At 59.7% G+C, this 230,686-nt stretch carries 190 protein-coding genes, 6 pseudogenes and 1 riboswitch (2 of these 197 running past the window's edge); of the genes and pseudogenes, 93 read left to right on the top strand and 103 right to left on the bottom strand.

Annotation, left to right across the window (positions count from 1 at the left end; translation table 11 throughout):
• Nucleotides 1–75, top strand: the final stretch of a protein-coding gene (locus AB4O45_RS02410; RefSeq protein WP_056789144.1) for a class I SAM-dependent methyltransferase. It extends 738 nt beyond the left edge of the window; the window shows 75 of its 813 coding nt (coding positions 739–813); its start codon lies off the left edge, out of view; it ends in the stop codon at nt 73–75.
• A 133-nt stretch (nt 76–208) separates the two neighbouring features.
• Here the strand turns inward: AB4O45_RS02410 and pcsA are convergent, their stop codons facing one another.
• The gene (pcsA, locus tag AB4O45_RS02405) at nt 209–931 is read right to left on the bottom strand and encodes a phosphatidylcholine synthase (protein ID WP_016775154.1); all 723 of its coding nucleotides are present in this window, start codon (nt 929–931) and stop codon (nt 209–211) included.
• A 260-nt stretch (nt 932–1,191) separates the two neighbouring features.
• On the opposite strand from pcsA, the gene AB4O45_RS02400 reads away from it, so the two are divergent.
• Nucleotides 1,192–1,929, top strand: a complete 738-nt coding sequence (locus tag AB4O45_RS02400; protein ID WP_315434698.1) for a tellurite resistance TerB family protein — start codon at nt 1,192–1,194, stop codon at nt 1,927–1,929.
• Nucleotides 1,930–2,061: 132 nt separating this feature from the next.
• On the top strand, nt 2,062–4,686 hold the full coding sequence (gene ligD, locus AB4O45_RS02395) for a DNA ligase D (RefSeq protein WP_460161020.1): 2,625 nt from the start codon (nt 2,062–2,064) through the stop codon (nt 4,684–4,686).
• On the opposite strand, the gene AB4O45_RS02390 is transcribed toward ligD, so the two are convergent.
• The 3 genes from AB4O45_RS02390 to sodC all read right to left on the bottom strand — a co-directional run bounded on the left by AB4O45_RS02390 (nt 4,687) and on the right by sodC (nt 6,130).
• Complete coding sequence (locus AB4O45_RS02390; RefSeq protein ID WP_071172813.1) at nt 4,687–5,088, bottom strand: hypothetical protein; 402 nt, start codon at nt 5,086–5,088, stop codon at nt 4,687–4,689.
• 80 nt (nt 5,089–5,168) lie between these two features.
• The gene (locus tag AB4O45_RS02385; RefSeq protein ID WP_016775151.1) at nt 5,169–5,483 is read right to left on the bottom strand and encodes a DUF2388 domain-containing protein; all 315 of its coding nucleotides are present in this window, start codon (nt 5,481–5,483) and stop codon (nt 5,169–5,171) included.
• Between the two features lie 125 nt (nt 5,484–5,608).
• Nucleotides 5,609–6,130, bottom strand: coding sequence for a superoxide dismutase family protein (gene sodC, locus AB4O45_RS02380; protein ID WP_042609346.1), 522 nt, complete (start codon nt 6,128–6,130; stop codon nt 5,609–5,611).
• 222 nt (nt 6,131–6,352) lie between these two features.
• Here sodC and AB4O45_RS02375 point away from each other — a divergent pair.
• Nucleotides 6,353–7,081 (top strand): annotated as a pseudogene (locus AB4O45_RS02375) (MCP four helix bundle domain-containing protein); the annotation flags it as partial.
• A 42-nt stretch (nt 7,082–7,123) separates the two neighbouring features.
• Nucleotides 7,124–7,987, top strand: coding sequence for a methyl-accepting chemotaxis protein (locus tag AB4O45_RS02370; protein WP_374046354.1), 864 nt, complete (start codon nt 7,124–7,126; stop codon nt 7,985–7,987).
• A 167-nt stretch (nt 7,988–8,154) separates the two neighbouring features.
• On the opposite strand, the gene AB4O45_RS02365 is transcribed toward AB4O45_RS02370, so the two are convergent.
• The gene (locus AB4O45_RS02365) at nt 8,155–8,586 is read right to left on the bottom strand and encodes a nuclear transport factor 2 family protein (RefSeq protein WP_252884405.1); all 432 of its coding nucleotides are present in this window, start codon (nt 8,584–8,586) and stop codon (nt 8,155–8,157) included.
• A gap of 529 nt (nt 8,587–9,115) precedes the next feature.
• Between AB4O45_RS02365 and mqo the strand changes: the two genes are divergently transcribed.
• Complete coding sequence (mqo, locus tag AB4O45_RS02360; protein WP_041480875.1) at nt 9,116–10,762, top strand: malate dehydrogenase (quinone); 1,647 nt, start codon at nt 9,116–9,118, stop codon at nt 10,760–10,762.
• A gap of 227 nt (nt 10,763–10,989) precedes the next feature.
• On the opposite strand, the gene AB4O45_RS02355 is transcribed toward mqo, so the two are convergent.
• Nucleotides 10,990–11,418, bottom strand: coding sequence for a nuclear transport factor 2 family protein (locus AB4O45_RS02355; protein ID WP_095180270.1), 429 nt, complete (start codon nt 11,416–11,418; stop codon nt 10,990–10,992).
• A 439-nt stretch (nt 11,419–11,857) separates the two neighbouring features.
• Here AB4O45_RS02355 and AB4O45_RS02350 point away from each other — a divergent pair, with 439 nt between their 5' ends.
• Entirely contained in the window at nt 11,858–12,667 is an 810-nt protein-coding gene (locus AB4O45_RS02350; protein WP_056789164.1) for an OBAP family protein, read from the top strand.
• A 133-nt stretch (nt 12,668–12,800) separates the two neighbouring features.
• On the opposite strand, the gene AB4O45_RS02345 is transcribed toward AB4O45_RS02350, so the two are convergent.
• A complete protein-coding gene (locus AB4O45_RS02345) occupies nt 12,801–13,571 on the bottom strand; it encodes an alpha/beta hydrolase (protein ID WP_056789165.1) in 771 nt (256 codons plus the stop codon).
• 111 nt (nt 13,572–13,682) lie between these two features.
• Here AB4O45_RS02345 and AB4O45_RS02340 point away from each other — a divergent pair, with 111 nt between their 5' ends.
• Nucleotides 13,683–14,642, top strand: a complete 960-nt coding sequence (locus AB4O45_RS02340) for an aldo/keto reductase (RefSeq protein ID WP_177342728.1) — start codon at nt 13,683–13,685, stop codon at nt 14,640–14,642.
• A gap of 6 nt (nt 14,643–14,648) precedes the next feature.
• Here the strand turns inward: AB4O45_RS02340 and AB4O45_RS02335 are convergent, their stop codons facing one another.
• Nucleotides 14,649–15,542, bottom strand: a complete 894-nt coding sequence (locus AB4O45_RS02335; RefSeq protein ID WP_056789167.1) for a LysR family transcriptional regulator — start codon at nt 15,540–15,542, stop codon at nt 14,649–14,651.
• Between the two features lie 96 nt (nt 15,543–15,638).
• Between AB4O45_RS02335 and AB4O45_RS02330 the strand changes: the two genes are divergently transcribed.
• Nucleotides 15,639–16,115, top strand: coding sequence for a (R)-mandelonitrile lyase (locus AB4O45_RS02330; protein ID WP_095180267.1), 477 nt, complete (start codon nt 15,639–15,641; stop codon nt 16,113–16,115).
• A 324-nt stretch (nt 16,116–16,439) separates the two neighbouring features.
• Here the strand turns inward: AB4O45_RS02330 and paoC are convergent, their stop codons facing one another.
• The 4 genes from paoC to AB4O45_RS02310 form a co-directional block, all read right to left on the bottom strand.
• Complete coding sequence (gene paoC / locus AB4O45_RS02325) at nt 16,440–18,638, bottom strand: aldehyde oxidoreductase molybdenum-binding subunit PaoC (protein WP_460161019.1); 2,199 nt, start codon at nt 18,636–18,638, stop codon at nt 16,440–16,442.
• Nucleotides 18,635–19,591 carry an FAD binding domain-containing protein gene (locus AB4O45_RS02320; RefSeq protein WP_460161018.1) on the bottom strand — a complete coding sequence of 319 codons (957 nt, stop codon included), beginning with the start codon at nt 19,589–19,591 and terminating at the stop codon, nt 18,635–18,637. Before AB4O45_RS02320 ends, paoC begins: the two co-directional genes overlap by 4 nt.
• Complete coding sequence (gene paoA, locus AB4O45_RS02315; protein ID WP_150741064.1) at nt 19,588–20,211, bottom strand: aldehyde dehydrogenase iron-sulfur subunit PaoA; 624 nt, start codon at nt 20,209–20,211, stop codon at nt 19,588–19,590. The genes AB4O45_RS02320 and paoA overlap by 4 nt, the downstream gene beginning before the upstream one ends.
• Nucleotides 20,212–20,481: 270 nt before the next feature.
• Complete coding sequence (locus tag AB4O45_RS02310) at nt 20,482–22,236, bottom strand: L-lactate permease (protein WP_041480863.1); 1,755 nt, start codon at nt 22,234–22,236, stop codon at nt 20,482–20,484.
• Nucleotides 22,237–22,480: 244 nt separating this feature from the next.
• On the opposite strand from AB4O45_RS02310, the gene AB4O45_RS02305 reads away from it, so the two are divergent.
• On the top strand, nt 22,481–22,687 hold the full coding sequence (locus tag AB4O45_RS02305; protein WP_016775135.1) for a hypothetical protein: 207 nt from the start codon (nt 22,481–22,483) through the stop codon (nt 22,685–22,687).
• A 51-nt stretch (nt 22,688–22,738) separates the two neighbouring features.
• Here the strand turns inward: AB4O45_RS02305 and AB4O45_RS02300 are convergent, their stop codons facing one another.
• Nucleotides 22,739–23,020, bottom strand: a complete 282-nt coding sequence (locus tag AB4O45_RS02300; protein ID WP_236168640.1) for a hypothetical protein — start codon at nt 23,018–23,020, stop codon at nt 22,739–22,741.
• 280 nt (nt 23,021–23,300) lie between these two features.
• Here AB4O45_RS02300 and AB4O45_RS02295 point away from each other — a divergent pair, with 280 nt between their 5' ends.
• Together AB4O45_RS02295 and AB4O45_RS02290 are read left to right on the top strand one after the other, a co-directional pair.
• On the top strand, nt 23,301–24,323 hold the full coding sequence (locus AB4O45_RS02295; protein ID WP_130929675.1) for a hypothetical protein: 1,023 nt from the start codon (nt 23,301–23,303) through the stop codon (nt 24,321–24,323).
• Nucleotides 24,324–24,413: 90 nt separating this feature from the next.
• Complete coding sequence (locus AB4O45_RS02290) at nt 24,414–25,034, top strand: TetR/AcrR family transcriptional regulator (protein WP_130929674.1); 621 nt, start codon at nt 24,414–24,416, stop codon at nt 25,032–25,034.
• A 221-nt stretch (nt 25,035–25,255) separates the two neighbouring features.
• On the opposite strand, the gene preA is transcribed toward AB4O45_RS02290, so the two are convergent.
• The 3 genes from preA to hydA form a co-directional block, all read right to left on the bottom strand.
• On the bottom strand, nt 25,256–26,530 hold the full coding sequence (preA, locus tag AB4O45_RS02285; RefSeq protein WP_460161017.1) for an NAD-dependent dihydropyrimidine dehydrogenase subunit PreA: 1,275 nt from the start codon (nt 26,528–26,530) through the stop codon (nt 25,256–25,258).
• Complete coding sequence (locus AB4O45_RS02280) at nt 26,531–27,898, bottom strand: NAD(P)-dependent oxidoreductase (protein WP_460161016.1); 1,368 nt, start codon at nt 27,896–27,898, stop codon at nt 26,531–26,533.
• Nucleotides 27,899–28,053: 155 nt separating this feature from the next.
• Complete coding sequence (hydA, locus tag AB4O45_RS02275; RefSeq protein WP_150635021.1) at nt 28,054–29,493, bottom strand: dihydropyrimidinase; 1,440 nt, start codon at nt 29,491–29,493, stop codon at nt 28,054–28,056.
• A gap of 624 nt (nt 29,494–30,117) precedes the next feature.
• Between hydA and AB4O45_RS02270 the strand changes: the two genes are divergently transcribed.
• The 4 genes from AB4O45_RS02270 to AB4O45_RS02255 all read left to right on the top strand — a co-directional run bounded on the left by AB4O45_RS02270 (nt 30,118) and on the right by AB4O45_RS02255 (nt 35,216).
• Nucleotides 30,118–31,602, top strand: coding sequence for an NCS1 family nucleobase:cation symporter-1 (locus AB4O45_RS02270; RefSeq protein WP_460161015.1), 1,485 nt, complete (start codon nt 30,118–30,120; stop codon nt 31,600–31,602).
• Nucleotides 31,603–31,836: 234 nt separating this feature from the next.
• On the top strand, nt 31,837–33,120 hold the full coding sequence (locus AB4O45_RS02265; RefSeq protein ID WP_252886377.1) for a Zn-dependent hydrolase: 1,284 nt from the start codon (nt 31,837–31,839) through the stop codon (nt 33,118–33,120).
• A 201-nt stretch (nt 33,121–33,321) separates the two neighbouring features.
• Nucleotides 33,322–34,818 carry a helix-turn-helix transcriptional regulator gene (locus AB4O45_RS02260; protein WP_095180256.1) on the top strand — a complete coding sequence of 499 codons (1,497 nt, stop codon included), beginning with the start codon at nt 33,322–33,324 and terminating at the stop codon, nt 34,816–34,818.
• Nucleotides 34,819–34,958: 140 nt separating this feature from the next.
• Nucleotides 34,959–35,216, top strand: a complete 258-nt coding sequence (locus AB4O45_RS02255) for a DUF1652 domain-containing protein (protein ID WP_123442222.1) — start codon at nt 34,959–34,961, stop codon at nt 35,214–35,216.
• A gap of 1,082 nt (nt 35,217–36,298) precedes the next feature.
• Here the strand turns inward: AB4O45_RS02255 and AB4O45_RS02250 are convergent.
• From AB4O45_RS02250 to AB4O45_RS02235, 4 genes are all read right to left on the bottom strand, one after another.
• Nucleotides 36,299–37,066, bottom strand: a complete 768-nt coding sequence (locus AB4O45_RS02250) for an SDR family oxidoreductase (protein WP_041480848.1) — start codon at nt 37,064–37,066, stop codon at nt 36,299–36,301.
• A 37-nt stretch (nt 37,067–37,103) separates the two neighbouring features.
• Nucleotides 37,104–38,171, bottom strand: coding sequence for a phosphotransferase family protein (locus tag AB4O45_RS02245; RefSeq protein WP_252867796.1), 1,068 nt, complete (start codon nt 38,169–38,171; stop codon nt 37,104–37,106).
• 163 nt (nt 38,172–38,334) lie between these two features.
• Nucleotides 38,335–39,303 (bottom strand): 2-hydroxyacid dehydrogenase, encoded by a 969-nt coding sequence (locus AB4O45_RS02240; RefSeq protein WP_252876492.1) that lies wholly within the window; start codon nt 39,301–39,303, stop codon nt 38,335–38,337.
• 155 nt (nt 39,304–39,458) lie between these two features.
• Nucleotides 39,459–39,842 (bottom strand): tautomerase family protein, encoded by a 384-nt coding sequence (locus AB4O45_RS02235; RefSeq protein ID WP_252876491.1) that lies wholly within the window; start codon nt 39,840–39,842, stop codon nt 39,459–39,461.
• A 248-nt stretch (nt 39,843–40,090) separates the two neighbouring features.
• On the opposite strand from AB4O45_RS02235, the gene AB4O45_RS02230 reads away from it, so the two are divergent.
• From AB4O45_RS02230 to AB4O45_RS02220, 3 genes are all read left to right on the top strand, one after another.
• Nucleotides 40,091–40,285 (top strand): FtsB/FtsL family cell division protein, encoded by a 195-nt coding sequence (locus AB4O45_RS02230; protein ID WP_310216587.1) that lies wholly within the window; start codon nt 40,091–40,093, stop codon nt 40,283–40,285.
• Between the two features lie 49 nt (nt 40,286–40,334).
• Entirely contained in the window at nt 40,335–40,505 is a 171-nt protein-coding gene (locus tag AB4O45_RS02225; RefSeq protein WP_177434191.1) for a hypothetical protein, read from the top strand.
• 254 nt (nt 40,506–40,759) lie between these two features.
• Nucleotides 40,760–42,040 carry an HAAAP family serine/threonine permease gene (locus AB4O45_RS02220; protein ID WP_095180251.1) on the top strand — a complete coding sequence of 427 codons (1,281 nt, stop codon included), beginning with the start codon at nt 40,760–40,762 and terminating at the stop codon, nt 42,038–42,040.
• A 191-nt stretch (nt 42,041–42,231) separates the two neighbouring features.
• On the opposite strand, the gene acnB is transcribed toward AB4O45_RS02220, so the two are convergent.
• Entirely contained in the window at nt 42,232–44,841 is a 2,610-nt protein-coding gene (gene acnB / locus AB4O45_RS02215) for a bifunctional aconitate hydratase 2/2-methylisocitrate dehydratase (RefSeq protein WP_039763151.1), read from the bottom strand.
• A gap of 467 nt (nt 44,842–45,308) precedes the next feature.
• Between acnB and AB4O45_RS02210 the strand changes: the two genes are divergently transcribed.
• Entirely contained in the window at nt 45,309–45,779 is a 471-nt protein-coding gene (locus tag AB4O45_RS02210) for a DUF1289 domain-containing protein (RefSeq protein ID WP_024013275.1), read from the top strand.
• Nucleotides 45,780–46,080: 301 nt separating this feature from the next.
• Nucleotides 46,081–47,076 carry an IS110 family RNA-guided transposase gene (locus tag AB4O45_RS02205; RefSeq protein ID WP_460066159.1) on the top strand — a complete coding sequence of 332 codons (996 nt, stop codon included), beginning with the start codon at nt 46,081–46,083 and terminating at the stop codon, nt 47,074–47,076.
• Nucleotides 47,077–47,147: 71 nt separating this feature from the next.
• Here AB4O45_RS02205 and AB4O45_RS02200 read toward each other — a convergent pair whose 3' ends face one another.
• The gene (locus AB4O45_RS02200) at nt 47,148–48,011 is read right to left on the bottom strand and encodes a universal stress protein (protein ID WP_041480840.1); all 864 of its coding nucleotides are present in this window, start codon (nt 48,009–48,011) and stop codon (nt 47,148–47,150) included.
• Nucleotides 48,012–48,171: 160 nt separating this feature from the next.
• On the opposite strand from AB4O45_RS02200, the gene AB4O45_RS02195 reads away from it, so the two are divergent.
• The 3 genes from AB4O45_RS02195 to AB4O45_RS02185 all read left to right on the top strand — a co-directional run bounded on the left by AB4O45_RS02195 (nt 48,172) and on the right by AB4O45_RS02185 (nt 51,037).
• Nucleotides 48,172–48,780: a MiaE family protein gene (locus tag AB4O45_RS02195; RefSeq protein WP_041480839.1), complete on the top strand. Its 609-nt coding sequence runs from the start codon at nt 48,172–48,174 to the stop codon at nt 48,778–48,780.
• A gap of 262 nt (nt 48,781–49,042) precedes the next feature.
• Nucleotides 49,043–49,750: a winged helix-turn-helix domain-containing protein gene (locus AB4O45_RS02190; protein WP_016775114.1), complete on the top strand. Its 708-nt coding sequence runs from the start codon at nt 49,043–49,045 to the stop codon at nt 49,748–49,750.
• On the top strand, nt 49,751–51,037 hold the full coding sequence (locus AB4O45_RS02185) for an ATP-binding protein (protein WP_150741051.1): 1,287 nt from the start codon (nt 49,751–49,753) through the stop codon (nt 51,035–51,037).
• A 99-nt stretch (nt 51,038–51,136) separates the two neighbouring features.
• Here the strand turns inward: AB4O45_RS02185 and AB4O45_RS02180 are convergent, their stop codons facing one another.
• Nucleotides 51,137–51,625, bottom strand: a complete 489-nt coding sequence (locus AB4O45_RS02180; RefSeq protein ID WP_137214906.1) for a GFA family protein — start codon at nt 51,623–51,625, stop codon at nt 51,137–51,139.
• Nucleotides 51,626–51,764: 139 nt separating this feature from the next.
• Between AB4O45_RS02180 and glsB the strand changes: the two genes are divergently transcribed.
• Nucleotides 51,765–52,673 carry a glutaminase B gene (gene glsB / locus AB4O45_RS02175; protein ID WP_024013269.1) on the top strand — a complete coding sequence of 303 codons (909 nt, stop codon included), beginning with the start codon at nt 51,765–51,767 and terminating at the stop codon, nt 52,671–52,673.
• Nucleotides 52,674–52,869: 196 nt separating this feature from the next.
• Complete coding sequence (locus AB4O45_RS02170) at nt 52,870–54,372, top strand: aldehyde dehydrogenase family protein (RefSeq protein WP_460161014.1); 1,503 nt, start codon at nt 52,870–52,872, stop codon at nt 54,370–54,372.
• Between the two features lie 119 nt (nt 54,373–54,491).
• Here AB4O45_RS02170 and AB4O45_RS02165 read toward each other — a convergent pair whose 3' ends face one another.
• Both AB4O45_RS02165 and cynS read right to left on the bottom strand, forming a co-directional pair.
• A complete protein-coding gene (locus AB4O45_RS02165; protein ID WP_460161013.1) occupies nt 54,492–55,151 on the bottom strand; it encodes a carbonic anhydrase in 660 nt (219 codons plus the stop codon).
• A gap of 58 nt (nt 55,152–55,209) precedes the next feature.
• Nucleotides 55,210–55,677, bottom strand: coding sequence for a cyanase (gene cynS / locus AB4O45_RS02160; protein ID WP_252876487.1), 468 nt, complete (start codon nt 55,675–55,677; stop codon nt 55,210–55,212).
• 122 nt (nt 55,678–55,799) lie between these two features.
• Between cynS and cynR the strand changes: the two genes are divergently transcribed.
• Nucleotides 55,800–56,687 carry a transcriptional regulator CynR gene (cynR, locus tag AB4O45_RS02155; RefSeq protein ID WP_353187590.1) on the top strand — a complete coding sequence of 296 codons (888 nt, stop codon included), beginning with the start codon at nt 55,800–55,802 and terminating at the stop codon, nt 56,685–56,687.
• 253 nt (nt 56,688–56,940) lie between these two features.
• Here cynR and AB4O45_RS02150 read toward each other — a convergent pair whose 3' ends face one another.
• Complete coding sequence (locus AB4O45_RS02150; RefSeq protein WP_056789230.1) at nt 56,941–57,270, bottom strand: hypothetical protein; 330 nt, start codon at nt 57,268–57,270, stop codon at nt 56,941–56,943.
• A gap of 542 nt (nt 57,271–57,812) precedes the next feature.
• Nucleotides 57,813–59,755, bottom strand: a pseudogene (locus AB4O45_RS02145) (DNA topoisomerase III).
• Nucleotides 59,756–59,947: 192 nt separating this feature from the next.
• Between AB4O45_RS02145 and AB4O45_RS02140 the strand changes: the two are divergent.
• A complete protein-coding gene (locus AB4O45_RS02140) occupies nt 59,948–60,310 on the top strand; it encodes a DUF427 domain-containing protein (protein WP_024013262.1) in 363 nt (120 codons plus the stop codon).
• A gap of 53 nt (nt 60,311–60,363) precedes the next feature.
• Here the strand turns inward: AB4O45_RS02140 and AB4O45_RS02135 are convergent, their stop codons facing one another.
• Together AB4O45_RS02135 and AB4O45_RS02130 are read right to left on the bottom strand one after the other, a co-directional pair.
• Entirely contained in the window at nt 60,364–61,986 is a 1,623-nt protein-coding gene (locus tag AB4O45_RS02135; RefSeq protein ID WP_024013261.1) for an MFS transporter, read from the bottom strand.
• A 132-nt stretch (nt 61,987–62,118) separates the two neighbouring features.
• A complete protein-coding gene (locus AB4O45_RS02130; RefSeq protein ID WP_460161012.1) occupies nt 62,119–63,780 on the bottom strand; it encodes a GMC family oxidoreductase in 1,662 nt (553 codons plus the stop codon).
• 133 nt (nt 63,781–63,913) lie between these two features.
• Here AB4O45_RS02130 and AB4O45_RS02125 point away from each other — a divergent pair, with 133 nt between their 5' ends.
• Together AB4O45_RS02125 and AB4O45_RS02120 are read left to right on the top strand one after the other, a co-directional pair.
• Nucleotides 63,914–64,825: a LysR family transcriptional regulator gene (locus AB4O45_RS02125; RefSeq protein WP_236168656.1), complete on the top strand. Its 912-nt coding sequence runs from the start codon at nt 63,914–63,916 to the stop codon at nt 64,823–64,825.
• Between the two features lie 34 nt (nt 64,826–64,859).
• Nucleotides 64,860–65,339, top strand: coding sequence for a GNAT family N-acetyltransferase (locus tag AB4O45_RS02120; protein WP_056789243.1), 480 nt, complete (start codon nt 64,860–64,862; stop codon nt 65,337–65,339).
• 102 nt (nt 65,340–65,441) lie between these two features.
• Here AB4O45_RS02120 and AB4O45_RS02115 read toward each other — a convergent pair whose 3' ends face one another.
• The 3 genes from AB4O45_RS02115 to AB4O45_RS02105 all read right to left on the bottom strand — a co-directional run bounded on the left by AB4O45_RS02115 (nt 65,442) and on the right by AB4O45_RS02105 (nt 68,123).
• Nucleotides 65,442–66,545: a DNA alkylation repair protein gene (locus AB4O45_RS02115; protein ID WP_460161011.1), complete on the bottom strand. Its 1,104-nt coding sequence runs from the start codon at nt 66,543–66,545 to the stop codon at nt 65,442–65,444.
• Nucleotides 66,546–66,547: 2 nt separating this feature from the next.
• Nucleotides 66,548–67,153: a glutathione S-transferase gene (locus AB4O45_RS02110; RefSeq protein ID WP_258706837.1), complete on the bottom strand. Its 606-nt coding sequence runs from the start codon at nt 67,151–67,153 to the stop codon at nt 66,548–66,550.
• A 61-nt stretch (nt 67,154–67,214) separates the two neighbouring features.
• Nucleotides 67,215–68,123: a MurR/RpiR family transcriptional regulator gene (locus AB4O45_RS02105; protein WP_460161010.1), complete on the bottom strand. Its 909-nt coding sequence runs from the start codon at nt 68,121–68,123 to the stop codon at nt 67,215–67,217.
• 403 nt (nt 68,124–68,526) lie between these two features.
• On the opposite strand from AB4O45_RS02105, the gene AB4O45_RS02100 reads away from it, so the two are divergent.
• The 3 genes from AB4O45_RS02100 to AB4O45_RS02090 all read left to right on the top strand — a co-directional run bounded on the left by AB4O45_RS02100 (nt 68,527) and on the right by AB4O45_RS02090 (nt 71,077).
• Nucleotides 68,527–68,931, top strand: a complete 405-nt coding sequence (locus AB4O45_RS02100; RefSeq protein ID WP_016775095.1) for a TraR/DksA family transcriptional regulator — start codon at nt 68,527–68,529, stop codon at nt 68,929–68,931.
• A 228-nt stretch (nt 68,932–69,159) separates the two neighbouring features.
• On the top strand, nt 69,160–70,764 hold the full coding sequence (locus AB4O45_RS02095; protein WP_460161009.1) for a methyl-accepting chemotaxis protein: 1,605 nt from the start codon (nt 69,160–69,162) through the stop codon (nt 70,762–70,764).
• Nucleotides 70,765–70,873: 109 nt separating this feature from the next.
• Nucleotides 70,874–71,077, top strand: coding sequence for a hypothetical protein (locus tag AB4O45_RS02090; RefSeq protein WP_460161008.1), 204 nt, complete (start codon nt 70,874–70,876; stop codon nt 71,075–71,077).
• A 6-nt stretch (nt 71,078–71,083) separates the two neighbouring features.
• Here AB4O45_RS02090 and AB4O45_RS02085 read toward each other — a convergent pair whose 3' ends face one another.
• Nucleotides 71,084–71,323 (bottom strand): DUF2789 family protein, encoded by a 240-nt coding sequence (locus AB4O45_RS02085; protein WP_056789253.1) that lies wholly within the window; start codon nt 71,321–71,323, stop codon nt 71,084–71,086.
• Nucleotides 71,324–71,372: 49 nt separating this feature from the next.
• Nucleotides 71,373–71,585 carry a hypothetical protein gene (locus tag AB4O45_RS02080; protein WP_236168680.1) on the bottom strand — a complete coding sequence of 71 codons (213 nt, stop codon included), beginning with the start codon at nt 71,583–71,585 and terminating at the stop codon, nt 71,373–71,375.
• A gap of 459 nt (nt 71,586–72,044) precedes the next feature.
• On the opposite strand from AB4O45_RS02080, the gene AB4O45_RS02075 reads away from it, so the two are divergent.
• From AB4O45_RS02075 to AB4O45_RS02060, 4 genes are all read left to right on the top strand, one after another.
• Nucleotides 72,045–72,515: a hypothetical protein gene (locus tag AB4O45_RS02075; RefSeq protein ID WP_150635043.1), complete on the top strand. Its 471-nt coding sequence runs from the start codon at nt 72,045–72,047 to the stop codon at nt 72,513–72,515.
• A complete protein-coding gene (locus tag AB4O45_RS02070; RefSeq protein ID WP_310216537.1) occupies nt 72,512–72,709 on the top strand; it encodes a hypothetical protein in 198 nt (65 codons plus the stop codon). The genes AB4O45_RS02075 and AB4O45_RS02070 overlap by 4 nt, the downstream gene beginning before the upstream one ends.
• A gap of 125 nt (nt 72,710–72,834) precedes the next feature.
• Nucleotides 72,835–73,851, top strand: a complete 1,017-nt coding sequence (locus AB4O45_RS02065; RefSeq protein WP_076562406.1) for an ABC transporter substrate-binding protein — start codon at nt 72,835–72,837, stop codon at nt 73,849–73,851.
• A gap of 92 nt (nt 73,852–73,943) precedes the next feature.
• On the top strand, nt 73,944–74,384 hold the full coding sequence (locus tag AB4O45_RS02060) for a DUF3995 domain-containing protein (RefSeq protein WP_150635046.1): 441 nt from the start codon (nt 73,944–73,946) through the stop codon (nt 74,382–74,384).
• 116 nt (nt 74,385–74,500) lie between these two features.
• Here AB4O45_RS02060 and AB4O45_RS02055 read toward each other — a convergent pair whose 3' ends face one another.
• The 7 genes from AB4O45_RS02055 to AB4O45_RS02025 form a co-directional block, all read right to left on the bottom strand.
• The gene (locus AB4O45_RS02055; protein ID WP_041480808.1) at nt 74,501–74,863 is read right to left on the bottom strand and encodes a Na+/H+ antiporter subunit G; all 363 of its coding nucleotides are present in this window, start codon (nt 74,861–74,863) and stop codon (nt 74,501–74,503) included.
• Nucleotides 74,860–75,138 (bottom strand): K+/H+ antiporter subunit F, encoded by a 279-nt coding sequence (locus AB4O45_RS02050; RefSeq protein ID WP_041480807.1) that lies wholly within the window; start codon nt 75,136–75,138, stop codon nt 74,860–74,862. Before AB4O45_RS02050 ends, AB4O45_RS02055 begins: the two co-directional genes overlap by 4 nt.
• The gene (locus AB4O45_RS02045; protein WP_122087831.1) at nt 75,135–75,623 is read right to left on the bottom strand and encodes a Na+/H+ antiporter subunit E; all 489 of its coding nucleotides are present in this window, start codon (nt 75,621–75,623) and stop codon (nt 75,135–75,137) included. The genes AB4O45_RS02050 and AB4O45_RS02045 overlap by 4 nt, the downstream gene beginning before the upstream one ends.
• Nucleotides 75,620–77,299, bottom strand: a complete 1,680-nt coding sequence (locus AB4O45_RS02040) for a monovalent cation/H+ antiporter subunit D (RefSeq protein WP_095180236.1) — start codon at nt 77,297–77,299, stop codon at nt 75,620–75,622. The genes AB4O45_RS02045 and AB4O45_RS02040 overlap by 4 nt, the downstream gene beginning before the upstream one ends.
• On the bottom strand, nt 77,296–77,640 hold the full coding sequence (locus tag AB4O45_RS02035; RefSeq protein ID WP_016775082.1) for a Na+/H+ antiporter subunit C: 345 nt from the start codon (nt 77,638–77,640) through the stop codon (nt 77,296–77,298). The genes AB4O45_RS02040 and AB4O45_RS02035 overlap by 4 nt, the downstream gene beginning before the upstream one ends.
• Nucleotides 77,640–80,558: a monovalent cation/H+ antiporter subunit A gene (locus tag AB4O45_RS02030; RefSeq protein WP_315434726.1), complete on the bottom strand. Its 2,919-nt coding sequence runs from the start codon at nt 80,556–80,558 to the stop codon at nt 77,640–77,642. Before AB4O45_RS02030 ends, AB4O45_RS02035 begins: the two co-directional genes overlap by 1 nt.
• A 170-nt stretch (nt 80,559–80,728) precedes the next feature.
• Nucleotides 80,729–81,664: a DMT family transporter gene (locus AB4O45_RS02025; RefSeq protein ID WP_315434727.1), complete on the bottom strand. Its 936-nt coding sequence runs from the start codon at nt 81,662–81,664 to the stop codon at nt 80,729–80,731.
• An 85-nt stretch (nt 81,665–81,749) separates the two neighbouring features.
• Between AB4O45_RS02025 and AB4O45_RS02020 the strand changes: the two genes are divergently transcribed.
• Both AB4O45_RS02020 and AB4O45_RS02015 read left to right on the top strand, forming a co-directional pair.
• Nucleotides 81,750–82,313 (top strand): XRE family transcriptional regulator, encoded by a 564-nt coding sequence (locus AB4O45_RS02020; RefSeq protein ID WP_315434728.1) that lies wholly within the window; start codon nt 81,750–81,752, stop codon nt 82,311–82,313.
• Complete coding sequence (locus AB4O45_RS02015; RefSeq protein WP_460161007.1) at nt 82,314–83,717, top strand: FAD/NAD(P)-binding protein; 1,404 nt, start codon at nt 82,314–82,316, stop codon at nt 83,715–83,717.
• Nucleotides 83,718–83,919: 202 nt separating this feature from the next.
• Here the strand turns inward: AB4O45_RS02015 and ppnN are convergent, their stop codons facing one another.
• Nucleotides 83,920–85,293 carry a nucleotide 5'-monophosphate nucleosidase PpnN gene (gene ppnN, locus AB4O45_RS02010; protein WP_056789275.1) on the bottom strand — a complete coding sequence of 458 codons (1,374 nt, stop codon included), beginning with the start codon at nt 85,291–85,293 and terminating at the stop codon, nt 83,920–83,922.
• A gap of 223 nt (nt 85,294–85,516) precedes the next feature.
• On the opposite strand from ppnN, the gene AB4O45_RS02005 reads away from it, so the two are divergent.
• Complete coding sequence (locus tag AB4O45_RS02005; protein ID WP_315434731.1) at nt 85,517–86,044, top strand: DUF3087 domain-containing protein; 528 nt, start codon at nt 85,517–85,519, stop codon at nt 86,042–86,044.
• Here the strand turns inward: AB4O45_RS02005 and AB4O45_RS02000 are convergent.
• A complete protein-coding gene (locus tag AB4O45_RS02000) occupies nt 86,041–86,427 on the bottom strand; it encodes a DUF2784 domain-containing protein (RefSeq protein WP_041480792.1) in 387 nt (128 codons plus the stop codon). The genes AB4O45_RS02005 and AB4O45_RS02000 overlap by 4 nt on opposite strands.
• Nucleotides 86,428–86,556: 129 nt before the next feature.
• On the opposite strand from AB4O45_RS02000, the gene AB4O45_RS01995 reads away from it, so the two are divergent.
• Complete coding sequence (locus AB4O45_RS01995) at nt 86,557–86,700, top strand: hypothetical protein (RefSeq protein ID WP_164488351.1); 144 nt, start codon at nt 86,557–86,559, stop codon at nt 86,698–86,700.
• A 44-nt stretch (nt 86,701–86,744) separates the two neighbouring features.
• On the opposite strand, the gene AB4O45_RS01990 is transcribed toward AB4O45_RS01995, so the two are convergent.
• Nucleotides 86,745–87,017, bottom strand: a complete 273-nt coding sequence (locus AB4O45_RS01990) for a hypothetical protein (protein ID WP_041480791.1) — start codon at nt 87,015–87,017, stop codon at nt 86,745–86,747.
• 263 nt (nt 87,018–87,280) lie between these two features.
• A complete protein-coding gene (locus AB4O45_RS01985; protein WP_041480789.1) occupies nt 87,281–87,961 on the bottom strand; it encodes an SOS response-associated peptidase in 681 nt (226 codons plus the stop codon).
• A 198-nt stretch (nt 87,962–88,159) separates the two neighbouring features.
• Between AB4O45_RS01985 and AB4O45_RS01980 the strand changes: the two genes are divergently transcribed.
• Entirely contained in the window at nt 88,160–89,059 is a 900-nt protein-coding gene (locus AB4O45_RS01980; RefSeq protein ID WP_315434734.1) for a polysaccharide deacetylase family protein, read from the top strand.
• Between the two features lie 105 nt (nt 89,060–89,164).
• Nucleotides 89,165–89,407 (top strand): DUF1652 domain-containing protein, encoded by a 243-nt coding sequence (locus tag AB4O45_RS01975; RefSeq protein ID WP_016775073.1) that lies wholly within the window; start codon nt 89,165–89,167, stop codon nt 89,405–89,407.
• Nucleotides 89,408–89,410: 3 nt separating this feature from the next.
• Here the strand turns inward: AB4O45_RS01975 and AB4O45_RS01970 are convergent, their stop codons facing one another.
• Entirely contained in the window at nt 89,411–89,773 is a 363-nt protein-coding gene (locus AB4O45_RS01970) for an NUDIX hydrolase (RefSeq protein ID WP_039763474.1), read from the bottom strand.
• 218 nt (nt 89,774–89,991) lie between these two features.
• On the opposite strand from AB4O45_RS01970, the gene AB4O45_RS01965 reads away from it, so the two are divergent.
• Entirely contained in the window at nt 89,992–90,189 is a 198-nt protein-coding gene (locus AB4O45_RS01965) for a hypothetical protein (RefSeq protein ID WP_024013234.1), read from the top strand.
• A 56-nt stretch (nt 90,190–90,245) separates the two neighbouring features.
• Here the strand turns inward: AB4O45_RS01965 and AB4O45_RS01960 are convergent, their stop codons facing one another.
• Nucleotides 90,246–90,485, bottom strand: coding sequence for a hypothetical protein (locus AB4O45_RS01960; protein WP_051600740.1), 240 nt, complete (start codon nt 90,483–90,485; stop codon nt 90,246–90,248).
• A gap of 184 nt (nt 90,486–90,669) precedes the next feature.
• Here AB4O45_RS01960 and AB4O45_RS01955 point away from each other — a divergent pair, with 184 nt between their 5' ends.
• Together AB4O45_RS01955 and AB4O45_RS01950 are read left to right on the top strand one after the other, a co-directional pair.
• Nucleotides 90,670–91,005 carry a hypothetical protein gene (locus tag AB4O45_RS01955; RefSeq protein WP_024013232.1) on the top strand — a complete coding sequence of 112 codons (336 nt, stop codon included), beginning with the start codon at nt 90,670–90,672 and terminating at the stop codon, nt 91,003–91,005.
• A gap of 189 nt (nt 91,006–91,194) precedes the next feature.
• Nucleotides 91,195–91,800, top strand: a complete 606-nt coding sequence (locus AB4O45_RS01950; RefSeq protein ID WP_016775068.1) for a DUF6338 family protein — start codon at nt 91,195–91,197, stop codon at nt 91,798–91,800.
• 140 nt (nt 91,801–91,940) lie between these two features.
• Here the strand turns inward: AB4O45_RS01950 and AB4O45_RS01945 are convergent, their stop codons facing one another.
• Nucleotides 91,941–92,840 carry a LysR family transcriptional regulator gene (locus tag AB4O45_RS01945; protein ID WP_252884376.1) on the bottom strand — a complete coding sequence of 300 codons (900 nt, stop codon included), beginning with the start codon at nt 92,838–92,840 and terminating at the stop codon, nt 91,941–91,943.
• Between the two features lie 119 nt (nt 92,841–92,959).
• On the opposite strand from AB4O45_RS01945, the gene AB4O45_RS01940 reads away from it, so the two are divergent.
• Both AB4O45_RS01940 and AB4O45_RS01935 read left to right on the top strand, forming a co-directional pair.
• Nucleotides 92,960–94,327, top strand: coding sequence for an MFS transporter (locus tag AB4O45_RS01940; protein WP_041480776.1), 1,368 nt, complete (start codon nt 92,960–92,962; stop codon nt 94,325–94,327).
• 30 nt (nt 94,328–94,357) lie between these two features.
• On the top strand, nt 94,358–95,632 hold the full coding sequence (locus AB4O45_RS01935) for a glucarate dehydratase family protein (RefSeq protein WP_095180228.1): 1,275 nt from the start codon (nt 94,358–94,360) through the stop codon (nt 95,630–95,632).
• A gap of 102 nt (nt 95,633–95,734) precedes the next feature.
• On the opposite strand, the gene AB4O45_RS01930 is transcribed toward AB4O45_RS01935, so the two are convergent.
• Nucleotides 95,735–96,619 (bottom strand): LysR substrate-binding domain-containing protein, encoded by an 885-nt coding sequence (locus tag AB4O45_RS01930; protein WP_236168672.1) that lies wholly within the window; start codon nt 96,617–96,619, stop codon nt 95,735–95,737.
• A gap of 157 nt (nt 96,620–96,776) precedes the next feature.
• Between AB4O45_RS01930 and ydiJ the strand changes: the two genes are divergently transcribed.
• Complete coding sequence (gene ydiJ / locus AB4O45_RS01925; RefSeq protein ID WP_252886360.1) at nt 96,777–99,803, top strand: D-2-hydroxyglutarate dehydrogenase YdiJ; 3,027 nt, start codon at nt 96,777–96,779, stop codon at nt 99,801–99,803.
• Here the strand turns inward: ydiJ and AB4O45_RS01920 are convergent.
• Together AB4O45_RS01920 and AB4O45_RS01915 are read right to left on the bottom strand one after the other, a co-directional pair.
• Complete coding sequence (locus AB4O45_RS01920) at nt 99,736–100,422, bottom strand: paraquat-inducible protein A (RefSeq protein WP_150741026.1); 687 nt, start codon at nt 100,420–100,422, stop codon at nt 99,736–99,738. The two genes, ydiJ and AB4O45_RS01920, sit on opposite strands and share 68 nt — an antisense overlap.
• Nucleotides 100,419–101,015 (bottom strand): paraquat-inducible protein A, encoded by a 597-nt coding sequence (locus tag AB4O45_RS01915; protein ID WP_041480769.1) that lies wholly within the window; start codon nt 101,013–101,015, stop codon nt 100,419–100,421. Before AB4O45_RS01915 ends, AB4O45_RS01920 begins: the two co-directional genes overlap by 4 nt.
• Nucleotides 101,016–101,185: 170 nt before the next feature.
• On the opposite strand from AB4O45_RS01915, the gene AB4O45_RS01910 reads away from it, so the two are divergent.
• Nucleotides 101,186–102,355 carry a DUF1624 domain-containing protein gene (locus AB4O45_RS01910; RefSeq protein WP_252886359.1) on the top strand — a complete coding sequence of 390 codons (1,170 nt, stop codon included), beginning with the start codon at nt 101,186–101,188 and terminating at the stop codon, nt 102,353–102,355.
• Nucleotides 102,356–102,607: 252 nt separating this feature from the next.
• On the opposite strand, the gene AB4O45_RS01905 is transcribed toward AB4O45_RS01910, so the two are convergent.
• Entirely contained in the window at nt 102,608–103,999 is a 1,392-nt protein-coding gene (locus tag AB4O45_RS01905; protein WP_310216493.1) for an aldehyde dehydrogenase family protein, read from the bottom strand.
• Nucleotides 104,000–104,102: 103 nt separating this feature from the next.
• Between AB4O45_RS01905 and ptrR the strand changes: the two genes are divergently transcribed.
• A complete protein-coding gene (gene ptrR / locus AB4O45_RS01900; RefSeq protein ID WP_038862196.1) occupies nt 104,103–104,981 on the top strand; it encodes a putrescine utilization regulator PtrR in 879 nt (292 codons plus the stop codon).
• Between the two features lie 12 nt (nt 104,982–104,993).
• Here ptrR and AB4O45_RS01895 read toward each other — a convergent pair whose 3' ends face one another.
• A complete protein-coding gene (locus AB4O45_RS01895; RefSeq protein ID WP_460161006.1) occupies nt 104,994–105,617 on the bottom strand; it encodes a glutathione S-transferase family protein in 624 nt (207 codons plus the stop codon).
• A gap of 115 nt (nt 105,618–105,732) precedes the next feature.
• Nucleotides 105,733–106,551 (bottom strand): alpha/beta fold hydrolase, encoded by an 819-nt coding sequence (locus AB4O45_RS01890; protein ID WP_095180222.1) that lies wholly within the window; start codon nt 106,549–106,551, stop codon nt 105,733–105,735.
• Nucleotides 106,552–106,774: 223 nt separating this feature from the next.
• Between AB4O45_RS01890 and AB4O45_RS01885 the strand changes: the two genes are divergently transcribed.
• Together AB4O45_RS01885 and AB4O45_RS01880 are read left to right on the top strand one after the other, a co-directional pair.
• Entirely contained in the window at nt 106,775–108,481 is a 1,707-nt protein-coding gene (locus AB4O45_RS01885; RefSeq protein WP_460161005.1) for a ShlB/FhaC/HecB family hemolysin secretion/activation protein, read from the top strand.
• Between the two features lie 25 nt (nt 108,482–108,506).
• A complete protein-coding gene (locus AB4O45_RS01880) occupies nt 108,507–117,158 on the top strand; it encodes a two-partner secretion domain-containing protein (RefSeq protein ID WP_460161004.1) in 8,652 nt (2,883 codons plus the stop codon).
• Between the two features lie 413 nt (nt 117,159–117,571).
• On the opposite strand, the gene AB4O45_RS01875 is transcribed toward AB4O45_RS01880, so the two are convergent.
• A complete protein-coding gene (locus AB4O45_RS01875) occupies nt 117,572–117,871 on the bottom strand; it encodes a hypothetical protein (RefSeq protein WP_130927882.1) in 300 nt (99 codons plus the stop codon).
• Between the two features lie 218 nt (nt 117,872–118,089).
• Between AB4O45_RS01875 and AB4O45_RS01870 the strand changes: the two genes are divergently transcribed.
• The 6 genes and pseudogenes from AB4O45_RS01870 to AB4O45_RS01845 all read left to right on the top strand — a co-directional run.
• A complete protein-coding gene (locus tag AB4O45_RS01870) occupies nt 118,090–118,359 on the top strand; it encodes a hypothetical protein (RefSeq protein WP_016775048.1) in 270 nt (89 codons plus the stop codon).
• Between the two features lie 237 nt (nt 118,360–118,596).
• Nucleotides 118,597–119,214, top strand: coding sequence for an SMI1/KNR4 family protein (locus AB4O45_RS01865; protein WP_224787207.1), 618 nt, complete (start codon nt 118,597–118,599; stop codon nt 119,212–119,214).
• A 40-nt stretch (nt 119,215–119,254) separates the two neighbouring features.
• Nucleotides 119,255–119,830, top strand: coding sequence for a hypothetical protein (locus AB4O45_RS01860; RefSeq protein ID WP_460161003.1), 576 nt, complete (start codon nt 119,255–119,257; stop codon nt 119,828–119,830).
• A 127-nt stretch (nt 119,831–119,957) separates the two neighbouring features.
• Nucleotides 119,958–121,325 (top strand): annotated as a pseudogene (locus AB4O45_RS01855) (DUF637 domain-containing protein); the annotation flags it as partial.
• 1,124 nt (nt 121,326–122,449) lie between these two features.
• Nucleotides 122,450–123,034, top strand: coding sequence for a hypothetical protein (locus AB4O45_RS01850; protein WP_150635066.1), 585 nt, complete (start codon nt 122,450–122,452; stop codon nt 123,032–123,034).
• A gap of 307 nt (nt 123,035–123,341) precedes the next feature.
• A pseudogene (locus AB4O45_RS01845) lies at nt 123,342–124,937 on the top strand (DUF637 domain-containing protein); the annotation flags it as partial.
• A gap of 1,330 nt (nt 124,938–126,267) precedes the next feature.
• Here AB4O45_RS01845 and AB4O45_RS01840 read toward each other — a convergent pair.
• A complete protein-coding gene (locus AB4O45_RS01840; protein ID WP_095180219.1) occupies nt 126,268–126,687 on the bottom strand; it encodes a hypothetical protein in 420 nt (139 codons plus the stop codon).
• 351 nt (nt 126,688–127,038) lie between these two features.
• On the opposite strand from AB4O45_RS01840, the gene AB4O45_RS01835 reads away from it, so the two are divergent.
• On the top strand, nt 127,039–127,470 hold the full coding sequence (locus AB4O45_RS01835) for an Imm42 family immunity protein (protein WP_460161002.1): 432 nt from the start codon (nt 127,039–127,041) through the stop codon (nt 127,468–127,470).
• 143 nt (nt 127,471–127,613) lie between these two features.
• Nucleotides 127,614–128,126, top strand: coding sequence for a hypothetical protein (locus AB4O45_RS01830; protein ID WP_371857529.1), 513 nt, complete (start codon nt 127,614–127,616; stop codon nt 128,124–128,126).
• Between the two features lie 54 nt (nt 128,127–128,180).
• Here AB4O45_RS01830 and AB4O45_RS01825 read toward each other — a convergent pair whose 3' ends face one another.
• Nucleotides 128,181–129,224: an LLM class flavin-dependent oxidoreductase gene (locus tag AB4O45_RS01825; protein ID WP_095180216.1), complete on the bottom strand. Its 1,044-nt coding sequence runs from the start codon at nt 129,222–129,224 to the stop codon at nt 128,181–128,183.
• Nucleotides 129,225–129,427: 203 nt separating this feature from the next.
• Between AB4O45_RS01825 and AB4O45_RS01820 the strand changes: the two are divergent.
• Together AB4O45_RS01820 and AB4O45_RS01815 are read left to right on the top strand one after the other, a co-directional pair.
• Nucleotides 129,428–130,468: pseudogene (locus AB4O45_RS01820) on the top strand (cache domain-containing protein); the annotation flags it as partial.
• A 138-nt stretch (nt 130,469–130,606) separates the two neighbouring features.
• Complete coding sequence (locus AB4O45_RS01815; RefSeq protein WP_370593578.1) at nt 130,607–131,374, top strand: methyl-accepting chemotaxis protein; 768 nt, start codon at nt 130,607–130,609, stop codon at nt 131,372–131,374.
• A gap of 140 nt (nt 131,375–131,514) precedes the next feature.
• On the opposite strand, the gene AB4O45_RS01810 is transcribed toward AB4O45_RS01815, so the two are convergent.
• Nucleotides 131,515–132,000 (bottom strand): flavin reductase family protein, encoded by a 486-nt coding sequence (locus tag AB4O45_RS01810; RefSeq protein WP_016775037.1) that lies wholly within the window; start codon nt 131,998–132,000, stop codon nt 131,515–131,517.
• 323 nt (nt 132,001–132,323) lie between these two features.
• Between AB4O45_RS01810 and AB4O45_RS01805 the strand changes: the two genes are divergently transcribed.
• Both AB4O45_RS01805 and AB4O45_RS01800 read left to right on the top strand, forming a co-directional pair.
• Nucleotides 132,324–133,730: a purine-cytosine permease family protein gene (locus AB4O45_RS01805; protein WP_016775036.1), complete on the top strand. Its 1,407-nt coding sequence runs from the start codon at nt 132,324–132,326 to the stop codon at nt 133,728–133,730.
• A 249-nt stretch (nt 133,731–133,979) separates the two neighbouring features.
• Nucleotides 133,980–135,080, top strand: coding sequence for a polyamine ABC transporter substrate-binding protein (locus AB4O45_RS01800; protein WP_016775035.1), 1,101 nt, complete (start codon nt 133,980–133,982; stop codon nt 135,078–135,080).
• 123 nt (nt 135,081–135,203) lie between these two features.
• Here the strand turns inward: AB4O45_RS01800 and AB4O45_RS01795 are convergent, their stop codons facing one another.
• On the bottom strand, nt 135,204–136,178 hold the full coding sequence (locus AB4O45_RS01795; protein WP_460161001.1) for a TerC family protein: 975 nt from the start codon (nt 136,176–136,178) through the stop codon (nt 135,204–135,206).
• 238 nt (nt 136,179–136,416) lie between these two features.
• Nucleotides 136,417–137,205 carry an AraC family transcriptional regulator gene (locus AB4O45_RS01790; RefSeq protein ID WP_460161495.1) on the bottom strand — a complete coding sequence of 263 codons (789 nt, stop codon included), beginning with the start codon at nt 137,203–137,205 and terminating at the stop codon, nt 136,417–136,419.
• Between the two features lie 82 nt (nt 137,206–137,287).
• On the opposite strand from AB4O45_RS01790, the gene AB4O45_RS01785 reads away from it, so the two are divergent.
• The gene (locus AB4O45_RS01785) at nt 137,288–138,286 is read left to right on the top strand and encodes a bile acid:sodium symporter family protein (RefSeq protein WP_041480047.1); all 999 of its coding nucleotides are present in this window, start codon (nt 137,288–137,290) and stop codon (nt 138,284–138,286) included.
• A gap of 6 nt (nt 138,287–138,292) precedes the next feature.
• On the opposite strand, the gene AB4O45_RS01780 is transcribed toward AB4O45_RS01785, so the two are convergent.
• Complete coding sequence (locus tag AB4O45_RS01780; protein WP_315434748.1) at nt 138,293–138,895, bottom strand: response regulator transcription factor; 603 nt, start codon at nt 138,893–138,895, stop codon at nt 138,293–138,295.
• Between the two features lie 114 nt (nt 138,896–139,009).
• Between AB4O45_RS01780 and AB4O45_RS01775 the strand changes: the two genes are divergently transcribed.
• Nucleotides 139,010–140,638, top strand: a complete 1,629-nt coding sequence (locus AB4O45_RS01775; RefSeq protein ID WP_460161000.1) for an ATP-binding response regulator — start codon at nt 139,010–139,012, stop codon at nt 140,636–140,638.
• 91 nt (nt 140,639–140,729) lie between these two features.
• On the opposite strand, the gene AB4O45_RS01770 is transcribed toward AB4O45_RS01775, so the two are convergent.
• The 3 genes from AB4O45_RS01770 to AB4O45_RS01760 form a co-directional block, all read right to left on the bottom strand.
• A complete protein-coding gene (locus tag AB4O45_RS01770) occupies nt 140,730–141,278 on the bottom strand; it encodes a hypothetical protein (protein WP_460160999.1) in 549 nt (182 codons plus the stop codon).
• A 347-nt stretch (nt 141,279–141,625) separates the two neighbouring features.
• Nucleotides 141,626–142,798, bottom strand: a complete 1,173-nt coding sequence (locus tag AB4O45_RS01765; RefSeq protein ID WP_375122302.1) for a cystathionine gamma-synthase — start codon at nt 142,796–142,798, stop codon at nt 141,626–141,628.
• Complete coding sequence (locus AB4O45_RS01760; RefSeq protein WP_125918460.1) at nt 142,795–144,171, bottom strand: pyridoxal-phosphate dependent enzyme; 1,377 nt, start codon at nt 144,169–144,171, stop codon at nt 142,795–142,797. The genes AB4O45_RS01765 and AB4O45_RS01760 overlap by 4 nt, the downstream gene beginning before the upstream one ends.
• A 364-nt stretch (nt 144,172–144,535) precedes the next feature.
• Between AB4O45_RS01760 and metE the strand changes: the two genes are divergently transcribed.
• The gene (gene metE / locus AB4O45_RS01755; protein ID WP_460160998.1) at nt 144,536–146,824 is read left to right on the top strand and encodes a 5-methyltetrahydropteroyltriglutamate--homocysteine S-methyltransferase; all 2,289 of its coding nucleotides are present in this window, start codon (nt 144,536–144,538) and stop codon (nt 146,822–146,824) included.
• Nucleotides 146,825–147,035: 211 nt separating this feature from the next.
• Here metE and AB4O45_RS01750 read toward each other — a convergent pair.
• The 3 genes and pseudogenes from AB4O45_RS01750 to AB4O45_RS01740 all read right to left on the bottom strand — a co-directional run.
• A pseudogene (locus AB4O45_RS01750) lies at nt 147,036–147,704 on the bottom strand (ABC transporter ATP-binding protein); the annotation flags it as partial.
• 92 nt (nt 147,705–147,796) lie between these two features.
• Entirely contained in the window at nt 147,797–148,813 is a 1,017-nt protein-coding gene (locus tag AB4O45_RS01745; protein ID WP_041480056.1) for a FecCD family ABC transporter permease, read from the bottom strand.
• Nucleotides 148,810–149,823, bottom strand: a complete 1,014-nt coding sequence (locus AB4O45_RS01740) for an ABC transporter substrate-binding protein (protein WP_256810085.1) — start codon at nt 149,821–149,823, stop codon at nt 148,810–148,812. Before AB4O45_RS01740 ends, AB4O45_RS01745 begins: the two co-directional genes overlap by 4 nt.
• Before the next feature lie 140 nt (nt 149,824–149,963).
• A riboswitch (cobalamin riboswitch) is annotated at nt 149,964–150,155 on the bottom strand.
• Between the two features lie 209 nt (nt 150,156–150,364).
• On the opposite strand from AB4O45_RS01740, the gene AB4O45_RS01735 reads away from it, so the two are divergent.
• Both AB4O45_RS01735 and map read left to right on the top strand, forming a co-directional pair.
• On the top strand, nt 150,365–150,592 hold the full coding sequence (locus tag AB4O45_RS01735; RefSeq protein ID WP_007918027.1) for a ParD-like family protein: 228 nt from the start codon (nt 150,365–150,367) through the stop codon (nt 150,590–150,592).
• Entirely contained in the window at nt 150,589–151,380 is a 792-nt protein-coding gene (map, locus tag AB4O45_RS01730) for a type I methionyl aminopeptidase (RefSeq protein WP_122704021.1), read from the top strand. The genes AB4O45_RS01735 and map overlap by 4 nt, the downstream gene beginning before the upstream one ends.
• A 203-nt stretch (nt 151,381–151,583) precedes the next feature.
• Here the strand turns inward: map and AB4O45_RS01725 are convergent, their stop codons facing one another.
• From AB4O45_RS01725 to ribBA, 5 genes are all read right to left on the bottom strand, one after another.
• Nucleotides 151,584–152,738, bottom strand: coding sequence for an ABC transporter ATP-binding protein (locus AB4O45_RS01725; RefSeq protein WP_460160997.1), 1,155 nt, complete (start codon nt 152,736–152,738; stop codon nt 151,584–151,586).
• Nucleotides 152,739–152,755: 17 nt separating this feature from the next.
• The gene (locus tag AB4O45_RS01720; protein WP_007918021.1) at nt 152,756–153,565 is read right to left on the bottom strand and encodes an ABC transporter permease; all 810 of its coding nucleotides are present in this window, start codon (nt 153,563–153,565) and stop codon (nt 152,756–152,758) included.
• Nucleotides 153,566–153,571: 6 nt separating this feature from the next.
• A complete protein-coding gene (locus AB4O45_RS01715; protein WP_041480060.1) occupies nt 153,572–154,480 on the bottom strand; it encodes an ABC transporter permease in 909 nt (302 codons plus the stop codon).
• On the bottom strand, nt 154,477–155,502 hold the full coding sequence (locus AB4O45_RS01710) for an ABC transporter substrate-binding protein (protein WP_016775018.1): 1,026 nt from the start codon (nt 155,500–155,502) through the stop codon (nt 154,477–154,479). Before AB4O45_RS01710 ends, AB4O45_RS01715 begins: the two co-directional genes overlap by 4 nt.
• A 322-nt stretch (nt 155,503–155,824) precedes the next feature.
• On the bottom strand, nt 155,825–156,934 hold the full coding sequence (gene ribBA / locus AB4O45_RS01705; RefSeq protein WP_460160996.1) for a bifunctional 3,4-dihydroxy-2-butanone-4-phosphate synthase/GTP cyclohydrolase II: 1,110 nt from the start codon (nt 156,932–156,934) through the stop codon (nt 155,825–155,827).
• Nucleotides 156,935–157,002: 68 nt separating this feature from the next.
• On the opposite strand from ribBA, the gene AB4O45_RS01700 reads away from it, so the two are divergent.
• Nucleotides 157,003–157,299, top strand: a complete 297-nt coding sequence (locus tag AB4O45_RS01700; RefSeq protein ID WP_460160995.1) for a DUF1330 domain-containing protein — start codon at nt 157,003–157,005, stop codon at nt 157,297–157,299.
• Between the two features lie 128 nt (nt 157,300–157,427).
• Here the strand turns inward: AB4O45_RS01700 and AB4O45_RS01695 are convergent, their stop codons facing one another.
• The 7 genes from AB4O45_RS01695 to AB4O45_RS01665 all read right to left on the bottom strand — a co-directional run bounded on the left by AB4O45_RS01695 (nt 157,428) and on the right by AB4O45_RS01665 (nt 162,768).
• Nucleotides 157,428–157,991: an NUDIX hydrolase gene (locus AB4O45_RS01695; RefSeq protein ID WP_460160994.1), complete on the bottom strand. Its 564-nt coding sequence runs from the start codon at nt 157,989–157,991 to the stop codon at nt 157,428–157,430.
• A 1-nt stretch (nt 157,992) separates the two neighbouring features.
• Nucleotides 157,993–158,757: a GntR family transcriptional regulator gene (locus AB4O45_RS01690; RefSeq protein ID WP_042606770.1), complete on the bottom strand. Its 765-nt coding sequence runs from the start codon at nt 158,755–158,757 to the stop codon at nt 157,993–157,995.
• 57 nt (nt 158,758–158,814) lie between these two features.
• Nucleotides 158,815–159,204, bottom strand: a complete 390-nt coding sequence (locus tag AB4O45_RS01685) for a carboxymuconolactone decarboxylase family protein (protein WP_039763896.1) — start codon at nt 159,202–159,204, stop codon at nt 158,815–158,817.
• A gap of 131 nt (nt 159,205–159,335) precedes the next feature.
• Complete coding sequence (locus AB4O45_RS01680; protein WP_056789390.1) at nt 159,336–159,821, bottom strand: flavin reductase family protein; 486 nt, start codon at nt 159,819–159,821, stop codon at nt 159,336–159,338.
• Between the two features lie 12 nt (nt 159,822–159,833).
• A complete protein-coding gene (locus AB4O45_RS01675; protein ID WP_056789392.1) occupies nt 159,834–161,315 on the bottom strand; it encodes an aldehyde dehydrogenase in 1,482 nt (493 codons plus the stop codon).
• Nucleotides 161,312–162,145 (bottom strand): alpha/beta fold hydrolase, encoded by an 834-nt coding sequence (locus AB4O45_RS01670; RefSeq protein ID WP_315434756.1) that lies wholly within the window; start codon nt 162,143–162,145, stop codon nt 161,312–161,314. Before AB4O45_RS01670 ends, AB4O45_RS01675 begins: the two co-directional genes overlap by 4 nt.
• 32 nt (nt 162,146–162,177) lie before the next feature.
• Nucleotides 162,178–162,768 carry an amino acid synthesis family protein gene (locus AB4O45_RS01665; RefSeq protein WP_007968626.1) on the bottom strand — a complete coding sequence of 197 codons (591 nt, stop codon included), beginning with the start codon at nt 162,766–162,768 and terminating at the stop codon, nt 162,178–162,180.
• A gap of 461 nt (nt 162,769–163,229) precedes the next feature.
• Here AB4O45_RS01665 and AB4O45_RS01660 point away from each other — a divergent pair, with 461 nt between their 5' ends.
• Complete coding sequence (locus tag AB4O45_RS01660; protein ID WP_460160993.1) at nt 163,230–164,273, top strand: WD40/YVTN/BNR-like repeat-containing protein; 1,044 nt, start codon at nt 163,230–163,232, stop codon at nt 164,271–164,273.
• Nucleotides 164,270–166,654, top strand: coding sequence for an efflux RND transporter permease subunit (locus tag AB4O45_RS01655; RefSeq protein ID WP_042606775.1), 2,385 nt, complete (start codon nt 164,270–164,272; stop codon nt 166,652–166,654). Before AB4O45_RS01660 ends, AB4O45_RS01655 begins: the two co-directional genes overlap by 4 nt.
• Nucleotides 166,655–166,919: 265 nt before the next feature.
• On the opposite strand, the gene AB4O45_RS01650 is transcribed toward AB4O45_RS01655, so the two are convergent.
• Nucleotides 166,920–167,639, bottom strand: coding sequence for a FadR/GntR family transcriptional regulator (locus tag AB4O45_RS01650; RefSeq protein WP_024013185.1), 720 nt, complete (start codon nt 167,637–167,639; stop codon nt 166,920–166,922).
• A 187-nt stretch (nt 167,640–167,826) separates the two neighbouring features.
• Nucleotides 167,827–169,563 (bottom strand): IlvD/Edd family dehydratase, encoded by a 1,737-nt coding sequence (locus tag AB4O45_RS01645; RefSeq protein WP_071172698.1) that lies wholly within the window; start codon nt 169,561–169,563, stop codon nt 167,827–167,829.
• 193 nt (nt 169,564–169,756) lie between these two features.
• Between AB4O45_RS01645 and AB4O45_RS01640 the strand changes: the two genes are divergently transcribed.
• From AB4O45_RS01640 to AB4O45_RS01615, 6 genes are all read left to right on the top strand, one after another.
• Nucleotides 169,757–171,079, top strand: coding sequence for an MFS transporter (locus tag AB4O45_RS01640; RefSeq protein ID WP_071172697.1), 1,323 nt, complete (start codon nt 169,757–169,759; stop codon nt 171,077–171,079).
• Between the two features lie 145 nt (nt 171,080–171,224).
• Nucleotides 171,225–172,217, top strand: a complete 993-nt coding sequence (araD1, locus tag AB4O45_RS01635) for an AraD1 family protein (RefSeq protein ID WP_130911255.1) — start codon at nt 171,225–171,227, stop codon at nt 172,215–172,217.
• 9 nt (nt 172,218–172,226) lie between these two features.
• Entirely contained in the window at nt 172,227–173,807 is a 1,581-nt protein-coding gene (locus tag AB4O45_RS01630; RefSeq protein WP_460160992.1) for an aldehyde dehydrogenase (NADP(+)), read from the top strand.
• Between the two features lie 206 nt (nt 173,808–174,013).
• Nucleotides 174,014–174,325 (top strand): DUF5629 family protein, encoded by a 312-nt coding sequence (locus tag AB4O45_RS01625; RefSeq protein ID WP_460160991.1) that lies wholly within the window; start codon nt 174,014–174,016, stop codon nt 174,323–174,325.
• Nucleotides 174,312–175,487, top strand: a complete 1,176-nt coding sequence (locus AB4O45_RS01620) for a lactonase family protein (protein ID WP_460160990.1) — start codon at nt 174,312–174,314, stop codon at nt 175,485–175,487. Before AB4O45_RS01625 ends, AB4O45_RS01620 begins: the two co-directional genes overlap by 14 nt.
• A 155-nt stretch (nt 175,488–175,642) precedes the next feature.
• On the top strand, nt 175,643–175,822 hold the full coding sequence (locus tag AB4O45_RS01615; protein WP_016775003.1) for a hypothetical protein: 180 nt from the start codon (nt 175,643–175,645) through the stop codon (nt 175,820–175,822).
• Between the two features lie 231 nt (nt 175,823–176,053).
• Here AB4O45_RS01615 and AB4O45_RS01610 read toward each other — a convergent pair whose 3' ends face one another.
• Nucleotides 176,054–176,245 carry a hypothetical protein gene (locus tag AB4O45_RS01610; RefSeq protein WP_353189003.1) on the bottom strand — a complete coding sequence of 64 codons (192 nt, stop codon included), beginning with the start codon at nt 176,243–176,245 and terminating at the stop codon, nt 176,054–176,056.
• Here AB4O45_RS01610 and AB4O45_RS01605 point away from each other — a divergent pair.
• The gene (locus AB4O45_RS01605) at nt 176,244–176,456 is read left to right on the top strand and encodes a hypothetical protein (protein WP_039763920.1); all 213 of its coding nucleotides are present in this window, start codon (nt 176,244–176,246) and stop codon (nt 176,454–176,456) included. The two genes, AB4O45_RS01610 and AB4O45_RS01605, sit on opposite strands and share 2 nt — an antisense overlap.
• Nucleotides 176,453–176,710: a hypothetical protein gene (locus AB4O45_RS01600; protein ID WP_056789426.1), complete on the top strand. Its 258-nt coding sequence runs from the start codon at nt 176,453–176,455 to the stop codon at nt 176,708–176,710. Before AB4O45_RS01605 ends, AB4O45_RS01600 begins: the two co-directional genes overlap by 4 nt.
• A gap of 119 nt (nt 176,711–176,829) precedes the next feature.
• On the opposite strand, the gene AB4O45_RS01595 is transcribed toward AB4O45_RS01600, so the two are convergent.
• The 5 genes from AB4O45_RS01595 to AB4O45_RS01575 all read right to left on the bottom strand — a co-directional run bounded on the left by AB4O45_RS01595 (nt 176,830) and on the right by AB4O45_RS01575 (nt 187,087).
• On the bottom strand, nt 176,830–177,426 hold the full coding sequence (locus AB4O45_RS01595) for a glutathione S-transferase (protein WP_460160989.1): 597 nt from the start codon (nt 177,424–177,426) through the stop codon (nt 176,830–176,832).
• Nucleotides 177,423–181,064, bottom strand: coding sequence for an AAA family ATPase (locus AB4O45_RS01590; RefSeq protein WP_460160988.1), 3,642 nt, complete (start codon nt 181,062–181,064; stop codon nt 177,423–177,425). The genes AB4O45_RS01595 and AB4O45_RS01590 overlap by 4 nt, the downstream gene beginning before the upstream one ends.
• Entirely contained in the window at nt 181,061–182,305 is a 1,245-nt protein-coding gene (locus AB4O45_RS01585; protein ID WP_256810092.1) for an exonuclease SbcCD subunit D C-terminal domain-containing protein, read from the bottom strand. The genes AB4O45_RS01590 and AB4O45_RS01585 overlap by 4 nt, the downstream gene beginning before the upstream one ends.
• Before the next feature lie 77 nt (nt 182,306–182,382).
• On the bottom strand, nt 182,383–183,513 hold the full coding sequence (locus AB4O45_RS01580) for a hypothetical protein (RefSeq protein ID WP_083613212.1): 1,131 nt from the start codon (nt 183,511–183,513) through the stop codon (nt 182,383–182,385).
• Nucleotides 183,503–187,087, bottom strand: coding sequence for a toxin VasX (locus AB4O45_RS01575; protein WP_460160987.1), 3,585 nt, complete (start codon nt 187,085–187,087; stop codon nt 183,503–183,505). The genes AB4O45_RS01580 and AB4O45_RS01575 overlap by 11 nt, the downstream gene beginning before the upstream one ends.
• 445 nt (nt 187,088–187,532) lie before the next feature.
• On the opposite strand from AB4O45_RS01575, the gene AB4O45_RS01570 reads away from it, so the two are divergent.
• From AB4O45_RS01570 to AB4O45_RS01560, 3 genes are read left to right on the top strand one after another with little or no spacing between them, the layout of a single operon-like run.
• Entirely contained in the window at nt 187,533–200,456 is a 12,924-nt protein-coding gene (locus AB4O45_RS01570) for a hemagglutinin repeat-containing protein (protein WP_460160986.1), read from the top strand.
• Nucleotides 200,457–200,461: 5 nt separating this feature from the next.
• Nucleotides 200,462–200,881 (top strand): hypothetical protein, encoded by a 420-nt coding sequence (locus AB4O45_RS01565; protein WP_143497886.1) that lies wholly within the window; start codon nt 200,462–200,464, stop codon nt 200,879–200,881.
• A gap of 59 nt (nt 200,882–200,940) precedes the next feature.
• Nucleotides 200,941–201,243 carry a hypothetical protein gene (locus AB4O45_RS01560; protein WP_110645657.1) on the top strand — a complete coding sequence of 101 codons (303 nt, stop codon included), beginning with the start codon at nt 200,941–200,943 and terminating at the stop codon, nt 201,241–201,243.
• A 99-nt stretch (nt 201,244–201,342) separates the two neighbouring features.
• Here AB4O45_RS01560 and AB4O45_RS01555 read toward each other — a convergent pair whose 3' ends face one another.
• The 9 genes from AB4O45_RS01555 to AB4O45_RS01515 form a co-directional block, all read right to left on the bottom strand.
• Nucleotides 201,343–202,974, bottom strand: a complete 1,632-nt coding sequence (locus AB4O45_RS01555) for a BatD family protein (protein WP_056789454.1) — start codon at nt 202,972–202,974, stop codon at nt 201,343–201,345.
• Nucleotides 202,971–204,707 carry a vWA domain-containing protein gene (locus AB4O45_RS01550; RefSeq protein WP_056789457.1) on the bottom strand — a complete coding sequence of 579 codons (1,737 nt, stop codon included), beginning with the start codon at nt 204,705–204,707 and terminating at the stop codon, nt 202,971–202,973. Before AB4O45_RS01550 ends, AB4O45_RS01555 begins: the two co-directional genes overlap by 4 nt.
• Complete coding sequence (locus AB4O45_RS01545) at nt 204,704–205,783, bottom strand: vWA domain-containing protein (protein ID WP_056789460.1); 1,080 nt, start codon at nt 205,781–205,783, stop codon at nt 204,704–204,706. The genes AB4O45_RS01550 and AB4O45_RS01545 overlap by 4 nt, the downstream gene beginning before the upstream one ends.
• On the bottom strand, nt 205,776–206,273 hold the full coding sequence (locus tag AB4O45_RS01540; protein ID WP_460061652.1) for a DUF4381 domain-containing protein: 498 nt from the start codon (nt 206,271–206,273) through the stop codon (nt 205,776–205,778). The genes AB4O45_RS01545 and AB4O45_RS01540 overlap by 8 nt, the downstream gene beginning before the upstream one ends.
• On the bottom strand, nt 206,270–207,214 hold the full coding sequence (locus AB4O45_RS01535; protein WP_016774988.1) for a DUF58 domain-containing protein: 945 nt from the start codon (nt 207,212–207,214) through the stop codon (nt 206,270–206,272). Before AB4O45_RS01535 ends, AB4O45_RS01540 begins: the two co-directional genes overlap by 4 nt.
• Nucleotides 207,215–207,219: 5 nt before the next feature.
• Complete coding sequence (locus tag AB4O45_RS01530) at nt 207,220–208,179, bottom strand: AAA family ATPase (protein ID WP_007913915.1); 960 nt, start codon at nt 208,177–208,179, stop codon at nt 207,220–207,222.
• A gap of 167 nt (nt 208,180–208,346) precedes the next feature.
• Nucleotides 208,347–210,053 carry an ATP-binding cassette domain-containing protein gene (locus AB4O45_RS01525; RefSeq protein WP_252878334.1) on the bottom strand — a complete coding sequence of 569 codons (1,707 nt, stop codon included), beginning with the start codon at nt 210,051–210,053 and terminating at the stop codon, nt 208,347–208,349.
• Nucleotides 210,054–210,079: 26 nt separating this feature from the next.
• Nucleotides 210,080–211,267, bottom strand: a complete 1,188-nt coding sequence (locus AB4O45_RS01520) for a YcaO-like family protein (protein WP_082530321.1) — start codon at nt 211,265–211,267, stop codon at nt 210,080–210,082.
• A gap of 517 nt (nt 211,268–211,784) precedes the next feature.
• Nucleotides 211,785–212,141, bottom strand: a complete 357-nt coding sequence (locus AB4O45_RS01515; RefSeq protein ID WP_150635094.1) for a hypothetical protein — start codon at nt 212,139–212,141, stop codon at nt 211,785–211,787.
• 293 nt (nt 212,142–212,434) lie between these two features.
• Between AB4O45_RS01515 and AB4O45_RS01510 the strand changes: the two genes are divergently transcribed.
• Nucleotides 212,435–213,829, top strand: a complete 1,395-nt coding sequence (locus tag AB4O45_RS01510) for a hypothetical protein (RefSeq protein ID WP_460160985.1) — start codon at nt 212,435–212,437, stop codon at nt 213,827–213,829.
• A gap of 479 nt (nt 213,830–214,308) precedes the next feature.
• Entirely contained in the window at nt 214,309–219,204 is a 4,896-nt protein-coding gene (locus tag AB4O45_RS01505) for an NAD-glutamate dehydrogenase (protein ID WP_095180183.1), read from the top strand.
• 61 nt (nt 219,205–219,265) lie between these two features.
• On the opposite strand, the gene AB4O45_RS01500 is transcribed toward AB4O45_RS01505, so the two are convergent.
• The 4 genes from AB4O45_RS01500 to pdxR form a co-directional block, all read right to left on the bottom strand.
• A complete protein-coding gene (locus AB4O45_RS01500) occupies nt 219,266–220,564 on the bottom strand; it encodes an NHL repeat-containing protein (protein ID WP_460160984.1) in 1,299 nt (432 codons plus the stop codon).
• A gap of 275 nt (nt 220,565–220,839) precedes the next feature.
• Nucleotides 220,840–221,241, bottom strand: coding sequence for a cupin domain-containing protein (locus AB4O45_RS01495; RefSeq protein ID WP_095180181.1), 402 nt, complete (start codon nt 221,239–221,241; stop codon nt 220,840–220,842).
• Between the two features lie 202 nt (nt 221,242–221,443).
• Nucleotides 221,444–221,737, bottom strand: a complete 294-nt coding sequence (locus AB4O45_RS01490; protein ID WP_016774982.1) for a putative quinol monooxygenase — start codon at nt 221,735–221,737, stop codon at nt 221,444–221,446.
• A gap of 123 nt (nt 221,738–221,860) precedes the next feature.
• Nucleotides 221,861–223,294, bottom strand: a complete 1,434-nt coding sequence (gene pdxR / locus AB4O45_RS01485) for a MocR-like pyridoxine biosynthesis transcription factor PdxR (RefSeq protein WP_460160983.1) — start codon at nt 223,292–223,294, stop codon at nt 221,861–221,863.
• Between the two features lie 444 nt (nt 223,295–223,738).
• On the opposite strand from pdxR, the gene AB4O45_RS01480 reads away from it, so the two are divergent.
• A complete protein-coding gene (locus AB4O45_RS01480; RefSeq protein ID WP_095180179.1) occupies nt 223,739–224,179 on the top strand; it encodes a carboxymuconolactone decarboxylase family protein in 441 nt (146 codons plus the stop codon).
• 130 nt (nt 224,180–224,309) lie between these two features.
• On the opposite strand, the gene AB4O45_RS01475 is transcribed toward AB4O45_RS01480, so the two are convergent.
• Nucleotides 224,310–224,612 carry a hypothetical protein gene (locus AB4O45_RS01475; protein WP_041480100.1) on the bottom strand — a complete coding sequence of 101 codons (303 nt, stop codon included), beginning with the start codon at nt 224,610–224,612 and terminating at the stop codon, nt 224,310–224,312.
• Between the two features lie 150 nt (nt 224,613–224,762).
• Here AB4O45_RS01475 and AB4O45_RS01470 point away from each other — a divergent pair, with 150 nt between their 5' ends.
• The 3 genes from AB4O45_RS01470 to AB4O45_RS01460 are packed head-to-tail and all read left to right on the top strand — an operon-like array spanning nt 224,763 to nt 227,004.
• The gene (locus AB4O45_RS01470; protein WP_460161530.1) at nt 224,763–225,485 is read left to right on the top strand and encodes a secretin and TonB N-terminal domain-containing protein; all 723 of its coding nucleotides are present in this window, start codon (nt 224,763–224,765) and stop codon (nt 225,483–225,485) included.
• Entirely contained in the window at nt 225,482–226,033 is a 552-nt protein-coding gene (locus AB4O45_RS01465) for an RNA polymerase sigma factor (RefSeq protein ID WP_256810106.1), read from the top strand. Before AB4O45_RS01470 ends, AB4O45_RS01465 begins: the two co-directional genes overlap by 4 nt.
• A 32-nt stretch (nt 226,034–226,065) precedes the next feature.
• Complete coding sequence (locus AB4O45_RS01460; RefSeq protein ID WP_460160982.1) at nt 226,066–227,004, top strand: FecR family protein; 939 nt, start codon at nt 226,066–226,068, stop codon at nt 227,002–227,004.
• Between the two features lie 607 nt (nt 227,005–227,611).
• Here the strand turns inward: AB4O45_RS01460 and AB4O45_RS01455 are convergent.
• Together AB4O45_RS01455 and AB4O45_RS01450 are read right to left on the bottom strand one after the other, a co-directional pair.
• Nucleotides 227,612–228,220 carry a prepilin-type N-terminal cleavage/methylation domain-containing protein gene (locus tag AB4O45_RS01455; RefSeq protein ID WP_460160981.1) on the bottom strand — a complete coding sequence of 203 codons (609 nt, stop codon included), beginning with the start codon at nt 228,218–228,220 and terminating at the stop codon, nt 227,612–227,614.
• Nucleotides 228,217–228,663 carry a GspH/FimT family pseudopilin gene (locus AB4O45_RS01450; RefSeq protein ID WP_339101463.1) on the bottom strand — a complete coding sequence of 149 codons (447 nt, stop codon included), beginning with the start codon at nt 228,661–228,663 and terminating at the stop codon, nt 228,217–228,219. The genes AB4O45_RS01455 and AB4O45_RS01450 overlap by 4 nt, the downstream gene beginning before the upstream one ends.
• A 120-nt stretch (nt 228,664–228,783) precedes the next feature.
• On the opposite strand from AB4O45_RS01450, the gene AB4O45_RS01445 reads away from it, so the two are divergent.
• From AB4O45_RS01445 to AB4O45_RS01435, 3 genes are all read left to right on the top strand, one after another.
• On the top strand, nt 228,784–229,221 hold the full coding sequence (locus tag AB4O45_RS01445) for a type II secretion system protein N (RefSeq protein WP_460160980.1): 438 nt from the start codon (nt 228,784–228,786) through the stop codon (nt 229,219–229,221).
• Between the two features lie 298 nt (nt 229,222–229,519).
• Nucleotides 229,520–229,909, top strand: a complete 390-nt coding sequence (locus AB4O45_RS01440; RefSeq protein WP_460160979.1) for an AAA family ATPase — start codon at nt 229,520–229,522, stop codon at nt 229,907–229,909.
• Nucleotides 229,910–229,936: 27 nt separating this feature from the next.
• Nucleotides 229,937–230,686 carry the 5' end (the start) of an ATP-dependent nuclease gene (locus AB4O45_RS01435; protein ID WP_460160978.1) on the top strand. 783 nt of this gene lie beyond the right edge of the window, so the window shows 750 of its 1,533 coding nt (coding positions 1–750); its start codon is at nt 229,937–229,939; its stop codon lies beyond the right edge, outside the window.

The following is a 230,686-nucleotide window of genomic DNA, read 5'->3' as shown; positions in this document are numbered from 1 at the left end:
CGATCGAATCGCGCCGGGGAGGCGTCGCTGGTGGTGCCGAGTGAGTATCTGGAGGTGGTGATTACCAAGCGCTAGTCCCCATCGGATCTCCTGATCGATGAAGATCTCTGTGGGAGCGAGCCTGCTCGCGAAAGCGGTGTGCCAGCCAACCTTTATGTTGATGGAACCACCGCATTCGCGAGCAGGCTCGCTCCCACAGGGGATGTGCTTATTTCAAATGGCTGCGATCAAACCACTCCAGCGCCGTGCGCCAGATGCAGATCCCCAGAAAATAAGCCGACATCAGCAACCACAAGCCCATTACCAGCGGATTGATCACCGGGTGATTGAGCACCAGCGACAGACTGCACAACAGCCAGATCGCCGTCACCGCGATATTGATTGGCATGAAACGCCGCACGCGAAACGGGTGCAGGAACTTCATCCGCGTCACCGTCAGCAATGCCAGACCGATCACGGTGAGAAAGGTGATCCACGGCCCCGGGCCGATGATGTACAGGCACAGCGCAACCACGTTCCAGGCCGCCGGGAAGCCGACAAAATAGTTGTCCTTGCTCTTCATGTTGACGTTGCAGAAACAGAACAGCGACGACACCAGAATCACCGACACCGTCAGCAACAGGGTGTAATCGGGCAGGGGAATGTAGCGGTAGATAAACAGTGCCGGGATGAATACATAAGTCAGGTAATCGATGACCAGATCGAGGATCGAACCGTCGAAACTCGGCAGCACCGATTGCACATTGACCTTGCGCGCCAGTGCGCCGTCCAGGCCGTCGACGATCAGCGCAACGCCCAGCCACATCAGGCAATGGATCGGCTGGTTTTCCAGCAGGGCGAGTGTGGCGAGGAAGGCGGTGACCACGCCGGTCGCGGTAAAACCATGGGCGCCCCATGCTTTCAGCCTGGCGATGTGTACGGTTGATATCACGGGGGCGTTCTCCAGAAAGTGAAGCAAGCCGGGTATCGCCCATCATCAGAAAGGGCGTCGGCAAACCGGGTCGGGTTGCAGCTATCGACCGGTTTAGCCGGGATAAGGTTCACCACCCCTGAATCTTAGCTGGCCGGCGAAAATTTTCTCGCGTGGCTATTCAACGGTGATCGGGCGTCAGCCCAACGGTGCTGGCGCTATGGCTGCGTCGGTCTATCGTTGCCTGACGCGATCGGGCCGTGGCCTCGGAGGATAACGTCATGAACACCAGCGATTTGCTTGAACAACTGCTCCGAGGCCAGGCCTCGGCGGGACAACAACGCGGAGCTTCGGCCGGTGACGGCCTAGGCGGTTTACTTGGTGGACTGTTGGGCGGCGGCAGTCAGTCCGGAGCGGGTGGCGCGGCTGCTTCGGGTGGCCTCGGCGGCCTGGGTGGTTTGCTCGGTGGCTTGCTCGGCGGCGGTGGCTTGGGAAGCGCCCTCGGTGGCGGTAGCAGAAGCCGTACCGGCGGGACCAGTTACGCGGCGCTCGCATCGCTGGGCATGATGGCTTACCAAGCGTATCAAGCCTGGCAACGCAGCCAGGCCAGCACCGCGCCGCAGGAGCTGCCACAAACCGCCGACCTGCTCGCCGGCCCGCAAATCGAAACCCACAGCCACGCGGTACTGCGCGCCCTTATCGCCGCCGCCAAGGCTGACGGCCGCATCGACGACGCAGAAAAGCATCTCATCAGCAGCGAAATCGGCAAACACACCGCCGACCCGCAGTTGCAGCAATGGCTCGACGCCGAAGTCGCCAAGACACTGGATCCCCGGGAAGTGGCGCAATCCGCTGACGGCGATCCGGCCGTAGCCGCCGAAATGTACCTGGCCAGCGTCATGCTGGTGGACGACCAACAGGACGCCGAACGCAGCTATCTCGATGAGCTGGCCGCAGCCTTACAGATCGATCCGGATCTGCAGGTGCATCTGGAACAGCAGGCTAAAGGGCAAGCCTGACCCGCTGTAAAAATCCCTGACACTGCCAGCCCCGGCCGCTCCATCCGTCCGGGGCTTTTTTACCTCGATTGAATTTTTCCGCCGCCGTGTCGCTCTTCTGCATAACAGAACCCGTCTGCCATCGGTGTGCTCATGAACAGGAACCTCGACGATTACAACCGCATGCGTGATTTTTCCGCGACGTCGGAACCGGCCGCAGTCAAGCGCTCGGGTCGTAAGTCGGCCAAGGATCATGCCTTGCAGTTCTGCATCCAGAAGCACGACGCTTCGCACCTGCATTACGACTTTCGCCTTGAACTCGACGGCGCGCTGAAAAGCTGGGCGGTGCCGAAGGGGCCTTCGCTGGATCCCTCGGTCAAGCGCCTGGCGATTCATGTCGAGGATCATCCGCTCGATTACGCGACGTTCGAAGGCAGCATTCCCGAGGGGCATTACGGTGCCGGTGATGTGATCGTCTGGGATCGCGGTGTGTGGATTCCGCTGGAAGATCCGCACAAGGCCTATGCCAAGGGCCGACTGAAGTTCGAGCTGCAGGGCGAGAAGCTCGGCGGCGTGTGGAATCTGGTGCGCACGCACATGCCGGGCAAGAAGGAACAATGGTTCCTGATCAAGCATCAGGACAACGCCGCGCGACCGCAGGATGATTTCGACGTGCTGGTCGCCGAGCCCGACAGCGTGCTCAGCGAGCGCACGATTGTCGGTAAACCGGCGGCTGCCGCCGATAAGGCCAAACCGGTAAAGAAGGCCCCGGCCAAACCGCGCAAGCAGGCGTCCGGGCAGCTTACCGGCGCACGCAAGGCCAAGCTCCCAGCGCTGATCAAGCCGGAACTGGCGACGCTGGTCGACAGCGCGCCCGAAGGGCAGTGGAGCTACGAGATCAAGTTTGACGGCTACCGGATCATGGCGCGGATCGATCACGATGAGGTGCAGCTGTTCACCCGCAATGGCCACGACTGGACGCACAAACTGCCGCAGCAGGCCAAGGCACTGGCGGCGCTGGGTCTGGAATCGGCATGGCTCGACGGCGAAATGGTCGTGGCCAATGAGCAAGGTGTGCCGGATTTTCAGGCGTTGCAGAATGCTTTCGATGCCGGACGCAGCGGCAACATTGTTTATTACCTGTTCGACGTGCCGTATCTGAATGGCGTCGACCTGCGCGATGTGCCGGTGGAAGAACGCCGCGCCGCGCTGAGCACCATCCTCGGTGCGCAGAAAGAATCGTCAACGCTGCGCTTCTCCGAAGCCTTCGAAGAAACCCCGGACGCGCTGCTCAACAGTGCCTGCCAAATGCAGATGGAAGGCCTGATCGGCAAGCGGCTCGGCTCGCCTTATGTGTCGCGGCGCAGCGGCGACTGGATCAAGCTCAAGTGCAAGCATCGCCAGGAGTTCGTCATCGTCGGCTACACCGATCCGAAAGGTGCGCGCAGTGCCTTCGGTGCCTTGCTGCTCGGCCTGCACGACCGTGACAGCGGCGAGTTGCGCTATGCCGGCAAGGTCGGCACCGGGTTCAACGAAACCACATTGAAAAGCATCCTCGCCCAACTCAAGCCGTTGCAGACCAAAACCGCCGCAGTGGTCAATCCGCCCAGCGGTTTCGAGGCCAAAGGCGTGCACTGGCTCAAACCCAAACTGCTGGCCGAAGTGGCATTCGCCGAGATGACCAAGGACGGCTCGGTGCGTCATGCCGTGTTCCATGGTTTGCGCGATGACAAACCGGCCAAGGACATTACCGAGGAGCGAGCGAAGCCTGTGAAAGCTGCCAAGTCCGAAAAAACCGAAAAGACCGAAAAGACCAAAACCGCCGAAAAGCAGCCGGCAAAGAAAACCGCCGCCAGCAAAAAAGCCGAAACCGCGCCTTCGCAAGCAGGTCTGGCCGGCGGCAAGGTACGCATCACTCACCCCGATCGAGTGATCGATGCGGTCAGCGGCACAACCAAGATGCAACTGGCGCAGTATTACGCCAGCGTTGCCGAACACATCCTGCCGCAACTCAAGGATCGTCCCGTGGCCTTAGTGCGTGCACCGGACGGCATCGCCGGCGAACTGTTCTTCCAGAAGAACGCCGATCGCCTGGCCATTCCCGGCATCACCGCCCTGGACAAGGACGTCACCGGCCAGCCAGTGATGATGATCAACAATCCCGAAGCGCTGGTCGGTGCGGTGCAGATGAGCACGGTGGAGCTGCACACCTGGAACGCCACAACCGTGGATCTGGACAAGCCCGATCGCTTCGTCCTCGACCTCGACCCGGATCCTGCGTTGCCATGGAAAAGCATGGTTGAAGCCACCGCGCTGACCCTCACTGTGCTCGATGAGCTGGGCCTCAAAGCCTTCCTGAAAACCAGCGGCGGCAAAGGCATTCACCTGGTGGTGCCGTTGACGCGCAAGCATGGCTGGGACGAAGTGAAGGACTTCAGCCACGCCATCGTCAGCCACATGGCCAAGTTGCTACCGGACCGGATTTCAGCGGTGTCCGGGCCGAAAAACCGCGTCGGGCGGATCTTCATCGATTACCTGCGCAACGGCCTCGGTGCCACCACCATTTGCGCCTACGCCGCACGTGCGCGGGAAGGCATGCCGGTGTCGGTGCCGCTGTACCGAGAGGAAGTCGCTGAAATCAAGGGCGGTAATCACTGGAACATCTACAACGTTCACGAGCGTCTGACCGAAGTCGGCGATGAGCCTTGGGCGGAAATGAAGAAAACCCGTCAGACCATCACCGCCGAGATGCGCAAACGCGTCGGCATGAAAAAGTGATCAGGTGTCGCGCAGCAAGTCGTGGGCGTTGAGCAGTTCGAAGGCGATTTGCGGGTGGTTTTCCAGGCCCTTGCGAATCGCTGCCGGGATCGCCGCGCGAGTCTTGCGACACAGGCCTGGCAGCTCGTCGATCTGAATGGCGATGCCGCGCATGGTGCGCACTTCGTTGAAACCGGGGGCGACGTCGACACGGATGCCGAGTTGCTCGTACATACGCTGTTGCAGGCGTTTGAGGTCGGCGAGGTCTTTGAGTTGTTCCAGGCGCGCCAGAAGAATTTTTTCCTCAGCGCGGGTCAAGCGCAGGATGCGCAGATCGGCTCCGGGCGTTTCCAGCAAAGGATCGCGCCCGCAGATGCAGGCGCCGGGTGGGCAGGGTGAGCGTAAGGGTACGGTCGTCGTCATGGCCTCCATCATAGAGGCCGTCGGACATGTTTGCCTATGTGCACTCAGCGGCCGTCCATCGGCCGCTGCTTCCCTCGTGACTACTGCTGCACGCCTTCGTATTGCACCAGAATGGCGTTGGCCAGGTCTTCATCACTGGCGTTCAAGCCAGGGTTGGCCTGGCGCACCTGTTGCAGTACCGACTCAAGATAAACCCCACGAATGGCCCCGCCGCTTGCAACGAACGCAGACACGTCGTCACGGGCCGGAATCACCATTTTGTCGTCCTTGAAGGTCGAGTACAGCGACGCGGAGACACCTGCCGAGGTGGCGACGTCACCCGCGTCAACGCGGGCCAGCGCCGAACCGACCGGCAGGCAAAGCATTAAAGAAGAAATCAGGACTAACTTGCGCATGACGTGTTCCTCCACAAGCGCTAAGCAAAAAGGGAAGGGACTACATAACGTCAGAGGTGAACGGCGCGCGGGAGTTCCGTGAGCGGTGAAAAGCCGTGAGTCAGAGTTTTCACCGCTCAGTCGGTTCAGATCACCCCACAGGCCATGCGATCGCCGCCACCGCCCAGTGGCTTGGGCATGTCGGAATGGTTATCGCCGCCGGCGTGAATCATCAGGGCGTGGCCCTTGATCTCGGAAATCTTCTTAAGGCGCGGTGCCAGCACCGGATAGTTGGCGACCCCGTCAGCCGTCACATACACCGCTGGCAGATCACCCAGATGCCCGTCGGCGTAAGGGCCGAGATGCTTGCCGGTTTTCGCCGGATCGAAGTGTCCGCCAGCGGCCAGTGCCGCGCCTTTCACGCCATCCTTCGTGCCCGCTTCGCAGCTGCCGTTTTCATGGACATGAAAACCGTGGATGCCGGCCGGCAATGATTTCAGCTCGGGTGTGAACAGCAGGCCGTACGGCGTTTCGCTGACAGTGACAGAGCCGATCGCCTGCGGCGCGCCGTCGGCGCTGACCAGATTGATTGCGACTTTCTCCGTTGCTGCCTGTGCGGTGCCGATTGCCAACGTGCCGAGCAGACCAAACCACAGTGCGCGTTTCATAAGCGTTTCCTTCAGCTGCATGAGTGTTCGAAGCGATGGATTCATAGCCTGTCGTTGTTAACCAGCGATGAAGGCGTTATCCATCGGCGCTGCAAGGTGTGACCGGGTTCACGCTTGAAAAGTTTTGCCGGATTCAAGTCGCCCCTGACATCAGCCGATACGCTCTGTGTCGGCAGTTCCCTGCACATAGGCTTAACTGAAATCCGACAAGCGCAATCCAGCGTGCCCACGGGAGATTCCACGGTGTCGATCAAACTGCGTTTGGTGTTGCTGATTGCGACCAGCCTGCTGACGGCGCTGATCGTGAGCCTGGTCAGTTACGTCGGCAATCTGCGGATGGCCACGGCGGTCGGCGATAACACGGTAAGCATGAGCGCGCTGCGCAATCACATGGAAGCGGACATGATGCACGACGCCCTGCGCGCCGATGTCTATTCGGCGATGCTGGTCGGCCTGGGCAAGAGCACCGCCACCGCCACAGAAGTGCGCGATTCGCTGGCCGAGCACGCCGGGCATTTTCGTGAAGTGCTGGATGACAACCTGAAACTGCCGATCAACCCGCAGCTGCGCACGGCGCTGGAGCAGATCAAGCCGAGCCTCGACACCTACATCAAATCCGCCGAGCAGATCGTCGGCGTGGCGCTGGACAAGCCGGATGCCGCCCAGCAGCAGCTCGGCACGTTCAATGCCGCGTTCAGCCAGCTCGAAGAGCAAATGGCGACGCTCAGCGAATTGATTGAAAGCAACACTCGGCAAACCAGCGAAGGCACCGAAGCGGCCATTAGCAATGCCAATCTGGCCCTTGGTGTGGTGCTGATCGCCAGTCTGTTGCTGCTGCTGATTCAGGGGCGCTGGGTGATCCTGAGTATCATGGGGCCGCTCAAATCCGCCAGCCGCATCGCTGAAAGCATTGCCCATGGCAATCTCAGCGAACCGATTGTCGAACCCGCCGGCAAGGACGAAGCCAGCGTGCTGATCCGCACATTGGCGACCATGCAGCGTGATCTGCGCAACATGATTGACGTGGTCCGGCGCAACGCTCACGGCGTCAGTGGCATGAGCGAGCAGCTCAGTCAGGGCTGCCATCAGGTCGCCGACAGCAGCCAGCAGCAAAGCGTTGCCGCCGGGACCATGGCGGCCGCCGCCAGCCAGATGACCGCCAGCATCGAGGAAATCACCCGCCACGCCGAACGTGCCCTGAGCATGGCCAATCAGGCGGAAACTCTAGCGAAGGAGGGCGGCGGGGTGATTCATCAAGTGGTCAGCGACATGGACGACATCGCCCGCTCGGCACAGCAGTCGGCGCAGGTGATCCGCACGCTGGATCAGGAATCCGAGGCGATCTTCAACATCATTCAGGTGATCAAGAGCATCGCCGACCAGACCAACCTGCTGGCCCTCAACGCCGCGATCGAGGCGGCGCGGGCAGGTGAGCAGGGCCGTGGCTTTGCCGTGGTCGCCGATGAAGTGCGCAGTCTGGCCGCACGCACCAGCGCCTCGACCCAGGAAATTGCCGCAATGGTCGCGCGCATCCAGAGCAGCACGCGCGAGGCGGTCAACAGCATGGAGGCCGGTGTGGCGCAGGTCGACAAAGGCATGGCGGTAACAGCGGAGGTTGAGCGGGCGATTCGGGAAATCCTCGACGCCACGCTGAACACCACGCAACTGGTCAACGACATCACCCGCACGATTGGCGAACAGAGCCAAGCCAGTAACGAGATCGCCCATCAGGTGGAGATGATTGCCGGGATGAGCGAAGGCAACAGTCGGGTGATCGGGCAGACCGCGACGACCACCGATGAATTGTCGAATCTGGCGGGGCAGCTGGCGCGGTCGGTGGATCGGTTTCGGTTGTGATAGCGGTAGGACTGGTGTCTATCACGGCCTTATCGCTGGCAAGCCAGCTCCCACAGGGTCTGATGTTGTGAATGCAACGGTGTGCACACCATCATCCACTGTGGGAGCGGGCTTGCCCGCGATGAGGCCAGCTCGGGCAACACTGAATCAAGCCTATGTGCCCTTAATCAGAACCTGAACGCCTGCCGCCCCACCAACAACCATTTCCCGCCCTGTTTCTGCCAGATCTGGAAATTCTCGATCTCGGTCGGAATCACCTCAGTCCCTTTCAACGCCTGCGCGGAGAAGTGGTGGCGCACTAATGCGGTATCGCCGGACATCGTGATGGTCTGCTTCTGCATCTCCAGGGTCTTGAATGCGCTGCGGCCGGTCTCGATGTCGGCGATGAATTCCTGCTTGTCCTGAATCTTGCCGCTGGAGTGGCCGTAGGTCAGGTTCGGCGCGGTCAGAGCGTTCAGTTCGGCGATGTCTTTGTGCAGCATCGCCTGGGTCAGGTGATCCACCGCTTGGGCCACTTCCTTTTCCGCCGGGGCAGGGGCGGCCATGGCGCAGGCGCTGAAGGCGCAGAACAAACCGATGAGGAGGCGGGATTTGGTCATGTTGTTTCCTTGTTGTTATTGAGTCGGAATGACTGGCTTAGTTTGTCAGTCATCGTACAACGTAGCAGGTTATTTTCTGCTTGAACAACGAGCCGTTCGCAATGATTTATCAAGTTGCGATGCGTATCGCGCAAAAAACTTTGCAGGCCAATGCCTGATCACGGTCATGTTTGGTGGCCCATGGCCGATAAGCCCCAGAGCGGAAAAAGACTTTCAAGTCGGGAACAGACGCGCGGGTTCGCCCTGACGTGATATTCTCCGCGCCAAATTTGCTTTGACTTAATTCGGTTGGCTGGCCTTTCGGGCGGGCCGACGGGATCCCTGTCGCTCAAGCAGCTGAAGCCAATAACGATAAGAAGTCAGTTCAGAAGGGACATTAACTGAGGTCGATGCCACATGTCGGCCTTGTGTGCCCACCCGTCAATATTGAAGTGTGCCGGATTGCGCGACGCCAGCCTGAGCGTCAACAAAGCGCAACGCAGACTGATAACAACGACGGGCGGAAGGCGTTTTATCATAGGTGCAACAGATGTTTAAGAAAGTGAACACAGCCTTGCTCGGTCTGGCTTTGGCGATGGGGATGTCGTCTGCCAATGCTGCCGAAGCCAAGAAAGTTGACGTCCTGCTGATCGGCGGCGGCATCATGAGCACCACCCTGGGTGTGTGGATCAATGAGCTGGAACCGACCTGGTCGATGGAAATGGTCGAGCGCCTCGATGGCGTCGCCCTGGAAAGCTCCAACGGCTGGAACAACGCCGGTACCGGTCACTCGGCTCTTGCCGAGCTGAACTACACCCCGGAAGACGACAAGGGCAACGTAACGATCCCGAAAGCTGTCGAGATCAACGAAGCGTTCCAGGTTTCCCGTCAGTTCTGGGCGTGGCAGGTTCAGCAGGGCGTGCTGAAGAACCCTCGTTCGTTCATCAACACCACTCCGCACATGAGCTTCGTGTGGGGCGATGACAACATCAAGTTCCTGAAAAAGCGCTACGAAGCCCTGCAGGCGAGCCCGCTGTTCGCTGGCATGCAGTATTCCGAAGATCCGGCTGTGATCAAGAAGTGGGTACCGCTGATGATGGAAGGGCGTGACCCGAACCAGAAAATCGCGGCCACCTGGAGCCCGCTGGGTACGGACATGAACTTCGGCGAAATCACCCGCCAGTTCGCCGCTCACCTGCAAACCAAACCCAACTTCGATCTGAAACTGTCGAGCGAAGTCGAAGACATCACCAAGAACGCCGATGGCACCTGGCGTGTGAGCTACAAAAACCTCAAGGACGGTACCAAGACCGAAACCGACGCCAAGTTCGTGTTCATCGGCGCTGGCGGCGGTGCTCTGCACCTGCTGCAGAAGTCGGGCATTCCTGAAGCCAAGGAATACGCAGGCTTCCCGGTTGGCGGTTCGTTCCTGGTAACCGAGAACCCGACGATTGCCGAGCAGCACCTGGCCAAGGCCTACGGCAAGGCTTCGGTTGGCGCGCCACCGATGTCCGTTCCGCACCTGGACACCCGTGTTCTGGATGGCAAGCGCGTCATTCTGTTTGGCCCGTTCGCGACCTTCAGCACCAAGTTCCTCAAGGAAGGTTCGTACTTCGACCTGCTGACCAGCACCACCACCCACAACATCTGGCCAATGACCAAGGTCGGCATCAAGGAATACCCGCTGGTCGAGTACCTTGCCGGGCAGTTGATGCTGTCGGATGAAGACCGCCTGAACGCGCTGAAGGAATACTTCCCGAACGCCAAGGCCGAAGACTGGCGTCTGTGGCAAGCCGGCCAGCGCGTACAAATCATCAAGCGTGATGAAGCCGCTGGCGGCGTGCTGAAACTGGGCACCGAGATCGTTGCTTCGCAAGACGGCTCGATCGCCGGCCTGCTGGGCGCATCGCCAGGCGCGTCGACTGCTGCACCGATCATGCTGAGCGTGCTGCAGAAAGTCTTCAAAGACAAAGTCGCAACCCCTGAGTGGCAGACCAAGCTGCACCAGATCGTGCCGAGCTACGGCACCCAGCTGAACAGCGATCCGGCCAAAGTGGCTGCAGAGTGGGCTTACACCGCGAAAATCCTCGAACTGCCGACGCCTCCAGCGATCGGTCAGGTAGCTGCTCCGGCGGCACCTGCGGCTGACAAAGCCGTAGCGCCGAAGGAAAACGCTGCACGTGACATGGCTCTGTAAGCAGAACCCTGACACACAAAACCCACTGAACCGGCGACGGTCAGTGGGTTTTTTTATACGCCGGACCTGTAGGAGCTGACGAGTGCAACGAGGCTGCGATCTTTTGACTTTGACTTTGACTTTGACTTTGACTTTGACTTTGACTTTGACTTTGACGTTTGAAGATCAAGATCAGGATCAAAAGATCGCAGCCTCGTTGCACTCGTCAGCTCCTACATTCGGTAGGGTCAGGCTTTCGCGTTCGCCAGGTAGGCCCCCAGGCGCCGACCCATTTCTTCGCCCAGTGCCTGCAACCCGCTCAGCGGCCGTACCATCACTTCAAACTCGACAATCTTGCCGTGCTCATCGAAGCGAATCATGTCGATGCCTTTGAGTTCCTTGCTGCCGACCCTGGCGCTGAATTCGAGAATCACATTCAGGCCATCCGCCGTCGCCAACTCGCGGTGATAGGCGAAATCTTCGAAGACTTCAAACACGGTGTTGAGGATCATCGCCACCACCGGTGCGCCGGGGTAGGGCGTGTGGGCCATGGGCGAGCGGAACACAGCTTGCGGATCGAGCAGTTCGGGCAGGGCTTTGAGATTGCCGCTGCGGATCATCTCGTGCCAGCGCGCGAGGGATGCGGCGACGTTGGGCTGCAAGGCAAGGTCGGGCATGGTCACTCCGGTTTTTATTGTTGTCGGTCGGCAATGACTGTAGATCAACCGGACCGAAAGTGAATCCCCAAGTCTCAGCCTGAATACCGCTTCATGCCCGAAGCGGATCAGATGCGCATCTGATCCGTATTTTTCTGTTTCATCTGCCTCTGTATTCAGTACAGCCACAGGCTCAGAATGCCCCGGCAGTGCGGCCAATCACCCTCCGACCTCATCCCGAAGCGTCCGGTGCACCGCCCACCCCGCATCAAGGAGCGCGACATGTACAAGATGGCAATTTTTCTCGGCGGCTTTCTGACCTTGACCATTCTGATCGGCGTGCTGGCGACGATCTCTCCAGTCTGATCCGCGCGCATTTTTTCGAACTCCGCCGTTCTCCTGCTTTCAGTTGCAGAACAGGGCCAGCATGCGCCCGTTACAGAAGTTCGAGGAGTGAAACATGCGTACGACAACCTCGCAGGGACGTTGGGTTCCCATTGGTTTGATGGTCGCCGCGCTGACTGGTTGCGCGATGAGCAACACCGAGTCACCGGTGCAGACACCGGGTCAGGCCAAGGCCTCCGATACTGAAATGCTCGAAGTCGGCGCGCAGTGGTTGCAGGACAAACCGCCGATCCGCGCGTTGAACATGTACCTTGATGGCTTTCATTTTTACAACGGTCATCCCGGCGCGCAGATGGAAGCGCACCATTACTGCTCGGCGCTCAATGAGGAAGTGTTCCAGTGCGTGATCTACGACGGCAACACGGCTGAAGCGAAGTTGATGGGCGTGGAATACATCATCAGTCAGCGCCTGTTTACGCAATTGCCGGCAAAAGAAAAAGCCTTGTGGCACAGCCATGCTCACGAGGTGACTTCTGGCCAGTTGGTCGCGCCGGGCATCCCGCAAGTGGCGGAAAAGCGCCTGATGGAAAAACTCGCCAATACTTACGGCAAGACTTGGCACACCTGGCACACCGATCAGGACAAGCAACTGCCGCTGGGCGTGCCGCAGTTGATGATGGGCTTTACCGCTGACGGTCAGGCCGATGCACAAATGGTCCGCCAGCGCGATCAGCGTCTGGGCATCGACAGTGCCGAAAAGAAAAAGGCTCGTGCCGGGATCAAACCGGCGCCTGTCGCAACGGGGGCTGATGCGTGGCAGAAGGGCAACGCCGTGCAGCTCAACGACCCGACCGGGCATCAGCACGTCACGCCGCGCTCGGCCACCTCTGGCGATGAAAATGCCCGGAGCGGCAGTCAGCCTTAGCTTTGGACAGTAGCTGGAAATGGTGTTGTCTGTACCGGCGTCATCGCGAGCAGGCTCACTCCTACATTTGAAATGCGTTCCCCCTGTAGGAGTGAGCCTGCTCGCGATGGCGTCCGTTTGATCGCTACATCCTTCAGCGATTCAACACATCCACAATCCACTGCAAATATTGCTCGCGCTCGGAAATCGAGTTATGCCCCGAGTCCGGCACCACCTTCAGCGTCGCCACGCCCGCAGGAAAACGCTCGAACAGCCGCTGCGTACTGCTGCGTCCAATCACTTCGTCATCACTGGCCGCCAAGAGCAACGTCGGTGCGCGAATATGCGCCGCGTATTTGCCTGATTCGAAACGATCCTTGAGCAACCACTTCACCGGCACCCACGGGTATTGCCGTTCGGCGATTTCCTCAAGGCTGTTGAACGGCGTCACCAGGATCAGATTCTGCACCGGCCGCTGACTGGCCAGGCGCACCGCCACCCCCGAACCGAGGCTGCGTCCGATGACTGCAATCTGCGGGTGGCTGGCATACACCTGATCGAACAGCGCCAGCGCATCTTCGGCAATCGCGGCTTCCGATGGCGAGCCGGTGCTGCCACCAAAGCCCCGGTAATGCAGGAAATACAGCGCGTAGTCGGGAAACGCCTCGGCGAATTCCGGCAGATTTCGCGAGACGTCCTCGGCATTGCCGCCGAAATAGATCAGCGCCCGCGTTCCGCTGCGCTCTCGGTCAGTCACCCAGACCTCGGCATCCGGCATCGACAGTTTCAATCGCGAATCCGCTGCAACCACGGCGGCAGGCTGGGGAAACCAGATCAGCGAGCGCTGAAACACGAACAGCGCGGCGCACAGCACCAGGTAAACGGCAACAATGAAAACGACGAGTGACATCAGGGTTCGGGACATTCGGCTACTTTTAACGGGGAGAGAGGTTGGCTGTGGCAGTGTAGTTCAGCGACTGTGCCTGACAGCCGGCGCACACACCATGCAACAGATCCGCGCAGCAGGAGGACTCGCATGCGCCACACTGAGGGTTATTCCCGCCGCCGCTTGCTCACCCTGGCTGCCCAGGCTGCGGCGCTGTTCACCATTGATCGGGCGTTGGCCAGCAGCGTACCGCCGACCGCCACTGCGCCGCCCACGGCAGGAGACCAGACCATGCAGACCCGCGCCATCCCTTCCAGCTCCGAGGCACTGCCCATGGTCGGGTTGGGCACCTATCGCGGTTTCGACGTCGCGCCGGGCGATCCGGTTTACCGGCAATTGCCCGCCGTCCTCGAGGCGCTGTTCAGGAAGGGCGGCACGCTGATCGACAGCTCACCCATGTACGGCCGCGCCGAGCAGACCACCGGTGAATTGCTGTCGATCCACGAACCGCGCTCGCCGGCGTTTCTCGCCACGAAGGTGTGGACGCGCGGGCGCGAGGAAGGCATCGCGCAGATGGAGCAGTCGTTCAGTCTGCTGCAAACCGAACGCATCGACCTGATGCAGATTCACAATCTGCTCGACTGGCAAACCCATTTGCCGACCCTGCGCGAATGGCAGGAGCAGGGGCGGATTCGCTACATCGGCATCACCCATTACACCTCGTCGGCCTATGACGAGGTCGAGGCCGTGCTGAAAGCCGAAAAGCTGGATTTTCTGCAGATCAACTACGCCCTCGATGATCGCGCGGTCGAGAAACGCATCCTGCCGCTGTGCCGCGAGCGTGGCGTGGCAGTGATTTGTAATCGGCCGTTTGGCGGCGGTGATCTGCTCGCCCGGCTCAAAGGCAAGCCGCTGCCGGCCTGGGTCTCGGATGTACAGGTCAACAGCTGGCCGAAACTGGCACTGAAATTTCTCCTGGCGCACCCGGCGGTGACCTGTGTGATTCCGGGGACCAGCAATCCGCGCTACATGGCTGACAACGCCGGAGCCGGTTTTGGGCCGATGCTGACCGATGCGCAGCGGCATCAGTTGATTGCGTTGCTGGGCTGAGCCGGGTCAACCGCGATAGCGCAACGCCTCCAGCAACAACGCAAACGCCGGCGCTGCCTGGCGTCGGCTCGGGTAGTACAGGTGATAACCGGAAAATGCCGGGCACCAGTCTCCCAGCACCTGGACCAGGCGACCGTCCGCCAGAAACGGCGCAACGACGTTTTCCGGGATGTAGCTCAGACCGAAACCGTCCAGCGCGGCGTCGAGCAATGGGTACACGCCATTCAGGGTGACCTGGCCGGAGACGCGCACTTTGAGGCTTTCACCATCCTTTTCGAACTCCCACGAATACAGTCCGCCATTGGTTGGCAGGCGCAGGTTGTTACAGGCGTGGTCGGTCAGGTCGCGCGGGGTTTGCGGCGCAGGGCGCCGGGCGAAGTAGGCGGGTGAGCCGACCACCGCCATGCGCATGTCCGGACCGATACGGGTGGCGATCATGCCTTGGGCGACGTCTTCGCCCAGGCGCACACCGGCATCGAAGCCTTGGCCGGCGATGTCGACGAAGCCATAGTCACAGCAAACCTCGACGGACACATCCGGGTACTGCGGCAGGAAATCCTGCAACACCGGACGCAGGATCCAGTTCAGCGAATGGTCGGTGGCGCTGATGCGGATCTTTCCCGCCGGGGTTTCGCGCAGGTTGCTCAGGGCGGCCAGTTCCACTTCGATTTCGTCGAAGCGCGGGCCGATGGTTTGCAGCAAGTGTTCGCCGGCCTCGGTCGGCGACACGCTGCGCGTGGTGCGGGTCAGCAGGCGCAGGCCGAGTCGCGCCTCGAGACTGCGAATGGTGTGGCTGAGCGCCGATTGCGACACGCCGAGTTTGGCTGCGGCCTTGGTGAAACTGCGTTCACGGGCGACGGCGAGAAAGGCGAGCAGGTCGGTGGCGTTTTCCCGGAGCATTGATGATCGTCCTGCATAAGTTTTTTCGGATTCTAGTCGATTATCCAAAGAGTGCGGATCGCTACAGTGCTTGCATCATTTATTGGAGGAAAAGCCATGAACCCGATTGCTGCTTCTGCACTGACGCTTTCGCTGCTGGCTGGCGAGGTGTATGCCACTGAAAATCCGCGTGTCACGGTCACACCGAATGGCTCGCAACCGTCGGCCAAAGGCCCGGCTGACTGGTTTACCGGCACGGTGCGGGTGGATGCGCCGTTCAAAGGTACCGACGAGGCGCGGGTCAGTGGCGCGACCGTAACGTTTGAGCCTGGCGCGCGAACGGCGTGGCATACCCATCCGCTGGGGCAGACATTGATCGTCACCTCGGGGGCAGGGTTCGTGCAGGAGTGGGGGCAGCCAGTGCGGGAAATCCGGCCGGGCGATACCGTGTGGATTGCTCCGGGCGCCAAGCATTGGCACGGGGCAACGCCGACGACGGCGATGAGTCATATCGCGATTGCCGAAGTGCTGGATGGCAAGGTGGTGGACTGGATGGAGCAGGTCGGTGATGAGCAATATCCGAAGACCGAGTGAAACCGCGCCCCTCACCCCAGCCCTCTCCCGAGGGAGAGGGAGCCGATGGGGGGATGCTCGAGACGTTCGGCATTCTGCAAGCGTGGTGGTGAATCCACTCGACCCCTAGCACCCCATGCAGGTGCGCTAACAGCATGCGACTCACCCCAGGCGTCTCCCGGGGGAGTGGGAGCCGACCGAGGTGTCTTGCGATGTGCATCGACCTGAACTTGCCGTTGCGATTATGGATACACAGAAAGACTTTCACGTCGCTGCACATCCTGAATATACCCGGATCGGTCCCCTCTCCCTTTGGGAGAGGGCTAGGGTGAGGGGCTTTTCGCTTCAGATCATCTCCGGCAACGAATCAAGAATCTTGTCCAGCGTAATCGGATACTCCCGCACCCTCGCGCCGGTGGCGTTGTAGATTGCATTCGCCACCGCCGCACTCACGCCGCAAATCCCCAATTCACCCACGCCTTTGGCCTTCATCGGCGATGAAATCGGGTCGGTTTCTTCGAGGAAAATCACTTCCTGATGTGGAATGTCGGCGTGCACCGGCACCTCATACCCGGCGAGGTCATGGTTGACGAAAAAGCCCAGGCGCTTGTCCACCGCCAGTTCTTCCATCAATGCCGCGCCGACGCCCATGGTCATCGCGCCGATGACCTGACTGCGCGCCGACGTCGGGTTGAGGATCCGCCCCGCAGCGCACACCGCCAACATGCGCCGTACGCGAACTTCGCCAGTGGCAGCATCGACGGCGACTTCGACGAAATGCGCGCCGAAGGTCGATTGCTGATATTTCTCGGCCAGATCACCGAATTCGATGCTGTCCTCGCCGACCAGTGCGCCGCCTTCAGCCGCGTTGCGCAGCGGCAGGCTCTTGCTGCCGACGCGCACCTGACCACCGGCGAACTCCGCCTGATCCGCCGCTAGCCCCAGCTTCTGCGCCACCGCTTCACGCAGTTTCACACAGGCGGCATAGACGCCCGAGGTCGAGCAGTTCCCACCAAACTGACCGCCAGAACCAGCCGAAACCGGGAAGTTCGAATCACCCAGACGCACCACCACATCATCGAGACCAACGCCCATCATCTCGGCAGCGGTCTGCGCGATGATCGTGTAGCTGCCGGTGCCGATATCGGTCATGTCGGTTTCGACGACGACTTTGCCGTCACGCTCCAGGCGCACACGGGCTCCGGACTTGACCAGCAGGTTGTTGCGAAACGCCGCCGCCACGCCCATGCCGATCAGCCAACGGCCTTCACGACGGCTGCCCGGTTGCGCCTTGCGCTGATCCCAGCCGAATTTCTCCGCGCCGATCTGCAGGCATTTGACCAGTTGACGCTGGGAGAACGGCCGCTCGGTTTTCACCGGGTCGACTTGAGTGTCGTTAGCGATGCGGAACAGCACCGGGTCCATCTTCAGCTGTTCGGCCATTTCGTCCATGGCAATTTCCAGCACCATCAGCCCCGGCGCTTCACCCGGCGCGCGCATGGCGTTGCCTTCGGGCAGGTCGAGCGGGGCGAGGCGCATGCTGACGCGGCGGTTTTCTGCGGCGTAGAGCAACTGGCTCGGTTGCGCGGCCAGTTCAACCTTGCCGTCAGCAAGGTTGCCTGACCAGCCTTCATGGGCGATGGCGGTCAGCTTGCCGTCCGCCGTGGCGGCCATGCGGATGCGCTGAATCGTTGCCGGGCGATGGGTGGTGTTGTTGGCCATTTGCGGGCGGGCGAGGGCGACTTTCACCGGCCGCCCCGCCATGCGCGCGCCGAGAGCGGCGAGGATCACGTCGGCGCGAATAAACAGCTTGCCGCCGAAACCACCGCCGATGTACGGCGAGACCAAACGCACTTTTTCCTTCGGCAGGCCGAGGGTTTTCGCAATGTCGCCGACACTCCAGGCGACCATCTGGTTCGATGTCCACACGGTCAGTTGATCGCCTTTCCACGCGGCCAGTGTGGCGTGCGGTTCCATCATCGCGTGGGACTGGTCTGGCGTGGTGTAGGTCTGATCGAACTGCACCGGTGCGGCGGTGAAGGCCTTGTCGAAGTCGCCGTGATTGACGTCCGGCAGCTCGTCTTTCGGCTCGACGCCGAGGTCTTTGACGCTGGCCAGATCGAACTTGCCCTCGGTGGTTTCGTAATCGACCTTGACCAATTGCGCGGCGGCGCGCGCCTGTTCGAAGGTCTCGGCAACCACCAATGCAACGGCTTGCTGGTAATGCTGCACTTCGGGACCAGCGAGCAGATGCGCAGCGTTGTAATCACCCTTGTCGAGCTTGCCGGCATTCTCGGCAGTAACGATCGCGAGCACGCCGGGCGCCGCTTTGGCCTCGCCCAGATGAATGGCTTTGATCCGCCCTTTGGCGATCGCCGAATCGACCATGAAGCCGTAGGCCTGATTGGCCGCCGCTTCATGTTGTTCGTAGGCGTAAGTGGCCTGGCCGCTGGTTTTCAGCGGGCCTTCGACGCGCTCGGTGGGCTGGCCGACGACCTTCAGGCGGTCGATGGGATTGGTGGTGGCGGGCGTGTCGAATTTCATGCGGTTTCCCTCGCTTGCGCCAACACCGAGGCCAGCGTGCGCTCGACCAGTGTCAGTTTGAATTGGTTGTCATCGGTGGGCGTCGCGCCTTCAAGCAGGCGTTCACTGACTGCTTTGGCACCCTTGGGCAGCAACGCTTCAGCGGCTTCGACCCGCCACGGTTTCGGCGCAATGCCGCCGACGGCGACGCGGCCGGTGCCGTCCTTTTGCAGGATCAGACCGACCGAGACCAGGGCAAACGCGTAAGACGAGCGATCCCGCACCTTGTGATAAATGTGCGTGCCGCCAACCGGCGCCGGCAGGGTCACGGCGGTAATGAATTCGCCGGGCGTGAGACTGGTTTCGATGTGCGGCGTGCCGCCCGGCAACTGATGGAAATCGGCCATGGCAATGCTGCGCGTGCTGCCGTCAGGCTTGACCGTTTCGATCTGCGCATCCAGCGCGCGCATGGCGATGGCCATGTCGCTCGGGTGGGTGGCGATGCAAGCGTCGCTGACGCCGATGATCCCCAGCTGCCGGGTGACCCCGCCGATCGCCGCGCAGCCGCTGCCCGGATTGCGTTTGTTGCAGGCCAGGTGGGTGTCGTAGAAGTACGGGCAGCGGGTGCGTTGCAGCAGGTTGCCGGCGGTGGTCGCCATGTTGCGCAACTGTCCGGAAGCCCCGGCGAGCAAGGCGCGGGAGAGCAGGGCGTAGTCCTTGCGCACGCGCGCGTCGGCGGCCAGATCGGTGTTGCGCACCAGCGCGCCGATGCGCAGTCCGCCTTCGGGTGTGGCTTCGATCTGGTCCAGGCCGAGGTGGTTGATGTCGATCAGGTGGACTGGGGTTTCGATGTCGAGTTTCATCAGGTCGAGCAGGTTGGTGCCGCCGGCGATGAACTTGGCGCCTTCGACGTGCGCAGCCTGGGAAGCGGCTGCCGCAGGTGAGTCGGCGCGGCTGTAATTGAAGGCTCTCATGCCGGCACCTCCGCAACTTCAGTGATGGCTTCGATGATGTTCGAGTAAGCGCCGCAACGGCAGATATTGCCGCTCATGCGCTCCTGCAGTTCGGCGGCGATCAGTTTCGGCGGCTCGGTCAGGCTCGGGCTGACGTGGCTGGGAATGCCGTCGCGGATCTCTTTGAGCACCGCGACCGCCGAGCAGATCTGCCCTGGCGTGCAATAGCCACACTGGTAACCGTCGTGCTTGATGAACGCGGCCTGCATCGGGTGCAGCTTGTCCGGCATGCCGAGGCCTTCGATGGTGGTCACCTCACTGCCGTCGTGCATCACCGCCAGGGTCAGGCAGGAATTGATCCGCCGACCGTCGGCGATCACCGTGCAGGCGCCGCACTGGCCGTGGTCGCAGCCTTTCTTGGTGCCGGTCAGGTGCAGGTGTTCGCGCAGGGCGTCGAGCAGGGTGGTGCGGGTGTCGACTTCGAGGGTTTGCGGTTTACCGTTGACTCGCAGGGTAACTTGACTCATGGCCGGTTGCTCCAGACTGGCCGCGTAGGCCTTGAGGCTGATAAAGGGGGGCATAGCGAACGCCGTCGCGGTTACGGCGCCGAGGATCATGAAGTTGCGTCGGGAAATCGGCATGGTTCGATTCCTTGTCTCTCATCGGGCGGCAGGATTGCAAAAGGCCCAAACGGGCGCGCCGGCATGCATGCCAGTCTCGTAAAAGGAGTGACCGCAGCGGGAGGGAAAAGGTTTTGTCGGATTTGCGCTAAAGAGTTATGTGCTGAACTCATCAATTGGCCTGTGGGAGCGAGCCTGCTCGCGAAAGCGTCGGGTCAGACCCAGCCGCTGCTGGATGTGCCGACCTCTTCGCGAGCAGGCTCGCTCCCACAGTGGAGTTGTGTTTTGCAGTTATGGCCCACCCACCACCATCGAGGTAAACGGTGCGACATACGCCTGCAACGTCACCAGCCCGCCGACCAGGATCGCCAGCACGATCGAGTGGAAGAACACGTAACGCAGGATCTCGCCCTCATGCCCATACCAACGGGTCGCGGTGGAGGCGACGACGATCGACTGCGCGTCGACCATTTTGCCCATCACCCCACCGGAACTGTTCGCTGCCGCCATCAGCACCGGGCTGATACCCAGCTGTTCCGACGTTACCCGTTGCAATCCGCCAAACAGCACGTTTGACGCGGTATCGGAACCAGTCAGCGCCACCCCCAGCCAGCCGAGCAGCGTGCCGAACATCGGGTAGAAAATCCCCGTCGCCGCAAACGCCAGGCCCATGGTCGCATCCAGTCCCGAATAGCGGGTGAGGAAGCCCAGCGCGAGCATCGCCGCAATCGTGATCAGCGAAAACCGCACCACCCACAATGTGCGCAGGTACTGCTTGATCAATTGCGGGATCGAATAACCCATCAGCAAGCCGCCAACGATCGCCGCCAGCAAGATCCCGCTGCCGGTCGCGGTCAGCCAGGTGAACTTGTAAATCGCTTCCTCGGCTTTCGGCGCTGCGACAACCGGCGGTACTTTTTCTATTTGCAGATGCAGACCGGTGAAGGTCACCGCCGGGGCGAAGATCGGATTGGCCTCGCGTACCGGTTTGCCTTGCGGGTCGAGCTTGACCGACTGCGTGACCGGGTCGATCACCGGGCGCGTATCGAACATGTTCTTGAAACCCTGCGTGCCCCAGGCAAACACGAACACCGTGAGAATGATCCACGGCATCCACGCACGCATCACTGCCGGGCGCGCCTGATCGCTGAACGCGGCGCTGGCGGTGACTGTTTCTTCGTCGACCTTGGAGTTGTCGACGCGCCCGGACAGCGCCGCCGAGGTATGGATCGTCGCCGGTTTCCACACCTTGAGGAACAGCGTCAGACAGGCCATGGAAATCAGCGCAGCGATGACGTCCACCAGCATCGGCCCGTGGTAGTTGGACACGAGAAATTGCGGGATGGCGAAACTCACCCCGGCCACCAGAATCGCCGGCCACACCTCGAGCATCTTGCGCCACCCGGCAAACGCCCAGATCAACCAGAACGGCACCAGCACCGAGAAGAACGGCAACTGCCGCCCGACCATCATCGACAGCTCCATCTCATCCAGCCCGGTGACTTTGGCCAAGGTGATGATCGGTGTGCCCAGCGCACCGAAAGCAACGGGTGCAGTGTTGGCGATCAGCGCTAGGCCGGATGCGGCCAATGGCGAAAAACCCAGGCCGATCAGAATCGCACCGGTCACCGCCACCGGCGTGCCAAAGCCTGCCGCGCCTTCGAAGAACGCACCGAAACAGAAGGCGATCAGCAGCAACTGCAAACGTCGGTCATCGGTGATGCGCGCGAGGGAATCCTGCAGCACTTTGAACGAACCGTTTTCGGTGGTCAGGCGATGCAGAAAGATGATGTTGAGGACGATCCAGCCGATCGGCAGCAAGCCATTCGCCGCGCCGAACAGCGCGGCCGAGCCGGCCATGCCCGCTGGCATGTCGAAGGCGAAGATCGAGATCAGCAGGGCGGACGCGAGCGCCAGCAAGGCTGCCAGATGTGCCTTGACGTGAAAGAACGCCAGCGCCGCGAGCATCACCACCACCGGCACCGCGGCCATCAGCGTGGAGAGCACCGGGTTGCCGAACGGGTCGTAGATTTGCTGCCAGACCATGGTTCACCTCTGCTTATTGTTATTGAGGGCGCAGATCCATTGCATGGGGGTTGGTTGCAAGCAGTATAGGTGGCATTCCGCCGCCGTTCGGGCATGGCGAACGGGCCGACCAACGGTCGATAGTGGCCACTGAATCAACGTGCTTTTGCCCGGTCGTATCTGCGGCTGCGCGCACTGCGTCCCGAAGACGCGGGCAGCGTGGCGATTTCCGTCGTCAAGACCTTGGGTTTTAGGGAAGTGTTGAATGAAGCAAGCGACAACGATGCTGCTCACTGTGACCGCCGCCGTATTGCTGAGCGGCTGTATTGCGGATTTTGATGATGACCACCGGCATGGCCGGCACTACGACCGCGACCACGGCCGCTATTACGACCATGACCGGCGTTGGGACGACCGCGATGACGACCGCCGCGATGGCCGTCGTTATCACCGTGATCGCGATGATGACTGATTGAAAGCAGAGGGCGTTCCCGTTAAAGGAACGCCCTCTGTGCATCAGCCTTCAGTTGAAAAAACGAGCGTTCGCCTGGACGCGGGATCGCGCAGGCACCGGGGCCTCGTGATCGAGCAGATGGGTGGCGAGTATGTCGCTCAGAAAACGGAACTGATCGTTGAGGCCGACCACTTCATTGCTGAAATGATTGCTGGCGGCGGGCATCAGCAGATCGTCGAAATCTTCGTTGAACACCAGTGTCTGCGCCTTGCGCGGCACGACGTGCTGTTGGTAGTAGTTGCTGCCGAACACCGGGAAACTCACGGAGAGGGTGACTTGGGTGTGGATCATGATGTGAACGCCTCGTTGTGTTTCGGATGAGTCAATCGTGCCTTTCATCATGGGAGGGCGGAAGGCAATCGTGGCGATGGTGGATATCGATGGTGGTGATGGTTGAGGTTTGCGGTGCTGCTGATGGCGCCTTCGCGAGCAGGCTCGCTCCCACAGGTGCAACACATTTCAAATGTGGGAGCGAGCCTGCTCGCGAAGAGGCCGGAACCTTCAGCATCGGAATCGACTGACCTGCCTATACTCAAACCTGCACCTCCCCAAGCCAAAGGACACCACCACCGTGAACCCACGCGCGCTGGTCGTCGCCGCACTGTTTCTGCTGGCCGGCTGCGCCTCCTCGGCTCGGGCGCCGGTGAGCGCGCCGCAGGCGGTGGTGGTGTCGGCGCAAACCTGGCAGCAGATCGACCGCGAGATCCTCAGCGCATCGCAACAGGCCACCGAGCAGGTCAAGCTGTTCGCCCGTGGCTCGATGGAACATTGGCGCACTCGGGTCTATCAGCAAACTGAAGAAAATTTCATCCCTTGGTTCAGCAGCTACTGGACCCAGGAATGGCTGTCGATGAAGGTCAGTTGGTACACGATCAGCGCCGGCGGTGAGCAGGATGCTTCGGCGAAACGGCTGGCGGCGTATCTGCTTGAGCAATATCAGGAAAAAGTCCTCGCGCCGGTAGCAGTGGAGATCGATCCGGATGCGATCCTGGCGCAGGCCACGGCGTTCTACGCGCAGTTGATGGCGCAGCAGATGCCGCTCATCGCCCAGCGTCACGGTGTGCCGATGGCGCAGCTCAACGGGCGTTTGCAGAAGATCCCGGCCATCGCCCTCGGCCCGCCGCCGGCGCGGGATGCTTCGCTGTTCAAAGTCATCAGCACCGAGCCGCTGAACACCCTCCCGGCGTACGCCGCGCTGATCGATAAGATCCACACCGACGGCGGCGCCAAGGGCATCTCTTCCACCGAAGCAGCCATGGCCCCGGTGGCCAAGCGCGCCAGCCAGCGCATCGAAGCCGAAATGGCCCCGCGCGGCGCCGCCAGTGCGGTGGCGGCAGCAGCCGGGAAACTGGCCGGGGCGATGATTTCGGTCGGCGTGGCCGGCATACGCGCAATCATCCAGGCCAACGACCGCCCCGACAGTGAAGCGCTGATTCGCAGCAGCCTGGGCAACACCTTCGACAAGGCCTGGCAGAAGCTGCTGCAAAATCCGACCACGGGGGTGATGGCCGGCACGTTGCACATGGCCGGGCAGGTCGAAGGCAATTTGGGCGTGAGTGAACCAACGCCTATCGGTGTGAGCGCTGTGCCATAGCGCCTGCACCTGTGAAGTTTTGTTGGCGGCGGTCGCGCCCGGATCAGAGCGGATGCTAGTCTTGCGCAACGCTGTTGTCAGGGAGCCCACATGGGCAATCACAAGATCGAGATTCGCCGCAGTAACGTCGAGAAAATCCTGCTGGCGGCGGAAAAGGTTTTCGCCGAAAAAGGCTTCGGCAGCACCGCCATGGCGGACATCGCTGCCGAAGTGCAGTTGCCGCGTTCCAATCTGCATTACTACTTCAGCACCAAGAGCGAGCTGTACAGCGCAGTGCTGTTCGATCTGCTGGAAGTGTGGAAGCAGGACGCGCTGTGCTTCGAGATGTTCGACGACCCGCGCGTGGTGCTGAGCAGTTACATCCGCGCCAAGATGAATCATTCGCGCAGCCGGCCCTATGGCTCGAAAGTCTGGGCCAACGAGATCATCCACGGCGCGCCGACCCTGGGCGAAGCGCTGGATGCGAGCCTGTATGACTGGGCGAAGATGAAGGAGGCGAAGATTCGCCAGTGGGTCGAGGACAAGCGGATCCTGCCGGTGGAGCCGTCGGGTTTGCTGTACATGATCTGGGCGTCGACCCAGCACTACGCCGACTTTGATCATCAGGTGAATATTCTCAATGATCACCAGCCGTTGTCGGATATGCAGTTCGAGCGTGCGGTGCAGACCGTGACAGCTGTGATTTTGCGCGGGATCGGGCTGGAGCCTTGAAGAGCACCATCAAGGGCTTACCCTCACCCCAGCCCTCTCCCAGAGGGATAGGGGGCCGACCGAGGTGTATTGAGAGGTACATCGACCTGAAAGACCGTGTCGATTATGGATTTGATCGGTCCCACGCTCCGCGTGGGAATGCTTCCAGGGACGCTCCGCGTTCCAATGGGACGCAGAGCGTCCCGGGCTGCATTCCCACGCAGGAGCGTGGGAACGATCAATTAAACCGCGACGTGATAGGGATTGCGCGGATCATGATTCCAGTCCAGAAACGGCTTGCCCGTGTCCATCGGCACCATCTCGATGCAGTCGGCCACGGGGCAGGTGATCTGGCACAGATTGCAGCCCACACATTCCTCATCGATCACTTCATATTTATGCGTACCGTCGGCCTGTTTCGAACTGCCGATCGCCTGGTGTGACGTGTCTTCGCAAGCAATGTGGCAACGCCCGCAACCGATGCACGCCTCTTGGTCGATCTTCGCGATCACCTGATAGTTGATATCGAGGTACTTCCAATCCGTGGTGTTGCCCACGGCGCGCCCGGAAAACTCGGCGATATTGGCGTAGCCCTGGCTGTCCATCCACCGCGACAAGCCGTCCTTCATCTCTTCGACAATGCGGAAACCATGCAGCATCGCCGCCGTGCACACCTGCACCGCGCCGCTGCCCAGCGCCATGAACTCCGCCGCGTCGCGCCAGCTGCCGATGCCGCCGATGCCGCAGATCGGCAAGCCCTGGGTCTGCGGATCTCGGGCGATTTCCGCGACCATGTTCAGCGCAATTGGCTTGACCGCCGAACCGCAATAACCGCCGTGGGTGCTTTTGCTGCCGACGGTGGGCAGGGCGACCATGTGGTCCAGGTCGACGCTGGTGATCGAGTTGATCGTGTTGATCAGCGACACCGCATCGGCGCCACCACGATGCGCCGCCCGGGCAGCGACGCGGATGTCGGTGATGTTCGGGGTGAGTTTGACGATCACCGGCAGCGAGCAGTACGTCTTGCACCAGCGCGTCACCTGTTCGACATACTCCGGCACCTGGCCGACCGCCGCGCCCATGCCGCGTTCGGGCATGCCGTGGGGGCAGCCGAAGTTGAGTTCGATGCCGTCGGCGCCGGTGGCTTCGACCAGCGGCAGAATGTGTTTCCACGACTCCTCGACACACGGCACCATCAGCGACACGATCAGCGCGCGATCCGGCCAATCCTTCTTCACTTGGGCGATTTCGCGCAGGTTGATTTCCAGCGAGCGGTCGGTGATCAGTTCAATGTTGTTGATGCCCAGCACTTCGCGATTGGCACCGTAATGCGCCGAATAACGCGAGGAAACGTTGACCGCCGCCGGATCCTCACCCAGGGTTTTCCAGACCACGCCACCCCAGCCCGCTTCGAAGGCGCGGACCACGTTGTAGGCCTTGTCGGTGGGTGGCGCGGAAGCCAGCCAGAACGGGTTGGGCGCTTTGATACCGGCGAAGACTATCGAGAGATCGGCCATTTACGCAGCCTCCACGTTGAGCATCAGTTGAGCGTTGATCGCCTCGGCGGCGCGTTTGCCGTGCTGCACCGCTTGCACGGTGAGGTCCTGATCGAGGCTGGTGCAGTCGCCGCCGGCATACACGCCGGGGACGCTGGTGCGCAGGTTTTCATCGACCTCGATGCGTTCGCCCTGACGTTTGAGCTCGCGCGCCAACGGATCGCTGAGGGTGCTGTCATCGAAGCTCTGGCCGATCGCTTTGAAGATCGCATCGGCAGCCAGTTCGAAGGTTTCTCCGGTGGTTTGCAGACGCCCGTCAACCAGATCGGTGCGGGCGAAACGCATGCCGCGCACGCGGCCCTGATCATCGAGCAACACTTGCTCCGGCTGCGCCCAGGTCAGCAACCGCACCTGGTTGGCTTTGGCGATGTCCTGCTCATGGTGGGTGGCGCCCATGTCTGCCGCACCACGGCGATACACCAGATTGACGTCGCGCGCGCCGAGGCGGGCCATTTGCACCGCCATGTCGATCGCCGTGTTGCCAGCGCCGAGAACGATGCAGCGTTCAGCCAAGGGCAGTTGCGTGAGGTCATCGGCCTGGCGCAGTTCGCGGATGTAATCGGTGGCGGCGAGCAGGCCCGGCGCGTCTTCGTGGGCCAGACCGAGTTGCTTGCTGGCATTCAGGCCGAGGCCGAGGAATACCGCGTCAAACTGCTGATGCAGTTCGCTCAGGGTCAGGTTTGCACCGAGTTTCTGGCCGTGGCGGATTTCTATCCCGCCAATCTGCAGAAGGAAGTCCAGCTCCTTCTGCGCGTAATTGTCGACGAGTTTGTACTTGGCAATGCCGTACTCGTTGAGCCCGCCGGCCTTTTCCCGTGCTTCGAAAATCACCACGTCATGCCCGTGCATTGCGCTGCGATGAGCGCAAGACAACCCGGCCGGCCCGGCGCCGACCACGGCGATCCGTTTGCCCGTGGCCGGGGCGCGCTGGAACGGGTGTTCGGCGAAATGCGCGTTGTCTACGGCATAGCGTTGCAGCAGACCAATCAGCACCGGTGCGCATTCCTGCGCGTTGTTGCGCACGCAGGCCTGCTGGCAGAGGATTTCCGTTGGACAGACCCGCGCGCAACTGCCGCCGAGGATGTTTGCCGAAAGGATCTTTTGCGCCGCGCCCTGTACGTTGTCCTGATGGATATTGCGGATGAACGACGGAATGTCGATTTCGCTGGGGCATGCATTGACGCAAGGCGCGTCGTAGCAATACAGGCAGCGCGAGGCTTCCAGATGCGCCTGCCGGGCATTGAGCGGCGGCGCCAGATCAGTGAAATGGCCGGCGAGAGCGGCCGCGCTTTCGTGCGGGTGGGGGAGGTGGTTCAGGGTCTCGATCACGGTTCATGGCCTCATGGCTAATTGAGGTGCTGCCTCTGGTGGGCAGTGGTTTTATGGCGTCAGGGAGGGCCTCTTCGCGAGCAGGCTCGCTCCCACATTTGCTATGCGCTCACCTGTGGGAGCGAGCCTGCTCGCGAAGGCCGAAGGCCTGGCTGTCAGCGTTTCACCGCCGTCGGCCTGTGCAACTCCGCCCGCTTGCTCAACAAATCAAACACCGCCGGATAGGCCGGCCGTTCGATGTAGCGTCCGGCGCCGCGTTCGGCGCGCAGGTCGCCGTCGGCCCAGACCACGCGGCCCTGGCTGACGGTGTGGCTCGGCACGCCGCGCACGGTCTTGCCTTCGAAGATGTTGAAGTCCACCTGCTGATGGTGGGTCTTGGCGGAAATGGTCCGTGTGCCTTGCGGATCCCACAGCACCAAATCGGCATCGGCGCCCACGCGGATCGCACCTTTGCGTGGATAGAGATTGAAAATCTTCGCGGTGTTGGTGGAGGTCAGCGCGACGAAATCCTGCATCGACAATCGTCCGGAGTTGACGCCTTCATCCCACAACACTGCCATGCGGTCTTCGATGCCGGCGGTGCCGTTGGGAATCTTGCTGAAGTCGTCGCGCCCGGCGGCTTTCTGCTCGGCGCAAAAGCAGCAGTGGTCGGTGGCGGTGGTGTGCAGATTGCCGTTCTGCAGCCCGTGCCACAGCGCCTCCTGATGGCCGCGCGGACGGAACGGCGGGCTCATCACGTAGCCGGCGGCGGTCTGCCAGTCCGGGTGTTGATAGACGCTGTCGTCGAGCAGCAAGTGCCCGGCCAGCACCTCGCCGTACACCGGCTGGCCCTTGCTGCGGGCATAGGTGATTTCGTCCAGAGCTTCCTTGGTGGAAACGTGCACCAGGTACAACGGCGTGCCGATGGTTTCGGCGATACGGATCGCCCGGCTCGCGGCTTCACCTTCGACCTGCGAAGGTCGCGACAGCGGATGCGCTTCCGGCCCGGTAATGCCCTGAGCCATCAGCTTGCGTTGCAGGTGATAGACCAGCTCGCCATTTTCCGCGTGCACGGTCGGCACCGCACCGAGTTCCAGGCAGCGCTCGAAACTCGCCACCAGAGTGTCGTCGGCGGCCATGATCGCGTTCTTGTAGGCCATGAAGTGCTTGAAGCTGTTGATGCCGTGGTGGCTGACCAGCTCGGCCATTTCCTCGCGCACCTGCTCGCTCCACCAAGTGATCGCGACGTGGAAGCCATAGTCCGACGCAGACTTTTGCGCCCAGCCGCGCCACTGATGAAACGCTTCCATCAGCGATTGCTGCGGATTGGGAATGACGAAGTCAATGATCGAGGTAGTGCCGCCGGCCAGACCGGCTGCAGTGCCGCTGTAGAAGTCCTCACTGGCAACGGTGCCCATGAACGGCAACTGCATGTGCGTATGCGGATCGATGCCGCCGGGCATCAGGTACTGGCCACTGCCGTCGAGCACTTCTGCGCCGGCGGGAATGTCGAGGTTTTCACCAATGGCTTTGATCACGCCGTCAGCGCAATAGACGTCGGCGCGGTAACTTTCATCATGGGTAACAACGGTGGCGCCACGGATCAACAGAGACATTCCGGATTCCTCGCAGGCATGACCGACTTGTGCCGGTTCTAAATGTTTTATTGAAGTACAGCGGCGCAGTTCGTATTCCTGTCATCGCTGTCAGGAATAGAAACTAGTCGCGATTTCAAGAATGATCAAGAATATTTTTTATAAGCTTATAGCTGTTTCAAGCTATTGATAAATAAAGATAAAAACGAGAAATCACCAAAATGGGTAGGGCGCTCACCATTTTGACGCACTTGACAGGATGGAAATATGAGCAAGATTTCCTATGTGAAATCAGCCGCTTGAAGTTGTGCTGCGGTTGCGGGTTCACCGACAAAAATAAATGCAGTGCACCAGTTTGAGTCCTGACACTTCGGACAACTTGCCCGACGTTTAGCCTGAGCGTTCAGACAAGTTTTCCCGGACTCATCGAATATTCAATTAAAACTGATGAATATCAGAAAGTTGCAAAGCGTCCAGTGCACCGCCCAAGCGTTCAGCGCGAGAATCGGCACGTTTATTGATGCCGCCGCTGACACCATGGCCGGTGCATGAAAGTTGTCAGTTCCTCCGGCCATCGTCCGGCTGGCGTCGTGCGCGCCAACCGCCTGATGAGCAAAAAATAATCAGAAGAACAGTGGAGCGGCCATGCAACAGATCAGATCACAAGTGACCGAGCGCGACGGCTTGTTCGAGCTCGAAGCCGGCAGTGACGTCCTCGACAGCCCCCGTTACAACCACGACATGGCACCGACCAAGGTGCGTGAACGCACCTGGAACAAATGGCACATCACCGCGCTGTGGGTCGGGATGTCGATTTGCGTGCCGACCTACACCCTCGGCGGCGTGCTCACCGCGTATTTCGGCTTGAGCGTCGGCGAAGCGCTATTGGCGATTCTGTTTGCCAACGTCATTGTGTTGATTCCGCTGACCCTCAACGCCTTCCCGGGCACCAAATACGGCATTCCGTTTCCGGTGCTGCTGCGTTCGTCGTTCGGCATTCTCGGCTCCAACGTGCCGTGCCTGATCCGCGCGTTGGTGGCGTGTGGCTGGTTCGGCATCCAGACCATGTTCGGCGGACTGGCGATTCACCTGTTCCTCGGCTCGGTGTTCGAGGGCTGGAAATCCCTCGGCGGAACCGGCGAGGTCATCGGTTTCATGGTGTTCTGGGCGCTGAATCTGTGGGTGGTGATTCGCGGCGCCGAGTCGATCAAATGGCTGGAAACCTTGTCGGCGCCGTTGTTGGTGGCGGTGGGCATTGGCCTGCTGGTGTGGGCGATGCCCAATGTGTCGATGACTGAATTGCTGGCGATCCCGCCCAAGCGTCCGGAAGGCGCCAGCGTGGTCAGTTATTTCGCGGCAGGGCTGACGGCAATGGTCGGCTTCTGGGCCACGCTGTCGCTGAATATTCCCGACTTCAGTCGCTACGCCAAGAGCCAGAAGGATCAGATCCTCGGGCAGATTTTCGGTCTGCCGCTGACCATGTTTCTCTTCGCTGCGCTGGGCGTGGTGATGACCGCCGCATCGGTGAAACTGGTCGGCGTCACCGTGTCCGACCCGGTCACGCTGATAGGCCATATCCAGAGCCCGGTGTGGGTCGCTGTGGCCATGGCGTTGATCATCGTTGCCACACTGTCGACCAACACCGCCGCCAATATCGTCTCGCCGACCAATGACTTTCAGAACATCGCGCCGAAGGTGATCAACCGCACCAAAGCGGTGTTGCTCACCGGTCTGGTCGGGCTGGTGCTGATGGGCCATGAACTGCTGAAAAAGCTTGGCCTGATCGTTTCCGACATCAGCCTGGAAACCGTGTACTCAAACTGGCTGCTGGGCTACTCGAGCCTGCTCGGGCCGATCGCCGGGATCATGGTGGTGGATTATTTCCTGATCAAGAAACAGCGACTGGACCTCGCCGGGCTGTACCGCGATGACGTGTATCCGGCGTGGAACTGGGCCGGTTTTCTCGCCTTTGGCGTGCCGGTGGCGCTGACTCTGCTGTCGCTGGGCAGCGACGCGTTCAGCTGGTTCTACAGCTATGGCTGGTTCACCGGCTCGGCGTTGGGCGGAATTATTTATTACGGGTTGTGCGTGATGCGGGCGCAGCCTTCGGTCGTGAAAACAGCGGTGTGAGCAAGGCCTTTTCGCGAGCAGGCTCGCTCCCACATTGGAAATGCATTCTCACTGTGGGAGCGAGCCTGCTCGCGAAGGCGATGCTCCATACACCGCCGAAACTGATCGTTCCCACGCTCTGCGTGGGAATGCAGCCTGGGACGCTCCGCGTCCCAACAGCGGACGCAGAGCGTCCATGGATGAATGCCCACGCAGAGCATGGGCACTATCGGCATCAGCATTGAGGAGATCCCCATGAACGCAGCCGTCGACGTTCTGCAATCCACCCATCAGCACATCAACCGCGATCGCCTCTGGGCCTCGCTCATGGAACTGGCGAAACTCGGCGCCACGGTCAAGGGCGGCGTCTGTCGCCTGGCCCTGACCGACCTCGACCGCCAGGCGCGCGACCTGTTCGTGCAGTGGTGCAAGGACGCCGGTTGCAACGTCACGGTCGATGCCGTCGGCAACATTTTCGCCCGGCGTGCCGGGCGCAACCCGAACCTGCCGCCGGTCATGACCGGCAGCCACATCGACACCCAGCCCACCGGCGGCAAGTTCGACGGCTGCTTCGGCGTGCTCGCCGGCGTCGAAGTGCTGCGCACCCTCAACGACCTCGGCGTGGAAACCGAAGCGCCGCTGGAAGTGGTGGTCTGGACCAACGAAGAGGGCTCACGCTTCGCCCCGTGCATGATGGGCTCAGGGGTCTTCGCCGAGAAATTCACCCTCGAAGAAACCCTCGCCAAGGTCGATGCCGACGGCGTCACCGTCGGCGAAGCACTGAATGCGATCGGCTACGCCGGCCCGCGCAAGGTTAGCGGGCACGCGGTTGGCGCGTATTTCGAAGCGCACATCGAACAAGGCCCGATTCTCGAGGACGAAGAGAAAACCATCGGCGTGGTACTCGGCGCGCTCGGGCAGAAGTGGTTCGACCTGAAATTGCGCGGCGTCGAAGCCCACGCCGGCCCGACGCCGATGCACCTGCGCAAGGACGCCCTGGTCGGTGCCTCGGTGATCGTCGGCGCCGTCAACCGCGCCGCCCTCGGCCATCAGCCCCACGCCTGTGGCACGGTCGGCTGCCTGCAAGCCTATCCCGGCTCGCGCAACGTGATTCCCGGCGAAGTGCGCATGACTCTGGATTTTCGCCACCTGGAGCCGGCGCGGCTGGATTCGATGATTGCCGAAGTGAAACAAGTGATCGAGGCGACCTGCGAAGAGCACGGCCTTTCTTACGAATTGACCCCGACCGCCGACTTCCCGCCGCTGTACTTCGAAAAGGGCTGCGTGGAAGCGGTGCGCGGCGCAGCGAAAGGGCTGGGTCTGTCGCACATGGACATCGTCAGTGGCGCCGGGCATGACGCGATTTTCCTCGCCGAGCTCGGCCCGGCGGGAATGATTTTTGTGCCATGCGAGGGCGGGATCAGCCACAACGAAATCGAGAATGCCGCGCCGGATGATCTGGCAGCGGGGTGCGCGGTGTTGTTGCGGGCGATGCTCGCGGCGTCGGCGATGGTGGCGGCCAGCGAGCGTGCCGCCTAAGGTAAACACACCCAGTAAACCTGTGGGAGCGAGCGTGCTCGCGAATGCGCCGGGTCAGCCACCGAATGGTCTGTCTGACCCAGCGCTTTCGCGAGCAGGCTCGCTCCCACAGGGGGTTTTTGGCGATTTTGGGGTTGTGGCACGATCCCGAGCCGCCGCGGTCGTACTCTTCACCTAGCCGCATCACAGTGTGGAGATCCAATGAGCCAGGAAGTCCTGACCACCGAAACCAACCGTCGCCAGTTGCAGCAGATCATTGCCGGGCTGTCGGACGGGGTGATTCTGCTGGAACTCGACAAAAGCATTCTCTGGGCCAACGAAGCGGCGCTGACCATGCACGGTGTCAGCACCATCGGTGATCTGGGCAGTAACGCCGACGAGTACGCCAGACGCTTCACGCTGCGCTATCGCAATAATCATGTCTTGCCGCCGGACAACTACCCGATCAGCCGCGTCGCCCGCTGCGAGGCGTTCAATGATGTGCTGATTGAAGTTTCGTCCGTGGACGACCCGGAGCGGGTCTGGGTGCACAGTGTGCGCAGCATGGTGCTGACCGACCGCGTCGGCCAGCCCGAGTCGCTGGTGCTGATCATGAGCGACGTCACCGATTGGGCCAACGCTGAGCTGCGTTTCGAAAAAACCTTCAATGCCAACCCTGCGCCGGCAGTGATCTGCCGACTCAGCGATTTGCGTTACATCAAGGTCAACCCGGGCTTTCTGGAAATGACCGGCTATACCCGCGATCAGGTGATCGGCACTTCGGCTTACGAAATCGATATCTTCGAGCAGGCGGATCAGCGCGATCTGGCTGTTCAGCGTTTGCGCGATGTCGCGACCATTCCGCAGATGCAGGCAGAACTGCGCCTCCCGGACGGTGGCAGTAAACAGGTGATCGTTGCCGGTCAGCCGCTGCTGCTCAATGACGAGAATTGCATGCTGTTCTCCTTCGTCGACATGGAGCCTCGGCGCCGGGTCGAAGTGGCCTTGCGTCAGAGCGAGGAGCGCTTTGCCAAGGCTTTTCGTCTGACGCCGGTACCGATTTTGATCTGCACCGCTGATAAGCAGGAGGTCATCGATGTCAATCAGGCGTTCCTCGATACCCTGGCCTATGACAGCGATGACGTACTCGGCAAAACCGTGACGCAATTGAGCTTCATCCACGATGACAGCGCGCGCACGCGCCTGCTGTCGGCGCTGGCGAAGAACGGTCGGGTCGATCGGGTCGACGTGCCCGTGCGCAAGAAGGACGAGGAGTTGCTGGAGTGTGCGGTCTCGGCTGACACGGTTAATATCCATGATACGTCCTGCTATCTGCTGGTGTTGATGGACATGACCGAGCGCAAGCGCACTGAGCTTGAGCTGGTCGCGGCGATTGAAGAGGTGATGAAGGATGCGTCGTGGTTCAGCCGAACGCTGATCGAGAAGCTGGCCAACGTGAAGAAGATCAACTCGCCGCAGCTGCCCAGTGCCTCATTCACTGACCTGACGGCCCGTGAGCGCGATGTCCTGGGCTTGATCTGTGAAGGTCTGGCAGACAAGGAGATCGCTGCGCGGTTGAAGCTGGCGCCCAATACCGTGCGCAATCATGTGGCCACCGTGTACTCGAAAATTGATGTGCATAGCCGCAGCGAGGCGATCGTCTGGGCTCGAGAGCGCGGTTTGTTTTCGGGAGAGTGGGGCACCAAGGGCCAGCGCTGAGGGGTGCAAATGCACTAATTACAAGGGTGCAAATTCATGTATTGGCCAAGGCGTTGTGTTCTTAGGCTGGTGGGGTGCGGTGTGGGCCATTTCGGGCCTGCGATCGTGCCCCTTTTGAAACAGTCATAGGAACAACGTCAATGATGAATCTTGCGCAGTTGCGCGCTCGGCTCGAGCACAGTTTTGCGCCGCTGGCTTGTGAGTGTTCGGTGGATGGTGATCATTCGCTGACGGTCAAGTTGTATCACCGGGATTCGGGGCAGGTGGATCTGGTGATCAGTGGGCTGGATCTGGCTTCGCTGCGTACGCCCGGGGCGGTCGAGGCGTTGGTGGGGGAGTTGCGGTATGAGCTTGAGAGCAATTCCTTGCGTTCTTCGCGGGATCCGGATTTGGCTTAAGCGCGCTTTGGTCTTGGCGGCCTTTGGGCCGGCCATGCTCTGGGGGGGGGTGGGTGTATATCTGTTTTTTTGGGTGTTGCGGCTGGCGGTTTCGTCCTTACGGCGAGTCCCTTTTGGCAAACGCCCCAAAAGGAACCAAAAGGTCTTCGCCCTGACGTTCGGCCCGCTCGCTGAGGCTCGGGGTTCCTTCGCTCCGGGATCGATCCTGGCGCAGCGGCTCCGGTTTGCTTCGCTGCACCTACACTCGCTGTGTACGACTGCGTCGTACGGTCGCTGCGCTCCCACGCCCGGATCAATCCCTCCACTCAGCCTGCCGACGGGCTCCAAGATCAAGATCAAAAGCGGTACTCGAGCTAACGCGCATCGTGTGTAGGAGCTGCCGAAGGCTGCGATCTTTTGATTTTGATTTTGATTTTCTGTGGGAGCGAGCCTGCTCGCGAAGGCGGCCTGACAGCCGACCTGGTTGTTACTGAACTCACTCGATCAAACCTGTGGGAGTGAGCCTGCTCGCGATGAGGCTCTCGCCGACAACCATCATCTCAATCCAGCCCTCTGCCGGACAATCCCCGCAAAACCGACAGCCAATCCCAGCCAATCTCCCCAATCCACTGGCGCTAACAAGGCGCTCAGCTATAAAGAATGAGTGGTCAGGTCTTCCGTGGCCGGTTGGGTTGCGGGAGTTTGTCTCTCTTTACCGCGGGTCGTCCTATGAATAATCCTGGGAAACGCGTATTGCCGTTGGCTTTTCTTGCTGTGCTGTTGGCCGGTTGTGCCAGTCCTCCACCCCCTGCGCCTGTCGCGCCGCCGCCACCGCCGGAACGTCGGTGTGAGGTGCTGGAAAATACTGAGGTTGCCGGGGATGTGTATGTGGATGGGCAGGTGACGCGTCACATCACCACTACGCGTTGCATAACCCAATAAGCCGGCCAATCCCGCGGATGCAGGAGTTCTGGATTTCGGCACCGCCCCTGTGGGAGCGAGCCTGCTCGCGAATGCGTGGTATCAGTCAAAACATAGCTGACTGACACAACGCCTTCGCGAGCAGGCTCGCTCCCACACGGGTTAGCAATTTGCCCTGGATATCAGGACAGGAACCCGCCATCCACATTCAGCGCCACGCCAGTGGTGTAGCTCGACGCATCGCTGGCCAGGTACAGCACCGCGCCGGCCATTTCGCTTGGATCGGCTACGCGTTTGAGCGGGATCTGGGTCAGTGCCTGTTTCAGAATCGCATCGTTCTTGACGAGCGCCGAGGCGAATTTGGTGTCGGTCAGGCCGGGGAGCAGGGCGTTGCAGCGGATGCCGAATTGCGCGCATTCCTTGGCGAAGACTTTGGTCATGTTGATGACCGCCGCTTTGGTTACCGAATAGATGCCTTGGAAGATGCCCGGCGAGATGCCGTTGATCGACGCGACGTTGATGATGCTGCCGCCACCGTTTTCGCGCATGAGCTTGCCGGCTTCGACCGACATGAAGAAGTAGCCGCGAATGTTCACATCGACGGTCTTCTGGAACGCCCCCAGATCGGTGTCCAGCACGTTGCAGAATTGCGGGTTGGTCGCGGCGTTGTTGACCAGGATGTCGAGGCGGCCGAATTGTTCCTTGATCCCGGCGAAGACCTGGCTGATCTGCTCCATCTCACCGATGTGGCAGGCCACGGCTGTCGCCTTGCCGCCGGCGGCGATGATGGCGTCGGCGACGTGTTGGCAGCCTTCGAGCTTGCGGCTCGAGACGATCACGTGGGCGCCTTGCTGGGCCAGCAGTTTGGCGATGGCTTCACCGATGCCACGGCTGGCGCCGGAGACGAAAGCGATTTTGCCGTCGAGGTCGAACAACTGAGTCTTGGACATGGGTTTCCCTTGTTGAAAGTCTTGTTATTGGCCCGGATCAGAGGCTGGATTTCTGAATGACCTGCAGGCTCATCTGCTCCAGCAGTTTGTTCATGTGAATGAACTGCGCGAAGCGTTTGTCCTGTGTCTGGCCATGGTAGAAGCGGTAGTAGATCTGCTGCACGATGCCGGCCAGGCGGAACAGGCCGTAGGTGTAGTAGAAGTCGAAATTGTCGATGCGGATGCCCGAGCGCTCGGCGTAGTAGTCGACGAATTCGCGGCGGGTCAGCATGCCCGGCGCGTGGCTTGGCTGGCGGCGCATCAGTTGCACCGGTGCCGGGTCGCCGGCTTCGATCCAGTAGGCGAGGGTGTTGCCCAGGTCCATCAGCGGGTCGCCGAGGGTGGTCAGTTCCCAGTCGAGCACGCCGATAATTTGCATCGGATTGGCCGGGTCGAGAATGACGTTGTCGAAGCGGTAGTCGTTGTGGACGATGCTCGACGTCGGGTGGTCGGCCGGCATCTTGTCGTTGAGCCAGGCTTTGACCGCTTCCCAGTGCGGCGCGTCCGGGGTCAGGGCTTTTTCGTAGCGCTCGCTCCAGCCCTTGATCTGCCGGGCGACGTAGCCTTCAGGCTTGCCCAGATCGCCGAGGCCGCAGGCGTTGTAATCGACCCGATGCAGTTCGACGAATCGGTCGATGAAGCTTTTGCACAGCGCTTCGGTTTTCGCCGAATCGAGGCCCAACTCCGGCGGCAACTCAGCGCGCAGGATGATGCCCTTGACCCGTTCCATCACATAGAACTCGGCGCCGATAACGGCTTCGTCGGTGCAATGCACGTAGGCCTTCGGGCAATACGGAAAGCCCTCGCGCAGTTGGTTGAGAATGCGGAACTCACGGCCCATGTCGTGGGCGGATTTGGCTTTGTGGCCAAACGGCGGACGGCGCAGAACGAATTCTTGCTCGGGGTATTCCAGCAGGTAGGTCAGGTTCGACGCGCCGCCAGGAAACTGGCTGATCTGCGGCGTGCCGGTCAGGCCGGGAATGTGCGCCTTGAGGTACGGATCGATCAGGCTGGCATCGAGTTCTTCGCCCGCGCGGATCCGGGTGGACTGGTCAGTAAGCGCCATGCTTATCCCTTCTGCTTATTTTGGAGGCCAGACATCATTGGCTAATCTAATGGCGCGCTCGGGTGCTCACAAGCGCGGGTCGGTCTTATAGGTTAGCGTGTTGCTGGATAATCAACTTTGAGAATGGGGCAAAGATCGGCGCGGTTCGACGATGCCACGCGCGTTAATGCACGCGCTGGTTGTTCAACTTGGGCGGCAAGGCGACGGGAGTCAGCACCGGTTGCCCGGAGAAAAACGCCATCAGGTTTTTCCCCACCAGTTCAACGGTGCCTTGCGTGGCTTCGGGGGAAAGCCCAGCGACGTGGGGAGTCAGCACAACGTTGCTGAGGTGTTTCAGGGCATCAGGCACTTCCGGTTCGTGATCGAACACGTCCAGTGCAGCGCCGGCGATACGACGTTGCTCAAGTGCGGTGATCAGGTCTGCCGTTGCGATAACGCTGGCGCGGGCGATGTTGACGATAAAACCCTTGGGGCCGAGCGCATCGAGCACAGCTCGCGTCACCAGATGTTGTGTAGCAATGCCACCGGGCGTGGCAACGACCAGAAAGTCCGAGGCTCGCGCCAGATCGGTGGGTGTCGAGCAGAACGCATAAGCGACTTCGCTGCGCACCTGGCGGCTGTGGTAGCTGACCTGCATGTCGAACCCGAGCTCCGCACGTTTGGCAATCGCCATGCCCACTGCGCCCAGCCCGAGGATGCCCAGACGCTTGCCGGCCAGCGACGGGCGCATGATTTTCGGCCATTCACCGCGGCGCACGGCTGCATCGCAGCGCGGGATATCGCGGACCAATGCCAGCAGCAACGCCATCGCATGATCGGCCACTGACGAGGCGTTGACTCCGGCGCCATTGGTGACGGTGATCCCACGGTCACTGGCCGCTTGCAGATCGACCTGTTCATAACCGGCGCCGATCACCGTGATGATTTTCAGGGCGGGCAGGGCGCTGATCTCTTGCGCAGTCAGGCCCAGTGGGCCGCGAGTGAGCACGGCATCAATGCGGCTGCCATGGGTGGCGATGGCTTGCGCACGTTCGGCTGGCGTTGGTGCGAGGATCAGGTGGAATCCCTGATGCTCAAGAATCGGCAGATAGTCATTGATCGTTTCAACCAGTACCAGAACGGTTGCGGGCATTGCGCGGCTCCTGTGATTGGCGGCGGGTGGGTCGCGAAAGTCGACTCAGAGTGCTGAATCCGCAGCGGCTTGGCAATCGTTGCATTCACGCAGTGGTGCTTTGATTCTGGACGGGTTCGTGGAACAAGCAAGTACGCAGGCATGGGCGCTGCGAATCAGCTGACGTATTGCGCAATGCCGTTGCCAAACGACCAGTTCTCTTTCTTTACCTCCAGCAGATTGATGAACACATCCTCCAGGCGAATACCCAGTTGCGCATGCAGGCTCTCGGCAATGGTCTTGAACAGCAATTGTTTCTTTTCCACGCTGCGCCCTTCGCTGATGGTGATCTGGATGAACACCACGCCGTCGCTGCGCTCGATGCCGAGGTATTGCGGGTCGTACACGAAGTGCTGGCCGTCGTGCTCGTTGAGAATCTGGAAGTTGTCGTGCTCGGGCACATCGATACAGGTGCGCAGGGCGGCGTAGATCTGTTCGCCGATGCGCCTGGCGAAAGTGGGGTCTGGGTTTTGCTGGATGTCGACGCGGACCAGTGGCATGGGAGGCTCCTTGGGTTATGGCTTCTCTCACGCTAGATCAATGGCGGAGTTCTGGCAGGTAGTTGGTCTGGAATATTGCGGACCACTCGTATGAGGAGGCTTACGTGAATCGCGGATTTTGCCTACGGGGATGGCAGATGCGTCTGCTGGTCAGCGTGAATGGAACAGTTTGATGATAAGGGCATGACGATAGCCGTCGATGTGCATGCAAATGCTGACACCGATCCGCCAGCAGCCAAGGAGGGCAAATGTTCCATAACGATCGCGAAAATCTGGAGCTAGACAGGCTGGAAAACGAATCAAGGAAACTCGTGGCTGAATGGAAAAAGCTTCAGGTTGAAGAGAAAAAGTTATCAAGGGAGACGAAGCTCTATCCAATTGCAGTGTTTGGTGGAGTCTTGACTGCAATCACCGCAGTGGCAGGGTTTTTCTTCAAGTTGTGAGTCTTCATGCTTCACGACCGTCAGGCGCATTATTCAAAGGTTAATCAGTATGAGCACATATGACCGTAAGGCACGACTGGAGCAAATTGAGCGAGAGTTCGCAGAATATGACGAAGCGTTGCGCAATAGAGACAAGCGCGAAAATGGCAAGCTCTGGTTGCTTTTCGGCTTCGGGCTGTACTGCGTTTTATTGGGTTTCATGCTCGGCATATCGCTCTAGGCGCATTCGATGACGCATGGGTGGGTGCAAAACGTATCCGTTTGCGGCATCCGACGTATCCATAAACGACCTTGTTTTTTCTATAAACGACCATCCTTGGATCTGCTCCGCACAACCATTCCTCAGCTAAGTCTTTGCTTGCATTGATTTATCACGGAGAATCGCGCCCCTGTTTCGGCCGGAGCATGTCTGTCGGTTTTTTCCGACGCGTCCTGACCGAGTGGCAAGTGACCGGAATGCGGAGATCCGACCGGATGAATGATCAGGCCAATAGCCTCGAAAAGCGCTTCGACGCAGCAGCACCCGCTGAACTTTCGAGCTGGAATCGCCAGGACACCACCTGGATGCTGGGACTGTTTGGGACGGCCATTGGCGCCGGCACCCTGTTTTTGCCGATCAACGCAGGATTGGGTGGCTTCTGGCCGCTGGTGATCCTCGCGCTGCTGGCCTTCCCGATGACGTTTTACGCGCACCGTGGCCTGACCCGTTTTGTGCTGTCCGGTCGCGAAGGCGCCGATATCACCGAAGTGGTCGAGCAGCATTTCGGTATCAAGGCCGGTGCCTTGATCACGCTGCTGTACTTCTTTGCCATCTTCCCGATCCTGCTGATCTACAGCGTCGGCCTGACCAACACGGTCGCCAGTTTCCTCGAACACCAACTGCACATCACGCCGCCACCGCGCGCGCTGCTCTCGTTCGTGCTGATTCTCGGCCTGCTGGCCGTCGTGCGTTGCGGCGAGCAGGCGATCGTCAAGGCCATGAGCCTGATGGTCTATCCGTTCATCGTTGCGCTGCTGTTCCTCGCCGTGTACCTGATTCCGCACTGGAACGGCGGCATCCTCGCCACCGCCGCGCAAGTGCCGGCGCCGTCAGCGCTGCTGCACACGCTGTGGCTGGCGATTACGGTGATGGTGTTCTCGTTCAACCATTCGCCGATTATCTCGGCGTTCGCGATGGATCAGAAGCGTCGTTACGGTGTGCATGCTGACGAGCGCAGCTCGCAGATCCTCGCGCGCGCTCATGCATTGATGGTCATTTTGGTGCTGTTCTTCGTATTCAGTTGCGTGCTGACCCTGTCGCCAGAGCAACTGGCTGAGGCAAAAGAGCAGAATCTGTCGATCCTGTCGTACCTGGCCAACCACTTCAGCAACCCGACCATCGAGTTTGCGGCGCCGTTGATTGCGTTTGTGGCGATCTCCAAGTCGTTCCTCGGTCATTACATCGGGGCCAGCGAAGGCCTCAAGGGCCTGATCGTCAAGAGCGGCAAACGTCCGGGCGCCAAGGCGCTGGATCGCATCGTGGCGGCGTTCATGCTGGTGATCTGCTGGATCGTCGCAACGCTTGATCCGAGCATCCTGGGCATGATCGAAACGGTCGGTGGGCCGGTGATTGCGGCGATTCTGTTCCTGATGCCGATGTACGCGATTCGCAAGGTGCCAGCGATGGCGCGCTATCGCGGTCAGGCGTCGAACGTGTTTGTTACCGCGGTGGGACTGGTGGCGATTTCGGCGCTGGTTTACAAGCTGGCTGTCTGACCTGTCACTGATCGTTCCCACGCTCTGCGTGGGAATGCCTCTTGTGACGCTCTGCGTCACGCTTGGGGACGCAGAGCGTCCGGGGCTGCGTTCCAACGCAGAGCGTGGGAACGATCAGAATGCTTGCCCGGCAGGCATAAAAAAACGCCGCTCATCTCACGATGGGCGGCGTTTTTTATGGCCTTGCAGCGTTAGGCTTGAACGACCGGGATCTTGGCGTTCGCAGCAGCTTCACGGAACTCGGCGATCTGGTCGAAGGACAGGTAGCGGTAGACATCGGCCGCCATGCTGTCGATCTTGCCAGCGTATTCCATGTACTCCTCGACGGTCGGCAGGCGACCCAGGATCGAAGCAACGGACGCGAGCTCGGCCGAGGCCAGGTAGACGTTCGCGCCGTCGCCCAGACGGTTCGGGAAGTTACGGGTCGACGTCGAGACCACGGTGCTGTTCGGCTCAACGCGTGCCTGGTTACCCATGCACAGCGAGCAGCCTGGCATTTCCATGCGAGCGCCAGCCTTGCCGTAGATGCCGTAGTAGCCTTCTTCGGTCAGTTGGTGAGCGTCCATCTTGGTCGGCGGCGACAGCCACAGACGGGTTGGCAGCTGACCCTTGACCTGATCCAGCAGTTTACCGGCAGCGCGGAAGTGACCGATGTTGGTCATGCACGAACCGATGAACACTTCGTCGATTTTCTCGCCAGCAACGCTGGACAGCAGACGGGCGTCGTCCGGATCGTTCGGCGCGCAGAGCACAGGCTCGTTGATCTCGGCCAGATCGATTTCGATGACTTCGGCGTATTCGGCGTCGGCATCGGCTTCCATCAGCTCAGGATTGGCGATCCAGGCTTCCATCGCTTGAGCACGACGTTCCAGGGTACGCGCATCGCCGTAGCCTTCGCCGATCATCCAGCGCAGCAGGGTGATGTTGGACTGCAGGTACTCGGTGATCGACTCTTTCGACAGCTTGATGGTGCAACCGGCAGCCGAACGTTCGGCCGAGGCGTCGGACAGTTCGAACGCCTGCTCCAGGGTCAGACCTTCCAGACCTTCGATTTCCAGGATGCGGCCGGAGAAGGCGTTTTTCTTGCCTTTCTTCTCGACGGTCAGCAGACCGTTCTGGATAGCGAAGTACGGAATGGCATGAACCAGGTCACGCAGGGTGATGCCAGGTTTCATCTTGCCTTTGAAACGCACCAGGATCGATTCCGGCATGTCCAGCGGCATGACGCCAGTGGCAGCGGCGAACGCGACCAGACCGGAACCGGCCGGGAACGAGATGCCCATCGGGAAACGGGTGTGCGAGTCACCACCGGTACCGACGGTGTCCGGCAGCAGCATGCGGTTCAGCCACGAGTGGATGATGCCGTCGCCCGGACGCAGGGAAACGCCGCCGCGGGTCATGATGAAGTCAGGCAGGGTGTGGTGGGTGGTCACGTCGATCGGCTTTGGATAAGCCGCGGTGTGGCAGAACGACTGCATCACCAGATCAGCGGAGAAGCCCAGGCACGCCAGGTCTTTCAGTTCGTCACGGGTCATTGGACCGGTGGTGTCCTGAGAACCCACGGTGGTCATCTTCGGTTCGCAGTAGGTGCCAGGACGCACGCCCTGGCCTTCTGCCAGACCGCAAGCCTTGCCGACCATTTTCTGCGCCAGGGTGAAACCCTTGGTGCTTTCAGCCGGAGCTTCCGGCTTCTTGAACAGGTCGAACGGCGGCAGACCCAATTCGGCGCGAGCCTTCTCGGTCAGGCCACGGCCGATGATCAGCGGGATACGACCGCCGGCACGGACTTCGTCCAGCAGCACCGGGGTTTTCATTTCGAAAGTGGTGATGACTTCGTCGGTACCGTGCTTGCAGACTTTGCCAGCGTGCGGGTACAGGTCGATCACGTCGCCCATGTTCATGTTCGACACGTCGAACTCGATTGGCAGGGCGCCGGCATCTTCCATGGTGTTGTAGAAGATCGGAGCGATCTTGCTGCCGAAGCAGAAACCGCCAGCGCGCTTGTTCGGCACGTACGGGATGTCGTCGCCGAAGAACCACAGCACCGAGTTGGTGGCCGATTTACGCGAGGAACCGGTACCGACCACGTCACCGACGTAGGCGATCGGGAAGCCCTGGCCGCGCATTTCTTCGATCTGCTTCATCGGGCCGGTCTTGCCTTGCTCGTCCGGAACGATGCCGTCACGGGCCATTTTCAGCATGGCCAGGGCGTGCAGCGGGATATCAGGACGCGACCAGGCGTCTGGCGCAGGGGAGAGGTCGTCGGTGTTGGTTTCGCCGGTGACCTTGAATACGCGCAGGCTGATCTTGTCGGCCAGCACCGGGCGCTTCTTGAACCACTCGCCGTCAGCCCAGGATTGCAGCACGGCCTTGGCGTGAACGTTGCCGTTCTTGGCTTTTTCGGCGACGTCGTGGAAGGCGTCGAACATCAGCAGGGTGTGCTTGAGTTCTTCGGCGGCGACTGGCGCCAGCTCGGCGTCGTCCAGCAGTTCAACGAGGGTGACGATGTTGTAGCCGCCCTGCATGGTGCCGAGCAGTTCTACAGCGCGTTTCTTGTCCAGCAGAGGGGAGGTGGCTTCGCCCTTGGCCAGGGCAGACAGGAAACCGGCCTTGACGTAAGCGGCTTCGTCCACTCCAGGCGGTACGCGATTGGTGATCAGGTCAACGAGGAAAGCTTCTTCGCCAGCCGGAGGGTTCTTCAGCAGCTCGATCAGGCCTGCTGTTTGTTCGGCGTTAAGCGGCTGGGGAACGATACCCAGGGCTGCACGCTCTTCGATATGTTTGCGGTAGGCTTCAAGCACAGTTATTACCCTCATCAGTGGTCCCAAATGGGTGTCCGGGACGCTCATCCCGAAATTGCCGTACTCATGCGCCTCACGACGTTGTGGGTCGTTCGGCCAGAATTACCGGCAATTCCTTACAGAAGCTGCTTTCAAAGTTTTACGCCTGCAGAACGGGGAGCTGATGAGGGTTGGCGTTGGACTTTTCCCCGCTGGAAAAACCCTTCGCCAACACCGCTCTGAAGGAACGACTGTGCTCGTGACGCTTTGAAAACAGCTTCTAACGGACATTGGCGCCTTAAAAGGCTGGCTGATTCTACGGCAAAAAAATTTTAAAGGTAAGTCGCGCTCTATTGGACTTTCGTGGCAATCAGCGCGGCCGGAGCAAACTTGCGACGCTGGCGAGACCTTGCTGTTTGAGGGGTGATCAATGCCCGACAAAGGGCTAACATGCCGGCCTGTTCCGCGTTTCAGTGTTCTGCCCATTTATGCCCAATCAGACCATCAAGACCCCCTGCGTCGGCCTCTGCTCCACCGTTTACGGTGACCTGGTGTGCCGTGGCTGCAAGCGTTTCCATCACGAAGTGATCCATTGGAACGGATACAACGAGGAGGAAAAGCGCGCGGTGTGGCTGCGTCTGGAGCAATTGCTGTCACAAGTGATGGCGAGCAAAGTCGAGATCTTCGATCCGGCGCGCCTGCGCGAGCAGCTCGAACAGCGCAAGATCCGCTTCGTACCGCATCAGTCGGAATATTGCTGGGCCTATCAGCTGATCGCCAGGGGGGCGCGGGTGATCATTAATCTCGAGGCGTACGGGATGGTGTTGCTGCCGGAATTCCGCGACTGGAACCTGCCAGAACTGCGCGATGCCATTGATCGGGAATTCTTCCTGCTGTCGGAAGCGCATTATCAGCGCTACATCGCCCCCGGCTTTCTCAAAGACGCCTTTGGCGCCTGAACAGCAAAAGATCGCAGCCTTCGGCAGCTCCTTGTATGTTCCCCACACACCAGCATGAATGAGATCTAAGCTCGCTGGTGCGACATACGAAGATGTGTTTCTGGGGGAGACCGATCGCTCCTTAAGGCAGGACTTGCTCCTGACCTTGTATGTAGAGAGGTCCCCCCGCCTCATTGCCCACCACGAAGAGTATCGAGAAGCCGACGAGTCGGACTTCGCATTACAAGGTTGCAGTGGCATGAAGTTCGAGGTCAGGGGAACCAGGAAGCATTTTTAACTCAGTTCTCTTGGAGTTGAAAGCATGAACATGCACGTCGGCTTGGATGTGGGATCTCGCACTACAGCGATGGGCTGGCGCAATGGCGGCCGCTTTGCAGGTCAGTGCAATATCGACCAGACACCGGCGGGGCGCAAAGCTGCTGTCGGCAAATTGCTTGAGCTCAAGCCTATGTCTGTGGTGATGGAAGCCACAGGAATCTACTATCTGGACTTGGCCATGGAGCTCGCTGCGGCGGGTTTGCCAGTCTCGGTTATCAATCCGAAGAGTTTTCACAACTTTGCAAAACTGATGCTGAAAAACAGCAAAACGGACGCAATCGATGCCCAGTTATTAGCTGAGTACGGCGAACGCATGAGCCCAAGGTTGTGGACGCCGCCCACTTCAATACAGCTTGAGCTACGCGCTATCGGTCGCCACATCAATCGTTTGACGGGTCATCGCACCCGCGCCAAAAACGAGCTGCATGCACTAAAAGCCACTCAAACAACTCTTCTGATGCTGATTGAAGACGAAGAAGAAGCCATCAACGCCTTTGACAAACGAATCGAGCGTTTCCGACTAGCGGGTCGTGCATTGATCGACAACTGCCCAACGTTGAGCGCCCAGTTCGCCCACATGATCGCCGCCCCTGGCATGGGTGAGATCTCAGTATTTGCGGCGCTGGCTGAACTGACGACCTTACCGGTAACGCTCAAGTCAGCGCAGGTCAGCCGCCATGCCGGACTCGATGTCCGACTCACGCAATCAGGCACCAGCATTGATAAACCCGGCCGGATAAGTAAGGGCGGCAATGCCTATTTGCGATCAGCGATGTACATGCCTGCGCTGACCGCCATACGTTGCGACCCGAACGTTAAAGCGTTTTACGAAGCCTTGGTGGCTCGAGGAAAGAGGAAGATGCAGGCTATTGTCGCAGTCATGCGCAAATACCTGACCGGACTATGGGCCTGCATGCGGGCAGGCGAAGACTTCAGTACAGCCAAGCTTTTTAGCGATAAACACACCCAAAAAGCTTGACCGTGAACAGAGTATCTACATGGGAATGCGTTCTACCTGTAGGAGCTGCCGAAGGCTGCGATCTTTTGCTCTTAATGTTTCACGGCCAGTTCCACCAGATGATCCTCAACCTCCTGCGGCTTGAGCACCAGCACATCGCTTTCCAGGGTATCCAGCACCGCTTCCGCCGTATTGCCGATCAACGCGCCTGACAAACCACTGCGCGCTACCGTGCCAATTACCGTTACCGCCGCCTGGAGCTTGTGCGCCATGAACGGGATCAGCACATCTGCCGGGCCTTCCTCGATGTGCAGGTGCTCGTCATCGACATCGAACTCCGCCTGAAACGCCCGGCACTGCTCGCGGTACTTGGCTTCTATGGTCGATTTGAGCTGAAACGTCGGGTCTGCCGCCGAGAGCATCGGCGACGGATGCGCGGTGATCACATGCAGATGCGCCTTGGCCAGACTGGCGATGTCGTAGCCGTGATCAATGATGGTGCTGTGCAGATGCCGATGCTCACCGTCGGCATTGCCGACATCGACCGCAGCCAGGATCACTTTGTCCTTCCACGAACCGGCGGTTTTTACCAGCAGCACCGGGGTAGGGCAGTGGCGCAGCAGCTTCCAGTCGGCCGGGGTCAGCAGGGCTTTTTTCAGCGAGCTGTCGGGGAAATGCTGTTTGATCACCAGGCCGCAACCCTCGGCCTGCTGCACATCGATGATGGTTTCGTGCAGGCTCTCGTTCCATGCCTGTTCGGTGGTCACGCTGTACCCTTCGGCAAGCAACGCCGCCTTGAGCACGCTGAGCAGGCCGGCGTGGTCATGCTTCTTGTCACACACCAGCAGATGCAGATGGGCCTGGGTGACACCGGCGATCAGCTTGGCGCGTTTGAGCGCCAGGCTTTCTGCATGTTCAGGTTCGATGACCACCAGAATGCTGCGAATGGCTTGCATGAGCGGAGTCTCCAGCAAAGAAAAGGCACGGCGTTGCACAACTATAGTTGCTACCCGAACGTCTGCGACTTGATGCATATCAACAGCCGTCGCTGGTGGTCTGCGGGCAGGCCGGTATAATCGGCGCCCTTCGCTCGAACACCTTTTTACCGTGAGCCCCATGATCCTTCCCGAAATCCACGAATTCCTTGGCTGCCGCACCCCCGACGCCTGGGTCCAGGCGGCATTGGCCGACCAGGAAACCCTGCTGATCGACCACAAGAACTGCGAGTTCAAGGCCGCCAGCACGGCGCTGAGCCTGATTGCCAAGTACCACGCCCATGTCGACCTGATCAACATGATGTCGCGCCTGGCCCGGGAAGAACTGGTGCACCACGAGCAAGTCATGCGCATCATGAAGCGGCGCAAGATTGAGCTGCGTCAGCTGCACGCCGGCCGCTACGCCTCGGGCCTGCGCAAAGTGGTGCGCAGTCATGAACCGGTGAAACTGGTGGATACGCTGGTGGTTGGTGCCTTCATCGAAGCGCGCAGCTGTGAACGCTTCGAAGCACTGGTGCCGCATCTGGACGAAGAACTGGGCAAGTTCTATTTCGGTTTGCTGAAAAGCGAGGCGCGGCATTTTCAGGGTTATCTGAAACTGGCCTATCAGTATGGTGATGCCAAGGATGTCGCGCAGGTGATTGAGCGCGTCCGTGCGGCCGAGCAGGAACTGATCGAATCGCCGGACGAGGAATTCCGCTTCCACAGCGGTGTGCCGGTCGCTGCATGATCGGGTAGGAGCTGCCGAAGGCTGCGATCTTTTGATCTTGTTTTTACAAATCGAAAATCAAAATATCGCAGCCTTCGGCAGCTCCTACAGAGGTCCGCAATTCAATCGGACATCATTGTCGGATTGTAAAAAAATCTTAAAAGTATGAAACATCACCGAAAACCGGCCCAAGTGGCCGGTTTTTGCTGTCTGCCGTCATCGCCTGTTTGATGAATGCCAGCATAATATCGGCCCTTCCACGTTTGGCTTGGCAACGGTTGTTATGGATAACCTGGGTTTCGGCAAAGTTCTGCTGGTCGAAGACGATGAGCGTCTCGCCGCACTGATCGCTCACTTTCTTGAACAACACGGCTACGAGGTGCGCACGGTGCATCGTGGCGATCTCGCCATGGCTGCATTCCTGGAATTCAAGCCGAAAGTGCTGGTGCTCGACCTGATGTTGCCGGGGCAGAGCGGTTTGCAGGTCTGTCGGGAAATTCGCAGTGTCTCGGACACGCCGATCGTGATCCTCACCGCCAAGGAAGACGATCTCGATCACATCCTCGGTCTGGAGTCCGGCGCTGACGATTACGTGATCAAACCGATCAAACCGCCGGTATTGCTTGCGCGGCTACGGGCGCTGCAACGGCGGCAGACGCCGGACACCAGCGTGGTGAGTTTTCTTGAGTTCGGGCAATTGAGCATCGACCGCAGTTGCCGTGAAGTGCGCCTGACCGGTGAGCTGATCGAGCTGACCACCATGGAGTTCGAATTGCTCTGGTTGCTCGCCAGCGCGGCAGGCAAAATTCTTTCCCGCGATGACATTCTCAATCGCATGCGCGGCATCGCTTTCGACGGCCTCAACCGCAGCGTCGACGTCTACATCAGCAAACTGCGCAACAAACTCAAGGACAATCCCCGCGAGCCGGTGTGCATCAAGACCGTGTGGGGCAAGGGCTATCTGTTCAATCCGTTCGCGTGGGAGCTGTAGATGCTGCGTTTGTTCCTCGGGCTGTTTCTGGTGATGACGGTAGGGCTGGTGCTGGCGTTGCAGACGGTCGAGCACACCTTCAACGCCTTGCTCGACAGCCAGACGCAGGATTACAACCGTGAAGCCGTGCGCGGTCAGGCGTGGTCGCTGGTCGATCATCTGCAAGGCCGCCAAGGGGCCGAGCGTGAACAGAAACTCGATTCATTGCGCGCGCACTATGGTCTGTCGCTGAGTCTGGTCGAGGCCGATCAACTGGCCCTGACACCGCAGGAAAAAGCCGAGCTCGCGCGGAACCTGTTGGTGATCCGCGACGATTACACGCAGTTCATCAGCAACATCGATGGCGGCTCGCAATTGCTCAGCATCAAGCTGCCGCCGGAGCCGAGCCTGATGCCGTTCTACATCACCGCGGCGTACATGATGCTCGCAGTGCTGATCGGCATCGTCCTGTTTTTCTGGGTGCGTCCACACTGGCGCGATCTGGAAAAGCTGCGGCTGGCGGCCGAGCGTTTCGGCGACAACGATCTGTCGGTGCGCATCCAGTTGTCGCGGCGCTCGAACATCCGCGATCTGGCCGAGCACTTCAATCTGATGGCGGCGCGCATCGAGGGCTTGATCGCCAATCAGCGCGAGCTGACCAATGCGGTGTCCCACGAATTGCGCACACCGATCGCGCGGCTGTCGTTCGAGCTCGATCAGCTTAAACAGCAACCCGACGCGAGCCAGAATCGCGAGCTGATCGCCGACATGTACGCGGACCTCGGTGAGCTGGAGGAGATGGTCTCGGAGCTGCTGACCTACGCCAGCCTCGAGCACGGCGCGACAGTGATCAAACGGGAGAATATTCACGCAGCCGATTGGCTCGACAGCGTCGTCGGCAGTGTGGCGCTTGAGGCCGAAGCAGTGGGCGTGCAGCTGTCGATCACCGATTGCCAGGTCGACACTGTAAGCATCGAACCGCGCTTCATGGCGCGCGCGGTGATCAACCTTCTGCGCAACGCCATTCGCTACGCCGAGCAGCGCGTCGAGGTGTCGCTGCTGCGCAATGGCGATGACTATGAAGTGCGGGTCAGCGATGACGGGCCGGGTGTGCCGCTGGAGGGACGGGAAAAAATCTTCGAACCGTTTTCCCGACTGGATGCCAGCCGTGATCGGCGCACCGGTGGTTTCGGACTGGGCCTGGCGCTGGTGCGGCGGGTGTCGCAGTCCCATGGCGGGCAGGTTGAGGTTGGCGAATCGGTGTGGGGCGGGGCGTTGTTCAGGATGACCTGGGCGCATCTGGACTGATTGATATTGCCTGACCCGGCCCCTTCGCGAGCAGGCTCGCTCCCACAGGTGATCGCAATCCAAATGTGGGAGCGAGCCTGCTCGCGAAGGGCGCGGTGTTCAGCGAGTTACACCGAGTCGCTCATGCCACTGGGCGATCGATTCTTCGGGATATTCATCAAACTGCTGATCCTTCGGCTTGGCCTCCACCTCGACCCACGGCGCTTTCGAGCCAAGCATCAGGTGCGTGTGTTCCGGCGGCACCGGCAGTGGCGTGTCGATCGCCGAGGCGAATGGGTGAATCAGCTCCGGCCACTCCGGGCTGAACAGCCACAGGCCGCTGCCGCACAGCGAGCAGAAGTGGCGTTCGGCGCTGCTGCGATGGGCGCGCTTGTCGCCGTCAGCTTTCATCTTCGCGTGATAAATGCTGATGTTTTTGCGTCCGCGAACCTTGAGAGTGGTCGCGTCGCCGCCAAGGTTGATCGCATAACCGCCGCCGCCCTGAGTCTTGCGGCAAATCGAGCAATAGCAGCGTTGATAGGGATAAGGATGGGCGCTGTCGAGGCTGAACGTGACTTCGCCGCAATGGCAGGAGCCTTCGAGGTGCATGGTGCTCTCCTGTGTCTGAATGGTCCGCTTCAGCCTAGAACATTCTGCTGGATGCTTGCCGGTGTGATGCGACCGGCGGGCGCAGCGTCTAGCCCCAGTGTCCCCGCGATCCCATGGGGCGAGACTTTCGGAACCCGGCATGCAAGCGCTGTTGAACGAGATCCTTGACGCCGTCCGGCCCCTGATCGGGCAGGGCAAAGTTGCTGACTATATTCCCGCCCTCGGCACGGTACCGGCCAACCAGCTGGGCATCGCCGTGTACAGTAACGATGGCGAAATGTATTGCGCCGGCGACGCTGAAACGCCGTTCTCGGTGCAGAGTATTTCCAAGGTATTCAGCCTGGTGCAGGCCATCGATCATTCCGGCGAAGCGATCTGGGAGCGGCTTGGCCACGAGCCGTCCGGCCAGCCGTTCAACTCGCTGGTGCAACTGGAATTCGAGCGCGGCCGCCCGCGCAATCCGTTCATCAATGCCGGTGCGCTGGTGATCTGCGACATCAACCAGTCGCGCTTCGCCGCGCCGACACTGTCGATGCGCGACTTCGTCCGGCGTCTGTCCGGCAACCCGCAAATCATGATCGACGGCAAGGTCGCCGACTCCGAATACCAGCACCGCGCGCGCAATGCGGCGATGGCCTATCTGATGCAGTCGTTCGGCAACTTTCACAACGATGTCGAAGCGGTGTTGCGCAGCTATTTCAGCCATTGCGCACTGCGGATGAATTGCATCGATCTGGCCCGGGCGTTCTGCTTTCTGGCCAATGACGGGTTCTGCAAGCACAGCGGCGAGCAGATCCTGACGCGCCGCCAGACCCAGCAGGTCAATTCGATCATGGCCACCAGCGGTTTGTACGACGAGGCGGGCAATTTCGCCTATCGCGTCGGCTTGCCAGGCAAGAGCGGGGTCGGCGGCGGCATCGTTGCGGTGGTGCCGGGGCAGTTCAGCGTGTGCGTGTGGTCGCCGGAGTTGAACGCCGCCGGCAACTCGCTGGCGGGGATGGCAGCGCTGGAACTGCTGAGCTCGCGGATTGGCTGGTCGGTGTTCTGACCCACCTGAACACCACATGACCCTGTGGGAGCTGGCTTGCCAGCGATGAGGCCCTGTCAGTCACTATAAATTTGCCTGAACCACCGCTATCGCTGGCAAGCCAGCTCCCACAGGTTTCTTTAGTGTTTGAGGAGGTGTATTTCAGCCAGTAATCCGCTACATTTTCCGACCGCCCTCTGCATGGTGAATCCGCTTCATGTCTCTTGCGCTCGAACGTCTAGTCGCTGGCACGCCGATCCCTTTCGCTGGTAACCGCGTCACCGTGGTCAGCCACGAACTGGCCGCGCGGTTTCAGCCCGGTGACCATTTGCTGGTCGAGCAGGTCAGTGGCGAGTTGTTGCTGATCCCCGTGGCCGATCAACAGGCCGCCTCGGTGGCAATCGAGCGTGCGGCTGCGGCATTCACCGCGTTGTCGGCGGTGTCCGATGAAGCCATCAGTCAATTCTTCGACCTGTTTGCCCAGCGCTTGGAAAACCCTGAATGCTGGACGCAGATCGAAGCCGCCAACCGCGCCGACATCGAACGGGCCAAGGCGCGCGGTCGCTCGACCACACGCTTGCTCGCCGATGAGCGCATGCGCCGCGACATGATCGCCGGGCTGCGCGCCTGGCGTGATGCGCCGCCCACGCGGGGCAAAGTTATCAGCAGTGTCGAGCACGACGGCTGGAAGGTTGAGCAAGTCGTCTCGCCGCTGGGCATCGTCGCGTTTGTCTTCGAAGGTCGGCCCAACGTATTTGCCGACGCCGCCGGGGTGTTGCGCACCGGCAATACGGCTGTGCTGCGCATCGGCAGCGATGCGTTGGGCACTGCGCAAGCCATCGTCACTCACGCCTTGAACCCGGCGCTGGCCGAAGCGGGTTTGCCGGTGGGGGCGGTGTCGTTGGTCGAAAGTGTCAATCACGCCGCCGGTTGGGCGATGTTCGCCGATCGGCGTCTGTCGCTGGCGGTGGCGCGCGGCTCGGGCCGTGCGGTCAGCCAGTTGGGCAGCATCGCCCAGCAGGCCGGTACCGCCGTCAGCCTGCACGGCACCGGCGGTGCGTGGCTGATCGCCGAACGTGATGCCGATGCCACACGCTTCGCGGCGGTGGTGCGCAACTCGCTGGACCGCAAGGTCTGCAACACCCTGAACGTCTGCCTGATTCAGCGCGAACGCGCCGATGAGCTGGTGCCGCTGTTCCTCGAAGCTTTGAAAGACGCCGGTACTGCGCGCGGCCAAGGCTGCAAATTGCACATCGTCGCGGGCAGTGAAAGTTGCCTGCCAAGCGAATGGCAGAACGCAACAGTCGAGGTTTATCGCGCCGAGGGTTACCAGACCGAAGCGCTGGCCGAATCCTTGCCCGAGTCGGACCTGGGCCGCGAGTGGGAATGGGAAGAAACCCCGGAAGTCAGCCTGATGATTGTTGACGATCTGGATCAGGCGATTGCGCTGTTCAACCGTTACAGCCCGCAATTCACCGTGTCGTTGATCAGCGAGGCGGCGGCGGTTCAGGAACGCTTCTACAACGCGGTGAATGCGCCGTTCGTAGGCAACGGCATCACCCGTTGGGTCGATGGTCAGTACGCGTTGAACAAGCCGGAACTGGGCCTTTCCAATTGGGAGAGCGGGCGCCTGTTCGCGCGCAGTGCGATTCTTTCCGGTGACGGCGTGTTCACCGTGCGCAGCCGAATGACTCAGGTTGATCTCACGGTAAAACGCTGATCTGTTGATCGTTCCCACGCTCCGCGTGGGAATGCAGCCCGTGACGCTCCGCGTCACTGGACGCAGAGCGTCCCTAGAGGCATTCCCACGCAGAGCGTGGGAACGATCACGGTGGGGAGTCAGGCAGCGTGGCTGGCTTTCGCGCTGATCGCGCAAGTCTCAGGCCGCTCGGCCAGCGGCACAAAGGTGCGACGATCGGAAGAGAGCGCGTCGATCGAACCGGTCTCGATGTCGTAAACCCAGCCATGCAGATTCAACCGGCCTTGCTCCTGGGCCAGGCGCACACTCGGGTGGGTCTGGATATTCGCCAGTTGCGCAATCACGTTCTCGCGCACCATCGAGCTCAATTTCGCCGCGTCGCTGCCATGCACGCGCGCTTCGTTCACTACCTTCGCCGATTCGGCATGCTGCAGCCAGCCATTGACAGCGGGCAGGTGATCCATGCATTTGCACTGGGCAATTGCGGTCATCGCACCACAATCGGAGTGGCCGCAAATCACGATATCGGTCACCCCCAGCACTGCCACCGCATATTCCACCGTCGCCGACACCCCGCCCGGATGCGGGCTGTAGGAGGGCACGATATTGCCGGCGTTACGGATCACGAACAGTTCGCCGGGCTCTTGCTGGGTCAGCAGCTCAGGCACCACACGGCTGTCGGAACAGGTGATGAACAGCGTGCCGGGTTGCTGAGTCGTGGCCAGGTGTTTGAACAGTTCGCTGCGTTGCGGGAAGGCTTCGTTCTGGAATTTCAGGAAGCCGTCGATCAGGGCTTTCATGGGCATGTCCTCGTGGCAGAAATGAGATGGCCCGCACGCAGGGTGCGGGCCGGGCGTATCAGAACGGACGCAGCGGCAGGAACTTGCCGTCGAGGGTCACCACGGCGCGGGAGCCGCCTTCCGGGTCTTCGACTTTCTTGATGTCCAGTTTGAAGTTGATCGCACTGATGATGCCGTCACCGAACTGTTCATGAACCAGCGCTTTCAGCGTGGTGCCGTAGATCTGGATCATTTCGTAAAAACGGTAGATGGTCGGATCGGTCGGCACGCCGCTGAGGCTGCCGCGCAAAGGAATGATCTGCAGAGCGGTGACGTCATCTGCGCTGAGGTCAAGCTTGTCACCGACCACTTGAGCAGCGTTTTCCGGCAACGGATGCTGGCCGAGCAGGGCGGCGGTGACATAAGCCAGGCTGAGGCCGGTGCCGTCAGCGAGATCCTGCCACGACAGATCTTTTTTCGCCTTGGCGTCGAGAACGCGGGTAGTCAGGGCCAGGCTGTTGTCGTTGTAGGCGTGGGACTGTTGCATGATGTCACTCCTTTCAGGGGTTGGCTTGCTGTGTGTGGAAGCAATGTTGCGCCGGTTGATTCATAGCGTCCAAGATCGATATACAATGCTTCGCATAAGTCCTGCCTATAGATGGTGTGTTCATGCTGTTGCGACATTTGCGTTATCTGCTCGCCGTTGCCGATCACGGCGGCTTCACCCGCGCCGCCGAAGCGCTGCATGTATCGCAGCCGACGTTGTCGCAGCAGATCCGGCAGTTGGAAGAAACCCTCGGCGTCAGCCTGTTCGATCGCACCTCCCGCACGGTGAAACCGACCGATGCCGGCGCGGCATACATTAAATGCGCGCGGCGCGTGCTGGTGGAGCTGGAGGCCGGGCAGCGCGCCTTGCACGACGTGAAGGATTTGTCACGCGGCACCCTGCGCCTGGCGATGACGCCGACGTTCATGGCGTATCTGGTCGGGCCGTTGGTGCGCGACTACGGGGCACGGTTTCCCGGGATTCATCTGGAAATCTTCGAATTGTCGATGGACGACATCGAGGCCGGGCTCGCGGATGACTCGCTGGACGTCGCGATCGCGTTTACGCCGGTACGCAATGCCGATATCGAATGCATACCGGCGTTTACCGAGACGCTGGGGATCATGGTCGGGCCTGGGCACCCGCTCTATGACAGCCCTTCGGTGTTGACGCCGACGGAATTGGCTTCACTGGATTTCGCCTTGCTGGCGCCGGGCTTCATTACGCGGTTGTCGGTGGATGAGTATTTCCGTGAGCACGGGATTACGCCGCAGGTGCGGATTGAAGTGAATTCGGTGAGTACGTTGCTGGAAGTGGTGCGGCATGCGCCGCTGGCGACCATGCTGCCCGAGGCGATTGCCAGCGAAGACCGCGCGTTGCGCCGCTTGCGTGTTGAAGGGGAGGCGCCGCAGCGGGGAGCGGCGTTGTTGCGGCGCAGGAATAATTATCACAGCGCGGCGGCGTTGGCGTTTGTGGAACTGGTGCTCGGCATGAAAAGCCCCTCACCCTAACCCTCTCCCAGCGGGAGAGGGGACTGACCGAGGTGTTTGGTCAAGTTACGCCGACCTGAACGAGCTTCGTTGACTCATAATCGCCAAGGTCATTCAGGTCTACGGTTGAGCTGAGGCAACTCGGTCGGCCCCCTCTCCCTCGGGAGAGGGCTGGGGTGAGGGGCGACGGGGGCACTCACGCCGCATAACTCAAAAGAACAACAAAGGGCCTGCTCCCAATCGGAAGCAGGCCCTTAGTCAAATAATCTACAACTCAATAAAACCGATCAATCACCCGAACTTCATTTTTGTTCTGCATCGAATCCCACGCCTGTTTCAGCGTCTGCAGCACGTTCCCAATGAAGTCCTTGTCGGCCGCGGCTTTCTTGCCGACATAACCGTGGCCGCGGCGGTACATCTTCAGGCGGGCCAGCAGGTTCTGGTGGTTGCGGTCGAATTCTTCTTCGCCAGCGTGAGGCGACAGGCAGTCAATGTGTACCTGCCCCGACTTGCTGATCCAGAGAATATGGCTGTCGTGGCTGTCTTTCTGCGCCGCGAACATACGCGCCAGTTCTTCGATGGTGGGTTGATTGTTCAGATTCATTGTTATGCCCCTTGACCAGTCTGGTGATCTTTCAAAGTTGATTCGCTAATACAGGTAGCCCATCGGTTAGTTGATCCCTGGCACCGAAACCAGGACGTCAGCGTTCGCCCGTGTGAAGTACGGGGTCGTGCATCTGTTGCATGTAGTCGTGTTGAATAACTGCTACGCAATAGCGTCACAACGAGGAGAAGCAGCGAAAACCGGGAGGCTCCTTGACGACAATCCAGTGTCGGCCACAAGCGTCTTGAGAATTTTCGCCAGCGCTTCTCGTCCTTGTACTGGACGTTCAGGCCAGGTCAGCTTCTTCAATCTGCCTTGTGGGCAGCGTGTATCCGGAAAAAACAACTCGGCGGTCAGACGAGTTTGCTCAAGCGTGTTACCAGTGCTCCCGATCGGGGAACGTCTTCATCATGCAAAAGCAAAACGACGCCGTCAACGGTTTTGTAGTGATTATTTTCAAGCACTACATATTGTCGGACAAAGCTGTTTTGGAATGAGAAAAGATCCGTTTCGACAACGTCGAGAAGGGAACGGCGATGCATTCAGCGAGTCGTCGGACGCGCCGTGCGTTTGCGCGTACCGGCGGTTTTGCTGGCCGTCGACTTGCGCTTTTTCTTCCACGGCGCTGCGGCTTTGCCGGCAGGCGGCGGGCCGCTGATGGTCAGGCTGAGGGCTGAGCAGCGGCTGACCTGCTTGCTCATCCACGCAGCCTGTTTGGTGACGAATTCTTCCAGACTCATCTCGCCGCTTTGCACCATGTCCAGCGCCTGTTCCCAGATCGCCGTAGTGCCAGGATCGGCGATCGCGCGCGGCACTGCGTCGATCAGGCTGAACGCGGCAGGTGTCGCCGCCAGCGCCTTGCCGTTCTTGACCAGATAACCACGATCCAGCAGCCCTTGGATGATCGATGCGCGGGTAGCTTCGGTGCCGATGCCGGTGGTGTCCTTGAGTTTCTGTTTGAGCAGCGGATCCTCGACCAGTTTGGCGACGTTCTTCATCGCCTTGATCAGATCGCCTTCGGTGTAAGGTTTTGGCGGCTGCGTCCACAGGTCCTTGAGATTCACCTTCACCACAGCGCATTCGACGCCTTTGCTCAGAGCCGGCAAGGTTTGCGGCGCCGGTGCTTCGCGGACCTTGGCCGGTGCCAGTGCTTCGGGCAATGCGCGCTTCCAGCCTGGTTCGATGATCTGCTTGCCGACCGCGCGCAACGCCTGCCCGTTGCAATCGAAATCGGCCTGGGTGCGATCATATTCGTGATTGGGCAGGAACTGCGCCAGGTAGCGCGCGCGAATCAGCGTGTACACCGCGCGATGCTTGCCGGTCAGACGTTCGAGGTTCTTCGCGGCGATGGTGGGGATGATGCCGTGGTGAGCGCTGACCTTGGCGTCATTCCAGGCCCTTGAGCGCCGCTGCGGTTCGAGAAAACCCTGCAACGCTTCAAGGCTCGAATCGGCCTGGCGCAACGCTGTGAGGATCGACGGCGCCTCACCGTGTTGACTCAACGGCAGAAATCCGCAATCACTGCGCGGATAGGTGATGACTTTGTAGGTTTCGTAAAGGGCCTGGGCGATGTCGAGGGTCTCCTGCGCGCCGAGGCCAAGTTTTTCGAGCAGACTTCCTGCAAGGTGCCGAGATCGAAGGGCAGGGGCGCCACTTCGCGCATGCGCTCGGTTTTCAGCTTGATCACCCGTGCGCTGTCTGCACTGCTGATCGCCGCTGCCGCTTGCTGCGCCAACGCCTGATTCAGGCAGCGATCCTGATCATCACAAACGTCTGATGGTGCGCGCCACTGTGCGGTAAACGTCGTGCCGTTGTGCAGCAAATCCACGTCGATTGCCCAGAACGGTACGGGGACGAAATCGGCGATGCTGCGGTCGCGGTCGACCACCAGTCGCAGGGTGGGCGTCTGCACTCGGCCCACAGGCAGCACGCCCTGATAACCCGACTGCCGGCCCAACAAGGTGAACAGTCGACTCATGTTCATGCCGATCAGCCAGTCCGCGCGTGAACGGCCCAGCGCCGAGTGATACAGGCTGAAGGTTTCGGCTCCCGGCTTCAGCGCGGCCAAGGCCTTGCGGATCGATGCCTCGTCCAGCGCCGACAGCCACAAGCGGCGGATCGGTCCGCGATAGCGGCAGTGCTCGACCAGTTCCCGGGCGATCATCTCGCCCTCACGGTCGGCGTCGGTGGCGATGATCAGTTCGCTGGCCTCGCCAAGCAGACGCTTCACCGCTTTGTACTGGCTGGCGGTGCGCGGCTTGACCGTCATTTTCCATTTGTCGGGAATGATCGGCAGATCGGCCAGCACCCAGCGCTTGTAGCGCGCGTCGTAGGCATCCGGCGGCGCTGTTTCGAGCAAGTGGCCAATGCACCAGGTCACTGTGACGTCCGTCCCCAGCCAGCAGCCGTCGCCGCGACGCCTGGCGCCGAGCACGGCCGCAATGTCTTTGGCCTGAGAGGGTTTTTCACAGAGGTACAGCCGCATAGCTACCATCGCTGGTTAGTTTGTGGGAGCGCACAGGATGGCTGGAGTCTGCAGCGTGAGCAACTTTTATCTGTATGGATATACAGATAAAACGATTGCCAAAGATTTTCGCCGTTCGGCTGCAATCTCAACCAGACCCGATCCCATCAGCTATACCTGAACCGGTCTCTTCGCCGTCTTCAGGAGAACCCCATGAAAAGCCCCAGCCCCGTGATCAGCGTTGAACAACTCAGCGGCTGCCTGCTGGTGAAATTCCACGGCATCCAGGTCGCCGCGTCCTCCCACGCGCTGATCCTCAACGAAGCCAACTATCCGCCGGTGTACTACATCCCGCGCGAAGACATCGACGAAAAATACTTCGCCCGCACCGACCACACCAGCTATTGCCCGTACAAGGGCGACGCCAACTATTTCAGCCTGCAAGTGCCCGGACATGAGGGTGCCAACGCGGTGTGGACGTACGAAAACCCGAAGGTCTCCGTCGCACCGATCCGCGACTACGTGGCCTTTTATCCGGACCAGGTGACATTCGAAGTGATCAAGGCGGACGCCTGAGCAAAAAAATGGCGAGAGAATCGCTTCCCTCGCCATTGTTGTCAGCGGGTTTTTCAGTTTTTATCGAGATCGATATTCTTCGTCTCACGCAGACAGATCATCCCCACCACCAGGCTCACCCCGGTGATCAGCACCGGATACCACAGCCCGTAGAAAATATCCCCGGTGTACACCACCAGCGCAAACGACACGGTGGGCAGGAATCCGCCGAACCAGCCGTTGCCGATGTGATAGGGCAGCGACATCGAGGTGTAGCGAATGCGGGTCGGGAACAGTTCGACCATCAACGCGGCCAGCGGGCCGTAGCACATGGCCGAGATGATGATCAGCGCGACGATCAGGGCGACGATCATCGGTTTGTTGATCTGCTGCATATCGGCTTGTTGCGGGTAGCCGGCGAGGGTGATCGCGCCGCGCAGTGCCGCCTCATCGAAACCATCCAGCTTCACGTCGCCGACACTCACTTGCACGGCGCTGCCCGCAGGTGCAGCGACGCTGGAGTAGGGCAGGCCTTGCTTGACCAGGAAGGTCTTGACCTTGTCGCACGGGCTGTCGAATTTGGCCTTGCCCACCGGATCGAACTGGAAGGTGCAAGTGGCGGGATCGGCAAGGACGGTGATCGGTGCCTGACGGCTGGCCTGATCGATCGCCGGGTTGGCGTAGTGGGCCAGGGATTTGAAAATCGGGAAGTACAGCGCGGTCGCCAGCAACAGACCGAGCATCAGCACCGGTTTGCGCCCGACCTTGTCCGAGAGCCAGCCGAAAAAGATGAAGAATGGCGCGCCGATCACCACGCTGATGATCAACAGGCTGTTGGCCACCGCCGGGTCCATTTTCAGGAACTGGGTGAGGAAGAACAGCACATAGAACTGCGCGGCGTAGAAGGTCACTGCTTGCCCGGCATTGATGCTGAACAGGGCGATCAGCACGACTTTGAGGTTTTCCCATTTGCCGAAGGATTCGCGGATCGGCGCCTTCGAGGTTTTGCCTTCTTCCTTCATTTTCAGGTAGGCCGGCGACTCGTGCAGGCTCAGGCGAATCCAGGTGGAAATACCCAGCAGGACGATCGACAGCAGGAACGGAATGCGCCAGCCCCACACCTCAAACTGGTCGCCGGTGAAGTAGCGGCAACCGAGCACTACCAGCAGCGAGAGCAACAGGCCGAGGGTCGCGGTGGATTGAATCCAGCTGGTGTGAAAGCCGCGTTTGCCGATAGGCGCATGTTCGGCCACGTAGGTCGCCGCACCGCCGTATTCGCCACCGAGCGCCAGGCCCTGAAGCATGCGCAGCACCACCAGAATGATCGGCGCGGCGATGCCGATGCTGGCGTAGGTCGGCAGCAGGCCGACGCAGAACGTCGCCACGCCCATCAGAATGATCGTCGCCAGAAAGGTGTATTTGCGCCCGATCATGTCGCCCAGGCGGCCGAACACCAACGCGCCGAACGGCCGTACGATGAAGCCGGCGGCGAACGCCATGAGCGCGAAGATGAACGCCGTGGTGTCATTGACCCCGGCAAAAAACTGCTTGCTGATCACCGCCGCGAGGGCGCCGTAGAGGAAGAAGTCATACCACTCGAACACCGTCCCGAGTGATGAAGCGAAGATGACTTTCTGCGTGGCGTTGCTGGTCTCGGCGCTGCCCGCAGCGTCCAGCGGCTGAACGTGTTCTGACATATCGGTATCCCTCACAGTGATTGTTTTTGTTGTTCCACTGGTGTTGCGTGTCCGGTAATGCGCGATGCTTGAGTCTGGTGATGATTGCTGTGGGAGCGAGCCTGCTCGCGAAAGCTTTTTGTCAGTCAACTCCTAGGCTGAGTGAGCTACCGCATTCGCGAGCAGGCTCGCTCCCACATGGGAAATATCTGCAGATCTGGACAAAATCAGTTGTGCCGCCTTCTCGGCAATCATCAGCGTAGGCGAACAGGTATTGCCCGAGGTAATTCTTGGCATGATCGACGCATCGGCAACGCGCAGACCCGGCACGCCATGCACGCGCAATTGCGCATCGACCACCGCGTCACCGTCATTGCCCATGCGGCAAGTGCCGACCGGATGGAAAATCGTCGTGCCGATTTTCGCCGCCGCTTCATGCAATTGTTCTTCGCTTTGCAAGCTGTCGCCGGGCAGGTATTCGACCGGTTTGAACGCTTGCAGGGCAGGGGCGCTGACGATGCGCCGGGTCAGGCGAATGGCATCGGCGGCGACGCGCAGATCTTCTGGATGGCTGAGGTAATCGGGCTGGATCAGCGGCGCTGCTTGCGGATCGGCCGAGCGAATCTCGATGCGTCCACGGCTCTGTGGGCGCAGGTCGCACACCGAGGCGGTGAACGCCGGGAAGCTGTGCAGCGGCTCACCAAAGCGCTCCAGCGACAGCGGTTGCACGTGATATTGCAGGTTCGCCGAGGTTTGCTCGGGACCGGAGCGGGCGAATGCGCCCAACTGACTCGGCGCCATCGACAACGGCCCGCTACGGTCATACAGATAACGCAGGCCCATGCCCATCTTGCCCCACACGCTGCCGGCGATCTGGTTCAGGGTGCGGGCGTTTTCCAGTTTGTAGATCAGCCGCAGTTGCAGGTGATCCTGCAGGTTACCGCCGACGCCGGGCAGCTCATGAATCACGCCTATCCCTACGCGTTCGAGCAGCGGCCGCGGACCGATGCCGGAGCGCTGCAGAATGCTCGGCGAGCCGACTGAACCGGCGCACAAAACAATCTCCTTGCGCGCCTTGAACTGTTTGATCTGACCTTCATGCTGCGCGCTGACTTTCGCCGCGCGGCCGTTCTCCAGCAACACACGATCAACCTCGACGCCGGTCAGCACGGTCAGGTTCGCCCGGCTGCGCAGCGGTTTCAAAAAGGCCTTGGCCGCGTTCCAGCGCACCCCGGCTTTCTGGTTGACCTGAAAGTAACCGCAGCCCTCGTTGTCGCCCTGGTTGAAGTCATTGATGCTGGCGATGCCGCTTTGCTCGGCGGCGCTGCGAAAGGCATCCAGAATCGGCCACGACAGGCGCTGCTGTTCGACCCGCCATTCACCCTGATCGCCATGAAATTCAGCGCCGCCGGCAAAGTGGTTTTCGCTCTGTTTGAACAGCGGCAGCACATCCTTCCAGGCCCAGCCCGGATTGCCAGCGGCCGCCCAGCCGTCATAGTCGCCGGCCTGGCCGCGCATGTAGATCATGCCGTTGATCGACGAACAGCCGCCCAGCACCTTGCCGCGCGGATAACTCAGCGCGCGGCCATTGAGGCCCGGTTGTTGTTCGGTTTTGAAGCACCAGTCGGTGCGCGGGTTACCGATGCAGAACAGGTAACCCACAGGAATGTGAATCCAGGCGTAGTTGTCGCGTCCGCCGGCTTCGAGCAGCAACACCCGCTGCTGTGGATCCGCAGAGAGCCGGTTCGCCAGCAGGCACCCTGCGGGGCCGGCGCCGACCACGATGTAGTCGAATTCATCCAGGGACGTCTGCATGCCCTGACCTCGCTTTTTGTTTTTATTGTCGGACACTCTAGTTGTTAGCTTTCGTTAAAAGAATGTTAGTTTTTGCGCAGCCGCTGTGCGTTTTCAAACAGCGTGCAACGACGATAGCCGACAAGGACCCGCCATGTTCGACTGGAACGACCTGCGCTTTTTTCTCGAGCTGCAACGCAGCGGCCGCCTGCTCACTGCCGCGCGCCGGCTCAACACCACCCACGCGACAGTGGCGCGGCATATTGAATCGATCGAGAAAAGCCTCGGCACTGCGCTGTTCGTCCAGCACGCCCAGGGCTATGAAATGACCCCGGCGGGGGAGGCCTTGCTCAAGCACGCCGAGGCGATGGAAAACGTCGCGCTGCTGGCGCAGGAAGAAATCACCCAGTCCACCGCGCCGCTGGGCAAGATCCGCGTCGGCGTCACCGAAGGCCTCGGCATCAAGTTTCTCGCCAGTCGCATGATTGGCTTGTTCGAGCGTTATCCGGGATTGGAGGTGGAACTGGTCGCCGTGCCGCGCTTCGTCAGCATCCTCAACCGCGAAGCGGAGATCAGCATCCACCTCGAACGGCCATCCGCCGACATGCTGGTCACGCGCAAGCTCACTGACTATCGGCTCGCGCTTTACGCCAGCAAAATCTACCTCGACAAAGCGCCACCGCTGCATAGCCGCGAAGACCTGGGCCGACATGCGTGGATCGGTTACGTTGACGACCTGCTGTTCAGTCAGGAACTGATGTTCCTCAACAGCTTCTGCCGCAGCCCGCGCGTGGTCTTTCACAGCACCAGCGTCATCGCCCAGCAGGAAGCGGCGCGCTCGGGGTTGGGCATCGCCGTGCTGCCGTGTTACATGGCCGCGTCCGACCCGGATCTGGTGGCGCTGCTGCCGGATGAAAGCATCGAACGCAGCTATTGGATCAGCACGCGGCGGGAGTTGCACAAATCGGTGCGGCTGCGGGTAGTCTGGGATTATGTGGTGGGGTTGTGTGAGGCAGAGCAGGAGTTGTTGCTGGGAAGATCTCAGGTTGGCTCCTCTTTTGCTTGAAAGCGCCAAGGACTTTTAGCAATGGAGAGCAGCAATGAGGGAATGGCTTACCGTTCGCGACATCAATCCGGACACCATGAAGGCCATCAGTGACGGCGTCTTACAGCATGGCCGAGCCTTGTCCGAGGCTCGCGGCGGACAAGCTGAGGCCATCGCCTGTTCGCTGATGGAGAACGGGGCACTAATCGGCGGCGCTTCCGGTAGAACCGAATTCAGGCGTCTGTTTGTCAATTACCTGTGGATCAACGCGCAATGGCGTGGAACCAGGCTGGGTACTCAGGTGTTGCACAAGCTTGAGGCATTAGCGGTTGAAAGAGCATGCGTAGATGCGTTGATCGAAACACTGGATGACGACGTCGCCCGTTGGTACACCCGCTGCGGATACCGATTGATCGCGCACGTGCCTGAGTACTGCGGCCCGTGGAGTCGCCATACGCTGTTGAAAGTGCTTGTGACAACAGGTGCTCCCTCAGGGCTTAATTCGGCGTCCCATACGGAAGTTGGTAACTACTGAAGGCGGGAGTTTGTCCATTGTGCTGCCGCGCTCATTATCGATGCACGGCTGCCAGTGCACTGATTCGCGACCGGTCTTCAAGACCAATCAATGACTCATTTCTCAAATCAAAACCTCAAACCCTGCACTACCCAACACCTCCCCATTAACCATCACCTGCACCCCATGCCGACCAGCGAAATGCTTGCGCGTCGTGAAATCCTTGATTACTTGATTCCGTCGCACTACCTCAGTCCCGAACCCCGCTAATCCCAGAGTCTTCAACTTGAATACCTTCCTCGAAACCCCGCCATTCGCCTTCACATACTCAATCGCATAGTCGATCACCAGCCGCTGTTCATGCGCCACCGTCGACTTCACCGTAAACGACAACGTAATCGCGTCCCCCAACCTCACCACCGCCGGCTCAACCCGGGCATCCAACAACTCAACCTCAGCCTTAGCCCCCGCGCCAATCACCGTCAGCGCGCGCACGTCGCCCTGTTTGATCAAGCTGCGCAGCGCATGTTTGGCAATCCAGGCCGTATGCTTGTTGTCCAGCGACCAACCTTCAATCGTGTCCAACACCCACTCCGGATGCACTTTCGTCACATCATTCAAATGATTCGCCACGGACTTGCGCACGTACAAGCTCTCATCCGCCTTCAACCGATTCAGTATCCCGGCGGCCAGCAGCGGATCCGCTTGTACCGCTTCCAACCGAAAGGACCACGGCAGGCGAGGGCGGCTGCCTTCGCTGGCTAGTCGGCGGACGTGATGGTTTTCTTCGCGGGTCCAGTCATGCATTCGTTCCAGCGAGCGCTCGAGGTCGCTGCGCAGAAAGTAACGGATGGCGAATTCGGAGGAGCCGAAAGTGGTGAAGTATTTCAGGGCATCCATGGAGGTATCGAAGGCGTGCCCGCCATAGCTCGCGACGTAATGCGGCAGGCACATGCTGACGAACCCGCTGTTCAGCCGTGGCGCGAGTTCGAACAGCACTTCGAGGGAATCTTCGTAGTCCAGCGGCAACACGGCGTGCAGGCTTTCGGCGACGCGGGCCATGCGTTGCATCACTGATAATTCAGCGAGTCCGTCCTGGGCGTGTTTGAGAAACGCCTGGGCCTTGAATGCCGGGTACACCGCGCTCATTTCGTCAGCGATGTGCTGCAAGCGCTCGGCGTTGAAGATTTCCTTTAACGCCGGGGCGGCGGTGTCGGTGGTGCTCATGGTCAGGTCATCGGTGTGCTGATGAACGCGTCGGTGCCTTCTGCGTAGGCGGTGTATTCGGCGATGCGCGGAAAGCGTGTTGCGTCGACCTGATCAGGCACGACGAGGTTGGTGAAGCTCCAGGCGACCGCCAGGCTTATGCCGGTCTGGGAGAGGGAGCCGTCGACCGGCAAGTCACTGTGCTCAAGTTCTTTTTCCAGGGCGGTAAACGCGGCGGCGAGTTGGCCTTCAACGCGTTCAACCCAAGGTTGGTACTGAATGTCGGCCGGGCGCAAGTTGCGTTCGTAATACAGCTGCACGGCTTTTTCGCAAGCGGCGAGGCTGAGGCCGATCAGACGCAGGGCGTGGGCGCGTTGTGTGAGATCGCTGGGCAGCAGGCTCTTGCCGGAACTGGCTTCGAGGTAGTCGAGGATGAGGGTCGAGTCCATCAGGACCACGCCGTCGTCGAGGATCAGCGTGGGCGCTTTGACCACCGGGTTGATCTGCTGGAATTGCTCGAAGTGGCGGAACACCGAGACCGACTCGTGTTCGAGGTCAATCCCCAGGCATTTGGCGGAGATTGCTACGCGGCGCACGTAAGGGGAGTCGAGCATGCCGATCAGTTTCATGACGCGTTCCTTCAAGTCGAACCGGTGGGAACGCATAACCTAGCCGAGCCTGAGACAATTGTCAGTCGTCGAATCCGGGGTGTTCGTGAATCTCATCGACATTCAGTTCCAGCCGATAGGCCACCGCCACAAACAGCGCCTGACATAAACACAGTGTCGCGCTTAGCGAACGAAAGGCCAGCGCACTGCCTTCATTGACCAGCAACACGCTATTGGCAAGTTTCGCCAGTGGCGACAGAGGGCTGTCGGTGATGATCAGGGTATTGGCGTCCTGACGCTGCGCGAATCGCAGGCAGTGCTGGGTTTCCTTGGCGTAGGGCACAAAACTGATGGCGATGACCAGGTCGTTGGCGCGCACGCTGAGCATTTGCTCGCGATAGCTGCCGCCGATGCCGGAGACGAGATGAATGCGCTTCTGGGTGTGCTGCAGGTTGTAAACCAGATAATCGGCGACGGCGAACGAACGGCGGACCCCGACCACATAGATGTCGTCGGCATTGACGATGAGATCGACAGCTTTGTCGAACGCAGCCCCATCCAGTTCGCGGCCCAAACGTTCGATGCCCGATAGCGTTGCGTCGATACACTCGCGGACAAGCTCGCCGCTGTTGGCGGTCTGCGATTTGTTGGCGATCAGGCTGCGGATGCGTTTTTGATAGTTCTGCGCCGGCGTGGCCTTGTGCGTCCAGGCCTGGCGGAACAGCGCCTGCATTTCGCTGAAGCCGCTGAACCCGAAGCGCTGCGAAAAACGCACGATGGCGGACGGATGCACCTCGCATTCACGAGCGATGTCGCTGATGCGGTCGACCATGATTCGCTCGCTCTGCTGGCTAATGTAACTGGCGATACGTTTAAGCTGACGCGGAAGGGCGTCATATTCGTCGCTAATCGTTTGCAGCAGACGCTCGGCAGTGATCGGGGGGCTGGCGAGCGAAAGTTCGTCGGCGGCCGGCAGATCGGGGCGGGGCATAGGACATCCTTCGGGCGGGTTGATCACGCGGTAAGCCTGATCATAGAAGGGCTGCGCGGGCTCTGCCGGGCTGAAACGATGCACCTTGCGAGAATAATTTCCGCTGTCGATGGCGGCATGGTTAGCCGTTTGTCTTCTATATACAGCCGCTGGAGTGAATTTCTTGCTATAAACGCACTCCGATGGCCGTGTGAAGCCTGTGTCAGAGCAGTTTCCTGGTCCTGTCGGACAAATTCCCTGTATTTACAGTTGCTGAGGCCTTGATCGGGCCTTAGACTGCCGCCCCTCGTAAATTGAGTGCCGGGTGGCGTTTGCAATAAAACGATGCCTTTTCGACGGCCGACACGGTTCGCCGAAACGCTCCCTTATTCGCCTTAATGCACGTTTTTTTATAGAGATATCAATGACAAAGGACAAGTTGCTGGCTATGCCGGCAGATGACTACATGAATGCAGAGCAACACGCTTTCTTCACTGAGCTGTTGCAGAACATGAAAGTCGAAACCCACGAGCGCATTGAGCAAAACCGTATCGCCATCGAAAGCCTGGACACCCCGGCTGACCCGGCGGACGCGGCTTCGGTTGAAGAAGAGCGCACCTGGCTGGTCAACGCGATCGATCGCGACCAGCGCATGCTGCCGCAGTTGGAACAAGCTCTTGAGCGCATCAAGGACGACAGCTTTGGCTGGTGCGACGACAGCGGCGAGGCCATCGGCCTGAAGCGCCTGCTGATCAGCCCGACCACCAAATACTGCATCGAAGCTCAAGAGCGTCACGAGCAGATCGACAAGCACCAGCGTCAGGCCTGATTCCATGGCGGCCCCTGAATAGGGGGGCGCCTGCAAGAGATCGCAGCCTTCGGCAGCTTCTACATGGAGTTGCGGGAGGCTGCGATCTTTGTTTTTGCTCGTCTGCGCTATTTCCCCCGTCGTTCCATTGACCTGCCACAGACCCCACGACTAACGGACCATGGATAATGGCGTTGTAGTGGCGTTTAATGCAGTCACAACAATGAGAACAAACGTGGGGTGATCAAGATGACGAGAGATGGATCTCTGGTTGCGGCGCTGCCTGCACCAGTGCTTTTGCCGAAAAACCGCTGGATCGCGCCGACCCTGCAAAGCATCGCCCTGATGCTGTTGCTGGCCGGCATGGCTATGGCCGAGTGGTCGCTCTACCTCGGCATGCCGCTGGCGATACTGATTGTCTGGCTGCCGCGCCTGCGTTCGCGCAACGTTCCAGCTGCTGTCCCGGTCGATAGTGCGAGCGCATTGTCCGCACTGACTCGCGATCTCTCCTACACCACCAGTCACAACGCACTGTCAGCCGCCGGCGTGGCGTTCTCGGTCAAGGCGCTGGCGAACAAACTCGAATCGCAACTCGACGCGGCGGCGCAGATCGTCAGCAATGCCGAAGTGATGATCGCCACCGAACAGGCGACTTCACAGCTCAGTCGCGACGCGCTGGACGCCGCCAGCCAAGCGCATCACAGCAGCGCGGCGGGGCGCAGCGAACTGCTCGACTCGATTTCGCGCATGCAGCAACTCAGTCAGCGCGCCAACGCCAGCCGCGAATTGATCGAGGCCCTGAGTGTGCGCAGCGACGACATTCAGCGGGTGACGCTGGTGATCCAGTCGATTGCCAGCCAGACCAACCTGTTGGCGTTGAACGCTGCGATTGAAGCAGCCCGGGCCGGTGAGCATGGTCGCGGTTTCGCTGTGGTCGCCGACGAGGTGCGCGGACTGGCCGCGCGTACGGCGGCGGCCACGGGTGAGGTCGGTGAGATGGTCGCTGACATTCAGCAACGCACCGCACAAGTGGTGGCGCAGATTCGCGAGTTGTCGAGCGATCTGCACACCGGCGTCGAACAGGTCGAGCACACCGGTCAGCATCTGGAAAACATCGCGCGACTTGCCGCCGGAGTGGAAACCCAGGTCAGCGAAATCGCCCGTGGCGCGCAAACCAATCGCGAGCAGCTTGATGCGCTGTTCAGCGCGATTGAGCAAATGCGTAGCGATCTGGCGATCAGCGATCAGCAGACCCGCCGCCTCGCCGACGCCGCGGTGCAGATGGAAGGGCAGGCGGAAACCATTAGCGAACGCTTGGCCGAAGTCGGTCTGGACGACTATCACCAGCGCATTTATGACCTGGCGCGCGAAGGTGCGAGCCTGATCGCAGCGCGCTTCGAAGCGGATGTCGAGCAGGGGCGGATCAGTCTGGATGACCTGTTCGATCGCAGCTACCAGCCGATTCCGGGTACCGAACCAGCCAAATTTCAGACCAGGTTTGATCAGTACACAGATCAGGTCTTGCCCGCGATTCAAGAGCCTCTGTTAACGCGTCATGAAGGTTTGGTTTTCGCGATCGCCTGCACGCAGCAGGGTTATATACCGACGCATAACCAGGCATTCAGCCAGCCGTTGACCGGTGATGTGCAGGTCGACACGGTAAATAACCGCACCAAACGCAAATTCGCTGACCGCACGGGCATCCGTTGCGGCAGCCATCAACAACCAGTTTTGCTGCAGACTTACACGCGCGATACGGGTGAGCTGATGCATGATCTTTCGGTGCCGATCATGATCAAGGGCCGGCATTGGGGCGGATTGCGGCTGGGCTACAAACCGGAGAATCCACGCTGAGATTGTTACCGTTGACGCAATGAATCTGTGCACGGCGGTTGCTGTTTCCTCTCGAAGGAAAGCTTTAATCTGGCGACTTAGTTAGGTAGCTAATTATTTCGGAGGGCACATGCAGTGCAGGGTGGATGTGGCAGTGATGATCGGCAGCGGCGTTCCGGCCGGCTTACGCGCGATGGGGCGCAGTGTGTGCTGGGTGGTTTTGCGCAACGGGGAGCGACGCGGCACAGCCTTCGCCAGTCGCGATGAAGCGGAGGAGTGCAAGGCTGCCTGGCTCGAACAACTGAACATCGAGCCCGGCGACAGCCTGCACTGATCGCCCTTATTTGCCGCGATGCAGGCGCACGTTCAGCTCATCGACAGTTATCGCTTCTTCGCCGTCCTCACGCAGCCACTCTTTTAGTAGTTGCGCCTGTTGGGGCGTCCAGAAATCGGCATCGATCAATTTGATATCAGATTTCAAAGGGTGGGCTTCGACAAAATTATTGATCGACGCTTCATCGGCTGGTAGGCCCAGCTGTTCGAAAAGGGTGGTCAGGTTAAGCTCGGTTGGCAGTTCCATCATCTACTCCTGGGTTGGTGCCGGTACGGCTTGTTCGTTCACTCCCTTATCAGAGGCAGGCGCTGGCGCGGAGTTCGATTTTTGATTCAAGCGAGCGGGCAAGGGCGCAGGCTTCGTTGTGATTGCCGCGGAAACCTCTGACACGTCCCGTGGATATCTCCTTGATGTGAAAGAACGCAATACCTGCCGGCACCACTTGAAAGTGCGGGGTTCGATGATTGTTAGAAGATGTCGGAAGGTTGTCGAGGTCGGCAACCTTCATCGTCAGAGATGGGGTGATTCGCGCGTCAGCCGACGTGGCAAAATGAGTCAAAGTGCACATATGAAGTCCTTTTCATCAGTCGGCCGGGATTTAACGGCCGTTGCGGGTAGTCGTAATGAGCATCGCTGCTCTAGAATCGCCAGTACCTGTTGACGACCAGGCTTATCTAAAGCAATTTTTCGCCAGCGATATGTCGGAAAAGTGCTTTTTTTCGTGAGAAATTTCCCTGAAGTTCGTAGTCAGAATTGCTCTAGTCGCACTTGAGGCGTTTTCCTTCAAGCTTTGGCGACTTCAGAGCAGGTTTCACTAATGACAATCCAGTAGTCTACGAACCTCGCGATTCAAGAGTGCTTTGCTCGCTTCGGGTGTTTGAATGTTTTTGCAGTTTTCATCGGCCTGGCCGTTTCTTTGCCGTGGGCGTTTTTCGCTGCGCGGTTTTTCAAATGTGGGGATGTTTCTTTGGCAGTCAGTAACCTCGATATGCATGCTTTGTTCGTGCTGGGTGATTTGCGTGCAAAGCTGGTCAAGCAATTCCAATCACGTTTTGTTTACATCACCGAGCAAAACGCCGAAGGCATTTACATCGCCGAAATCGACACCGAAAGTGCATTGGTAGTCGATGACAAACCGGGACTCAAACTCAAGGTTGGCGACCATTTCATCGCGTCAGTTTTGCCCAGCCGTGAAGGCGGTAAGCTGGACATTCGTTTTCGCGACATCAAACTGACGGTCTACGGCCTGGGCGATTACGCCTTTGTCAGCACGGCCGACGGTCACGCGATCCTGTTCAAGGAAGGCCATAGCGTCGTCACCGTGTTCGCCGCCAATGAGCAGCTGCAGGAAGGTTTGACCAAAACCCTCAAAGCCGTCACTGCCAAAGCCGCCAAATGGCGTAAGGGTGAACTGGTGACCTTCAAGGCGAGCGAGTGAAGCGCGCGGATTTCCATGCGCAAAATCTCGACAGCGCACGCGAAGAAGCTCAGCGCTTGTTCGCCCGCAAGGCCGAACTGCAAGGTGCCTGGCTGAGTTGGGTGGCGTCGCAGCTCTATGCATTGCAACCGGCAGCTTACGCCAGCATGGTCAGACGTGAGCTGCAAAGCCTGCAGGAAAACTCTGAAACGTAACCTCGCGCACGGTAGACCCCGGAAAAAGCAGGAACCTCGGCTAAAGTCAGTTGACTGAGTCATTCAGAGGCTTGCGTTTCTGTCAGGCCAACTGCCATTGCTGTGAACAGCACGAGGTGCGATGCATGAACGGATTTCGACGGTTACTGGCCGCCAGCGTGGCCACCTTTGGTTTGCTGACGTCAGCGCAATCGCTGCAGGCGGCACAGGCGCCGATCCACTTTGCCGACCTGAACTGGGAAAGCGGCAGCCTGATTACCGAGGTGCTGCGGGTGATCGTCGAGAAAGGCTATGGCCTGCCGACCGACACTTTGCCCGGTACCACCATCACGCTTGAGACCGCGCTGGCGAACAACGACATTCAGGTGATTGGCGAGGAGTGGGCCGGACGCAGCCCGGTCTGGGTCAAGGCCGAAGCCGAGGGCAAAGTGGTCGGCCTGGGCGATACGGTAAAAGGCGCCACTGAAGGCTGGTGGGTGCCGGAGTACGTGATCAAGGGCGATCCGGCCAAAGGCATCAAGCCGCTGGCGCCGGATCTGCGCAGTGTCACTGATCTGAAGAAATACAAGGACGTGTTCAAAGACCCGGAAAGCCCGGGCAAAGGGCGTTTCCTCAACAGCCCGATCGGCTGGACTTCGGAAGTGGTCAACAAGCAGAAGCTCACGGCGTATGGCTTGCAGGACGACTACACCAACTTCCGCAGCGGTTCCGGCGCTGCGCTGGATGCCGAGATCAGCTCTTCGATTCGTCGCGGCAAACCGGTGTTGTTCTATTACTGGTCGCCGACGCCACTGCTTGGCAAATTCAAACTGGTGCAACTGGAAGAGCCGCCGTTCGATGCCGAGGCGTGGAAGACGCTGACAGACGCCGATAATCCCAATCCCAAACCAACCCGCTCGCTGGCATCGAAGCTGTCGATTGGCGTGTCTACGCCGTTTCAAAAGCAGAACCCGCAAATCGCCGAGTTCTTCAGCAAGGTCGATTTTCCCATCGAGCCGCTGAACAAGGCACTGGCGGATATGAGTGACAAGCACACCGCACCTCGTGAGGCGGCGGTCGCGTTCATGAAAGCGCATCCGGACGTGTGGCAGGCCTGGTTACCCAAGGATGTGGCTGACAAGGTGACGGCTGATCTGAAATAACGCGGTCAACGCAGCGCACCGCCGACCGGTCGTGCAGGGGCAAAAAATCCGACTAGGATGGTTTGTTCAAATCCCTTTGAAGGATTTCAACCATGACCTTTGTGTTGGCTCAATGGCTGGTGACTGTGTTCGCGGCAATCGGCCTGATGCACGTGTATTGGGCGTTGGGTGGGCAATGGGCGGCTGCGGTGGTGGTGCCGCAGGTGCCGGTGTCGGGCTTCGTGGCCTCGGTACGCCCGGCCTTCAAGCCCTCAGGCTGGCTGACGCTGGCAGTCGCCGCTGCGTTGCTGATAATTGCCGCGCTGGTTTGCATGCGGGTCGGTTGGGGCGTGCCGGCGGTGCAGCACAAGGCACTGCAATGGGTGATCAGCGCGATTGCGTTGTTGATGTTCGCCCGAGCGATCGGTGATTCGAACCTGGTCGGATTTTTCAAGGAAGTGAAGGATTCGCGATTCGCGCGCCTCGATACCTGGGTGTATTCGCCGTTGTGTGCGCTGCTGGGGGCGGGGTTGTTGGCGGTGGCTTGGGTTTGAGCTGATCCGGAATTTGCGACGCCCCGACTGGCCGCTTCGCGAGCAGGCTCGCTCCCACACATGGGAGAGCGGATTTCTGGTGTAGCGATGGCGCCATCACAGGCGCCACATGATCATCAGTTACCACTTTCAGTCTGACGACTGCTCACCTCAGCCGGCACATCATCCCCGGCCATCCGCTTGCGGAACAACGCCGCCCGCGCCAGCAGCAGGGTGGTCACTGGCACGGTGATGGCCAACAGAACCGGAATCAGCCAGGCATGCACCACTGGCCCGGACTTCAGCGCTGAAAAGCAGATGATCGACGCCAGTGCCACACACCAGGCACCGATTGTCGACGCCAGCGCTGGCGGATGCATACGCTGGAAGTAATCCTTCATGCGCAGCAATCCGGTTGCGCCCAGCAGGGTAAACACGCCGCTGAGCACCAGCAGGACCGCCACCGGAATCTCGACCCACAAAGACAATTCGGCATTCATTCGATCACCTCGCCACGCAGCAGGAATTTCGCCAGGGCAAACGAGCCGACGAAGCCGAACAGCGCGATCAGCAGCGCGGCTTCAAAGTAGGTATCACTGGCGTAGCGAATGCCCAGGGTCAGCATCATCAGCATGGCGACGATATACAGGTAATCCAGCGCCAGTACCCGATCCTGAGCTGACGGACCTTTGAACAGACGCACCAGCGTCAGCGTCATCGCCACGCAGTACAGAAACAACGTCAGCAGAATCGCATTCGACAGCAATGGGCTCATTCGAAAATCTCCATCAACGGTCGCTCGTAAGTGCTTTTGAAGTGCTCGATGAACTGCGCTTCGTCGTGCAGATCCCAGACGTGCAGCAACAGAACGCTGCGGTCCAGTGCCAGTTCCGACCATACGGTGCCGGGCACCACGGTGCAGATCATCGCCAGTGCCGCCAGACCATGAGCATCGCGCAGATCGAGCGGCACCTTGATAAAGCATGAGTTGGGCGGGCGCCGTCCGGCGTTGAGTACGCCCCAGGCGACGATCAGGTTGGACATGATCACGTCACGACCGACCAGGAGAAACAGGCGCAGTACGGCCACCGGATTGCGAATGCGCGCACGTTTCGGCCGCAATTTGCGCATCATCAGCGGCGCGGCGAAACCCAGCGCGGCGCCGAGCAGCAGGTTGCCCGGGCTGACGGACAGGTTCAGGGTCAGCCACAAGACCCACAGCGCCAGCGATAACCACGGAGCCGGAAACAGTCGATTCATGGCTGCACCTCGAGCATGTCGGCTCTGGCTTGCGGGCTCGGCACCGCACGTGTACCGAGAACTGCGAGCACATATTGCTGCGGATTGTTCAGCGCATCGGCCGTAGCCTGGGTGTAGCGCAACAGCGGTTCAGCCTTGAACGTCAGGACAATGCTCAGCCCGAGCAGCAGAAAAATCGGCGCGCATTCGAGTTTGCGCAGCAGTGGTGACGGGCGCTCCTCCGGCGTCCAGAAGCGCTGGATACCCAGGCGAGAGAAGGCCATGAGGGAGGCCAGACCGGTCAGGATCAACAGGGCCAGCAATCCCCATGCGCCGGGAGGCAGCGGCGCCGCAGTGCCAAGTCCCGACGGGTTGAGCAATGCCCCGATCAGGCTGAGCTTGCCGATAAATCCGGAGAGCGGTGGCATGCCGATAATCAACAGCGCGCAGGCAATGAAGCTCAAACCGAGAAAGGCCATGGTCCACGGGATGACCTGACCGACCACGGCTTTCTGTTCGTCGTCGAGGTTGATGCCCTTGGGCGGTTGCAGCGATTCCTGCGGGCGCGGAAGCAGTTCGCTTTCGTCCTCCAGCGGAATTTCGTTGGCCGAGCGCGAGCGCTCGATCAGTTCGGCCAAGAGGAACAGCGCGCTCAGCGCCAGGGTCGAGCTGACCAGATAGAACAGCGCAGCGCCGATCAGGTTCGGCTGGGCGAAGCCGATCGCCGAGAGCAGGATCCCCGCCGACACCAGAATGCTCAGGCTGGCCATGCGCTCCAGGCGTTGCGCGGCGATAATCGCCAGCCCTGCGCAAGCCATGGTCGCCATGCCGCCGTAGATGAGCCAGTCGCCGCCGAAGAATGCCGAGGCGCCGGCCTGACCGGAAAACAGCAGCGTCCACAGGCGCAGCAGGGTGTAGACGCCGACCTTGGTCATGATCGCAAACATCGCCGCCACTGGCGCGCTGGCCGAGGAATAGGCCGGCACCAGCCAGAAGTTCAGCGGCCACATCCCGGCCTTGGCCAGAAACGCTACCGCTAGAATCCCCGCGCCAGCGTGCAGCAGACCACGATCGGCTTCCGGCACCAGCGGGATTTTCATCGCCAGATCGGCCATGTTCAGCGTGCCGGTCACCCCGTAGATCAATGCAGCGCCGATCAAAAACAGTGACGATGCCAACAGGTTGATCGAAATGTAATGCAACCCCGACGACACCCGCGCCCGGCCCGAGCCGTGCAGCAACAAACCGTAGGATGCCGCGAGCAACACTTCGAAGAATACGAACAGGTTGAACAGATCCGCCGTCAGGAACGCGCCATACAGGCCCATCAGCTGGATCTGGAACAGAGCGTGAAAGCTTGAGCCGGCGCCGTCCCAGCGGGCCATGGCAAACAGCAACGCGCTGACGCCGATAACGCCGGTCAGCACCAGCATCAGTGCCGACAGGCGATCAACCACCAGGACGATGCCGAACGGTGCCTGCCAATTGCCCGGCAGGTACACACCGATGGAGCCGGGCACCCCGGTGGTCTGCGTCCATTGCAGTAGCATCACTGAAATGAACAAGCCGAGGAGACTGGAGAACAGGTTGATTTTCGCCTTCAGCGGCCGGTGTTTCTCGCCGAGCATCAGCATGATTGCGGCGGTCAGCAGCGGCAGCAGGATCGGTGCAGCGATCAGGTGAGTCATCGCCATCATTCTTTAGGCTCCCGGCCGTCGACATGGTCGGTGCCGGTCAAGCCGCGCGAGGCGAGCAATACGACGAGAAACAGCGCGGTCATGGCGAAGCTGATGACGATCGCCGTCAGCACCAGCGCCTGGGGCAGCGGGTCGGTGTAATGCAGCAAGTCCTGGGTCACGCCGTCCTTGATCACCGGCTCCTTGCCGATGAACAGGCTGCCCATGCTGAAAATGAACAGGTTGACCGCATACGACAATAGACACAGGCCCATGACCACCTGAAAGGTACGCGGGCGCAGGATCAGCCAGACCCCGGAGGCGGCGAGAATGCCGATGGCGATTGCGATGACTTCTTCCATCAGACGGCTCCTTTGCTGGCGACGGACTTGGGCAGCGAGGCCGTCTTGTGGCCGCGCACCGATTGGTGGGCGAGGGCGGTGAGAATCAGCAGCGTCGACCCGACCACTACGGCATATACACCGATGTCGAAGAACAGCGCACTGGCGATATGGATATCGCCCAGCAACGGCACGCTGATGTGCCAGGTATGAGTGGTGAGGAACGGATAGCCGACCAGCATCGCACCGAGACCGGTGGCAGTGGCGAACAGCAGACCGGTGCCCATCCAGCGCAATGGGCGCAGGCTCATTTGCGCCTCGACCCACTGCGTGCCGGCAACCATGTATTGCAGGATAAAGGCCACCGACATCACCAGCCCGGCGACAAAACCGCCGCCCGGCTGATTGTGTCCACGCATGAACAGATAGAACGACACCACCAGTGCGACAGGCAGCAGCAGGCGCACTAGCACCGCCGGCACCATCATGAAGCCGAGCGCGGTGTCGCTGGCCGAACGTGGGTTGACCAGATCGGTGACCACGTCCGGTGCCAGCAGGCGTTGCTGGGCTGGCAACTGCAGGCTTTCCTTCGGCGGGCGGAAGCGGCGCAGCAGGGCGAACACGGTGAGCGCCACGGCGACCAGCACGGTGATTTCGCCGAGTGTGTCGAAACCACGGAAGTCCACCAGCATCACGTTGACGACGTTGCTGCCGCCGCCCTCGGGCAGGGCGCGACTGAGGTAGAAAGAGGAAATATGGTTCGGCGTCTGCCGGGTGAGCATGGCGTAGGACAACAGCGCCATCCCCGCACCGACCGCAATCGACAGCAGCAAGTCGCGCAGACGACGGATACGCGCCTTGCGCAGGCTGCCTGGCAGTGGTGAGACCTCTTCGATGCGTCGTGGCAACCAGCGCAGACCAAGCAGGATCAACACCGTGGTCACCACTTCGACCGCCAGTTGCGTCAGCGCCAGATCAGGCGCGGAGAACCAGACGAAGGTCACGCAGGTCATCAGGCCACAGACGCTGACCATGGTCAGTGCAGCGAGACGGTGATATTTGGCCTGCCATGCGGCGCCGAGCGCACAGGCGATCGCCAACAGCCACAGGGTCACGAAGACGATGGAACCAGGTATTTTCGGCCGGTCGCCCCAGGTCAGCGTGCTGTGCAGCATCGGGATCAGACCGGCGAGCACGGCGGCCGAAACCATCAGGAACAGCTGCATCTGCAAGCGCTTGGTGCCCAGGCGCCGCTCGACGCGCCGGGCGATGCGCATCATCACGACCAGACTGCGCTCGAACAAACGCTTGCCGTTGAAGCGGCCGACCAGCGGCGGATACTTGAAATGGCCGAGCTTGAACTGCTTGCGCAGCAGCAGATAGAGGATGATGCCGCCGGACATGGCGATCAGGCTCATGATCATCGGTGCGTTCAAACCGTGCCAAATGGCCAGGCTGTATTCCGGCAACTCACCACCGACCACCGGCAGTGCCGCAGCGGCGAGTAATGGCCCGACGATCTGCGCCGGGAAAATCCCCACCAGCAGACAGGTGAAGACCAGCAACTCGACCGGGGCGCGCATCCAGCGCGGCGGCTCGTGCGGCGTGTGTGGCAGGTCAGTGGCGGTGGGGCCGAAGAACACGTCGACGGTGAAACGCAGGGAATAGGCAACGCTGAACATGCCGGCGATGGTCGCGACGATTGGCAGACTGGTCTCGACCCACGCGGTGGCGTTGATGAACACGGTTTCGGCGAAGAACATTTCTTTCGACAGGAAACCGTTGAGCAGCGGCACGCCGGCCATTGAGGCACTGGCGACCATGGCCAGCGTCGCCGTATAGGGAATCAGTTTGATCAGACCGCTGAGCTTGCGGATATCACGGGTGCCGCTTTCGTGGTCGATGATGCCGGCGGCCATGAACAGCGAGGCTTTGAACGTCGCGTGGTTGAGAATGTGAAAAACTGCTGCCACTGCGGCCAGTGAACTATTGAGGCCCAGGAGCAAAGTGATCAGACCGAGATGGCTGATGGTCGAGTAGGCCAGCAAACCTTTGAGATCGTTCTGGAACATCGCGCAGTACGCGCCAAGCAATAGCGTACAGGCGCCCGCTCCGCTGACGATGTAGAACCATTCCTCACTGCCGGACAGCGACGGCCACAGACGTGCCAAAAGGAAAACCCCGGCCTTGACCATGGTCGCCGAGTGCAGATAGGCCGAGACGGGCGTCGGTGCCGCCATCGCGTGGGGCAGCCAGAAGTGAAACGGGAATTGCGCGCTTTTGCTCAGCGCGCCGATCAGGATGAGTGGCAAGAGAACAGGGTAGAGGGCATGTGCACGAATCAGATCGCCGGCGGCCAGGACCTTGTCCAGGTCATAGCTGCCGACGACATGGCCGAGAATCATGACCCCCGCCAGCAGACATAACCCGCCGGCACCGGTGACCATCAGCGCCATATAAGCCCCGCGCCGCGCATCGGCGCGGTGGTGCCAGTAGCCGATCAGCAGGAACGAGAAGAGGCTGGTCAGCTCCCAGAAGAACACGATCTGAATCAGGTTGCCGGAGATCACCAGCCCGAGCATGGCGCCCATGAACGCCAGAAAAAATGCGAAAAAGCGCGGCACCGGATCGTCCGGCGACATGTAATAACGGGCATATAAGGAGACAAGTGTGCCGATGCCGAGCACCAGCATCGAGAACAGCCAGGCGAAGCCGTCCATGCGCAAAATGAAGTTCAGCCCGAGGCTGGGCAACCACATGAATTCTTCGCGGATCACGCCACCGTGGGCGATTTGCGGGTACAGCATCGCGACCTGAACGGTGCCGATCAAAGCGACCAGACCCGCCAGCAGCGATTCGGCATTGCGCGCATTGTGCGGCAGCACCGCTGCCAGACAGCTGCCGATGAACGGCAGAAGCAGTAGAACTATCAGGGACATAGGCTTCTAATCTGCGGAAGTTTGTGAAGCATCATACGTGCCAGCTCCCTGATCACCAAACGCGAGGATGTCTCAGAATCCTACAAAGTAGTCTGGAATTTTGTGTTTGGCGTTGTTTCAGGGGCAACAATGGTGCGGCGCTTTCGCGAGCAGCCAGAAAAGATTGCGGGTCACGCCTGCGTTTCCCGCTCCAGCTCAGCTTCTGCCTCGGTGGTCCTTCCCTTGGTCTTCAACTCACTGACAATCACCGCCGCCACAATCAGCCCGGCGCCCACCAGTGCAATCGCCGGCAAGCGCTCTCCGGCAATCCGTCCGACAATCCCGGCCCACACCGGTTCACCGGCATAGATCAACGTCGCCCGAGTCGGCGAAACACTCTTCTGCGCCCAGTTCATCGCCACCTGAATCGCCGCACTTGCTGCGCCCAGACCCAAAGCGGTCACCAGCAACAACCAGGAAAATTCCGGAATCACTTCACCGGTCGGGACCACCAGCAAGAACGACAACACCGCCGTCACCGCCAGTTGCACCACCGTCGCCCGCCGCACATCAACCTGTCCGGCGAATGTGCTGATCAAGATGATCTCGGCCGCAATCGCAACGGCGCTGATCAAGGTCGCGATTTCTCCGGGACTGAAATTCAACGCCTCCCCCGAGGGGCCGGACAACAACATCAGTCCGGCAAACGCCATCATGATCCCGATACTTGGCATCAACCCCGGACGCCGTCCCAGAACCAGCCATTGCAGCAGCGGCACAAACGGCACATACAGCGCGGTAATGAACGCCGACTGACTGCTCGGAATACTTTGCAGCCCGACTGTCTGAAGGCCGTAACCGAGCATGATCGCCACGCCGATGAACGACCCGGCCTTCACTTCGAACAGGGTCAGTTCGCGCAGATGACGCCAGGAGAACATCGCCACGATCGCCGCCGCGGCGGCAAAGCGCAGGCCGACAAAAAACATCGGGCCACTGACCGTCATGGCATGTTGCACAATCAGAAACGTGCCGCCCCAGATCATGGTGATCAGCACCAGCACGCACTCGGCTTTGCTGAAGCGGGAAAAGCGGATTCGGGACGCAGAATTGTTTGGCGGCATCATGACCTTGCGCACATTAAAAGGGAGGCGGCACAATGCCGCCAACGTTGCGCAGTATACTGCCCAACTCCACCGAGTGAGCAATATAGTGCACAAAGATTCGACTCAGCGAGCCTCCGTCCTGCAACACGTCAGCCAGAACGTTCGACGCCTGCGCCATGCGGCGGATATGAGCCAGACCGCGTTGGCGGAAAAGTCCGGGGTCAGCCGACGGATGCTGGTGGCGATCGAGGCAGGCGAAAAGAATGTCAGCCTGACCACGCTTGATCGCGTCGCCGAAGCGCTCGACGTTGCGTTCAGTGATCTGATCCAGGCGCACGATGCGCGCGACCCGAGCCGGATCAATGAGGTTGCCTGGGCTGGCACGATTGCGGGCAGCAGGGCCGTGCTGCTGTCCAAAGCCACCGCGAGCCGCGAAGTCGAGCAATGGGAATGGTGTCTGCAACCGGGCGAAGTTTATCCGTCGCAACCGGATGCCGATGGCTGGAGCGAGCAGATCTACGTATTTGAGGGTTGCCTGACGCTGATTCTCGGCGATCAGGCGCAGCACATCAATAAAGGAGAGTTTTTCATGTTCGCCAGCAATCAACCGCATGCCTACCGCAACGACGGCGATGTGGCTGCGCGGTTCGTGCGTAATGTGGTGATCTGAATGGAGCAGTCTGCGGACATCCTGATCATCGGCGGCGGCCTCAGCGGCACGATGCTGGCGGTGCAATTGCTGCGCCTGCCGGGGCAACGAAAGATTCTCATCATCGAGCCTCGCGCTGAACTGGGCCGGGGCGAGGCTTACAGCGCAGTCGAGTTGGGGCATACGCTGAACGGCAACGCGGCGCGGATGAGCGTCGACCCGTATAATTCTGATGATCTGACGCAGTGGCTGACCGCGCATATTGCCGGCGGCGGCTGGCCGGAATCTGCCGAGCAGGATGTGCCGGTCAGTGAGCTGTTTCCGCCGCGCGGCCTGTTCGGGGTCTATGTGCAACAGCGTCTGGCTGAGGCCCGGGCGGTGGGCGCGCTGCAAGGTTCGACCGTTGAACATATTTGTGCTGAAGCCGTCGACCTGCAAAGCGATTCCGGCTCAATGCAGCTCACCTTGAGTGATGGCCGGATTTTGCGTGGGTCGCAGGCGGTGCTGGCCACCGGCATGTTTCCCGCCGCCCGCACGCCGCAGACGCAGTCCAGTGGCCTTAATGCCGCCGCGCTCGATCCCTGGGATGTGGCGGCCATGCGCGAACTCGACCCGCAGTCCACCGTGGTGATCATCGGCTCCGGTCTGACCATGGTCGATGCCGTGGTGTCGCTGGAGCAGGCCGGGCATCGCGGGCCGATCGAGGTGTTCTCCCGGCATGGCCTGCTGCCGCACGTGCGCCGTCAACCGCCGGCCTGGGTGGATTTTCTGGCAGCAGATCACAGCATCCGCACGCCACGCCAGTTGGTGCGCGAATTGCGCCGACATTGTCGCGACGCAATCGCCCAAGGCATCGACTGGCAGGCGCCGCTGGATACGGTTCGCGCGCATATCGCGCGGTTGTGGAGTCAGGCGACTGACGTGCAGCGTCGACAATTCGTACGGCATGTACGGCCATGGTGGGAGAGTCACCACCATCGTTCGCCGCCACTGAGTGCCGAGTTGATCGAACGGCTGCACAAGGAAGGACGCTTGCGCATTCACGCCGCGTCATTCAAGGGCATTGAGCCCGGCTCTGGCGATGCTGTGACCATTCGCATCCGTCCTCGGGGTGAGGCTGAAACATCTACTGTGAGTGGTGCGGCGCTGATCAACTCCAGCGGTATTGAATACGACTGGCGGCGAGTCGCACGACCGTTGCCACAGCAGTTGCTGGCGCGGGGGCTGGTGCGGCCGGGGCCGTTGGCGCTGGGGATCTCGGCAAAGGACGGCGCAGTGGTGGGTGCCGAAGGGCGCGTGAGTAGTCAGCTGTTTGCCATGGGCCCGCCGTTGCGCGGGATGTGGTGGGAGAGTACGGCAGTGACGGACGTCGCTGCGCAGGCTAAAGCGTTGGCTCGGCGGTTGGTGGATAGCCTGAGAGACTGATGTGTTTTTCTTGGGCCTCTTCGCGAGCAGGCTCGCTCCCACAATGGGATTCAGGTTGTTACTACAATTTGCGGCACACCATAAATCCTGTGGGAGCGAGCTTGCTCGCGAAAGCGTCATCTGATTCAACGTCTCTGTTGAATGAAAGACCGCTATCGCTGGCAAGCCAGCTCCCACATTGGGCTTTTGTGACGGCTTGAGATTATGCGACTACCCGGTAGCAAGGCACATACGCCGCGCCACCCGGAAGTTTCATCCGGTGCTGGGCGACGAAGGCTTTGAGCAGTGCATCAAGCGGCTGCATGATCGCCGCATCGCCACGGATCTGATACGGCCCGTGCTCTTCGATCAGACGAATGCCCTTGTCCTTGACGTTACCGGCGACGATCCCGGAAAACGCCCGACGCAGATTGGCCGCCAGTTCATGCGGTGGCTGGTCGCGGTGCAGTTTCAGGTTGGCCATGTTTTCGTGGGTCGGATCGAACGGACGCTGGAAGCCCTCATCGATCTTCAACAGCCAGTTGAAATGAAACGCATCGTTACGCTCGCGGCGGAACTGCTTCACCGCTTTCAAGCCTTGAGTCATCTGCCGCGCTACTTCGGCCGGATCATCGATGATGATCTCGTAATGCTGTTTGGCTTCTTCGCCGAGGGTCGCGATGACAAACGCATCCAGCTGTTCCAGATACGGCGCGGCATGCTTCGGCCCGGTGAGGATCACCGGGAACGGCAGACCTTCATTGTCCGGGTGCATCAGGATGCCGAGCAGGTACAGGAACTCTTCGGCCGTACCGGCGCCGCCCGGGAAAATGATGATGCCGTGGCCGACACGGACGAAGGCTTCCAGACGTTTTTCGATGTCCGGCAGGATCACCAGCTCATTGACGATCGGGTTCGGCGCTTCGGCGGCGATGATGCCTGGCTCGGTCAGGCCGAGGTAGCGACCGCCGTGAATGCGTTGTTTGGCATGGGCAATGGTCGCGCCCTTCATCGGACCTTTCATCACGCCAGGGCCGCAACCAGTGCAGATGTCGAGGCTGCGCAGGCCCAGTTCGTGGCCGACTTTCTTGGTGTATTTGTATTCTTCGGTATTGATCGAGTGGCCGCCCCAGCACACCACGATCTTCGGCTCGACGCCCGGGCGCAGGGTGCGCGCGTTGCGCAGCAGATGGAACACGTAGTCGCTGATGCCTTGGGAATTGCTCAGGTCGATGCGTTGGCTGTCGAGTTCGTTCTCGGTGTAGACGATGTCGCGCAGGGCGCTGAAGAGCATTTCGCGGGTGCTGGCGATCATCTCGCCGTCGACGAACGCGTCCGCCGGAGCGTTCAGCAGCTCCAGGCGTACGCCGCGATCCTGTTGGTGAATACGGATTTCGAAGTCCTTGTAGGCTTCGAGGATGGTCTTGGCATTGTCGACATGCGCGCCGGTGTTGAGGATGGCCAGGGCGCACTGGCGGAAGAGGGTATAAGTGCTGCCGGATCCGGCTTCGCTCAGTTGCTGGACTTCACGTTGAGAAAGGGTTTCCAGACTGCCTTTCGGGCTGACCGAGGCATTGATTACGTGTCGTTGGGTCATGCAGTGATCCTTAAAACGATGTCATCCACAACGCAGCGGATGGCATCCGAATAGTGTGTATCCATGAATGAAGATGGCACGATCTGCGCTATACCGCCATGTCCCCGTTGGACGCTGAAAAGATGAAAAGGAGCCCCAGCATAGCTAAAACCCGGTGCGATGCGATAATGCGCCGGCGAGTTTTTTCCGTTGCGCGTTTTGCCACTCAAGGAAGTCATTTTCGATGTTCGAGATTCAGCCGATGGACCCCGCTACCTTTCGTCAGCAGACCCGCCGCAGCACGATCATCATCGCCGTGCTGTTTCTGCTGCTGGCCATGCTGTTTTCGTCTGTCGCGGTGGCGGTATTTGGCGAGCCCGATGGGGATAATCTGCGATTCAACGTGGGCGGGGTATTTGTGGCGTTTCTGCTGACGGCGGCGCTGTTGCGCGGACGTTTCTGGCATCAGACCTGGATGGCCCCGGCGGTGTACAGCTGGCGCCTCAAGCGCAATCTGATGAGCATCACCAATGTCATGCATCAGGTGACAGCGGCAGTGCAGACCAACGATCCGACGGCGATGAAGGTGTTGCGTTTCTATCACCTCGGATTGCTGCAAATGCATGAGCTGGACGGCAACTCCAGCGATCATGGACAACTGCGTGATGAAGTCGAACAGCACAAGGCGCGGATGCAGGCGCTGGGCCTTGATCCTGACCAGCCACGCTTCGATCCGCAGTGGCTGGAAACGTTGAAACCGGCCTCGCGTTAAAACGGAATGCGCCGGGCGCGACGCAGTTTCCACGAGCGCAGCAGTCGTGCGTACACCAACAGGTTGACCGCCAGCACCACGCTGCCAAGTGCCAGTTGAATCTGCGGCGTCAGACCGGCCGGGTAGATGATCGGCCAGATGTAATGCTCAATGAAACCGCCGGCGTATTCGGTCTGCCCGGCCGCGTGGCGCATGAGATTTTCCCAGTAGGTCAACGGACAGGTCAGGTGCAACACCTCGACCGCTACGCCCCAGGCAGCCGCCGGCAGGTGCAGCCACATCAACCGTGGCCAGCGCAGCACCAGCAGCCCGCCGAACAGTACGAACAAGATGAAACACAAGTGAAACAGCACCAGCCCGTCGGCGGCGATTCGGTACAGCATGGCGTCTTCCTGACGTAAGGGGAGATGGCGCTATGGTACGCCGCGCGGGACAAAATGCGTTGGTGAATCTGGGCGCGCAAAAGTGTTCTACCCTTTAACGATCATCAACTGTTCTGAGGTGAGGTGCACATGGCAACTGAGCAAACGCGTGCGGAAGATGATGAGCCAACGGAAGAAGAAATCGAGCAGCAGAAGAGGCAGGAAAAAACCTGGAAGCATGATGACAGCCGCGAGCTGTCGGACCGCGACCAGGAGCGTCCTCTGAAACCTTGAACAGCGCATACGAAGAGCCCCGCATCAGCGGGGCTCTTCGCGTTTCAGAAGTCTTCCAGCTGCGTGAAATCCGGGTAGGTCGCTCGATACCCCAACGTTCGATCGATCCACGCATTGAGCTCATTGACCATCACCGGCGGATGGCCGGGATAACCCTCGAGGGTGCTGCGCAGGGTGCGTTCGATATCGGGCACGCTGTGCAGGTTTCGGGTCTTGATGTAATGGCCGATAAAACAGTCGAGTTCCAGGCGTTCTGTCTTGGACAGATGGACACACTTCAGGCCGCTGACCTGTTTGATTGCAAAATCGTCGCTCACTTATTTCTCTGCAAGGCTTGAAAGTTGTTGATGGATTCCTGATTTCTTTGACTCTTTGGTCAACTGGTATACCAATCGGAAAGGCGGCGCGCATGCTATCCGCAGCGCGGGGAAATGTATGTATGACTGTCGAAATGTCTGACAGGCGGTTGATTCGCTCAAACGGCTGTTTTATGGGGGTTGTATCGCGGTTGAAACACTTTTTGTAACGCGCGGGATTCAGTGACGGGCTCGCTTGATTAACGCAGCAGTGAAGTAATTATTTAGTCGACTCGTTCTATCAATTGCGCACCTTGATTACGCGTATTACCGACCGCTTTGCCGACTTTGTACCATTCGAAGGCATCACTGGGCTCGCCTTCAAACAGCAGCATCTGCTCGGCGCGTTCCAGCGGCGTAGCCGGATCAAGCCATTCCCGAGCCCGCGTCGAATCGAAGACCACTGGGCGGCGGTCGTGAATATCGAGCAGGCCGCCCAGGCTGTCAGCGGTGATGATGACGAATCCGTCGTCCTCCCTCGGCGCAACCCCCGGTGCCGGAAACTGGCCGATACCAGCACAGAAAACCGGAGCCTGATCCGCCCGACGAATCAACCAGGGCTGGCGGGATTTTTCCCCGGTATCAACCCATTCAAACCAGTTGTCGACCGGCACAATCAGCCGCTGCCGCCAGATCGCCCGGAAGAACGCGCCGTGGGCGACTTTTTCCACCCGTGCGTTGATGGGCGCGGCACGATCCTTGGCCCAATGCGGCCGCCAGCCCCAGCGCAGATTGTCGGCATGAATGGCCTGTTCGTGCTGGTGCAGAACCGCCAGCGCAGTGGTGGGCGCTGCGTTGTAGCGATTGAGCGGCGCATCGCCAACGTGATTGATCAACGCATCGGGGATGCTGAGCACCGCGACGAAATCGTGAATCCCACGGTACTGCGTGAGTCTTCCGCACATGGCTGAAATCTCCTTGAGGAAATTTGAGTCTAGTCGGACATGCCGATGTGCCTGGCCGATGACGCACTGAAACCAGCACCGGAACCAAACCCTGTGTACCTTATCCAACCTGCGCTCGCGGATAGCCGCGCAGGGATGGACAAAGGCGAGGGAGGTTTGCCATTCGACAACACCACGGCCGCGGCCTCGGGGCAAGACATGACATCCGGATGCAAACTTCTTTGTGTTGCGCTCATCGCGCTCGGTCTGGCCGGTTGCATCGCCGCGCCGATTGAAATGACCACGCAAACCGAAACGCGCCTGATGGCCCAGGCGCCCGTACGTTTTCTCCTGACGTTCGATGATGGCCCCAGCGCTTCAGGGTTGTGGAATCCAACGGCGACGGTGCTCGACAGCCTCAAAGGCAACCCCTTGCAGCCAAACATCAAAGCCGTGTTTTTCGTGCAGACCCGAGCACCGAGGGCGGGTGACAGCGAGATCGGTCGCAGCCTGATGCGTCGTGAGCACGCCGAGGGACATATCCTCGCGTTTCACACAGCGACTCACTGGCACACCAACCATCGTTCGCTCGATCCGCAAGAGCTGGAGCAATCGCTGACCGATGGCAGCGCTGACATTGCCGCTATCACCGGGGCGCCGCCCAGGCTGTTGCGCCCACCGTTCTGGAATTACGACAAACGCACATTTGCGGCCTATCAAAAACACGGCTTGCACGTCTTGCTCACGGACCTGAGTGCCAACGACGGCAAGATCTGGGGCTTCAACGCCAGCCCTCGGCGTCGGGCGAACATGCTGCGGCAGTTATCGGAAGTGCGCGAGCGCATCGCGGTGGGTCAATTGCCGACCGTGGATGGCGTGATTCCGGTCGTGGTGACGTTCCATGATCTCAATCGCTACACCGCGCGCCACACTCGCGAATATCTGCAGATTCTGCTCGATAGCGCGGCGGCGACCGGGGTCAGACTGGCGGACAAGCCGTTCTACGACAATCAGGCCGCAATGGAAAAAGCCGCGTTGGCGCGTACGGTTCAGCAAAGCGCTGAGCCGGTGAATCTGCCCGGTATGTGGAACTGGATCTGGGATCATGATGCGCATTGAATGACGTGAGTGAGTTGTGATCGGCTTGGCATTCCCGAGCGGGCAATTAACAGACCGTGGGTCTATGATCGATGGATCGATTCTCCGCCTGCGAGGCGCCCGCCCATGCTTGCCATTGCCGATATTTGCCGGATCGTCGAGTCAGGCTTCCCCACGTTCAAGTGTGATTGCACACCGACCGGACAAGGTCTGTTGCGGATCAAGGTGTATGAGCCGGGCAGTGGGCGTGTCGAGTTGTTGCTTGACGGCGTTTCTCCCGAACATCTGGTGACGATTCGCGATATTTCCAATTTCATCGGTGAGTTGCGCACGGAAATCAGCGCCGGTCGCCGGGCGTTCGCAGGCTGATTTTCATAAACGGCGCTGAAAGGCCTGCACGATGCGCCTCGTCGCGTCATTGGTTTCAAGATTGTGCACGGCATCGAGCGGGTACCAGATGCAATCGACGATTTCGTTCTGCGGGCGCACGTCGTCGATGTTGACCACCGAAGCCTCGTACACATGATGCCGCGTACTGCCCGCCTGAAAATCCATCAGGTACAGGACGTCCTCAGCATTGAGCCCGGTTTCCTCCTGCAACTCGCGCACGGCTGCCGCCGCACGGGTTTCCCCGGGTTCGACCTTGCCGCCGGGCAATGACCAGTGATGGCGGGGTTTGCGTACCAGGAGGATATGGCGATCCTGTTCGCAAATGACGGTGGCGCGTACTTTCATGATTGCCCTGTTGATGCGTGTCATAAATCTGTAATCAATCTGCAATATTCGAGCCGCCAGCGGATTTAAAGGTTCCCTCTTGATTCGGAGCCATTTGCGTAGCAAAAAGTGCCAGTGAATTGACATGTGCCAGGGCGAATCCGGTTTACACCGCAGCGGGGAGCGGGTGTAAGGTAAGCCCGTACACCGAAAACACCGTTGACGAAATGGAGGTGCTCATGAGCATTCCAATGCTGAACAAGCTGCACATGAACGGTTATGACGTGCTCAGCGTGAACAACGGCCCATGGCGGGTTTGCACTCAGGGCGACCGGTTGGCGTCATTCACCAGCAGGGAGGAAGCGATGGCCTATGCGGCGGCGCTTCCTGGTTACAAGCAACGCGCCAAGCGGGTGCAAAGCCAGAACGTGAGTTGATGCGTTAAAACGAAAGAGCCCCGGTTTCGACCGGGGCTTCTTGTTTGGATCAGGAGTCAGTGCACCTTGATTCGGCTGATGGTCCGGGCTTTTACCTCCTTGGCATAGATCTGCAATCTCTCTTCGTCGTTTTGCAGGATTTCGCAAGACCGCAACACAGTTTGGGCGTCTGCCTCGTTACCTGATTTGCGCAATTGTTCGGCAATGCGCTTGAGGTCGACCGCCGACCACCTCAGGTCCGACGCCACGCTTTGCAAATCCCGTTGAAGTTCGTGTTCGTATTCATTGAGCCGCATGATCACCTCCAGAACATTCTCGGTAGAAAAGAGTAGTCGCATTTTTCCACATGGGGCCAGGCCATCTGACGCCCGGCTGAACCGATGTAAAAAATTGTCCAAACCCCGGTAACGGCGGGGTGCCACGATGGATGTGCACGCCGTTAAACGGTACATTCACGTTTTTTCGGAACAGGTAAACAGCATGCGCGTATGGATCGGCACTTTGGCACTGGCCCTGTTGACGGGTTGCTCGTTACCAGCATCGCTGGTGCCGGGCGAGCCAAACCTCAGCAAGACCAGTGACAAGCCTCCCAAGGAATATGCCGCGTGTTTGTTACCGTTGTGGCAGAAGGACGTGGCCAAGACTTCGCAGACGTCGATTTCCAACGGCTACCGGATTACCGCGCCGAGCATTATCACGGCGGATGAGATTCTCGATATCGTCAAATACAAGGACGGCAGCAAGGTGTCCCTCTACCAAGGGCCGCCTTGGGCCAAGTCCGGATCGCTGCGCCAATCGGTGCGTGACTGCCTGTAACCGGGCGCCCGGATCTCAAAAAAGGCAGACACCGAAGTTCGGTGTCTGCCTTTTTTCATTGGATGGAGACTCCAATCAAACGCTCGCAATGAGCTGTGACAGTTGCCCGCGAGGCGCAGCAGGATCCTTGACTAGGCTTTGAATGTCGGCCCGTGACGGGATCGGCATGACTGAAAGGAGTCTCGGATCATGGATGATCTGGTCAAGGACATCATTCCGCTGTTGCAGTATCTCATCCCAGGTTTTCTATCGACCTGGATCTTCTATTCACTTACGGCATTCAAGCGACCGGATACGTTCGGCCAGATCGTGCAGGCGCTGATATTCACATTTGTGATTCAGGGCGCGGTGTTGGCGGTGGGCAACCTCTGTTTGTGGATTGGCTCGAAGGGTTTTTCATTAGGAAACTGGGATGATCGGGCGCAAACGCTCTGGGCATTTGTGTTTTCGCTGATGCTGGGATTGTTTGCCTGTTACCTGGCTACGAGTGACAAATTGCACGGCTGGTTACGTAAGCGAAACGTCACGAAACAATCTTCTTTCCCTAGTGAATGGTTCTGCGCCTTTGCCCAATTCGACCGGTTCATAACCCTGCATTTACATGACGAGAGGCGCGTGTTTGGCTGGCCTGTCGAGTGGCCGTCCGAATCCAGTTGCGGCCAGTTCGTGATGCAGAATCCACGTTGGGTCAATGACGATGGCAAGTCGACTCCTTTTGGTGCCGAAATTTTGCTGATAGATTCCGCGCAAGTTAAGTGGGTTGAATTCAGCCCGGTATCAGAGGGTTCATCATGACGACTGCAAGAGCACCGCGACCAATGCCAAAGCAATACGAACGCCTGTTCACAGGGCCTGACGGCAAGCCGCTGGAGGAGCCGTTGATCAAAGCCCCGAGCGCTCCGCCTCCGCTCAAATACAGGTTGCCACAATAATTTTCAGCCCCAACCCTGCACCACCGCCCGGCGAATCGCCTCCAGCAACATCGCGAACGCCGGGTTGTCATTGTTCTCCCGCCAGATCAGATGCAGTTCGCTTTGCACCCCTTCGCCCAGATCGATCTCGCGAAACACCACATTCCTGAACACCACGCTGGTAGCGCAACGCGGTACCAGCGCCAGACCCATGCCAGCGTTGACCAGCGCCAGAATCGTCAGCGACGAGCCCAGCCACTGCACGTAATCCGGCGCCACCCGCGCTGAGCGTAGCGTGCCGGTCAACAGTTCGTTGAACGGCGGATAGGCTTCATGGGAGTACATCAGGAACGGTTGTTTATCCAGATCGGCGACAGACACTTCAGTCGCGTTTGCCAACTTGTGCCCGCTGGGCACTGCCAGCACAAATGGTTCGCGCACCAGGCATTCGGTGGAATAGCCCGGTTCCTGCAATGGCGCCCGTGCGATGCCCAGGTCGATACGGCGAGCTCGCAACGCCTCGTGCTGTTGATAGGTGTTCATTTCTGCCAGATCGATTTTCACCTGGGGCTGTTTAAGTCGCGCTTCGGCGATCACCTTGGGCAGAAACTCATACACCGCGCTGCCGACAAACGCGATGTTTACCGAACCAATATCGCCCTCGGCAAACCGGCGTGCGGTGATCGCTGCTTGCTGGGCGCGCTCCAGCAGATTCTGCGCTTCAACGAAAAATGCCCGGCCTGCCGCCGTCAGCGCAACACTGCGTGTGCTGCGGGTGAACAGCTCGACGCCAAGGTGATGCTCCAGCAACTGGATCTGCCGGCTCAGCGGCGGCTGCGTCATGTTCAGACGCTCGGCGGCGCGGCGGAAGTTGAGTTCGGTGGCGACCGTGGTAAAGCAGCGCAGTTGGGTGAGTTCGAACATTGATCTAATCCGGGTATCAATCGAATGCCTGTTTAGATTAGACGGGATCAATGCACGACGTCCATGATCGGCTCATCGCTTCAAGTCATCCCTAAAAAAACAAGATCGGGAGTCGCCCCTTGAAAACCCTCCAGAGTCCGCCGGACATCACGGTGCTCGCCCGCGCCGCCGCCAAGGTCAAACGCCACGTACTGCCGCTGTTCGTGGTGATGTTCATCGTCAACTACATCGACCGGGTCAATATCGGTTTCGTGCGCAGTCATCTGGAGACCGATCTGGGCATTGGCGCAGCGGCTTATGGACTTGGCGCCGGACTGTTTTTCATCGGTTATGCGCTGTTCGAAGTGCCGTCGAACATGCTGTTGCAGCGCTACGGCGCGCGTGTCTGGCTGACGCGGATCATGTTTACCTGGGGCGCTGCGGCCATGGCCATGGCTTTTGTTCAGGGCGAAACCAGTTTCTACGTACTGCGCTTTATTCTTGGCGCGGCTGAGGCCGGGTTCTTCCCGGGAATCATTTACTACTTCACCCAATGGCTGCCAGCGTCCGAGCGCGGCAAAACCATGGCGGTGTTCCTTAGCGGCTCGGCGATTGCCTCGGTCATTTCCGGCCCGGTGTCCGGTGCGCTGTTGCATATCAGCGGATTGGGCATGCACGGCTGGCAGTGGATGTTTCTGATCGAAGGCGCTGCGTCGGTGGTGCTGTGTGCTTTCGTCTGGTTCTGGCTGCAATCGCACCCGCGCCAAGCCAAGTGGCTGAGCGAGGAGGAGCGTGAAGCGCTGGTCGCGGCGATTGCCGAGGAGCAGCGCGCTCGCGAAGCGGTACAAGTCGCCAAGCCGTCGATGTTCAAGCTGTTGGCCGACCGGCAGATCGCGCTGTTCTGCTTCATCTACTTTTCCATTGCCCTGACCATCTACGGCGCAACCTTCTGGCTACCGAGCATGATCAAGAAGATGGGCAACCTCGGTGATTTCCAGGTCGGGCTGCTCAACTCCATTCCGTGGATCATTTCGATTGTCGCCATGTACGGCTTCGCGGCGCTGGCCGGCAAGTGGAAATTCCAGCAGGCCTGGGTCGCGCTGACCCTGGTGATCGCCGCCATCGGTATGTTCATGTCGACCACCGGCGGGCCGGTGTTTGCCTTTGTCGCGATCTGCTTCGCCGCCATCGGTTTCAAAGCGGCGTCGGCGCTGTTCTGGCCGATTCCGCAGAGCTATCTGGATGCGCGCATTGCTGCGGCGGTGATCGCGCTGATCAACTCCATCGGCAACCTTGGCGGCTTCGTCGCGCCGACCGCGTTCGGCATCCTTGAACAAACCACCGGCTCCATCGAGGGCGGCCTGTATGGCCTGGCGGCGACATCGCTGATCGCTGCCGTGGTGATCTTCTTCGCCCGCACGGCGCCTGGCGCCAAAGATAAAACCCCGGCAAAGCCAAGTGACGAAGCCGCCGTTGTGGCGCCGGCTCGTCCGGCTGCGAGCCACTGAATCGATTGTTGATCTGTCAGGAGCGTTATCTTGAAAATCACCCGTGTCAGCGTCACCCCGATTGCCTTTCGCGATCCGCCACTGCTAAACGCCAGCGGCATCCACGAACCCTTTGCCCTGCGCTCGATCATCGAGATTGAAAGTGACAACGGCTACATCGGCCTCGGCGAAAGCTACGGCGATGCCCCGGCGCTGGCCATCCAGCAACAATTGCAGAGCCAGTTGATCGGCCTCGATCCGTTCAACCTCAATCAATTGCGCGCGATCGTGCAGGCCACCGTGGCGGCGAATAAACCCGCCGGCGTCGCTGGTGCCGAACTGGCCCCCGGTTCCCACGCCAGCAAAGCGGTGAGCAATGCCTACTCGGCATTCGAAGTGGCGTTTCTCGATTTGCAGGCGCACTACCTGAACGTGCCGCTGGTGGACCTGCTCGGCGGGGCGATCCGCGATGAAGTGCCGTTCAGCGCCTACCTGTTTTTCAAATACGCCGAACATATCGACTCCCCCTACAAGCCGGACAACTGGGGCGAGGCGCTGAGCGAGCAACAGATCGTCGCGCAGGCAGCGCGGATGATCGAGGCGTACGGTTTCAAGAGCATCAAGCTCAAGGCCGGCACCTTGCCGCCGGAGCATGAGGTGGCATGCATCAAGGCACTGAAGAAAGCCTTTCCGGGATTTCCGCTTCGCATCGATCCGAACGGCAACTGGTCGCTGGAGACGGCGATTCGCATGGCCGAACTGCTCGGCGATGATCTGCAGTATTACGAAGACCCGACCCCGGGCCTTGATGGCATGGCCGAACTGCACAAGCGCACCGGTCTGCCCTTGGCGACCAATATGGTCGTCACCGATTTCGACGAGTTCCGCCGCAGCGTTGCGCAGAACAGCGTGCAAATCGTCCTCGCCGACCACCATTATTGGGGTGGCCTGCGGGATACGCAGACGCTGGCGAAAATGTGCGATGTGTTTGGCCTCGGCGTGTCGATGCATTCCAACTCGCACCTGGGCATCAGCCTGATGGCCATGGCGCACGTCGCGGCGGCGGTGCCGAATCTGGATTACGCCTGCGACACCCACTACCCGTGGCAGGAGCCGGACGAGGAAGTGATCAAGGGCGGCAAGCTGCCGATTGTCGATGGCTGTGTGAAGATCAGCCGTGCGCCGGGGTTGGGGCTGGAACTGGACCATGAGCAACTGGCCAAGCTGCATGACCAGTACCTGACGTGCGGGATTCGCCAGCGCGATGATGTGCGGCAGATGCAGCGGTACAAGGCGGATTGGCGGGCGGTCAAGCCGAGGTTTTAAGTTCGTTGCGACTGGCTTCTTCGCGAGCAGGCTCGCTCCCACACTTGACATACGTTTCCCTGTGGGAGCGAGCCTGCTCGCGAATGGCCGCGACTCGATCCTTCAGAGGGTATCAATCAGCCAATCCCTGAACGCCTTCAACGAAGGCAAATTCTCATTACGCGGCGGATACACCAGGTAATAGCTGCGTCGGCTGGTAATCGGCTCGCCCAGTTGCAGCAATTCGCCCTTGAGCAATTCGTCTTCGACCAGAATTCGCGGCACCAGGCCAACACCGATATTGGCGCGTACCGCCTGGATCAAGTGCGAGGTCATTTCAAAGCTCGGTCCGATCCGCATGCTGCGATGCGCAAGTTGGTGATGGCTGAACCATTCCGCCCATGCCTGGGCATTGCTGCTGACGTTGAGCAGCAACTGCCCGGCAATGTGCCGTTCGGCCTCCTCGCGTTCCGTTGCCGACAACTGCGCGCTGGCAATGGCCACCAGTTCTTCGGTGTGCAGGGGCAGGGCGGTCAGGCCTGGCCATTCACCGCCGCCGACGCAGATCGCCGCGTCGATTTCGCTGGTATCGAAGTCGATGGTTTCGATCCGCGAGTGCAGGTGCACGGTCATGCCCGGGTGCGCCGTGTAGAAATCCTTCAACCGTGGCAGCAGCCATTTCGAGCCGAAGGTCGGCAGCGTCGCCAGGCGCAGGCTGTGGATGCCCGAACCAAACGCCATTGCCTGCAAGGTTGCGCTGCGAATCTGCCCGAGGGCTTCGCTGAGTTCGCGCTGATACATGCGCCCGACATCCGTCAGCACCACCTGCCGGCCTTCGCGGCTGAACAAGCGCATGCCGAGCATCTTCTCGAGAATCTGTACCTGGCGGCTGACCGCGCTCTGCGTCAGTGACAGTTCATGGGCGGCGCGGGTGTAACTCTCATGACGAGCGGCGGCCTCGAAAGCCAGCAGCAGCGACATGGACGGTGTGAGGGTGCGCGGATTCATTCGTAAAACTCATCGATAGCGGGTCGAAATTACGCTTGTTCCATGGCTGGCCAGCAATGAACATGGGCGCAATCAGATGGCGGAGCCTGACGCAATCATTCCTTGCGCACAACTGTTCACCGCTACACAGCCCGATTTGACCGAGATAACCCGACCAATGATTGCCCAGCTGTCGCCCGCCAAAGCCTTGACCGGCGATTACCAACAATTCCTCGCCGCCCTGAAAGACAGCGGCTTTCGCGGTGAAATCAGCGCTGATTACGCCAGCCGCGTGGTACTCGCGACCGACAACTCGATCTATCAGCGCCTGCCGCAAGCCGCTGTGTTTCCGCTGGATGCGGATGATGTGGCACGTGTCGCACGGCTGATTGCCGAACCGGCGTACGAGAAAGTGGTGATCACCCCGCGTGGCGGTGGCACCGGCACCAACGGTCAATCGCTGACGGACGGTATCGTCGTCGACCTGTCGCGGCACATGAATCGCATTCTGGAAATCAACGTTGAACAGCGCTGGGTGCGGGTGCAGGCCGGGGTGGTCAAGGATCAGCTCAACGCCGCGTTGAAATCCGCCGGGCTGTTCTTCGCCCCGGAACTGTCGACCTCCAATCGCGCCACGGTCGGCGGCATGATCAATACCGACGCCAGTGGCCAAGGCAGTTGCACCTACGGCAAGACCCGCGACCATGTGCTGGAACTGGAGATGATCCTGCGCGGCGGCGAGCGTTTGCACGGTCTGCCGCTGACGGAGGACGAGCTTGAAACGCAGTGCGCCCGCGACGATCGGGTCGGCGAAGTCTATCGTTGTGCGCGGCAGATCATTGATGAACAGGGCGAGCTGATCAAGGCACGCTTTCCGGATCTCAACCGCTGCTTGACCGGTTATGACCTGGCGCACCTGCGTGAGGCCGACCAGCGCTTCAACCTCAACAGCGTGCTGTGTGGCGCGGAGGGCTCGCTGGGCTTCGTCGTCGAAGCGCGGCTCAACGTGCTGCCGATTCCCAAGCACACGATGCTGGTGAATATCCGCTACGCCGGGTTCATGGATGCCCTGCGCGATGCGCGGGCGTTGATGGCGCTCAAGCCGTTGTCGATTGAAACCGTCGATTCCAAGGTCTTGCTGCTGGCGATGCAGGACATCGTCTGGCACGGCGTTGCCGAATATTTTCCCGAAAACCCTGAGCGACCGACTCTGGGCATCAACCTGGTCGAGTTCTGCGGTGACGATCCCGAAGACCTGCAGCGCCGCGTCGAAGCGTTCCTCGAACATCTGCAAAGCGACCGCACCGTGGAGCGCCTCGGACATACACTGGCGATCGGTCAGGCAGCGGTGAACAAGGTCTATGGCATGCGCAAACGGGCGGTGGGCCTGCTCGGCAACGTCGCCGGCGAAGCCCGCCCGCAGCCTTTCGTCGAAGACACCGCAGTGCCGCCGCAGCATTTGGCCGAATACATCGCCGAGCTGCGCGAGCTGCTCGACAGCCACGGTTTGCAGTACGGTATGTTCGGCCATGTTGACGCCGGCGTACTGCACGTGCGGCCGATTCTCGACATGAAAGACCCGCAGCAAGCGGCGCTGGTACGCCCGGTGTCTGATGGCGTCGCCGCGTTGACCCAGCGCTACGGCGGCCTGCTCTGGGGCGAGCATGGAAAGGGCCTGCGTTCGGAGTACGCGCCGGCATTCTTCGGCGAGTTGTACCCGGCGCTGCAAGCCTTGAAAGCCGCGTTCGACCCGCTCAATCAGTTCAACCCTGGCAAAATCGCCACGCCGGCCAACGGCGGCGCGGCATTGCTGAAGATCGACGAAGTGACCCTGCGCGGCGAGCTGGATCGGCAGATCGACGAGAAAGTCTGGCAAAGCTACGGCGCGGCCATGCACTGCAATGGCAACGGCGCCTGCTACAACTTCGATCCCGATGACGCCATGTGCCCGTCGTGGAAAGCCACCCGCGAACGCGCGCAGTCGCCCAAGGGCCGCGCTTCGCTGATTCGTGAATGGCTGCGGTTGCAGGGCGAGGCGGGCGTCGACGTGCTCTCGGATGCGATTCGCAAACCGGCTTTTTTCCGCTCGCTGTGGCAGCGCTGGCGCAACAGCCGCGATCCGTCGGCGGACTTCTCCCATGAAGTGTATGACGCCATGGCCGGTTGCCTGGCCTGCAAATCCTGCGCGGGGCAGTGCCCGGTCAAGGTCAACGTGCCGGAATTCCGCTCGCGTTTTCTCGAGCTGTATCACAGTCGTTATCTGCGGCCGGCACGGGATTACCTGATTGCCTCGCTGGAATACACCATTCCCTATATGGCGCGGATTCCGGCGCTGTACAACGGTCTGATGGGCGCTGGCTGGGTGCGTGGCGCACTGGCGCGGATCGGTGGCATGGTCGATGTGCCGTTGCTCAGCCGTTTCGATTTCCACGCAGCGATGCGCCGTTGGCAGGTGCAGCCAGCAACGGTTGCAACGCTGTCGGCGCTGACCCCAGAGCAACGCGAACGCAGCGTGGTTATCGTGCAGGACGCCTTCACCCGCTACTTCGAAGCGCCGCTGCTGGCTGATCTGGTCGAGCTGATTTCGCGGTTGGGTTATCAGGTGTATCTGGCGCCGTTCAGCGCCAATGGCAAACCGCTGCATGTGCAGGGCTTTCTCTCGGCGTTCAATCGCGCGGCTTTGCGTAATGCTGAGCAGTTGCAGGCGCTGGCGCAGACCGGGGTGCTTTTGCTGGGGCTGGATCCGGCGATGACTCTGGTCTATCGCCAGGAATACCTGAAAGTACCGGGCCTGAATGAATGTCCTGAAGTGGCGCTGGTGCAGGAATGGTTGCTCAAGGTCATGCCAGAACGGACGCCTGATGCTCAGCCGAAAGCGTTCCGTCTGCTCGCCCATTGTACGGAGAAAACCAACGCGCCGGCCGCGACCCGCCAATGGGAACAGGTGTTCCAACGGGCCGGCTTGCAGCTGGCCACGCAAGCCACCGGTTGCTGCGGCATGTCCGGTACCTACGGCCACGAAGCACGTAATCGCCAGACCTCAGCAATCATTTATGAGCAGTCGTGGGCGCGTCAGGTGCAGGCTCCGGCGGAGCAGGGCGAGGCGTTGGCGACCGGCTATTCCTGCCGCAGCCAGGTCAAGCGCCAGTCGGATCAGGCGCTGCGCCATCCGTTGCAGGTGCTGCTCCAGACCCTGCGTCGCTGACCGTGTCGCTGGTGTCCTTGTCCCAGATCAGGCGCGGGTCGAAACTCATCGCCGCGAGCATGGTGAACACCACGACCAGGCCGAAGAAGAGGATGCCCGGTCGTGGCTCGATATCGCCCAGCGCCTGGAATTTCACCAGCGCCGCGACCAGCGCGACCACCAGCACATCGAGCATCGACCAGTAGCCGATCAGTTCGACGAAGCGGTACAGCTTCGAACGCTCCCTGCGCGCCCAATCGCTGTTGCGCTGCACGGTGACCAGCAGCAAGGTCAGGGCGACGAATTTGATTCCCGGCACCGCGATGCTGGCGATGAAAATGATCAGCGCAATATCCCACGCCCCGGCCTCCCAGAACTCCAGCACGCCACTCATGATCGTGCTGTCGGCGCCGTTGCCGAGCATCACGGTATTCATCACCGGCAGCAGATTGGCGGGAACATAAAACGCCAGCGCGGCGAGCATGTACGCCCAGGTGCGCGCCAGCGAATTGGTCTTGCGCCGGTGCAACGGCGCATCACAGCGCGGGCACTGGTGTGGCTCGTCGGTCATGTCACAGGCCAGGCCACAGCTGTGGCACAGGCACAGGTTGAGTTCGCTGGCGGTCGGTGGACGCTTCATAAAATGTCCCACAGTTCGCGAATGTCCCGGCCGGCAATGCGGATCATCATCAGGCTCAGCACCGCCAGGGCGAACAGGCCGATCCCCGGCAGCACATCGAGCAGTCCGGCGAGTTTGAACACCGCGACCATCGCCCCCAGCAGACACACTTCGAGCATGCTCCACGGGCGCAGGGTTTCCAGCCAGCGCATGCACAGATTGAACCCCGGTGCCCGACGCAGGCCGAGGGCAAAACTCAACACCCAGACCAGCAACACCAGCTGAAATGCCGGGGCGATGATGATCGCAATCGCCGCGACCATTGCAATGAACGTAATCGGCCCCTGACTCAGAGCAAGCACCGAATCCCAAAGGGTTGCGCTGTTTTTCATGCCTTTGAGGCTGATGCTCATCACCGGGTAGAAATTGGCGAACAGCCACAGCATCGCCGCCGTGAACGTCAGCGCCAGACGCTGCTCGATGGTCAGGCCGTTGAAGCGCTGCAGCACGCCACCGCAGCGCACGCACAGGGTTTTCTGGTGTTGGGCGAGCACGACTTTCTCGTACACACAATCACAGTGCTCGCAAATGATCAGGTGTTCGGTGTTGACCATGGACAGCGCTCAAGGGCAGGGCGGATCTGTTCACTATAGAAGGCTGGCGCTGATGGGCAACTTCGATGCTGCATGTTTGGGTTTTGTTTTTCTGGTGTTATAAGGTAACGCGAAATTTGCGGGCGGCGTTGTGGCTGTCCGGTGTTATCCCTCTCGATTGCGAAAGATCCATGACCCCAGTGCTTCCCCGTTCTGCCTCATTGACGACTGGCCGGCTGCTGTCCATTGATGCGCTCCGAGGCCTGGTGATCCTGTTCATGCTGCTCGATCACGTGCGCGAAACCTTCCTGCTGCATCGCCAGGTCTACGATCCGATGGACATCGCCAGCACCGAGCCGGCGCTGTTTTTCAGCCGCACTCTGGCGCATCTGTGTGCGCCGGTGTTCGTCTTGCTGACCGGTTTGTCGGCATGGCTCTACGGCGAAAAATACGCCGGTAAAGCCGATGTCAGCGCGTTTCTGTTCAAGCGTGGATTGTTCCTCGTGGCGCTGGAGTTCACCTTGGTCAACTTCGCCTGGACCTTCCAGTTGCCGCCGAGCGTGATTTACCTGCAAGTGATCTGGGCGATCGGCCTGAGCATGATCGCGCTGGCGCTGCTGGTCTGGTTGCCACGTGCGCTGCTGCTGACGCTGAGCGTGGCGATCATCGCCGGGCACAACTTGCTTGATACGCTGCATTTCCCGGTCGAGTCGGCGCTGCATGTGCCTTGGGCGATTCTGCATGATCGAGGCTGGATCGAGATCAGCGAAACCCTGCGCCTGCGCACCTCGTACCCGCTGCTGCCGTGGATTGGTGTAATCGGCCTGGGCTATGCGCTGGGGCCGTGGTTTGCTCGCGGCATGGACGCGGCGGTGCGTCAGCGTCGTTTGCTGATTGCCGGGGTCGGTGGATTGCTGGGATTTGTGGTGCTGCGCTTGATTAACGGCTACGGCGAAAAACCGTGGGCGATCAGCGATTCGCTGGTGCAGACACTGATGAGCTTTTTCAACATCACCAAATACCCGCCATCGCTGCTGTTCATCGCGCTGACTGTGAGCGTGGGGCTGTTGCTGTTGCTCGCCTTTGAGCGCGTGCAGAGTCGCCGCTGGATTGGCTGGCTGACGGTGTTCGGCTCGGCACCGATGTTTTTCTATCTGCTGCACTTGTATGTGTTGAAGGTGTTGTACCTGATCGGTGTGGCGCTGTTCGGCCTGAATCAGGGCAGCTATTTCGGCTTTTCGACGGTGACGGCGGTGTGGCTGGCGGCGGTGGTTCTTGCCGTGGTGCTGTTCCCGGCGGTGCGCTGGTTCTCTGCATTGAAAGCGCGGCGGCGGGACATCAGCTGGCTGAAATATCTGTAAATTGCGTGGACTTGTGGGAGTGAGCTTGCTCACGAAAGCGGTGAATCAGCCGGTATAAATGCTGGCTGATGCACCGCCATCGCTGGCAAGCCAGCTCCCACAGGGTTCTATGGTGTTTGCTGTATCAGTTTCCACCGCAGTATTTGTGGGAGCTGGCTTGCCAGCGATGGCGCCGGTGGATTCGGCATCTTCATCGCTTGATACACCGCTTTCGCGAGCAGGCTCGCTCCCACAGGTTTTACAGCATCCGGCTTATTTGCGATCCAGCCACACGGTCTGCGCGTTGCAGAATTCCCGTACGCCAAAGTGCGACAGCTCACGACCGAAGCCGCTTTTTTTCACGCCGCCGAAGGTCACACGCGGATCGCTGGCGGAGTAGCCGTTGATGAACACGCCGCCGGTTTCCAGTTCACTGGTCAGTTGCTCAGCCAGCGCCACGTTCGCGGTGTAGATAGTCGCGGTCAGGCCGAAATCGCTGTCGTTGGCCAAGGCCACGGCGTGTGCGCAATCGCGGGCGGTGATGATCGAAGCGACCGGGCCGAACAGCTCTTGCTTGAACGAGGTCATGCGGTCGGTGACATCGGCCAGTACCGTCGGCTCATAGTAGTTGCCCGAACCCTCAACCTTGCCGCCCCCCAGCAACAGCGTCGCGCCTTCCTCCAACGTGTCGCGCACTTGCTGATCCAGTTCATCACGCAGATCGAACCGCGCCATCGGCCCGATGTAAGTGTCGGCGTTCAGCGGATCGCCCATTTTCAACTGGCGTGTCGCTTCAACGAACTTGCGGGTGAATTCCTCGACCACACCTTGTTCGATGATCAGACGTTTGGCAGCCGCGCAGACCTGGCCGGAATTCTGATAACGACCGACCACCGCCGCGTGCACCGCCTCATCCAGATCAGCATCGTTGAGCACGATGAACGGATCGGAGCCGCCGAGTTCCAGCACGCATTTCTTCAATGCCGCACCGGCCTGAGCGCCGATGGCCATACCGGCGCGGACGCTGCCGGTCAGCGTCACAGCGGCGATGCGCGAATCGGCGATGGCGGTGGAAACGCCTTCCGGGGTCACGTTGATCACTTCAAACACGCCCTCGGGGAAACCGGCGCGAACAAACGCATCGCGCAGCAGGTAAGCGCTGCCCATCACGTTCGGCGCGTGCTTGAGTACGTAGGTGTTGCCGGCAATCAGCGTCGGCACCGCGCCGCGCAGCACTTGCCAGATCGGGAAATTCCACGGCATCACTGCCAGAATCGGCCCCAGCGGGCGGTACTCGATGCGCGCCTTGCCGCCTTCCACCTGAGTCGCCTCGGCGTCGAGCATGGCTGGGCCGTGTTCGGCGTACCACTCGCAGAGCTTGGCGCATTTCTCGATTTCGCCACGGGCCTGGGCGATCGGCTTGCCCATTTCCTGGGTGATCATGGTTGCCATCGCTTCTGAGGTTTCACGCAGCGCGCCGGCGAGGGCGGTCAACAGGCGCGAACGATCCTGCAGCGGCTTGCGCTTCCACTTGCCGAAAGCGAATGCAGCGCGAGTCAGTGCCGCATCAAGGGCAGCGGCGGATTCAAACGCGTAGTCACCGATCTGCTCGCCGGTGGCGGGGTTGATCGAGATGGCGTGGGTCTGGCTGGAAATCTGGCTCATGACGTTGTCCTGTAGGTTCGTCGGATGGGCCTAGAGTAGGATGGCGTTAGTTTTCTGGAAACTGAATAATAAAGAGCGTTTCTTTCACGATTGGAGAATGACTTTGGATCTGGTGCAACTGGAAATCTTCAAGGCCGTGGCCGAGCACGGCAGCATCAGCGCCGCCGCCACGCAGATCCACCGCGTGCCGTCGAACCTGACTACGCGGATCAAGCAGCTTGAGCAGGATCTCGGCGTCGATCTGTTCATCCGTGAGAAAAGCCGATTGCGCCTGTCGCCGGCCGGGTGGAGTTTTCTCGAATACACGCGGCGCATTCTCGATTTGGTGCAGGAAGCCCGAGCCACGGTGGCGGGGGAGGAACCCCAGGGCGCGTTCCCCTTGGGTTCGCTGGAAAGTACCGCAGCGGTGCGTATTCCCGAACTGCTGGCGGCGTACAACCAGCAACACCCGAAGGTCGACCTTGACCTGTCCACCGGGCCATCGGGGACGATGATCGACGGCGTGCTGTCCGGGCGGCTCGCCGCTGCATTCGTCGACGGCCCGGTGCTGCATCCGGCGCTGGAAGGGGTGCCGGCGTTCGAGGAGGAAATGGTCATCATCGCGCCGCTCAATCATTCACCGGTCGAACGTGCGGCGGACGTGAATGGCGAAAACATCTACGCCTTCCGTTCCAACTGTTCTTACCGGCATCATTTCGAAAAATGGTTCAGCACTGACGCTGCCGTACCGGGCAAGATCTTCGAAATGGAGTCCTACCACGGCATGCTCGCCTGCGTCAGCGCCGGTGCCGGCCTGGCACTGATGCCGCGAAAAATGCTGCAAAGCATGCCCGGCAGCGCGACGGTCAGCGTCTGGCCGCTGACCGCGGACTTCCGCTATCTGACCACTTGGCTGGTGTGGCGCCGGGGCACAGTGTCGCGCAGTCTGAGCATGTTCGTGCGCTTGCTTGAAGAGCGGGGCGTGGTGCGTGAGCAAGCCTGATCGAGCACGTCTTTATGGCGTGCCGTTGCGCCCGTACAAACGATAACCGTCGCGCTGATTCAAGCGATCGTAATAGGCGCGCACCGCAGCCAGATCCCCGTGATCGAGCGGCGTTTCGAACCAGCGATTCACTGACAGCCCGATCGGGATGTCCGCCAGGGAAAACTGCTCGCCACTGACGTAAGCGCCGGTCTTCTCCAGTTGGCGATCGAGGATTTCCATGTTCCGCGTCCAGTCCCGGCAACCGGCGGCCAGGGCATCGCGGTCCTGATAGTCGGGCGACTTGCGCACCAGTGCCATCAGCGGGTATGACCACGAGCGATTCAGCTCCGAGGCCTGCCAGTCGATCCATTGATCGACCCGCGCGCGGGCGATGGGCTCGGCCGGATACAAGTGAGCGCCGCCGTAACGCGTCGCCAGATAACGAATGATGGTGTTGGATTCCCAGAGAGTGAAATCGCCGTCCTGGATCACCGGCACCATGGCGCAGGGATTGAGCGCGAGAAAATCCTGTGTGTTTGGCGACTGGAAGCCCGAACCCCAGTCTTCGCGCTCGAACGGGATGTCCAGTTCGGCACAGGTCCACAGCACTTTGCGCACGTTGATCGATGAGGCTTTGCCGAGTATTCGCAGCATGGGATTTCCTTCTCCGAGTGGTGGACGCAGGAAAATACCATAGCGCAAAGCACAAGGCCCGCATCGCGCGGGCCTTGGTTCATCAGCATCTGACTACGGCTTTTGCCGGGCGGGATTACCGGTTGAGGAACGCCAGCAGATCCTCGTTCAACGCCTGCGCATGGGTCACGGCAAACCCGTGCGGCGCGCCCGCGTAGACCTTCAACTCAGCGCCCTTGATTTGTGCGGCGGCCTGCTTGCCGGTGGTTTCGAATGGCACGATCTGGTCGCCGTCGCCATGGATCACCAGCGTCGGCACATCGATCTTGGCCATGTCCGGGCGGAAGTCGGTTTCCGAAAACGCGGTCACGCAGTCGACGGTGCCCTTGAGCGATGCCATCAGCGCGATGTTCAGGGTTTGCGTGAGCACGCCGTCAGAGACTTTCTGGCCCTGATTGGTGCCATAGAACGGCGCGTTGAAATCAGCGATGAACTGCGCGCGATCTTTCAGCAGGCCGGCCTTGATGCCGTCGAACACCGATTTGTCGACGCCGTCGGCGAAGTCGGCTTTCTTGCCGAACAGCGGCGTGACCGCGCCGAGCAATACCAGGCCGGCAACACGCTCGCTGCCGTGGCGGGCGATGTAGCGGCTGACGTCGCCGCCACCCATGGAGAAGCCGACCAGGGTTACGTCGCGCAAGTCCAGATGGTTGATCAAACCGGCGATGTCATCGGCGAAGGTGTCGTAGTCGTAGCCGGTCCACGGCTGCTCCGAGCGACCGAAACCACGGCGGTCGAAGGCGATGGTGCGGTAGCCGCGACTGCTCAGGTACTCCATCTGGTATTCCCACATGTCGGCATCCAGCGGCCAGCCGTGGCTGAACAGCACGGGCTTGCCGCTGCCCCAGTCCTTGTAATAGATCTCGGTGCCGTCTTGGGTTTTGAAGGTGCTCATGCAAACTCCTTGTGATCGTGTGTGGCAAGAATAGATGCCGAATGGGCAACGGCCACTATCCGCGCAAAACGCGCCCGCCACTTGTACGCAGGTGCTGGTTTCACCCGTATGAAAGCGCGGCAAATCCCGATGAGCGGAACAAACTTAAGTTTGACGTCAAAATGATGGCCCTCTAATATCGCGCCACTATTTTGATGTCACTTTTTATGTCGAGGGATCGAACATGTTTTCACCCGCCTTCACGGCGCGGTTGTGCCTGGCGCTGCTTTGCCTTTCTCCGCTTGAATCTGCCTGGGCCGCGCCCACTCCTGGTGAAACCGACCTGATCCGCGAACGTCAGAGCCGCTTGCTCGAAGAGCAGCAGCGGCGCCTCGAAGAACTCAAGGATCTGCCCGGCAAAGACGCCAAACCGGCGCAACCGACAACCCCCGTCGATACGCGCTGCTTCACCATCAAGGACATCGAGCTCAAGGGCGCCGACAGCCTCTCGGAGCGTGAGAAGACGCGGCTGCTCAAGCCTTATATCGGCGAATGCCTCGGCGTGCCGCAGCTCAACGAGCTGCTCAAAGTCATCACCGATCACTACATCGAGAAAGGTCTGGTCACCAGCCGCGCTTATCTGCCGCAACAGGATCTGTCCGCCGGGCACCTGAAAGTGCTCGTGGTCGAAGGAAAACTCGAAGGCATGAAAGGCGCGGAAAACAGCCGGCTCTCGGATCGCGAACTGGCCATGGCCTTTCCCGGCAAAAGCGGTGAACTGGTCAACCTGCGCGAGATCGAGCAGATGGTCGACCAGCTCAATCGCCTGCCGTCCAACCAGGCCAAAATGGAACTGGCGCCGGGGCAGAATGTCGGCGGCAGCGAGGTGCGCGTGACCAACACGCCGCAGAAGCCATGGCGCGCCGGCCTGTCGCGCAGCAACGATGGCCAGCGCAGCACCGGCGAGCAGCAGTGGGGCACGTCGTTCGATTGGGACAGCCCGCTGGGTCTGGCTGACCAATTGAGCCTGCGCGGCGGTCACGATGCGATGACCGATCATCAGCACACCTCCAACAACGCCATGCTCAATTACAGTCTGCCGTGGGGCTGGTGGACGTTCAGTTACACCTACAGCCAGAGCGAGTACCGCTCGCAGATCGCCGCCAACGGCTACAACTTCAAGCAGACCGGCGACAGCGAAAACCATCAACTGCGCGCCGAGCGCGTGATCCATCGCGACGCCGTCAGCAAGACCTCCCTCAGTGCGGGACTTTCGTACCTGCGCAGCAATAACTTCATCGAAGACAGCAAACTCAAACTGAGCAGCAATCGCATCAGCGAAGCGCAATTCGGCTTCAACCACGGCCGTCGTGTCGGCAGCGCTTTCGTCAACTTCGACGCTGGCATGCAGGAGGGCATCGGTGCTTTCGATGCGCAGGGCAGTCACGATCCCGGCCCCGGCGAACCGGACGCACGCTACCGCAAATACAGCGCAACCCTGAGCTATTTGCAGCCGTTCAAATTGCTCGGCGAATCCTTCAGCTTCAGCAGCCTGATGACCGGCCAGCGCAGCGAAGACGTGCTGTTCAGCCCACAACGCACCAGCCTCGGCGGCTCGGCGTCGATCCGTGGCTACAAGGATCAATCGCTGTCCGGCGACAGCGGTGGTTACTGGCGCAACGACCTGCGCTGGAGCCGCCCGGTGACTGCCGAATGGCTGCGGCCAGTGTTCGCCGAGTACGGCACCAGCCTCGGTTACGACCAAGGCGTAATTCGCGGCGATCGCTACAACGGCGATCAGCACGGACGCATGTCGAGCAACTCGCTGGAGCTGTTCGCACGTGGTCAGCATGTGGCCGCCAGCGTGACTTTCGCGCATTCCCTGGAACGACCGGACGCGCTGACCGAGCGTGAAGCGCCGATCTATTTCCGCCTGGATTTCTTCATTTAATTTTTGCCCGCTTCGAGATTCTGATATGGACATTCGCCACCTGGCCTTCCTGGCTAGCCAACCTTCTGCGGCCGTAAAAAAGCGCGAGCAATTCTGCGGCATGCCCAAGCGTGGTCTGGCCTTTTTGCTGGCGAACGTCATGTTCTGGCAACCGGTGTGGGCGCAGGCGGACGGCATCGTTGTCAGTGCACCCGGCACCAGTCTGGATCGCGCCGGCAATGGCGTGCCAATCGTCAACATCGCAGCGCCCAATGGCAGTGGCCTGTCGCATAACCAGTTCCACGACTACAACGTCGGTGCGCAAGGCGTCATCCTCAACAACGCCACCGACCGCATGCAACAGACGCAACTGGGCGGGATCATTCTCGGCAACCCGAACCTGCGTGGCGCAGCGGCACAAACCATCCTCAACGAAGTCAATGGCGGCAGCCCGAGCCAGTTGCGCGGCTACACCGAAGTCGCAGGGCAATCGGCACGGGTGATCGTTTCCAATCCTTACGGCATCAGTTGCAACGGTTGCGGTTTCATCAACACGCCACGTGTCACGCTGACCACCGGTAAGCCGGTGCTCGACAATGGTCGCCTGGAGCGCTTTCAGGTTGATCAGGGAAGCGTGTCGATTGACGGCGTCGGTCTTGATGCGAGCAACGTCGACAGTTTCGAAATCATTACTCGCAGTGCGCAGATCAATGCACAGATCCACGCAAAAAACCTGAACATCACCACCGGCCGCAACGACGTCAACGCCGACACGCTCAGTGCCACCGCCCGTGCCGATGACGGCAGCGCCAGACCACAACTGGCCATCGACTCCTCGGCGCTCGGCGGCATGTATGCCGGTGCAATCAAACTGGTCGGTACCGAGCAGGGCGTTGGTGTGAAGCTGGCGGGGGATCTTGCCGCCAGCGCCGGTGACATCCGGATCGACGCCAATGGCCAGCTGACCCTGGCTAAAGTCACGGCGGGTAATGCCGTCGATGTAAAGGCCAAAAGTCTCGATGCCCAGGGCGCGGTTTATGCCGGTACGCAGGTCACCGTACAAACCGCCGAAGACCTGATCAATCGCCAAAGCCTCGCTGCCCGTGACAGCGTCAGCCTGAGCAGCGGCGGCAGGCTGACCAACGCTGGTGTGATTGAAGCCGGGGTGAACGCAGACAACAGCCGCAACGCCAAGGGTGATCTGTCGATCAACAGTGCTTCGGTGAGCAACAGTGGCAGCGTGTTGGCCAGCCGAACCCTGACCGCCAGCGCAGCCGCAACGTTCGAGAACCAGAACGGTACCGTGCAGGCTCAAGACATCACTCTGAACGCGGCGCGCCTGGTCAACCAAGGTGTGAATGCGCGTGTTTATGGTGAAACCCGTCTAGTCGTGAGCGCGCCGGCCATCGTCAACCTCAGCGGCCTGATTCGCTTCGCCGATGGGCAAGCGGCAACACTGGTGGTCGACAGCATCGACAACCGTCAGGGTCGTATCGAAATCGCCGGCGGCAGCCTCAAGCTCAATGCTCAGGAGGTAAAAAACACCGGCGGCAAAGTGATCGCCGGTCGCCTCGACGTGGACGCCCGTCAACTGGACAACAGCGGCGGCCTGATCGGCGCCAGCGACGGTGAGGCCAAGGTTGTCGCCCGCGAACGTCTGAATAACGGCGCGGGCAAGATCCAGGCGAAAACCACACTGGCACTGTCGGGAGGGGAGTTGCTCAATCAGGGGGGGACGCTGGCAGCCGACGACATTCTCGTCACGGCCACTCGCCTCGATAACAGCGCCAAGGGTGTGATCAGCGCGGAAAAAGGTGCTGCTGATCTGACGCTGATGCAGGATTTCGATAACCACGACGGCAAGGTGCAGACTTCGGATCGCTTGACCGTCACTGCGCAGAGCATCAACAACCGCAACGCAAGTCTGACGGGCAAAACCCTCGAGGTGGCCAGTCGCGGCACGCTGGATAATACGCAAGGCGCGATTTCGTCCGATGACAGCGTGGTTTCCAGTGCAGACCTGGATAACAGCCTTGGCCTGATCCAGGGGACCGATCGCCTGAGCCTGACCGCGCAAGATCTGCAAAACGCCAGCGGCCAACTTTTGGGCGGCATCGTCGACGCAAACCTGCGCAATCTGATCGGCAACAACGACGGCACGCTCAGCGCCGAAACCGGGCAACTGACGCTCCTCGTCCAGCAGCACTTGAACAACGCATTGGGCCGTCTGCAATCCATCAAAGGCGATGTGGAACTGCGTGCCAGCTCTATCGATAACCGTGGCGGTGTAGTCGCCGCCCGGCAATTGCTGGTGGTGGCCAAGGACGGATACGTCGACAACCGTGGCGGGCGGATGATCGCCGACGGCCTGGAGTTGCACGCGGCCAGCCTTGATAACCGTGCCAACGGGTTGTTGGCCGCAGGTGCCGATGGCGCGCGGTTGATCCTCAAGCAAACTGCACCAAGCCAGTCGCAACTGCTGAATCAACAGGGCCGGATTCAGAGCGAAGGTCAGTTGCACATCGACGGTGACGAGATCGACAACAGCGCCGGTGTCCTGCTCGGCAACGCTATCGACATCAATGCCAAACAACTTGGCAACAACGACAAGGGCGGCATCGTCGGTAATGGCGGCGATGTCGTCCTCAACATTGCCGGAGTTTTCAGCAACGTCACCGGTCTGGTCGATGCTGGCGCACAGCGCTTGCTCCTTGATCAACTGACCTCGCTGGATAACCGGGGCGGCACCCTGCAAGGCAAGCGCCTGGACATCAATAGCGCCTGGATCAACAACAACGCTGCCGGGCAGATCATCGCTGGCAGCGACGGCCTGAAGATTACTGGCAAAACACTGCTCAACCAGCAAGGTGTGATTCTGGCCAACGGCAGCCATGCCGAACTGGCGCTGAACAACGGCAATTTGCAAAACCAGGGCGGCACGCTGCAAGCCGACTCGGTGAGCATCACCAGTGCCGACCTCGACAACAGTGCAGCCAGCGGCAAGGCCGGGCTGATTTCCAGCCTGATTGATGACTTGACGCTGACCGTGACGCGCTTGGCTAACCGCGCCGGCAGAATGTTCGGCAAGGATCAGGTGATCTTCACTGGTACCAGCCTGGACAACACCGGCGGCGAGATCAGCGGTAATCAGCTGGGGCTCGAAGCCGTCGGGCAGGTTCTCAATCAGGGCGGCCTGATCGAATCGGCGAACAGCCTCAAGCTGACTGCCAGCGGCTTGGATAACAGCGCCGGCGGCCAGCTCCGCGCCCTCGGTGGCGCTGCGAGTCAGATCAAGCTGACCGGCAATCTGAACAACCAGAGCGGCGTGATCGAAATCGGCAGTCAGGACCTGCTGCTATCCGGTGCCGAAATCAATAACTTCAGCGGCAATGTTCGCCACGCGGCACAGGGCCTTTTCGACCTGGATGTGAGCCAACTGGCCAACAACCAGGGCAGTCTCACCGGGCTGGGCAATGGTGTATGGGATGTCGGCTCGGTCAACGGTGTTGGAACCTGGCAACTGAACGGCGGGCTGACCTACACCAGTGCGCAGAACCTGACGCTCAATGCTGGCGAACGGATCGCCAGTGCTTCGGCGCTCAGCCTCAACGTGGCCAACCTGAACAATGCCGGACAATTGCTCAGCGGCGGCGATCTGGCGCTGACCCTTGGCGGCAATCTGCTCAACAGCGGCAAAGTCTCCGCGCAGCAGAAACTCACGATCAGCGCCAACGACGTGATCCAGCAGGACGGGCGACTGGTTAGCGGCGGCGACACCGTGATGACCTTGCGCGGCACACTGGACAATCTCGGTCGCCTGATCGCCAATCAGAACCTCACGGTGACGGCGGCACGGATCAATAACAAAGGTACCCTCGGCGCCCAAGGCGATCTCGAATTCACCGCCGCCAACGGTCTCTACAACGATGCCGACACGCTGCTGTTCAGCGGCGGCACGATGAAGCTGCACGGCAACAGCCTGAATAACTATTACGGCGATATTTACAGCCGCGGCAACATGAGCTTCGACGCTGTCGATGGCGGGCGCGCGGCGTTGTTCAGCAACTTGTCGGGCACCATCGAAGGCGAGGGTGACGTCGACATCAACGCGGTCTCCTTCGAAAACGCCAAAGCCGAGTTCGAGCTGACTTCCGGTCAGTCGTCCGGCAGTTTGAGCTGGGTGTGCGGTCAGCACTGCGATGGTGGTGATGGCTGGAAGCGCGGCACCATCACCATCACTACCCAATTCAACGACGAGGTGCTCAAGGACTCGCGCGCGGCGCGATTCGTGGCAGGCAAGAACTTCACCATCCACGCCAACCAGGTTGAAAACCGTTACAGCCTGCTGGCCGCCAACGGCGACCTGACCGTGACGGCTGACAGCCTGCTGAACCAGGGCGCGGAGTCGCGTTCGGGGACGCGAGTGGTGAAAAGGGGCACCCCTGGGCGTATCGACAACAGCCTCTGGGACAAGATGGAGTTCGTCGATGTTCCGGCGTTCAACGCGGCTGCCGCGGCCGGCAACTTCGATCAGGCGCGGTTCGATGAACTGATCAGTCGCTCCAGTGATTCGCGATTCTCTTTGATGAGTGACGTCACCACCTGGAATGCAAACGGTAACGCCGTTTACGCTGCGGTGATGCAGGCCGGCGGCAAGGTCAAGCTCGACGTCACCAACAGCATCCAGAACGGCACGCTATACGACAACACTTATGATCAACTGACAGGTTCCCTGGCCAGCGACCAGACTGACGCGGTCGGCGGCATCAACATCAACCTGGGCAAACATAGCACCGACGCTGTCGCCCAAACCTCCAGATCCGTTACCCGTATCGAGCATGTCGACGCCGATGGCGTGAAGCAGATCAGCTTCACACCGGTGGACTTCAAAGGTGTGCCGTTCGCCGCAGTCGACCCGACCGCTTCCTCGACCTTCCGGTTGCCGAAAGGCCCGTACGGCATGTTCGTGCAAAGCACCAATCCGCAGAGCCGTTATCTGATCGAAACCAATCCGGAGCTGACCCAGACGACGGCCTTCATGAGCTCCGACTACCTGCTCGGCAAGCTCGACTTCAGCGCCGATGAAGCGGCGCGTCGCCTCGGTGACGGTCGTTATGAATCGCGGCTGATCAGCGACGCCGTCATGGCCCAGACCGGCCAGCGTTTTCTCGCCGGTGGACTGGAGAACGACTACGAGCAATTTCGTTATCTGATGGATAACGCTCTCGCCAGCAAAAACCAACTGAACCTCTCTGTCGGCGTCAGCCTGACCTCGGCGCAGGTCGCTGCGCTGACCCACGACATTGTCTGGATGGAAGAGCGCATCGTCGACGGCCAGAAAGTGCTGGTGCCGGTGTTGTATCTGGCGCAGGCCGAGTCGCGCAACGTGCGCGGTGGCAGCCTGATTCAGGGCCGAGATCTGGAAATGCTGGCCGGTAGCGATCTGGTCAACGTCGGCACATTGAAGGCCAGCAACGACGTGTCCGTCGACGTCAAGGGCAGCCTCTATCAGGGCGGTCTGGTGGAAGCCGATGAGCGCATCAAACTCATGGCCACCGACAGCATTCGCAACGCACTGGCCGGCGAAATCCGTGGCAATCAGGTCGAACTGACGACACTCAAGGGCGATATCGTCAACGATCGCACCGCCATCGCGGTGCGTGATGGCAACGGCATGCGCACCCTCGTCGACGACGGCAGCATCATCAGCGCCCGCGACAGCCTGACCATCAAGTCCGGACAGGATCTGACCAACGCGTCTGCCATCAGCAGCGGCGGTGACGCCAGCCTGAGTGCAGCGCGCGACATCAACCTGTTGGCGACACGCGACGAAGACGAACTCCACGAATCGTTCGATGGCGGCCATCGCTCAGTCATTACCACCACGGTGGAAAACCTCGCGTCGACAGTGAAAACCGGCGGCGACCTGAAGCTCGATGCCGGTCGCGACATCAACGTCGTCGCCAGCACAGCCGAAGCCACCGGCAACCTCACCGCCGAGGCCAAGCGCGACATCAACATGTCCTCGGCCGGGGATGAACACAACGTCGAAACCCATAGCAAGGACGGCAAGAAACGCGTCCATGAACAGGATGACCACACTGTTCAGAAAGCAGCTGAGTTCATCGCCGGCGGCGACGTAAAAACCAGTTCCGGGCGTGACACCACACTGATCTCGAGCAAAATCAGCGCAGGCAATGAAGCCTACGTCTACGCCGGTAACGACCTCAATCTGCTGGCCGCGCAGAACAAGGACCACACGCTCTACGACATGAAGGAGAAGGGCGGTTTCGGCAACCTGAAACTCCAGCGCGACGAAGTCACCCAGGTCACCCACGTCGGCAGCGAAATCAAGACCGGCGGCAACCTGTCTCTGGTCAGCCTGGGCGACCAGCATTACCAGGTGGCCAAACTCGACAGCGGCAAGGACATCCTCCTCGACAGCGGCGGCGCCATCACCTTCGAAGGGGTGAAGGATCTGCATGACGAGAGCCATACCAAAACCAACAACAACGCCGCATGGGTCTCGGCCAAGGGTCGCGGCAACACCGACGAAACCCTGCGCCAGACGCAGATGATTGCCAAGGGCAACATCGTCCTGAAAGCGGTCGATGGGCTGAAGATTGATATCAAGGATGTGAGTCAGGAGTCCGTCAGCCAGACCATTGATGCGATGGTCAAGGCTGATCCGCAGTTGGCGTGGTTGAAGGATGCGGAGGCTCGGGGAGATGTTGATTGGCGGCGCGTGAAGGAGATTCACGAGTCGTTTAAATACAGCAACTCGGGGCTTGGCCCGGCTTCGCAGATGATTATTGCGATCGTGATGGCTGCCTTTGTCGGGCCTGCTGCGTTCGCTTCGCTAAGCGCGAGCATGGGCACAGCCTGGGCCGCAGGCCTCGCCGCTGTGGCAACAGGTGCAGCCACAAATGCCACGACCAGTTTTATCAATAACGGCGGAAACCTTGGAGCGGTTTTCGCGGACGTTACTTCATCCGATGCACTGAAGGGCTATGTGATTTCCGGAGTGACAGCCGGATTGATGGCCGAATACCTGAACCAGCTGACGGGTATGAAATACGATCCGAATACCGGAAAGTTGCTCGGCCCGTCGTTAGCCACGTGGGAGGGCGTCGGCAGATTTGCTGGAAGCCAAATCATCCAGGGTGGCACTTCCGCGCTGATCACCAAGGCAGTCGGCGGCGATGCAAGTGCCGGTGACGTTCTGAAGACGGCTCTGTTCAATACCGTCGCGGCGTTCAGCTTCAACATGGTGGGCGATCTTACGCAGGGCGTTCTGGATGATGGCTCAGCGGGCAAAATCATCATTCATGCGGCGGTGGGTGGGCTGTTGTCGGAGATGACCGGCGGGGATTTTGCGACAGGCGCGTTGGCGGCTGGTGCGAATGAAGCGCTTGTTGGTGAGATGAACAAATGGTTCAAGGGCAATCCCGAGTTGTTGCTCATGGGGTCGCAGATAGTGGGGGTGCTCTCCGCAACTGCACTGGGCAATACTGATCAAGAGTCATTGGAAAACGCTTCTTGGGTTGCCAACAACGCGACACAGTACAACTTCCTGAATCACCAGGATGTAAAAGACCTCGAGAAAGCGCTTAAGGAGTGTAAAGACAACTGTGATGCTGTTCGAGCTGAGTTTGCCAAGCGTGATGCGGATAACACGGCGCGGCTCAATAACTGTTGGGCGACCGGCGATTGCGCGCAGATCAAGGCTGAGATTGATGAAGGCTCTCTTGCATTAAATAAACTTTGGGAAAATGACGATTCGGGGATCACAGATCAATTCCTTCATAGCAATATCGCCGACTCGACCAACGCTAGGACGCGAGCGGTCCTCGACCACCTTCCGAAAGGGGATCCGGCTAATGCGGTGAAATTGTTGGCTGCAGCGGGAATTATTGCTCTTGCGCCGGAAGCGATTGGTTTGCTTGGACAGTTGGCCACGAGAGGTGCAGCTACTTGTGCAGCAAACCCAGTGCTGTGCGCGAACGAAGTCGCGATCTGGACCGCTGAGGCAGGAATGTCGGAGGCACTTCCCGTGGGGTTAGGGGCCACAGCAGGTGGGGCCGCAGCCAAGGAACTGAGTGATCTCCGCGGTTTGATGGAGATCGAAGCGAAAACTGGGGCTAAGCTAACGGCTGAGCAGATTGCGGCAGTCGTTAGGCCGGCAGCGATAGGTTCAGAGGGGGCAGCCACCGTTGGAGGTCAGGCAACCTCTACATTTTTGAAAGATTTTGGCGAGAAAGTTCTTAGTCATAACACCCAGATTGGCGTGCGTAATAGTAAGGCGGGGACGATTTCTGGTGCTCATAACAGCGATGCCTTCTTGGAGTCGGTTGAAAAAACTGGGGCAAAAATCTCCAATAAAACTACGGATGTCCGTTATCCTGGCCTTGTGGAGTATAGTTATCAGTTGCCTAAAACTAACACTCGGGGCGAGTTGGTCGGTGGATACAAGTCCAAATCCACCAAAACAACTTATGATTCGAAAATTCTGTCAGATATCAAGGTGGCTGATATGTCGAGCAGGGCGGCAGTCGAAGCTGGCTCTTTGTTCAGAGCTAATCCAGCCATGAGGGAGGCCAGTATCAAAGTTGATGGTTATTACTTTCAAGTGACGCGTGATAGCAAAACTGGAGATATAACAAACTCATTTATTACTATGCCGCCGAGGACGAAATAATGGCTGATTTGGTTTGGTTAGAGGTTCTCAAGGAATCATTTTCTTCAACTGACGCAGATTATGAGGGTCTTTACGAGTTAATTGAGGCTTCTATCGTAAGAGGGAGGACTAATTTTCCTGCGTTTATCTACGACGCTTCGCAGGGACATGGGTTCTCAGTGGCTGAAGGTTTTTTTACTCGCTTGATCAGGATTGGGACGATCCAGAAGAATTCAATGAGGTAAGTTTCTTCTTGGGGGAAGCGTTAACTTCTAGCATACCTGTGGCTGACTACGTTTCTCTGATGAAAATTGCAGCTGATGTTTATTCTGCTTACTTTCCAGATGAACGCGATGGAGTTCAAAGGTCTGCTGAAAGATTAGAAAAGCGTTATTCACAACAAATGGAGGAGATAAACGGGGACAGACCACCTTTCAATTCTCGTCCAGCGTAAAAGCGGTGGCGACCTGAAGCTCAATGCCGGTCGCGACATCAACGTTGTCGCCATCGCCGAAGCTACCGGCAACCTTACCGCCGAGGCCAAGCGCGATATCTCCCTGTCTCGGCCGGTGATGAACACAACGTCGAAATCCACAGCAGGCACGGCAAGAAACGCGTCCATGAAGAGGACGACCACTCTTTTCAGGAAGCTGCTGATTCATCGCCAGCGGCGACGCAAATACCAGCCCGGACCTCGACACCACACTGGTCGCGGGGAAGATCTGCACAGGCAACGAAGCCTACGTCTACGCCGGTAATGATCTGAACCTGCTGGCCGCGCAAAACAAGGGCCGCACCCTCTACGACATGAAGGAGTAAAACGTGTCTGTCCGCCGTTTTCCCAAGTAAGGTGATTGGAACAAACGTCTGATGCGCTCCGATCTCGACAATCAAAATAAATGTTCGGGATGGTGTGATCCAGACTGCGTTCTCGTACTGGTTAGGAATGGTTATGAGCAGTGGCGGCACGATAATAGAACGATTTGTGGCCCAAGAGTTGGACGACAGCGTTCGCTCTATTTTGAAAAACGCCTTTGATGAGCGGGTTTGCTCAGAGAGCATTCTGTTCAGGGCGTTCGAGTTTAATTGCTTTGACGTTTCTTTAGACTTTGAAAAAGGCATCGTCACATTGCAAGATGTACTCTCCGCTGGAGAAAGTAGCGTTCTTGATATACCGATACGTGATTTTATCTCTGCTTGTGGTTTGAATGTCTCTTGTTAATTGTAGAGGCCTAGATGTGATCTGACACCGGCCTAGCACCCAGATAAACGGGGACAGACCATGTTTAAAACGCATTCCAAAACGTGATCTGTCCCCGTTTCCCCGAGTCGGCGCAACATATTGAAGATGCCATCGGGGCAGGAAAGCCTGACACGTTGACCAGGCGCTTGTATTGGCGCTCAATGCAGAGAGTTGCCTAACGGGACGAAGGTTAGAATAGAGGTGATAGATTAGATTGTGAATAATTTGGATAAGTTGTTATCGATTGCAAGTTCGTCCTTGAGTGAGCGTGAACCAGAACTGTCTGGGCCAATACGCAACATGGCAGGGACTTCGGCGGAACAACTTTTTAATGTGCTGCGTCAGCGCAATGGCTTCTATGCTTTTGAAGGCGCGCTGCATATTTTTCCAAGCAACTCCAGCCAAAGTGAAATGGGCATATCTGATTGGAATCATGCTGACCTGTGGCGCACTAGCTACAAAGGTCTAGCCGATAATGGTGTCTTTTTTGCTGAAGATATCTTTGGTGGGCAGTTCTGTATCAAGGATGGCAGTATCTACATTTTTGATCCGGAAACTGGCTCGTTAGAGTACTTGGCTGCGGATGTTGAAAGCTGGGCTGAAGTAGTTCTGCACGACTATGAAGTATTGACAGGCTATCCGTTGGCTCATCAGTGGCAAAAGCGCAATGGTCCAGTTCGTGCTGGGATGCGTTTGCTGCCCAAAGTGCCTTTTGTAATGGGTGGTGATTTTTCCTTGGATAATTTATATGTTGCCGATGCTGTAGAAGGCATGCGGCTCAGAGCCGATATAGCCGATAAGATTAAAAATTTACCAGACGGTACTCAGGTTTAATTCAGTCTGGACTGACAGGAGACAAATGATAGTTTCAGCGATGTTTGATTCCCTCGTCACATTTGACTGCGTATATGGAGGCTTTGAGCTCGAAAATGGAGTAGTTCGCCTTTATGTCGAAAGAGGCCTAGCCTTGAAAAAAACGAAGTTGGTAACAGCGGCGGATGGCGCTCGGATCGTACAGTGTGATGAAGATGAGTGTCCTAAGGGCGAAAGTATTTTTCCTGTTCATTATATTTACGATCCCGCTAGAGATGTGGAGTATGTTGAATGGAGTCTTGTAAATGGTTTGTTACACGCTCGAAGCGAGGGTGGTGAATGGGTCAAATACGAGAGCAAGAGTGAAGGTTTGCACGCAATGCATGAATATGTGGGTGACTGCTGGCTGGTCTTTTCGGGTGTGAGTGTGTTGAGAAAAGTTATCTATGAATATTCTCTCGATCGAAAGAGTTCCTCAGGTAATGAGTTTGTCGAGGAGTTTATTAGTGGGCCTAAAGTCGATAAGTCTGCAAGTGAGTATTTTCTTGAGGGTGAAATAAACGTTTTGCCTGGGCCAGGATGGATGTCTTTGAAAATTGATGCAGATTCGTTTCATATCGAGATTCCCGACGATTGAAAGAAAAGCGGATAAATGGGGACCGGATAAATGGGGAAAGACCACCTTTCGAGAGACAAACGGGGACAGGCCACCTTCAAATTCGCGTCGAGCGTAAAAGCGGCGGTGACCTGCAGCTCGATGCCGTCGCAACATCTATTTGTCCTCGGCCGGAGATGAATACAACGTCGAAACCCATAGCAAGGACGGCAAGAAACGTGTCCATGAACAGGACGACCACACTGTTCAGAAAGCCGCCGAGTTCATCGCCGGCGGCGACGTAAAAACCAGTTCCGGGCGTGACACCACACTGGTCGCGAGCAAAATCAGCGCAGGCAATGAAGCCTACGTCTACGCCGGTAACGACCTCAATCTGCTGGCCGCGCAGAACAAGGACCACACGCTCTACGACATGAAGGAGAAGGGCGGTTTCGGCAACCTGAAACTCCAGCGCGACGAAGTCACCCAGGTCACCCACGTCGGCAGCGAAATCAAGACCGGCGGCAACCTGTCTCTGGTCAGCCTGGGCGACCAGCATTACCAGGTGGCCAAACTCGACAGCGGCAAGGACATCCTCCTCGACAGCGGCGGCGCCATCACCTTCGAAGGGGTGAAGGATCTGCATGACGAGAGCCATACCAAAACCAACAACAACGCCGCATGGGTCTCGGCCAAGGGTCGCGGCAACACCGACGAAACCCTGCGCCAGACGCAGATGATCGCCAAGGACAACATCGTCCTGAAAGCGGTCGATGGGCTGAAGATTGATATCAAGGATGTGAGTCAGGAGTCCGTCAGCCAGACCATTGATGCGATGGTCGAGGCTGATCCGCAGTTGGCTTGGCTAAAGGAAGCTGAGTTACGTGGCGATGTTGACTGGCGTCGTGTCGAAGAAATACACAAGAGTTTCAAATACTCGACATCTGGACTTGGTGTCGCCGCACAATTGGCCCTGGCTATCCTGCTAGCTGCAGTCACCGGGGGGGCAGGCGCAGGATTGATAGGCGCAACTGCTGGCACGTTCTCTGCGGGCTTCGCCAACGCTGTGTTGATCGCAGTCGAAACTACCGCTGCAAACAGCGCCATCAGCAATAAAGGCGATCTGGGCTCAGTTCTCAAGGACGTTTTCAGCAGCGAAAATCTTCAGGGGTATGTGCTCTCCGGGATGTTGGGCGGCATTGGGAATGGCCTGGGTTATAACCCGACAGAACTTGGTTTTGACTGGAATAGTGCAGGCCAAGTGATTCTCAAAACCAGCGCTGATACGTTGGCTCAAACCGCATTGCAGGGCGGAAGCCTGGGCGACAATTTCGTCAACAATCTATTAGGAGCTGTAATCGATATTGGCGGAGCTATCGCCGCCAATAAGGTTGGTAACCTTAACCTGGTGGAAGGCAGTCCAACGAAGATTGCAGCCCATGCATTGGTGGGCGGATTGAAGTCCATGGCCTTGGGCGGGGACTTCAAGACAGGCGCGTTGGCTGGAGGCGCCAACGAAGCACTGGTTCAGTATCTTGCGGACCTGATACTGCCGGAAAATTACGACCCAAACATGCCGGGAGCCGATCAGGCCAAAGCTAATCTATTGGCGATGTCGCAACTGATCGCAGTGCTCTCCGCCGTGATTGCCGACACAGACCCAAACATAGCAGCAAATATCGCGGCTACTGCGACCCAATACAATTACCTCTCGCATTCTGACCTCGAGCGAGCGGCACACGATTTGTCCGCCTGTGGCAATGACGCTGCATGCGCGAATACGAAGTACGCCGAATATCACGCTCTGAGCCAGAAGCAAGACATCGAGGCAGTTGCTCAATGTGCGGCTAATTCTGGTAGCTGCGAAGGCCTTTCAAGGATTGTTGCAGAGGCCGAGGCAAAAACTCAAAAATTGAAAGACCTGGCAGCCTCGGCATCGCCCGAAGCAGCCAAGATGTTCGATCTGCTGATCGCGGAAAATCACGGGTTCCAGAATATGCTGGCGGGCATCACCGCTGGACATTCAGTCGCTGCGATTGCGGACACACTGGTCCAAACGCTTGGCATCAGCCACGAAATGGCGATGGCTGCTGTTGAAGGCTTGGCGATGTCAGTGTCTGGGATGGCTCCGACGATTAAGACCGCAGGAGGCGGTAAGAATAAACCCAAGGGAGGGCCTGCTGGATCGACAGAGGAGGCCGAATCCACTGCTCCGAAAGGCAACGCAGGAAATACCAAAAGCGACTCGGCGGAAAACGTAACCTATTTCCGGGTAGAAGGTGGGGGAACAGGGTTTAAGACGAGCCAGAATCGAATTACCGCCAATGACGACGGGAGCATTACCATTAATCCTGGGTGTACGGGCCAGCTGTGTGTCAGTGTTGGCAATGCTGACCACGCAACCTACTACTTGACGAACAAGCGTCCTGATGGCTCCGTAGTGGTCTTCGATATCGATGCCAAGACTCATAAGGAAATTATGGACAGAGTGATACCTCAGCACGGCGATGGCCCAAGGGACCGTGATGCACCCAAGAGAGTCGACGAGGGCCAACCAGGTTACTCCCTGGAGTTGCCGAAGATATGGGAGTCGCTACTCGAAAACAGTGCGAGTAATGCTCGTGTCTATACGCAAGACGAATTTTTAAAAGAGTTTAAGAAATGACCATTGATCAAGACGTTTTTGATGACCTGTGGGACGGCGAAAGAAGTATCGGTTTTTTTGTACAGTCAGCTCAGTGTTACTGGATTGTTGACGAGAAGCGTAATTTTACTCTTGACGTAGACAAGAGTCTTAGAGCGTCATTGAGTAACGGAACTATCACGCAAGAGCAATACGAACGATCCTGCCTGAAATTCAGAAATGGTATCCTGAAGATGACTGCCGAGAACTTTCCTTCGTATCTTCATGGGCCAAGTGTAAAGATTTTGTCGTCTTCCGAATTGCAAGGCTTTATTGGGGCTAAGCCGAATGTTTTTGAAAAAATTGAAAACTACTATCTCACAGGCGAAGGTCTGGATTCGGAGCTGTTCAAAAATGCAAATGTCATACGCTCGAGGCTTCCACTGTTTTACGTGAATTTTGATCGAAAGATTTTCATGCACATGGATGACGGTCGATTTCATGAGGAGTATGTGCATTCGGACTGGGTTGCTGAATCTGGCGATTTCAGCTACTTGATTCCGTCACGAGAAAAGTATTGGGTGGATGCAGGTAAGGATTTTTGGAAAGTTCGTTTTTTATAAACTAAGTGCTGATCTTTAACATATGTGGACTGTCCCATTCTTTACGGGCTACCTCTTTTTTGCCTTTTTTTGTCAATTTGATATTACCGAAGTGTCGGATAGGTGAACGGTGCGTCAGATAATCAGTTATAAGGAGCTGTACGCATTCTGATGAATGCTGCCGATAATAAGGTGTGAATCAAATTCAGGGCAGGTTGCCGGCTGCAATATCTGGAGCTTAAAGCACACGAGGATCAACCATTGAGCAATGTTTAAGGATAAACGGGGACAGACTACCTTTCAATTCGCGTCGAGCTTATAAAGCGATGGTGACCTGAAGCTCGATGCCGGTCGCGACATCAACGTCGTCGCCAGCACCGCCGAAGCCACCGGCAAACTCACTGCGGAGGCCAAGCGCGACATCAACATGTCCTCGGCCGGTGATGAACACAACGTCGAAACCCATAGCAAGGACGGCAAGAAACGTGTCCATGAACAGGACGACCACACTGTTCAGAAAGCAGCTGAGTTCATCGCCGGCGGCGACGTAAAAACCAGTTCCGGCCGTGACACCACACTGGTCGCGAGCAAAATCAGCGCAGGCAATGAAGCCTACGTCTACGCCGGTAACGACCTCAATCTGCTGGCCGCGCAGAACAAGGACCACACGCTCTACGACATGAAGGAGAAGGGCGGTTTCGGCAACCTGAAACTCCAGCGCGACGAAGTCACCCAGGTCACCCACGTCGGCAGCGAAATCAAGACCGGCGGCAACCTGTCTCTGGTCAGCCTGGGCGACCAGCATTACCAGGTGGCCAAACTCGACAGTGGCAAGGACATCCTCCTCGACAGCGGCGGCGCCATCACCTTCGAAGGGGTGAAGGATCTGCATGACGAGAGCCATACCAAAACCAACAACAACGCCGCATGGGTCTCGGCCAAGGGTCGCGGCAACACCGACGAAACCCTGCGCCAGACGCAGATGATCGCCAAGGGCAACATCGTTTTGAAAGCGGTCGATGGGCTGAAGATTGATATCAAGGATGTGAGTCAGGAGTCCGTCAGCCAGACCATTGATGCGATGGTCAAGGCTGATCCGCAACTGGCGTGGTTGAAGGATGCGGAGGCTCGGGGAGATGTTGATTGGCGGCGCGTGAAGGAGATTCACGAGTCGTTTAAATACAGCAACTCGGGGCTTGGCCCGGCTTCGCAGATGATTATTGCGATCGTGATGGCTGCCTTTGTCGGGCCTGCTGCGTTCGCTTCGCTAAGCGCGAGCATGGGCACAGCCTGGGCCGCAGGCCTCGCCGCTGTGGCAACAGGTGCAGCCACAAATGCCACGACCAGTTTTATCAATAACGGAGGAAACCTTGGAGCGGTTTTCGCGGACGTTACTTCATCCGATGCACTGAAGGGCTATGTGATTTCCGGAGTGACAGCCGGATTGATGGCCGAATACCTGAACCAGCTGACGGGTATGAAATACGATCCGAATACCGGAAAGCTGCTCGGCCCGTCGTTAGCCACGTGGGAGGACGTCGGCAGATTTGCTGGAAGCCAAATCATCCAGGGTGGCACTTCCGCGCTGATCACCAAGGCAGTCGGCGGCGATGCAAGTGCCGGTGACGTTCTGAAGACGGCTCTGTTCAATACCGTCGCGGCGTTCAGCTTCAACATGGTGGGCGATCTCACGCAGGGCGTTCTGGATGATGGCTCAGCGGGCAAAATCATCATTCATGCGGCGGTGGGTGGGCTGTTGTCGGAGATGACCGGTGGGGATTTTGCGACAGGCGCGTTGGCGGCTGGTGCGAATGAAGCGCTTGTTGGTGAGATGAACAAATGGTTCAAGGGCAATCCCGAGTTGTTGCTCATGGGGTCGCAGATAGTGGGGGTGCTCTCCGCAACTGCGCTGGGCAATACTGATCAAGAGTCATTGGAAAACGCTTCTTGGGTTGCCAACAACGCGACACAGTACAACTTCCTGAATCATCAGCAAGTAGACGATCTCGTCACAGAGTTGAAGGGCTGTAGAGCTAGCGAAAATCCAGCAGCCTGTCGAGAGAAAGTGAAGGATACCTATGCGAAACTGAGCGCGAAAACCAGTGGATCCGAACTGTTCAAGTGCGAGGGTTTCGATCAGTGTAATGGTCAGACGAACGCCGCTGAAGGAGGGACCCTGGCGCTTGAAAACTACGATGCAAATGGCGGGTTAAGTGCTGAAGAGCGAGCGATTGTTCAGGACTTCCAAGACTCGAACCACACGGACGAGCTGAACTCTCACCATAAAACGATGCTGGGTGATCATGCGGAAATCGCTGGGACGATTCTGACTGGAGGGATCGGGGCTGGGAGCAAATTGGTTGGCAAAACCGAGGAGGTTCTGGTTGGTGCAAAAGGTGCGGCGGATATCGGAGCCGTAGACGACGTAGCTCTTCCCGGCTTAGGTTCGACACCAGGCCTACTCTCGTCACCTAGCATTCCATCGGGAGCAGGACTTGGTGGTTTCAAATTTGGACTAAGCGCGGGTGAAATAAACGCCATCAATTCAAAATTTGATGGTTCAATATCGTTTCGAAGCGTGGATACGGCTATTGCAAACGCCAGCAATTATGATGGATTCTTTAATAAGGCTGGTTCAATTATAAGAGATATCGCAGGGGGGCATCTGTTTGATAATGGGAATAAACGAACGGCTGTTGAGGTTGTGGAGCGGCTAATTATAAGAAACGGTGTCGATGGTCCGGCAAAGCAGGTGATATGGAATGTCGTAGATAAGGTTGCTACAGGGAAATTAACAGATGTTAAAGATATTTCTAACGCATTGAGAGGTCTGGATTGATGTCTTGTGATCCTTCTGATAAATATGCTGCTCGTTTTGGGTTTTTAGATATGAATAGTGTGCATCTGGATGATTTCATTCAGATTATGGAGCTGGTAGCAAAAAAATGCGAAGGATTCTTTATATTTAAAATCGACGGTGAAAGGAAGTCCGATATTTATACTTTTGTTCTAAATGCCTCTTCGCAAAGTAACGTGGTTCTAAGAAAGGACACAGATAATATACGAGAAGGTATGAGGTTTTTTTTCTGCGAGCTTGAAAGAGCTGGAATCTACCTCTGACTAAAGAGTTGGCAGGTTCGGCAGTCGAAAGCTCAGCGTATCTAGAAGTGCGGTGTGTGGCTTCTTTCGGGAATGGTCGGCAGCGAAATCGAGACCGGTGGCAACCTGTCGCTGATCAGCTAGGGCGACCAGCATTACCGGTGGCCAAACTCGACAGCGACAAGGGCTTCGTCCTCGATAGCGGCGGCGCCATCACCTTCGAAGGGGTGGAGGATCTGCATGACGAGAGTCACACCAAAACCAATAACAACGCCGCGTGGGTCTCGGCCAAAGGTCTGGGGCAACACCGACGAAACCCTGCGACAGACCCAGATGATTTCCATAGGCAACATTGTCCTGGAGATAAACGGGGACAGATCACCTTTCAATTCGCGTCGAGCGTATAACGCGATGGTGACCTGAAGCTCGATGCCGGTCGCGACATCAGCGTCGTCGCCATCGCCGAAGCTACCGGCAACCTTACCGCCGAGGCCAAGCGCGACATCAACATGTCCTCGGCCGGTGATAAGCACAACGTCGAAACCCATAGCGAGGACGGCAAGAAACGCCTCCATGAGCAGTACAACCACACCGTTTAAAAAGCTGTTGAATTAATCGCTGGCGGCGACGTAAAACCCAGCTCGGGCCGTGACATCACTTTGATCGCGGGTAAGATCTGCGCAGGCAACGACGTCTACACCGGCAATGACCTGAACCTGCTGGCCGCGCAGAACAAGGACCATACCCTATGCGACATGGAGGAGTAAAACGTGGTCTGTCCCCCGTTTTCAAAATGGCAACGTCCACCGATTTGAAGGGACGAATGGTGGGTTTCACTGGAACGGTAGTACGGGTGACGCCGGCAACCAATTGTCGGCTAGTTATATACCGGCGGCGGTGCAAAAAACGCTAGGAGTAAGATTGAAGTGATTTACGGTGATCCTTTTATATTCTCAATTCAGTTTGATGTCGTGAGGGATTGGAATGATTCAAGTTGTTTCTGGGCAAATGGCTTGTTTTCGTTGTTTGTTTGTGGGGAAAGGCTCCTTGATGTGGTGGATGTAGTCGAGCTTAAAACTGCCGTGAACTTCTACGCAAAAATGGAGTTCGAAAATGTAGAGGAGGGCGATTCGGCGATTTCTGCAAAAGAATTATTTGCTTCCGCGCATCGTTATTTCTTCAAAGGAGAGTCCGCCATTTTAGAAGGCGTGCAAGATATAACGTGCACCTTTTTGGGAGACGCCGGTCTGTTTATTTTTTTCAAAAAACAGCGCATGCAGACAGACTGGTCTGGAGTAAGGACTTTGGCAACCTTGTCCATGAGGCGTTGCTGCCTCGGGGGGCAGTGGTTGGCGTAATTGAAAGTATTGAAGAGTTGTAGATGTTTTGTGGTAGTTGTAGCGATGCAGGTTTGTTGAACTCGAAGAATCTGGCCGCTACTCTTTGAAAAGGTAAGAAAGAGTTGATTAAAGCCGGACTTTTGCTGCTTTTTATTGTCCTGATGGCAGGCTGCCATTCCAACGTCAGAGACTCTTCCCCCAGTCTATTGAAGGATGGTGTCCAACTTCAGCAAAGAACGGCAACGCCAGATGCACAACACGCCAAAGTCATCATGAAATCGACAGGCTACACATATCCTGTCGAGTGCTCGGTTCGCCGTGCTACAGATCCTGATCGGCGAATGGAAGTGATGGGTACTGTGGTCGATTCCGAGCGGGGTAAGGTATTCGGCTGGATCGCCAAGCTTAACGAAGCGGCCAATAGCGCCACGTTCAAGCACTTCCCTCAGTTGGAAGCGCAAGCCAATGCCGACGAACCCTTCGAAGTGTCGGGGCGTTCCAACGGCATGGGCACCGGCAACACTTATAGCTGCGGGCCGCTGAGCAGTACCTTTACGCCGGAGCGAAGCAAGGTCTACCTGGTGGAGTTTCAGTTTGTTGGGCGGGGTTGCGAGCAGCGTGTTTACGATGTCACCCAGCCGGGCCAGCGCATTCCCGTGATCTCTAAAAACTAAAGCCCCGGACAAGTCCGGGGCCTTTTAGTGGGTCAGAGACCGTCCGCCGAGTAATCAGCGAAACGCCGGCACCACATGCTTGATAAACAACTCCAGCGATTTCTTCTTCTCTTCATGCGGCAAGCTGTTATCACACCAGAAACTAAACTCATCCACCCCCAGTTCCTGGTAGTACTTGATCCGCGGAATGATCTCTTCCGGCGTGCCGATCATCGCGGTCTTGTGCAGGCTCTCCAGTTCAAACTCCGGACGTCCGGCAAACTTCTCTTCCGGACTCGGCGCGAGGAAGCCATTGACCGGGGTTTGCTTGTTGCCGAACCAGGCATCGAACGTGCGGTAGAAACGTGAGATGGCTTTGGCGCCAACTTGCCAGCCGTCCGGGTCATCAGCGGTGTGCACGTGGGTGTGGCGCAGCACCATCAATTGTGGGCGCGGTACGTCTGGGTTGTTGTCCAGTGCAGTCTGGAATTTGTTCTTCAGGTCGAGGACTTCTTCGTCGCCTTTCATCAATGGCGTGACCATGACGTTGCAGCCGTTGGCGACGGCGAAGTTGTGCGAGTCGGGGTCGCGGGCGGCGATCCACATGGGTGGGTTGGGCTTCTGGATCGGTTTCGGCACGCTGGTGGAGGTGGGGAATTTCCAGATATCGCCGTCGTGGGCGTAGTCGCCTTGCCACAGGGCGCGGACCACCGGGACCATTTCGCGCAGGGCCTGGCCGCCGCTGGAGGCGGGCATGCCGCTGGCCATGCGGTCGAATTCAACTTGATAGGCGCCGCGCGCTAGACCGACTTCCATGCGGCCGTTGCTGATCACGTCGAGCAGGGCGCATTCGCCGGCGACGCGTAGCGGGTGCCAGAACGGCGCGATGATGGTGCCGGCGCCGAGGTGGATGGTCGTGGTTTTCGCTGCGAGGTAGGCCAGCAGCGGCATCGGGCTTGGGGAGATGGTGTATTCCATGGCGTGGTGTTCGCCGATCCATACAGTGCTGAAACCGCCAGCCTCGGCCATCAGGGTCAGTTCGGTCAGGTCTTCGAACAGTTGGCGGTGGCTGACGCTTTCGTCCCAGCGTTCCATGTGTACGAACAGGGAAAATTTCATGACGCTACCTCGAGTCTTTTGTAATTGGCCGGTCGTGTGCGGGCCTGTCGAACTGACGTGAACGCGTTGCGCTCGCGAGTCTTCTCACCATTCAAGCACGCCTTCGAGGACGGCTGTTCGGTTGATTGAATATTGGTATACCATAATACGGAATATCCGCAAAATATTTCTGACCGACACTTCGAACAAGGAAGGCGCAAGCAATGAACATAAAACAAAAACTGACTTTGGCGTTTGCGGTAATCGCCAGCCTGCCGGTGTTACTGGTGGCAGCGCTGATCATCCTCAATGTCCGCGATGGCGCGCGCGACACCTTTACCGACAGCACCGGGCGCGAAGTGCGTCAGGTGGAAAACGCGATGCAGCTGTTTTTCGAGGGCATCAGCCAGAACGTTGCTTACCTGGCCGAGCATCCGCAACTGCAGAGCATCGACACCAGCCTCAAACGCTACCTGAGCAGCGACGCCGCGCAAGTGCCGCTGGGGCCGCAGGATCAACAGCTGTTCAAGCTGTTCGACGGTCTGGCCAAGGCGCACCCGGCTTACACCTATCTATCTGTCGGCACCGAGCAGGGTGGTTATCTGTTCTGGCCGGGCGATGCGAAGTTGGCGAACTACGATCCGCGCACCCGGCCCTGGTACAAAACCGCGATGGCCAATCCCGGCAAAACCCTTCGCACCGAGGCCTATTACTGGGCGGCGGATGACGTGGTGCTGGTGAGCACCGTGCGCAGCTTCAACAACCAGTTGGGCAGCAATGCCGGCGTGGTCAACATCGATGTGTCGCTCAAGCAATTGACCGACCTAGTCAAGCAGATCCGCCTCGGCGAGAGCGGTTATCTGATGTTGATGGAAGCCAACAACACCGTGCTGGTCGACCCAAGCGACCCGGCGCACAACTTCAAGAAACTCAGCGATCTCGGCGACGGTTATCAGCAACTGGCCGAGGCGGGCAAAGGCCTGGTCGAGGTGCAACTGGCCGGGGAGGATTACATGGCGCTGGTCTGGCCGTCGCAGGCGTTGGGCTGGCGGTTTGTCGGGTTGGTGAAAGCCAGTGAAGTGATGGCCGGGGCGACGCGTTTGACTTGGCTGATCGGCGCTATCGCTGTGGTTTGCGCGTTGCTGTTTGCGATGGTCGGTGCGTGGTTTGCCGGACTGATGGTCAAGCCGATTCGTGGTGTCGCCAGTGGTCTCGAAGGCATCGCGCAAGGCGAGGGCGATCTGACTGCGCGACTGGAAGTCCGTGGGCAGGACGAAACCGCGCAACTGGCGGGCTGGTTCAACCAGTTTCTCGAAGCGATTCGTACGTTGATTCAGCGCATCGGCCAAGCAGCGGGGCAGATTCACAGCAGCTCCGGCAGCGCCACCGAGGTCTCGGCGGAAATGGCCGACGTGGCTTCGCGTCAGCGTGAGGCGGTGGACATGGTTTCTACGGCGTTTCACGAAATGGTCGCCACTTCCAACGAGGTTGCGCGCTCGTGCAGTCAGGCGGCCGACTCGGCAGACAACGGTCAGCGTCAGGCTCACACCGGGCAGCAGCAGATCGATGCGGCGGTGAGCAACGTCGGGCGCTTGAGCCAGGAGATCGGCCACAGTGCCGAGTCGATGCAGCAACTGGAACAGGACAGCAACGACATTCAGTCAATCCTCGGCACGATCCGTTCGATTGCCGAGCAGACCAATCTGCTCGCGCTCAACGCCGCCATCGAAGCCGCGCGCGCCGGTGAACAGGGCAGGGGCTTTGCCGTGGTCGCTGATGAAGTTCGCGCGCTGGCCAAACGCACTTCCGACTCCACCGGTGAGATTGACGCATTGCTCGGCAATCTGGCGCGGCGCACCCATCAGATGGGCAAGCAGATGCACGCCAGCCTTGAGGTCTCGCAGGAAACCGTGGTGTCGATCAACGAGGCGCGAGCGAGTTTTGAATTGATCCGTGAATCGGTCGACGTGATCCGCGACATGAACACGCAGATCGCCACGGCGGCGGAGGAACAGCATCAAGTGGCAGAGGACATCAATCGGCACATCAGCCAGATTCATGGCGATGCGCAGTTGGTGGCGAGCCTGGCGGATTCAACTCGCCAGGATGCGCAGAACCTGACGGCGTTGTCGCAGACGTTGAATCAGTTGGTGAGCCGGTTTAGGACCTGACACGGTCGCCCAGGCAACACCAAAACCTGTGGGAGCGAGCCTGCTCGCGAAGGTGTCGGGTCAGTCAAAAATGTAACAACTGACCCATCGCATTCGCGAGCAGGCTCGCTCCCACATGGGATATCCGAGATCTGGTGAAATCACGCCACAACCGGCAACGCACCCATCTTGCCATGGCAATACACCAGCGGTCCGGCGACCTGCTCGGGGACGATCAGGTTCTTCACCGCGCCGACCATGATCGCGTGGTCGCCACCTTCGTATTCACGCCACAACTCGCACTCGATCACCGCCGTGGCATTGGCGAGGATCGGGTTGCCCAGTTCGCTCAACGTCCACTCGATGCCCTGCGCCTTGTCCTTGCCTTTGCGCGCGAAGGCATAGGCCTCGCTTTGCTGCACGCTGGACAACAGGTGAATCGCAAAGCGTTTGTTCTTGATCAGCACGGGATAGGAGTCGGAGCTGTAGTTGGGGCAGAACAGCACCAGCGCCGGGTCCATCGACAGTGAGCTGAACGCGCTGGCGGTCAGGCCGACGATCTGGCCGTCGTCGTCCAGCGTGGTGATGACGGTGACGCCGGACGGGAACGAGCCCATGACTTGTTTGTAAATGGCAGCATCGATCATTGGGTGGTCCTCGGGTGGTGTGACGCGGTTTTTATGGTTTGTAGGTCTGATGGTATACCGTAATACATAACTTGCAAGAGCTTTTCTGGTGAACCGATAAACGTGCCACTTTCGTCGGAAAGTCAGTGTTTACGGGGCTTTCAGCTAGCCGGTCAGGGGTGGGATCAGCGAGGATAGCGGATCAGAGAGCGACAGAATCAGCGGATCAGGCTTGTGCAAAGTTTGGAATACCATAATATGGTCTGCATCTGAGGGGCGACCCAAGAGTCCTCCCGGTTTGGCTTCATACAAAGATAAAAACAGACAAACTCGAGTTCATGCATATGTCCCAGATGTCCCGGCAAGATCCGTTGATCGAGAATCATACGGTCGATTACGTCCCACTCGCGGAACGCCACGGGAAGGCCCGCGATCTGTTCACTCTTTGGTTCAGCACCAACATCGCGCCACTGCCCATCGTCACCGGCGCCATGGTGGTTCAGGTGTTCCATCTGAATCTGTTCTGGGGGCTGCTGGCGATTGCGCTGGGGCACATGATCGGCGGCGTGGTGATTGCGCTGGCCTCGGCCCAAGGCCCGCGCATGGGCATTCCGCAAATGGTCCAGAGTCGCGGTCAGTTCGGCCGTTATGGCGCACTGCTGATCGTGTTCTTCGCGGCGCTCATCTACATCGGTTTCTTCATTTCCAACATCGTGCTGGCCGGTAAATCCATTGTCGGCATTGCGCCGTCAGTACCGGCGCCGCTGAGCATTCTGATCGGCGCGCTGGCCGCCACGGCGATCGGTGTGATCGGCTACAACTTCATCCACACCCTCAACCGCATCGGCACCTGGGTGATGGGCGGCGCGTTGCTCGCCGGATTCATCTACATTTTCGCCCATGACTTGCCGGCAGACTTCCTGACGCGCGGCAGTTTCAATCTCTCCGGCTGGCTGGCGACGGTGTCGCTGGGGATCATCTGGCAGATCAGCTTCTCGCCGTACGTCTCCGACTATTCGCGATATCTGCCAGCAGACATCGGTATCGCCAAACCGTTTTGGGCGACTTACTTGGGCGCGACGCTGGGCACGATTCTGTCGTTCAGTTTTGGCGCGGTGGCGGTACTGGCGACGCCGGAAGGCACTGAAGCGATGGCAGCGGTCAAGCAGTCCACCGGCTGGCTGGGGCCGATTCTGATGGTGCTGTTTCTGCTCAACATCATCAGCCACAACGCGCTGAATCTGTATGGCGCGGTGTTGTCGATCATCACCTCGATTCAGACCTTCGCCAGCCAGTGGACGCCGAGCATCAAGGTGCGCGTGGTGCTCTCGAGCGTGATCCTGGCCGGATGCTGCGTGGTCGCCCTCGGTGCCTCGGCGGATTTCATTTCCGAATTCATCGGACTGATTCTCGCGTTGTTGCTGGTGCTGGTGCCGTGGGCGTCGATCAACCTGATCGATTTCTATCTGATCAAGCGCGGTAACTACGACATCGCCTCGATCTTCCGCGCTGACGGCGGGATTTACGGGCGCTTCAACCTGCACGCGATCATTGCCTATTTCATCGGCATCATCGTGCAGCTGCCGTTTGCCAACACCTCGCTGTACGTGGGGCCGTACGCCAATCTGGTGGAAGGTGCCGACCTGTCCTGGCTGGTCGGTCTGGTGGTAACGGTGCCGCTGTATTACTGCCTCGCAACCCGTGGTCAGGCGCAGCAGAGCAGGGCGGCCAGGCTCGGCTATACCGACTGATCCCAACGGCAACACAGCAATGCCCGGCCCAGTGCCGGGCATTTTTGTGTGCGTATCTCGGCGGTCAAGCAAATTGGCCATATCGATCCCCTTTTGGCCTGCCGCCTACTGTCATCGCGCTACGCTGTCAGCAAGAATCGAAACCATAACAACAGGCTCGACCTTTTTTGCCCTTGGCTATCGTTACAGCCACTGCCGTGTACAGAACATAAAAACCATCGATCTCACGTCGCATTCGGGGAAACAACCATGGTCACGATCAAACGCATTCTGGGCGCCACCGTGTGTGGCTTGACGCTGCTGGCCAGCGCCGTCCAGGCCGAGCAGCGCGAACTGCGGGTGTACAACTGGGCGGATTACATCCTGCCGTCAGTGCCCAAGGACTTCGCCGAGCAAAGCAAGATCAAAGTGACCTGGGACACCTTCGACACCAACGAATCCCTGGAAGCGAAACTGCTCACCGGCAACTCCGGTTACGACCTGGTGGTGCCGTCCAATCAGTTCATCGAAACCCAGATCAAGGCCGGCGTGTTCCAGAAACTCGACAAGTCGAAACTGCCGAACTGGCAGCACCAGGATCCGGCCCTGCTCAAATTGCTCGACGCCAACGACCCCGGCAACCAGTACGGCGTGCCATACATGTACGGCACCGTGCTGATCGGCTTCAACCCGGCGAAGGTCAAGGCCGCCCTGGGCGACAACGCGCCGGTGGACAGTTGGGATCTGGTGTTCAAGCCCGAGAACATGGAAAAGCTCAAGGCCTGTGGCGTGGCGATGCTCGATTCGCCGTCGGAGATCCTGCCGCTGGCCCTGCATTACCTCGGCCTCGATCCGAACAGCCAGAACCCGGCGGACTATGAAAAGGCCAAGGCCTTGATGATGAAGATTCGCCCGTACGTGACCTACTTCAACTCGGCCAAGTACATGACCGACATCGCCAACGGCGACATCTGCGTGGCGATCGGTTATTCCGGCAGCTTCTACCAGTTCGGCAATCGCGCCAAAGAGGCGGGCAACGGCGTGGTGGTCGACTGGCGTTTGCCGAAGGAGGGCGCGCCGATCTGGTTCGACACGTTCGCCATTCCGAAGAGCGCGAAGAACGTCGCCGAGGCCCACGAATTCCTCAACCACTTGCTCGACCCGAAAGTGATCGCACCGATCAGCGATTTCCTCGGTTACCCGAATGCCAACAAGGACTCGATGCCGCTGGTCAACAAGGACATCACCGACAACCCCAACCTGACCCCCACCAGCGAAGCGCTGAAAACCCTGTATGTGGTGCAACCGTTGCCGCAGAAAATGGAACGGGTGCGCACTCGGGTGTGGACCAGTATCAAATCCGATAAATAAGAGCACCGCACTTCAAATGTGGGAGCGAGCCTGCTCGCGAAAGCGGTGTGTCATTCAACTCCTATGTTGAATGATCCGGCGTATTCGCGAGCAGGCTCGCTCCCACAGGTGGGTTGTGTTGTGTCATTCAGTGCGGCGTTCTGCCTCGCGGCTGGTCGCCAGACTCAACAACACCGACCCCAGAATCACCGACCCGACGATTGCCAGCGACCATTCCACCGGCATGTGGAACCACGGCATCAGCACCATCTTGCCGCCAATGAACACCAGCACGATCGCCAAGCCATACTTGAGCAGGTGAAAGCGGTCAGCCATGTCCGCCAGCAAGAAGTACAGCGCGCGCAGGCCCATGATCGCGAAGATGTTCGAGGTGAAAACAATGAACGGGTCAGTGGTGACGGCGAAGATCGCCGGAATGCTGTCGACCGCGAACATCAAGTCGCTGGCTTCGATCAGCACCAGCACCAGGAACATCGGTGTTGCCCAGCGCACGCCGTTCTGCAGGATAAAAAACTTCTCGCCGTGAAAGCCGCTGGTGATGCGCATATGTCCGCGCACCCAACGCAATAACGGATTCTTTTCCAGATCCGGTTGATGATCAGCGAACACCAGCATCTTGATCCCGGTGATGATCAGGAACACACCGAAGGCATAGAGCAGCCATTCGAACTGCGACACCAGCCACACTCCGGCAAAAATCATGATCGCGCGCATGACAATCGCGCCGAGCACGCCGTACAGCAGCACTCGTCGTTGCAATTCCGGTGGCACGGCGAAGTAGCTGAAGATCATCACGAAGATGAACATGTTGTCGATCGACAGGGACTGCTCGATCAGATAACCGGTGAGAAATTCCAGGGTTTTCTGCCGGGCGATTTCACTGCCGAATTCGCCATGCAGATACCACCAGAGCAACCCGGCGAAGCTCAGCGCCAACAGGCACCAGGCAACCACCCAGGCCGATGCTTCACGCACCGACACCCGGTGCGCCTTGCGCCCGCCGAAGACAAACAAGTCCAGGGCCAGCATGGCCAGAACGAAGATGATGAAGGCACCCCACATCCAGGGTTCGCCGATGTTGATGTTCGTGGCAGGCATGGCACGCTCCCTGTCTTTTTATTTGCAGCAAGCGCATCCCCTGTGGGAGCGAGCCTGCTCGCGAATGCGATGGAACAGTGAAGTTGAGGTTGCTGACCCACCGCGTTCGCGAGCAGGCTCGCTCCCACAGGGATCATCTTCTCTTCTCGATCAAAGTCAGACGGGGCCATGCTAGCGACGGATCTGGAGCAAAGAAAAATCGTTTATTTCTGACTGACAGTTCGGCAAAAACGAAGTGTCAGCGGAAAAACTCCCCCGGCGTCTCACCAAACTGCTGACGAAACGCGGCGATAAACGCCGAGGTCGAGTCGTATCCACAAGCCAGCGCAACATCGGTCACACGCTCGCCTTTTTCCAGCGGGGTCAGGGCACCAAGCAGGCGCAGGCGCTGGCGCCAGGCGCGGAAGGTCAGGCCGGTGTCGCGCAAAAACAGGCGCGTCAGAGTCTTTTCGGTGACACCGAATTTTTCGCTCCAGTGGCTCAGGGTGGTCTGCTGCTCCGGGTGTTGCTCCAGGCTCTGATAGATCTGCTTCAAGCGCGGTTCTTGCGGCAGCGGCAGCATCAAGTCGATGGTCGGCGCGTCGGCGAGTTGATCAAGGATCACCTGGGCCAAGCGTCCGTCAGGGCCACTCTCGTCGTATTCCACCGGGACCTGACTGAAGGCGCGGATCAACTCCCTGAGCAAATCGCTGACGCCTAGCACATGGCAATGCTCAGCCGCCCAACCAGTGACGCTGCTATCGATGTACAGGCTGCGCATTTCCGTATGCGGTGCGCTGAATACCCGGTGCGGCACGCCCGCCGGAATCCACACCGCACGTTCCGGCGGCGCGACAAAACGGCCGGCGCTGGTCTGCACTTCGAGTACGCCTTGAATCGCATAGGACAACTGCACCCACGGATGGCTATGACGGCGGGTGAGGGCGCGGTTGGGCAGCGATTCAGTGCGTCCATACACGGGACGCGGCAGGCTGGGCAGCCCGGGAACACTGCGGCGAACGCTTTTGGCATGTCCTTTAGGCGGCATCTTGCAGCTCTTCGGCGTTAGTCGGTAATTGCCAGTCACGTTAGAGTCGTCGGCACGCACTGGCAACCCCCGGAAGAATTTCATGACGCGCCCACGTTTTTTGCCCGATAACTTCACCCTGACTTTGATCGGCGTCGTCTTGCTGGCCAGCTTCCTGCCCGCCAGCGGTCAAGTCGCCGTCGGCTTTGGCTGGCTGACCAACATCGCCATCGCCCTGCTGTTTTTCCTGCACGGCGCCAAGCTGTCGCGCGAATCGATCATCGCCGGCGCTGGCCACTGGCGTCTGCATCTGTTGGTGTTCGGCCTGACCTTCGTGCTCTTCCCGATTCTCGGTCTGGCGCTGAAACCGCTGTTGTCACCGCTGATCGGCGATCAGCTGTACATGGGCATGCTCTACCTTTGCGCGTTGCCAGCTACGGTGCAGTCGGCGATCGCGTTCACTTCGCTGGCGCGAGGCAATATTCCGGCGGCGATCTGCAGCGCGGCGGCGTCCAGCCTGTTCGGGATTTTTCTTACGCCGCTGCTGGTGACTTTGCTGCTCAACGTCCACGGCGACGGCGGCTCGACCCTCGATGCGATCGTGAAGATCAGCGTGCAATTGCTCCTGCCGTTCATTGCCGGGCAGATCGCCCGCCGCTGGATCGGCGCGTGGGTAGGGCGCAACAAGAACTGGCTGAAATTCGTTGATCAGGGCTCGATTCTGCTGGTGGTGTACGGCGCATTCAGCGAGGCGGTCAACGAAGGCATCTGGCAGCAGATTCCGTTGTTCGAGTTGCTCGGCCTGGTGGTGGTCTGCTGCATCCTGCTGACGTTGGTTCTGGTGGCATCAATTCTGTTGAGCAAAGCCTTCGGCTTCAATCAGGAAGACCGCATCACCATCCTGTTCTGCGGCTCGAAAAAGAGCCTGGCCACCGGCGTGCCGATGGCGCAGGTGTTGTTCGCCGGCAGCACCATCGGCGTGCTGATTCTGCCGCTGATGCTGTTCCACCAGATTCAGCTGATGGTCTGCGCGGTGCTGGCGCAGCGCTATGCCAAGCGGCCGGAGTCGGTGCCGGATCTGATGGCGCAGGTTGATCCGTAAAAGGGTTCACAGCCCCGAATACTTGACCGCCGCTGCCGCTCGCGTCGGCACGTCCAGCGTGCGCAACAACGAAGACACATGGATCCTCACCGTGAACGGCGAAATATCCAGTTCACGGGCGATTTCCTTGTTGGTCTTGCCTTGCGCGATCAAACGCAGCACGTCCTGCTGACGCGGGGTCAGCGTCGTTGCGGTTTCCAGCGGCAACAAGCCGGACGGCGCCGACTTCACCAGCACCTCACCTTCACGGATCGCCAGAATCGCCTGGCCAATTTCATCCGGCGCAATGTTCTTGCCGATAAAACCGTCAATGCCCGCCGCCATGACTTCACTGATCAGCGTCTGATCGTCAACCATCGACACCACGATCAGCGTGGTGCGCGGCAATCGTCTTCGCAAGTCGGCGAGCTGGGTGATGCAGGTCAGCCCGGGAAAACGCAGATCGAGCATCAGCGTGTCCGGCTCGTCGCCCTGTGGCAGCAGCTTGAGCACCGCGTCGAAGTCGCCGGCCTCGCAGGTATCGGCATCGGGCAGCAAGCGCTGCACGGTGCGCAGCATCGCCTCGCGAAACAGCGGGTGATCGTCGGCTATGATGATCCGGCACGTCATGATGCGACCCTCCCTGGGTCTGGCGTGATTCAAGGCCTGCACCTTAGCACTGGACGCGAAGGTTGCCTGTAGGCTGCTTCCGAAACTGACGATTGCTGCACAAGGACGTTTACCATGAAGTTCGAAAAAAATACCGAACTCGACCAGGCCAACCTGCGCATCATCATCGCTGCCATTGCGGTGGTTTACATGGTCGTGCTGGGTTTTCTGCCGGGCCATCGCTTCGATACCTACCTGCCGGTCATCACTTACATTGTCTTGTTTCTGCTGGCTTCGATCGCGTTCCGACAAGCCATTGCGCGTTGGCCCGGGCATTATCCGGCGCGGCGGATTTTTGCCATGGTCCACGATTACACCGGCACCTGTTTTGGACTGGTGATCGGCGGCGAAGCGGCGCTGCCGTTGTATGCGGTGATGGTCTGGGTCAATCTCGGCAACGGCATGCGCTACGGCTCGCGCTATCTGGCAATCGCCACCGGCCTTGCATTGGTGGCGCTGCTGGTGGTCTATCGCCTGACGCCGTATTGGCAGGCGCAGCCGTTCATGGTGCTGATGCTGCTGATCACCAGCACGGTGATTCCGTTTTATGCGCACTTGCTGCTCGAGCGTACGCGCAAGGCGTCGGAAGAAGCGCTGGCGGCTAACCTGGAAAAGTCGCGGTTTCTGGCGCAGGCCAGTCATGACTTGCGTCAGCCGATTCATTCCATCGGTCTGTTTACCGCGTGTCTGCGGGAGTCGCGCCTGGGCGACGACGAGCGGCGGCTGGTCGATAACATCGACCGCTCGCTGCTTAACGTTTCGCAATTGTTCCGCTCGATTCTCGACCTCTACACCCTCGATAACAGTCGGGTCGAAGCGAAAATGCAAACGCTGAATCTCGGTGAATGGCTTGCGGAACTGATACGTCAACACCAGGAAGCGGCCCGTTGGGCAGGCGTCGAACTGCGGCTGCGACCGTGCAACCACTGGGTCAGAACCGACCCGGCGCTGCTCGCGACCATGGTGCAGAACGTGCTCTCCAACTGCTTCAAATACGGCGCGCAACGTCCCGTGCTGATCGGCGTGCGTAAACGTGGGGCAGGGCTGGCCATCGTCATCCATGACCGTGGCAACGGCATTGCCGAAGAACATTTGCACAAGGTCTTCGAGGAGTTTTATCGGGTACGGCAAGTGCGCGACAAAGATGTCGAGGGCGTCGGGCTGGGCCTGTCGATCATCAAGCGTCTTGGTGAACTGATCGATGTGCACGTTGCTCTGCGTTCACGGTTGGGACGCGGCACCGCTGTGACGCTTGCGGGGTTGCCGATCGTGGCCGCGCCGCAGTCACTGGTGGTTCGCAGTGAAGCGCGGCAGATGGGTTTGTTGACCGGGCTGAAGGTGTGTCTGGTCGAGGATGACCGCAACGTGTTGCTCGCGACTTCGGCGTTGCTCGAACGCTGGGGCTGCGTGGTGCAGGCCGAGTGGTCGGCTGAAGGCCTGGTCACCGACTGCGACATCATCGTTGCCGACTATGACCTCGGCACCCATGCCACGGGTATCGAATGCATCGATGAAGTGCGCAGGCAGCGCGGCTGGGCCGTGCCGGCGATGATCATCACCGGGCATGACGTGGAGAAGATTCAGGCAGCCTTGCATGACCGGCAGATTGCGATTCTGTCGAAACCTGTGCGCCCGGCCGAGTTACGCGCGACGTTGCGCGCCCTGCGTGATCGACAAGGCGCAGCGGTTGAACAGATGCTGTAAAGGCCGATGTAAACGGGCGGCTCAGGAGCTCGCCCGTTATTTCGCGGCGATTATTGTGGGCTGTTGAACTGGTCGGAATAGCTGCCGGTCATCAGCGCCGATGCCACGCGATCAGAACCGACTCCGACCCGGGAGTAGGCCACTCGGTTGACGCCGGTGCGGTCGGCCCCATCCGCTGCCAATGCTCCGGCACCGACACGATCAGCGCCATCGGCAGCCACTGCGCCAGCGCCGACACGATCAGCACCATCGGCAGCGACTGCACCTGCGCCGACACGATCAGCGCCATCGGCAGCCACTGCGCCGGCGCCGACGCGATCAGCACCATCGGCAGCGACTGCACCTGCGCCGACACGATCAGCGCCATCGGCAGCCACTGCGCCAGCGCCGACACGATCAGCGCCATCGGCAGCCACCGCGCCGGCACCGACACGATCAGCGCCATCGGCAGCCACCGCGCCGGCACCGACACGATCAGCGCCATCGGCAGCCACCGCGCCGGCACCGACACGATCGGCGCCATCGGCAGCCACCGCGCCGGCGCCGACGCGATCAGCGCCATCGGCAGCCACCGCGCCTGCACCGACGCGATCAGCACCATCGGCAGCCACCGCGCCGGCGCCAACATGATCAGCCCCATCCGAAGCCAACGCCTGCGGTTGCGCCGCCAAGACATTCGGCACCACAACGCTGGCCGCTACCGCAAGAAGCACGCCTGACAACAACTTGTATTTCATGGTTTTCTCCACGACCCGTTGCCAAACAGCGATCAATCGCGCGCGATGCATACAGACGCCACGACTCACTGGCTTGGGTTTTACCTGGTTGGCGAAAGGCACGGGCACACCGAACGGCGTGCGGGTGTCGAGATAATTTTGATCGAACCGATTGAGTATAGGATCGGCCTCGGGAACTGCCACGGCGGGGAGATCGACGGACAAAAAAAGACGAAGCCCGCATTGCGCGGGCTTCTTTGTGTGGAGCTGTTTACATTCTTGCCAGTGCCTGAGCCAGATCGGCGCGCAGGTCTTCAATGTCTTCGACCCCCACCGACAACCGCACCAGCCCATCGCCAATCCCCAGCTTCGCGCGAGTTTCCGGCGGGATGGTCGCGTGGGTCATGATCGCCGGATGTTCGATCAGGCTCTCCACACCGCCCAGACTTTCCGCCAACGCAAAGATCTTCACATTCTCCAAAAACCGCCGTGCGCCGGCCAGGTCGCTGTTCAGATCCACGGAAATCATCCCGCCAAAACCGCGCATCTGCCGCTTGGCCAGTTCGTGCTGCGGGTGCGACTCAAGGCCCGGATAGTAGACGCGCTTGACCTGCGGTTGCTGTTCCAGCCACTGCGCCAGATCCAGGGCGTTGCTGCAATGACGTTCCATGCGCAGCGCCAAAGTCTTCACCCCGCGCAGGGTGAGGAATGCATCGAACGGCCCGGAAATCGCCCCGACGGCGTTCTGCAGGAAGCCGAGTTTTTCCGCCAGTTCGGCGTTCTGTCCGACCACGGCAATGCCGCCGATCACGTCGGAGTGGCCGTTGAGGTATTTGGTGGTCGAGTGCAGGACGATGTCGAAGCCCAGCTCCAGCGGGCGCTGGATGTACGGGCTGGCGAAGGTGTTGTCGGCGACGCAGATGATCCCGCGCGCGCGGCAGATGCGCGCAATGGCGGCCAGGTCCGACAGGCTCAGCAGCGGGTTGGTAGGGGTTTCGACCATGACCATGCGCGTGTCGTCCTGCAGCGAGGCTTCGAACGCCGACAGATCGGTCAGATCGACGAAGCTGAAACGGTGCCCGGCGCTGCGCTGACGAACCTTGTCGAACAGGCGGAAGGTGCCGCCGTACAAGTCATTGCCGGAAACGATGTGCGAGCCGGCGTCGAGCAGTTCCAACACCGTGGAAATCGCCGCCAGCCCTGAGGCGAAGGCGAACGCGCGGGTGCCGCCTTCAAGGTCCGCAATGCAGCGCTCCAGGGCGAAACGCGTCGGGTTGTGCGAGCGGCCGTAGTCGAACCCCTTGTGCACGCCGGGGCTGTCTTGCAGGTAGGTGGAGTTGGCATAGATCGGCGGCATCAGCGCGCCGGTGGTCGGGTCAGGCTCTTGCCCGGCGTGGATCACCCGGGTGGCGAAGCCTTGGGATTTATCGTCGTGCTGACTCATGCAAGGGATCTCCGTAATTGGTTGAGCATGTCGGTGCGGGTGATCAGGCCATGGAAGCCGGAGGCGTCGGCGATGATCGCGACGAGGCCACGGCTGAGCACCGATTCCAGCTCGGCCAGGCTCGCAGCCGGGGCGAGGGTTTGCAGTTTGTCGGTCATCACGCTGGACACCGACTGGCTGAAGCGCGCGGCATCTTCGTGGACGCCGAGGAGGATGTCGGACTCGTCGATCACTCCCACCAGTTGCTTGCCTTCGACCAGCACCGGCAGTTGCGAAACATCCGCCAGACGCATGCGCTGAAACGCAGTGAGCAGGGTGTCGTCCGGGCCGACGCTGATCACCCGGCCGTCTTCGAAACGCCGTGCAATCAAATCGCGCAGATCGCCGTAGCCCTTGCGCTGCAACAGGCCTTGATCGGTCATCCACTGGTCGTTGTAGACCTTCGACAGGTAACGCGTGCCGGTGTCGCAGACAAAGCTGACCACGCGTTTCGGCTCGGTCTGTTCGCGGCAATAACGCAGCGCGGCAGCGAACAGGGTGCCGGTCGATGAGCCGCCGAGAATGCCCTCGGCCTTGAGCAACTGGCGCGCGTGATCGAAGCTTTCCGCGTCGCTGATCGAGTAGGCGTGACGCACGCTGGAGAGGTCGGTGATCGACGGAATGAAGTCTTCGCCGATACCCTCGACCGCCCACGAACCGGGCGTCGGCAAGGTGCCGTCGCGGCTGTATTGCGCCATCACCGAGCCGATCGGATCGGCGAGGACCATTTCCAGATCCGGCTGCACGCGCTTGAAGAAGCGACTCAACCCGGTCAACGTGCCGGCCGAACCGACGCCGACGACGATGGCGTCCAGATCATGTTCGGTCTGCGCCCAGATTTCCGGCGCGGTGCTGCATTCATGGGCCAGCGGGTTGGCGGGATTGTTGAATTGGTCGGCGAAAAACGCGCCGGGAATGTCCTTGGCCAAGCGGGCGGCGACGTCCTGGTAATACTCGGGATGGCCCTTGCCGACGTCAGAACGAGTGATGTGCACTTCGGCGCCCATGGCCTTCAAGTGCAGGACTTTCTCGGTGGACATCTTGTCCGGTACCACCAGCACTACGCGATAGCCTTTGGCGCGACCGACCAGCGCCAGACCCAGACCGGTATTGCCGGCAGTGGCCTCGACAATCGTGCCGCCCGGTTGCAGGCGACCGTCACGTTCCGCAGCGTCGATCATCGCCAGACCGATACGGTCCTTGATTGAGCCGCCAGGGTTCTGCGATTCGAGTTTGAGAAACAGCGTGCACGGTCCGGTATCGAAGCGGGTGACCTGCACCAGCGGAGTATTGCCTATCAGCCCAAGCACGGCAGGGCGTGATTCCTTTGACATTTCTTCACCTCTTTATGGTGTTGACCGCGTTCCAATCGCGGGGAAAAGACTCGCGTGCAACTTAGGCGCAGACATCCCCTATCGCAACCTCTAATCCTTGGAAAATCCAGCCATTTGGATCTAACGATAGAACGAAAACTTGCATGTTGCCCTGACGTGTTCTGATCGTTCCCACGCTCCGCGTGGGAATGCAGCCTTGGACGCTCTGCGTCCCTACGGCCAGAAGATCCCAGCCTTCGACAGCTTCTACGGGGTGCCTGTGCATGAGTAGAACTTGTGATGATCTAGAATTTATTGAGTTTGTTTCATCAAGTCCGGTTCCCGACAATACCTGCCATCGAATAAGCATCTGGAGTTGTTTGTCATGGCACTGGCCCATTCCCTGGGATTTCCGCGCATCGGTCGCGACCGCGAACTGAAGAAAGCGCAAGAGGCGTTCTGGAAAGGAGAACTGAACGAGGCGGGCCTGCGTGACGTCGGGCGTGAGCTGCGCAAGGTCCATTGGGACTTGCAGAAAAACGCCGGCATCGACTTGCTGCCGGTTGGCGATTTCGCCTGGTACGACCAAGTGCTGACCCACTCGCTGATGTTCGGCGTGATCCCCGAACGTTTCCGTCCGCATGACGGCAAAGCCACGCTGCACACTCTGTTCAGCATGGCCCGAGGCGTCAGCAATACTTGCTGCAGCGAAGGCCACGCTCAGGAAATGACCAAGTGGTTCGACACCAACTATCACTACCTGGTACCGGAATTCAGCGCCGATCAGCAATTCCAGCTCGGTTGGGAGCAGTTGTTTGAGGAAACCGAAGAGGCCCGTGTGCTGGGGCACAACGTCAAACCGGTGATCATCGGTCCGCTGACCTATCTGTGGCTGGGTAAAACCAAAGGCGTCGACTTCGACAAGCTCGATTTGCTTGACCGCCTGCTGCCGCTGTACGGCCAGATCTTCGCGCGGCTGGCGGCGTTGGGTGTGGAGTGGGTGCAGATCGACGAGCCGATTCTGGTGCTCGATCTGCCGCAGGACTGGAAGAATGCCTTCGAGCGCGCCTACAACCAGATCCAGCGCGATCCGCTGAAAAAACTGCTCGCCACGTACTTCGGTGGCCTGGAAGAAAATCTCGGTCTGGCGGCGAACCTGCCGGTCGATGGCTTGCACATCGATCTGGTGCGCGCGCCGGATCAGTACCCGACCATTCTGGATCGTCTGCCGGCTTATAAGGTGCTGTCGCTGGGTGTGGTCAACGGTCGGAACGTCTGGCGCTGCGATCTGCAAAACGCGCTGGCGACGCTGCGCCATGCTCATGAGCGTCTGGGTGATCGTTTGTGGGTAGCACCGTCCTGTTCATTGCTGCACAGCCCGGTTGATCTGGGCCGCGAAGACCAGCTCGATGCCGAACTGAAAAGCTGGCTGGCGTTCGCCGTGCAGAAGTGCGAAGAGGTCGCCGTGCTCGCTCAAGCGGTCAGCGAACCGGAAGCGCCGAAGGTACTGCGTGCCCTCGCGCAAAGCCGTTCGGTGCAGACCAGCCGCGCTGCCTCGCCGCGTATTCACAAACCGGCGGTACAAGCGCGGGTCGCGGCGATCACTGCCAAGGATGCGCAACGCCAATCGCCGTTTGCCCAGCGTATTGCCAAACAGCGCGGCAAGCTCGACCTGCCGTTATTCCCGACCACCACCATTGGTTCGTTTCCGCAAACGGCGGCGATCCGTCTGGCGCGTCAGGCCTACAAGCAAGGCAAGCTCAGCGCGGCCGATTACACCGATGCGATGCACACGGAGATTCGCCACGCGGTGGAAATTCAAGAACGCCTCGGCCTGGATGTGCTGGTGCACGGTGAGGCCGAGCGCAACGACATGGTCGAATACTTCGCCGAACAGCTCGACGGCTATGCCTTTACCCGCTTTGGCTGGGTGCAGAGCTACGGTTCGCGCTGCGTCAAACCGGCGGTGATTTTCGGTGACCTAAGCCGCCCGCAGGCGATGACGGTCGAGTGGATCCGCTACGCCCAAGGCCTAACCGACAAGGTCATGAAAGGCATGCTGACCGGCCCGGTGACCATGCTGATGTGGTCGTTCCCGCGCGAAGACGTCAGCCGCGAGGTGCAGGCTCAACAACTGGCGCTGGCCATTCGTGACGAGGTGAATGATCTGGAAGCGGCGGGAATCAAAATCGTGCAGATCGACGAAGCGGCGTTCCGTGAAGGCTTGCCGTTACGCCGGGCGCAGTGGCCGGCGTATCTGGAATGGGCAAGCGCAGCGTTCCGCCTGTGCGCCTCCGGCGTGCGCGACGAAACGCAGATCCACACGCACATGTGCTACAGCGAGTTCAACGATGTGATCGAGTCGATCGCGGCGATGGACGCCGATGTCATCACCATCGAAACCTCGCGTTCGGACATGGAACTGCTCGAAGCGTTTGAAGCGTTTGCCTACCCGAACGACATCGGCCCCGGCGTGTACGACATTCACTCGCCACGGATTCCGGATGTGTCGGAAATGGTCGGTTTACTGCGCAAAGCGGCGCAGCGTATTCCGGTGGAGCGCCTGTGGGTCAATCCGGATTGCGGGTTGAAAACCCGAGGCTGGCCAGAGACCGAAGCGGCGTTGGTGCACATGGTCACAGCCGCGCGGCAACTGCGCAAAGAGTGGGCCTGATCCTTTACCGCCCTGGAATACATAACCTTTGTGGGAGCGAGCCTGCTCGCGAAAGCGGTGTGTCAATCGACATCAATGTTGGATGACCTGACGCCTTCGCGAGCAGGCTCGCTCCCACAGAATTCGCGTTCTCCCCGTCATTCACGGCAACACACAAATCCTTTGTGGGAGCGAGCCTGCTCGCGAAAGCGGTGCGTCAGCCACCCATGCATCAGGCAAGGAAGCGCAATATCGGCGCATCATCGAACGGGTCTGTCAGATAGTGCGCCCTGACCCCGAAAGTCGTCTGTAACCGCTCCGGCGTCAGCACGTGCAGCGGCTCGCCAAGCGCGACCAGACGCCCGCGCTCCAGCACCGCCAGGCGATCACATTTGAGCGCCTGATTGAGATCGTGCAAAGCGATCAGCGTGGTCACCGGCAGTGCGCGCACCACTTGCAGAATGCTCAACTGATGCTGGATGTCGAGGTGGTTGGCCGGCTCGTCGAGCAGCAGGATCTGCGGGCGCTGCGCCAGTGCGCGGGCGATGTGCACGCGTTGGCGTTCCCCGCCGGAGAGGCTGCGCCAGAGGCGGTTGCGCAGGTGCACGGCGTCGACGTCGACCAGCGCTTGCTCGACGATGGCGTCATCGGCGGGCGACCACGGTTGCAGCGCCGACAACCACGGCGTCCGCCCCAGCGCCACCGCGTCGAACACGCGAATGCCATCGTCGGTATCGGCCTGTTGCTCAACCACCGCGAGCGTCTGCGCGATAGTGCGCCGCGACATCTTGCCCAGCGTCCGACCGTCGAGCTGCACCTGACCTGCGCTCGGTTCGCGCAGGCCAGCGAGCAGTTTCAGCAGAGTGGATTTCCCCGAACCGTTCGGCCCGACAATGCCCAGGGTCTCGCCGCGCTGAACGTCGATGCTGACACCGTTGAGCAACTCGGCACCGCGCACCTTGAAGCTCAACCCAGCACAGCTCAGAACCGTGTTCATCGCGCCGATCTCCGGCCCACCAGAATCAGCGCGAACACTGGCGCGCCGACCAGCGCAGTGATCACGCCGACCGGGATCACCTGACCCTTGATCAGGGTGCGCGACAGCACATCGGCGGCGATCAGAAACACCGCGCCGCCCAGCGCACTGGCGGGCAACAGACGCGCATGGCCGGTGCCGAGCAACAACCGCGCGGCATGGGGAATCACCAGACCGACAAAGCCGATCGAGCCGACAATCGACACCATCACCGCCGTCACCAGCGCGGCGCAGCCAATCAACAGAATCTGCACACGTCGCACTGGAATGCCGAGAGACGCCGCCGAGTCCGCACCAAAGGTGAACGCATCCAGCGCCCGCCGATGCCACAGACAAACAACCAACCCCAACACCGCCACCGGCACCGCCAGCCACACCGACGGCCAGCGCACGCCGCCGAGATTGCCGAGCAGCCAGAACATGATCCCGCGCGCCTGTTCCGAGCTGGCCGAGCGGGTGATCAGAAAAGCGGTGAGGGCGTTGAACAGCTGCGAGCCGGCAATCCCGGCCAGAATGATCTGCCCGGTGCCGCTGGCCGAGCCGCTGACTCGCGCCAACAGGATCACCAGTGCGAAAGCGGTCACCGCGCCGGCAAAAGCACCGACCGACAATGAAATCGCCCCGGCACCGACGCCGAGCAGGGCGACCATCACCGCGCCGGTCGAGGCACCCGCGGAAATCCCCAGCAGATACGGATCGGCCAACGGATTGCGCAGCAGCGACTGCAGGATTACGCCACAGGTCGCCAGACCGGCGCCGCAGGCCGCCGCGACCAGCGCGCGGGTCAGGCGATAGTTCCAGACGATACCTTCGTCGATCGGGTCGAGCACATAACCGGCGCCCCACAGCTTGTTCGCCAGCACCTGCAACACCACGCTCGGCTCGATCGAAGTCTCACCAATGGCCACGCCGCCAATCAGCGCGACCGACAGCGTCAACAGCACCAGCAGCAAACGGATCAGGCGTCTGCTCATTGCGACAGGTCGTAGCCGTTGATGGCGCTGGCCAGTTGTTCGAGGCCGTCGAAGGTGCGCAGGCTGGCCTGCATGGCCATGGCGTCTAGGATGATGATGCGGTTGTGCTTGACCGCATCCATGTTGCGCGTCACCGGATCACTGCGCAGGAAGGCGAGTTTCTTCTGATAGTCGTCCGCCGGGAAACGTCGACGATCCATGCGCGCGATCACCAGAAATGTCGGGTTGGCCTTGGCGATGGTTTCCCAGCCGACGGTTGGCCATTCTTCATCCGACTCGACGACGTTGCGCACGCCGAGGGTGCTGAGCATGAAATCGGGCACACCTTTGTGCCCGGCCACGAAAGGCTCGATGTCCATCTCGGCGCTGGAGAACCACACCAGGGCGCTGACGTCTTTGCGCTGCTGCTTTTTCGCGGTGGCGATCGACTGCGCGAGGCTGGCTTTGAGCTGCTCATTGAGCTGCTCGCCACGCGCCTGCACATCGAAAATCGCCGCCAGTTGGCTCACGCTTTTGTAGATGCTGTCGATGCGAAACGGCGCCAGCCGCGTGCCGTCCGAACCCACGAGGTTGTCCTTGGCTTCGCAATCGGAGGGCAGCAGATAGGTCGGAATCTTCAGTTCATGAAACTGCTCGCGGGTGCCGACCGCGCCTTGCGGGCCGACCATCCATTCCAGCTCGACGGCAACCAGCTCCGGGCGTTTGGCGATCACCGCTTCGAAACTCGGCTCGTTGTCGGCGAGGCGCTCGATCCTGTCGTTCTGTGCTTTGTATGTGCCCAGCACATCGTTGAACCACAGCGAAGTGCCGACGACTTTGTCGCCCAGACCCAAGGCGTAGAGCATTTCGGTGCCGGCCTGGCCGATAGTCACCGTGCGCGCAGGTGCGTGTTGAAAGGTCAGGCTGCTGCCACAATTTTCGACGGTCAGCGGATACGCAGTCGGCGCCGCTTGCGCCAGGGCGCAAAGGCTCAGAGCGGTGAGCAGGGTGGCAACGCGGGGCAGCAGCATGGGGCAGTCTCCAAGGGAACCGTACGGGAGCGGGCGGGTACGGTTTGGAAACACACCTCGGGCGCGGTCGTGGAAACTGCGCAAGGCCGGCACGGGGAAAATGCGCACGGCACGATGTCCTTCCCGGACACCCCGCCGGTTGGTCAGTCACTGTGCCGGCAGGTCTCCTGACTGATGCGTCATCGCCACGCTCCGGCCTTCCCGGGATTCACCCAGTGGCAGTCGAGGAGCAGGCTCGGCACCTACAGTTGCGGGGGCAGTTCCGATTGATGCGTGGAGCACCTCGGATTCCCTATTAATTCCGTGTGGAAACCGGCGCGGGCATGGTAGTCGATCAGGCCGCTGATGGGGAGCCGAATCTGCTTTGGTAGGAGCTGCCGAAGGCTGCGATCTTTTGATCTGGTCTTTAACGGGCAAGATCAAAAGATCGCAGCCTTCGGCAGCTCCTACACGGGTGCGTGTTTGCGTGGCGGAGCGTTTGCAATCCGAGGGTAAGCTTGGCTAATATACGTTCCATATACACATCGTATCGGATTCATATATGGGCATCGTAAAAATCTCAGAGGACATGCACGAGAACCTGCGTATCTCCAGCAACGCCCTCAGCCGCTCGATCAACGCGCAGGCCGAGCACTGGATGCGCATCGGCATGCTCGCCGAGCTGCATCCCAACCTCGACCACAGCGCCATTTGCCGCCTGCTGATCCGCGCCGAACAGAATGGTGGGCTGGATCTGCAACAACTGACTCAGGAAGCCGTCAGCGCATGAGAAACCAGATCAAGATCAACACCCCGGCCGACATCGAAAAATCCCGCGCCGCCGGCAAACTCGCCGCCGAAGTGCTGGCAATGCTGGTGCCGCATGTGAAGGCCGGTGTGACCACCGATGAGCTGGACCGGCTGTGCAACGATTACATCGTCAATGTGCAGAAGGCGGTGCCAGCCAATGTCGGTTATCACGGCTTCCCGAAAACCGTCTGTGCGTCGGTCAACGATGTGGTGTGCCACGGGATTCCATCGGGTACGCCATTGAAAGACGGCGACATCGTCAACCTCGACATCGCGGTGATCAAGGACGGCTGGTTCGGCGATACCAGTCGCATGTATGTGGTGGGCGAGGCGACTCCCGAAGCGCAGCACCTGATCAAGACCACCTACGAAGCCATGTGCGCGGGCATCCGTGCAGTGAAACCCGGCGCAACACTGGGCGATATCGGCCACGCGATCCAGAGCCTGGCGGAGGCGGAGGGCTTCAGCGTGGTACGCGAATACTGCGGCCACGGCATCGGCAAGGTCTATCACGACGAACCGCAGATCCTGCATTACGGCTTTCCCAATCAAGGGCTGAAGCTCAAGGCCGGAATGATTTTCACCGTGGAACCGATGCTCAACGCCGGCAAACGCCATGTGAAGAACATGCCGGATGGCTGGACCGTATTGACCAAGGACGGCTCGTTGTCGGCGCAGTGGGAGCATATGGTCGCGGTGACGGAGAGCGGGTTTGAAGTGCTGACGGCGTGGCCGGATGAGATTGAAGGGTACCGGGCCATTGGCTAATACCGTGTCGCCTGCTTGCCCTCACCCTAGCCCTCTCCCAATGGGAGAGGTGACTGACCGAGGTGTTGTTGCGAGATACGCCGACGTGCGATACCGAGTCGAACTTACATTTTGAACAGCATGAAGATCGGCTCCCTTTCCCCCTCGCCCCCCGTGGGGGAGAGGGCTGGGGTGAGGGGGTAGATCCAACTGACTCAGCGCAATCAGTGAGCCCCGGCAGCCTTGTTCAAGGCGCTCTCGGTCCACTCGGTATAAACACAAGCATCCGCCGTCGCCCAGCGCACCCGTACCGGATCGCCGGCCTTGAGCGGCATGCCCGCTGCCGATAGCGCTTTCACCGTCATCGACGTCCCGCCCGCAGTCACCACGCTGCACGTCTGGCTTTCACCGAGAAACAGCACCTCCAAAACGTTCGCCGACACCTCATTCCAGCCCGCTGCCAGCGGCTCATCCAGCGCCTGCTGCGTGCTCAGCGCCAAGGCCTTTTCCGGACGCACCATCAGCAGCACATCCTGATCAGTGTGCAACCCGGACGTCAGCCGAATCGACAACGACTGGCCCTCGAAACTCGCCGCTGCATTGCCTTGCGCCTTGAGCTTGAGGAAGTTCGAATTACCCAGGAACGACGCGACAAATGCATTCGGCGGATTCTGATAAAGGTCATAACCACTGCCCAGCCCGACAATCTTGCCGTGGCTGAAAATCGCGATGCGTTGCGACAGACGCATGGCTTCTTCCTGGTCGTGGGTCACGTACACGATGGTGATACCCAGGCGTCGGTGCAGTTGGCGCAGTTCATCCTGCAAGTCCTCGCGCAGCTTCTTGTCCAGCGCGCCCAACGGTTCATCCATCAGCAGAATGCGCGGCTCGTAAACCAGCGCCCGGGCGATAGCAACACGTTGTTGCTGACCACCGGACAGTTGCGAAGGGCGGCGATGGGCGAACTGTTCGAGCTGCACCAGTTTGAGCATCGCATCGACGCGCTTTTCGCGCTCGGCCGCAGCCAATTTGCGAATGGCCAGAGGGAAGGCGATGTTGTCGCGTACCGACAGATGCGGGAACAGCGAGTAACGCTGAAAAACCATGCCGATGTCGCGCTTGTGCGGCGGCACGTTGACCAGCGACTGGCCGTTGACGAGGATCTCGCCGCTGCTCGGTGTTTCAAAACCGGCGAGCATCGACAGCGTGGTGCTTTTGCCCGAGCCGCTGGAGCCCAGGAACGTGAGGAATTCGCCGTCCTTGATGTCCAGCGAGATATTGTCGACGGCAGCGAAATCGCCGTAGTGCTTGTTCAGGTTGCGCAGGCTGACCAGGGGTTTGTCGCTCTGCTGGGATGCGTCTTTGATCACGGCACTCATGTCGTACTCCTGGGCGCTCAGGCGCTGATTTCGTTGCGCCGGCGCAGGGCGGCGGCGATCACCATGACCAACACTGACAGGCCGATCAGCAGCGTCGAAGCGACGGCGATCACCGGGGTCAGGTCCTGGCGCAGGGTGGTCCACATTTTCACGGGAAGGGTTTGCAGAGTCGGGCTTGCCATCATCACGCTGAGCACCACTTCGTCCCACGAAACGAGAAAGGCGAAGAGGGCGCCGGCGACCATCCCCGGACGAATCGCCGGGAACGTCACCTTGAACACCGCTTGCAAGCGCGAGGCACCGCAGATCACCGCCGCGTCTTCAATCGACTGATCGAACAGCTTCAGCGAGTTGATGATCGAGATGATGGTGAACGGCAGCGCGACGATCACATGGCTGACGACGAAGGCGAACATCGTCCCGGTGTAGCCGAGCTTGAGAAACAGCGCGTACACCGCCACGGCAATGATCACCAGCGGCACGATCATCGGCAGGGTGAACAGGCCGTAGAGCATCTCGCGGCCGGGGAAGCGTCCGCGCACCAGCGCAAACGCGGTCGGCAAACCGAGCGCCACAGCGCAGATGGTGGTCAGCACGGCGACCTTGAGGCTGGCGGCAGCGGCGTTCATCCAGTCGGGGTTGGAGAAGAACTGGCCGTACCATTTCAGCGTCCAGCCCGGTGGCGGGAACACCAGCCACTGCGAGGAGCCGAACGACAGCAGCACGATGAACACGATCGGCAACAGCAAGAACAGACCGATCAGCCCGGTAGTGGCGTAGAGGCCGAAACGCATGCGCCGGCTCATGGCATTGGGGGTCAGGAGCATGTCGGCTTACCTCGCGTTACTGGCGCCAACCGGGGATTCCGGTTGAAGCTTCAGGTAGAAGTAGAACAACACCAGGGTGATTGCGATCAGCAACGCGGCGCCGGCACTGGCCAGGCCCCAGTTGAGGAACGATTGCACCTGCTGAATGATGAACTCCGGCAGCATCATGTTCTGCGCCCCGCCCAGCAAAGCGGGGGTGACGTAGTAACCGAGCGACATCACGAACACCATCAAACCGCCGGACGCCAGACCCGGCCGGCACAGCGGCAGGAACACCCGGAAGAAGTTGGTCCACGGACTGGCGCCACAGATCGAGCCGGCCTGCAGGATCATCGGGTCGATGGCCTGCATGGTCGCCTGCAACGGCAGCACGATGAACGGGATCATGATGTAGCTCATGCCGATCACCACGCCGGTGAGGTTGTGCACCATCTCCAGCGGTTGATCGATGATGCCCATGGCCATCAAGGTCTTGTTGATCACGCCCGAGGCTTGCAGCAAAACCAGCCAAGAATAGGTGCGGGCGAGCAGGCTGGTCCACATCGACAGCAGCACGATGTTGAGGATCCAGCGCCCCCAGCCGCGCGGCACCAGGGTGATCGCCCAGGCCAGCGGAAAGCCCAGCAGCAGGCTGAACAGCGTCACCAGCCCGGCCACCGAAAAGGTGTTGAGCAGCACTCGCGCATAGGCCGAGTTGGCGAACAACTGTTCGTAGTTGCCGAGACCAGGCACAGGTTCCAGCACACCGCGCAACAGCAGGCCAATCAAGGGCGCGAGAAAGAACAGGCCGAGGAACAGCAGCGCCGGGACGAGGTTGCCGGCGCCGCGCCAGCGTTGCTTGAAAGTCGAACCGGCAGCGCCGGCGGCGCTCCCGGTGGCAGTGGAGGGACGAGGCGCAGTGGCCGCGATTTTCATTTGACCAGCCATTCGTTCCACCGTGTCGCGATAGCCGGACCGTTCTTGGCCCAGTAAGCGAAATCAAGGGTGATCTGATCCTTGGCGTAAGCCGTCGGCAGGTTGGGGGCCAGCGTCGAATCCAGACGCTCCACACTGTCGAGGTTGACCGGCGCGTAGGCGGTCAGGTTGGAGAAGTCGGCCTGGCCTTTGGCGCTGCTCGCATTGGCGAGGAACTTCATCGCCGCATCTTTGTTTTTCGAGCCTTTGGGAATGACCAGAATGTCGGCCATGACCAGGTTCTGCTTCCAGCTCACGCCGACCGGTGCGCCGTCTTCCTGCAGGGCGTGCACACGGCCATTCCAGAACTGGCCCATGCTCGCTTCGCCGGACGCCAGCAGTTGCTGCGACTGCGCGCCGCCGCCCCACCAGACGATGTCTTTCTTGATGGTGTCGAGTTTCTTGAAGGCGCGATCCAGATCCAGCGGGTAGAGCTTGTCAGCCGCAACGCCGTCGGCCAGCAGCGCCAGTTCGAGCACGCCGGGGCTTGGCCATTTGTACAGGGCGCGCTTGCCCGGGTAGGTCTTGGTGTCGAACAGCGCGCTCCAGTCCTGCGGCTTGTTGGCGCCGAGCTTGCCTTCGTTGTAGCCGAGGACAAAGGAGAAGAAGAACGAACCGACGCCGTGATCGCTGACAAAGCGCGGGTCGATCCTGTCGCGCTGGATCACTTTGAAATCGAGGGGTTCGAGCAGGCCTTCGGCAGCGGCGCGCAGAGCGAAGTCGGCTTCGACATCGACCACGTCCCACTGCACGTTGCCGCTTTCGACCATGGCTTTGAGTTTGCCGTAGTCGGTGGGGCCGTCCTGGACGACGGTGATGCCGCTGGCCTTGCTGAACGGATCGGCCCAGGCCTGTTTCTGCGCATCCTGGGTGCTACCGCCCCAGCTGACAAAATTCACGCTTTCGGCAGCCATTGCAGCCTGGCCGGTAACGCTGAGCAGTCCCGCGAAAAAGATCGCGGTTGCAGCTTTGTTCAACACCATGTTCACGCCCTCATTGTTGTGTTTTTGAGCGGGCCTTGCGTTGTTGCCCGCCTGTCGGGAGCAGTAGCTGGACGGTTTTTCAGGTCGCCCGGTCTATGGAATATCATATTATGGTATTCCAAACTTTGTGCAAGCACTTTGCCTTACCGGTTATCTGGCGGATCTGTTTTTTTGATGAGTTCAGGACAATGGATTTGAAATGCAAAACCCTTGTGGGAGCGAGCCTGCTCGCGAAGCGGTGGATCATTCAACATTCAAGTCGACTGACACATCGCTTTCGCGAGCAGGCCCGCTCCCACATGGGGTTTGTGCTGGGCTCGGGTTATTCAGTGAACGGAATGCTCTCAACCACCTCAAGGTCATACCCGGTCAACCCCGCATACTTCAGCGGCGGACCGAGGTGGCGCAGCTTGCCAACCCCAAGGTTCTGCAGAATCTGCGCCCCCGTCCCGACCTCGGAATAAATCCGCGATTGCGAACGGCTGAACTGCCGTGGCGGTTGGGTCAGCTGCGGCACGCGTTCGAGCAACGCCTGCGACGATTCATGGTTGGCCAGCACCACCACAACTCCATGACCTTCCGCCGCGACCCTTTGCAGCGCCGCCCATAGCGTCCAGTTTGTCGGCCCGCTGTACTCGGCCCCGACCAGATCGCGCAGCGGATCGATCACATGCACGCGCACCAGCGTCGGCTCTTCGCGGCGCAGGTCGCCCATGACCATCGCCATGTGCACACCGCCTTCGATGCGATCCTCGAAGGTGATCAAACGGAACGTGCCATGCACCGTCGGCAGCTCACGTTCGCCGATGCGTTCGATGGTGTGCTCGGTGCTCAGGCGATAGTGGATCAGGTCGGCGATGGTGCCGATCTTGATCCCGTGCTTGCGTGCGAACTGCTCCAGATCCGGGCGGCGGGCCATGGTGCCGTCGTCGTTCATCACTTCGACAATCACCGAGGCGGGGGTGAAACCGGCCAGACGCGCCAAGTCGCATCCGGCCTCGGTGTGCCCGGCGCGGGTGAGCACGCCACCTTCCTTGGCGCGCAGCGGGAAGATGTGGCCGGGCTGCACCAGGTCTTCGGCGCGGGCATTCGGCGCGACGGCGGCGGCAACAGTGCAGGCCCGATCTCCTGCAGAAATGCCGGTAGTCACGCCAACCGCCGCTTCGATCGACACGGTAAACGCCGTGCTGAACACGCTGCCATTGGCGGGTACCATTTGCTCCAGGCCCAGACGCTGGCAATGTTCGTCGGTGAGGGTCAGGCAGATCAGCCCGCGTGCTTCGCGGGCCATGAAGCTGATAGCCTCCGGCGTGCAGCGATCGGCAGCCAGCAGCAGGTCGCCTTCGTTCTCGCGGTCTTCGTCATCGACCAGCAGGACCATTTTGCCGAGGCGATAATCTTCGATGATTTCTTCGATGCTGTTGAAGGCCATGCTGGACTCTCAGGGTTCGTTGGAAATATATTGGTATACCGTAATACAAAATCAACAAAGAGGTCACTATGAAGGCGTACTGGATTGCACATGTGGATATAGCCGATGCCGAGCACTACAGCCAATACACCCAGCGCACCCCGCAGGCGATTGCCGCATTCGGCGGCAAGTTTCTCGCCAGAGGCGGGCGCAGCGAAGCGCTGGAAGGGCGGCAGACGCCACAGCGCACCGTGATCATCGAGTTCGCGAGCTACGAACAGGCCGTGGCGTGCTATCGCTCGGCGGCGTATCAGGAGGCGAAAAGTTACCGCGAAGAATGGGCGAGGGCGGAGATCATCATCGTTGAGGGCGTTGCCCCGAACTGAGCCACACCACCATCCTATGTGGGAGCGAGCCTGCTCGCGAATGCGTTCGAACATTCAACATTTGTATTGACTGACACGACGCCTTCGCGAGCAGGCTCGCTCCCACAGGTTTTGTGTTCAGGCAAATGTCAGCGCATGAAATGGATCTTGCCGCTGTCATCATTGCCCATGTAAATCCCGTAAACCCCAGCCTGGCGCTCTTCGATATAGCGCTCGAGAATCTGCCGGATCGCCGGGTAGTAGATCTGCTCCCACGGAATCTCTTCCGGGGCGAAGAACTTGTAATCCATGGTCTCCGGTCCGTACTGCCCGGTGATTTCCAGGGCGATGGCGCGGAAGATGATGTACACCTCGCTGATCTTCGGCACGCTGAAAATCGAATACGGCGAGACGATTTCCGCGCGCACGCCGCTTTCTTCCCAGACTTCACGCAGCGCCGCCTGCTCGGTGGTTTCACCGCTTTCCATGAAACCGGCCGGCAGCGTCCAGGTGCCCGGGCGCGGGGGGATCGCCCGTTGGCACAGGAGGTATTTGCCGTCCTGCTCGATGATGCAGCCGGTAATGATCTTCGGATTGACGTAGTGGATATAGCCGCAGCCGCGGCACATCAGGCGCTCGTGCGTATCGCCCGGCGGCGTCTGCTGACCGAGGTCAGGGCCACCGCATTTCGGGCAAAAGCTCGGGCTGAACATGTCATTGACCTATGCGGGGTTCTTTCAGCGCGATCGGCAGGGTGATCGCCGGGGTGCCTTTGACGGCGACGCCGGTTTCTTCCTGTTTGCGCTTGAGGTAATCGAGGGCCACGGCGGCGGCCGCGCGGACGTGATCGACACACGCCTGATGCGCCGCCAGCGGATCGCCGCTCTTGATCGCCTCGACCATTTTTTCCATCTCGTGATTGCTTGCACCGCGCCGGTTTTCCTGGGACACCGAGGTCGCGCGCAGATAGCTGATGCGCGCCTGCAACTGGCGCAATTGCGTGGCGGCGACATGGTTGCCCGAGCCTTCGAGCAGCACGTCGTAGAAGCCCTGCACCGAGTCGATCACCTGTTGCAGCTCGCCATCCTTGAGCGCCTTGCGGTTGTCGTCGAGGGCTTTTTCCAGCGCCTTGATGTCCTTGGCTTTGGCACGCAGGGTGAACAACTGCACGATCAAGCCTTCGAGCACGCAACGCAATTCGTAGATATCGACGGCATCGGCGAGGGTGATGATGGCCACGCGCGGGCCTTTGGCGTCGGCGAATTCGACGAGACCTTCTGATTCAAGGTGACGCAAGGCTTCGCGCACCGAAGTGCGGCTGACGCCGAGGCGATCACAGAGGTCGCGTTCGACCAGACGATCGCCTGGCATGAGCTGGAAATTCATGATCGCGCTACGCAGTTTGTCCAGCACGATTTCGCGCAGGGTAACGGGGTTGCGATTGACCTTGAAGCTGTCGTCGAGTGGCTGGCGTTTCATGGGGTCCGCTCTTGAGCTTGGCTGTCCATGCCAGACGGGCATCAAAACAGCCGAGGGTTAACTGGAGGCCTCGGCGTCGGCTTCGGCAAAGGCTTCACGGGCCAGCCGGAAACTGTCCACGGCCGCCGGAACGCCGCAATAAATGCCGACCTGAAGCAGAATTTCGCGTATTTGCTCACGACTCAGGCCGTTACGCAAGGCGCCACGCACATGCAGCTTGAGTTCATGCGGGCGGTTGAGCGCCGAGATCATCGCCAGGTTGATCATGCTGCGCTCCTTGAGCGACAGACCCTCACGCCCCCAGACATGGCCCCAGCAGTATTCGGTGACCATTTCCTGCAGCGGACGGGTGAAATCGTCGGCGTTGTCTATCGAGCGCTGCACGTAGGCTTCGCCCAATACCTGCGTACGGATCTGCAGACCTTTTTCGTACTTTTCGTTACTCATATTCTTTGCCTCACCTCAATCCCTGTGGGAGCTGGCTTGCCAGCGATAGCGGACTATCAGCCAACATCAATGTTGAATGTTAAGCCCTCATCGCTGGCAAGCCAGCTCCCACAGGGTTTTGCATTGTCGCTTCAGGCCAGAGTCGGCAACGGGCCGAGCTTGCCTTTGTGATAAATCATCGGCGTCACCGGTTGCTCGGGCAGGATCAGGTTCTTCACTGCGCCGACAATGATCGCGTGATCACCGCCGTCGTATTCACGCCATAACTCGCACTCGATGATCGCCGTCGCCTTGGCCAGAATCGGGTTACCGAGTTCGCTCAAATGCCACTCGATGCCCTTGGCCTTTTCCTTGCCCTTGCCGGCGAACGCGTAGGCTTCGGCGGTCTGCTCGGCGGAGAGCAAATGGATGGCGAATTTCTTGCTGTCGCGCAGTACCGGGTAGGTGTCGGAGGCGTAGTTGGGGCAGAACAGCACCAGCGCCGGGTCGATCGACAGCGCGCTGAACGCGCTGGCGGTGATACCGACGATGCCGCCGTCCGGGTCGAGGGTGGTGACCACCGTGACGCCGGACGGGAACGAGCTCATGACGTCTTTGTAAATGCCGGGTTCGATCATTTCGCAGGACTCCTAGCGCATCACAAACGGATCAGGCATCGGCGCCTGGGAGAGGTTGATCCACACCGTTTTCAGTTCGGTGTAGGCCAGCACCGAGTCGATGCCGCTTTCGCGTCCATAGCCACTGTTCTTGAAGCCGCCGATCGGCGCCATCGCCGACACTGCGCGGTAAGTGTTGACCCAGATAATCCCCGAGCGCACATCGCGGGCCAGACGATGGGCGCGACCGAGATCGCGAGTCCAGATGCCGGCGGCGAGGCCGAACTGCGAGTCGTTGGCGATCGCCAGCGCTTCGGCTTCGTCTTTGAAACGAATCACCGAAGCCACCGGGCCGAAGACTTCTTCCTGCATGATCTTCATCGAATTGCGGTCGCACTCGAATAGCGTCGGCTCGTAGAACCAGCCTTCACCGAGATCCGCCGGACGCTTGCCACCGGTGCGCAAACGCGCGCCTTCGGCGATCGCATCGGCGACCAGACCTTCGACCACCGCCAGTTGCTGCGCGGTGGCCATCGGCCCCATTTCACTGTTGTCTTCCTGTGGGTTGCCGATGCGGATGCGCTGGGCGCGCTCGACCAGACGATTGACGAATTCATCGTAGATTTCATCCTGCACCAGCAAGCGCGAACCAGACACGCAACTCTGCCCGGACGCTGCGTAGATCCCGGCAATCGCGCCGTTGATCGCGCTGTCCAGGTCGGCGTCGGCGAAGATGATATTCGGCGACTTGCCGCCCAGTTCCAGCGACAGCTTGGCGAAATTCTCGGCGCTGCTGCGCACCACATGCCGTGCCGTCGCCGCGCCGCCGGTGAAGGCGATCTTGCGGATCAGTGGATGGCGGGTGAGGGCGGCGCCGGTGCTCGGGCCGTAACCGGTGACGACGTTGACCACGCCCGGCGGAATCCCGGCTTCGAGGGCCAAGCGTGCCAGCTCAAGAATGGTCGCCGAGGCGTGCTCGGACGGCTTGATCACAATCGTGTTGCCGGCGGCGAGGGCCGGGGCCAGTTTGATCGCCGTCAGGTACAGCGGGCTGTTCCATGGAATGATCGCGGCGACCACACCCATGGCTTCGTGCACGGTGTAGGCAAACAGGTCGGGCTTGTCCAACGGCAGGGTGCCGCCTTCAAGCTTGTCGGCGAGGCCTGCGGTGTAGTGGAAGAACTCCGGCAGATAGCTGACCTGGCCACGGGTTTCGCGGATCAGCTTACCGTTGTCGCGGCTTTCCAGCTGCGCCAGGTGTTCCTTGTTTTCTGCGATCAGATCACCGAGGCGGCGCAGCAGTTTGCCGCGCGCAGTGGCGGTCAGACCACGCCACGCCGGGCTGTCGAAGGCCGTTTGCGCCGCTTGCACGGCGCGTTCGACGTCCGCTTCATCGGCGTCGGGCAATTGCGCCCAGGCTTGCGCGGAGGCCGGGTTGAGGCTTTCGAAGGTCTTGCCGGAGAGGGCGTCGACCCAGTCTCCGCCGATGCACATCTGGAAGCGTGCGAGTGTCATGCAACGATCCCCTTTATATGGTTTTGTCGGGAGTGTGCGAATTGAAGAAATTCCAGCAGCATCTGATTAACCAGACGTGGCGACTCTACCGGCATCATATGCCGTTGCTCGGGCAGCACGGCAACCTTCGCAGCGGGGATGCGTCGGGCCAGTTGCTCGGCCATTTCCGGCGTCGAGCCGGGGTCGAGTTCGCCGGTGGCGATCAGCGTCGGCGCCTGAATGCTGTTCAGGTCGTCGGCGCGGTACATGTCCTGGGTGGCGAACAATTCGTAGGTGGTCAGATAGCCCTGCGGATCGTTGTTGGCCAGAGTCTGGCGCAACGCGGCGATCTGCGCCGGGTTGGCCGCCTGATATTCACGGCTGAACCAGCGCGACAACGCCGCTTCGGCATTGGCGTCCGGGCCGTGTTCGGCAGCCTGGGCAGTGCGGGCAATCACGCCGGCACGCTGTTCTTCGCTGCGGTTGAAAACGCTGTTCAACACCACCAGGCTTTGCAGGCGCTCCGGGTAATGCAGGGCGAAGGCCCGCGCGACCAGGCCGCCCATGGAGAAACCGATCACCGCTGCCTGGGGCAGATTCAGGTGATCGAGCAGCTCGAGCAACTGATCGGCGTAACCGAGCAGGTCGGTGCCGCTGGCCGGGCGCGGGCTGGCGCCGTGGCCGAGCATGTCGTAGGCGATCACTTGGTACTGGCTGGCGAGGCCGACAATCTGCCCGCCCCACATTTCTTTGTTCAGGCCCACGCCGTGGATCAATACCACGGGCTGGCCTTGGCCGGTCGCCAGGTAACTGGTGCCAGCCGGGGTGAGTTCAGCGGTGAGCCGAATCATGGAGCGCTCCTGCAATGCCTTTCTTGTTGTGATTACTGGGCTTTTTCGGCAGCCAGTTCTTCCAGATCGATGTAGCGGTTGCCGATGCGCGGGTGCAGGCGGCCACCGTCGGCGCAACCGAGCACGACGACGATTTCGTCGGCACGAGGCGCGTCTTCGATCTGCATTTCCAAGGTGATGTAGTGCGAACGCAGGCCTTCGTCGTCCTTGTGCATCATCGGGATCTGAATTGAAGTGCCCGGGCCGCCGCGCTTGTTGGTAAAGCTCAGGTAGCTCTTGGCTTTTACCGCTTCGCGATAGTGGTTACCGAAGCGCAGGGTGTGGATCACCGCCGACGCGTGCTCGATCTCGCCATCAGCGCCGACCACCGCCGCTTTGCCGTACGCCTCGATCTTCTCGGCACCGCCGATGATGCCGACCAAGCGTTCGACCATCATTGCGCCGAGGTCGGAGCAGTTGGCGCGGATCTGCGGCTTGAGGTCTTCGACAAAACCGTTGCCCACCCACGGGTTCTTCATCACCACGGCGAGGCCGACCATGGTCACCGGCTTGTCAGTAGCCTTGCCGCCTTCGATGAAGGTTTCTTCGACATAGCTGACGATCTTGCGAATTTCGAAACTCATGAGCTGCTCCGTTGGGGGATTGAGAGTGTCTGTGCGTCTGATGGTATACCATAATACCGATCCTGCAAGTCCCCTCCGCAACAATTGTGTCATCCATCCTACGAATGGCTGCGCATTCACCCTTTGTCGCAAAACCAACCATCACTACAAACCCTGTGGGAGCGAGCCTGCTCGCGAAAGCGGTGGGTCAGCCAATAAACAGGGTGACTGATACACCGCATTCGCGAGCAGGCTCGCTCCCACAGGGAAAATGATGGGTTACAGAGAGCCGCTTTCGGTTAACAAAAGATAACGCGGCGCCGATTGTCAGACATTTGCAAAGCCCGATAGGATGAGCCAGCTTCCGAAGGGGCTCTGGATTGCGGGTTTCAGGACTATGCTTCTGAAACGCCAGTAGCCGAGCACCCTTGCGGCGCCCTTGAAGGCCCGATGGCCCAACAATAATAAATAGGGGAAGGTCTATGAGTCGTTGCCGCCCGCCGGCGTTACGCAACACCGCGTTGCTGGCCACAGCACTCTCGCTGCTGGGCTTTGCCACGTTATCGGCACCTGTGATTGCCGCCGAGGCCCCGGCTGACGTGGTCTATGCCACCGAATCGGCCAAGGCCGCAAAAAGCCTGATTCTTGATGTCGTCCACGCTGGCGCGCGTCTTGTCGCGGTCGGCGATCGCGGGCACATCGTTTATTCCGATGACCAGGGCAAAACCTGGACACAGGCCAAGGTGCCGACGCGGCAACTGCTCACTGCCGTGTATTTCGTCGACGACAAAAGCGGCTGGGCCGTGGGCCACGACGCGCAGATTCTCGCCAGCGCAGACGGCGGTCTGACCTGGACCAAACAATTCGAAGACCTCGCACGCGAATCGCCGCTGCTCGACGTCTGGTTCAAGGACGCCAGCAGCGGCTTTGCCGTGGGCGCCTACGGCACGCTGCTGGAAACCTCTGACGGCGGCAAGAATTGGGAAGACGTCAGCGATCGCCTCGACAACGAAGACCAGTTCCACCTCAACGCCATCGCCGCCGTGAAAGACGCCGGGCTGTTCATCGTCGGCGAGTCCGGCAGCATGTTCCGCTCCGCCGATGACGGCCAGACCTGGGAAAAGCTTGAAGGCCCGTACGAAGGTTCACTGTTCGGCGTGATCGGCACGGCGCAGCCGCAGACCCTGCTGGCGTACGGCTTGCGCGGCAACCTTTATCGCTCCACTGATTTCGGCAGCAACTGGGAGCAGGTCGAACTCAAAGCTGCACGTGGTGCGCTGGAGTTCGGTCTGTCTGGCGGCACGCTGCTGGAAGATGGCTCGATCGTCATCGTCGGTAACGGTGGTTCGGTGATCAGCAGCAGTGACAACGGCGAAACCTTCAGCGTGTTCAACCGCCCGGATCGCATTTCGCTGTCGTCGGTCACCGCCGCTGGCAACGGCAACCTGATTCTGACCGGGCAGGGTGGTTTGCACATCACCCAGCCAAACGGTGCCGAGACCAATAACAAGAAGGCGGGGCTATGACTTCCTTGATCACTCCTCAGCAGGAAAAGGCGACGGTTCTCGAGCGCCTGATCTTCAACAACCGTCCGGCCGTGATCCTGATCTGCCTGGTGGTGAGCATTTTCCTGTTCTGGCAGGCCACGCTGATCCGGCCGTCGACCAGTTTTGAAAAAATGATCCCGCTGCAGCATCCCTTCATCGAAAAGATGATGGAACACCGCAACGATCTGGCGAACCTCGGCAACACCGTGCGTATTTCGGTGGAAGCCACCGACGGTGACATCTTCTCCAAGGAGTACATGGAGACCCTGCGTCAGATCAACGACGAAGTGTTCTACATTTCCGGCGTCGATCGTTCCGGCCTCAAATCGCTATGGAGCCCGAGCGTACGCTGGACCGAAGTGACCGAAGAGGGTTTCGCCGGCGGTGAAGTGATTCCGCAGAGCTACAACGGTTCCCAGGACAGCCTCGATCTGCTGCGCAACAACGTGCTCAAGTCCGGCCAGGTCGGGCGTCTGGTGGCCAACGATTTCAAGTCGAGCATCGTCGACATCCCTCTGCTGGAGGCCTATCCGGACCCCCAGGATCAGGGCAAGCTGCTGGCGCTGGACTATCGCCAGTTCTCCCATGAACTCGAAGACAAGATCCGCAACAAGTTCGAAGCGCAGAACCCCAACATCAAGATCCACATCGTCGGTTTCGCCAAGAAGGTCGGTGACCTGATCGACGGTCTGGTGATGGTGGTGCTGTTCTTCGGTGTCGCCTTCGTCATCACCCTGATCCTGCTGCTGTGGTTCACCAACTGCCTGCGCAGCACCATCGCGGTGTTGAGCACGACGCTGGTGGCGGTGGTCTGGCAGCTCGGGTTGATGCACTTCTTCGGCTTCGGCCTCGACCCGTATTCGATGCTGGTGCCGTTCCTGATTTTCGCCATCGGCATTTCCCACGGCGTGCAGAAAATCAACGGTATCGCCCTGCAATCCAGCGAGGCCGATAACGCCCTGACCGCTGCACGGCGCACCTTCCGCCAGTTGTTCCTGCCGGGGATGATCGCGATTCTGGCCGATGCGGTGGGCTTCATCACACTGCTGATCATCGACATCGGCGTGATCCGTGAACTGGCGATCGGCGCGTCCATCGGCGTTGCGGTGATCGTGTTCACCAACCTGATCCTGCTGCCGGTGGCGATTTCCTATGTCGGCATCAGCAAGCGCGCGATTGCCAAGAGCAAGAAGGACGCCAACCGCGAGCACCCGTTCTGGCGCCTGCTGTCGAACTTCGCCAGCCCGAAAGTCGCGCCGATTTCGGTAGCGCTGGCGCTGATCGCCTTCGGTGGCGGCCTCTGGTACAGCCAGAACCTGAAGATCGGCGACCTCGACCAGGGCGCGCCGGAACTGCGTCCGGACTCGCGCTATAACAAGGACAACAACTTCATCATCAGCAACTACTCGACCAGCTCCGACGTGCTGGTGGTGATGGTCAAGACCAAGGCTGAAGGCTGCTCGCGCTACGAAGCCATGGCGCCGATCGATCAGCTGATGTGGAAGATGCAGAACACCGAGGGCGTACAGTCGGCGATCTCGCTGGTGACCGTGTCCAAGCAGATGATCAAGGGCATGAACGAGGGCAACCTGAAATGGGAAACCCTGTCGCGCAACCCGGACGTACTGAATAACTCGATCGCCCGCGCCGATGGCCTGTACAACAACAGCTGCTCGCTGGCACCGGTACTGGTGTTCCTCAACGACCACAAGGCCGAAACCCTCGACCGTGCGGTGCAAGCGGTGCAGGAGTTTGCCAAGGAAAACAACAAGGACGGCCTGGAATTCATCCTCGCTGCCGGTAACGCCGGGATCGAAGCGGCCACCAACGAAGTCATCAAACAGGCTGAGCTGACCATTCTGATTCTGGTGTACATCTGCGTGGCGGTGATGTGCATGATCACCTTCCGCTCATGGGCAGCGACCCTGTGCATCGTCTTGCCGCTGGTGCTCACCTCGGTGCTCGGCAACGCGCTGATGGCGTTCATGGGCATCGGCGTGAAAGTCGCGACGCTGCCGGTGGTGGCGTTGGGCGTGGGGATCGGCGTGGACTACGGCATCTACATCTACAGCCGCCTGGAAAGTTTCCTGCGTGCCGGGCTGCCGTTGCAGGAAGCCTATTACCAGACCCTGAAGTCCACCGGTAAAGCGGTGCTGTTCACCGGCCTGTGCCTGGCGATCGGCGTGTGCACCTGGATCTTCTCGGCGATCAAGTTCCAGGCCGACATGGGCCTGATGCTGACCTTCATGCTGCTGTGGAACATGTTCGGCGCGCTGTGGCTGCTGCCGGCGCTGGCCAAGTTCCTGATCAAGCCGGAGAAGCTGGCGGGGCAGAAGGGCAATTCGCTGTTTGCCCACTGATCTGACAGGCTGAAACGACAAAGCCGCAACCTTGAGGGGTTGCGGCTTTTTTTGTGAATCAAGATCAAGAGCCCCTCACCCTAGCCCTCTCCCGGAGGGAGAGGGGACTGACCGAGGGGGTGCGGCTAGATATATCGGCCTGAGATACCGAGTCGGTTATGGATTCACAGCAGAACGTTCAAGTCGGCGTAAATCTCAAATATTCCCCAATCGGTCCCCTCTACCTCTGGGAGAGGGCTAGGGTGAGGGCAAGCGGTCTCAAGCCCTAAGAAAGCTCAGCGCCAAGCACCACACTCAACGCACTGCGCGCATCATCCAACTGCACCAGCGTCGCATGCCGGGCACCCAGGGCATCGCGGTTCTCGATGGCGGTCAGAATCGCCTTATGCCTCGGCAGCGCCAATTCATGCAGATTCGGCCGTTGATTGGAATGCTTCAACGCCTCGGCAATCGCTACCGCCAACATATTGCACAGGTTCGCCAGCAGGTCGTTGTGCGTCGCATCGGCGATGCGGCTGTGGAAGTCCAGGTCCGGCTGCAACAGCGCTTCCGGGGTCGGCGCGGCTTCCATGCGTTGGTAGGCTTCGTTGATCGCGGCGATGTCGGCATCGGTTGCATGCTGAGCGGCGAGGGCGGCCGCTGCCGGCTCGATGATGCTGCGCACGCTGGTCAGCACGTTGAAGAATTCATTCTGCGGGCTGCTTTGCATCAGCCAGTGCAGCACGTCCGGGTCGAGCATGTGCCATTCGCGGCGAGCCTTGACCACGGTGCCGACGCGCGGTTTGGAATACACCAGACCCTTGGCCACCAGCACCCGCGTGGCTTCGCGCAATACCGGGCGACTGACCGCGTACTCCTCGCAAAGCAGGGCTTCGGCGGGCAGTTTGTCGTCGGGCAAAAAGCGTCCGGAGACGATCTGCATGCCCAGTTCCTGGACGATGCGCGAGTGCATGCTTTTACGGTCGGAAGGTTTGCGGTAATCCATGGGGAGTGGCGCGATCCTGAGCGATGGAGATGCCGCGCATCATAGCAGGCACGGCACAGATTTGAGGCGATACGCAAAAGCAACTGTGGGAGCGAGCCTGCTCGCGAAGGCGGCATATCAGTCAAATAGATGTCGACTGACACTCCCTCTTCGCGAGCAGGCTCGCTCCCACAGGGGAATTGCGCTGTTAGTGAGAGTGACGCGGAACCTCGGCACCTCGGCAACCAACCAGGAAGTCAAAGTCGCAACCCTGATCCGCCTGCAGGACGTGATCGATGTACAGTTGACGATAACCGCCCACCAGCAATTGCTGCGGTGCTTGCAGATCGGCCATGCGTGCGGCCAGTTCAGCATCCGGAATGTCCAGATGCAGACGGCCGCTGGCACAATCGAGCTCGATCCAGTCGCCTTCCTTTACTGCCGCCAAAGGCCCGCCCGCAGCGGCTTCCGGGGCGACGTGCAAAACCACCGTGCCGTACGCGGTGCCGCTCATGCGTGCATCGGAAATGCGCACCATGTCGGTCACGCCTTCTGCCAACAGCTTGGCCGGCAGGCCCATGTTGCCGACTTCAGCCATGCCCGGATAACCCTTCGGCCCGCAGTTTTTCATCACCAGAATCGAATCCTTATCGACGTCCAGCTCCGGATCGTTGATCCGCGCCTTGTACATGTCGAAGTTCTCGAACACCACCGCACGCCCGCGATGCTGCATCAGTTCAGCGCTAGCGGCGGACGGCTTGAGCACCGCGCCCAACGGCGCCAGATTGCCGCGCAACACGCAGATGCCACCGTCAGCGCGAATCGGATTGTCGAGGGTGCGGATCACTTGGTCTTCGCCGTAGATCGGCGCGTCCTTGGTGTTTTCGCCGATGGACTTGCCGTTGACCGTCAGTGCATTCGGGTTGGGGATCAGATTGGCTTCACCCAGGCGGCGCAGCACCGCTGGCAAGCCACCGGCGTAGTAGAACTCTTCCATCAGGAAACGCCCGGACGGTTGCAGGTCGACGATGGTCGGCATGCCGCGGCCGATGCGGGTCCAGTCGTCCAGATCCAGCTCGACGCCGATGCGTCCGGCAATGGCTTTCAAGTGGATCACGGCATTGGTCGAACCGCCGATGGCAGCGTTGACACGAATAGCGTTTTCGAAGGCTTCCTTGGTGAGGATCTTCGACAGCTTCAGGTCTTCACGCACCATCTCCACCGCACGCATGCCGGACATGTGCGCCAGCACATAACGGCGTGCATCCACCGCCGGAATCGCGGCGTTGTGCGGCAGCGAAGTGCCCAGCGCTTCAGCCATGCACGCCATGGTCGACGCGGTGCCCATGGTGTTGCAGGTGCCCGCCGAACGCGACATGCCGCCCTCGGCTGCGAGGAAGTCATCGATGGTGATGGTGCCGGCCTTGACCTGTTCGCTGAGCTGCCAGACCACGGTGCCCGAGCCGATGTCCTTGCCTTTGTGCTTGCCGTTGAGCATCGGCCCGCCGGTGACGACGATGGCCGGCACGTCGCAACTGGCCGCGCCCATCAATAGTGCTGGAGTGGTTTTGTCGCAACCGGTGAGCAGCACCACGCCGTCGATCGGGTTGCCGCGAATCGCTTCTTCAACGTCCATGCTCGCCAGGTTGCGGGTGAGCATGGCGGTCGGGCGCAGGTTCGATTCGCCGTTGGAGAACACCGGAAACTCCACCGGAAAACCACCAGCCTCGATCACCCCGCGTTTGACGTGCTCCGCGATCTGGCGGAAGTGCGCGTTGCACGGGGTCAGTTCCGACCAGGTATTGCAGATGCCGATGATCGGCTTGCCGTGGAACTGATGGTCGGCGATGCCCTGATTCTTCATCCAGCTGCGGTACATGAAGCCGTTCTTGTCGGCCGTGCCAAACCATTGGGCGGAGCGCAGGGTGGGTTTCTTATCAGACATGATCGATTCTCTTATTGTAAGACTATTGTTTGCGAGCTGACGCTTAATCTAAGCGCAAAATCGACGCTTTGGAAGTGTTGTTGGGTAATTAGTATTACTATATAGTCGTTTTCGACGGAGGGATGGCCCTGGTTGTTTTTGGCGAGAGGTGTCCCCCGAGGTTCTATAAAAACAACAATCGGAGACCGATCTCATGAGCCAGGAATTGCGGCTTGTCCGGCGCATCACACTGAAACTGATTCCCTTCCTGATCCTGCTGTACCTGATCGCCTATGTGGATCGCTCCGCCGTCGGCTTCGCCAAGCTGCACATGGGCGCGGACATCGGTATCGGCGACGCCGCCTATGGCCTCGGTGCCGGGCTGTTCTTCATTGGTTACTTTCTTTTAGAGATTCCCAGCAACCTGATGCTCGAACGCTTCGGCGCACGACGCTGGTTCGCGCGGATCATGATCACCTGGGGCGCGATCACCATCGGCATGGCCTTCGTGCAAGGGCCGCACAGCTTCTACGTGATGCGCTTTCTGCTCGGCGCGGCCGAGGCGGGCTTCTTCCCCGGCGTGCTGTACTACATCACCCAATGGTTCCCGGTGCGCCATCGCGGCAAGATCCTTGGCCTGTTCATCCTCTCGCAACCGATCGCGATGATGATCACCGGTCCCGTGTCCGGTGGTTTGCTGGGCATGGACGGCATCCTCGGCCTGCACGGCTGGCAGTGGCTGTTCATCGTCATCGGCACCCCGGCGATCCTGCTGACCTGGCCGGTGCTGCGCTGGCTGCCGGACGGCCCGCAGCAAGTGAAGTGGATGGATCAGGCGGAAAAAGACTGGCTGACCGGCGAACTGAAAAAGGACTTGCAGGAATACGGCCAGACCCGTCACGGCAATCCGCTGCATGCGCTGAAAGACAAACGTGTGTTGTTGCTGGCGCTGTTCTATCTGCCGGTGACCCTGAGCATTTATGGTCTGGGCCTGTGGCTGCCGACGTTGATCAAACAGTTCGGCGGCAGCGATCTGGTCACCGGGTTCGTCTCTTCGGTGCCATACATTTTCGGGATCATCGGCCTGCTGATCATTCCGCGCAGTTCCGACCGCTTGAATGATCGCTACGGCCACTTGGCGGTGCTCTATGTGCTCGGTGCGCTGGGCCTGTTCCTCAGTGCCTGGCTGTCGCTGCCGGTGGCGCAACTGGCGGCGCTGTGTCTGGTGGCGTTCGCGCTGTTCTCATGCACCGCGGTGTTCTGGACCTTGCCGGGGCGTTTCTTTGCTGGCGCGAGTGCGGCGGCGGGGATTGCCTTGATCAACTCGGTGGGCAATCTGGGCGGGTATATCGGGCCGTTCGTGATCGGCGCGTTGAAGGAATACACCGGCAATCTGGCTTCGGGGTTGTACTTCCTCTCGGGCGTGATGGTGTTCGGGCTGATTCTGACCGGCGTCGTCTACCGCGTACTGGAACGCAAGCATGTGCTGCCCGTCGACCAGTTCGCCGCCAGCGCCCGTGGCGCGACCCGAACTTGACTGACCAACACTGGCCCCTGTGGGAGCGAGCCTGCTCGCGAAGAGGCCATCACATTCAACACTGTTGGTGACTGATACACCGCTTTCGCGAGCAGGCTCGCTCCCACAGGGGATAGCGGCGTTTTTGATGGAACAGGAGAAAATCATGCATCTGGTTCAATTCGAATTACCCAACGGCGAGCGCCGGGTCGGCGTGGTCGACAACGGTCAGGTCCGCGAAGTCGAGGACGCCCGCAGTGTCCGTGATCTGGCCCTGGCGGCAATCGAGGCCGGCAGCTCCCTTGAGCAGCAAGTACAAAGCCTCGGCCTCGGCGCCAGCCACGACTACGCGCAATTGCTCAAAGACCTGCGCATCCTGCCGCCACTGGATCACCCGGACCCGGCACACATGCTGGTCAGCGGTACTGGTCTGACCCATCTGGGCAGTGCTTCGGCGCGGGACAAGATGCACCAGCAGGCCGGCGATGAAGCGGCGATGACCGACACCATGCGCATTTTCAAATGGGGCGTGGAGGGTGGCAAACCGGCGGCGGGGCAGGCCGGTGTGCAACCAGAGTGGTTCTACAAGGGCGACGGCAGCATTGTCGTGCGTCCGGGGCAGCCGTTCCCGCTGCCGCCATTCGCCGAAGACGCCGGCGAAGAGCCGGAGATGGCCGGCCTGTACGTCATCGGCAACGATGGCAAGCCGTATCGCCTCGGTTTCGCGGTGGGCAACGAGTTCTCCGACCACGTCATGGAGCGCAAGAATTACCTGTACCTGGCGCACTCGAAATTGCGCAGTTGCAGTTATGGCCCGGAACTTCGCACCGGTGAATTGCCTCAACACCTTGCCGGCACCAGCCGAATTCTGCGTGACGGCGAAGTGCTCTGGCAGAACGAGTTCCTCAGTGGCGAGGCCAACATGTGCCACAGCCTGGCGAACCTCGAATACCACCACTTCAAATACAGTCAGTTCCTGCGTCCGGGCGACGTGCACATTCACTTTTTCGGCACTGCGACCCTGTCGTTTGCCGACGGCATCCGCACCCAGCCGGGCGACACGTTCGAGATCAGCCAGGCCGACTTCGGCGCTGCGCTGGTCAACGGTATCGCACCGGTCAAAGCGGCTTTTGAACCGGACAGCATCGGCACCCTTTAAGGAGATCCCATGACTCAGATTCTCGGTCACAACTACATCGGCGGTCAGCGCAGCGCCGCCGGCAGCGTCAAACTGCACTCGGTCGACGCCAGCACTGGCGAGGCCCTGCCGCATGATTTCATTCAGGCCACGGCCGAAGAAGTCGACGCCGCCGCCAAGGCCGCCGCTGCGGCTTACCCGACCTATCGCAGCCTCAGCGCCGAACGTCGCGCGCAGTTCCTCGACGCAGTCGCCGATGAGCTCGATGCGCTTGGCGACGACTTCGTTGCCGTGGTCTGCCGCGAAACCGCGCTGCCGGCCGGACGCATTCAGGGCGAGCGCGGTCGCACCAGCGGGCAGATGCGTCTGTTCGCCAAAGTCCTGCGTCGTGGTGATTTCTACGGCGCACGGATCGATCAGGCATTGCCGGATCGCCAGCCGCTGCCACGTCCGGATCTGCGTCAGTACCGCATCGGCCTCGGCCCGGTCGCGGTGTTTGGTGCGAGCAACTTCCCGCTGGCGTTCTCCACTGCCGGTGGCGATACCGCAGCAGCACTGGCCGCGGGTTGCCCGGTGGTATTCAAGGCCCACAGCGGCCATATGGCCACGGCTGAACTGGTCGCCGACGCGATCATTCGTGCCGCAGAAAAAACCGGTATGCCCGCTGGCGTGTTCAACATGATTTACGGTGGCGGCGTCGGCGAATGGCTGGTCAAGCATCCGGCGATTCAGGCCGTTGGTTTCACTGGCTCGCTGAAGGGCGGTCGCGCCCTGTGCGACATGGCTGCCGCACGTCCGCAACCGATCCCGGTGTTTGCCGAGATGTCGAGCATCAACCCGGTGATCGTCTTGCCGCAGGCCCTGGCCACGCGTGCGGAAACCGTCGCGCGCGACCTCACCGCTTCGGTAGTGCAGGGTTGCGGTCAGTTCTGCACCAACCCGGGTCTGGTGATCGGTATTCGCTCTGCGCAGTTCAGCGCGTTTGTAGAGCAAGTCGCCGCTGCGATCGGTGATCAACCGGCGCAAACCATGCTCAACGCCGGCACCCTCGGCAGCTACGGTAAAGGCCTGGAAAAGCTCCTGGCGCACAGCGGCATTGAGCATCTGGCCGGTAATCCGCAGCAGGGCAATCAGGCGCAGCCGCAGTTGTTCAAGGCCGATGTCAGCCTGTTGATCAACGGCGACGAAGTGCTACAGGAAGAAGTGTTCGGTCCGACCACAGTAATCGTCGAAGTGGCCGATCAGGCACAACTGAGCGCAGCGCTGCACGGCCTGCACGGTCAACTGACCGCGACGATCATTGGTGAGCCGTCTGACTTCGAGCAATTCGCCGAACTGACGCCGCTGCTGGAACAGAAAGTCGGGCGCATCCTGCTCAACGGTTATCCGACTGGTGTCGAAGTGTGCGATTCGATGGTGCATGGCGGCCCGTACCCGGCGACGTCCGATGCGCGCGGCACGTCAGTGGGCACGCTGGCGATCGATCGCTTCCTGCGCCCGGTGTGCTTCCAGAACTACCCGGACAGCTTGCTGCCCGAACCACTGAAAAACGCCAACCCGCTGCGGATTCAGCGCCTGGTGGATGGCAAGCCATCGCGTGAGGCGATCTAGCCAACACCGCGATTTTTTGTGTTGATCGTTCCCACGCTCTGCGTGGGAATGCAGCCCGGGACGCTCTGCGTCGCACTGGAACGCGGAGCGTCCCTTGAGGCATCCCCACGCGGAGCGTGGGAACGATCAGACAGAGGTTCCAGCAGGGGCCTCTGGATCACATTGGGCTATCATTGGCCCTTTCCCCCCTAGAAAGACTGTTTGCCATGACTGCCCAAACCCTTCTCAACGCCCTCGAACACTGCGATATGGTCGAAATCGATGGCCTGCACGCCTTCGAATTCGCCCTCGACGAGGACGATAACCTGCACATCGAATGCATTGATGGCCGTGCAGCCAAGCACTGGGAATTCACCCCGGCGCAGGTCGCGCAAGCGACGTTCGATGAGACGCTGCAGAGCTGGCTGATCGTCGGTTACGCCAGCGACACCAAGACCACGGGCGAGCATCGTCTGGTGTGCCTCGGCGACGTAGTCAGCAGCAGCGACGATGAGGATGACAATAATGAAAATGCGTAACTTCTGGCCTTTGCTGATGGCCGGCAGCGTCGGCGCGATGGGGCTTTCCAGCGCCAGCGCCGACACCTTGCAGTTGCTGGTCGGCTCGTACACCGCCGGTTCCAGCCAGGGCATCTACCGCATGCAGTTCGACAGTGCCACCGGCCAGATCGACGCCAAGCCGCTGCAAGTGGTCAAGACCGAAAACCCTTCGTGGCTGACCCTCTCGAAAGACCAGAAGCGTTTGTTCGTGGTCAACGAAAACGGCCCGGGCCAGACCGATCCGGTCGGCCGCGTCAGCAGCTTCGCCATTGACCCGAAGACCCATGCGCTGAGCCTGATCAATCAGGTGCAGAGCCTCGGTAACGAGCCAACCCATTCCAGCCTCAGCGCTGATGCCAGACACCTGTTCGTCAGCAACTACTCGGTGATGGAAGACCCGGGCGGCACCCTGGCGGTATTGCCGGTCGATGCCGACGGCCAGCTGAAACCGGTGGTGCAGATGAGCGGCCACCCGGCCAGTCGGGTCAACCCTGAGCGCCAGGCCTCGAATCACGTGCACTCGACGGTGTCTTCGCCGGACGGTCGCTATGTGTTCTCCAATGATTTGGGCGCGGACAAGGTTTTCATCTATCAGTACGACCCGAAGGCCAACCCGCACCTGCCGCTGACCCCGGCGAAAACCGCCTCGGTAGCCTTGCCGGCCGGCAGTGGCCCGCGTCATCTGCTGTTCAGCGCTGACGGCAAACACGCCTGGCTGACCATGGAGATGAGTGCACAGGTCGCGGTGTTCGACTACAAGGACGGCGTACTGACCCAGACGCAGTTGGTCGATCTGGCGGCGGGCCAGCCAACCTCGGACAAGGCCGGCGCGGCGCTGCATGCTTCGGCTGACGGCAAGTTTCTCTACGTGAGCAATCGCGGCACGGCCAATCAACTCGTAGTGTTCGGCATTGATCCTGCGACCGGTCAGCTCAAAGAGCTGCAAAAGCGCTCGGTCGAGGGGGATCACCCGCGCGAGTTTGCTCTCGATCCGAGCGGTAAATTCGTCTTGATCGCCAACCAGAAGAGCAACCAGATTGTCGTCGTCGAGCGCGATACCAAGACGGGTCTGCTCGGTAAAACCGTGCAAAAACTGCCGATGGACGCGCCAAGCGATCTGAAGTTTCTAGTGCGACAATAAGCCACAGGCCCCGGTCTGCGGGGCCTGCATCGTTGTATTAATTGCACTGATATCGGCTAATGCTACAAAAGATTTCAAGCGAGCAACCCTCGAGCGTTACGTTTGTTTCACAGCCCGCCGGGCAAACCAAGCAAACGAACACGAGGGTTACCGCCATGAATTTCAATCTCTTCTCCGTCATCGCCGCTTCCGCCATTTCTGCCACCGTGGTATTGCCAGCCGGTGCCAACGTCGAAATCGCCAGCAAAAAATCCCACACCCAGAGCTACACCCAGAAATACCTGCAACAAAGCGCCAACTTCTACGCCGCGCTGGATCACAAAACCCAAGCCTGAAATTCCCGTCTCCTTGTAGGAGCTGCCGAAGGCTGCGATCTTGATCGTTCCCATGCTCTGCGTGGGAACGATCAAACAAGAGATCGCAGCCTTCGGCAGCTCCTACGCGCGCGCGTAACCTGATCGTTCCCCCGCTCTGCGTGGGAACGCAGCCCGGGACGCTCTGCGTCCCATTGGAACGCGGAGCGTCCCTTGAAGCATTCCCACGCGGAGCGTGGGAACGATCAATCGTCAAAAGATCGCAGCCTTCGGCAGCTCCTGTGCGCGTACGCGTTCTCCACTCATAGGTTTTCTCTCGCGGGCAAATAGAGCCGCTAAATAATCAACGAAGCTGATATTCACCATTGCAAACCCTGAGTGGTTGCTTCGGCTTTTTTGATTGATTCTGTGGCCATCGAAACCTTTGCCCACGGAGAACACCATGGCCAGCGCAATCCTCACTTCCGCCAAACGCGGCGCCTACCTGGCCATCGGTCTGTACCTGGCCGTGGTGCTGTTTGTCAGCATCGGCGCACAAATGGAACACAGCTTCGACGCCCCGATCGACGTCGCCCACCCCGGCATCCAGTTCGAACTGCGCTCGCAAAGCGCAATGGTCGACAGGGCCGAACTCGCAGGAGTCGGCGGCGCATGAAAGGCTACAGACTCTGGGTCATCGCCAGCCTCGCGCTGATGACCAACGGCGCCTCACTGTTGGGATTTGGCCAGGGCTCGGTGGGCGGCTTGGCCCGGGCCATAGAGGCCAACCACAACATCGCCCACAACATTGAAAGAGCCAACACGCTGGGGTTGATGGCCGGCAATCCACCGGTCAAGGTCGCGCTGGATTTTCTCGGGCCGTTTGAAGTGGATTGCATGGCGCTGGGCATGTGCCAAGCACTGGCCTAATGATCGTTCCCACGCTCTGCGTGGGAATGCCTCAAGGGACGCTCCGCGTTCCACTGGGACGCAGAGCGTCCCCGGCTGCATTCCCACGCGGAGCGTGGGAACGATCAAGAGAGAGAGAGTTACTTCTTCATGATCGAGGTGAACAGTTCGGATTCGAGCAAGCTCTGCAACCAGGCTTGCAAGCGAACATAAGGCGTCTGCGCGAACCACTCGCGATCAACGTGAGCGAACTGCCGGACGAAGGGCAGCAGGGCGATGTCGGCGAGGCTCGGATGATCGGCCAGCAAGTACTCACGTCCTTCAAGCAGCTCATCCAGTTTCTGCAGAAATAACGCACCTTCAGCCCGATAAGCTTCCATCGGCTGCTCAGGGTAACGCTCGGCGTACTTGTAGCGATTCAAAGCCGATTTGAAAATCTGATCATTGCCTTCAATCAGTTTCTCCATCCACAGTGCCGCGAACGAATCACCGCCCAGCAACCAATCATCCGGATCATTCTGCGCCAACGCCCAGCGCATGATCTGCAGACTCTCATCGATCACCACGCCATCGGCATTCAGCACCGGCACGGTGCCCTTGGGCGAGAGTGCGAGCATTTCCGCCGGCTTGTTCTTGAGGCTGACCTCAACGATCTCCACCGGCACGCCCGCATAACGCAACGCCATTCGCGCACGCATGGCGTAAGGGCAGCGGCGGAAGGAATACAGCGTGTTCATTTCACCTCCAGCGTGCTCAAACCATTGCCCTGGCGCCGCACCTGAATCTGCACCGGAATCCGCTCGTGCATTTCCTGCACGTGGGAAATCACCGCCACCTTGCGTCCCTGCGCCTGCAAGCCATCGAGCGCGTCCATGGCCAGTTGCAAGGATTCCGGATCTAGGCTGCCGAAACCTTCGTCGATAAACAGCGATTCGATTTTCAGTGTGCTCGACGCCATCGAAGCCAGACCCAGCGCCAACGCCAGTGATACGAGGAACGTCTCGCCGCCCGACAACGAATGCACCGAGCGCAGTTCGTCGCCCATTTCCGTGTCCATCACCAGCAGGCCGAGCATGCTGCCGCCACGTTTGAGGCGATAGCGTTTGACCAGTTGGCGCAGCTGCGCGTTAGCGTGGTGCACCAGCAGGTCGAGGTTGTAGGCCTGGGCGATCTTGCGGAAGGTGTCGCCGGTGGCTGAGCCGATCAAGGCACTGAGTCGCGCCCAGCGTTGATACTCGGCGTAGGCGTCAGCGATCTGCCGGGCCAACGCCTGATTGGCGTTCTGTCGGCGCTGGTCTTCCGCCTGTTCGGCGCGCAGTTCGGCGCACTGCTGTTCGCTGACGGCGAACTGGTTTTGCAGCTCGGCGAGGGCGCTGTCCAGCTGTTCGGCGTGAAGATTGCCGTCCTGCCGGGCCTGGTGATCGAGCAGGCGCTGATCGCGCTCTTGCAACAAGACCTGGGCCTGTTCGATGGCTTTTTCGTTGTGCTGAAGGGTCTGACGCAGGTCGGCGACTTGCGCGTCGTCGAAGCGCAGTAAGTCTTCCAGGCCGCTGTCATCCAGTTCCGGGTGGCTGGCGCGCCAATCGGCGATCTTGCCGGCGAGTGCCTGTTCTTCAGCCTCCAATGCTTTCAGGCGATCCTGCTGTGACTTGAGTTCGGCTGCGGTCTGCACCAGCTGCGTGCGCACGCTTTGCAGCTCTTCAGCTGTACTGGTTTCGGCTACGCGCGCCTGTTCCACCGCGTGTTCCAGCTGCTGCTGCCAATGCTCGGCGCTGTCGTGCTTGCCAAGTAACTGCGCGAGTTTTTCCTGACAGCTTTGCTGCTGCTCGGTCAGCGCGGTGAATTGTTGCTCGGCGCTGTGCAGTTGCTGAGTGCGCAGCTGTTGGCGATCCTGTTCTTTCTCCAACGTCTGCTGGCGTTGCTGCTGTTCGCTCAGCTCTTCCTTTTGCTGTTCGAGCTGGGCCAGACGCTCGGCGATCTGCCGATCCAACTGCATGAATGTTGCCGCCGGCTCCAGGCGCAGTGCTTCGAGGGTGTCAGCCGGCAGCAGCGGACCGAACGCGCTGAGTTCTTCTTCAAGGCGCTGACGGTCGCTGTTGAGTTCATGCTGCTGATGGCTCAGCTGTTGCGCCGCTTGCTGATACGCCACCTCGGCCTGACGCAATTGTTGCGACAAGCGCGCCGCGTCCTGTTGCAAGGTGAGCAGGGCGCTTTGCCGTTGCTCGTCTTGAGTGATGCTCTGGTTCAACTGCTCGGTCTGGCGGCTGAGCCAGGCGTCGCGTTTGTCGGCGTCCTGATTGAACAGTTGCGCGGCCAGCGGATGCGCCTCGAGGCTCGGGGCCAGGGCTTGTTGCTGCGCCGCCAGTTGTTCCTGTTGCTGCAGCAGCTCTTTCTGTTGCGCGATCACGCCACCGACTTCGCCGCGCAGCTCGATCAGTTTTTCCTTGAGCTGATCGACCACTTGCTGGGCGTTGGCCTGTTCGCTTTCATCGTGACGGCCAAGGCTTTGCAACAGCGCTTCGGGCTGATGATAGGGATGCTCGTTGCTGCCGCAGACCGGGCAGGGCTGATCGTCCTGCAACTGCGCGCGCAACTCTTCGACACTGGCACTGCGCGCCAGCCGCTGACGCTCGAGCAGTTCGCGAGTGACATTGAGGGTCTGCTCGGCGACGGTCAGCTCGGCCTTGGTTTTCACACCGTCCTGGGTCAGACGTTCACGTTGCTGCTGCGCGTCGAGCTGACGTTGTTGCAACTCGGCGCTGCGCTTGTCGAGATCCTGCTGAGACGCCCACAGGCGCGACAGGTCTTCGATTGCGCGCAGCTGTTTGCGGTTGTCCTGCAGCAAGGTGCCGAGCAGGCCGATCTGTTCCGCAACCGCATCGGGCTCGGCGCCGGCCTCTTTGAACAGCACTTCCAGTTGCTGTTTGTGCGAGGCCAGTTGCTCAGCACTGCGCGCGGCGTTCTGTTCGAGGGACGACAGTTCGGTCTGGCCCTTGTTCATGCGGTTGCCGATCAGCATCAGCTGTTGCAGACGGTCGCGATAGGCGCTCCAGGCATCGCTCAACGGCGCCAGATGCGCACTCTGCTCAAGCTCGGTGGCGATGCGTTGCAAACGCTCGGCGACCTCAGCCTGTTTTTCCTGCAAGGTCTGAATCGCGCTCTGGCCATCCTTGAACGCTTGCTCGGCGGTTTGTCGGGCTTCGGCGCTGCTGGCAGTGTCCTTGATCAGACGGGCGAGGGTGCTTTGCTCTTCGAATGCCTGACGCAGCAACGGCGCGTTTTCGCTCTGGCGTTGTTGTGCTTCGCTGAGGGCGACTTTTGCTGTATCGAGGTTTTGCGCCAGTTGCGTCTGGCGTTCGCCCAACGCGGCGTGTTGTTGGGTGTGCGCGGCAATCTGCGTCGTCAGTGGCGTCAGCAGCGCATCAAGCTCGGCCTTGCGCGCGAACTGATGGCGTTGCGGGCCAAGCTGTTCCAGACGCGTCAGCTTCACCCGCTCGCCGGCCAGTGCCTGCCATTGCTGTTGCGCGGTTTGCAGTTGTTCGCTGGCGGCTTTTTGCGCGTCCTGCAACTGACGCAAATCCTTCAGCCAACCGTGTTGTTGCTCAAGCTGTTTGAGCTGCGCCTGTTGCGCCTTCATATGTTGCTGCGCGGTGTTGAAACGCTCGTCGAGTTCGGCGCGCGCTTCCGGCGCCAAAGGCGTTACCCCGGTAGCCTGATCCTGCAACAGCTTGTGCGCTTCGCGGGCTTCTTTGGTCTTGTCGAAAGCGCGGCGGCCGAGGCGGGTGTAGAGCGCGGTGTCTGTGAGTTTTTCCAGCAGTTCACTGCGGTCGTTGTCGTCAGCCTTGAGGAACGCGCTGAACTCACTCTGCGCCAGCAGCACAGCGCGAGTGAACTGTTCAAAGTTGAGGCCCAGCGCGGCTTCCAGCTGGGTTTTGTATTCGCCTTTCTGGCTGGCGAGCAGTTGATCCTGATCGATGTCGCGCAGGCTCTGCCGACTGGCCTGGAGTTTGCCACCAGCCTTCTCGCGAGCACGATTGGCTTCCCAGCGCGCGCGATAGCGGCGGCCATCGACGCCGACAAAATCCACTTCGGCATAGCCTTCACCGGTGCCGCGTCGCAGCAAGGTGCGCGGGTCGCCAGTGGCGATTTCACCGTCAGCATCGGGGACTTTGGCATCGCGACCGGTGTTGTTCAGGCGCGGCACGGCGCCGAACAGCGCCAGACACAACGCATCAAGCAACGTGCTCTTACCAGCGCCTGTGGGGCCGGTGATCGCAAACAGACCAGCGCTGGCCAGCGGTTCGGCGGTGAAATCGATCTCGAACGGACCGGCCAGCGAGGCGAGGTTCTTCAAACGAATGGCGAGAATCTTCATGGCTGCTCGCCCTCCAGTTGCACGTCCTGCAGCAGTTCGGCGAAGTCCTTGAGCGTCTGCTCGTCGACCTCGCTGCCGTAATTGTCGAGCCAGGCGCGGCTGAACAATTCCTGCGGGGTGAGCTGGTCGAGTTCGATCAACGTGCTGCCGTCATCGCTGCCATCGGCGCCACGATTGCCGGCGTATTCAGCGGCGATGCGCACCAGTCGCACGGCTTTGCCTTGCAGTGCGGTTTCCACTTGATGGCGCAGATCCGGCTGCGGCTCATCCAGGCGCACGCGCACTTCGAGCCAGGGCTGGCGCTGGGTTTCGGCGAGCAGATCGATGTTCGGCAGGTCGGCCAGTTGCAGCAGAATCTCGGCCAGCGGTGCCGGGCCGATGCGTTGCAGATTGACCGAGCGCGGGATCAGTTTCGGCTCGACGCTGACCAGGGTTTCACCCTCGAGGACCACATCGAGAATCTGATGCTGATAACCGATTTCGGAGAACGACAGCGGAATCGGCGAGCCGCTGTAGCGAATGCGCTCCTCGCCGTTGACCTTCTGCGGCTTGTGCAAATGGCCGAGGGCGACGTAACTGATGCTTTCGCCGAACAGGCTGGCGGGCAGCGCTTCGGCATTGCCGATGATCAGGCTGCGCTCGGAATCCTCCGACACCGAGCCCCCGGCCATGTGCGCGTGGCTGATAGCGATCAACGCCTGCCCGGGTTGACGCTTGGCATTCGCCGCCGCGATCAGCCATTCATGCACCTGACCGATGCCGCGCAGATAGTTGTCACCCAGATGCGCGCCAGTGACTTCCGCCGGGCGCAAAAACGGCAGCGCCAGACACCACGCGGCGATTTCTCCTTGGGCATTCGGCAGCGGCAGCAGCAGGCGCTCGGCATCGAGTTGCCCGTCATCCAGCCACAAGACCCGACCCAACGCGTGAGTGCGCAAACGCCGCATCAACGGCGCCGGCAGCTCGATCCGCGAGCCGGAATCATGGTTGCCGGCGATCATCACGATGGTCAGCAACGGCTGCTGTTCGTGAGCGCTGACGATGAAGTCGTAAAGGCGTTCCTGAGCTTTGACCGGCGGATTGACCGTATCGAAGATATCGCCGGCAATCAGCAGCACATCCGGCTGCGCCAAGTGCAACTGGCGCAGCAGCCATTCGAGAAAACACGCGTGCTCGAAATCGCGCTCCTGGCCGTGCAGGTTTTGCCCAAGGTGCCAGTCGGAGGTGTGGAACAGACGCAAGGTGGACTCCGCATTTTGATCAAGAGGGTGGCCGCGAAGAAGAACGGGCGGCGAAAGGAGGGGAGTTTACTGGCAAATCACGCCCCTTGCCTTGTCGCGTGTCTGCTTGCACCGACAGCGGCGAATATTTCGGTAATCGGCCGATGCGGCTGGCGCTTGTGCATCCGCCGCACTTGTTCACTCAGTCGCAACAACTCTTCACTGGGCTTGGCCCATTGCTCTTTCGGCAATGGCTCGGACCAGGCACGCATAACATCCGGCAGCGCCTGCTTGCCGATTCTTTCCAGCCGACGAATTTCCCATTCGAGCAGACGGTTGGGAATCGTCCATAAGGTCATGACGTGATACAGGTACCAGAAGAACCCCGACAACCGCGAGCGGCGGCCTTCATGGATCTCCTGATGCATCCGCGCGCGGGCATTGTGGAATGTATGCAGGCCTTCGTGGGGTGGGTCGTCCGGGCCTTGCAGATCCTGCAAATCCTGAATCGATTTGAGGTCGTTGACCTCGTACTCCATGTAACCGCGAATCGCTTCCCAATGGCTGATCGCGAGCTCCAGGCCGGCGCATTGGAATTCCTGGCTTATGAGGGTTTCACCTTGGTAGAAACCGATGCCCATACCGTATTGGCGATGGATCCCGAACTGGGTGGCGCCCTTGGCTTCGATGATCCACGCGCTGAGCGACTCCCACGGGACAAAAACCGGCTCGGTGGCGCCTTCGGGCATGAAGCAGACTTCGCGGCGTTGGCGGTTGAAGCGGGTTGGGATGAGGGAGAGGCGTTTTTTGTGGACGTGGTGCCAGACGCCCAGGCCGATACCCAAGGCCATAAAACCCGTTAATAACGCCAATTTGTAAAGGGCAAGAAAAACACCCTCAATAATTTCCTGAATAAACTCCCAGTTATCTCCAAACATGAGCCCAATAAAGCCTCCCACCAGTGGATATAGAAACGCGATCATGAATGTGCCACTGAACGGTCCTCCTAAAGTCATCTGCCACATGAATACCTGCGGGTTTCCCAACCCGAAGTCCATGTAAACACTGTTTAGTACCCCTATATGAGGCCCGTAGGGTGGCGTTTGTGTTGGTAATGGCAAGGGCGCGAGATAGGTAATTTTTCCACTCGGAAACGGCTCAATAAATCCCGCTTGTTTCGGCAGTTCAAATGCCACTCTTGGTGTTTGTTTGTCGTTGCTATTGCGCATGGTCGGCTCGCTCCAGATACTGGATTTCGACCTTCACAAGTGGTGGCTTTTCTTTGACAAACTGAGGTGCAACTACGGCGTAGTGTCCGTCTCCACGAGGATCCAGATGGATTACTCGGGTTCGTGACTGCCACTCACCCCTTTTGTTCATAGCCTGAATGCACACCGCCAACTCCAGTGTTTCTTTCGCCGGGACGAATTCAGAGTCGGAATTTGTGGGGTATTGAAGACAGAGCACGAGTCCCTCCGAATTGGACTTGACGATGCGCAGGCTATTCACAATTTCGTTGCTGATGACATCTCTCCGCTCCCGTGGAACTCCTCTACTGTGCAGCGGAGTGGAAATGCGGTGTGCGCCGATACCTAGCCGGCAGCTTGGTTCACTGCCAAGGGGAGGTAACAAGTCATTCAGCGTCAGTCGAGGCAGCACCAGATGAATATCGCTGGTCTTGGCTATGACCAGCAGATCTTTCAGCCAGTAGTCATGCGGATTTCTCCCAAGTTGCGCGTAAGGCGCGTGAATTAAAAAAGCCAAGTAACTTTGATAGTCATCAAGTGTGTGGTCACCACGCATCTCGCCATCCCTGCTCCATGGTGTGATTGTCAGCCATTTATCGTGGGCACTGAGGTTGAAGCGGCTATACAACCAACTTCCGCTGAGCTCCAGGACCGTAAATAGCGCGCCCGCCAAGTTGAAACGGAAGAACACCGTAGAAAGGCGTGTACCCGCAGCGGCCCACGCGGCAGTTCGTGCAGCACCGTTTGGCGCCACAATCACGGTATAACCTGCGTACAGGGTGTGACCCAAACCATATGCGTTGACGGTTGTCATTCCGCTGGAACCCAAGGTGCCCAGTGCCGCTGCATTACCCGCCGAATGGCTTCCACTACGAATCGCCTGCTCCCAATTTTTGCGCTGCGTAACAAGACTGTTCGCAGACGATGCCAACCCTGCCAAATAGGTGAAAAAACCTAATCCCACATGCAGTTTCCCCAACTGCACATGCACGTTTTTCAGCGCCGCCTGCTGAAGATTCGTCGCCAGAAATGAACTGCGGTTTTTCAAGGCTGTATCCCCAAGACTTTGCGCGGCAGTAAATCCTGCAGCCCCAGTAGCGACAATCGCATTGGCGAATGGCTGCCAAACTCGTTTATTCGCTGTTTGCCTACGCAGTTCACGCAAAGCCCCCACCAAATTCACCACCTGCACCAACACCACCAACAACCCCATCCCCTCCGTCCGCACCAGACTCGCCTTCGAAACCCCCGCCACTCCCGCGCGAATGTTCTCCAGCAACCCACGCAATTCCCCGTGCTGCGCCGGCGGAAACACCACCGTCAATCCCGCTTTCGCCGGGGTGGCGCCATACAGTCGCGCCGAGCGATCCGGCAGTTCGTCGATCGGGCTTAACGCTGCCGCAAGGCGGCCTTCGAACAAGGCCAGTTGCGTGCGCACGCGGACGATTTCCTGCTGCATTTCCACCGCCCGGGCGGTTTTGTGGCCTTGGCGGTTTTTATTGTGGGTGAGCTGGTTGCGTTCGCGGTTGAGGGTTTTCAGGTAGTCGCGCTCGCGCAGCACTTCCTTGATCGTGGCTTGCAGCGCCGCTTGCTCCGCCGGGGTGGACACGGTGAAGGTCACGCCGCTGGTTCGCGCGGCGTCGAACACGCGCAGGCGCAGGGCTTTGGGCAGGCGCTGGAACAGTTCGTCGAGGTCGGGAATTTTCTCGCCGGCGAGATCAAAGCCTTCCAGCGCCCGGCTCAGGCCGAGGTTCAGCGCCGGGCTGTAGGTGTCCTGCACGGCATCGGCGAGGACGCGGCTGTGTGCCGGCAGATCATCCAGCGCGGGCAGCTGCGGCTGCTCGATGCTCTGCAATTTGGCCAGCCAGTCCGGCAGGTTGTTGAACATCGCCATGCCGGCGTTGAACAGCGTTGAATATTGCCCGGCCTGTTCGGTCTGCAAACGCAGCGACAAGGTGTAGAACAACGGGCGGGTCAGTTGCGGGTGTTGTTCGAGGTAATCGAGCATTTGTTCGTTGGCCGCGTCGCTGCGGCCGATGTCCTTGAGGCAGGCGTATTCGCTGGCGAGCGCCTGATCGATCTGCACTTGACCGTCGAAATACCACGCCGAGCGATGGAAACGCCCGGCGCACAGCAGTTGCGCGCGATCGGCGGTGATGCGTTCGAGCAGGCGATTCCAGCGTCCGAGGTTGTCGCGATGACTGTTCAGAACCTCGTCCATCGCCGGGCGGTCGATCAGGTCGTTGATGCCGCGTTTGCCGCTGAGCAACGGGCCGTCGAGCACGTCTCTCATGCGTCGGTTCTGATCCTTGCCGAGGTCGACCAGTGTGTTCAGATGGCGCTCGACGAAGTCGGCAGGGGCGACTTCAGAAAAATATTCGCGGGTGTAAAAGCGTCGGTCCGCCTCGGCGGTGACGCGAGCGTGCGCGGTGAAATCAGGGGCGACGCCATCAAAGCGGTTCAGCGCCAATGACTCGTCCAAAGCCTTTTCGCGCTGTTGTTGCAGTTCAGGTCGAGCCTGAGTATCGGTCGGGACAACCTCACCCCCCTTGTTCAAATACTCAAGCAGCGCCTGCCGGGTATTTTCCCGGTCCGGTTCGGGCAATTGCTCCAGTTCAGCAAACAATGCCTGAGCACGTGGATCGTCGCTGGCCTTGGCCAGGGTGTCGAAATCCTGAGCGCCCAACTGGCTCAGCGACTCGATGTAGCTGGCCAGCAGATAGTCGCGCTCGTTGTTGTCAGTGTTGCTCCACTGCTCGATCCAGCCGACCACCAGATCCTGATAATCAGCCAGATCGCGCATCACCCCAAGGTCGTCGTTGACCAGCAGAAACAGCGTGTCGTCCTGATAAGGCCCGCGCACCCGACCAAGAAATTCGCCGATATGCGCCTCGCGAAAACGTCGCGGGTTTTCCCACAGATAAGGTTCGCGTTCGTGCTCCGGCGCATCGCTGACCTGCACCGCCGGCATCCGCGTGGCGTCTGCCTCGGCCAGCGGTTTCGCTGTGCAGGCCACTTCCGCCAGCCACTGTTTGGCCTGGGCCACGGTGAGCAGATGCTCGCCGCCGATCAGACAATGCACCGGGCCGAGATCGACCGCCTGCATGAAGTGCTCGCGTTCCTCCGCGCTGTCCAGCACCTGTCGGCATTTCGCCGCGCTCAACTGCACATCGGCGAAGGTCACGTAGAGGGTGCTTTTGCGCGAAAAGATCAACGCCGGACGTTCTTCGATGGCGCTGCGCTGATCCTCGCTGACGCTTTTGCCGCGATGCAGCAATGCGCTGATGACACCTTCCAGCACGCGGTATTCGTAGAGCTCGCCGCTGAGACTGTCGACGATGTACAGCCAACCGTCGCGCAGGCGGCGGATGCCCATGGGGCGCGTGGTCAGGGTGTACGGCAGCGTGAGCTCGGTGCTGGGGTCGAAGGGTTTTTCCACCAGGCCGTACGCGAGGGGCAGCAGTTGCACGTGGGTGTTGCGCAAGGGGCAGGCGGCGGGGCCGATGATCGGGGCTTTGGACGCTGCGGCTGCCGCGAGGTTGGCGGGGTGCATCATTGAGCACATTTCCCTGTATCTGTTTGTGACAGAGAAATGTGCGTGTATCTGGAAAACGACAGCAGTCAGATCTTTCTGTGTTTTGCGTAGGAATCGAACACTCGGGATGAAACCTACAAGGGATCGTCTGAAATCTTACAGAGGTTGCTTCGGATGAATCGTGAGTAACCCTGAAGGCGTACCCGCGCTCGCAAACCTACGCTGATAAATAGATCCGTTAACAAGCTCATTGCCTACGGATTTGAGCCGTACCGCTCATCGAAATCGATTTTTCAATGCATCCATTAATTGACGCCAAAATAGTGGCCATCTAATATCGCGCCACTATTTTGATACTAGTGCGCTATTGCAGGGATGCCAGCGACTCTTTGCGCTCATCCGCGCCGCTTACCTGCGGAGCATGGCACCTGATCAGACCGATTATTGCCCGTTGCAGGATCTTCACATGGACGTTCGCCAGTACGCATTCCTCGCTCGCCAGCCTTCTGCCGCTACGGCCAAACGCGAGCAGTTCCTCGGCATGCCGAAGCGCGGACTGGCGTTCCTGCTGGCCAACGTCATGTTCTGGCAACCGCTGTGGGCGCAGGCCGACGGCATCGTCGTGGCCAACCCGAATACCACGCTGGACCGTGCCGGCAACGGCGTGCCGATCGTCAACATCGCCACGCCCAACGCCAGTGGCCTGTCGCACAACCAGTTCCACGATTACAACGTCGGCGCACAAGGCGTCATCCTCAACAACGGCGCGACTCAAACTTCGAACACGCAACTGGGCGGCCACGTCATTGGCAACCCGAATCTGAAGAACAGCGGTTCGGCGCAGGCGATTCTCAACGAAGTCATCAGCGGCAACCCGAGTCAGTTGCGCGGTTACACCGAAGTGGCCGGGCAGTCGGCGCGGGTCATCGTCGCCAACCCCTATGGCATCACCTGCAATGGCTGCGGTTTCATCAACGCACCACGGGTGACGCTGACTACCGGTAAACCAGTGCTGGAAAACGGTCGACTGGATCGCTTTCAGGTCGATCAGGGCAGCGTGGCTATCGAAGGCGCGGGCATCAACGCGACCAATATCGACCGTTTCGAAATCATCACCCGCAGCGCCAAGATCAATGCGCAGATTCAAGCGCAGAACCTGACCATCGTCGCCGGTCGCAACGACGTCAACGCCGACACCCTCAACGCCACGGCCCGCGCCGACGACGGCAGCGCCAAACCGCAACTGGCCATCGACTCCTCGGCCCTCGGCGGCATGTACGCCGGAGCGATCAAACTGGTCGGCACCGAGGCCGGCGTGGGGGTGAAACTCGACGGCAAACTGATCGCCAGCGGCGGCGATATTCAGCTTGATGCGAACGGGCAACTGAGCCTGGCCGACACCTCGGCTACCGGCGCGGTCAACGTCAAAGCCGCCAGCCTCGACGCGCAAGCTCCGGTTTACGCCGGCACATCGCTCAACGTACAGACCCAAGGCAACCTGACCAACCGCCAGACCTTGGCCGCCCGCGACAGCGTGGTGCTCAGCGCCGGTGGGCAACTGACCAATGCCGGCGCCATCGAAGCCGGCGTCAATGCTGACGGCAGCCGTAACAGCAACGGTGATTTGAGCCTTCGCGCACAGAATCTGAGCAACAGTGGCAAGAGCCTCAGCGCCAGCCGCAACCTGACCGTCAACGCCGGGCAAACCCTCAACAACCAGAATGGCCTGCTCAGTGGCCAGACCACGAGCATCACCGCCGGCACGCTGGACAACCGCAACGCCGGCAAAGTGCTGGGCAACAATAGCCTGACCCTCACTGCCAATCAGGTGCTGAACAATCAAGGCACGCTCACCAGCAATGGCAAACTCACCGGCAACATCGGTCAGTTGATCAACAGCAACGGTGAACTTGGCAGCCAGAGTGACGTAGTGCTCACGGTCACCTCGCTGGACAACGTCGCCGGACTGATCACCGCTGGCCGTTTGCTCGACATCACCGCCCTCGGCGCCATCAACAATCGCACCGGACGGATCGGCGCGAAACAGGCCGTAGCGATCAAAGCGCAACAACTGGACAACAGCCAGCAAGGCCAGCTGACCAGCGAAGGCACGCTGACCACGCGCATCAGCGACCAGTTGAACAACCAGAACAAGGGCCTGATCCAGGCCAACGGTGCGATGGACGTGCAGGCCACGCGCCTGGATAACCGCGCCGGCAAGATTTCCGGTCTCGACACCCTGACCGTCAGCAGCGCGACCACCGACAACCGTGCGGGTGTTTTGCGCGCCGACAAAGCGACGACGCTGCTGATCGATAATCTGGATAACCGCGACAAGGGCCGCGCCGAGAGCAAGGCAGCGCTGACCTTCGAAGGCAGCACACTGAACAACAGCAACGGCGGCTTGCTGACCTCGACCGGACTGTTGAGCCTCAAAGCCCGGGATGTCACCAACGATGCCGGACGGATTTCCGGCAAGGGCGATATCGACGCCAGCATCGACAATCTGACTCAGCAAACGGGCGAACTGGTTGCCGAAGGCAATCTGAAACTCACCGGCAAAACCCTCAACAGCCGCCAGGACAGCCTGGTCGGGTCGCTCAAGACCCTGACCGTCAATGTCGACCAGATCGACAACCGCGCCAGTACGCTTTCCAGTCAACTCGACCTGCATATCAATGGCGCACGCCTGGACAACAGCGAGGGCGGCAAGGTGCTGTCCGACACCACGCTGGGCCTAAAAGTCGCGCAGATCATCAACGCCACCAATGGCCTGATTTTCAGCAAAGGCGCGGCGACGCTCAGCGGTATCGGCTTGAGCAATGTGGGCGGGCGGATCGTCAGCCAGAACACACTGGACCTGACGTTCGACAATGCCCTCGACAACCAGCAAGGCCTGATCAGCAGTGAAGGGCAGATGACCCTGAATCTCGGCAGCCTCGACAATCGCCTGGGCAAGCTGTCGAGCCTGGAAGCGATGGCACTGACCAGCGTCGCCGGGGTGCAGAATCAGGGCGGGCTCATCGCCTCGCAAAAGGGCCTTACCTTCACCAGCGGCAGTCTCGATAACAGCGACGACGGCATCCTCAGTGCCAAGGCCGATTCGACCCTGACCACCGGTGAGTTCAAGAACCGGCAGGGCGGCAGCCTCGCCACGGACGGCACGCTGCTGCTGACCACCGCGCACCTGGATAACTCCGGCGGCATCATCGGCAGCCAGAAAACCCTGCAGGCTTCCGTCACCTCGCTGCAGCAGGACGGCGGCGAGCTGTTCAGCAACGGCGACCTGACCCTGAACCTCAACAATGGCCTGCTCGATAACCAGCGCGGCAACATTCATACGCCGGGCCAACTGCTGCTGAAAAACCTCAAGGATGTGAACAACAGCGCTGGGGAAATCTCCGCTGCCAAAGCCTGGAATCTGAGCGCGCAAAGCCTCAACAATGACGGCGGCAAGCTGCTCAGCAATGAAAAACTCACCCTGGTCATCGACCGTGCGCTGAGCAACGTGAAAGGCCTGATCGCTTCCGCTGGCCTCCAAGCGCGCAGTGCCAGCCTCGACAACAGCGGCGGTGAGATTCGCGGGCGTGGCGAGGTCGATTTCACCGTCACCGATCTGTTCGACAACCAGGCTGGCATGGTCATCGCCGACGAGGGCCTGACGCTCACGGCGGCGCGTCTGGATAACCGTCAGGAAGGTCTGGTCGGTTCAACCCAAGCGCTGCAACTGGTCGTCGACCGTGTCGACAACCGCAGCGGTGAACTGTCGAGCAAGGCCGGCGTGAGCCTGATCGGCGCCTGGCTCGACAACAGCGACAGCGGCTACATGCTGGCGGGCGGCAATCTGGCGTTGACCGTCAACGAGGTGATCAACCGCAACAACGGCGTGCTGTCCGGCGCTACCGGCCTGACGCTGGTCGGCAAAAGTCTGGAAAACAGCGCTCGCCTGGCCACGCAACAAGACCTCGCGATTACCCTCTCTGGCGAGCTGAACAACGCGCAGGGCAGTCTGTTCAGCGAAGGTGCGCTGGCGATCGATGCGCAAAACCTCAATAACGATGGCGGTACGCTGTCCAGCGCCAAAGCGCTCAGCGTCGACACACGCGATGCGGTCAGCAACCGGGGCGGCCAGTTGTTGACCGATGCAGCGTTGACGCTCACCAGCAGCGCGCTGGACAACCAGCAGAAAGGCGTGATCAGCAGCAAAAGCAATCTGCACATCACTACCGGCGAACTCAATAACAGTCAGGCGAGTATTTACGCCGCCGATCAGCTTGAGTTGAGCGCCGGCAAAATGACCAACACGGCTGGCAGCCTCGGCGCTGGCAATGCGCTGATCGCAGATGTTCAGGGCCTCGATCAGCAGGGCGGCAAGCTGTTCAGCAGCCACGCCGGCGTCAGCGTCGACCTGCATGGCGGTGCGCTGAACAACCAGGGCGGGGTGATCAATGCGCCGGGGCAGTTGCTGCTGAAAAATCTCGCTGAAGTGAACAACCGTGGCGGCGAGATTTCCAGCGAGCAGGCCTTTGAACTGATCGCTAAATCGCTGGACAACAGCGGCGGCCAACTGCTGAGCAATCAGAAACTGAGCCTGACCCTCGACAAGGCCCTGACCTCGATCAAAGGCACGATCGCGGCGGCAGCGTTGCAGGTTCGCGCGGCCAGTCTCGACAACAGCGATGGCGGCGTATTGCTCAGTGACAGCGATATCTCGGTGACCGTCGATGGTCTGCTCGACAATCACAACAAAGGCAGCATCCGCGCCGCGCAACAGCTGACCCTCAACAGCACCGGCCTGAACAATGAGGAGGGCACGCTGGTGGGTGCCGCTGGCCTTGCCATCGACCTCGGCGTCACCGCGCAGGACCTCAACAACCAGGGCGGGGTGATCAGCAGCAAAGGCGCGCTGAGCATTGCGCATCTGCGTGACCTCAATAACCAGAACGGCGTGATCAACAGCAAAGGCGTGCTGAGCATCGCCACCCTGCGTGACCTGAATAACCAGAAAGGTGAGGTTTCCAGCGTCAACAGCTTCAGCCTTAGCGCCAACAGTCTGGACAATCGCGGCGGCAATCTGATCAGCAATCAGCAACTGACCTTCACCGCGGCCGAGCTGAAAAACAACGGCGGTCTCATCTCCGGCTGGACTGGCGTGACCCTGTCCGGCGGGAACGTCGATAACAGCCTCGCAGGCGCGATCTCCAGCCAGCTCGGCAATGTCAGCATTGACCTCAGCGGCGCGCTGATCAACCACAGCCAGGGTGGCGTCGGCAGCAAGGGCGAGCTTTACATCAAGGCCGCCAGCCTCAACAACAGCGCCGGCACACTGACCAGCGACGGCAAGCAAACCCTGACCGTGCTCGGCGGCGAACTCAACAACGCCTCCGGTGGTTTGATCAAAAGCGCCGACGCCCTCGATATCCGGGCGGCGAGCCTGAACAATGCCTCGGGTAACCTGAATGCGAAAAACGCCCTGACCTTCACCGGCGGTGCGTTGAACAACAACGGCGGCAGCCTGGTCGGCGACGACCGCGTCACACTCGACCTGCTCGGCGCGCTGACCAACGTCAACGGCGCGCTCGGCAGCACCGGGCCGCTGGTGCTGACGCGTTCGGCCGGCATCGACAACCGTGGCGGCCAGATGATCAGCCAGAGCCTGCTGAGCCTGCTCACCGGCGGCGATCTGAACAACAGCCAGCGCGGCACCATCGCCGCCAGCAGCCAACTGAATCTCACCGCCAGCGGCCTGCTGCGCAACGACGGCGATGGCCTGATTTCCAGCAGCGCCGCCGACGCCACCCTCACCGCAGCCGCACTGAACAACGCTAACGGTGCGGTGCAAAGCATGACCGCGCTGACCGTCAACACGGGCAACGGCGCAATCGACAACCAGGGCGGCAAGATCATTGCGCAGAACGGCGACCTGAACCTCACCGCCGCCAGCCTCGACAGCCGAGGCGGCGTGCTGTCGAGCCTCAAAGGTCTGCTGCAAACCCGTCTGACCGGTGTCCTGCGCAACGGCCAGTCAGGCAAGATCGAAGGCAGTCGCCTCGACCTGCGCGCACTGGGCGGCATCTACAGCGACGGCGGGCGCATCGCCGCCAACAGCGGCGACATCCTGCTCAACGCCGGCGGCAACGCCCTCGACAACAGCGGCGGCGGCATCTATGCCCGCGGCCAGGTGAACGTCATCGCCGGCTCGATGAACAACACGGCCGGCCAGGTCAGCGGCAGCCTCATCGACCTTGGCCTTGGCAGCAATCTCGCCAACAACGGCGGCCTGATCGAAAGCGCCAGCACCCTGGCGATTCGCGCCGCCAACCTCAACAACCAGAGCGGCAAACTACGCGCCCTCGGCGGCAGCGGCAAAACCGATTTCCAGATCGACAGCCAGTTCGACAACCGCAACGGCCTGGTGGAAACCGCCAACACCGACTTCTCCCTCGCCGCACCGAGCTTGCTCAACGCTGGCGGCACAGTGACCCATGTCGGCCTCGGTGAATTCGGCGTCTCCACCGCCAACGTGATGAACGCCGGCGGCTCACTGGTGACCCGTGGCGGCCTGACCCTGAACGCGGACAGCTGGACCAACAGCAGCGTGATTCAGGCGGGGCGGTTGACGGTTAATGTCGGTAACTTTGTGCAGACGGCCAGCGGGCAGTTGCTCGCCTCGAATCAATTGGTGGGGCGTGGCGGGAACTGGACGAACGAGGGGTTGATTGCCAGTGATGGCGGGCTTGATATTCAGTTGAGTGGGACTTACGGCGGTAATGGGCGAGTGAGCAGTCTGGGGGATATGACCTTCAATGCTGCGCAACTGGGCCTGACCAGTCTCGCCAGCATCGGCAGTGGCGGCCTGGGTACGTTCAACATTGGCGGGTTGCTGAACAACACTGGCGGAAGACTGACTTCCAATTACGGCATGACGATCAACGCGGGCAGCGTCAGCAACACCGGTACGCTGGGAGCCGCTCAGGATCTGACAGTCAAGACGGCAAGTCTGGTGAACGATCACGGCTTGTTGTTCAGCGGCGGCAACATGAACCTGCTGGTTAATGACTTCACCAACCAGACGGGCGATGTTTACAGCATCGGCAATCTGACAATTGCCGGCATGAGCGGTGGCCGTGCGAACAGCGTGAATAACCTCGCGGCTTCGATCAATGTCGACGGTGATTTTTCGTTGTCGGCCAATAGCTTCAATAACAAGACAGAAGGGGTGATTGGCGAGGAGAAATTTATTTCCGGGGACATCACCTTCAGCGGTACGACTTTCTACGTTAATGAAAATTTTGAATCGACATCGACAATTACCGGGCCGCAAGCGTCGATTTCAGTAGCAGGTAATCTGACCGCCAATGTTGGAGCTTTCACCAATACCGCGTCGCTGATCTCGGCCGGCAAGAACATAAAGCTCGATGTCGATACGTTCGATAACTTTGGTCTGCAGTCGGGTAATTTCACGCGGATGCGTGTTTATCAACTCGGCGGTTTGCCCAGCAAGCGACCAAGTTGGATAACCGAGGATCTGCAAAAATATGCGGAGCGCAATTCAAAAACCAAATACAGCTACATTCACGGTTGGCACGAGCCCGACAAAGGAGGATCTTTTTGGGAATACCAACCGCTGAATAAACAGGCGCTCTCTGACGTAAACACAAAATTCGGTATCGGCGCCGAAGTGGCAGTGCCGTCACCCATCCTTGCCGGTACAAAGCAACGAGACGACCGCGTTTTCACCAACGGCGGCTCAAGCGTTTCCTCTATCGTCCAGGCCGGCCAGGCCGTAGAGATCAACGCTAAAACCACGATCAACAACGGCAATCTGAACCCGTACACAAACTTCGGCGGTACCGTCAAAGGCACCGCGGACACCGGGGTGAAAAACTCCGCCAAACCTACCGTGGTTTTTCTGAACCCGCAGTTGCCACCAGATCTGGCTCAACAACAAGTCAACCCGCTGGCACTGCCTGGCTTCACGCTGCCAACCGGCGACAACGGTCTGTTCCGACTCAGCGGTAAAGGCGGCAGCGATCCGACACTAGCATCTGGCCCGTCGAGGACAATCGGCTCCATCGCCGTTGCGCCCTTAAGTCATGCGGGCGGCATGCCAGTGAGGAAGGCCACGGATATTCAGTTCGACGGTAGCGATCCTGTATCGATCAAGAACCGCGAACTGGCATTGGCGGCCCGGCCATCGCTCAATCTCAACGATCAGGCGACGCTGATCAATGTCAGCGCGGCCGCCGGGGATGGCCCGGTCGGCGTGTTGCTGCCCAATCGTGGCAACGTTTCGTTCGACGTGCCGCGGGTACAGGGCCTGCCCGACACCAGCGTGCGTTCCAATCCACACAAATACCTGATCGAGACCAACCCGGCGCTCACTGAGCTCAAGCAGTTCATGAGCTCGGACTACCTGCTCGATAAACTCGGCTATGACCCCGACAACAGCGCCAAGCGTCTGGGCGACGGCTTGTTCGAACAGCGCCTGGTGCAGCAAGCCGTTGTCGCCCGTACCGGCCAGCGTTTCATCGATGGGCAGACCTCCGACGAGGCTATGTTCAAGTACCTCATGAATAACGCCGTCGCCAGCAAGAATGAACTGAACCTGTCAGTCGGCGTAACTCTGACCGCTCAGCAAGTGGCAGCCCTGACCCACGACATCGTCTGGCTCGAAGAGCACGAAGTGAATGGCGAGAAAGTGCTAGTGCCGGTGCTGTATCTGGCCCAGGCCAATAACCGCCTGGCACCCAACGGTGCGCTCATCCAGGGCGGCGACGTAACACTGATTGCCGGTACGGACCTGACCAACGCCGGCACGCTTCGCGCCTCCAATAACCTGTCGGCCGAAGCCGGCAACAACCTCTCCAATACAGGATTGATCGAGGCGGGCGAGCGTCTGACGCTCAAGGCCGGCAACAATATCGTCAACAGCGGTGGCGGCATTATTTCCGGGCGCGATGTCAGCCTGACCGCCACTCGCGGCGATGTGATCAACCAACGCGACGTGTATGGCTACGATTCCAGTTACGGCGGCACGCTGCAGCATCGCGACGTACTGAACAACGCCGCGCGGATCGAAGCCGCCAATGATCTCAACATTGGCGCAGGTCGCGACATCAGCAACATCGGTGGTGTCCTGAGCAGCGGACAGGACATGGCGCTCGATGCCGGACGCGACGTCAACATCACCTCGGTCCAGGATCGCCGCACCGACTCGCGCGGCAGCAACTTCCTCAACCAGACCATCACCCAGCACGGCGCTGAAGTGACGTCCGGACGGGATCTGTCGATCAGTGCCGATCGCGACGTGGCAATCGTGGCCAGTCGACTGGATGCCAAGCGCGATCTCAGCGTCGATTCAGGCCATGACATTGTCATTACTTCGGCCGCCGACGAGAGTGACTACTTCTCGCGCAGCAAGAAGCGCGCGAACGAAACCCACAGCATCACGCAACAGTCGTCGGTATTGAACGCCGGACGCGATATCGCGCTGAACGCGGGCAATGATTTGGGCGTTATTGCCAGTCGTATAAAGGCGCAGGACGATGTCAGCCTCGATGCGGTACAGGACATCACGGTAGCATCGGCGAAAGACGAAACCTCTTCGTACTATTACAGAAAAAAGAAGGGTTCGTTCGGACGAAGCAAAACCACACAGTCGGAAAGCTATGAAAGCGAAAACGTCGCTTCGGTAATCGAGGCGGGTCGTGACCTGACGATGAACGTCTCGAAGCGTAAAGATGATGGCGTCAGCCTCGATGGCGGGCGCAACGTCACGATCATCGGCAGTCAATTGAGCGCCGGCAACGATTTGCTAATCGGTGCGACCAATGATGTCGCGGTACTTTCTGGCACCGAAGAGTCAGGCAGTTACAGCAAAAAAACCAAGACTGGCCTGTTTGGTATGTCTAAAAGTGGCAGCAGCCATCTGCAAACCTCGGTGACTCAGGTTGGCAGTGAGTTGAACGCCGGTCACGATGCGGTAGTGATAGCCGGGCGTGATGTTCGGCTGAATGCCAGTGAAGTCAACGCGGATAATAACGCAGAACTGAATGCCGGCCTTGTGGACAAGGCCGGCGATATCACTCTGTCGTCAGCTGATGACCAAGCGTATAGCCGGGCTGAGGAATATAAGAAGAAAGTCGGGCTTTCGCTGAAGGATGCTATCGGTTGGGCCGTCGGTACGCCGGGTTTCGGCGCCGATATGACATTCGCTACTTCGCACAAGGGTGTGCGGGAGGTCGTCAGTTCCGAGAGCATCGGAAGCCAGGTCAACGCAGGCAACGATGCAATTCTGAATGCTTCCCGAGACATCAATATCATCGGCAGTGGGATCAGCGCGGACCACAATGCGTCTCTCAATGCCGGTCGCGATGTCAATGTGGTCGCGTCGATCGACAATCACCGCAGCACTAGTTGGGATACAGATAAGACCGTCGGTATAAAACAGACCATAGACAGCAATGCTTTCACCACCTTCGCCGGCAGTGAAACCATTCAACATGGCGTTAACAGCACGGGCTACACCGCAGCGGGCAGCTCCATCGATGCGGGGATGAATCTTAAGGTAAACGCCGGTCGCGACATCAATCAGCAAGGCTCGGATTTGTCAGCCGCGAACAACATTAACCTCAAAGCTGATCGCGACATCAACATCGATGCCAAGGAGGAGGCAAGCGAAGTCACCATCCGTGACATCATCAAGCGTAACGGCCTCACCGTGACCACGGCCTACAACATCGGCAACACCATTGATGGCCTCAAAGGCACTGGCAAGGGCGAGGATGGGGTCAGCAAAGGATCCAGCGTACTGAAAGCGGTCGATACACTGGACCAGTTCTTCAGCGGACCAAAGTTCGACGGCCACATTGGCGCCTCCAGTGTCAGCTCCAGCAGCACGCAGAGCTCGGTGACACAACGTCCATCGACGCTTTCAGCGGGTGGCGACGTCTCGCTCGACGCCGGGAACAACGTCAACGTCAGCGGCAGCCAGTTCAATGCCGGGCGTGACATCAACGTCAAAGGCAAAGACATCACGTTCGATGTGGCGCACGGTTCCGAAAGCAGCGATGGGCATTCAACCCAGAGCAAGGGCGGAGTCAAAGGTGGCACCACCGGTGGCTTCAAACTTGGCGTGGGTGTCAGTAACGCCGGGACTGAAGACAAATCGAATCAAGGCACTTCGACGGCAACTCAGCTGAATGCTGGCGGCAGTATCAATCTGGATGCGAAAAACGACCTGACGCTGATTGGTACCCGTGCCACCGCGGAGCGGGATATTTCCCTCAAAGCCGCCAACGATCTGAATATCCTTTCCGCACAAAATGCCTATGAGAGTTCCCATGATCGGCGTAGCTGGGGCGCAGAAGGCGGAATCATCGCCGGCCAGGACGGTTTTGGTATCTACGGTTCGGGGAACGTGGGCATCGGCGATCTCAACCGCGAAGGTGTGAAGCAACAGGAAGCCTACCTGTATGCCGGCAATAAGCTGGGCTTCGAAAGCGGGCGTGACACAACGATCGCCGGCGCCACTCTTCGAGGTGACGAGGTCATCGGCGATGTCGGCCGCAACCTCACCGTGACGTCTGTGCCGAACACCGGCAAGGTCGAAGGTAAAGAGTTCGACGCCAGCCTCACGGTTGCAGTCAGCATCGGTGTAACAGCCAGCGGTTCACTGGGGTATGGGGAGACCAGCGGCAAAACCAACTGGGTCGAAAACCAGACGGTGATCAGTGGCAAGAGCAAAGTCGATATCCACACCGAGAAGCACACACAACTCGACGGCTCGGTCATTAGCGCTGACAACCGCAACCTGAAACTCGATACCGACACCCTCGGCCATCGCAACATCACCGGCAAGGATAACGAGCATGGTTATTACCTCAATGTCAGCGGCAGCTATAACCATAACGGCGGCGCCCAGGCTGACAAGCCGAATAAAGGCATGGAAGGAGAGAATAAAAATAGCTGGGCGGTAGAGGGTTACAAGTACGACAAGGATCGTCAGCAGACGCTGAACGCCACCGTGGGTGAAGGTCAGATCGTTGTGCGTAACGACAAGGCCACGGGGCAGGACTCGACATCCGGACTCAATCGCGACGTCAACAGGGCGTATGAGATCACTAAGGATGACGAACATCGAACGACGTTGTACGCCAGCAGTTCCTCAATCGACGCTGTTACCCATCCGGTAAAAACTGTCGAGGGCTGGAGCGATAACGTCGTTGATTTCAAAAAGAACATGCTTGATCAGGCTAAAGCCGGGGCGAGTTTCCTGCAGAACCTGAACCAGGCGATCAATGCTCAGCTTGTCGATATTGATGATGTTTCCCCGACACTTATCGATGAACTGGGTAAAGAGCGTGCACTGGCAGTCACCAAAAACTTCGTTAGACAGGGACTGGACCCCGCCCAGATAAAATCATTGCCTGAGGCAGTCCTGAAAGGGCTGTCCGAGTTTGCGAAACAAGCGGCTGATTACGAAAAGCTGGTGGAGAGTTGTACCGCAAATAATACCTGCCCGCAGATGACGGCTGACCCAACAAGCGGCCCGGATAAACCGGGAACAATGACGCTGCCGCCTATTCCGGTTCCTGCAAGCCTGGTTACTCATGGCCAGCTGGCATTGAATCAAGTACTGGACTTGATTGATCTGACCAAGGATATGCCGACAGAGAAAATTCAGGCCACCGTTATCGCTGTACAAGCGGTGATGGGCCCGATGAAGTTCCTGTTGAGCATGGCCGCCAATGGACTACTCAACGCTGCGTATGGCGACAAAATCGATGAGCTGAAAGATCTGGCCGCGATCAAGCTGGCGGCGAAATTGCTCGGTGAGTCAGAAGAAGAGCTGACGAAGCTTCACGAGACCGCCAAGCAGGAGCACAACGGCGGTAATGAGGAGTACAAATACGACGGCGATGGGTATGTAGTTGCTACGCGTTTCCTGATCGATGCGGTACTTGGGGAATTCAAGTCCCTCGGAATCAAGGCTGTCACCAGAACCGTCGCGGTTGTAAAAAAAGATCCGGCCGATGTACTGGGCGGTCCGCACAAGGAAACCAGCAAACCGGTGAATGATGGATTGGATTCACACCATTGCCCTGCTCAGAAATGCTACAAAGGTGCGCCAATCAGCAGTCGTGATGGTCCTGCCATCAAGATGGATCCAGAGGATCACAAAAAGACCGCGAGTTTTGGTCGTTCCGAAGAGGCCAAGGCTTATCGAGACAAGCAACAAGAGCTGCTCGAGGAGGGGCGCCTGATGGATGCTATTCAGATGGATATCAATGACATCAGAAGTCAGTTTGGCAACAAGTACGATGAAGGAATCAGACAAATGTTGGAGTACGCCTCCAAACTAGATCCGAACGATTTCAGGAGGTAATGACGGTGGATTTTTCATTCCAGGTATTTGGAACGGTAGGACCTCTGAATGGCACCTTGTCCAGAACGCAGGTGCGTAGCATTTTGGGTGGTGATTTTGAGGAGTTTAAGAAAACGGCTGCCTCGTTGAATACGACGGATGCGTTTGTAAGATACGACTTACATGTCTTTTATGACCCTCGAGATGTTGTGAAAGGTGCGGAGTTTTTCGAAAGAAGCGGCGTCACCTGGATGGGGCACAAACTTGTGGGACAAAAATTGTCTCGCATACTGAGCCTGTTCCGCAGTAACGGCATTCAACCTGTCATTGACGATGACGGGTTTGACGTTAGCGAATTTGGTATGAGCTTTTATGTACCGGACATCGAGGACGGTGAGGACGCATTGATCAAATCCCTGTACATCAACCTGCGTACCGATAGGTAATCCTCCATTTTCATGGCTCTGAGGAAACTCCACTTCCACCGCACTCCGGAGGTTTTACAGTGATTACCGAAGACATAAAGATCATCCAAGAGATTTTTCAGGTGGTCGAAGCCGGCATCGTCCATGGCTATGACGCGTTCCGTTATGGCGTGGAGTTGGGGGAGGGCTACATCGAGACGGAGCTGTGCGTTGAGAAAGATGGCGTCGAGGACTGGAACGCTGAAACTGATATTAACGGGGCGATTATCCTTCGTTTGGTCGACCAGCTTCAGGAAAACGCAGTCAAGCGTGGCGAGCCATGGAAGTCATTCGTCCTCTCCTATCGAGAAGGCGAACAAGTCAAAACGAAATTCGCATATTGATTCCGGACTTTCAGATCAAAAGATCGCAGCCTTCGGCAGCTCCTACAGGGGATACGTACCCACTCTGTAGGAGCACCGAAGGCTGCGATCTTTCGCTTTTCACTTCGGATAAAGCGGCGGCAATCCACTCTCACTCACCGGATCCTGCACGCGCTCGGCGGCGGGAATAGTGCGGATCGCCCGCCACAAATCCTCACCCTGCCAGTGCTGTCCCGTCTCGCTGTACAGCGCTCCATTCAACCCATCCAGCGCATCCGACAACGGCACAAACCGCGCCGCCATATCCGCCAGTGTCTCCGGCTGTTGCCGCGCCCAGGCGTCCAGTGCCTGGCGGGTGGCGTGGGGGTCGTTGGCCTGGCTGGCGCGTTTGATGTCGTCGAGCAGGGTGCGTGGGCTCGGGCCGGTCTGGGCGGCGCGGTGGATTGCCGGTTGCCAGCGGGCGCGCCACCAGAGGCCGAAGCCGAGCAGGGTGGTGCAGGCGAGGATCAGGGTGCTGAGTTTCCACCACCACAGGGTGTCGTTGTCGGGCGTGCTCGGTTGCAGGGTGCCGGCCGGGGTGTCGATTTGCAGGCTGGGGTTGTTCGCCACTTGCAGGGTGCGCGCGGGCAGGCTGCTGTGTTCGAGGTGGTCTTCGAAGGTGTTCCACCAGACCACGTCGACGGTTGGCAGGTCGATCGCGCCGCTGCGGCTTGGCACCAGGGCTTCGCGTTCTTCGCGGCTGCCGATGATCCCGCGGTCGCTGCTCTGGTTGCTCAGCACCGGTTGGTCGGGGTAGCGGCGCAGGCCGTTGACGTCGGTGGCGGGCAGGGCTGGCAGTTGCGAGCTGGCGAGGCCTTCGACTTTCAGGGTCAGGCTGCGGGTCAGGGAGTCGCCGACCTGAGTGTGATCCGGTTCCGGGCTCCAGCTTTCGCTGAGGCTGAGGTTGCGCGCCGGCAACCATGGCGCATCGACCGGGTAGGTCAGCGGTTTCGGTTTGACCGTCAGCGGAATCGACGCCGAGCTGACGCGCATCAGTTTGCCGGGTTTCGGCCCCGAGGCGTCTGCCGATGGCGCGGTATCCACCAGCGTGGCGCTGAACGTCTGCGGCGCGATGGTCAGCAGGCCGCTGTGCTGCGGATAGATCGCGTAGCGCATCTCGATCACGCCGTGGCGCAGACCGTTGATGTCTTTCTCGTAGGTGCGCGTGTCGCCAAGTTGTTCGATGCGCGCATCGGCAATTTGCAGCGGGCTCAGGCTGCTGTCGTCGTACAGCGAAACCGAGTGGTAGATGCGCAAAGTCAGGATGGCCTGGGCCTGCACGTAGACGCTGGTCTGATCGAGGCTGGCTTCGATGAACACCGGATCAAGGCTGTTGCTGTCTTCGCGGTTGTCGCTGGCGATCACCTGCACGGTGATCGGCTGGCTCTGTGCTTCGCCCAGTTGCAGCGGCGGAATCACGACGCTGCCGTTTTCTTTCGGCAGCAGGGTGATGATCCAGCGTGTGGTCGCGCGGTTGTCGCCGTTGAGGGTGTTGAGCTGGTTGACCTGGCGCGTGCCGCGCACTTCGAACAGCGCTTCCAGCGCCGACAGATCGGGCTTGCCGAACTGGGTGACGTCGTCAGTTTCGAGGGTGAGCTCGACCGTCTCGCCGGAGTTCAGGCGACTGCGATCCACGCTGGCGGTCAGCTCGGCCGCCTGAGCGGTGGCCGTGCAGATCAGCAGGGGCAGCAAGAGAGCGGTGAAGCGGGTCATCGATTGTTTTCCTGATCCTGATGTTGTTGCTGTTCGTACCAGAATTTGCGCCTGAGCAGTTCGCCCGGGTCGTCCGGGATCTTGCCCAGCCATTGTTCGAGCGCCTGACGCTGCTCGCCTTCGAGGTTGTTCTCGCTCGGGCGCAGGGTCGGCACCGTGTCGGTTTCCTCTTCCTCGTTGCTGCCGGGGATTTCATTGGGGCCGGGCAGCGGCGGGGCGGTTGGCGGCGGTTCGCTGGCCGACTCGGCCGGTTGCGCCTCGCTCTGGGTTTCACTGCTCACCGCCGGAGGGGGCGCGGTAGTGGGCGATGGCTCATCGCCGGGCAGACTTTGTTCGTTCGGCTGGTTGTCCGGTTCGGGCGGCGGCGGGGCGTTTTTCTGCTTCAGCAGGTTTTCCACCAGCGCCTTGTTGGTCTGCGCCGGACGTAGATCCGGTTGCAGTTCCAGCGCCTGTTCGTAGGCGTCGATTGCTGCTTCCAGCTCACCGCTTTTGGCCAGGGCGTTGCCACGATTGTAGTGGGCGCGGGCATCGCTGCCCTCGGCAAAACGCTGAGCGGCGCCACTGTAGTCGCCGGCCTCGTACAACGCCACCCCTTGCCATTGATGATCGTCAAAATGCTGCGCGGCTTCGGCCGGGCGTTTCTGCTTGAGCAGGTGCAAACCTTGCTGGTCGGGTCGCAACCACAAGTCTTCGAAGTCGAAAGCGTAGCTCGGTTGCGGCAGGCACCACAGCAGCGGCAGGCAGAACAGCCAGCCACGGCGCCCGGCACACGCAGCCAGCAACAGCAACGGCAACAGCAGCCAGTAACCCTGATCGGCCCAAGTATCCAAGCGCACGGTCTGGCCGTCGTCGCGCAGGCTGCGCGGGCCGTTGAGCAGGCCAAGAGCGCCAAGATCAGCTTCGTCAAGACGCGCCGGGTGATACTCGCCGCCCACGCTGTTGAGGAAAGTCGCGAGACCAGGGCTGTCGAGTTGCGGCACGCGGATCGCGCCTTGCTCGTCCTTGAGGAAACTGCCGTCTTCCTGGGCAATCGGCGCACCTTCAGCGGTGCCGATGCCGAGCATCAGCAGTTGCGTGGACTCGCCATTGAGCGCACGGCGAATGCCGCGCCGTTCCTCTTCATTGAGCGACGAACCGATCAACAGAATCCGTCCCTGTCCCAGCGCACCTTGCTTGAGCAACGCCAGCGCCTCGTCCACGGCCAGATCGGCGCGGTGGCCGGCTTCCGGCATCAGCGATGGCTTGAGCGCGTCGAGCAGGTTGCGACTGGTTGCCAGATCATCCGACAGCGGCACCAGCGTGTGCGCGCTGCCGGCATAAACGACGATGGCGGTCTGCGCATCGCTGCGCGCCTGCAACAGGTCGAACAGCTTGCGCCGCGCCTGTTCCAGACGCGTCGGCGGCGAGTCGGTGGCGAGCATCTCCGGGGTCAGTTCGAGCACGACTACCAGCGGATCGGCGGGTTTCTGGCTGGTCTGTTCGACGCGCTCCCAGCTCGGCCCGAGCAAGGCCAGAATGGTCAGCAACCACGCCACGCCTAGGGCGATCCACGGCAGTTTGCTCTGGCGACCGCTGCCGCCACTGAGCAGCGCAGCGTGAAATGCCGGCGGCAGAATCATCTGCCAGCGCCCGGCGCGTTTCTGCCGGTGCCAGAGTTGCCAGAGCAGCCAGCCGAGCAGCGGCAACAGCAGCAGCCACCAAGGGCGGAACCAGTGCGGCCAGAGCGCGATCATCGGCGCCTCCGTAGGCGCAAACGCTGCAAGCGCTCACGCCAGTCCGGCAGCGGACTTTGCAAATACAGTTGCTTGGTAAACAGGCGTTGCAGCGGGTTATCCGGCCACAGTTCGCGGACGACCAGCAACAGACTCAACCACAGCGCCAGCGCCAGCGGCCAATGATACAAGGCTTGCGCCGGGCGTGCCTGAGTCGGTTGCTGAGTCACCGGTTCGAGCTGATCGAGGGTGTCCTTGATCGCTTGCAGCTCTTTGCCGTCATGGGCGCGGAAGTACTGGCCGCCGGTGATTTCGGCGATGGCCTTGAGCGCCGGTTCATCCAGATCAAGGCTCGGATTGACCCCGAGCAGGCCGGTCGAGCCGCTGTCCTCGGGATTGGCGCCGATGCCGATCGGATAGATTCTGACGCCTTCGCTGGCGGCCAGTTTTGCGGCGGTCAGCGGATTGATTTCGCCGCCGTTGTTGGCGCCGTCGGTGACCAGAATCAGCACGCGACTTTGCGCCGGGCGCAGGCGCAGGCGTTTCAGGGCCAGACCGATGGCATCGCCGATCGCGGTGTTTTTGCCAGCGATACCGATCCGCGCTTCGTCGAGCCAGATGCGAACGGTGCGCCGGTCAAAGGTCAGTGGTGCTTGCAGGTAGGCCTGACTGCCAAACAGGATCAAACCGACGCGGTCGCCGTCGCGGCTTTCGAGGAAATCGCCGAGCAAGTGCTGCACCAGCGACAGGCGACTGACTTCTTCGTCCTGCCACTGCATGTCGGGAAAATCCATCGAACCGGACACGTCCACCGCCACCAGCAGATCACGGCCACTAGCGGCAATCGGCAGCGGTTCGCCGAGCCATTGCGGGCGCGCGGCGGCGATCAGCAAGATCAGCCACAGCAAGATAAACGGCGCCTGCTGCCGCCACGCCGGCAAGTTGGCGCGGGCGCGGCGGCGGGCGAGGCCTTCGAGGTCGGCGAGGAAACTGACTTTCAATGCCGGCTCGCCGCTGTCGGCCACCGGCAGGATCAGACGCATCAGCCACGGCAGCGGCAACAGCACAAAGATCCAAGGCCAGGCGAACTCAAACATGTTTGCGAATCCACGTGTCGACCGCTTGGGTCAGGCCGGCGATGGCTTTGTCATCGAGTTTGCATTCCGGTTTGTACGCGCCTTCGACCAGCACCATCCAGCGCGTCAGGCCGGCAGCCGGGCAGCGGTTATCGAGGAAGGCCAGCCATTTGCGCCCGTTGAGGGTGTGGCTCTGGCTGTACGGATAGTGGTTGCGGCACAGGCGTTTGAGCAGGCCGTTGAGTTGTTGCAGCCAGGCGCCGGCGGGTGCACCGTCGTAGGGTTTGGGCATTTGCGCCAGTTCGGCGAGTGCGGCGATGCGCACCGGATCCAGCGGCTGCTCGGCGCGCACCAGAGGGCGTTTCTTGATCGGAATGAAACGTCGCAACTTCCACGCGGCAAAACCCAGCAGCGGCAACAGCAAAAGCAGCAGCCACCAGCCCGGCGCCGGCGGCCAGAAGGCAATCGGCGGCGGTGAGATCAGCGGTTGCAGTTGGTCGAGGCCGTTCATCGACCTTTCCCCGGACGCTGCGGGTTCAGGAACTCGCGCATCTGCTCGACCATTTCACTTTGCGTGCTCAACGGCATCAGCAGCACCCGCAGCTTTTGTGCGAGCAATTCCCAGCGAGCGATGCGCGCTTCGGCTTGGGCGCGGTAGGTCTGGCGCAGGTCGAAGTTCAGCGTGTCGATTTCCAGCTGCGCGCCACGTTCGGCGAAGCGCAGCAGGCCGGCAGCGGGCAAGGCATGATCCAGCGGATCGGACAGCGGCAACATCAGCAAATCACAATGCCGCGCCAGCAAACTCAGTTGTTGTTCGGCGCTGTCGGACAACGCGCGCTCATCGCAAATAACGATGGCCAGACTGCCCGGCCGCAGCACTTCCCGCGCCCGGCGCAAGGCCACGCCGAAGGCATCGCGATCCGGCTCGCGCTCGCTGTGCAGCGATTGATTGACCTTGACCAGCCGGTTGAGCAATTGCAGCAGGCTCTGCTTGCTGCGGCGAGGCTTGATTTCATAGTGCTCGTTGTCGCCGAACACCAATCCGCCAACGCGGTCGTTGTGCCCCAGCGCGGCCCAGCCGATCAACGCTGCAACCTGCGCCGCCAGCACTGACTTGAACATCAGCCCCGAGCCGAAAAACAGCCGCGTGCTTTGCTCGACCATGATGAAAATCGGCCGCTCGCGTTCTTCATGGAACAGCTTGGTGTGCGGCTCCTGCGTGCGCGCGGTGACGCGCCAGTCGATGGTGCGCACGTCGTCACCGGCCTGATACACCCGCACCTGATCGAAGTCGACGCCACGGCCACGGAATTTCGAGTGATGCAGGCCGATCAGCGGGCTGCGCTGACTCGGCGTGGAAAACAGCTGTACCTCGCGCACGCGGTGACGCATCTCGATCAGCTCGGCTAGGCTGATGCGGATACCGGGTTCGGAGGGCAGGGCGGCGTTCATGGGGGTCAAGCGACGGCGACGACGTCGAGAATCCGCTGCACCACGCGGTCCTGATCGATGCCAGCGGCTTCGGCTTCGAACGACAGAATGATGCGATGGCGCAACACGTCGAACAGCACGGCCTGAATGTCTTCCGGGCTGACGAAGTCGCGACCGGCCAGCCAGGCGTGGGCGCGGGCGCAGCGATCGAGGGCAATCGAACCGCGCGGACTGGCACCGTAAGCGATCCATTCGGCCATTTCCGGGTCGAACTTGGCCGGGTTACGCGTGGCCATGACCAGTTGCACCAGGTATTCCTCCACGGCGTCGGCCATGTACAAACCGAGGATTTCCTTGCGCGCGGCGAAGATCGCCTGCTGGCTGACCCGACGCTCGGGCTTGGTCTCGCCGTTCAACGCCTCGCCGCGCGCCTGTTGCAGGATGCGCCGTTCGACGGCGGCGTCAGGGAAGCCGATCTTGACGTGCATGAGGAAACGGTCGAGCTGAGCTTCCGGCAGCGGATAGGTGCCTTCCTGTTCGATCGGGTTCTGCGTGGCCATCACCAGAAACAGCGGCGACAGCTCATAGGTGCTGCGCCCGACGCTGACCTGACGCTCGGCCATCGCTTCGAGCAAGGCCGATTGCACCTTGGCCGGCGCACGGTTGATTTCGTCGGCCAGCACCAGGTTGTGAAAGATCGGCCCTTGCTGGAACACGAAACTGCCGGTTTCCGGACGGTAGATTTCGGTGCCGGTGATGTCAGCCGGCAGCAGGTCGGGGGTGAACTGAATACGATGGAACTGGGCTTCGATGCCCTCGGCGAGTTCTTTGATCGCTTTGGTCTTGGCCAGACCGGGAGCGCCCTCGACCAGCATATGGCCGTCGGCGAGCAGGGCGATGAGCAAGCGCTCGATGAGTTTTTCCTGGCCGAGAATCTGCGTTGAAAGAAAGGTTCGCAGCGCCAGCAGCGCTTCACGATGTTCCATCGGTGACTGTTCCTGGAAAGGGGGTGGCCGGGGCGTTCGGATAACGCCGGGGCTGGGGGCGTTACTTTAATCCATCGTGGGGGGCGGCGACTAACGGCATTTGCGCGATTTGTCAGTATCGGCCCTCGTTTGCACTGCGTGGGGCCGTTTCTGGACGTTTTTGCGATTCAGGTCTGCGTGTGCAAGCTGTGCAATATGACCTTGATGGCGGGGCGCTCAAGCAGTTCGAACCATTTGCCTTCATCAACGATGGCGCCTTGCTGCATGACGAGCACGCGGTCAAAACGATGGAGATGTTCAACATCATGGGTGACACATATAAGGCCCTGTCCAGCGAATGTCTTGAATAGCAAATCCCACACTGGTGTAGCGAGTTTCGGTTCAATCGAAGCACTCGGCTCATCAAACAGATTGAATTTGCCCGGTCGATTCAGAAGTCGCAGCAACGAAAGCCGCTTCGCTTCACCTCCGGAGATATTGGTGGCGTTTTCAGCGATGTGACCTCGGCCAATGATTTCATCAAGCTGGAGGCATTGAATTGCCTCGTTCAATGTTTTCGACTGCTCAACACCGAAAAGTACGGACTGTTCAAAACTTCCTTCCAGGAACTGCGGAGACTGGGGGCTGTAACGCACCGTTTCCAGATGAACGCGAGCATTTAAGCGATCTATGCACAGCTCGTCGATGAACAGCCGGGGCCGCACCGAAAAATCCAGTCCTGCCAGCGCTTCGAGTAACGTCGATTTGCCAGCGCCGCTGGGCCCGATGATCGCAACGGATTGGCCCTGTCGGAAGCTGATCTGGCTGGCAATTGATAGCTGCGCAACACCGTTATGGGTGATCTCGCAGGGCTCGAGCCGTAATGTTGATAGGTTATGCAACGCATCAGAGTCATTGCGGCGATCGTTATCGAAGTCAGCAGTTGCAAGTAATTCTTTGAGTCGCCGTTGATCAGCCGAAAATTGATCCAGCACCCGATAGCCTTCGGTCAGCGCCGATACATTCAACAGGAACGTACCAGCAATAGAGGAAATGGCCACCAACTGACCGACGCTGATACTTGCTTGTCCGGACGTCTGATCCATGACTCCCCAAGCCAACAAACCGCCGGTGGACAGGCTGATAAACAAAATCTTCGCCGCGCTCAACAGTCCGCCCGAGCCTGCTACGGTCACCGCAGCATTGGCGTAGCGCTCAAACGCTCGGTTCAAGGGTTGCAGGGCCGTGCGTTCGGCGCGTTCCAGTTTTATCGATTTACCAGCCCTCAAAGTATTGACCAAGGTTGCACTCAGCTCATCCTCCTGGTCATTAACAGCATCGATGTGTTTTCTGCGCCATCGAATGATCCGGTGAGTTGCATAGAGATAACAGCCACCGAGGCCAGCTAGCGCGCAGAAAACCCAGGCTCCGCCCATATACCAGAATGCGCCGGCCACAATAAGAAATTCCAGGCACAGGGGAAAACCCGTAGTGACGAAGAACATCAGCAACTGTTCGTGGGCAGTGATTCCGCGCTCGACCGACTTGATGAAGTGTCCTACTCGCCACGTGCCAAACTGGGAAAAATCCTTGCCCATCAACCGCGCCATCCAATTGATGGAAGCATCCATGACAATTCGCTGGACGAGCTTTGAGAGCAGCAGCGTTTGCAGGGGGGTGGTCATCGACTGAATGCAACCGGCCAGCGTAAAAGCTGCGGTGAAAAAAAGCAGCGTACGCAGCGTTGTGTGATCGGCATCGTTTAGTGAATCGACGATCTTGCCCAATAACAAAGGAGGGGCCAGGGCCAGGATTTTCAGGGTGATGGTCGCGCCTATTGTCATCACCAGCAGGAGTCGATGTTTCTCGCAGGCTGTTCTTATAAATGTCTGCATGAGTATGGGCCTGTGGTCGTTTTGGATCACGCCGTTGGCGTGCTCCTGGTGCCGAGCAAAATGTGCTGAGGAGCTACGGGTTGGCCATTTCTGATTATGTTGAATCGGTCGAGACCCGGGATATAAGTCTGGGTAACTACGTTGGTCCCCGGGTACTCCATGACTGTTCTGAAAAATAGGACTTTGTTCATACCGCTCAGGTTTTTTCGGAGCAAGGCAAGTTGTTCAGGAACAGAGAGTGCAAGCAGGCTTTTTGGCGGCGCCAGGGTATTGAGTTTCAAGTTTTTAACGGGTGCAAAGTCTATCAGCTGTTTCAGTTTCTCGGATTGACAAAGCACATCAAGTACCTTTCGGTCCGCGATTTCATCGTTGGCGTCGTATAAGGCGTTTGATTGGAATTGCTCCGTTACCGCTCTTTGGATGGCGATAAATATGTCCAAAGAACAGCCGGAGCCGATTGCGGATATATGTCGGTCGCCGGGGCCGGTTCGTGGGAATGCAACCGCCAGATAAACTTCTGACTCGTCTTTGATAATGATGATCTGCAAAGCTTCGGCAGCCCGTAGCGCGTATGAGTTGTTGAACAGGGCTTGCGCAAGCAGGGGCGCCGACGGTGAGTAGAGATCTATCGCAGGTATCAGTCTGCAGACGGCCATGAAAAACCGGGACAACAGGTGTCGCTCAATCAGTTCCAGGGTACCGTGCAGCAGTGCTTCTGATTTCGTGCAGCCGAAAGCAGTTCCTGAGTTAGAGGCGTAGCGATTTAAAAAGCGCGTCGGTTGACTCGTTGTTTTACGTTCATCTTTGACCGGATACAGCAGGGCGCATGGCACAAAAAGCCCGGCGCAGCCGTCGAGTGCTGCAAGCTGCAGACACTGTAGAGGCTCGATGTTTTTTCGCAGACTTGTGAAAATGCCGTCCGACTCGACCCCGTTCTGCGAAGCGATGTCACTGCAACCAAGCGTTGTGCAAAATGGCGGCTCGGCGTGAAACATCGCGTAGTGCTCAAGGCTTTCAGCAAGTGCACCTACAAGCGCGTCGGGACCTTTGCCTGCGCCTGATTCAATCAGCGTGTCGTATTCGTTATAGAGTTCGGCAGTAGCGACCAGATTACCGTCATCGACATAGCGCACTCGCGCTTTCAAACCCAGTGTCTGGATAACATTGTTTATTCGGACAAACGCTTCGCTGGATGAAATCTCACGCTCTGACATGGTGAGCCTCGTAGGCTTGAATGCCGAAAGATCGACTTTCGGCATTTTCAGGATTGGCTGATCGGGAGGCCGAGTCAGCGGGTCAGTGAGGCGAAGAAGTCCAGTTCCGTCGCCAGGAAACCTTCAAAGTGGCCCGAGCCATAAGGCAAATCCTCAGGTGTTTATTTCAGAACGTTTTCTACCCATTACATATGACTCCATTGAATATCACGTTGTCGGCACTTTTTTGTGCGCCGAGCTTGCATGTTTTTTTGCAAGCGCAACGAGTAATAACAAGGGAGGGGTGGGCCCGCAATCAGACGGCTTCCGATGATTGCGTAGGGCACTTCTTGAGGAGTAGTAGGATCGAACTTCGTGCTGTTAAACACAGCGGTGTTCTATGCGGAAAATTAGCGCGAATTATGGTTTGCAGGTGTTTAGAACTTGTAGAGGTGTCAATCAGCGTGCAATTAATGACGATGGCATAAGAGGCGATCAAATGCCGTCGTCATTTATCTTGTCATGCGAGCCGAACTGGTTATTCCAGATTAATTACAAAAGTTCCTGTTCCATCGAGAATATTCTTCAAAGTCTCAACAACCTCATCCATATCCACCATATACGGGTTGAAGCTGATCTCCAGCACATCATCGCCATTCAACGCATCGGCATCCGCCGCAGCAATCTCGATCTTCAGCAGTTCCGACGTCAGCGTGACCTTCACCCCGTCAAGCGTCGAAGGCTCGCCATCCAGGGTGATCTCCAGCTCATCCTCATCCGGATAACGACTCATCAGGAACATCTCGCCCTTGTCGCTGTGGCAGCAGAGCATGGCCATGTTGTCTTCTTCGTCGTCGCACGGGTTGACGATCAGTAGGGCGGTGGTCATTTGCATGGGGGAAATCCTGGGCAGTGGCGGCGGTGAATCTGTTCGAAGGCGCGATTTTGCCAGTCTCTGCTCGTTCGCGCTGCCTGCATCGGCAAAAAGTCGCAAAGCAGGACATTTCCGTCGCCCGGTTCCGAGTAGCAAGAAGGGAAAATCCGACGCCAGCGTAAGGCAATTACCGGATGCGCAAAATCCACCCGAAATTGCGATTTTTCGCTTGTGATGTCCACCTTTTTGCCGTTAGTTTCGCCGCTCTTGCGCAACGGAGTGCGTTACCAAAACCCCAAAAAAGGACCTTTGCCATGACTCAATATTTCGAACGCGCCGAAGAAATTCGCCACCTGTCTGACGAACAGATCGAGGAGATCTACAAGCGCTATCTGGAAGGTGAGAAAACCGCGCAGCTGATGGCGCAATTCCAGATTCCTTCCACGGTGCGCAGTCTGCTCAAGGTTCTGCCACCGTTCGTCAGCACTGACCTCACCTGTCCTTACTGTGAACTGCCGATGTGGATGCGCCGCTACGCCAGAGGTACTCCGCTTTCGTTGCGCAGTGCATTCAAATGCGTACGCTGTGAGCACCAGCACAGTGTCCCCGGCGCCAATGGCCGCCACACAGCGTGCAACTGCACAGAATGTTTCAAGGTTCGCCAGCAGCAACTGGCCGCCCGGGCAGCGCGGGACCGTCTGGAGTTGCAGGCCAGATATGGCGCGCAACTCCCTGCAGTGCCTTACGCCAATCTGGGCTTTGTGCAGAAGTTGACGTTGCTCGCCTTGCTCGATGATGGCTACGGGGCAAACGTTGAATGGATTGCGCCGTTGAACGCGCCATCCCGAGAAGAGCTGCTTGCCCTGACGTTCGAGGCGCGGGAAGAGTTGCTCAAAAGCCTGCACGAAGCCGGGGTGCTGGCGGTTTCCACCGAATCCGATATCAACGCCTTCGATCGCAGCGAGGGCTGCAGTATTCGCGAGTACAGCGCCGTGCGCTGGCTGCCCAACGTCACGCTGGATGGCTTGGCGCGCTGTACCCGAGAGAATCTGTATCTGGCGCTGTATCAGGAATTGTCGGGCAGCGTAAAGGCGGCCTGGAAGAGCGAAATCTATTCGCTGGTCTTCAGTCTCGCCCGCGAAGAGTCGCTTCAATACATTCGTGTGCTGGCCAGTGAGGTGGATTTCGCCTTCACGGCCGAGGCCCGTGCCGAGGAGGTGGTCGGGCAGTTGCTGCAGGACTTCTCGGTCAGTCAGCTGTATTACTTTGCCCGGCTGGCCGTGAGAAACGCCGCGCATTTCTATGCCACCGGCAATTCCAAGGGGCGCAGTCACGCCTCCAACACCATTCCGCGCAACATGCTGGGCACGGCGCAGGACGCGCTCGCCCGTAACTGGCGCAAGAACGGCCATCGCGATTCGCGAGTACCGCAAACGGCCTTGCAGCGCTTGCTCTACGACGTGGTGCTCAAGGACAGCGGCGCCGGATTCTCCAAATCGCCGGGCATGTACTGGCGCGACGAACTGGTTCCGCAATTCTTCAGCGCCGTAGCGTTCGACAGCGACTTGCTGGGCAATCTGCGCCTGTTCTGCCGCGAATGCGATTCGAGCAACATTGACGCCAGCATGGACAAGCAGATCCTGCAGACGATGTGCTACGACTGCGCCACGGTGAGCAAATTCAGAGCCTTTGAGGAACTGCCGGACTGATCCGCGTCAACCGCCAGCGCTGAACCGGATGCCACGCTCAGGGTCGATAACAGGGCCTTGGGCGTTTTCGTTTCCGGATATGTAACGTTCCCAAGGATTGTCCTGGCACGAAAGTCCCGTGAAACCGGGGTATCGAGCCTGCATTTCAGCTCACGCCTGCTAGTGTTGATGCAGGCCAAACCCTGCATTTACGTGCCAATGACCGAATATGTCGCAGCACCGCAAGCAGACACATTGTCGCACCCATTAAGCTGCGCAACGGATGAGCACCCGTAAAGGCATTGTCGGCAGTGCTGGCAGTCGCTTTTGCAGATGCTCATTCATGGAAGGTGAATGTGACCTGAGTGTCCCGTCCAGCTTCACCCACCTGTCTCCCTGTTTCCTCTGCCCGAGAATCAGGAACAGGGCGACACCAGCCCCGAAAGGGGTGTTGCACGCGACGCTTTCCATCAATAACAAGCTTAAGCGGAGTACCACAGATGGCGTTCTTCACCGCAGCCAGCAAAGCCGACTTCCAGCACCAACTGCAAGCGGCACTGGCGCAGCACATCAGTGAACAGGCACTGCCACAAGTGGCGCTGTTCGCTGAACAATTCTTCGGCATCATTTCCCTGGACGAGCTGACTCAACGTCGCCTCTCCGACCTCGCTGGCTGTACTCTCTCTGCGTGGCGCCTGCTTGAGCGCTTCGATCACGCGCAACCGCAAGTGCGTGTCTACAACCCCGATTACGAACGTCACGGCTGGCAGTCGACCCACACCGCGGTCGAAGTGCTGCACCACGACCTGCCATTTCTGGTCGACTCGGTGCGTACCGAGCTGAACCGTCGCGGCTACAGCATTCATACCCTGCAGACCACCGTGCTCAGCGTGCGTCGTGGCAGCAAGGGCGAATTGCTGGAAATCCTGCCAAAAGGCAGCACCGGCGAAGGCGTGCTGCACGAATCGCTGATGTACCTGGAAATCGACCGTTGCGCCAACGCGGCCGAGCTGAACGTGCTGAGCAAAGAGCTTGAGCAGGTGCTAGGTGAAGTGCGCGTCGCCGTTGCTGACTTCGAGCCGATGAAAGCCAAGGTGCAGGACATCCTCACCCAGCTCGACAACAGCGCCTATCCGGTCGATGCCGACGAAAAGAACGAAATCAAGAGCTTCCTGGAATGGCTGGTGGGTAACCACTTCACCTTCCTCGGCTACGAAGAGTTCGTGGTTACCGATCAAGCCGATGGCGGCCACATCGAGTACGACCGGAACTCCTTCCTCGGCCTGACGAAACTGCTGCGCACCGGCCTGACCTACGAAGACCTGCGCATCGAAGACTACGCCGTGTCCTATCTGCGCGAACCGACCCTGCTGTCGTTCGCCAAGGCTGCGCACCCGAGCCGTGTGCACCGTCCGGCTTACCCGGATTACGTGTCGATCCGTGAAATCGACGCCGACGGCAAAGTCATCAAGGAACACCGCTTCATGGGCCTGTACACCTCGTCGGTGTACGGCGAGAGCGTGCGGGTCATCCCGTTCATCCGCCGCAAGGTCGAAGAAATCGAGCGCCGCTCCGGCTTCCAGTCCAAGGCTCACCTGGGCAAGGAACTGGCACAGGTCCTCGAAGTGCTACCGCGTGACGACCTGTTCCAGACCCCGGTCGACGAACTGTTCACCACCGTGATGTCGATCGTGCAGATCCAGGAACGCAACAAGATCCGCGTGTTCCTGCGCAAAGACCCGTACGGTCGCTTCTGCTACTGCCTGGCCTACGTGCCGCGCGACATCTATTCCACCGAAGTGCGCCAGAAGATCCAGCAAGTGCTGATGGAGCGCCTGAAGGCGTCCGATTGCGAATTCTGGACCTTCTTCTCGGAATCCGTGCTGGCCCGTGTGCAGCTGATCCTGCGCGTCGATCCGAAGAACCGCCTCGACATCGACCCGCTGCTGCTGGAAAAAGAAGTGGTTCAGGCCTGCCGCAGCTGGCAGGACGATTACGCCGCACTGACCGTCGAAAGCTTCGGCGAAGCCCACGGCACCAACGTGCTGGCCGACTTCCCGAAAGGCTTCCCGGCCGGTTACCGCGAGCGTTTTGCCGCGCATTCGGCCGTGGTCGACATGCAGCACCTGCTGAGCCTCAACGAAAAAAATCCGCTGGTGATGAGCTTCTATCAGCCGCTCGGTCAGGTCTCCGGCCAGCGCGAGCTGCATTGCAAGCTGTATCACGCCGACACGCCGCTGGCGCTGTCCGACGTCCTGCCGATTCTGGAAAACCTCGGCCTGCGCGTACTGGGTGAATTCCCGTATCGCCTGCGCCACACCAACGGCCGCGAATTCTGGATTCACGATTTCGCATTCACCGCCGCTGAAGGTCTCGACCTCGACATCCAGCAACTCAACGACACCCTGCAGGACGCGTTCGTCCACATCGTGCGCGGCGATGCCGAGAACGATGCGTTCAACCGTCTGGTGCTGACCGCCGGTCTGCCATGGCGCGACGTGGCGCTGCTGCGTGCCTACGCCCGCTACCTGAAGCAGATTCGTCTGGGCTTCGATCTGGGTTACATCGCCAGCACTTTGAACAACCACACCGACATCGCTCGCGAGCTGACCCGGTTGTTCAAGACCCGTTTCTACCTGGCACGCAAGCTCGGCAGCGACGATCTGGAAGACAAGCAACTGCGTCTGGAACAAGCGATTCTGACTGCACTGGACGATGTTCAGGTGCTCAACGAAGACCGCATCCTGCGTCGTTACCTCGACCTGATCAAAGCCACCCTGCGCACCAACTTCTATCAGACTGACGCCAACGGCCAGAACAAGTCGTACTTCAGCTTCAAGTTCAACCCGCATGCGATCCCTGAGCTGCCCAAGCCAGTGCCGAAGTTTGAAATCTTCGTCTACTCGCCACGCGTCGAAGGCGTGCACCTGCGCTTCGGCAACGTTGCTCGTGGTGGCCTGCGCTGGTCCGACCGTGAAGAAGACTTCCGTACCGAAGTGCTCGGCCTGGTAAAAGCCCAGCAAGTGAAGAACTCGGTCATCGTGCCAGTGGGCGCGAAGGGCGGCTTCCTGCCGCGTCGCCTGCCACTGGGCGGCAGCCGAGACGAAATCGCGGCCGAGGGCATCGCCTGCTACCGCATCTTCATTTCCGGCCTGTTGGACATCACCGACAACCTGAAGGACGGCGCCCTGGTGCCGCCGGTCAATGTCGTGCGTCATGACGACGATGACCCGTACCTGGTGGTCGCGGCGGACAAGGGCACTGCAACCTTCTCCGACATCGCCAACGGCATCGCCATCGACTACGGCTTCTGGCTGGGTGACGCGTTCGCCTCCGGTGGTTCGGCCGGTTACGACCACAAGAAAATGGGCATCACCGCCAAGGGCGCGTGGGTCGGCGTACAGCGCCACTTCCGCGAACGCGGCATCAATGTTCAGGAAGACAGCATCACCGTGGTTGGCGTCGGCGACATGGCTGGCGACGTGTTCGGTAACGGCCTGTTGATGTCCGACAAGCTGCAACTGGTCGCGGCATTCAACCACATGCACATCTTCATCGACCCTAACCCGAACCCGGCGACCAGTTTCGTCGAGCGTCAGCGTCTGTTCGACCTGCCGCGTTCGGCCTGGACCGACTACGACACCAGCATCATGTCCGAAGGTGGCGGTATCTTCTCGCGCAGCGCGAAGAGCATCGCGATCTCGCCGCAGATGAAAGAACGCTTCGACATCCAGGCTGACAAGCTGACCCCGACCGAACTGCTCAATGCCTTGCTCAAGGCGCCGGTGGATCTGTTGTGGAACGGCGGTATCGGCACCTACGTCAAGGCCAGCACCGAAAGCCACGCCGATGTCGGCGACAAGGCCAACGATGCACTGCGCGTCAACGGTAACGAGCTGCGCTGCAAAGTCGTGGGCGAGGGCGGTAACCTCGGCATGACCCAACTGGGTCGCGTGGAATTCGGTCTCAATGGCGGCGGTTCCAACACCGACTTCATCGACAACGCCGGTGGCGTGGACTGCTCCGACCACGAAGTGAACATCAAGATCCTGCTGAACGAAGTGGTTCAGGCCGGTGACATGACCGACAAGCAACGCAACCAGTTGCTCGCGAGCATGACCGACGAAGTCGGCAATCTGGTGCTGGGCAACAACTACAAGCAGACTCAGGCCCTGTCCCTGGCGGCGCGCCGTGCCTACGCGCGCATCGCTGAGTACAAGCGTCTGATGAGCGATCTGGAAGGCCGTGGCAAGCTGGACCGTGCCATCGAATTCCTGCCGACCGAAGAGCAACTGACCGAGCGCGTCGCTGAGGGCCACGGCCTGACCCGTCCTGAGCTGTCGGTGCTGATTTCCTACAGCAAGATCGACCTCAAAGAGCAGCTGCTGGGCTCGCTGGTGCCGGACGACGACTACCTGACCCGCGACATGGAAACGGCGTTCCCGCCGACCCTGGTCAGCAAGTTCTCCGAAGCCATGCGTCGTCATCGTCTGAAGCGCGAGATCGTCAGCACGCAGATCGCCAACGATCTGGTCAACCACATGGGCATCACTTTCGTGCAGCGACTCAAAGAGTCGACCGGCATGAGCCCGGCGAACGTGGCTGGCGCTTACGTGATCGTGCGCGACATCTTCCACCTCCCGCACTGGTTCCGTCAGATCGAAGCGCTGGACTATCAGGTTTCCGCTGACGTGCAACTGGAACTGATGGACGAGCTGATGCGTCTGGGCCGTCGTGCCACGCGCTGGTTCCTGCGTGCCCGCCGCAACGAGCAGAACGCTGCCCGTGACGTCGCGCATTTCGGTCCGCACCTGAAAGAACTGGGTCTGAAACTCGACGAACTGCTCAGCGGCGAAATCCGCGAGAACTGGCAGTCGCGCTATCAGGCTTACGTCGAAGCCGGTGTGCCGGAATTGCTGGCGCGTATGGTGGCGGGTACTTCGCACCTGTACACGCTGCTGCCGATCATCGAAGCCGCCGACGTCACCGGGCAGAACCCGGCCGAAGTGGCCAAGGCTTACTTCGCCGTCGGCTCTGCACTGGACATCACCTGGTACCTGCAACAGATCAGCGCTCTGCCGGTTGAAAACAACTGGCAGGCTCTGGCCCGTGAAGCGTTCCGTGATGACGTCGACTGGCAGCAACGGGCGATCACCATCTCCGTCCTGCAACAGGGCGACGGCTCGCAGGACGTGGAAGCACGCCTGGCGCTGTGGATGGCCCAGCACGAAAGCATGATCGAACGCTGGCGCGCCATGTTGGTGGAAATCCGTGCTGCGAGCGGTACGGACTACGCCATGTACGCGGTGGCCAACCGTGAACTGCTGGATCTGGCGTTGAGTGGGCAAGCGATCGTGCCTGCGATCACTGCGAATGCCGAGCTTGAACTGGCGTAAGTAGTGGCTGAATGAAGAAGCCCCGCTCTCGAAAGAGGCGGGGCTTTTTCTTGTCTGTCATTCAGAACGTATCGGCGCAGCGAAAGGCGAAGCTACCGACGCCGTCCGTACGGGGCAGGGATGTTCCGGCTACGACAATCTGATTGTCCTGAATGGCAAGGCCTCCCGCCATGTCGAGCACGCCGGTCAGATTGATGACCAGCACACCGTCGTCGGCAAAATCGCGATCTGGATAGCCGTCCGATTTGAACTGGGCAATGACGATTTCCGAGTCTTGTTCGCCGTGGGTGCTGGAAAGCACCACGATGTGTCCGTCCCTCAGCGTGCCAGCAGTCCATTGGATGCCGAAAAGGGCTTTTGGATAGGACGTCAGGACTGGCCTCCCTTCATTGAAGTCGATGGCGTATTTCCCGTTCCTGTCGACACAAACCAGGACGCCCTGGTGAACAAAATCCTTCGAGGTGGCGCTACCGATGCCAAGGATGTTGCCACCAGGCATTTCGACCAGCTGGTTGATCTGACTGAGCTTGTCCAGGCGGTCGAACAGGGCAAAACCGTTATCGCCAAAGCTGCTGACAGGCTTACCTGTGGCGTCGAAGAGGGCGATCATTGCGCGGTAGCGGTTTTCACGTGAAACGTAACCTGCGATGGCGAATTTGCCGTCCTGGAGCCGGATCAGTGAGCCAGCCCACGTGAAGTTGGCCAGGTATCGAATCACGACGTAACCCTTTCCCTGGCCAAACGCAGTGTCCAGAGCCCCGTTGCTTTGCAGTCTGATCAAAAGACCGCATTGGTCATTGGGGGAATATCGATGGTTGCTCAACACCATCAGTTTTCCGTCGTCCAGTTCAATGGCATGGCCACTGTAATCGGATGCCGTAGTGCGTTTTTGCCCAAGTTCGATGTCGGACGACGTGAGGGCGGGCGACGGAATCGGATCAACGAAGACTACGCCGTTGACGCCAAATGCGGTCTCGGGCGTTCCGTCATTGCGAAACATTGCCAGGCAGCGTTGTGGCTGTGCGTATTCGTGTAGATAAAAGGCACCCTGAAGCAACAGATTTCCGTTCTTGAGGATGCTGATGCTGCCACCCGTGGATTTATAGCCCGGAGCGAAAACCCCGCTGGCTACGCCATCCCGGGCAAACGAAGTGTCCTGTGTGCCGTCAGGCTTCAATCGCACAATGGCGAACTTGTTGCCCGGACTTGCGGCGATCAGCAGCTTGCCGTCCGCCGCGACGGCAACTGCGTTGGCGAAGCCGTTTTCCTGATCGGGATATTTAAACCAGGTGAGGCCATTTTTATCGGGGCCGAAAGTGGGGTCCAGATTATGCACAGCGGTGTCTTTTACTTCAGTCATGGTCTGCTCCTCGAATACGCTGTTTTTGCGTAAAGCGATCAGTCGATAGGGACCGGCAAATCAACGCAGTGCTGGTATTTGGGGAGCTTTCGGTCGCGCTGTCCACTGTCAGACCTGACAGTGGACAGCGGCGGATGATTGTGGATTTGGAAGACGGGATGGCCTGTCTTGCCGGGGATTTAATGTCTGAGGGATTTTGTGGTGTCTGGTCTGGCGCCTTCGCGAGCAGGCTCGCTCCCACGGTTGATCGCATTCCAAATGTGATCAGGCAGCCATCAGTTTTCCAGCGGGATCAGCACCTGCTCGTTCGGGGCCATCACCATGAACACCAGCAACCTGGCAGGCTTGGTTGAGCTGGCGTTTTTCGACACCAGATGCTCGGAGCCGGCCGGCTCGTACCAGAACTGGCCCTTTTTGTAAGTGATCGCCTGTTCGCCCTTGACTTGGGAAATCACTTCGCCGTCGAGCACGTAAGCCATCGCCGTGCCTTCGTGTTTATGGGCGATCGAGGATTGCCCCGGCTGGTAGTCGACTTCGATCATCATGGCTTTCTTGCCGGGGGCGTTTTTCAGCAGTTGTTCCTGCAGGACGGTGATTTTTTCGGATGGATCGTGGGCCATTGCCGAAGCGGAGAAGGTGAAGGCGAGGGCTGCGGCGACGAGGTGCAGGGCTTTCATGGAGGGTTACCTGTGATGGTGGGGGTGTGCTCACAGTAGGCCGCAATGTGGCCGGTTCAAACGGCCAATATTCGCGAAGATCAGGTGACCAATTGGCCTTGGAAGGATTTCGGTGTGGCGCAAATCGCCTTCGCGAGCAGGCTCGCTCCCACAGTTGACCGCATGTCAATGTGGGAGCGAGCCTGCTCGCGAACGGGGCATATCAGACGATAGGGAAGCTGTTGAAATCGACGCTATTGGCCAGGCGGCTATCGATCAGGTCGATAAACCCCTGTGCCTCGGGCCGGTTGAAATGCGCCTGCATCGCCGCTTCCGACTGCCAGCGCGCGCTGACCGTCCAGCGGTGGCTGTCCTCGGGGCAGCGGTCGACCAGGTAGGAATCGCAGCCCGGAGTTTCGCGCAGGGTGTCGACGATCTTCTGCAATTGCTTGCCGAGCTCTTCCGAGCGGCCCGCAACCGCCTTGACCTCAACCGTGTTGATCACTTCGTTGGACATTGCTCACACTCCTGAATCAGGCCGGACGAATCCTGCTCACTGAGGGATAACGCCTGTGCAGAATAGGCCTGCCGCCGTGAATCACCAATAACCAATCGGCGGTAAAAGCCTTATACCAACGGCTCATGACAGCTGTTCGAGGATGTCGCGCAGGCGATCGAGGGCGATGTCGATGTCGAGGGTTTCGATGGCGCCGAAACCGAAGTAAAGGCCTTCTTTCGCCGGCTGCTGGTAGTAGAAACCACTGATCGCATACAGGCCGACCTCAACCTTTTTCGCCAGCTCGATGACCAACGGCAAATCGATAGGCACCTTGCAGAACACCGCCATGTGAAACCCGGCGCTGGCCGGCACGGCTTGCAGCCATGGCGCCAGATCCGTCGCCATGCGCTCCAGGATGCGTTCGCGGCGTTGCGCGTAGATCGTGTGGCAGCGGCGGATGTGCTTGAGCAGGCAACCCTCGGCGATGAACTTGGCCAGCGCCCATTGCGGCAGAGTCGAGGCGTGCAGATCGGTGAGCTGTTTGGCGCGGATCACTGCCTCGATGATCGACGGCGGCAAGATCGCGTAGCCCAGGCGCAACTCCGGCAGCAGGGTTTTCGAGAAGGTGCCGACGTAGGCGACGATACCGCGCTGATCGAGGTTGTACAGCGAATCGGTGGGCCGGCCCTCGTAGCGGAATTCGCTGTCGTAGTCGTCCTCGATGATGATCGCGCCGAGCTCGTGGGCACGGGCAAGCAGGGCCTCGCGGCGCGCCTGACTCATCGCCATGCCCAGCGGAAACTGATGCGATGGCGTCACATAGATGAGCCGGGTGCCATCGGGAATGTGCTCGACCTGAATGCCCTCGGCATCCACCGGCACCCCGACCACCTCCGCGCCATGCGTGCCGAACAACAAGCGCGCGGGCGGATAGCCGGGGTCTTCCATGGCCACCAGACTGCCGGGACGGGTCAATACGCGGGCAATCAGGTCCAGCGCCTGCTGCGCGCCGTTGCATACGACGATGTCCTCGTCCTGACAGTTGATGCCACGGGAAAACGCGATGTGCCGAGCGATCGCATTGCGCAGCGCCGGCAAGCCTTCGGCGACGCTGTAGAAACCTTTCGACTGCGCCATCTGCCGCATCGCGTGGGCGACGCAGCGGCGCCAGTCGTCGTGGGGGAACTGGCCTTTGCTGGTGGCGCCGCCGATGAAGTCGTAGCGCAGCGAACCTTGCAGCGTCGGGTGACGGAGGAACACCGGCAGATTGCGCCAGCTCTCGATCACCTCGGCACTGGCCAGCTCGGTGTGGCTCTGCTGGCGCTGCACCTGTGCCGGGCGGGCGTTGACGTAGGTGCCTTTGCCGATCACGCCGGTGAGGAAGTTTTCGTAGGTCAGCTGCGCATAAGTGTCGGAAATGGTCTTGCGCGAAATGCCCAATTGCTCGGCCAGCAAGCGGCTCGGCGGTAACTGCGTACCCGCCGCCAACCGCCCGGATTCAATCGCCGCGCGCAGCTGCTGATACAACTGACCGGCAAGATCCTTGCGGCCGTTGATCACGACATGAAGTTCCATACCGACGAGGCTCCCGGGTGTTGAGTGAAGTGTCGGTCAGATTAGCGTTGTTGGGCTTTTGGCAGTAGTTGCGTGGAGTAAAAACCGCAAATTGGCGCAAGTCCCTGTGGGAGCGAGCCTGCTCGCGAAGGCGGTGTGTCATTGAACAGATTCGTTGTCTGACACTCCGCTATCGCTGGCAAGCCAGCTCCCACAGTTTTTGCGGCGTGCACAAATCTTGTGAACGACGTTAAACCTTGTGGGAGCTGGCTTGCCAGCGATGGCGGTGGCGCAGTGGATGAATATTTGTCTGGGAAACCGCTTTCGCGAGCAGGCTCGCTCCCACAGGTATTGCGTTTGGCCGAGGTTCATTGGTGTAGCCGGAATTCATGGAATTGGGGCTGTAACACAGCCTGCACAGCCCTTACCGTGAAACTCATCATTCCGCCTGCCGAGAGCCGCGCCATGTCCCTGCGTCTGGATTACTACAACGCTTCGCCCAAGGCGATGAAAGCGATGATTGCCATGGAGGCGCTGACCGCCAACTTGAGCATCGAAGCGCCGCTGCTGCAATTGATCCGGATCCGCGCTTCGCAACTCAACGGCTGCGCATTCTGCACCGATATGCACTCGGTGGACGCGCGACGAGCCGGGGAGAGTGATCGGCGCCTCTATGCGGTCGCGGTGTGGCGCGACAGCAACTTCTTCAATCCCCGCGAACGGGCGGCGCTGGCCTGGGCCGAGGCAGTGACGCTGTTGGCCGAAAGCCACGTGCCGGATGACGTCTACCAGCAAGCGCGCGAGCAATTCGATGAAGGCGAACTGGTGGACCTGACGGTTGCAGTCAGCACCATCAACAGCTGGAATCGTTTGGCTGTCAGCTTCCGTCAGACCCCGAGTGACTGAAAGCACCCATCCCTGTCTGATCGTTCCCACGCTCCGCGTGGGAATGCAGCCCGGGACGCTCTGCGTCCCATTGGAACGCGGAGCGTCCCTTGAGGCACTCCCACGCAGAGCGTGGGAACGATCAACCTGCCTAATTCGCCGGCCGCTGCGGTTTCACCGAGGTGCCAAACGTATTCCCCATCCGCGTACTGGTCGCCGCCGGTGTCGCCAGCCCGACCTGATTCGGCGCGCGCTTGTGCACCGGCACATTCAACGCTTCCATATTCTTCTGCGCCGCCGCCGCGCCGTCGGGATTGTTGCCCATCTGCTGGCTCAGGCAATCGTAATTCGGCGCCTTGTAACCGCCGACCGTGACCTCGACACAGCCCAGCGGCTCTTCCGCCTGCGCCGCGCCCACTGTCATCAGCAAGACCCACATCCACCGCGTTTTCATGTCCGCCTCCTGGCCCGCCCGAATGGGCCGCTCTGGGGTTTGAGTCTAGTGCAAGCGCGGCGCAAAACCCGTGATGGTTTTTTTGCACCGCCCGTCATACCAGAGTCATAAATGCCCCGCAGGATAGCGATTTTCAGGGGTGCGCCAGTCGTGCAGCGAGGCAGTTCGCGGATCAGTCTTCAGCGCTCGGCGACGCTTGTGCGCCGCGCGGGTCTGGGGTGGCTGCTCGGTCTGCTGGCCAACGCGGCCAATGCTGATCCGGCAGCGGCGGATATGCGCCTGACCTTGCACATCCCGGCTCAGGAGCTGGCCCGGGCGCTGGATCAGTACAGCCGCGCCACGGGCGTCGCCGTGCTGGTCGATAGCCAGTTGAGCCGGGGCCGCCGCTCCCTCGCTGTGGATGGCGAATACACCGCCGCCGATGCCTTGCGCCATTTGCTCGGCGGCACCGGGTTGATGGCGCGTTACGCCCGGGCCGATGCGTTCACTCTACAAGCGGCGCAGGTGGAAGATCTGCCGGTGCCGACGGACAAACCCACGCCGGCCGTTGTCGCGGTCAACCGCAGTTACGCGACGGCGGTGCAAGCGGCGATCGAGCGCAAGCTGTGTCGTTCGCCGCTGACCCGCCCGGGCAGTTATCGCGCGGTGTTGCAGGTGTGGGTCGGGCGCGACGGCGTGGTGCAGCACAACCGGTTGGTCACTTCGACCGGCGATGTACGGCGCGATAAAGCGCTGGTGGAAAGTTTTCGCAACCTCACAATCGATCGGCCGACGCCCAGCGCCTTGCGCCAGCCGGTCACGTTGCTGTTGTTACCGGAGTCGTCAGGGAAGCGCATGGAATGCACGAGATGGGAAGGAGTTTCCGGGGGATGAAAGACGCCGGACAAAGCGTGATGGGCCAGCTGTTCCTCAGCTCCTACGAGGATTTTCGCGTGCGCCTGCGCCGCCGCCTCGGTTCCGAGGACCTGGCCAATGACGTGCTGCACGAAACCTGGCTGCGGGTCGATCGCATGGAGACCCCGCCAAACCTGCTCAAGCCCAACGCCTACCTGTATCGCATGGCCCTGAACATCGCCGCCGACCGCCGTCAGGCCGATGCGCGCCTGCTCACCGGCACCGAAGTCGAGGAACTGCTGCAACTGGGCGACGAAGCCCTCGACCCGGAGCGGGTGGTCGGTGGGCAAAAGGAGATGCAGGCCCTGCTTAGCGCCTTGTACGAACTGCCCGCACGGCGTCGGCGGATCTTCATCGCCGCGCGGCTGGAAGAGGCGCCACACCTGGAAATCTCCCAGCGTTTCGGCATTTCCACGCGCATGGTCGAGAAGGAAATCAAAGCCGCGCTGGGCTTCTGCGCAGCAAAACTGGAAAGAAAAGTGTTTCAGCGGTTCGGTCGCGGGGCCGGAAAACCGTCTAGCGAATAGTGACCCGATTAATCCGTTGAGAATTTGCGCGTTTGAACATCTTTCGACTGAAACCCGCCGAGCCTTCGGCCACCGAGTTGCTGCACAGCGAAGCCCGCGACTGGCTGATCCTGCTGACCTCGGGCCGCGCCACCGTCGCCGACGCTCGCGCCCTGCGCGAATGGTGCGCGCAGAGCGGCGAACATGCCCAGGCGTTCGAAGAAGCCAAGCGGCTGTGGCATCACCTGCAACCGGCCGCCGAAGCGTTGCAGGGCCGACGCGGCTTCGGTCGACGGGCATTTCTCGGCGGCGCGATTGCCGCATCCGCCGCATTCCTGCTGGTGCGCGGCACCATTCCCGGCGGCTTCGAAGGACTGGGCGCCGACTACATCACCGAAGTCGGCCAGCAGCGCCGGGTCGAACCGGCGCAAGGCGTCAGCCTCGAACTCAACACCCAGACCCGCATCAACCAGCGCAGCGTCGAAAACGGCGTGCAGGGCTTCGAACTGGTGAGCGGCGAAGTCGAAGTGCAAACCGCACGCCTGCCACTGGCGATGCAGGCCGGAGCAGGGTGGTTGCGCGCCAGCCAGGCGCGCTTCAACCTGCGTAACACCGACCAGCAAGTCTGCGTGACCTGCCTCGACGGCGCGGTCGACGTCGCTATCGACGGCCGCAACCTGCGTCTCGAAGCGGGCCAGCAAATCACCTACGACACACGACAAATCGGCAACGTCCAAACCGTCGACACCGCCGCCGTGATGAACTGGCGCCAACAAGTGCTGGTGTTCAACGGCGCGACCCTCAGCCAGATGATCGACGAAATCAACCGCTACCGCCCCGGCATGCTCCTGCTGCTCAACCGCGAACTCGGCCAACGCCGCGTCCAGGCCCGCTTCAACCTCGACCAACTCGCCGGCGTCGCCTTGCTGATCCGCGACGCCTACGGCGTCAAATGTACCGAACTCCCCGGCGGCGTGGTCGTTCTCAGCTAGCGCCAAAAAGGCTTGCTCCAACGTTCGGCCCACTCGCTAAAGCTCGGGGTTCCTTCGTTCCGATGTCGCCCGTGGATCAAGATCAAAAGCAGGCGAGCTGACACTCGGCCTATCGGATGGTGAAAGCGTAGGTGTTCGGCTTTTGATTTGCGTTGTCGCTACCCCTCACCCCAGCCCTCTCCCGAGGGAGAGGGGGTCGATTTGGGGGCTTTTCAGAATCTGCATTCGGCCCGGTATCTCAAGTCGGCGTACTTCGCCTGTACAACTCGGTCAGTCCCCTCTCCCTCTGGGAGAGGGCTAGGGTGAGGGGCTCTTGATGTGGCTTTTGATCTATTGGCCCTTCCCCCCGGTGCCTTCTGTGGGAGCGAGCCCGCTCGCGAAAGCAGTTTCCCGGCAGACCAATATCCAACGATTGCACTCAATCCCTGTGGGAGCTGGCTTGCCAGCGATAACGGCCTAACAGCCAACCAAGCTAAAGCTGACTGCCGCTAATTCAATTGTGGGAGCGAGCCTGCTCGCGAAAGCGGTCTACCAGCAACAACAATATTGACTGACCCACCGCAATCGCGAGCGGGCTCACTCCTACAAAAAACTGCGGTGACCCCAGCTATTGCAACAACCCAATCACCTGCCGATACCGCTCAACCCCCTGCGCCGTCTGCCGACTCAGACTAATCTCCAACCCCAACGGATCCTCCCGCCGATTGTCACTCAACTGCCGCCAGCCTTTATCGATCTCCCAAACCCGCACCTGCACATCACTCACCTCACTCAACACCGCAACCCCATTCCCAGGCGCCGGCAACGGATAGCGACTGCGCGCCTCAGCCACCGCCCGATACAACGTATCCCCCTTGACCCACCACCGAACTCGCTGCAACGCCCCCGGCTGATCCGCCGCGCTACGAATAATGTCCAGCCGAAACCCCTTACTATCACTGCTGCGCACCGTCACCGCTGGCGGCGCAGTCGGCACCTCATCCTCAGCCCCGATCTTGCGCGGCTCGCTCAACTCCACCCCCGCGCGCATGTCCACATCCCGCTGCAACTGATTCAACACCCGCAACAACCCATCGCTCTGCTCACTGCTGGCCTGCAAATGACTGTCCGCCCGCGTCACGCTGTCCAGCCCGCGCCAGGCAATCAGACTCACCACCGCCATCAGCAGAATCGCGACCATCACCTCAATCAGAGTGAACCCTTGCTGAGTCTTCATTGAATACTGATCCGCCCACTGCCATCGCGCAGCACACTCAGCCGATTGGCCCCATCCGACAAAATCAGCCGCAACGGCGGATTGATCCACTCGGCATTCAGCACCACCGTCTGTCGAGGTTCCACCCGCACCTCGACCTTTGGGCTCTGCCACGCACGCGGGCGCAACTGCGCATCCTCCTTGAACGACTCAAATCCCACGCCATCATTCCCACGCCGCCCAAACCGAAACCCCTTGGCATCCGCCACCCACACAATCGGCCGCCCATCGGCGCGAGCCTCCGCCTGCGCCACCTGCAACAACTGCGCAACCCGCTCGGCATCCTTGCGCAACAACTGCAACGGATCAGGCCTGATACTCAAACTGATCGCCGCACTGGCAATCCCGATGATCACCAGCACTACCATCAACTCGATCAACGTAAAACCCTGCTGCCTGCTCATCACCCACGCGCTCCTTGGCGTCCCACCCCATCGTGCCCGGCCAACATGTAAGGCATGTGAAATAAAACGGAGAGAATTGCCGCGTAGGCTGGCAACAGGGACAACAAGGAGCGACAACCCATGAAATTCACCGCACGGATTACCCCGGCACAAACCGTCCAGGCCCTGGCACTGCTCGCCGCCCTGGTGGGCGTCGCGACGTGGTCGTCGCTGCTGCTGACCTCGGCGGAATCCCACACCCCCGCAGCCACCCCGCAAGTGCTCGCGGCGAGGAGTGATAGCCCGGCGTTGCAGTGGTTCTCCAATGAGACCGCGCCGGTGGATATCAAGGTGAGTGGAGTGATCGCGGGCGGGAGTGGGACGGTGGCGATATTGAGTTTGAATGATGGAGCGCCGAGAAGTTTTTTGGTGGGGGAGAAGGTTGGGGTTGGGGCGAGGTTGGTGGGGGTTGAGGGGGATGGGGTGGTGATTGAGCGGGGTGGGGAGAGGGTAAGGTTGGGGGTTGAGAGGTTGGGGGAGGGGGTGGTTTTGCCGAGGTTGGTGAGGCCCGAATTTTAGAGTGGGGAATAGGGACAACCCCGAGGTTTTGGCGTTTGCTTTTACCCAAAAACCAAGAACTGTGTTTGTCCGCTATCGGCCAATAGCTGCCGTATAAGGCAGCCCCCTCTCGGCCAAAAGTGGTGACTCATCAAAAGCTGATTTTGGCGAGTGTGGGTTGCCGCGCGTCGCATTGGGTTGAAACCGACCATGATTTTCTTAGCTAGGGGCGAGCAATATTCCATACAAGCTTTTGTAAAATGCTTTAGTAAGGCAATCTGCTAGCATGCTGGTACGGCGCATTTACAAGGAGAAGCATGTGATCGTAGGCCTGTTGTTGAGAAATTATAAAACATACCAAAATATAAATTACATTCCTCTTTCTAACGGCAGTATGTTTTCAGCTATAGTTGGCGAAAATGGCTCAGGTAAAAGTTCTGTTCTAGAAGCCCTTGATAGTTTCTTTAACTCAACAGAATGGAATTTAAATCACAGCTTAACGAAAGGATACCCTGAAAGGGAACCCTATATCTGTCCTATTTTCCTTATAAATAAAGGTTCATTTGACTTTGAAATCGAGGAGCATGAGGACTTTCTTGAAAAAATAAATGAAATGGTTTGGTCTTCAACACCGCAGGAGTTTAACTCATCCTCAAAGCCTGTCAGCGAATTCTGCTTCAATAGAGATGCGTTACTGAATGCCGGTTAAGGCGCCAATAGTCATTACCTTATACCTTTGGGGCTGATAAAAACAGCTGCGGGCGCAGCGCCCGGCTCGTATTTTTCCATATTTGAATCTCTGGAAGAATTTGGTGATCTAAAAAAGCAACCTCACTGGCAAAGTTTTGAAGAGGGATTGTTTTACTATGTGCAAACAGCATACCAATACATATACGTTCCATCCGAGATCAATTTTAAAGAATATACAAAAATAGAAAGCAAAACAGTCCAGGCACTGTTAGGGACGAAAATTGAGGAGATAGTCAGAAATATAGTAAAAAAAGCGACAGTCACTGATATCAACCAAAAGCTCAATGCCTTCCTGGCGGATATCTCCAATACACTCGAGAACTACGAATACAAAAAACCTGCTAAGAAACAGAATCTATTCAACCAATCGCACTTAACAGAAAAAATCATCGAAGCTTTTTTTGATAGTAAAATCTTAACAAAAACCGTGGGAAAGGATAGTGTTCCAGTAAACAATCTGAGCTCTGGAGAGAAAAGACAAGCTCTGATCGATATCGCAAGAGCGTTTCTTTTAGAGACTCAAGCAACCCGGGCACATCATGTTATATTTGCTATAGATGAGCCCGAACTATCCCTACATGTTTCCGCGTGTTTTGAACAGTTCGAAAAATTGAAAGACATTTCGCAGGCTCGGGTTCAGACTATTGTTACCACTCATTGGTATGGATTCATGCCAATCGTATCTGATGGTGTCGCAATTTATTGCCCTAAACTCGAAAGCGAACTAATAATGATT

The organism is Pseudomonas sp. S2_B10 (assembly GCF_054668425.1).
Note: the sequence above shows the minus strand (reverse complement) of the source record. Positions and strands in the feature narration are given on the sequence as shown.

What these genes read in the sequence shown, in the direction of transcription:
- ydiJ (WP_252886360.1), top strand. Translation starts at nt 96,777, where the DNA reads ATGATTGCCCAGCTGTCGCCCGCCAAAGCCTTGACCGGCGATTACCAA.
- AB4O45_RS02370 (WP_374046354.1), top strand. Translation starts at nt 7,124, where the DNA reads ATGCAGCGTGATCTGCGCAACATGATTGACGTGGTCCGGCGCAACGCT.
- map (WP_122704021.1), top strand. Translation starts at nt 150,589, where the DNA reads ATGAGAAACCAGATCAAGATCAACACCCCGGCCGACATCGAAAAATCC.
- AB4O45_RS01675 (WP_056789392.1), bottom strand. Translation starts at nt 161,315, where the DNA reads ATGACACTCGCACGCTTCCAGATGTGCATCGGCGGAGACTGGGTCGAC.
- AB4O45_RS01805 (WP_016775036.1), top strand. Translation starts at nt 132,324, where the DNA reads ATGTCCCAGATGTCCCGGCAAGATCCGTTGATCGAGAATCATACGGTC.
- AB4O45_RS01895 (WP_460161006.1), bottom strand. Translation starts at nt 105,617, where the DNA reads ATGCTGCGAATACTCGGCAAAGCCTCATCGATCAACGTGCGCAAAGTG.
- AB4O45_RS01850 (WP_150635066.1), top strand. Translation starts at nt 122,450, where the DNA reads ATGACCATTGATCAAGACGTTTTTGATGACCTGTGGGACGGCGAAAGA.
- AB4O45_RS02305 (WP_016775135.1), top strand. Translation starts at nt 22,481, where the DNA reads ATGAAGCAAGCGACAACGATGCTGCTCACTGTGACCGCCGCCGTATTG.
- AB4O45_RS02390 (WP_071172813.1), bottom strand. Translation starts at nt 5,088, where the DNA reads ATGACGACGACCGTACCCTTACGCTCACCCTGCCCACCCGGCGCCTGC.
- AB4O45_RS01695 (WP_460160994.1), bottom strand. Translation starts at nt 157,991, where the DNA reads ATGTTCAGCCCGAGCTTTTGCCCGAAATGCGGTGGCCCTGACCTCGGT.
- AB4O45_RS02230 (WP_310216587.1), top strand. Translation starts at nt 40,091, where the DNA reads ATGTTCCATAACGATCGCGAAAATCTGGAGCTAGACAGGCTGGAAAAC.
- AB4O45_RS01605 (WP_039763920.1), top strand. Translation starts at nt 176,244, where the DNA reads ATGGCCAGCGCAATCCTCACTTCCGCCAAACGCGGCGCCTACCTGGCC.
- mqo (WP_041480875.1), top strand. Translation starts at nt 9,116, where the DNA reads ATGTTTAAGAAAGTGAACACAGCCTTGCTCGGTCTGGCTTTGGCGATG.
- AB4O45_RS01640 (WP_071172697.1), top strand. Translation starts at nt 169,757, where the DNA reads ATGAGCCAGGAATTGCGGCTTGTCCGGCGCATCACACTGAAACTGATT.
- AB4O45_RS01495 (WP_095180181.1), bottom strand. Translation starts at nt 221,241, where the DNA reads ATGAAAGCCCTGCACCTCGTCGCCGCAGCCCTCGCCTTCACCTTCTCC.
- AB4O45_RS02120 (WP_056789243.1), top strand. Translation starts at nt 64,860, where the DNA reads ATGAGGGAATGGCTTACCGTTCGCGACATCAATCCGGACACCATGAAG.
- AB4O45_RS01455 (WP_460160981.1), bottom strand. Translation starts at nt 228,220, where the DNA reads ATGAAGACTCAGCAAGGGTTCACTCTGATTGAGGTGATGGTCGCGATT.
- AB4O45_RS01720 (WP_007918021.1), bottom strand. Translation starts at nt 153,565, where the DNA reads ATGCTCCTGACCCCCAATGCCATGAGCCGGCGCATGCGTTTCGGCCTC.
- AB4O45_RS01920 (WP_150741026.1), bottom strand. Translation starts at nt 100,422, where the DNA reads ATGAAGCGTCCACCGACCGCCAGCGAACTCAACCTGTGCCTGTGCCAC.
- AB4O45_RS02060 (WP_150635046.1), top strand. Translation starts at nt 73,944, where the DNA reads ATGACCTTTGTGTTGGCTCAATGGCTGGTGACTGTGTTCGCGGCAATC.
- AB4O45_RS02005 (WP_315434731.1), top strand. Translation starts at nt 85,517, where the DNA reads ATGTTCGAGATTCAGCCGATGGACCCCGCTACCTTTCGTCAGCAGACC.
- AB4O45_RS01825 (WP_095180216.1), bottom strand. Translation starts at nt 129,224, where the DNA reads ATGAAATTTTCCCTGTTCGTACACATGGAACGCTGGGACGAAAGCGTC.
- AB4O45_RS02180 (WP_137214906.1), bottom strand. Translation starts at nt 51,625, where the DNA reads ATGCACCTCGAAGGCTCCTGCCATTGCGGCGAAGTCACGTTCAGCCTC.
- AB4O45_RS01665 (WP_007968626.1), bottom strand. Translation starts at nt 162,768, where the DNA reads ATGAGTTTCGAAATTCGCAAGATCGTCAGCTATGTCGAAGAAACCTTC.
- AB4O45_RS01770 (WP_460160999.1), bottom strand. Translation starts at nt 141,278, where the DNA reads ATGGGGCTGATCATGTTGGCGCCGGCGCGGTGGCTGCCGATGGTGCTG.
- AB4O45_RS01780 (WP_315434748.1), bottom strand. Translation starts at nt 138,895, where the DNA reads ATGACGTGCCGGATCATCATAGCCGACGATCACCCGCTGTTTCGCGAG.
- AB4O45_RS01945 (WP_252884376.1), bottom strand. Translation starts at nt 92,840, where the DNA reads ATGTTCGAACTCACCCAACTGCGCTGCTTTACCACGGTCGCCACCGAA.
- cynS (WP_252876487.1), bottom strand. Translation starts at nt 55,677, where the DNA reads ATGCAACAGTCCCACGCCTACAACGACAACAGCCTGGCCCTGACTACC.
- glsB (WP_024013269.1), top strand. Translation starts at nt 51,765, where the DNA reads ATGCAAGCGCTGTTGAACGAGATCCTTGACGCCGTCCGGCCCCTGATC.
- AB4O45_RS01745 (WP_041480056.1), bottom strand. Translation starts at nt 148,813, where the DNA reads ATGAGCAGACGCCTGATCCGTTTGCTGCTGGTGCTGTTGACGCTGTCG.
- AB4O45_RS01785 (WP_041480047.1), top strand. Translation starts at nt 137,288, where the DNA reads ATGACGCGCCCACGTTTTTTGCCCGATAACTTCACCCTGACTTTGATC.
- AB4O45_RS02210 (WP_024013275.1), top strand. Translation starts at nt 45,309, where the DNA reads ATGCCCAATCAGACCATCAAGACCCCCTGCGTCGGCCTCTGCTCCACC.
- AB4O45_RS02050 (WP_041480807.1), bottom strand. Translation starts at nt 75,138, where the DNA reads ATGAGCCCATTGCTGTCGAATGCGATTCTGCTGACGTTGTTTCTGTAC.
- AB4O45_RS01610 (WP_353189003.1), bottom strand. Translation starts at nt 176,245, where the DNA reads ATGGTGTTCTCCGTGGGCAAAGGTTTCGATGGCCACAGAATCAATCAA.
- AB4O45_RS01525 (WP_252878334.1), bottom strand. Translation starts at nt 210,053, where the DNA reads ATGCAGACATTTATAAGAACAGCCTGCGAGAAACATCGACTCCTGCTG.
- AB4O45_RS02035 (WP_016775082.1), bottom strand. Translation starts at nt 77,640, where the DNA reads ATGGAAGAAGTCATCGCAATCGCCATCGGCATTCTCGCCGCCTCCGGG.
- AB4O45_RS02340 (WP_177342728.1), top strand. Translation starts at nt 13,683, where the DNA reads ATGCGCCACACTGAGGGTTATTCCCGCCGCCGCTTGCTCACCCTGGCT.
- AB4O45_RS01890 (WP_095180222.1), bottom strand. Translation starts at nt 106,551, where the DNA reads ATGAGCACCTTCAAAACCCAAGACGGCACCGAGATCTATTACAAGGAC.
- AB4O45_RS01760 (WP_125918460.1), bottom strand. Translation starts at nt 144,171, where the DNA reads ATGTCAAAGGAATCACGCCCTGCCGTGCTTGGGCTGATAGGCAATACT.
- AB4O45_RS02110 (WP_258706837.1), bottom strand. Translation starts at nt 67,153, where the DNA reads ATGAAACTGATCGGCATGCTCGACTCCCCTTACGTGCGCCGCGTAGCA.
- pdxR (WP_460160983.1), bottom strand. Translation starts at nt 223,294, where the DNA reads ATGGAACTTCATGTCGTGATCAACGGCCGCAAGGATCTTGCCGGTCAG.
- AB4O45_RS01800 (WP_016775035.1), top strand. Translation starts at nt 133,980, where the DNA reads ATGGTCACGATCAAACGCATTCTGGGCGCCACCGTGTGTGGCTTGACG.
- AB4O45_RS02140 (WP_024013262.1), top strand. Translation starts at nt 59,948, where the DNA reads ATGAAAAGCCCCAGCCCCGTGATCAGCGTTGAACAACTCAGCGGCTGC.
- AB4O45_RS01725 (WP_460160997.1), bottom strand. Translation starts at nt 152,738, where the DNA reads ATGAGTGCCGTGATCAAAGACGCATCCCAGCAGAGCGACAAACCCCTG.
- AB4O45_RS02195 (WP_041480839.1), top strand. Translation starts at nt 48,172, where the DNA reads ATGATCCTTCCCGAAATCCACGAATTCCTTGGCTGCCGCACCCCCGAC.
- AB4O45_RS02190 (WP_016775114.1), top strand. Translation starts at nt 49,043, where the DNA reads ATGGATAACCTGGGTTTCGGCAAAGTTCTGCTGGTCGAAGACGATGAG.
- AB4O45_RS01450 (WP_339101463.1), bottom strand. Translation starts at nt 228,663, where the DNA reads ATGAGCAGGCAGCAGGGTTTTACGTTGATCGAGTTGATGGTAGTGCTG.
- AB4O45_RS02085 (WP_056789253.1), bottom strand. Translation starts at nt 71,323, where the DNA reads ATGGAACTGCCAACCGAGCTTAACCTGACCACCCTTTTCGAACAGCTG.
- AB4O45_RS01765 (WP_375122302.1), bottom strand. Translation starts at nt 142,798, where the DNA reads ATGAGTCAGCACGACGATAAATCCCAAGGCTTCGCCACCCGGGTGATC.
- AB4O45_RS01905 (WP_310216493.1), bottom strand. Translation starts at nt 103,999, where the DNA reads ATGAGCCAGATTTCCAGCCAGACCCACGCCATCTCGATCAACCCCGCC.
- AB4O45_RS01575 (WP_460160987.1), bottom strand. Translation starts at nt 187,087, where the DNA reads ATGATGCACCCCGCCAACCTCGCGGCAGCCGCAGCGTCCAAAGCCCCG.
- AB4O45_RS02200 (WP_041480840.1), bottom strand. Translation starts at nt 48,011, where the DNA reads ATGCAAGCCATTCGCAGCATTCTGGTGGTCATCGAACCTGAACATGCA.
- hydA (WP_150635021.1), bottom strand. Translation starts at nt 29,493, where the DNA reads ATGTCTCTGTTGATCCGTGGCGCCACCGTTGTTACCCATGATGAAAGT.
- AB4O45_RS01685 (WP_039763896.1), bottom strand. Translation starts at nt 159,204, where the DNA reads ATGAGTAACGAAAAGTACGAAAAAGGTCTGCAGATCCGTACGCAGGTA.
- AB4O45_RS02015 (WP_460161007.1), top strand. Translation starts at nt 82,314, where the DNA reads ATGGAGCAGTCTGCGGACATCCTGATCATCGGCGGCGGCCTCAGCGGC.
- AB4O45_RS02250 (WP_041480848.1), bottom strand. Translation starts at nt 37,066, where the DNA reads ATGTCCAAGACTCAGTTGTTCGACCTCGACGGCAAAATCGCTTTCGTC.
- AB4O45_RS02300 (WP_236168640.1), bottom strand. Translation starts at nt 23,020, where the DNA reads ATGATCCACACCCAAGTCACCCTCTCCGTGAGTTTCCCGGTGTTCGGC.
- AB4O45_RS02310 (WP_041480863.1), bottom strand. Translation starts at nt 22,236, where the DNA reads ATGGTCTGGCAGCAAATCTACGACCCGTTCGGCAACCCGGTGCTCTCC.
- paoA (WP_150741064.1), bottom strand. Translation starts at nt 20,211, where the DNA reads ATGCCGATTTCCCGACGCAACTTCATGATCCTCGGCGCCGTAACCGCG.
- AB4O45_RS01860 (WP_460161003.1), top strand. Translation starts at nt 119,255, where the DNA reads ATGTTTGATTCCCTCGTCACATTTGACTGCGTATATGGAGGCTTTGAG.
- AB4O45_RS01520 (WP_082530321.1), bottom strand. Translation starts at nt 211,267, where the DNA reads ATGTCAGAGCGTGAGATTTCATCCAGCGAAGCGTTTGTCCGAATAAAC.
- AB4O45_RS01535 (WP_016774988.1), bottom strand. Translation starts at nt 207,214, where the DNA reads ATGAACGCCGCCCTGCCCTCCGAACCCGGTATCCGCATCAGCCTAGCC.
- AB4O45_RS02055 (WP_041480808.1), bottom strand. Translation starts at nt 74,863, where the DNA reads ATGAATGCCGAATTGTCTTTGTGGGTCGAGATTCCGGTGGCGGTCCTG.
- AB4O45_RS01555 (WP_056789454.1), bottom strand. Translation starts at nt 202,974, where the DNA reads ATGACCCGCTTCACCGCTCTCTTGCTGCCCCTGCTGATCTGCACGGCC.
- AB4O45_RS01710 (WP_016775018.1), bottom strand. Translation starts at nt 155,502, where the DNA reads ATGGTGTTGAACAAAGCTGCAACCGCGATCTTTTTCGCGGGACTGCTC.
- AB4O45_RS02000 (WP_041480792.1), bottom strand. Translation starts at nt 86,427, where the DNA reads ATGCTGTACCGAATCGCCGCCGACGGGCTGGTGCTGTTTCACTTGTGT.
- ribBA (WP_460160996.1), bottom strand. Translation starts at nt 156,934, where the DNA reads ATGGCCTTCAACAGCATCGAAGAAATCATCGAAGATTATCGCCTCGGC.
- AB4O45_RS01505 (WP_095180183.1), top strand. Translation starts at nt 214,309, where the DNA reads ATGGCGTTCTTCACCGCAGCCAGCAAAGCCGACTTCCAGCACCAACTG.
- AB4O45_RS01465 (WP_256810106.1), top strand. Translation starts at nt 225,482, where the DNA reads ATGAAAGACGCCGGACAAAGCGTGATGGGCCAGCTGTTCCTCAGCTCC.
- AB4O45_RS02255 (WP_123442222.1), top strand. Translation starts at nt 34,959, where the DNA reads ATGATGAATCTTGCGCAGTTGCGCGCTCGGCTCGAGCACAGTTTTGCG.
- AB4O45_RS02150 (WP_056789230.1), bottom strand. Translation starts at nt 57,270, where the DNA reads ATGAATCTGAACAATCAACCCACCATCGAAGAACTGGCGCGTATGTTC.
- AB4O45_RS01980 (WP_315434734.1), top strand. Translation starts at nt 88,160, where the DNA reads ATGACATCCGGATGCAAACTTCTTTGTGTTGCGCTCATCGCGCTCGGT.
- AB4O45_RS02135 (WP_024013261.1), bottom strand. Translation starts at nt 61,986, where the DNA reads ATGTCAGAACACGTTCAGCCGCTGGACGCTGCGGGCAGCGCCGAGACC.
- AB4O45_RS01655 (WP_042606775.1), top strand. Translation starts at nt 164,270, where the DNA reads ATGACTTCCTTGATCACTCCTCAGCAGGAAAAGGCGACGGTTCTCGAG.
- AB4O45_RS02345 (WP_056789165.1), bottom strand. Translation starts at nt 13,571, where the DNA reads ATGTCCCGAACCCTGATGTCACTCGTCGTTTTCATTGTTGCCGTTTAC.
- AB4O45_RS02335 (WP_056789167.1), bottom strand. Translation starts at nt 15,542, where the DNA reads ATGCTCCGGGAAAACGCCACCGACCTGCTCGCCTTTCTCGCCGTCGCC.
- AB4O45_RS01775 (WP_460161000.1), top strand. Translation starts at nt 139,010, where the DNA reads ATGAAGTTCGAAAAAAATACCGAACTCGACCAGGCCAACCTGCGCATC.
- metE (WP_460160998.1), top strand. Translation starts at nt 144,536, where the DNA reads ATGGCACTGGCCCATTCCCTGGGATTTCCGCGCATCGGTCGCGACCGC.
- sodC (WP_042609346.1), bottom strand. Translation starts at nt 6,130, where the DNA reads ATGAAACGCGCACTGTGGTTTGGTCTGCTCGGCACGTTGGCAATCGGC.
- AB4O45_RS02220 (WP_095180251.1), top strand. Translation starts at nt 40,760, where the DNA reads ATGAATGATCAGGCCAATAGCCTCGAAAAGCGCTTCGACGCAGCAGCA.
- AB4O45_RS01550 (WP_056789457.1), bottom strand. Translation starts at nt 204,707, where the DNA reads ATGATCGCGCTCTGGCCGCACTGGTTCCGCCCTTGGTGGCTGCTGCTG.
- AB4O45_RS01590 (WP_460160988.1), bottom strand. Translation starts at nt 181,064, where the DNA reads ATGAAGATTCTCGCCATTCGTTTGAAGAACCTCGCCTCGCTGGCCGGT.
- AB4O45_RS01970 (WP_039763474.1), bottom strand. Translation starts at nt 89,773, where the DNA reads ATGAAAGTACGCGCCACCGTCATTTGCGAACAGGATCGCCATATCCTC.
- AB4O45_RS01630 (WP_460160992.1), top strand. Translation starts at nt 172,227, where the DNA reads ATGACTCAGATTCTCGGTCACAACTACATCGGCGGTCAGCGCAGCGCC.
- AB4O45_RS01960 (WP_051600740.1), bottom strand. Translation starts at nt 90,485, where the DNA reads ATGCGGCTCAATGAATACGAACACGAACTTCAACGGGATTTGCAAAGC.
- AB4O45_RS01950 (WP_016775068.1), top strand. Translation starts at nt 91,195, where the DNA reads ATGGATGATCTGGTCAAGGACATCATTCCGCTGTTGCAGTATCTCATC.
- AB4O45_RS01910 (WP_252886359.1), top strand. Translation starts at nt 101,186, where the DNA reads ATGACCCCAGTGCTTCCCCGTTCTGCCTCATTGACGACTGGCCGGCTG.
- AB4O45_RS01740 (WP_256810085.1), bottom strand. Translation starts at nt 149,823, where the DNA reads ATGCTGCTGCCCCGCGTTGCCACCCTGCTCACCGCTCTGAGCCTTTGC.
- AB4O45_RS01620 (WP_460160990.1), top strand. Translation starts at nt 174,312, where the DNA reads ATGAAAATGCGTAACTTCTGGCCTTTGCTGATGGCCGGCAGCGTCGGC.
- AB4O45_RS02095 (WP_460161009.1), top strand. Translation starts at nt 69,160, where the DNA reads ATGACGAGAGATGGATCTCTGGTTGCGGCGCTGCCTGCACCAGTGCTT.
- AB4O45_RS02245 (WP_252867796.1), bottom strand. Translation starts at nt 38,171, where the DNA reads ATGGCGCTTACTGACCAGTCCACCCGGATCCGCGCGGGCGAAGAACTC.
- AB4O45_RS02100 (WP_016775095.1), top strand. Translation starts at nt 68,527, where the DNA reads ATGACAAAGGACAAGTTGCTGGCTATGCCGGCAGATGACTACATGAAT.
- AB4O45_RS01955 (WP_024013232.1), top strand. Translation starts at nt 90,670, where the DNA reads ATGCGCGTATGGATCGGCACTTTGGCACTGGCCCTGTTGACGGGTTGC.
- AB4O45_RS01690 (WP_042606770.1), bottom strand. Translation starts at nt 158,757, where the DNA reads ATGAAACGCCAGCCACTCGACGACAGCTTCAAGGTCAATCGCAACCCC.
- ppnN (WP_056789275.1), bottom strand. Translation starts at nt 85,293, where the DNA reads ATGACCCAACGACACGTAATCAATGCCTCGGTCAGCCCGAAAGGCAGT.
- AB4O45_RS02170 (WP_460161014.1), top strand. Translation starts at nt 52,870, where the DNA reads ATGTCTCTTGCGCTCGAACGTCTAGTCGCTGGCACGCCGATCCCTTTC.
- AB4O45_RS01445 (WP_460160980.1), top strand. Translation starts at nt 228,784, where the DNA reads ATGAAATTCACCGCACGGATTACCCCGGCACAAACCGTCCAGGCCCTG.
- AB4O45_RS01885 (WP_460161005.1), top strand. Translation starts at nt 106,775, where the DNA reads ATGTTTTCACCCGCCTTCACGGCGCGGTTGTGCCTGGCGCTGCTTTGC.
- AB4O45_RS01930 (WP_236168672.1), bottom strand. Translation starts at nt 96,619, where the DNA reads ATGAATCCGCGCACCCTCACACCGTCCATGTCGCTGCTGCTGGCTTTC.
- preA (WP_460161017.1), bottom strand. Translation starts at nt 26,530, where the DNA reads ATGGCCGATCTCTCGATAGTCTTCGCCGGTATCAAAGCGCCCAACCCG.
- AB4O45_RS01870 (WP_016775048.1), top strand. Translation starts at nt 118,090, where the DNA reads ATGAGCAGTGGCGGCACGATAATAGAACGATTTGTGGCCCAAGAGTTG.
- AB4O45_RS01580 (WP_083613212.1), bottom strand. Translation starts at nt 183,513, where the DNA reads ATGCGCAATAGCAACGACAAACAAACACCAAGAGTGGCATTTGAACTG.
- AB4O45_RS02130 (WP_460161012.1), bottom strand. Translation starts at nt 63,780, where the DNA reads ATGCAGACGTCCCTGGATGAATTCGACTACATCGTGGTCGGCGCCGGC.
- AB4O45_RS02270 (WP_460161015.1), top strand. Translation starts at nt 30,118, where the DNA reads ATGCAACAGATCAGATCACAAGTGACCGAGCGCGACGGCTTGTTCGAG.
- AB4O45_RS01510 (WP_460160985.1), top strand. Translation starts at nt 212,435, where the DNA reads ATGACTCAATATTTCGAACGCGCCGAAGAAATTCGCCACCTGTCTGAC.
- AB4O45_RS02365 (WP_252884405.1), bottom strand. Translation starts at nt 8,586, where the DNA reads ATGACCAAATCCCGCCTCCTCATCGGTTTGTTCTGCGCCTTCAGCGCC.
- AB4O45_RS02165 (WP_460161013.1), bottom strand. Translation starts at nt 55,151, where the DNA reads ATGAAAGCCCTGATCGACGGCTTCCTGAAATTCCAGAACGAAGCCTTC.
- AB4O45_RS01625 (WP_460160991.1), top strand. Translation starts at nt 174,014, where the DNA reads ATGACTGCCCAAACCCTTCTCAACGCCCTCGAACACTGCGATATGGTC.
- AB4O45_RS01985 (WP_041480789.1), bottom strand. Translation starts at nt 87,961, where the DNA reads ATGTGCGGAAGACTCACGCAGTACCGTGGGATTCACGATTTCGTCGCG.
- AB4O45_RS01915 (WP_041480769.1), bottom strand. Translation starts at nt 101,015, where the DNA reads ATGGTCAACACCGAACACCTGATCATTTGCGAGCACTGTGATTGTGTG.
- araD1 (WP_130911255.1), top strand. Translation starts at nt 171,225, where the DNA reads ATGCATCTGGTTCAATTCGAATTACCCAACGGCGAGCGCCGGGTCGGC.
- AB4O45_RS01715 (WP_041480060.1), bottom strand. Translation starts at nt 154,480, where the DNA reads ATGAAAATCGCGGCCACTGCGCCTCGTCCCTCCACTGCCACCGGGAGC.
- AB4O45_RS01475 (WP_041480100.1), bottom strand. Translation starts at nt 224,612, where the DNA reads ATGAAAACGCGGTGGATGTGGGTCTTGCTGATGACAGTGGGCGCGGCG.
- AB4O45_RS01480 (WP_095180179.1), top strand. Translation starts at nt 223,739, where the DNA reads ATGTCCCTGCGTCTGGATTACTACAACGCTTCGCCCAAGGCGATGAAA.
- AB4O45_RS02385 (WP_016775151.1), bottom strand. Translation starts at nt 5,483, where the DNA reads ATGCGCAAGTTAGTCCTGATTTCTTCTTTAATGCTTTGCCTGCCGGTC.
- AB4O45_RS01880 (WP_460161004.1), top strand. Translation starts at nt 108,507, where the DNA reads ATGGACATTCGCCACCTGGCCTTCCTGGCTAGCCAACCTTCTGCGGCC.
- AB4O45_RS01735 (WP_007918027.1), top strand. Translation starts at nt 150,365, where the DNA reads ATGGGCATCGTAAAAATCTCAGAGGACATGCACGAGAACCTGCGTATC.
- AB4O45_RS01570 (WP_460160986.1), top strand. Translation starts at nt 187,533, where the DNA reads ATGGACGTTCGCCAGTACGCATTCCTCGCTCGCCAGCCTTCTGCCGCT.
- AB4O45_RS02225 (WP_177434191.1), top strand. Translation starts at nt 40,335, where the DNA reads ATGAGCACATATGACCGTAAGGCACGACTGGAGCAAATTGAGCGAGAG.
- AB4O45_RS02330 (WP_095180267.1), top strand. Translation starts at nt 15,639, where the DNA reads ATGAACCCGATTGCTGCTTCTGCACTGACGCTTTCGCTGCTGGCTGGC.
- AB4O45_RS01600 (WP_056789426.1), top strand. Translation starts at nt 176,453, where the DNA reads ATGAAAGGCTACAGACTCTGGGTCATCGCCAGCCTCGCGCTGATGACC.
- AB4O45_RS01500 (WP_460160984.1), bottom strand. Translation starts at nt 220,564, where the DNA reads ATGACTGAAGTAAAAGACACCGCTGTGCATAATCTGGACCCCACTTTC.
- AB4O45_RS02025 (WP_315434727.1), bottom strand. Translation starts at nt 81,664, where the DNA reads ATGATGCCGCCAAACAATTCTGCGTCCCGAATCCGCTTTTCCCGCTTC.
- AB4O45_RS01790 (WP_460161495.1), bottom strand. Translation starts at nt 137,205, where the DNA reads ATGCCGCCTAAAGGACATGCCAAAAGCGTTCGCCGCAGTGTTCCCGGG.
- AB4O45_RS02235 (WP_252876491.1), bottom strand. Translation starts at nt 39,842, where the DNA reads ATGCCACTGGTCCGCGTCGACATCCAGCAAAACCCAGACCCCACTTTC.
- AB4O45_RS02350 (WP_056789164.1), top strand. Translation starts at nt 11,858, where the DNA reads ATGCGTACGACAACCTCGCAGGGACGTTGGGTTCCCATTGGTTTGATG.
- AB4O45_RS02080 (WP_236168680.1), bottom strand. Translation starts at nt 71,585, where the DNA reads ATGAAGGTTGCCGACCTCGACAACCTTCCGACATCTTCTAACAATCAT.
- cynR (WP_353187590.1), top strand. Translation starts at nt 55,800, where the DNA reads ATGCTGTTGCGACATTTGCGTTATCTGCTCGCCGTTGCCGATCACGGC.
- AB4O45_RS01545 (WP_056789460.1), bottom strand. Translation starts at nt 205,783, where the DNA reads ATGTTTGAGTTCGCCTGGCCTTGGATCTTTGTGCTGTTGCCGCTGCCG.
- AB4O45_RS01615 (WP_016775003.1), top strand. Translation starts at nt 175,643, where the DNA reads ATGAATTTCAATCTCTTCTCCGTCATCGCCGCTTCCGCCATTTCTGCC.
- AB4O45_RS02355 (WP_095180270.1), bottom strand. Translation starts at nt 11,418, where the DNA reads ATGCCCGACCTTGCCTTGCAGCCCAACGTCGCCGCATCCCTCGCGCGC.
- AB4O45_RS02290 (WP_130929674.1), top strand. Translation starts at nt 24,414, where the DNA reads ATGGGCAATCACAAGATCGAGATTCGCCGCAGTAACGTCGAGAAAATC.
- AB4O45_RS01515 (WP_150635094.1), bottom strand. Translation starts at nt 212,141, where the DNA reads ATGCAAATGACCACCGCCCTACTGATCGTCAACCCGTGCGACGACGAA.
- AB4O45_RS02400 (WP_315434698.1), top strand. Translation starts at nt 1,192, where the DNA reads ATGAACACCAGCGATTTGCTTGAACAACTGCTCCGAGGCCAGGCCTCG.
- AB4O45_RS02265 (WP_252886377.1), top strand. Translation starts at nt 31,837, where the DNA reads ATGAACGCAGCCGTCGACGTTCTGCAATCCACCCATCAGCACATCAAC.
- AB4O45_RS02260 (WP_095180256.1), top strand. Translation starts at nt 33,322, where the DNA reads ATGAGCCAGGAAGTCCTGACCACCGAAACCAACCGTCGCCAGTTGCAG.
- AB4O45_RS02030 (WP_315434726.1), bottom strand. Translation starts at nt 80,558, where the DNA reads ATGTCCCTGATAGTTCTACTGCTTCTGCCGTTCATCGGCAGCTGTCTG.
- AB4O45_RS02115 (WP_460161011.1), bottom strand. Translation starts at nt 66,545, where the DNA reads ATGAGCACCACCGACACCGCCGCCCCGGCGTTAAAGGAAATCTTCAAC.
- AB4O45_RS02185 (WP_150741051.1), top strand. Translation starts at nt 49,751, where the DNA reads ATGCTGCGTTTGTTCCTCGGGCTGTTTCTGGTGATGACGGTAGGGCTG.
- AB4O45_RS01650 (WP_024013185.1), bottom strand. Translation starts at nt 167,639, where the DNA reads ATGGATTACCGCAAACCTTCCGACCGTAAAAGCATGCACTCGCGCATC.
- AB4O45_RS02320 (WP_460161018.1), bottom strand. Translation starts at nt 19,591, where the DNA reads ATGAGAGCCTTCAATTACAGCCGCGCCGACTCACCTGCGGCAGCCGCT.
- AB4O45_RS01700 (WP_460160995.1), top strand. Translation starts at nt 157,003, where the DNA reads ATGAAGGCGTACTGGATTGCACATGTGGATATAGCCGATGCCGAGCAC.
- ligD (WP_460161020.1), top strand. Translation starts at nt 2,062, where the DNA reads ATGAACAGGAACCTCGACGATTACAACCGCATGCGTGATTTTTCCGCG.
- AB4O45_RS02125 (WP_236168656.1), top strand. Translation starts at nt 63,914, where the DNA reads ATGTTCGACTGGAACGACCTGCGCTTTTTTCTCGAGCTGCAACGCAGC.
- AB4O45_RS01840 (WP_095180219.1), bottom strand. Translation starts at nt 126,687, where the DNA reads ATGGAGGCGTTTCTTGCCGTCCTCGCTATGGGTTTCGACGTTGTGCTT.
- AB4O45_RS02105 (WP_460161010.1), bottom strand. Translation starts at nt 68,123, where the DNA reads ATGCCCCGCCCCGATCTGCCGGCCGCCGACGAACTTTCGCTCGCCAGC.
- AB4O45_RS01670 (WP_315434756.1), bottom strand. Translation starts at nt 162,145, where the DNA reads ATGATTCGGCTCACCGCTGAACTCACCCCGGCTGGCACCAGTTACCTG.
- AB4O45_RS02090 (WP_460161008.1), top strand. Translation starts at nt 70,874, where the DNA reads ATGCAGTGCAGGGTGGATGTGGCAGTGATGATCGGCAGCGGCGTTCCG.
- AB4O45_RS01645 (WP_071172698.1), bottom strand. Translation starts at nt 169,563, where the DNA reads ATGTCTGATAAGAAACCCACCCTGCGCTCCGCCCAATGGTTTGGCACG.
- AB4O45_RS02065 (WP_076562406.1), top strand. Translation starts at nt 72,835, where the DNA reads ATGAACGGATTTCGACGGTTACTGGCCGCCAGCGTGGCCACCTTTGGT.
- AB4O45_RS01660 (WP_460160993.1), top strand. Translation starts at nt 163,230, where the DNA reads ATGAGTCGTTGCCGCCCGCCGGCGTTACGCAACACCGCGTTGCTGGCC.
- AB4O45_RS01595 (WP_460160989.1), bottom strand. Translation starts at nt 177,426, where the DNA reads ATGAACACGCTGTATTCCTTCCGCCGCTGCCCTTACGCCATGCGTGCG.
- AB4O45_RS02045 (WP_122087831.1), bottom strand. Translation starts at nt 75,623, where the DNA reads ATGAATCGACTGTTTCCGGCTCCGTGGTTATCGCTGGCGCTGTGGGTC.
- AB4O45_RS01965 (WP_024013234.1), top strand. Translation starts at nt 89,992, where the DNA reads ATGAGCATTCCAATGCTGAACAAGCTGCACATGAACGGTTATGACGTG.
- AB4O45_RS02205 (WP_460066159.1), top strand. Translation starts at nt 46,081, where the DNA reads ATGAACATGCACGTCGGCTTGGATGTGGGATCTCGCACTACAGCGATG.
- AB4O45_RS01815 (WP_370593578.1), top strand. Translation starts at nt 130,607, where the DNA reads ATGGCCGACGTGGCTTCGCGTCAGCGTGAGGCGGTGGACATGGTTTCT.
- AB4O45_RS01490 (WP_016774982.1), bottom strand. Translation starts at nt 221,737, where the DNA reads ATGTCCAACGAAGTGATCAACACGGTTGAGGTCAAGGCGGTTGCGGGC.
- AB4O45_RS01995 (WP_164488351.1), top strand. Translation starts at nt 86,557, where the DNA reads ATGGCAACTGAGCAAACGCGTGCGGAAGATGATGAGCCAACGGAAGAA.
- AB4O45_RS01795 (WP_460161001.1), bottom strand. Translation starts at nt 136,178, where the DNA reads ATGCCTGCCACGAACATCAACATCGGCGAACCCTGGATGTGGGGTGCC.
- AB4O45_RS01975 (WP_016775073.1), top strand. Translation starts at nt 89,165, where the DNA reads ATGCTTGCCATTGCCGATATTTGCCGGATCGTCGAGTCAGGCTTCCCC.
- AB4O45_RS01810 (WP_016775037.1), bottom strand. Translation starts at nt 132,000, where the DNA reads ATGATCGATGCTGCCATTTACAAACAAGTCATGGGCTCGTTCCCGTCC.
- AB4O45_RS01540 (WP_460061652.1), bottom strand. Translation starts at nt 206,273, where the DNA reads ATGAACGGCCTCGACCAACTGCAACCGCTGATCTCACCGCCGCCGATT.
- AB4O45_RS01680 (WP_056789390.1), bottom strand. Translation starts at nt 159,821, where the DNA reads ATGATCGAACCCGGCATTTACAAAGACGTCATGAGCTCGTTCCCGTCC.
- AB4O45_RS02240 (WP_252876492.1), bottom strand. Translation starts at nt 39,303, where the DNA reads ATGCCCGCAACCGTTCTGGTACTGGTTGAAACGATCAATGACTATCTG.
- paoC (WP_460161019.1), bottom strand. Translation starts at nt 18,638, where the DNA reads ATGAAATTCGACACGCCCGCCACCACCAATCCCATCGACCGCCTGAAG.
- AB4O45_RS02040 (WP_095180236.1), bottom strand. Translation starts at nt 77,299, where the DNA reads ATGATGGCGATGACTCACCTGATCGCTGCACCGATCCTGCTGCCGCTG.
- AB4O45_RS01530 (WP_007913915.1), bottom strand. Translation starts at nt 208,179, where the DNA reads ATGGAACATCGTGAAGCGCTGCTGGCGCTGCGAACCTTTCTTTCAACG.
- AB4O45_RS01830 (WP_371857529.1), top strand. Translation starts at nt 127,614, where the DNA reads ATGGCAGGCTGCCATTCCAACGTCAGAGACTCTTCCCCCAGTCTATTG.